At 60.9% G+C, this 230,686-nt stretch carries 193 protein-coding genes, 2 tRNA genes and 1 pseudogene (2 of these 196 cut by a window edge); 95 read left to right on the forward strand and 101 right to left on the reverse strand.

Features of this window, described 5'->3' with window-relative positions; genetic code table 11:
- The 3 genes from IPJ76_01790 to IPJ76_01800 form a co-directional block, all read left to right on the forward strand.
- A protein-coding gene (locus IPJ76_01790; GenBank protein QQR86985.1) for an NAD(P)/FAD-dependent oxidoreductase crosses the window boundary here: on the forward strand, window positions 1-443 show its final stretch. It extends 1,258 nt beyond the left edge of the window; 443 of the gene's 1,701 nt are visible here — the last part of the coding sequence; its start codon lies off the left edge, out of view; its stop codon occupies window positions 441-443.
- Window positions 444-473: 30 nt separating this feature from the next.
- On the forward strand, window positions 474-1,469 hold the full coding sequence (locus IPJ76_01795; protein QQR86986.1) for a hypothetical protein: 996 nt from the start codon (window positions 474-476) through the stop codon (window positions 1,467-1,469).
- A 95-nt stretch (window positions 1,470-1,564) separates the two neighbouring features.
- Entirely contained in the window at window positions 1,565-2,311 is a 747-nt protein-coding gene (locus IPJ76_01800) for a ferritin-like domain-containing protein (GenBank protein QQR86987.1), read from the forward strand.
- A gap of 3 nt (window positions 2,312-2,314) precedes the next feature.
- Here IPJ76_01800 and IPJ76_01805 read toward each other — a convergent pair whose 3' ends face one another.
- Genes IPJ76_01805 through surE form a run of 4 tightly spaced genes read right to left on the reverse strand, consistent with a single transcriptional unit; the run spans window position 2,315 to window position 5,772 of the window.
- Entirely contained in the window at window positions 2,315-3,538 is a 1,224-nt protein-coding gene (locus IPJ76_01805) for a SpoIID/LytB domain-containing protein (protein ID QQR86988.1), read from the reverse strand.
- Window positions 3,539-3,573: 35 nt separating this feature from the next.
- Window positions 3,574-4,680 (reverse strand): lipid-A-disaccharide synthase, encoded by a 1,107-nt coding sequence (gene lpxB / locus IPJ76_01810; GenBank protein QQR86989.1) that lies wholly within the window; start codon window positions 4,678-4,680, stop codon window positions 3,574-3,576.
- Window positions 4,677-5,009: a hypothetical protein gene (locus tag IPJ76_01815; protein QQR86990.1), complete on the reverse strand. Its 333-nt coding sequence runs from the start codon at window positions 5,007-5,009 to the stop codon at window positions 4,677-4,679. The genes lpxB and IPJ76_01815 overlap by 4 nt, the downstream gene beginning before the upstream one ends.
- The gene (surE, locus tag IPJ76_01820) at window positions 4,996-5,772 is read right to left on the reverse strand and encodes a 5'/3'-nucleotidase SurE (protein ID QQR86991.1); all 777 of its coding nucleotides are present in this window, start codon (window positions 5,770-5,772) and stop codon (window positions 4,996-4,998) included. The genes IPJ76_01815 and surE overlap by 14 nt, the downstream gene beginning before the upstream one ends.
- A gap of 282 nt (window positions 5,773-6,054) precedes the next feature.
- On the opposite strand from surE, the gene IPJ76_01825 reads away from it, so the two are divergent.
- The 3 genes from IPJ76_01825 to IPJ76_01835 all read left to right on the forward strand — a co-directional run bounded on the left by IPJ76_01825 (window position 6,055) and on the right by IPJ76_01835 (window position 8,572).
- Window positions 6,055-6,591 (forward strand): hypothetical protein, encoded by a 537-nt coding sequence (locus tag IPJ76_01825; GenBank protein QQR86992.1) that lies wholly within the window; start codon window positions 6,055-6,057, stop codon window positions 6,589-6,591.
- A complete protein-coding gene (locus IPJ76_01830) occupies window positions 6,588-8,009 on the forward strand; it encodes a hypothetical protein (GenBank protein QQR86993.1) in 1,422 nt (473 codons plus the stop codon). Before IPJ76_01825 ends, IPJ76_01830 begins: the two co-directional genes overlap by 4 nt.
- Before the next feature lie 182 nt (window positions 8,010-8,191).
- Window positions 8,192-8,572 carry a RidA family protein gene (locus IPJ76_01835; GenBank protein ID QQR86994.1) on the forward strand — a complete coding sequence of 127 codons (381 nt, stop codon included), beginning with the start codon at window positions 8,192-8,194 and terminating at the stop codon, window positions 8,570-8,572.
- A gap of 1 nt (window position 8,573) precedes the next feature.
- Here the strand turns inward: IPJ76_01835 and IPJ76_01840 are convergent, their stop codons facing one another.
- Both IPJ76_01840 and IPJ76_01845 read right to left on the reverse strand, forming a co-directional pair.
- Entirely contained in the window at window positions 8,574-8,945 is a 372-nt protein-coding gene (locus IPJ76_01840; protein QQR86995.1) for a rhodanese-like domain-containing protein, read from the reverse strand.
- Window positions 8,946-9,004: 59 nt separating this feature from the next.
- Window positions 9,005-9,499 (reverse strand): hypothetical protein, encoded by a 495-nt coding sequence (locus IPJ76_01845; GenBank protein QQR86996.1) that lies wholly within the window; start codon window positions 9,497-9,499, stop codon window positions 9,005-9,007.
- A gap of 88 nt (window positions 9,500-9,587) precedes the next feature.
- On the opposite strand from IPJ76_01845, the gene lpdA reads away from it, so the two are divergent.
- The 12 genes and pseudogenes from lpdA (at window position 9,588) to IPJ76_01905 (ending at window position 26,501) form a co-directional block, all read left to right on the forward strand.
- On the forward strand, window positions 9,588-10,976 hold the full coding sequence (gene lpdA, locus IPJ76_01850; GenBank protein ID QQR86997.1) for a dihydrolipoyl dehydrogenase: 1,389 nt from the start codon (window positions 9,588-9,590) through the stop codon (window positions 10,974-10,976).
- A 74-nt stretch (window positions 10,977-11,050) separates the two neighbouring features.
- A complete protein-coding gene (gene asnB, locus IPJ76_01855; protein QQR86998.1) occupies window positions 11,051-12,943 on the forward strand; it encodes an asparagine synthase (glutamine-hydrolyzing) in 1,893 nt (630 codons plus the stop codon).
- Between the two features lie 85 nt (window positions 12,944-13,028).
- Window positions 13,029-14,255, forward strand: coding sequence for a glycosyltransferase (locus tag IPJ76_01860; GenBank protein QQR86999.1), 1,227 nt, complete (start codon window positions 13,029-13,031; stop codon window positions 14,253-14,255).
- An 82-nt stretch (window positions 14,256-14,337) separates the two neighbouring features.
- Window positions 14,338-15,084, forward strand: a complete 747-nt coding sequence (locus IPJ76_01865) for a polysaccharide biosynthesis/export family protein (GenBank protein ID QQR87000.1) — start codon at window positions 14,338-14,340, stop codon at window positions 15,082-15,084.
- Window positions 15,081-17,546 (forward strand): polysaccharide biosynthesis tyrosine autokinase, encoded by a 2,466-nt coding sequence (locus IPJ76_01870; GenBank protein ID QQR87001.1) that lies wholly within the window; start codon window positions 15,081-15,083, stop codon window positions 17,544-17,546. Before IPJ76_01865 ends, IPJ76_01870 begins: the two co-directional genes overlap by 4 nt.
- Window positions 17,543-18,094 carry a dTDP-4-dehydrorhamnose 3,5-epimerase gene (gene rfbC / locus IPJ76_01875; GenBank protein QQR87002.1) on the forward strand — a complete coding sequence of 184 codons (552 nt, stop codon included), beginning with the start codon at window positions 17,543-17,545 and terminating at the stop codon, window positions 18,092-18,094. The genes IPJ76_01870 and rfbC overlap by 4 nt, the downstream gene beginning before the upstream one ends.
- A 3-nt stretch (window positions 18,095-18,097) precedes the next feature.
- On the forward strand, window positions 18,098-19,177 hold the full coding sequence (locus IPJ76_01880; GenBank protein QQR87003.1) for an undecaprenyl/decaprenyl-phosphate alpha-N-acetylglucosaminyl 1-phosphate transferase: 1,080 nt from the start codon (window positions 18,098-18,100) through the stop codon (window positions 19,175-19,177).
- Window positions 19,178-19,185: 8 nt separating this feature from the next.
- A complete protein-coding gene (locus IPJ76_01885) occupies window positions 19,186-20,133 on the forward strand; it encodes a lytic transglycosylase domain-containing protein (protein ID QQR87004.1) in 948 nt (315 codons plus the stop codon).
- A gap of 68 nt (window positions 20,134-20,201) precedes the next feature.
- Window positions 20,202-23,012, forward strand: a complete 2,811-nt coding sequence (gene uvrA / locus IPJ76_01890) for an excinuclease ABC subunit UvrA (protein ID QQR88373.1) — start codon at window positions 20,202-20,204, stop codon at window positions 23,010-23,012.
- A gap of 96 nt (window positions 23,013-23,108) precedes the next feature.
- Window positions 23,109-23,855 carry a TIGR00730 family Rossman fold protein gene (locus IPJ76_01895; GenBank protein QQR87005.1) on the forward strand — a complete coding sequence of 249 codons (747 nt, stop codon included), beginning with the start codon at window positions 23,109-23,111 and terminating at the stop codon, window positions 23,853-23,855.
- 147 nt (window positions 23,856-24,002) lie between these two features.
- A complete protein-coding gene (locus IPJ76_01900; protein ID QQR87006.1) occupies window positions 24,003-25,454 on the forward strand; it encodes a hypothetical protein in 1,452 nt (483 codons plus the stop codon).
- Between the two features lie 921 nt (window positions 25,455-26,375).
- Window positions 26,376-26,501, forward strand: a pseudogene (locus tag IPJ76_01905) (thrombospondin type 3 repeat-containing protein).
- A gap of 1,095 nt (window positions 26,502-27,596) precedes the next feature.
- Here IPJ76_01905 and IPJ76_01910 read toward each other — a convergent pair.
- On the reverse strand, window positions 27,597-29,273 hold the full coding sequence (locus tag IPJ76_01910) for a T9SS type A sorting domain-containing protein (protein QQR87007.1): 1,677 nt from the start codon (window positions 29,271-29,273) through the stop codon (window positions 27,597-27,599).
- A gap of 65 nt (window positions 29,274-29,338) precedes the next feature.
- On the opposite strand from IPJ76_01910, the gene IPJ76_01915 reads away from it, so the two are divergent.
- Window positions 29,339-33,193, forward strand: a complete 3,855-nt coding sequence (locus IPJ76_01915) for a 1-acyl-sn-glycerol-3-phosphate acyltransferase (GenBank protein QQR87008.1) — start codon at window positions 29,339-29,341, stop codon at window positions 33,191-33,193.
- Window positions 33,190-34,710: an NAD(P)/FAD-dependent oxidoreductase gene (locus IPJ76_01920; GenBank protein QQR87009.1), complete on the forward strand. Its 1,521-nt coding sequence runs from the start codon at window positions 33,190-33,192 to the stop codon at window positions 34,708-34,710. Before IPJ76_01915 ends, IPJ76_01920 begins: the two co-directional genes overlap by 4 nt.
- 3 nt (window positions 34,711-34,713) lie before the next feature.
- On the opposite strand, the gene IPJ76_01925 is transcribed toward IPJ76_01920, so the two are convergent.
- The gene (locus IPJ76_01925) at window positions 34,714-35,631 is read right to left on the reverse strand and encodes a hypothetical protein (GenBank protein ID QQR87010.1); all 918 of its coding nucleotides are present in this window, start codon (window positions 35,629-35,631) and stop codon (window positions 34,714-34,716) included.
- Between the two features lie 110 nt (window positions 35,632-35,741).
- On the opposite strand from IPJ76_01925, the gene IPJ76_01930 reads away from it, so the two are divergent.
- From IPJ76_01930 to IPJ76_01970, 9 genes are all read left to right on the forward strand, one after another.
- Window positions 35,742-36,173, forward strand: a complete 432-nt coding sequence (locus tag IPJ76_01930) for a MarR family transcriptional regulator (protein QQR87011.1) — start codon at window positions 35,742-35,744, stop codon at window positions 36,171-36,173.
- Window positions 36,174-36,285: 112 nt separating this feature from the next.
- A complete protein-coding gene (locus IPJ76_01935; GenBank protein QQR87012.1) occupies window positions 36,286-38,664 on the forward strand; it encodes an enoyl-CoA hydratase/isomerase family protein in 2,379 nt (792 codons plus the stop codon).
- Window positions 38,665-38,684: 20 nt separating this feature from the next.
- A complete protein-coding gene (locus IPJ76_01940; GenBank protein QQR87013.1) occupies window positions 38,685-39,179 on the forward strand; it encodes a hypothetical protein in 495 nt (164 codons plus the stop codon).
- A gap of 425 nt (window positions 39,180-39,604) precedes the next feature.
- Window positions 39,605-40,570 carry a hypothetical protein gene (locus IPJ76_01945; GenBank protein QQR88374.1) on the forward strand — a complete coding sequence of 322 codons (966 nt, stop codon included), beginning with the start codon at window positions 39,605-39,607 and terminating at the stop codon, window positions 40,568-40,570.
- A gap of 151 nt (window positions 40,571-40,721) precedes the next feature.
- On the forward strand, window positions 40,722-41,564 hold the full coding sequence (locus IPJ76_01950) for a KilA-N domain-containing protein (protein ID QQR87014.1): 843 nt from the start codon (window positions 40,722-40,724) through the stop codon (window positions 41,562-41,564).
- A 6-nt stretch (window positions 41,565-41,570) separates the two neighbouring features.
- Window positions 41,571-41,738, forward strand: a complete 168-nt coding sequence (locus IPJ76_01955; protein QQR88517.1) for a hypothetical protein — start codon at window positions 41,571-41,573, stop codon at window positions 41,736-41,738.
- Window positions 41,739-41,861: 123 nt separating this feature from the next.
- The gene (locus IPJ76_01960) at window positions 41,862-42,494 is read left to right on the forward strand and encodes a hypothetical protein (protein QQR87015.1); all 633 of its coding nucleotides are present in this window, start codon (window positions 41,862-41,864) and stop codon (window positions 42,492-42,494) included.
- The gene (locus IPJ76_01965) at window positions 42,491-43,564 is read left to right on the forward strand and encodes a nucleotidyl transferase AbiEii/AbiGii toxin family protein (GenBank protein ID QQR87016.1); all 1,074 of its coding nucleotides are present in this window, start codon (window positions 42,491-42,493) and stop codon (window positions 43,562-43,564) included. Before IPJ76_01960 ends, IPJ76_01965 begins: the two co-directional genes overlap by 4 nt.
- Complete coding sequence (locus IPJ76_01970; protein ID QQR87017.1) at window positions 43,561-44,736, forward strand: acetyl-CoA C-acyltransferase; 1,176 nt, start codon at window positions 43,561-43,563, stop codon at window positions 44,734-44,736. The genes IPJ76_01965 and IPJ76_01970 overlap by 4 nt, the downstream gene beginning before the upstream one ends.
- A 150-nt stretch (window positions 44,737-44,886) precedes the next feature.
- On the opposite strand, the gene IPJ76_01975 is transcribed toward IPJ76_01970, so the two are convergent.
- The gene (locus tag IPJ76_01975) at window positions 44,887-45,693 is read right to left on the reverse strand and encodes a hypothetical protein (protein QQR87018.1); all 807 of its coding nucleotides are present in this window, start codon (window positions 45,691-45,693) and stop codon (window positions 44,887-44,889) included.
- Window positions 45,694-45,861: 168 nt separating this feature from the next.
- Between IPJ76_01975 and IPJ76_01980 the strand changes: the two genes are divergently transcribed.
- The 3 genes from IPJ76_01980 to IPJ76_01990 all read left to right on the forward strand — a co-directional run bounded on the left by IPJ76_01980 (window position 45,862) and on the right by IPJ76_01990 (window position 48,858).
- Window positions 45,862-46,770: a hypothetical protein gene (locus tag IPJ76_01980; GenBank protein QQR87019.1), complete on the forward strand. Its 909-nt coding sequence runs from the start codon at window positions 45,862-45,864 to the stop codon at window positions 46,768-46,770.
- A gap of 106 nt (window positions 46,771-46,876) precedes the next feature.
- Window positions 46,877-47,731, forward strand: coding sequence for a hypothetical protein (locus IPJ76_01985; GenBank protein QQR87020.1), 855 nt, complete (start codon window positions 46,877-46,879; stop codon window positions 47,729-47,731).
- The gene (locus tag IPJ76_01990; protein QQR87021.1) at window positions 47,728-48,858 is read left to right on the forward strand and encodes a hypothetical protein; all 1,131 of its coding nucleotides are present in this window, start codon (window positions 47,728-47,730) and stop codon (window positions 48,856-48,858) included. Before IPJ76_01985 ends, IPJ76_01990 begins: the two co-directional genes overlap by 4 nt.
- On the opposite strand, the gene IPJ76_01995 is transcribed toward IPJ76_01990, so the two are convergent.
- A complete protein-coding gene (locus IPJ76_01995; GenBank protein QQR87022.1) occupies window positions 48,855-49,481 on the reverse strand; it encodes a 2'-5' RNA ligase family protein in 627 nt (208 codons plus the stop codon). The genes IPJ76_01990 and IPJ76_01995 overlap by 4 nt on opposite strands.
- A gap of 198 nt (window positions 49,482-49,679) precedes the next feature.
- Here IPJ76_01995 and IPJ76_02000 point away from each other — a divergent pair, with 198 nt between their 5' ends.
- Window positions 49,680-50,891, forward strand: a complete 1,212-nt coding sequence (locus IPJ76_02000) for a cation:proton antiporter (GenBank protein ID QQR87023.1) — start codon at window positions 49,680-49,682, stop codon at window positions 50,889-50,891.
- An 18-nt stretch (window positions 50,892-50,909) separates the two neighbouring features.
- On the opposite strand, the gene IPJ76_02005 is transcribed toward IPJ76_02000, so the two are convergent.
- The gene (locus IPJ76_02005; GenBank protein QQR87024.1) at window positions 50,910-51,455 is read right to left on the reverse strand and encodes a 2'-5' RNA ligase family protein; all 546 of its coding nucleotides are present in this window, start codon (window positions 51,453-51,455) and stop codon (window positions 50,910-50,912) included.
- 132 nt (window positions 51,456-51,587) lie between these two features.
- Between IPJ76_02005 and IPJ76_02010 the strand changes: the two genes are divergently transcribed.
- Window positions 51,588-53,378: an acyl-CoA dehydrogenase family protein gene (locus IPJ76_02010; protein QQR87025.1), complete on the forward strand. Its 1,791-nt coding sequence runs from the start codon at window positions 51,588-51,590 to the stop codon at window positions 53,376-53,378.
- Window positions 53,379-53,463: 85 nt separating this feature from the next.
- On the forward strand, window positions 53,464-53,850 hold the full coding sequence (locus tag IPJ76_02015; protein ID QQR87026.1) for a hypothetical protein: 387 nt from the start codon (window positions 53,464-53,466) through the stop codon (window positions 53,848-53,850).
- Here IPJ76_02015 and IPJ76_02020 read toward each other — a convergent pair.
- Window positions 53,822-55,864: an OmpA family protein gene (locus IPJ76_02020; GenBank protein ID QQR87027.1), complete on the reverse strand. Its 2,043-nt coding sequence runs from the start codon at window positions 55,862-55,864 to the stop codon at window positions 53,822-53,824. The two genes, IPJ76_02015 and IPJ76_02020, sit on opposite strands and share 29 nt — an antisense overlap.
- 151 nt (window positions 55,865-56,015) lie before the next feature.
- Between IPJ76_02020 and IPJ76_02025 the strand changes: the two genes are divergently transcribed.
- Window positions 56,016-57,218: an S-adenosylmethionine:tRNA ribosyltransferase-isomerase gene (locus IPJ76_02025; protein QQR87028.1), complete on the forward strand. Its 1,203-nt coding sequence runs from the start codon at window positions 56,016-56,018 to the stop codon at window positions 57,216-57,218.
- Here IPJ76_02025 and IPJ76_02030 read toward each other — a convergent pair whose 3' ends face one another.
- Window positions 57,219-58,100: a hypothetical protein gene (locus IPJ76_02030; protein ID QQR87029.1), complete on the reverse strand. Its 882-nt coding sequence runs from the start codon at window positions 58,098-58,100 to the stop codon at window positions 57,219-57,221.
- 151 nt (window positions 58,101-58,251) lie between these two features.
- On the opposite strand from IPJ76_02030, the gene IPJ76_02035 reads away from it, so the two are divergent.
- Together IPJ76_02035 and IPJ76_02040 are read left to right on the forward strand one after the other, a co-directional pair.
- Entirely contained in the window at window positions 58,252-65,055 is a 6,804-nt protein-coding gene (locus tag IPJ76_02035; GenBank protein ID QQR87030.1) for a PKD domain-containing protein, read from the forward strand.
- Between the two features lie 78 nt (window positions 65,056-65,133).
- Window positions 65,134-66,342 (forward strand): bifunctional 3,4-dihydroxy-2-butanone-4-phosphate synthase/GTP cyclohydrolase II, encoded by a 1,209-nt coding sequence (locus tag IPJ76_02040; GenBank protein ID QQR88375.1) that lies wholly within the window; start codon window positions 65,134-65,136, stop codon window positions 66,340-66,342.
- 7 nt (window positions 66,343-66,349) lie between these two features.
- On the opposite strand, the gene IPJ76_02045 is transcribed toward IPJ76_02040, so the two are convergent.
- Window positions 66,350-70,741 carry a translocation/assembly module TamB gene (locus IPJ76_02045; GenBank protein QQR87031.1) on the reverse strand — a complete coding sequence of 1,464 codons (4,392 nt, stop codon included), beginning with the start codon at window positions 70,739-70,741 and terminating at the stop codon, window positions 66,350-66,352.
- Window positions 70,742-70,875: 134 nt separating this feature from the next.
- Between IPJ76_02045 and tsaD the strand changes: the two genes are divergently transcribed.
- Both tsaD and IPJ76_02055 read left to right on the forward strand, forming a co-directional pair.
- The gene (tsaD, locus tag IPJ76_02050) at window positions 70,876-71,883 is read left to right on the forward strand and encodes a tRNA (adenosine(37)-N6)-threonylcarbamoyltransferase complex transferase subunit TsaD (protein QQR88376.1); all 1,008 of its coding nucleotides are present in this window, start codon (window positions 70,876-70,878) and stop codon (window positions 71,881-71,883) included.
- Between the two features lie 73 nt (window positions 71,884-71,956).
- Window positions 71,957-72,898: a tetratricopeptide repeat protein gene (locus IPJ76_02055; GenBank protein ID QQR87032.1), complete on the forward strand. Its 942-nt coding sequence runs from the start codon at window positions 71,957-71,959 to the stop codon at window positions 72,896-72,898.
- A 4-nt stretch (window positions 72,899-72,902) separates the two neighbouring features.
- Here IPJ76_02055 and IPJ76_02060 read toward each other — a convergent pair whose 3' ends face one another.
- The 4 genes from IPJ76_02060 to IPJ76_02075 all read right to left on the reverse strand — a co-directional run bounded on the left by IPJ76_02060 (window position 72,903) and on the right by IPJ76_02075 (window position 78,357).
- A complete protein-coding gene (locus tag IPJ76_02060) occupies window positions 72,903-74,096 on the reverse strand; it encodes a class I SAM-dependent rRNA methyltransferase (protein QQR87033.1) in 1,194 nt (397 codons plus the stop codon).
- A 294-nt stretch (window positions 74,097-74,390) separates the two neighbouring features.
- Window positions 74,391-75,845 (reverse strand): glyceraldehyde-3-phosphate dehydrogenase, encoded by a 1,455-nt coding sequence (locus IPJ76_02065; protein ID QQR87034.1) that lies wholly within the window; start codon window positions 75,843-75,845, stop codon window positions 74,391-74,393.
- A gap of 40 nt (window positions 75,846-75,885) precedes the next feature.
- Window positions 75,886-76,749: an RNA polymerase sigma factor RpoD/SigA gene (locus tag IPJ76_02070; protein ID QQR87035.1), complete on the reverse strand. Its 864-nt coding sequence runs from the start codon at window positions 76,747-76,749 to the stop codon at window positions 75,886-75,888.
- 150 nt (window positions 76,750-76,899) lie between these two features.
- Window positions 76,900-78,357: a Do family serine endopeptidase gene (locus IPJ76_02075; protein ID QQR87036.1), complete on the reverse strand. Its 1,458-nt coding sequence runs from the start codon at window positions 78,355-78,357 to the stop codon at window positions 76,900-76,902.
- Window positions 78,358-78,474: 117 nt separating this feature from the next.
- On the opposite strand from IPJ76_02075, the gene dapF reads away from it, so the two are divergent.
- Complete coding sequence (gene dapF / locus IPJ76_02080) at window positions 78,475-79,320, forward strand: diaminopimelate epimerase (protein ID QQR87037.1); 846 nt, start codon at window positions 78,475-78,477, stop codon at window positions 79,318-79,320.
- Complete coding sequence (gene mltG / locus IPJ76_02085; GenBank protein QQR87038.1) at window positions 79,317-80,351, forward strand: endolytic transglycosylase MltG; 1,035 nt, start codon at window positions 79,317-79,319, stop codon at window positions 80,349-80,351. The genes dapF and mltG overlap by 4 nt, the downstream gene beginning before the upstream one ends.
- Window position 80,352: 1 nt before the next feature.
- Here mltG and IPJ76_02090 read toward each other — a convergent pair whose 3' ends face one another.
- Window positions 80,353-81,249, reverse strand: coding sequence for a T9SS type A sorting domain-containing protein (locus tag IPJ76_02090; protein ID QQR87039.1), 897 nt, complete (start codon window positions 81,247-81,249; stop codon window positions 80,353-80,355).
- Between the two features lie 157 nt (window positions 81,250-81,406).
- Here IPJ76_02090 and IPJ76_02095 point away from each other — a divergent pair, with 157 nt between their 5' ends.
- A complete protein-coding gene (locus IPJ76_02095) occupies window positions 81,407-82,813 on the forward strand; it encodes a phosphoglucomutase/phosphomannomutase family protein (GenBank protein QQR87040.1) in 1,407 nt (468 codons plus the stop codon).
- A 4-nt stretch (window positions 82,814-82,817) separates the two neighbouring features.
- Here the strand turns inward: IPJ76_02095 and IPJ76_02100 are convergent, their stop codons facing one another.
- On the reverse strand, window positions 82,818-87,017 hold the full coding sequence (locus tag IPJ76_02100; GenBank protein QQR87041.1) for an FG-GAP repeat protein: 4,200 nt from the start codon (window positions 87,015-87,017) through the stop codon (window positions 82,818-82,820).
- A 157-nt stretch (window positions 87,018-87,174) separates the two neighbouring features.
- On the opposite strand from IPJ76_02100, the gene IPJ76_02105 reads away from it, so the two are divergent.
- Entirely contained in the window at window positions 87,175-88,047 is an 873-nt protein-coding gene (locus IPJ76_02105; protein QQR87042.1) for a DUF2279 domain-containing protein, read from the forward strand.
- Here the strand turns inward: IPJ76_02105 and IPJ76_02110 are convergent.
- Window positions 88,044-88,604 carry an NUDIX hydrolase gene (locus tag IPJ76_02110; protein QQR87043.1) on the reverse strand — a complete coding sequence of 187 codons (561 nt, stop codon included), beginning with the start codon at window positions 88,602-88,604 and terminating at the stop codon, window positions 88,044-88,046. The genes IPJ76_02105 and IPJ76_02110 overlap by 4 nt on opposite strands.
- Before the next feature lie 36 nt (window positions 88,605-88,640).
- Window positions 88,641-89,390, reverse strand: coding sequence for a TonB family protein (locus tag IPJ76_02115; GenBank protein ID QQR87044.1), 750 nt, complete (start codon window positions 89,388-89,390; stop codon window positions 88,641-88,643).
- A gap of 17 nt (window positions 89,391-89,407) precedes the next feature.
- Here IPJ76_02115 and IPJ76_02120 point away from each other — a divergent pair, with 17 nt between their 5' ends.
- Window positions 89,408-89,998: a Smr/MutS family protein gene (locus IPJ76_02120; protein QQR87045.1), complete on the forward strand. Its 591-nt coding sequence runs from the start codon at window positions 89,408-89,410 to the stop codon at window positions 89,996-89,998.
- 180 nt (window positions 89,999-90,178) lie between these two features.
- Here the strand turns inward: IPJ76_02120 and IPJ76_02125 are convergent, their stop codons facing one another.
- Window positions 90,179-90,589 carry a hypothetical protein gene (locus IPJ76_02125; protein ID QQR87046.1) on the reverse strand — a complete coding sequence of 137 codons (411 nt, stop codon included), beginning with the start codon at window positions 90,587-90,589 and terminating at the stop codon, window positions 90,179-90,181.
- Window positions 90,590-90,658: 69 nt separating this feature from the next.
- On the opposite strand from IPJ76_02125, the gene IPJ76_02130 reads away from it, so the two are divergent.
- From IPJ76_02130 to IPJ76_02145, 4 genes are all read left to right on the forward strand, one after another.
- Entirely contained in the window at window positions 90,659-91,672 is a 1,014-nt protein-coding gene (locus tag IPJ76_02130) for a hypothetical protein (GenBank protein ID QQR87047.1), read from the forward strand.
- Between the two features lie 20 nt (window positions 91,673-91,692).
- Window positions 91,693-92,556, forward strand: coding sequence for an SDR family oxidoreductase (locus tag IPJ76_02135; GenBank protein QQR88377.1), 864 nt, complete (start codon window positions 91,693-91,695; stop codon window positions 92,554-92,556).
- Window positions 92,557-92,594: 38 nt separating this feature from the next.
- On the forward strand, window positions 92,595-92,990 hold the full coding sequence (locus tag IPJ76_02140) for an STAS/SEC14 domain-containing protein (protein QQR87048.1): 396 nt from the start codon (window positions 92,595-92,597) through the stop codon (window positions 92,988-92,990).
- Window positions 92,991-93,059: 69 nt separating this feature from the next.
- Window positions 93,060-93,524, forward strand: a complete 465-nt coding sequence (locus IPJ76_02145; protein QQR87049.1) for a hypothetical protein — start codon at window positions 93,060-93,062, stop codon at window positions 93,522-93,524.
- Between the two features lie 69 nt (window positions 93,525-93,593).
- Here the strand turns inward: IPJ76_02145 and IPJ76_02150 are convergent, their stop codons facing one another.
- The gene (locus IPJ76_02150) at window positions 93,594-94,439 is read right to left on the reverse strand and encodes a hypothetical protein (protein ID QQR87050.1); all 846 of its coding nucleotides are present in this window, start codon (window positions 94,437-94,439) and stop codon (window positions 93,594-93,596) included.
- A 284-nt stretch (window positions 94,440-94,723) separates the two neighbouring features.
- Here IPJ76_02150 and IPJ76_02155 point away from each other — a divergent pair, with 284 nt between their 5' ends.
- Window positions 94,724-95,377 carry a hypothetical protein gene (locus tag IPJ76_02155; GenBank protein ID QQR87051.1) on the forward strand — a complete coding sequence of 218 codons (654 nt, stop codon included), beginning with the start codon at window positions 94,724-94,726 and terminating at the stop codon, window positions 95,375-95,377.
- 1 nt (window position 95,378) lies between these two features.
- Here the strand turns inward: IPJ76_02155 and IPJ76_02160 are convergent, their stop codons facing one another.
- The gene (locus IPJ76_02160; GenBank protein ID QQR87052.1) at window positions 95,379-95,756 is read right to left on the reverse strand and encodes a DUF1987 domain-containing protein; all 378 of its coding nucleotides are present in this window, start codon (window positions 95,754-95,756) and stop codon (window positions 95,379-95,381) included.
- Window positions 95,757-95,888: 132 nt separating this feature from the next.
- Here IPJ76_02160 and IPJ76_02165 point away from each other — a divergent pair, with 132 nt between their 5' ends.
- On the forward strand, window positions 95,889-96,689 hold the full coding sequence (locus IPJ76_02165) for a universal stress protein (GenBank protein ID QQR87053.1): 801 nt from the start codon (window positions 95,889-95,891) through the stop codon (window positions 96,687-96,689).
- Window positions 96,690-96,729: 40 nt separating this feature from the next.
- Here IPJ76_02165 and IPJ76_02170 read toward each other — a convergent pair whose 3' ends face one another.
- The 6 genes from IPJ76_02170 to IPJ76_02195 form a co-directional block, all read right to left on the reverse strand.
- A complete protein-coding gene (locus IPJ76_02170) occupies window positions 96,730-98,019 on the reverse strand; it encodes a citrate synthase (protein QQR87054.1) in 1,290 nt (429 codons plus the stop codon).
- A gap of 211 nt (window positions 98,020-98,230) precedes the next feature.
- Entirely contained in the window at window positions 98,231-98,830 is a 600-nt protein-coding gene (locus IPJ76_02175) for a thioredoxin fold domain-containing protein (protein QQR87055.1), read from the reverse strand.
- Window positions 98,831-98,880: 50 nt separating this feature from the next.
- The gene (locus tag IPJ76_02180) at window positions 98,881-100,365 is read right to left on the reverse strand and encodes a peptide MFS transporter (GenBank protein QQR87056.1); all 1,485 of its coding nucleotides are present in this window, start codon (window positions 100,363-100,365) and stop codon (window positions 98,881-98,883) included.
- A 22-nt stretch (window positions 100,366-100,387) separates the two neighbouring features.
- Window positions 100,388-102,019 (reverse strand): peptide MFS transporter, encoded by a 1,632-nt coding sequence (locus IPJ76_02185; GenBank protein ID QQR87057.1) that lies wholly within the window; start codon window positions 102,017-102,019, stop codon window positions 100,388-100,390.
- 36 nt (window positions 102,020-102,055) lie between these two features.
- On the reverse strand, window positions 102,056-103,627 hold the full coding sequence (locus tag IPJ76_02190; GenBank protein ID QQR87058.1) for an MFS transporter: 1,572 nt from the start codon (window positions 103,625-103,627) through the stop codon (window positions 102,056-102,058).
- A gap of 112 nt (window positions 103,628-103,739) precedes the next feature.
- A complete protein-coding gene (locus IPJ76_02195; protein ID QQR87059.1) occupies window positions 103,740-105,968 on the reverse strand; it encodes a S9 family peptidase in 2,229 nt (742 codons plus the stop codon).
- 239 nt (window positions 105,969-106,207) lie between these two features.
- On the opposite strand from IPJ76_02195, the gene IPJ76_02200 reads away from it, so the two are divergent.
- Together IPJ76_02200 and IPJ76_02205 are read left to right on the forward strand one after the other, a co-directional pair.
- Window positions 106,208-106,963, forward strand: coding sequence for a hypothetical protein (locus tag IPJ76_02200; GenBank protein QQR87060.1), 756 nt, complete (start codon window positions 106,208-106,210; stop codon window positions 106,961-106,963).
- 16 nt (window positions 106,964-106,979) lie between these two features.
- Window positions 106,980-108,257, forward strand: a complete 1,278-nt coding sequence (locus tag IPJ76_02205) for an aspartate aminotransferase family protein (GenBank protein QQR87061.1) — start codon at window positions 106,980-106,982, stop codon at window positions 108,255-108,257.
- Here IPJ76_02205 and lysA read toward each other — a convergent pair.
- The 5 genes from lysA to IPJ76_02230 all read right to left on the reverse strand — a co-directional run bounded on the left by lysA (window position 108,254) and on the right by IPJ76_02230 (window position 113,153).
- A complete protein-coding gene (gene lysA, locus IPJ76_02210; GenBank protein ID QQR87062.1) occupies window positions 108,254-109,483 on the reverse strand; it encodes a diaminopimelate decarboxylase in 1,230 nt (409 codons plus the stop codon). The genes IPJ76_02205 and lysA overlap by 4 nt on opposite strands.
- A 71-nt stretch (window positions 109,484-109,554) precedes the next feature.
- The gene (locus IPJ76_02215; GenBank protein ID QQR87063.1) at window positions 109,555-110,187 is read right to left on the reverse strand and encodes a response regulator transcription factor; all 633 of its coding nucleotides are present in this window, start codon (window positions 110,185-110,187) and stop codon (window positions 109,555-109,557) included.
- 37 nt (window positions 110,188-110,224) lie between these two features.
- Window positions 110,225-110,983, reverse strand: a complete 759-nt coding sequence (locus IPJ76_02220) for a hypothetical protein (protein QQR87064.1) — start codon at window positions 110,981-110,983, stop codon at window positions 110,225-110,227.
- A gap of 27 nt (window positions 110,984-111,010) precedes the next feature.
- A complete protein-coding gene (locus tag IPJ76_02225) occupies window positions 111,011-111,382 on the reverse strand; it encodes a CoA-binding protein (GenBank protein ID QQR87065.1) in 372 nt (123 codons plus the stop codon).
- 1 nt (window position 111,383) lies between these two features.
- Entirely contained in the window at window positions 111,384-113,153 is a 1,770-nt protein-coding gene (locus IPJ76_02230) for a lysophospholipid acyltransferase family protein (protein ID QQR87066.1), read from the reverse strand.
- A gap of 48 nt (window positions 113,154-113,201) precedes the next feature.
- Between IPJ76_02230 and IPJ76_02235 the strand changes: the two genes are divergently transcribed.
- Complete coding sequence (locus IPJ76_02235; GenBank protein QQR87067.1) at window positions 113,202-116,240, forward strand: hypothetical protein; 3,039 nt, start codon at window positions 113,202-113,204, stop codon at window positions 116,238-116,240.
- A 4-nt stretch (window positions 116,241-116,244) separates the two neighbouring features.
- Here the strand turns inward: IPJ76_02235 and IPJ76_02240 are convergent, their stop codons facing one another.
- A complete protein-coding gene (locus IPJ76_02240) occupies window positions 116,245-117,183 on the reverse strand; it encodes a transglutaminase family protein (GenBank protein ID QQR87068.1) in 939 nt (312 codons plus the stop codon).
- 244 nt (window positions 117,184-117,427) lie between these two features.
- On the opposite strand from IPJ76_02240, the gene IPJ76_02245 reads away from it, so the two are divergent.
- Window positions 117,428-118,273, forward strand: coding sequence for a peptidoglycan DD-metalloendopeptidase family protein (locus tag IPJ76_02245; GenBank protein ID QQR87069.1), 846 nt, complete (start codon window positions 117,428-117,430; stop codon window positions 118,271-118,273).
- Between the two features lie 10 nt (window positions 118,274-118,283).
- Here IPJ76_02245 and IPJ76_02250 read toward each other — a convergent pair whose 3' ends face one another.
- Both IPJ76_02250 and IPJ76_02255 read right to left on the reverse strand, forming a co-directional pair.
- Entirely contained in the window at window positions 118,284-118,817 is a 534-nt protein-coding gene (locus tag IPJ76_02250; protein QQR87070.1) for a hypothetical protein, read from the reverse strand.
- A gap of 215 nt (window positions 118,818-119,032) precedes the next feature.
- Window positions 119,033-119,116, reverse strand: a tRNA-Leu gene (locus tag IPJ76_02255).
- Between the two features lie 109 nt (window positions 119,117-119,225).
- On the opposite strand from IPJ76_02255, the gene IPJ76_02260 reads away from it, so the two are divergent.
- Window positions 119,226-119,687, forward strand: coding sequence for a hypothetical protein (locus IPJ76_02260; protein ID QQR87071.1), 462 nt, complete (start codon window positions 119,226-119,228; stop codon window positions 119,685-119,687).
- Window positions 119,688-119,696: 9 nt separating this feature from the next.
- On the opposite strand, the gene IPJ76_02265 is transcribed toward IPJ76_02260, so the two are convergent.
- The 14 genes from IPJ76_02265 to IPJ76_02330 form a co-directional block, all read right to left on the reverse strand.
- Window positions 119,697-121,721, reverse strand: a complete 2,025-nt coding sequence (locus IPJ76_02265; GenBank protein QQR87072.1) for a dihydrofolate reductase — start codon at window positions 121,719-121,721, stop codon at window positions 119,697-119,699.
- An 87-nt stretch (window positions 121,722-121,808) separates the two neighbouring features.
- Complete coding sequence (locus IPJ76_02270) at window positions 121,809-122,330, reverse strand: hypothetical protein (GenBank protein QQR87073.1); 522 nt, start codon at window positions 122,328-122,330, stop codon at window positions 121,809-121,811.
- A gap of 171 nt (window positions 122,331-122,501) precedes the next feature.
- On the reverse strand, window positions 122,502-126,800 hold the full coding sequence (locus tag IPJ76_02275) for a PKD domain-containing protein (protein ID QQR87074.1): 4,299 nt from the start codon (window positions 126,798-126,800) through the stop codon (window positions 122,502-122,504).
- Between the two features lie 162 nt (window positions 126,801-126,962).
- Window positions 126,963-127,036 (reverse strand) — tRNA-Arg (locus tag IPJ76_02280).
- A gap of 83 nt (window positions 127,037-127,119) precedes the next feature.
- Window positions 127,120-128,349 carry a PKD domain-containing protein gene (locus IPJ76_02285; protein ID QQR87075.1) on the reverse strand — a complete coding sequence of 410 codons (1,230 nt, stop codon included), beginning with the start codon at window positions 128,347-128,349 and terminating at the stop codon, window positions 127,120-127,122.
- Window positions 128,350-128,444: 95 nt separating this feature from the next.
- Window positions 128,445-129,236 carry a M48 family metallopeptidase gene (locus IPJ76_02290; GenBank protein QQR87076.1) on the reverse strand — a complete coding sequence of 264 codons (792 nt, stop codon included), beginning with the start codon at window positions 129,234-129,236 and terminating at the stop codon, window positions 128,445-128,447.
- A 7-nt stretch (window positions 129,237-129,243) separates the two neighbouring features.
- Complete coding sequence (locus IPJ76_02295) at window positions 129,244-129,519, reverse strand: ATP-dependent Clp protease adaptor ClpS (GenBank protein ID QQR87077.1); 276 nt, start codon at window positions 129,517-129,519, stop codon at window positions 129,244-129,246.
- A gap of 49 nt (window positions 129,520-129,568) precedes the next feature.
- Complete coding sequence (locus IPJ76_02300) at window positions 129,569-131,287, reverse strand: hypothetical protein (GenBank protein ID QQR87078.1); 1,719 nt, start codon at window positions 131,285-131,287, stop codon at window positions 129,569-129,571.
- Window positions 131,241-135,800: a PD40 domain-containing protein gene (locus IPJ76_02305; protein ID QQR87079.1), complete on the reverse strand. Its 4,560-nt coding sequence runs from the start codon at window positions 135,798-135,800 to the stop codon at window positions 131,241-131,243. The genes IPJ76_02300 and IPJ76_02305 overlap by 47 nt, the downstream gene beginning before the upstream one ends.
- On the reverse strand, window positions 135,797-136,444 hold the full coding sequence (plsY, locus tag IPJ76_02310) for a glycerol-3-phosphate 1-O-acyltransferase PlsY (GenBank protein ID QQR87080.1): 648 nt from the start codon (window positions 136,442-136,444) through the stop codon (window positions 135,797-135,799). The genes IPJ76_02305 and plsY overlap by 4 nt, the downstream gene beginning before the upstream one ends.
- 3 nt (window positions 136,445-136,447) lie before the next feature.
- The gene (locus IPJ76_02315) at window positions 136,448-140,860 is read right to left on the reverse strand and encodes a hypothetical protein (protein ID QQR87081.1); all 4,413 of its coding nucleotides are present in this window, start codon (window positions 140,858-140,860) and stop codon (window positions 136,448-136,450) included.
- Window positions 140,861-141,012: 152 nt separating this feature from the next.
- On the reverse strand, window positions 141,013-141,873 hold the full coding sequence (prmA, locus tag IPJ76_02320) for a 50S ribosomal protein L11 methyltransferase (GenBank protein ID QQR87082.1): 861 nt from the start codon (window positions 141,871-141,873) through the stop codon (window positions 141,013-141,015).
- Window positions 141,874-141,978: 105 nt separating this feature from the next.
- Complete coding sequence (locus tag IPJ76_02325) at window positions 141,979-142,743, reverse strand: triose-phosphate isomerase (protein ID QQR87083.1); 765 nt, start codon at window positions 142,741-142,743, stop codon at window positions 141,979-141,981.
- Between the two features lie 240 nt (window positions 142,744-142,983).
- On the reverse strand, window positions 142,984-143,424 hold the full coding sequence (locus IPJ76_02330; GenBank protein QQR87084.1) for an Hsp20/alpha crystallin family protein: 441 nt from the start codon (window positions 143,422-143,424) through the stop codon (window positions 142,984-142,986).
- Window positions 143,425-143,829: 405 nt separating this feature from the next.
- Here IPJ76_02330 and IPJ76_02335 point away from each other — a divergent pair, with 405 nt between their 5' ends.
- The 7 genes from IPJ76_02335 to IPJ76_02365 all read left to right on the forward strand — a co-directional run bounded on the left by IPJ76_02335 (window position 143,830) and on the right by IPJ76_02365 (window position 152,316).
- Window positions 143,830-146,724, forward strand: a complete 2,895-nt coding sequence (locus IPJ76_02335; protein ID QQR87085.1) for a histidine kinase — start codon at window positions 143,830-143,832, stop codon at window positions 146,722-146,724.
- Window positions 146,705-147,439: a response regulator gene (locus IPJ76_02340; protein ID QQR87086.1), complete on the forward strand. Its 735-nt coding sequence runs from the start codon at window positions 146,705-146,707 to the stop codon at window positions 147,437-147,439. The genes IPJ76_02335 and IPJ76_02340 overlap by 20 nt, the downstream gene beginning before the upstream one ends.
- 96 nt (window positions 147,440-147,535) lie before the next feature.
- Window positions 147,536-148,786, forward strand: a complete 1,251-nt coding sequence (locus IPJ76_02345) for a T9SS type A sorting domain-containing protein (protein ID QQR87087.1) — start codon at window positions 147,536-147,538, stop codon at window positions 148,784-148,786.
- A gap of 199 nt (window positions 148,787-148,985) precedes the next feature.
- Window positions 148,986-149,543, forward strand: coding sequence for a hypothetical protein (locus tag IPJ76_02350; GenBank protein QQR87088.1), 558 nt, complete (start codon window positions 148,986-148,988; stop codon window positions 149,541-149,543).
- A gap of 142 nt (window positions 149,544-149,685) precedes the next feature.
- Window positions 149,686-150,585 carry a hypothetical protein gene (locus IPJ76_02355; GenBank protein QQR87089.1) on the forward strand — a complete coding sequence of 300 codons (900 nt, stop codon included), beginning with the start codon at window positions 149,686-149,688 and terminating at the stop codon, window positions 150,583-150,585.
- Between the two features lie 194 nt (window positions 150,586-150,779).
- Window positions 150,780-151,295, forward strand: coding sequence for a hypothetical protein (locus IPJ76_02360; protein QQR87090.1), 516 nt, complete (start codon window positions 150,780-150,782; stop codon window positions 151,293-151,295).
- Window position 151,296: 1 nt separating this feature from the next.
- Window positions 151,297-152,316, forward strand: a complete 1,020-nt coding sequence (locus IPJ76_02365; GenBank protein QQR87091.1) for a trypsin-like peptidase domain-containing protein — start codon at window positions 151,297-151,299, stop codon at window positions 152,314-152,316.
- Between the two features lie 662 nt (window positions 152,317-152,978).
- Here IPJ76_02365 and IPJ76_02370 read toward each other — a convergent pair.
- From IPJ76_02370 to IPJ76_02445, 16 genes are all read right to left on the reverse strand, one after another.
- Complete coding sequence (locus IPJ76_02370; protein ID QQR87092.1) at window positions 152,979-153,335, reverse strand: hypothetical protein; 357 nt, start codon at window positions 153,333-153,335, stop codon at window positions 152,979-152,981.
- Window positions 153,336-153,672: 337 nt separating this feature from the next.
- Window positions 153,673-155,328 carry a thiol-activated cytolysin family protein gene (locus IPJ76_02375; GenBank protein QQR87093.1) on the reverse strand — a complete coding sequence of 552 codons (1,656 nt, stop codon included), beginning with the start codon at window positions 155,326-155,328 and terminating at the stop codon, window positions 153,673-153,675.
- The gene (locus tag IPJ76_02380; protein QQR87094.1) at window positions 155,328-156,035 is read right to left on the reverse strand and encodes a hypothetical protein; all 708 of its coding nucleotides are present in this window, start codon (window positions 156,033-156,035) and stop codon (window positions 155,328-155,330) included. The genes IPJ76_02375 and IPJ76_02380 overlap by 1 nt, the downstream gene beginning before the upstream one ends.
- Before the next feature lie 140 nt (window positions 156,036-156,175).
- Complete coding sequence (locus IPJ76_02385; GenBank protein ID QQR87095.1) at window positions 156,176-157,027, reverse strand: response regulator transcription factor; 852 nt, start codon at window positions 157,025-157,027, stop codon at window positions 156,176-156,178.
- 6 nt (window positions 157,028-157,033) lie between these two features.
- Window positions 157,034-158,470, reverse strand: coding sequence for a histidine kinase (locus tag IPJ76_02390; protein QQR87096.1), 1,437 nt, complete (start codon window positions 158,468-158,470; stop codon window positions 157,034-157,036).
- 123 nt (window positions 158,471-158,593) lie between these two features.
- Window positions 158,594-159,415, reverse strand: coding sequence for a DUF559 domain-containing protein (locus IPJ76_02395; protein ID QQR87097.1), 822 nt, complete (start codon window positions 159,413-159,415; stop codon window positions 158,594-158,596).
- A 48-nt stretch (window positions 159,416-159,463) separates the two neighbouring features.
- Window positions 159,464-160,459 carry a hypothetical protein gene (locus IPJ76_02400; protein ID QQR87098.1) on the reverse strand — a complete coding sequence of 332 codons (996 nt, stop codon included), beginning with the start codon at window positions 160,457-160,459 and terminating at the stop codon, window positions 159,464-159,466.
- On the reverse strand, window positions 160,456-160,920 hold the full coding sequence (locus tag IPJ76_02405) for a hypothetical protein (protein QQR87099.1): 465 nt from the start codon (window positions 160,918-160,920) through the stop codon (window positions 160,456-160,458). The genes IPJ76_02400 and IPJ76_02405 overlap by 4 nt, the downstream gene beginning before the upstream one ends.
- Window positions 160,921-161,102: 182 nt before the next feature.
- The gene (locus tag IPJ76_02410) at window positions 161,103-164,333 is read right to left on the reverse strand and encodes a type I restriction endonuclease subunit R (protein ID QQR87100.1); all 3,231 of its coding nucleotides are present in this window, start codon (window positions 164,331-164,333) and stop codon (window positions 161,103-161,105) included.
- Complete coding sequence (locus IPJ76_02415) at window positions 164,330-165,169, reverse strand: topoisomerase DNA-binding C4 zinc finger domain-containing protein (GenBank protein QQR87101.1); 840 nt, start codon at window positions 165,167-165,169, stop codon at window positions 164,330-164,332. The genes IPJ76_02410 and IPJ76_02415 overlap by 4 nt, the downstream gene beginning before the upstream one ends.
- On the reverse strand, window positions 165,166-165,954 hold the full coding sequence (locus tag IPJ76_02420) for a Fic family protein (protein ID QQR87102.1): 789 nt from the start codon (window positions 165,952-165,954) through the stop codon (window positions 165,166-165,168). The genes IPJ76_02415 and IPJ76_02420 overlap by 4 nt, the downstream gene beginning before the upstream one ends.
- An 86-nt stretch (window positions 165,955-166,040) precedes the next feature.
- Window positions 166,041-167,882: a DUF262 domain-containing protein gene (locus IPJ76_02425; GenBank protein ID QQR88378.1), complete on the reverse strand. Its 1,842-nt coding sequence runs from the start codon at window positions 167,880-167,882 to the stop codon at window positions 166,041-166,043.
- The gene (locus tag IPJ76_02430; GenBank protein ID QQR87103.1) at window positions 167,882-169,066 is read right to left on the reverse strand and encodes a restriction endonuclease subunit S; all 1,185 of its coding nucleotides are present in this window, start codon (window positions 169,064-169,066) and stop codon (window positions 167,882-167,884) included. Before IPJ76_02430 ends, IPJ76_02425 begins: the two co-directional genes overlap by 1 nt.
- The gene (locus IPJ76_02435) at window positions 169,059-170,624 is read right to left on the reverse strand and encodes an SAM-dependent DNA methyltransferase (protein QQR87104.1); all 1,566 of its coding nucleotides are present in this window, start codon (window positions 170,622-170,624) and stop codon (window positions 169,059-169,061) included. The genes IPJ76_02430 and IPJ76_02435 overlap by 8 nt, the downstream gene beginning before the upstream one ends.
- Window positions 170,625-170,643: 19 nt before the next feature.
- Window positions 170,644-171,129 carry a hypothetical protein gene (locus tag IPJ76_02440; GenBank protein ID QQR87105.1) on the reverse strand — a complete coding sequence of 162 codons (486 nt, stop codon included), beginning with the start codon at window positions 171,127-171,129 and terminating at the stop codon, window positions 170,644-170,646.
- 103 nt (window positions 171,130-171,232) lie between these two features.
- Complete coding sequence (locus IPJ76_02445) at window positions 171,233-171,976, reverse strand: DUF998 domain-containing protein (GenBank protein ID QQR87106.1); 744 nt, start codon at window positions 171,974-171,976, stop codon at window positions 171,233-171,235.
- A gap of 245 nt (window positions 171,977-172,221) precedes the next feature.
- On the opposite strand from IPJ76_02445, the gene IPJ76_02450 reads away from it, so the two are divergent.
- Window positions 172,222-172,929 carry a response regulator transcription factor gene (locus IPJ76_02450; protein QQR87107.1) on the forward strand — a complete coding sequence of 236 codons (708 nt, stop codon included), beginning with the start codon at window positions 172,222-172,224 and terminating at the stop codon, window positions 172,927-172,929.
- 757 nt (window positions 172,930-173,686) lie between these two features.
- Window positions 173,687-174,319 carry a fibronectin type III domain-containing protein gene (locus tag IPJ76_02455; protein ID QQR87108.1) on the forward strand — a complete coding sequence of 211 codons (633 nt, stop codon included), beginning with the start codon at window positions 173,687-173,689 and terminating at the stop codon, window positions 174,317-174,319.
- A gap of 296 nt (window positions 174,320-174,615) precedes the next feature.
- On the opposite strand, the gene IPJ76_02460 is transcribed toward IPJ76_02455, so the two are convergent.
- The 9 genes from IPJ76_02460 to IPJ76_02500 form a co-directional block, all read right to left on the reverse strand.
- Window positions 174,616-175,719 carry a lipid A deacylase LpxR family protein gene (locus tag IPJ76_02460; protein ID QQR87109.1) on the reverse strand — a complete coding sequence of 368 codons (1,104 nt, stop codon included), beginning with the start codon at window positions 175,717-175,719 and terminating at the stop codon, window positions 174,616-174,618.
- A gap of 42 nt (window positions 175,720-175,761) precedes the next feature.
- A complete protein-coding gene (locus IPJ76_02465) occupies window positions 175,762-177,411 on the reverse strand; it encodes a hypothetical protein (protein ID QQR87110.1) in 1,650 nt (549 codons plus the stop codon).
- 204 nt (window positions 177,412-177,615) lie between these two features.
- Window positions 177,616-179,088 carry a hypothetical protein gene (locus tag IPJ76_02470; GenBank protein ID QQR87111.1) on the reverse strand — a complete coding sequence of 491 codons (1,473 nt, stop codon included), beginning with the start codon at window positions 179,086-179,088 and terminating at the stop codon, window positions 177,616-177,618.
- Between the two features lie 81 nt (window positions 179,089-179,169).
- On the reverse strand, window positions 179,170-179,532 hold the full coding sequence (locus IPJ76_02475) for a hypothetical protein (protein QQR87112.1): 363 nt from the start codon (window positions 179,530-179,532) through the stop codon (window positions 179,170-179,172).
- 365 nt (window positions 179,533-179,897) lie between these two features.
- The gene (locus tag IPJ76_02480; GenBank protein ID QQR87113.1) at window positions 179,898-182,468 is read right to left on the reverse strand and encodes a hypothetical protein; all 2,571 of its coding nucleotides are present in this window, start codon (window positions 182,466-182,468) and stop codon (window positions 179,898-179,900) included.
- Window positions 182,469-182,526: 58 nt separating this feature from the next.
- Window positions 182,527-183,897 (reverse strand): DoxX family protein, encoded by a 1,371-nt coding sequence (locus IPJ76_02485; GenBank protein ID QQR87114.1) that lies wholly within the window; start codon window positions 183,895-183,897, stop codon window positions 182,527-182,529.
- 130 nt (window positions 183,898-184,027) lie between these two features.
- The gene (locus IPJ76_02490) at window positions 184,028-184,447 is read right to left on the reverse strand and encodes an endonuclease domain-containing protein (GenBank protein QQR87115.1); all 420 of its coding nucleotides are present in this window, start codon (window positions 184,445-184,447) and stop codon (window positions 184,028-184,030) included.
- A gap of 192 nt (window positions 184,448-184,639) precedes the next feature.
- Window positions 184,640-185,179 (reverse strand): DUF1599 domain-containing protein, encoded by a 540-nt coding sequence (locus IPJ76_02495; GenBank protein QQR87116.1) that lies wholly within the window; start codon window positions 185,177-185,179, stop codon window positions 184,640-184,642.
- A gap of 11 nt (window positions 185,180-185,190) precedes the next feature.
- Window positions 185,191-186,471 (reverse strand): tetratricopeptide repeat protein, encoded by a 1,281-nt coding sequence (locus IPJ76_02500; protein QQR87117.1) that lies wholly within the window; start codon window positions 186,469-186,471, stop codon window positions 185,191-185,193.
- Between the two features lie 35 nt (window positions 186,472-186,506).
- Between IPJ76_02500 and folP the strand changes: the two genes are divergently transcribed.
- Window positions 186,507-187,352, forward strand: a complete 846-nt coding sequence (folP, locus tag IPJ76_02505; protein ID QQR87118.1) for a dihydropteroate synthase — start codon at window positions 186,507-186,509, stop codon at window positions 187,350-187,352.
- On the opposite strand, the gene IPJ76_02510 is transcribed toward folP, so the two are convergent.
- The 4 genes from IPJ76_02510 to IPJ76_02525 are packed head-to-tail and all read right to left on the reverse strand — an operon-like array spanning window position 187,327 to window position 189,653.
- Window positions 187,327-187,920, reverse strand: coding sequence for a hypothetical protein (locus IPJ76_02510; GenBank protein QQR87119.1), 594 nt, complete (start codon window positions 187,918-187,920; stop codon window positions 187,327-187,329). The genes folP and IPJ76_02510 overlap by 26 nt on opposite strands.
- Window positions 187,921-187,940: 20 nt before the next feature.
- Complete coding sequence (locus tag IPJ76_02515; protein QQR87120.1) at window positions 187,941-188,486, reverse strand: hypothetical protein; 546 nt, start codon at window positions 188,484-188,486, stop codon at window positions 187,941-187,943.
- A gap of 28 nt (window positions 188,487-188,514) precedes the next feature.
- Entirely contained in the window at window positions 188,515-189,060 is a 546-nt protein-coding gene (locus tag IPJ76_02520) for a carboxypeptidase regulatory-like domain-containing protein (protein ID QQR87121.1), read from the reverse strand.
- A gap of 35 nt (window positions 189,061-189,095) precedes the next feature.
- Window positions 189,096-189,653: a hypothetical protein gene (locus tag IPJ76_02525; GenBank protein QQR87122.1), complete on the reverse strand. Its 558-nt coding sequence runs from the start codon at window positions 189,651-189,653 to the stop codon at window positions 189,096-189,098.
- A 64-nt stretch (window positions 189,654-189,717) separates the two neighbouring features.
- On the opposite strand from IPJ76_02525, the gene IPJ76_02530 reads away from it, so the two are divergent.
- Window positions 189,718-190,068 carry a hypothetical protein gene (locus tag IPJ76_02530; protein ID QQR88379.1) on the forward strand — a complete coding sequence of 117 codons (351 nt, stop codon included), beginning with the start codon at window positions 189,718-189,720 and terminating at the stop codon, window positions 190,066-190,068.
- On the opposite strand, the gene IPJ76_02535 is transcribed toward IPJ76_02530, so the two are convergent.
- Window positions 190,062-191,159: a hypothetical protein gene (locus IPJ76_02535; protein ID QQR87123.1), complete on the reverse strand. Its 1,098-nt coding sequence runs from the start codon at window positions 191,157-191,159 to the stop codon at window positions 190,062-190,064. The genes IPJ76_02530 and IPJ76_02535 overlap by 7 nt on opposite strands.
- 147 nt (window positions 191,160-191,306) lie before the next feature.
- Here IPJ76_02535 and IPJ76_02540 point away from each other — a divergent pair, with 147 nt between their 5' ends.
- From IPJ76_02540 to IPJ76_02590, 11 genes are all read left to right on the forward strand, one after another.
- On the forward strand, window positions 191,307-191,489 hold the full coding sequence (locus tag IPJ76_02540) for a hypothetical protein (GenBank protein ID QQR87124.1): 183 nt from the start codon (window positions 191,307-191,309) through the stop codon (window positions 191,487-191,489).
- Window positions 191,477-191,773 carry a type II toxin-antitoxin system RelE/ParE family toxin gene (locus IPJ76_02545; protein ID QQR87125.1) on the forward strand — a complete coding sequence of 99 codons (297 nt, stop codon included), beginning with the start codon at window positions 191,477-191,479 and terminating at the stop codon, window positions 191,771-191,773. The genes IPJ76_02540 and IPJ76_02545 overlap by 13 nt, the downstream gene beginning before the upstream one ends.
- A gap of 12 nt (window positions 191,774-191,785) precedes the next feature.
- The gene (locus IPJ76_02550; protein QQR87126.1) at window positions 191,786-192,535 is read left to right on the forward strand and encodes an SDR family oxidoreductase; all 750 of its coding nucleotides are present in this window, start codon (window positions 191,786-191,788) and stop codon (window positions 192,533-192,535) included.
- 63 nt (window positions 192,536-192,598) lie between these two features.
- Window positions 192,599-193,240 carry a T9SS type A sorting domain-containing protein gene (locus IPJ76_02555; GenBank protein QQR87127.1) on the forward strand — a complete coding sequence of 214 codons (642 nt, stop codon included), beginning with the start codon at window positions 192,599-192,601 and terminating at the stop codon, window positions 193,238-193,240.
- A 96-nt stretch (window positions 193,241-193,336) separates the two neighbouring features.
- A complete protein-coding gene (locus tag IPJ76_02560; GenBank protein ID QQR87128.1) occupies window positions 193,337-193,810 on the forward strand; it encodes a hypothetical protein in 474 nt (157 codons plus the stop codon).
- A complete protein-coding gene (locus IPJ76_02565; GenBank protein QQR87129.1) occupies window positions 193,810-194,169 on the forward strand; it encodes a hypothetical protein in 360 nt (119 codons plus the stop codon). The genes IPJ76_02560 and IPJ76_02565 overlap by 1 nt, the downstream gene beginning before the upstream one ends.
- A gap of 81 nt (window positions 194,170-194,250) precedes the next feature.
- Entirely contained in the window at window positions 194,251-195,273 is a 1,023-nt protein-coding gene (gene lpxD, locus IPJ76_02570; GenBank protein QQR87130.1) for a UDP-3-O-(3-hydroxymyristoyl)glucosamine N-acyltransferase, read from the forward strand.
- Window positions 195,274-195,345: 72 nt separating this feature from the next.
- Window positions 195,346-196,827, forward strand: coding sequence for a bifunctional UDP-3-O-[3-hydroxymyristoyl] N-acetylglucosamine deacetylase/3-hydroxyacyl-ACP dehydratase (locus IPJ76_02575; GenBank protein ID QQR87131.1), 1,482 nt, complete (start codon window positions 195,346-195,348; stop codon window positions 196,825-196,827).
- Window positions 196,824-197,606: an acyl-ACP--UDP-N-acetylglucosamine O-acyltransferase gene (lpxA, locus tag IPJ76_02580; GenBank protein ID QQR87132.1), complete on the forward strand. Its 783-nt coding sequence runs from the start codon at window positions 196,824-196,826 to the stop codon at window positions 197,604-197,606. Before IPJ76_02575 ends, lpxA begins: the two co-directional genes overlap by 4 nt.
- Window positions 197,607-197,704: 98 nt before the next feature.
- Complete coding sequence (locus IPJ76_02585) at window positions 197,705-198,160, forward strand: four helix bundle protein (GenBank protein QQR87133.1); 456 nt, start codon at window positions 197,705-197,707, stop codon at window positions 198,158-198,160.
- 295 nt (window positions 198,161-198,455) lie between these two features.
- Window positions 198,456-199,079 (forward strand): ABC transporter ATP-binding protein, encoded by a 624-nt coding sequence (locus IPJ76_02590; protein ID QQR87134.1) that lies wholly within the window; start codon window positions 198,456-198,458, stop codon window positions 199,077-199,079.
- An 8-nt stretch (window positions 199,080-199,087) separates the two neighbouring features.
- Here IPJ76_02590 and IPJ76_02595 read toward each other — a convergent pair whose 3' ends face one another.
- The 6 genes from IPJ76_02595 to IPJ76_02620 form a co-directional block, all read right to left on the reverse strand.
- The gene (locus tag IPJ76_02595) at window positions 199,088-199,717 is read right to left on the reverse strand and encodes a 2'-5' RNA ligase family protein (GenBank protein ID QQR87135.1); all 630 of its coding nucleotides are present in this window, start codon (window positions 199,715-199,717) and stop codon (window positions 199,088-199,090) included.
- 141 nt (window positions 199,718-199,858) lie between these two features.
- On the reverse strand, window positions 199,859-200,623 hold the full coding sequence (locus tag IPJ76_02600; protein QQR87136.1) for a hypothetical protein: 765 nt from the start codon (window positions 200,621-200,623) through the stop codon (window positions 199,859-199,861).
- A gap of 3 nt (window positions 200,624-200,626) precedes the next feature.
- Entirely contained in the window at window positions 200,627-201,577 is a 951-nt protein-coding gene (locus IPJ76_02605) for a hypothetical protein (GenBank protein QQR87137.1), read from the reverse strand.
- A 51-nt stretch (window positions 201,578-201,628) separates the two neighbouring features.
- Window positions 201,629-202,000: a hypothetical protein gene (locus tag IPJ76_02610; protein QQR87138.1), complete on the reverse strand. Its 372-nt coding sequence runs from the start codon at window positions 201,998-202,000 to the stop codon at window positions 201,629-201,631.
- A 205-nt stretch (window positions 202,001-202,205) separates the two neighbouring features.
- Complete coding sequence (locus IPJ76_02615) at window positions 202,206-203,279, reverse strand: nucleotide-binding protein (protein QQR87139.1); 1,074 nt, start codon at window positions 203,277-203,279, stop codon at window positions 202,206-202,208.
- A 39-nt stretch (window positions 203,280-203,318) separates the two neighbouring features.
- Window positions 203,319-204,089, reverse strand: a complete 771-nt coding sequence (locus IPJ76_02620; GenBank protein QQR87140.1) for a hypothetical protein — start codon at window positions 204,087-204,089, stop codon at window positions 203,319-203,321.
- Between the two features lie 99 nt (window positions 204,090-204,188).
- On the opposite strand from IPJ76_02620, the gene IPJ76_02625 reads away from it, so the two are divergent.
- On the forward strand, window positions 204,189-204,875 hold the full coding sequence (locus IPJ76_02625; protein QQR87141.1) for a class I SAM-dependent methyltransferase: 687 nt from the start codon (window positions 204,189-204,191) through the stop codon (window positions 204,873-204,875).
- 57 nt (window positions 204,876-204,932) lie between these two features.
- Here the strand turns inward: IPJ76_02625 and IPJ76_02630 are convergent, their stop codons facing one another.
- Window positions 204,933-205,298 carry a hypothetical protein gene (locus IPJ76_02630; GenBank protein QQR87142.1) on the reverse strand — a complete coding sequence of 122 codons (366 nt, stop codon included), beginning with the start codon at window positions 205,296-205,298 and terminating at the stop codon, window positions 204,933-204,935.
- A 133-nt stretch (window positions 205,299-205,431) separates the two neighbouring features.
- Window positions 205,432-205,803 (reverse strand): hypothetical protein, encoded by a 372-nt coding sequence (locus IPJ76_02635; GenBank protein QQR87143.1) that lies wholly within the window; start codon window positions 205,801-205,803, stop codon window positions 205,432-205,434.
- Between the two features lie 198 nt (window positions 205,804-206,001).
- Here IPJ76_02635 and efp point away from each other — a divergent pair, with 198 nt between their 5' ends.
- From efp to IPJ76_02655, 4 genes are all read left to right on the forward strand, one after another.
- A complete protein-coding gene (gene efp, locus IPJ76_02640) occupies window positions 206,002-206,574 on the forward strand; it encodes an elongation factor P (GenBank protein QQR87144.1) in 573 nt (190 codons plus the stop codon).
- A gap of 335 nt (window positions 206,575-206,909) precedes the next feature.
- On the forward strand, window positions 206,910-207,314 hold the full coding sequence (locus IPJ76_02645) for a hypothetical protein (GenBank protein QQR87145.1): 405 nt from the start codon (window positions 206,910-206,912) through the stop codon (window positions 207,312-207,314).
- Window positions 207,315-207,620: 306 nt separating this feature from the next.
- Complete coding sequence (locus tag IPJ76_02650; protein QQR87146.1) at window positions 207,621-208,541, forward strand: UDP-3-O-(3-hydroxymyristoyl)glucosamine N-acyltransferase; 921 nt, start codon at window positions 207,621-207,623, stop codon at window positions 208,539-208,541.
- 1 nt (window position 208,542) lies between these two features.
- Window positions 208,543-209,763, forward strand: a complete 1,221-nt coding sequence (locus IPJ76_02655; protein ID QQR87147.1) for a SpoIIE family protein phosphatase — start codon at window positions 208,543-208,545, stop codon at window positions 209,761-209,763.
- Between the two features lie 171 nt (window positions 209,764-209,934).
- Here IPJ76_02655 and IPJ76_02660 read toward each other — a convergent pair whose 3' ends face one another.
- From IPJ76_02660 to IPJ76_02675, 4 genes are read right to left on the reverse strand one after another with little or no spacing between them, the layout of a single operon-like run.
- Complete coding sequence (locus IPJ76_02660) at window positions 209,935-211,362, reverse strand: O-antigen ligase family protein (protein QQR87148.1); 1,428 nt, start codon at window positions 211,360-211,362, stop codon at window positions 209,935-209,937.
- Window positions 211,362-212,297, reverse strand: coding sequence for a hypothetical protein (locus IPJ76_02665; protein QQR87149.1), 936 nt, complete (start codon window positions 212,295-212,297; stop codon window positions 211,362-211,364). Before IPJ76_02665 ends, IPJ76_02660 begins: the two co-directional genes overlap by 1 nt.
- A complete protein-coding gene (locus IPJ76_02670) occupies window positions 212,287-213,309 on the reverse strand; it encodes a hypothetical protein (protein ID QQR87150.1) in 1,023 nt (340 codons plus the stop codon). Before IPJ76_02670 ends, IPJ76_02665 begins: the two co-directional genes overlap by 11 nt.
- 48 nt (window positions 213,310-213,357) lie before the next feature.
- On the reverse strand, window positions 213,358-214,809 hold the full coding sequence (locus IPJ76_02675; GenBank protein QQR87151.1) for an oligosaccharide flippase family protein: 1,452 nt from the start codon (window positions 214,807-214,809) through the stop codon (window positions 213,358-213,360).
- A gap of 84 nt (window positions 214,810-214,893) precedes the next feature.
- Here IPJ76_02675 and IPJ76_02680 point away from each other — a divergent pair, with 84 nt between their 5' ends.
- Window positions 214,894-215,469 (forward strand): hypothetical protein, encoded by a 576-nt coding sequence (locus tag IPJ76_02680; GenBank protein ID QQR87152.1) that lies wholly within the window; start codon window positions 214,894-214,896, stop codon window positions 215,467-215,469.
- Between the two features lie 201 nt (window positions 215,470-215,670).
- Here IPJ76_02680 and IPJ76_02685 read toward each other — a convergent pair whose 3' ends face one another.
- The 3 genes from IPJ76_02685 to IPJ76_02695 are packed head-to-tail and all read right to left on the reverse strand — an operon-like array spanning window position 215,671 to window position 218,170.
- Window positions 215,671-216,114, reverse strand: a complete 444-nt coding sequence (locus tag IPJ76_02685) for an NUDIX domain-containing protein (protein ID QQR87153.1) — start codon at window positions 216,112-216,114, stop codon at window positions 215,671-215,673.
- Window positions 216,115-216,116: 2 nt separating this feature from the next.
- Window positions 216,117-216,785, reverse strand: a complete 669-nt coding sequence (gene mnmD, locus IPJ76_02690; protein ID QQR87154.1) for a tRNA (5-methylaminomethyl-2-thiouridine)(34)-methyltransferase MnmD — start codon at window positions 216,783-216,785, stop codon at window positions 216,117-216,119.
- 23 nt (window positions 216,786-216,808) lie between these two features.
- Window positions 216,809-218,170, reverse strand: a complete 1,362-nt coding sequence (locus IPJ76_02695; protein ID QQR87155.1) for a PD40 domain-containing protein — start codon at window positions 218,168-218,170, stop codon at window positions 216,809-216,811.
- Window positions 218,171-218,339: 169 nt separating this feature from the next.
- Between IPJ76_02695 and IPJ76_02700 the strand changes: the two genes are divergently transcribed.
- From IPJ76_02700 to IPJ76_02745, 10 genes are all read left to right on the forward strand, one after another.
- Complete coding sequence (locus tag IPJ76_02700; GenBank protein ID QQR87156.1) at window positions 218,340-219,464, forward strand: M20/M25/M40 family metallo-hydrolase; 1,125 nt, start codon at window positions 218,340-218,342, stop codon at window positions 219,462-219,464.
- A 165-nt stretch (window positions 219,465-219,629) separates the two neighbouring features.
- Window positions 219,630-220,208 (forward strand): YceI family protein, encoded by a 579-nt coding sequence (locus IPJ76_02705; GenBank protein QQR87157.1) that lies wholly within the window; start codon window positions 219,630-219,632, stop codon window positions 220,206-220,208.
- Window positions 220,208-223,063, forward strand: coding sequence for a histidine kinase (locus IPJ76_02710; protein QQR87158.1), 2,856 nt, complete (start codon window positions 220,208-220,210; stop codon window positions 223,061-223,063). Before IPJ76_02705 ends, IPJ76_02710 begins: the two co-directional genes overlap by 1 nt.
- Window positions 223,060-223,812, forward strand: a complete 753-nt coding sequence (locus IPJ76_02715) for a response regulator transcription factor (GenBank protein QQR87159.1) — start codon at window positions 223,060-223,062, stop codon at window positions 223,810-223,812. The genes IPJ76_02710 and IPJ76_02715 overlap by 4 nt, the downstream gene beginning before the upstream one ends.
- A 274-nt stretch (window positions 223,813-224,086) precedes the next feature.
- Window positions 224,087-224,287 carry a hypothetical protein gene (locus tag IPJ76_02720; protein QQR87160.1) on the forward strand — a complete coding sequence of 67 codons (201 nt, stop codon included), beginning with the start codon at window positions 224,087-224,089 and terminating at the stop codon, window positions 224,285-224,287.
- A gap of 93 nt (window positions 224,288-224,380) precedes the next feature.
- Window positions 224,381-225,115, forward strand: coding sequence for a hypothetical protein (locus IPJ76_02725; GenBank protein ID QQR87161.1), 735 nt, complete (start codon window positions 224,381-224,383; stop codon window positions 225,113-225,115).
- A gap of 5 nt (window positions 225,116-225,120) precedes the next feature.
- Window positions 225,121-225,468 carry a hypothetical protein gene (locus IPJ76_02730; GenBank protein QQR87162.1) on the forward strand — a complete coding sequence of 116 codons (348 nt, stop codon included), beginning with the start codon at window positions 225,121-225,123 and terminating at the stop codon, window positions 225,466-225,468.
- 2 nt (window positions 225,469-225,470) lie between these two features.
- Window positions 225,471-225,875 carry a hypothetical protein gene (locus IPJ76_02735; protein QQR87163.1) on the forward strand — a complete coding sequence of 135 codons (405 nt, stop codon included), beginning with the start codon at window positions 225,471-225,473 and terminating at the stop codon, window positions 225,873-225,875.
- A 32-nt stretch (window positions 225,876-225,907) separates the two neighbouring features.
- Complete coding sequence (locus IPJ76_02740; protein QQR87164.1) at window positions 225,908-226,462, forward strand: YceI family protein; 555 nt, start codon at window positions 225,908-225,910, stop codon at window positions 226,460-226,462.
- A gap of 60 nt (window positions 226,463-226,522) precedes the next feature.
- A complete protein-coding gene (locus tag IPJ76_02745; protein QQR87165.1) occupies window positions 226,523-227,455 on the forward strand; it encodes a hypothetical protein in 933 nt (310 codons plus the stop codon).
- Between the two features lie 5 nt (window positions 227,456-227,460).
- On the opposite strand, the gene IPJ76_02750 is transcribed toward IPJ76_02745, so the two are convergent.
- Window positions 227,461-227,688, reverse strand: a complete 228-nt coding sequence (locus IPJ76_02750) for a hypothetical protein (protein QQR87166.1) — start codon at window positions 227,686-227,688, stop codon at window positions 227,461-227,463.
- Between the two features lie 73 nt (window positions 227,689-227,761).
- On the opposite strand from IPJ76_02750, the gene IPJ76_02755 reads away from it, so the two are divergent.
- Window positions 227,762-228,442, forward strand: coding sequence for a hypothetical protein (locus IPJ76_02755; protein QQR87167.1), 681 nt, complete (start codon window positions 227,762-227,764; stop codon window positions 228,440-228,442).
- Here the strand turns inward: IPJ76_02755 and IPJ76_02760 are convergent.
- Window positions 228,439-229,842, reverse strand: a complete 1,404-nt coding sequence (locus IPJ76_02760) for an FAD-binding protein (protein ID QQR87168.1) — start codon at window positions 229,840-229,842, stop codon at window positions 228,439-228,441. The genes IPJ76_02755 and IPJ76_02760 overlap by 4 nt on opposite strands.
- 246 nt (window positions 229,843-230,088) lie before the next feature.
- Window positions 230,089-230,686, reverse strand: the 3' portion of a protein-coding gene (locus tag IPJ76_02765; protein ID QQR87169.1) for a fibronectin type III domain-containing protein. Its footprint extends 29 nt past the window's final position; only the last 598 of its 627 coding nucleotides appear in the window; its start codon lies beyond the right edge, outside the window; it ends in the stop codon at window positions 230,089-230,091.

Below are 230,686 nucleotides of genomic sequence, written 5' to 3' on the forward strand. Positions count from 1 at the left end.
CGGACCGATTGATCGCTCGTGTGGAGGAAAGCATCGCCCCGGGCCTGTCGAAACATGTTGTCTGGTGCGATGTGGCCACGCCCATCACGCACTGGCGCTACACGGGCAACCGCAACGGCAGCATCATGGGTGCGCGCCCGGGCAAGAAGAATTTCCAGCTGGGCATCGCGCATTACCGCACACCCGTGAAACACCTCTACCTCGGGGGCCACTGGGCCGAGCTTGGCGGTGGCGTACCCATCGCCACGCGTGCCGGGGCGAACGCGGCGCTCCTGGTGCTCTGCGATCTGAAGCACCCGGCGGCCAAACCCTTGGCCAGGTACATGGACGGCCGGATCGCACCAATGGACCTGGACAGGTCAGGGCATTTCAAACCTTACCCCGGCGACTGGGTGCGCGAAGCGACCCCGGCGGAGAAGAAGGCGGCCAGAGCGGGCACGTGACCGTCCGCTTCCTTCCTGCATCTTCGCTGCATGAAGAAGTCCGTTGTCCTTTCAGTGCTGCTGCTGGCCAGCACTTGGTCCGTTGCGCAGGATCGCATCATCATAGTGCCCAATTGGAACGTGGGCGATCAACGCCGCCTGCACTACACGGAGAAGACGTACGAGATGGAGAACGACACGGTGCGCATCGACACCCAAGAGGAATGGGACGCGAGCCTGAAAGTGACCAAGAGCACTGCCGCAGCCTTCATTGTGGAATTGGTGCATAAGGACGCCACAATGCGCCAGCTCGAGGATTTCCACAACAAGATCGGATCGGCACCGAAGTACAAGGATCTCGTACTTCGTTACAAAGTGGACAAGAAGACCGGCAAGACCGAACTGGAGAACTGGAAGGAGGCGCAGCAGTTCGTGCAGGGCGAGTTCGAGTTGATAGCGAAGGCGGTCGGCGAGGAAGACGCGGAAGCCGGGGCAGCGATGGAGGCCATTCTCTCACCGCTCACTTCACTCCTGGACGATGAGGCCAAGGTGAAATCCTACTTCAATGACGAGCTCGGGTTCCTTACGAGTGCATACGGTCATGATCTGATGCAGCGGGACACCTTGCGCATCGTGGAAAAGGGCGAGAACCCGTTGCAACCCGGCGACAGTCTCTCCACAACCACTTTGATGACGATCAGCAGCCATGACCTGGCGAAGCAGCGGATGGTGGTGCGGACCGAAGTCATCTTCGACATGAGCAAATTCGTGGAGATGATGAAGAGCATGATGGTGCAAATGATCGAAGCCTTCGCCAAAGCCGATGCCAATAGCAAAGGCAAGGAGAAGGAGATCGCAGAAGCCAAGAAAAAGATGCAAGAGGCGATGGACAGCATGGAGATGTCGGTAAAGAACCAAACCCTCACCACCATCAACACGCTCACGTCGTGGCCGGTGAAAGTCGTTACCACGGCGCGCGTTACCGCGAAGGAACCTAGGAAGACAAGCCTGCGCACAGTGACGCGCACGGTTGACGTGCGAGAGTGACGGGATCGAAAAGACGTTAAGTGCGGGCGGGGCGGCAATAAGTGCCGCCCCGCTGCTGTTGTGCACCAGTCCTTCACCGGCAAACCACTAATACCATGCTGCACACCTCCGCCTTCTGGAAGTACCACTTCCAGCACAACCTCACCGTTCAACGCGTCGACTGGTCCACCGCTCCGCAGCTTACGGATGCCGAGCGCGCCAACATCATCTACTCGCTGAAGGCGTGGCAACTGGGCGAGACCAGCGACGGCCGCCACCTGCTGGCCGCCACACGCAAGTACGCCGCGCGCATCGGCGATCCTGACTACGTGCAGGCGGTGGAACTCTTCATCAAGGAAGAGCAGAAGCACGGCGGCAACCTTGGCCGGTACATCGATGCCATCGGCGAGCAACGCACGCGCTCCGACTGGGGCGATACGCTGTTCCGTAAGGTGCGCTACTTCAACACCAGCATGGAGCTCTGGACCATCGCGGTGATCATCGTGGAAAGCGCGGCGCAAGTCTTCTACCAAGCCCTGCACGATGCCACGCACTGTCCGTTGCTCAGGAGCATCTGCACCGACATCCTCGTCGATGAAGCGCACCACATCAAGTTCCAGAACGAGCGCCTGCACATCATCTTCCAGCGCAAGGGGTTCTACAACAAGGCGCTCTCCCTCCTGCTTTACTCCTTCCTGTTCTTCGGCACCATCCACGCCGTGTGGTGGGGCCACCGGCGAGCGCTCAAGGCTGGCGGCGTGGACCGCAAGACCTTCATGCGGCGCATGTACTACAAGTTCTTCAGCAGCATGAAGTTCCTGCACGCGGCACCCGCGGCGGAAGAACGCGTGGCATTCGCCTGATCGTCAGTTGCCGCCCTCCTCGAACCGCGCAGGTGCGGTGTTCACCGGGATCGCCTGCGGCACCATTGTCTCGTCGCGGAAGAAGTCGATGGCGTGGAGGTCGATGAGGTGCACGTCGGTGAAGTAGTGGTGCAGGATATCGGTGTACGTGCGCCCGCGCCGGGCCATGTGCATGGCGCCCTCCTGGCACAAGCCAACGCCGTGGCCGAAGCCCCGGCCTTCCATGACCACGCTATCCCCTTCCGGTCGGACGGAGAAGAGACCGCTGTTCAGTTTCCAATCGCTGCGCACCTGCACCACGGGAACGGCCGGGATGATGCCCGGTAGTTGAAGATTGCTTCTGTCCGCGGGAATGTTCACCGCGGCAGCGACCAGCGCACTGTCGTTGATGTTCACCTTCCACTTGCGGTGCAGGTAGCCGAGCCAATCGCTGCGGCTGATCGTTCGGGTCCAGGTGGCATGCGGTTCTGCCATGCAAAAGGTGTCGACTACCGAGCGCAGGTACGGTTCGCTCTTGCTCCACACGTTCTCGGCGTTCACCGTGGCCCCACCACAGTTGCTGTGGAAGGTCGCGTGGATGAGCTTGATACCGGCATCCACCAGCACCATGTCTTCAGTAGCCGCCACGGCAGCAAGGATGTCCGCATTCTGCGTTCGACCTTGGTACACCTGGCAATGCACGGCGTCGCACACTTCGAAGCCATCGGGCAGGTGCTTGCGGATGTTGGTGGTGGCGTACGTGCGGCAGGTGACCGCCTGCAGTTTGTAGTACTCGGCGGTGTGGTCCTTGCCTGCTTCGCTTTGTATGACACCCGCCGTGTAGTCTTCCATGCCCACATGGTTCGTGAGCGCCAAGCGCCCCCCCTTGGCATCAACGCGCAGGTGGCCCGGGTAGGTGCGCTCAGACAACTTGCTATCGAGCACTTTCAACCGGAACGCGCTCTGCGGCACCTTCTGCACCAATTCGATCCATCCGGCAGTGAACGATGCCGCCAGCGACTTCGCCTGCAACTTGCCGTTCACCACTTCAACACGCAAACCATCGTTGGCCAAAAGTTCGCCCACGCGCCTCCCATCGGCCATGATGTTGTAGCCGCCGCCCGCGCTGAGCACCACGATGCGCTCAACGTTCTTATCGCGCAGGATGCCGACACGCACCGCCCGCTCCTGGCCTGCCGAACACAGGAAGAGCAGCACGAAAAGACTACTGAACAAGGCTTTGCCCATGGCGGGCCCGAAACTACCGGGGACGCCTGCGGGCCTCAGGCGGTGCTGTTCAGACTTTTCCACACGGCGCTGGCAACACGCGCTGATGCACCCGCACCTCCCAGCACATGCAGCAGGTCGGCCATGTCGCGGTGCATGTTGTGGCGGTAGTCCGCATCGTGCAATAGCTGGTCGAGCTCGGCCCGCAGCACGCGCTCCGTCATGTGCTCCTGTATCAGCTCCTGCACCACGGGTTTGTCCATGATGAGGTTCACCAGGCTGATGTACTTCACCTTTACCAGCCGCTTGGCCAGCCATACGTTCACCGCGCTGCCTTTGTAGCATACAGCTTCAGGAACGCCGAACAGGGCTGTCTCCAGGGTGGCGGTGCCGCTTGTCACCAGTGCAGCCTTCGACTTCCGCAGCACGCCGTACGTGTCGCCGACCACCAGCTCTGCGTTTGAGCCGCGCATCAATTGCTCATAAAAGCCTCGTGGCACACTGGGCGCCGCAGCCACCAGGAAATCGTAGCGCGGGAAGTGCTTGGCCGCCGCCAGCATCACCGGAAGCATGGTGCCGATCTCCTGCTTTCTGCTCCCGGGAAGCAAGGCTACGTACCGGGAATCTTCCTGGGGTATCTCACGCGGTGGGGCACCAGCGATCTCGTCCAGCAAGGGATGCCCGACGAAATCCACCTCCATGCCATAGCGCGCGTAGAAGTCCTTCTCGAAAGGCAGGATCGTGAACATGCGGTCCACAACCCTTTTGATGGTGTGCACGCGGCCTTTCTTCCATGCCCAGATCTGTGGGCTGATGTAGTAGAACACTTTGATGCCCTGCTCGTGGGCCCACTCCGCAATGCGCAGGTTGAAGCCGGGGTAGTCGATGAGAAAGATCGCATCCGGCTTCCACTGGGCGATGTCCTCCTTGCAGAGGGACATGTTGCGCAGGATGGTGCGCAGGTTCATCACCACTTCGGCAAAGCCCATGAAAGCGAGCTCGCGGTAGTGCTTCACGATGTGCGCCCCTTCGGCCTGCATGCGGTCACCGCCCCACGCGCGCACATCCACCGAAGGTGCAATGGCGCGCAATGCCTTCAGGAAGTTGGCTCCGTGCAGGTCGCCGCTGGCCTCGCCGGCTATAACGTACAAACGTTTGGTCATAACCAACCGTGCTTAACCAACTGTTCGAAGATGATGGCCGGCACCACGTAGAGCGCATAGACGAGCATGGCGATGATCACTCCCCGCATGGCGTTCATCTGCCGCATACGGTCGAAGAAGAAGAACAAGAAAGCATCTGCTATCAGGCTCAGCGAAACGATCTGCGTCCGATAGACCGGCGTCCCGAGAAAGAGATCATTGACGAACCAGCCGATGTCGTGCTGTGGCCTGATGGCGGTGACGTAGATGCCGCCATAGGCGAAGAACCCGAGCACCGGGAAGATCAGGCCGAGCGTGAAGCCCACACCGGTCCGATCAGTGGAGGGCATGCTTCCATGTGTTCAGCTCGGCAATGGCATGGTGCGCCGTCATGTCGAACTGCACCGGCACCACGCTAGCAAACCCGTTGTTGACAGCCCACACATCAGTGTCCTCGCCTAGGTCTGCGTCCTTGAAGCGGCCCTTCAACCAGTAGTAGGCTTTGCCAGTGGGATCGCGGCGCATCTCGAAATCGTCTTCCCAGTTGCCCCAAGCTTGGCGGCACACGCGCAGTCCCTTGAGCGGTTGGCCCTCGTCCTTCGGTATGTTCACGTTGAGGCAGCTGCCCTTGGGCATGCCTTGCTGCATCACATTGCCGGTAACGCTGCGGACGACCGGGCGCACGCGGGTGAAATCCGCGTCGATGCTGTGGTCCATGAGCGAGAAGCCGATGCTCGGGATGCCCTCCAATGCCCCTTCCACCGCAGCGCTCATGGTGCCGCTGTACAGCACGTTGATACTGATGTTGCTTCCGTGGTTGATACCGCTCACCAACAGGGCTGGCTTCCCTTTGATGACCTCGTAGATGGCCAGCTTCACGCAATCGACCGGTGTTCCGCTGCACGCGTATGCTTCGACCCCCTCCGACATTTCCACCTTTTGGAGCCGCAGGTAACTGTGGATGGTAATTGCATGGCCCATGGCGCTCTGGGGCTTGTCGGGAGCCACCACCAGGACACGACCGAAAGCCTTCATCTCCTCGGCCAGCGTGCGGATGCCCGTGGCGGTGATGCCATCGTCGTTGGTGACGAGAATGAGCGGTTGTTCTGCCATCGGGGCGCGAAGCTAGGTCCATGGGACCATGTGCTCATGTGTCCATGCTGCCATGTGGCCAATTGCCTCTTCACCAGGACTGGTCAGAACCACCATTGGCATCGCTTACCGAGCATTGCGAAGACGACTACCTTCACATTCAAACTCAAACATCATGTTAAAGATGTCAGTTCAGTCCAGCGCGTTCAGTCCAGCGCGTTCAGTCCAGCGCGTTCAGTCCAGCGCGTTCAAGAAGCAAGTAGAAACCGTGACCGCCGACGAAGGCATTGGTGGCGGTCGATCATGGCAGGGCTTGCTTTGCTCTGCCTCGCACCGGCAGCGCAGGCGGTAACGTACTCCTTCAACAACCAAACACTGGCGACGTTCACGGCGCGCATCCAGTATTACACCTTCACCAACGTGCTGGTGAACTTTGGGCTGCTCACCGTACCACCGGGGCAGAACACCTTCACGTTACCGGCCAACTGCGATAGGATCTTCGGTGTTCGGGTGTACGCCCCTGCAGGTTGCGGAGGGCAAAGCACATTTTTCAAGTGCGCGCAAACGCATCCACCGCCTATGTTTCCCCAGGTGCTAGCTGCCTGTGACACGTGCATCAGCATCCCGGACACCTTGGGCAACGTGCAGTACGTGGCGCACGATGGTCCCTACTGGATCAATACCATGGCCTGTCCGGCACTGAACCCTGGCGGCCCAGGCCCTTTCAAGATCTGCACAGACCACAGCACAGTCAATCAGGTTCTTGACTACGGTCCCTGTTGCAACAACAAAGGCTGCCGGATTTCCGGCGCCGTGCCACCTAGCTGCGATTGCCCATGAAAGCCTGGATCACATATCTGAACGCGATTGCGCTGCTATTGAGCGTTGTTGCACGCGCTCAAGCTCCCACCCTTTTCTACGCCCAGGAACAAACTCGCGACAGCGTACGCCTCGATTTCAGTCCAGGGCCGGTTGTGGTCGATTCCACAAACTTCACCGCTGGCATTCACGCCGGGTCCCATCTCTTGTGCGATCCTGCCACGGGCGATATACTGTTCGCCTCAACCATTTCCGGCATCCTGGACGCCAATGGGACGACACTGCTCAATGGCAACACCGTCAACGGCGGCTTCGTCATACCACGACCATCGTCCATCTCGACCTACTACGTATTAACCTGGACGTACGACAACCAGACCAATACGTTCGGCCTGGTGTATTCGGAGGTGGACTTGGCTGCGGAAGGTGGTACGGGAGCGGTGGTTTTGCCGTCAGCAAGGCCCTTGGCCGAGGGCCTCGGCATCCTCTTTTTCGGACTTTCCAGCCCCGATGGTTCGGCGCATTGGATTTTTGTAAGCAAGGTGAACACGACTGAGTTGCTTCGCTTCAAGGTCAGCGCCCTCGACGGCTTCCAGGAAGAGCCGGACACAGTGCAGATCAGTGGCGTGGTGAACTTGGGAGGGGCCAATGCTTCGGTATCCCATACGAACTCGAGGGTATCCATCATCAAGGCTGTGTCGAACGATGGAGTATTGGTGCTCGACGCGGACCCCTTCAACGGCACCTTGTCGAACCCTCGTTCAATCCTCGGCAGCGCAACCAGCTTGGACGGAGCCTCGGCGTTGAGCAGCAACGGCGAGGTGCTGTACGTGTCCAGTTCCGCTTACGGGTTGCCAAGGTTGTGGCAATACGACCTAACGCAATCTGATGAACAAAGCGTTATGGCCACTGAACTTGGGATTTCAGGATTAGACTCCGCCTTTGTCCTCCACACATACCCATTCCTCGGTTCTGATGGTCGTGTCTATATGACACATGACGATTGCGCGCAGGACGCCGCGAGTTTCATGTCCTACTTGGAATCCCCCAATACTCTGGGACAAGGCTGTGGTGCGAACTGGCGGGCGATCGGTCTTGGACCGTCGTATGATACGCCATGCTCGTATCACCCCACCGTGTTCTGGCCGTACATGGGTGCGGTTGGTATTGCGGAATGGAGTTCCGGAAGCGTCGCAACCTTGCAGGTGTTCCCATCCCCCGCTTCCAACGTCATCACCGTATCGCGCGGCTCGGCGCTGCGCGGCCCGGCACATCTGCACGTTTTGGATGAGCAAGGCCGGTTGGTGCACGACCAATCTTGGCCGAACGCCGTGCAAGCTGTTCCGCTCGATGTGTCCACATGGGCAGTGGGGGTTTATCATCTGCGTGCCCTATCGGATGAAGGGCAAATGGCCACAGGGCGCTTTGCGGTGCAGTAAAGCACCGATCGCAGAACGACCATGGAGGGGCCGTCCGGAGGGATCGGGCGGCCCTTCTGTTGTTTCGGACGGGTGTGGTCATGTGCTCCCTATGTACAATTGCCCGTTGAACACCACATTCGCATCCCCATGGGCACGACATGTCCCGCCGAAGCGGGATGAGCGCATGGACACATGAGCACATGAAGAAGCCCATCCACCCGCCCGGTGCTGCCAAGCCGCTGGCACCCTACACTCCTGCGATCGAAACGAACGGCTTCGTGTTCCTGAGCGGACAGATCGCATTGAAGGGCGATAGCGGTGACCTGGCCATGGGCAGTATCGAAGAGGAGACCACGCAGGTGATGGAGAACATCGGCCTGTTGCTCCGCGCAGCCGGGCTCGGTTACGACCACCTGGTGAAGGTGACCATCTTCCTCAGCGACATGGCGCACTACCAAGCCGTGAACACCGTTTACGGATCGTATTTCAAGGCGGCGCCCCCCGCCCGTGAAGCCGTTGCGGTGAAAGGGCTACCACGCGGGGTGAACGTGGAGATCAGTGGGGTCGCAAGCCGGGACTGAATCAGCGTTGCCGGTTCGTCTTGCGCCATCGGGCGTGCCCCCCTTTCATGTCGACAACACGCCGGAATCCCTTCCTTTTCATACGTCGAGCGGCCAAGGGGCTGCGGTGACCGGTCTCGCAATACAGAAAGACCAGCTCATTGCGGTCCAAGTGCTCGACCATACGCCCGAACTTCAATGAGAAGTAGCTGTAGTTGACCGCCCCGTGCAGGTGCGACTTCCGATGCTCTGCCGGTGTCCGCACATCAATGATGATGTGGTCGGCGTTGCCCTTCAGCATGGCTGCATATTCAGCAGGGCCAAGCTTCTCGTAGCTGAAATCGGGGGTGCTCCGCACCGAGAAGCAGCCCGGAAGAACCAAGAGTGCAGACATGGCTCCAGCATGCAAGGGGTATCCCCGGCCAACCCAACCAAAGACCTTGTCCAGGCGGCTCAATTCAATCGTTTCAACTGGCTTCCGAATGCGGCTGTCATACCTACTGCCATGAGTGGACCGATAACGCCCAACTGGCTCCATGGCAACACCACCATGGGCAGGAAAATGCCGATGATCTGGGCTGCAGCGTACGTATAGAAGCCGCTCCGTTTCGCCCGCCAGATACCGATGGTGCCCACCAGCCTGACAAGTGTGCGCATGAAGAGCAATCCCAGCAGCAGCGCGCCGCTCGCATGCAACAGCGGCAGCATGATATCCATCTGGGCCAGGTCTTCCTCCGGCATGCCGCTGCGCATGGGCCCCAAGGCTTCCTCCGCCTTCGCGGCGAACTCATCGTAGGGCATGCGCCCCACCGCGCTCATGGCCAGCCATCCGATGCCATAGACCAGCAGGAAAGCGCCCGTGTTGATAAAGCTCAGGATACCCAGAACGGAAATGACACCGGGGCGTTCGGAGCTCCCTGCTCCATCGGGCTGGTATTGTGCTGGCATGGGTCCGGTGTTGTGCGCAAAGTAACCCGGCAAAGCCACTTCATTGAACGGCTACATTCGCCCCGCTCTTCGGGGCATCCAACAAAACATGAGCTACGACGTCATTGTTCTCGGCAGCGGCCCAGGCGGCTATGTGGCGGCCATCCGTGCCAGCCAACTCGGTTTGAAAACAGCGGTGGTGGAGCGCGAGGCGCTCGGCGGCATCTGCCTCAACTGGGGCTGCATCCCCACCAAGGCCCTGCTGAAGAGCGCGCAGGTGTTCGAGTACATCAATCACGCGAAGGACTACGGCATCACCGTTAGCGGCGGCAGCGCCGACATGAAGGCCGTGGTGCAGCGCAGCCGCGATGTGGCCAAGGGCATGAGCAACGGCGTGCAGTTCTTGATGAAGAAGAACAAGATCGACGTGATCATGGGCACCGGCATGCTGCAGCCCGGCAAGAAGATCGAAGTGACCGGCGCCGACGGCAAGAAGCAAGTGGTGGAAGGCAAGCACATCATTATAGCTACCGGCGCCCGCAGCCGTGCTCTGCCCAACCTGCCGCAGGACGGCAAGAAGATCATCGGGTACCGCGAGGCCATGGTGCTGGCCGGGCAGCCCAAGAGCATGGTGGTGGTGGGCAGCGGTGCCATCGGCAGCGAGTTCGCCTACTTCTACAATGCCATGGGCACCAAGGTGACCTTGGTGGAGTTCATGCCGAACATCGTTCCGGTGGAAGATGAGGAAGTGAGCAAGCAGTTGGAGAAGAGCTTCAAAAAGGCCGGCATCGAGGTGATGGTGAGCAGCGAGGTGACCAGCGTGGACACCAAGGGCAAAGGCTGCGTGGTAACCGTGAAGAACGCCGCTGGCGAGAAGAAGATCGAATGCGATGTGGTCCTGAGCGCCGTGGGCATCGCTGCCAACATCGAAGGGATCGGGCTGGAGGCCGTGGGCATCGTCACGGACAAAGGCAAGATCAAAGTGAACGAGTTCTATGCCACCAACATGCCGGGCTACTATGCCATCGGCGATGTGACACCAGGTCAGGCACTGGCACACGTGGCGAGCGCAGAAGGCATCATTTGCGTGGAGAAGATCGCGGGACAGAACCCGCACGCGCTGGACTACAACAACATCCCCGGCTGCACGTACTGCTCACCCGAAGTGGCGAGCGTGGGCATGACGGAGAAGCAGGCCAAGGAGAAAGGCCTTGCCATCAAGGTGGGCAAGTTCCCCTTCACCGCCAGCGGCAAGGCCAGTGCGGGCGGCAACAAGGACGGCTTCGTGAAGCTCATCTTCGATGCCAAGTACGGCGAACTGCTGGGCGCGCACATGATCGGCGCGAACGTGACGGAAATGATCGCCGAGTGCGTGAGCATCCGCAAGCTGGAGACCACGGGCCACGAGATCATCAAGACCGTGCACCCGCACCCGACGATGAGCGAGGCCATCATGGAAGCGGCGGCCGCAGCGTACGGGGAGGTCATTCACTTGTGAAGTGGAAAGCTGGAAGTTGGAATAGCGAGCGCACCGACTTTCAGCTTTCCACTTTCTCTTTTCAGCTTTCGTTCATGTGCGGCATCGCCGGAGACTTCACCTACGCAGGAAGCGATCCAAATTCGGCTGAACGCGTCCGCGCTGCGCTGACCTGTCTCGCGCACCGCGGGCCTGATGATGAAGGTGTTTACCAGGAGGGCAGCTGCGTGCTCGGCCAACGGCGCCTCAGCATCATCGACACGAGCAGTGCCGGGCATCAACCGTTCACCGACAATGGCGGCCCCGCCTCGGCGGGCAAGCGCTACACCATCACCTTCAACGGCGAGGTCTTCAACTACAAAGAGCTCCGTGCAGGCCTGGAAGCACAAGGCCACAGCTTCCGCAGCCACAGCGACACGGAAGTAGCGCTGCGCCTCTACACGCAGAAAGGACCTGCCTTCCTGCACGACCTCAACGGATTCTTCGCGCTGGCGATCCACGACAAGGAAACCGACGAGCTCTTCATTGCCCGCGACCGCTACGGTGTGAAGCCGTTGCTGTACACTGAGCACGAAGGCCACTTCCTTTTCGCAAGTGAACTGCGCGCATTGATGGCCATGGGTATACCAAGGAACGTCGATGGAACATCCGTCCACCAGTACTTCGACCTGCAGTTCATTCCCGCGCCGGACAGCGCGTTGCTCGGTGTGCACAAGCTCATGCCCGGGGAGCGCGCGACCGTGAACGCGCATGGCCTCCGCAAGGAACGTTGGTACGATCTGCAGAAGGCGGCACGCGCGCCCGGTCCAAGGAAAGACATCAAGAGCGATCTTTTCTCCCTGCTCGATGAGGCCGTGAAGCTCAGGCTCATTGCCGATGTTCCGGTGGGCACCTTCCTGAGCGGCGGTTTGGACAGCAGCATCGTAAGCGCCTTGGCAAAGCGGCACCACCGCGATCTGCGCACGTTCAGCATCGGATTCCCCGAAGAGCACTACTTCGATGAAACCGAACATGCCGAGCGCACCGCCGCGCACATCGGTAGCGAGCATACCACCTTCAAGCTCACACGGGACGATCTGGCCGAGGCCTATCCGCGCTTGCTCGCCAACATCGACGAACCGTTCGCTGACAGTTCGGCCCTCCCCTCCTTCATCCTGTGCGAGCGCACCAAGCAGAATGTCACGGTTGCATTGAGCGGCGACGGGGCTGATGAGGTTTTCGGCGGATACCGGAAGCACCAAGCAGAGTTGCGCATGCGCGCGCCGGGCATGGTAGAGCGGGTCGTGCACATGCTTGGGCCGTTGTGGTCCGCAGTGCCACGGTCCCGCAACAACCTTGTGTCCGATACCGCGCGCAAACTGCACCGCTTCGCGGAACTCGCCGGGCACACGGCGGCCGAGCGCTGGTGGCGCCTGGCCGCGCAAGGGGCCGAAGCCCGAGAGCAACACTTGCTTGCCTTGCCCATGGATGAAAGGGCCTTCGCCGCAAGGAAACAAGCCTTGACAGGTGCGTTGACCGGCGCCGGCGACATGAACGATTTCCTTCTTGCCGATCTGCAAAGCGTGCTACCGGACAACATGCTGCACAAAGTGGACCTCACGAGCATGGCCCATGCACTTGAGGTGAGGACACCTTTCCTCGACCGTCGCGTTGTTGAACTCGCCTTCTCCCGTCCGGCTTCGATGAAATTCAGCCGGGGAAGAGGCAAACAACTGCTCCGCGACACGTTCGGGCATCTTCTTCCGTTGTCAACGAACACGCGCCGTAAGCAAGGCTTCGATGTGCCCTTGCGCGATCTGTTCCTGGGCCCTCTGACCGGTCTGGTGGCGGAACTGACCGCTCCCGACCTCCTGCGCTCAGCAGGCATGGACCCTTCAAAGGCCCATGCGCTCAAGGGCCGACTTGCTTCGACAGACCCGGGCGAGTCGCAGGCAACCGTGCACGCGCTGCTCGTCTACGTATCGTGGTGGAAAAGATGGATGGTCTGAGACCGTTCGATGAGAGGCCAACCCGGTAAGTTCGCGTCCCTTAACAAACAAGGCCGTGGCCTTGGCGAAGGCTGTTCAGCGCAAAATGCCCCGCGTACTCCGCATCATCAACCGGTTCAACTTGGGAGGGCCCACGCACAATGTGGCCTACCTGAGCAAGTACCTCGCACCGGAGTTTGAAACACTGCTCGTTGGCGGCAAGTGGGGGGAGAACGAGGAAGGCAGCCAGCACATCCTCGACAACCTGGACCTGAAGCCGGTCTTCCTGCCTGAAATGCAGCGGGAGGTGGCGCCTTGGCGGGATCGGGCGGCCTATCGGCGCATCAAGAAGATCATCCAGGATTTCAAGCCGGACATCGTGCACACGCACGCCGCGAAAGCCGGGGCCGTTGGCCGCATGGCAGCCGCCGACCTCGGGGTGCCCGTGATCGTGCACACCTTCCATGGGCACGTGTTCCACAGCTATTTCGGTGCTGTGCGGACAGCGCTCTACAAGAACATTGAACGGTTCCTCGCCAAACGCAGCACACGCATCGTGGCCATCAGCGAGCGGCAGAAACAGGAACTGGTGGAAGAGCACCGGATCTGCCCTGCGGAAAAGGTCACTGTCATCCCGCTCGGTTTCGATCTCTCACGTTTCCAGGACGAGCAATCGGCCAAACGCAAGTTGTTCCGCAAGGTTTACGGTGTGGATGATGACGAAGTAGCCATCGGCATCGTAGGCCGTTTGGTGCCGGTGAAGAACCACGACCTCTTCCTGGGAGCATTGCGCAATGTGCAGGAGCGCACCGGAAAGCGGGTCCGCGCTTTCATCGTCGGCGACGGCGAGGAGCGCGAGCGGCTGGAACAGAAGGTGGGTGAAATGGGATTGAGCATGGCCAAGGGCCCGTACTTCAACGGACACGGTTTCGGTCATGGCGTCAACGGCAAACCAGTGGTTCCAAAGGCCACGGTAACCTTCACCAGTTGGATCAAGGAGATCGACATCGTGAACGCCGGTGTGGACGTGGTGGCCCTCACCTCATTGAACGAAGGGACCCCTGTCAGCCTGATCGAAGCCCAAGCGAGCAACCGACCGATCGTAAGCACCCGGGTGGGCGGTATTGAGAACGTAGTGCTGCCCGGCAAAACAGCGCTCTTGAGCGCCAGCCAGGACGAACACGGCCTGAGCGAGAATCTGCTACGGGTGGTGGAGGACGAGCATTTGCGCAGCACAATGAGCAGCGCCGGCTGGCAGCACGTAAAAGCCCGTTACCACTACAGCCGACTGGTGGAAGACACGGCCGCCATGTACAGGCATTTGCTCGCCTGATCCGGGCGGCGGGGATGGTTACTTTTGGCCGCCTTGCAAAGAGGCTATCCGCATGAAAGGAAGTTGGAGGGTTGGTACGGCCATGGCAGCACTGGTGCTTCTGGCAACCGGATGCACCGTGAACCGGGACATCATGTTCAAAACACCGGTCGATTACGCCTTTGATCAGCTGCCCGATTCCGCGCCGCCGACGTTCGAGATACAACCGAACGACAACCTGCAGTTCCGCCTGTTCGCCAATGGTGGTTTCCGCATGATCGACTTCGTTTCTGACGAAGGGGCCAATGCCATGACGGTTCAGCGTATGACCTTCACCTACGTTGTGGAGCACGATGGCATGGTGAAGCTTCCCATCATCGGACGGGTCCCGATCGCCGGTCTCACCCTGCGCCAAGCTGAGATGATGCTGGAGGACAAGTACAGCGCCTCCTACAAGGATCCTTTCGTGCAATTGCAGGTTTCGAACCGGCGGGTCGTTGTGTTCAATGGTGGCGGTGGGTCGGCCAAAGTGATAGCCATCGAGAACAACAACCCGACGCTCTTGGAGGTATTGGGAATGGCGGGTGGATTGGACGCTAGGGGCAATGCCCACAAGGTGAAGGTCTTCCGGCGCAAGGACGGGCAATCGGGGCGCCATATCTACCAGTTCGACCTCTCCGACATCAACGGGCTTCCTTACGGCGACATGATCATGCAAGGCGATGATGTTATTTATGTGCAACCCAATCCGGACATTGCACGAGAGGTGCTGCAGGACCTCACGCCCGTCATATCACTGCTCACCAGTGTGGTGCTGGTCATCGGCATTGTCAACGGCCTGAGCAGATGATCAACGAGGACATCAGCCAGCGGAACCTCAATTTCGAGAGCTACCGCGAGCGGATCACGAACTTCAGCAATGAGTTCGAGCTTGGCTTGTTCCTGTACATTTTCAAGCGTTCCTCGATCTGGATCGGCATGTGCCTTTTGCTGGCCGGCACGGCCGCGTTCCTGTACATGCGCTACACCCCCAAGAGCTACGAGAGCAAGGCGTTGATGCAATTCCAGCAGAGCAACACCGCCCAGCAAGTGCTGAACGTGGACCAGTTCCTGGAAGCGCAGAACCTTACGGCCGATGTGGAACTGCTCCACTCGAGGTTCTTTCTACTGCGCGCCCTGAAACGCATCCCCATGGAGGTGAGCTATTTCTCGAAGGGCAGCATCCTGACGAACGAGCTCTATGTGGGCAGCCCGCTGGTCCTCGAAGACCTTCAAGTACTGGACGAGCGGATCCGTGAGACCCCCATCGGCATTACATCGGCAGGTACCGGAACCGCGGAACTATCCTATACCCTTGACAAGGAAGTGGATCGGACGGTGATGAACGGAACGCGGATAACAACCCCGCACTTCACCGCCACTGTGCGTTTGGACGGCCCCGGCCTTGACGCCAAGTTGGCCGCCGGTGATCAGCTCTACCTGAAAGTGAACAACGCGCAGTCCTTGGCCGGGAAGCTTGCCGGCCAGGTCGGCGTGCGGATCGTGGATCCGCATGCCAAAACCGTGGCGGTAACGTGCGTGGACAACAACGAGTACATAGCCCGCGACGTGGTGAAAGCCATTATCGAGGAATTCGCCGAGTACGATGTTGAACGTCGCCGCGAAAGTTCCGAGAGCATCCTTCGGTTCATCGCGTCACAAAAAGACACGGTGTTCAATGAACTGCGCAAGAACGAGTTCGACCTGAAGTACCTGCAGACCACCAACAGGGTGAGCGACAAATCCGGCCTCACAGCGATCTATTTGAGCAGGCAGGAGGACTACGAGAACAAGATGGCCGAGGTGCGCATAGAGGAGAACCTGTTGAGCGAGATCGAGCGAGCCACGCTGGCCCAGGACGCATCTGTTGATGTACACCACCTTATACCCCTGCTGGTGGGCACCCCGTACGCACAAACGTTCGATGAACTGATCCGCCACCTCAGGGCCATGTTGGCCGAACGCGACCTTATGGCCACGGAGGCCACTCCGAGCCACACCGGGTTGAAAGCCTTGGACGACCGGATCCAGGTGCAACGGACCATGATCATCGAGAGCGTGGCGCACATGCGCGAGCGTTTCGCCCGCCGTAAAGCCCAATACGAACAGCAGCTCAGCGAATTCGAGCGCCAATTCCTCGCACTTCCTGAAAAAGAGCTCGAGTTCGCCCGGCTCTCGCGGCTCTACAACATCAACGAGAAATACTACACGCAGTTGCTCGAGAAGGACATCGAATACCGTATCAGCCGGGCCGGTTTCGTTTCGGGCAACAGGACTTTGGAAGAACCCGAACTGGCCAAGGCGGCAGTGGCCCCCGATGGCCGCTTGGTGTACGTCTCCTACCTGAGCGTCGGGGCGGTGATCGCGCTGTTGATCATCCTGGTCCGGTACATTCTCCACGACAACATCACGTCCCTGTTCGACATCGCCAAGCAGTCCCAAGCGTCCATCGGGATCCTGGGTATGATCCCGAAGTACAAGAAGGAGATCCCCATCAGCCAATTGCTGGTGGACAAGAACCCGAAGAGCCTGATCGCGGAGAGCTTCAGGACCATTAGGACCAATCTGCAGTTCGTCGACAATACCACGGGATCGAAGATCATCGCCATCACCAGCACGATCAGTGGCGAGGGCAAGACCTTCGTGGCCATCAACCTTGCCGGCATCATCAGCTTCAGCGGCAAGCGTGTTATCGTGCTCGACCTTGACATGCGCAAACCGAAGATCCACCTCGGCTTCGGCGTGGAGAACATCCGGGGCATGAGCACCCTGCTTATCGGGAAGGATGCCTTGGAGAATTGCATCAACCACAGCACGATCCCCGGCCTCGACTTCATTACCGCCGGCCCCATACCGCCGAACCCCTCGGAGCTCATCATCAGTGATATCATGGGCCAGCTCCTCGATCGCCTCAAAGGCATGTACGACATCATCCTCATCGACAACCCACCCGTGGGCCTTGTTACCGACGGCCTGGCCATGATCCAGAAGGCGGACTACCCGATCTACATCTTCAGGAGCGACTACAGCAAGAAACAGTTCGTGCAGAACGTGGACCGGATGATCAACGAGAACAAGATCACCAAGATGAGCGCCATCCTGAACGGCGTGGACATCGACCGCAACAAGTACGGCTACAATTATGGTTACGGTTACGGCTATGGCTACGGTTACGGCTATGGGTACGGTGGGTATTACGAGGACCGAGGCAAGGACCAAGACTCGGTGAAGCTCCCGTTCGGCCTGGGGAACCGCAAGAAGAAGGGTGCATGACCGTTGAGACCACCCCCCTGCACGGGCTGCTCGTTCTCGTCCCGAGGATCTTCAGTGACGACCGCGGATGGTTCTTTGAATCGTTCAACGCCCGTGGCTTCATGGAGCGCACCGGCGTTGAGCCCCATTTCGTCCAGGACAACGAAAGCCGATCGGCCGCGAACGTGCTCCGAGGCCTCCACATCCAAGCCGAACCGCACAGTCAAGGAAAATTGGTGCGCGTGGTCTGTGGTGCGGTGCTCGACGTGTGCGTTGATGTCCGACCTGGTAGCCCAACGTTCGGGCGGCACTTCGCCATGCGCCTGGACGGCCGGGAAAAGAAAATGCTTTGGATACCCGAAGGTTTCGCACACGGTTTCCTCTCCTTGGAGGAAGGAACGGTGTTCAACTACAAATGCACCCGGTTCTTCAACCCTGCGAGCGAACGGACCATACTCTGGAACGACCCGGCCCTTGGTATCGCGTGGGGCGTGGATGCTCCCATGGTCAGCGATAAGGACCGCAAAGGAATCCCGTTGCAGGAATACGCAGCAACAGTGCACGCCTGAGCCATGTACAGCGGCAGCCAGCTCTTCCTCATCCTAGCCGGGCTCTTTTTCGCTGCACTGGCGTTCAGTCTTCTGGTGAATTCGGTTTTCATGCGTTTTGCGAAGACGCTTGGCCTGCGTGAAACGAAAGTGCAGCACACGCGCTGGAGCAGTGCGAGCAAGCCGGCCTTCGGCGGGATCGGCTTCTTCATCGTTTTCCTCGGGGCTTTTTCGTTCTACAGTGCGCTGTTCCCAGGGCACGGCGGACCGCTGCAGCCTGAACTGCTCGGGTTGTTGGCGGCTACTGCACTGGGCTTTCTCATGGGCCTTGCAGATGATGCCTACAATACGCGCCCCCTGCTCAAGTTCAGCGTTCAGGTCGCCTGCGGGATCATCCTCATCACCTCAGGCTCGTGCATCCATATGTTCGACGCGGCCTGGGCCAACTGGCTGCTTACCATTCTTTGGACCGTGGGCATGATGAACAGCATCAATATGCTGGACAACATGGACGCCATCACCACCACCGTCAGCCTGTTCATCGTGGCAGCGGCCATCACCGTGCTGCACTTCCAGGAACGCGATGAAAGCGTGCACATGGTGATATGCGTGGGCGTGCTGGCCAGCTTGTGCGGTTTCCTTTTCTACAACTGGCACCCAAGCCGCATGTTCATGGGCGATACCGGCAGCCAGTTCCTGGGCGTCTTCCTTGCATGGACCGGGGTTCAGTGCTTCTGGAACCCAGGGCCTGACCAAGGGCACCCTGACGCTTTGCGGCAGGCATTTTCGGCGTTGATCGTCTTCCTTTTGCCCATTGTGGATACGACGGTCGTCACCATCAACCGCATCGGCCGTGGGTCCTCCCCGTTCATTGGCGGCAAGGACCACACGACCCATCATTTGGGCTACGCCGGATTGAGCGACCCACAGGTAGCCATGGTCTTTGCTGGACTTTCGGCGGTGAACTTATTGTTGGCGTTCGTTGTTGTTCGGTTCATTCCGGTTTGGATGCCGCTGCACAGCGCGATCTTCGCCACATACGCCGTGGTGGTTTTCCTCACGCTCTTCTTCTTCACCCGTCGCACCAAGCCTCCATTGGAATGAACGTGTTGATGCGCATCTCGGTCAAATCGCTCACTTGGCTCATGCTCATGGCTGCCGGGGCATTGACCATCCATGTGCTGGCGTTCTCCTGCACTCCGGTCGGCACGGACGAGGACCACCGTCGGCTTTTCAATGACAACTACAAGATCTTCTCGCTCACCCTGCCGGACAACATCGACTTCTGCGGCGAGAAAGTGCCCATGGAATTACTCGACGTACGCGAGCGTCTCGACCGCGAGCTGCTCGTGAACACCTACTGGCAGAGCAACAGCCTATTGGCCCACAAACGTGCAGCACGTTGGTTCCCGGTCATTGAAGCCGTGCTGGCCAGGGAGGGCGTGCCCGACGACGTAAAGTACCTCTCCTTGATCGAGAGCGGGCTTACCAACGCCGTGTCGCCCATGGGCGCCACGGGTTTCTGGCAGTTCATGAGAGAGACCGCGCCTAAATACGGCCTTGAGGTCAGCGCCGAGGTGGACGAGCGTTATCACGTGGTCAAGAGCACCGAAGCCGCGTGCAAGTACCTGAAGGAGAACCACGCCAAATACGGTTCCTGGAGCATGGCCGCGGCCGCCTACAATCTGGGTCCCGGGGGACTCGACAAACAAGTGGGAAGGCAGAAGAACAGCGATTACTTCGCGCTGCTGCTGCCGGACGAAACTTCTCGGTACGTGTTCCGCATCCTGGCCGCCAAGGAGATCATCCGCGACCCGGCGCGCTACGGGTTCCACCTGCGGCAAAAAGACCTATATCGGCCCTACCGGACACGCACTGTAACCGTAACAGGTGCCGTGGAGGACCTGGCCGACTTCGCTATCCGGCAAGGGACCGATTACAAGACATTGAAACTGTTGAACCCCTGGTTGCGCGACGCGAAGTTGACCAACGCCAAGGGCAAGACCTACGAGGTGCTGTTGCCCGCGGAGGATTTCGACACAGCGAACGACGACGAGTGAGCAAGAAGGCAGCGGCCGCGCGGAAACCAAGCGCCAAAGGCCAGGAGAACGGGCTGGAACATGCACCCGTGGAGCAGGAGTACGTTGAAGTGCTCGGTGCCCGCGTGCACAATCTCAAGAACATAGATGTTCGCATCCCGCGCGAAAAGCTCACCGTGATCACAGGTCTCAGTGGAAGCGGCAAGAGCAGCTTGGCCTTCGACACACTGCACGCCGAGGGACAACGCCGTTACATCGAGACGTTCAACGCCTACGCGCGCCAGTTCCTCGGTGGCATCGAACGGCCGGACGTGGACCTGATCACAGGGCTCAGCCCGGTCATCGCCATCGAGCAGAAGACCATCAGTCGCAACCCCCGGAGCACGGTGGGTACGATCACGGAGATCTACGACCTGCTGCGCCTGCTGTACGCGCGCGTCGGCGAGGCCTACAGTTACGTCAGCGGTGAACGCATGGTGCGCTACACCGATGCACAGATCACCGACCTCATCCTGCACGACTTCAACGGCCACGACATCCAGGTGCTGGCCCCGCTCGTGCGCGGGCGCAAGGGCCACTACCGGGAGCTGTTCGAACAGTTGCTGCGGCAAGGTTTCCTGAAGGCACGGGTGGACGGGTCGTTGATGGACCTGAGCACCCGACCGCGGCTCGATCGCTACAAAGTCCACGACATTGAACTTGTCGTTGATCGCTTCCGCGTAAAAGAGGACGCGCGAAAACGCGTTGCAGACAGCTGCAACACCGCGTTGAAGTACGGGAAGGGCAACCTTATTGTACTCGATACCGTGGGCAACAATGTGCGCTACCTCAGTCGGCACCTCATGTGCCCGACCACCGGCATCGCCTATGAGGAGCCCGAACCGAACCTGTTCAGCTTCAACAGCCCCTATGGTGCTTGTCCACGTTGCAGCGGGTTGGGACAGGTCACGGCTGTCGCATTGGACAAGATCGTTCCCGACCGCCGCAAGAGCATCAAGAAAGGTGCGATCGTCCCATTGGGAGCCTTCAAGTCCAGCTGGGTGTTCAAGCAGGTGGAGGCCGTGCTGAGCAATTTCGGCCACGACCTCGATACGCCTGTCGAGGAAATGGACGATGCCGTACTGGCCGCATTGCTCAACGGTATGGACGAGCCACTGCGCGTAAGCAGCAATATTGGCCTGAGCGATCGCACGGTACAGTTCGAAGGGATCATACCCTACATCCTGGAGCAGGCCGAGGAAGGCCCGAAAACCGCACAGAAGTGGGCGGAAGGCTTCACGCACATGATCGCCTGTCCGGAGTGCAACGGGGCCCGCCTGAAGAAGACCGCACTGCATTTCAGGATCGGCGGGAAGAACGTGAGCGAAGTGGCGCAATTGAGCATTGCGGACCTGCATGCCCACTTCAAGCAATTGGGCGGAAGTTTGGAAGGGAACGCGGCGGTTATCGCCCACGACATCCTGAAGGAAGTGACCGCACGCAGCGGGTTCCTGCTCGATGTGGGACTGGATTACCTGACCTTGGACCGCAGCGCGCGCACGCTGAGCGGCGGCGAGGCGCAACGCATCCGGTTGGCCACGCAGATCGGTGCGCAGCTCACCGGTGTGCTCTACATCCTCGATGAACCCAGCATCGGGTTGCATCAGCGCGACAACCAACGGCTCATCAATAGTCTGCGGCAGTTGCGGGATGGCGGCAACACGGTGATCGTCGTGGAGCACGACAAGGAGATGATGCTCAGCAGCGACCACATCATCGACATCGGGCCGGGAGCAGGCGAGCACGGTGGCCGCATCGTGGCCGAGGGCTCGCCAAAGACCCTGTTGGCCGACGACAGTGAAACGGCGCAGTACCTGCGAGGTGATAAGACCGTACCCGTGCCGAAGCAACGGCGCCAGGGTTCAGGCAAGAGATTGGTCCTGCGCGGTGCGAGCGGCAACAATCTAAAGGACGTGGACATCGAACTGCCGCTGGGCAAGTTCATCTGCATCACGGGGGTGAGCGGCAGCGGCAAGAGCTCGCTCATCGGCGACACGCTCTACCCGATCCTGAGCAAGCATTTCTACCGCAGCGACATGAAGCCGCTGCCGTACAAAAAGGTTGAAGGGCTCGAGCACATCGACAAGGTCATCGAAGTGGACCAAAGCCCGATCGGCCGCAGCCCGCGCAGCAACCCGGCCACCTACATCGGGCTCTTCGACCACATCCGCACGCTGTACGCCAACCTGCCCAGTGCCAAGATCCGCGGATACAAGAACGGCCGCTTCAGCTTCAACACCTCCGGAGGCCGTTGCGAAACCTGCAAAGGGGCCGGGGTGCGCACCATCGGCATGAACTTCCTGCCCGATGTGCACGTGCCTTGCGAAACGTGCCGCGGCAAGCGCTACGACCGCGAGACCCTTGAAGTCCGTTTCAAGGGCAAGAGCATCAGCGATGTGCTGGACATGAGCGTGGAGGACGCGCATGCGATCTTCAGCGATGTGCCGCAGATCGCACTGAAGTTGCGCACGCTGCTCGATGTAGGGCTCTCTTACTTGCGCTTGGGGCAAAGCAGCACCACCCTCAGCGGCGGCGAGGCCCAACGCATCAAACTGGCCACCGAGCTCAGCAAGCGCGATACGGGCAACACGTTCTACATCCTCGACGAGCCGACCACCGGACTGCACTTCGAAGACGTTCGACAGCTCATCGGCGTGCTGAACCGGCTGGTGGACCACGGCAACACGGTCCTGGTCATCGAGCACAACCTCGACATCATCAAGACAGCTGACCACGTGGTGGACATGGGGCCCGAAGGCGGGTCAGGTGGTGGACGCATCACTGCGCGCGGCACACCGGAGGAAGTCGCGTTGATGGGAAAGGGCCATACGGCAGGTTTCCTGGAACAGGAACTGGCCTGACGGGTTGTAAGCAGCTCCCTGTGGGTTAATGCGCGATCGCGCGCCAATGTGCTGCCCCTGCTGGTATTCCTTCGCGTTACATCCGAGCATTGGACCATGGCGAAGCAGAAGACCCCCGCGAAGCAACAACACGTCGATGAAGGTGAGCGCCGTATCCAGCGCGCCTTCAAGCGCAAGGGCTGGAGCGAAGTGAAGGCCAACGACAGCTGGGCGATCTTCAAGATCATGAGCGAATTCGTGGAGGGCTTCGCTGCCATGCAACGCATCCGCCCTTGCGTGAGCGTGTTCGGCAGTGCGCGCACCGCGGAGGACAAGGCCGAATACAAGATGGCGGAAGAGGTCGGGTTCCTGCTCACCAAACGCGGTTACGGTGTCATCACCGGCGGGGGTCCAGGCATCATGGAAGCGGCCAACAAGGGTGCCAAACGCGGCGGTGGCACCAGCGTTGGGCTCAACATCGAACTGCCCTTCGAGCAGCAGCCCAATCCGTACATCGACAAAGAGAAGAGCATCAACTTCGACTACTTCTTCGTGCGCAAGGTGATGTTCATCAAGTACAGCCAGGGCTTCATCGTGATGCCCGGGGGCTTCGGCACGCTCGACGAACTGTTCGAGGCGCTCACGCTCATCCAAACACAGAAGATCGGTCGGTTCCCCATCATCCTCGTTGGCACGAAATATTGGCAGGGCCTGCTGGAATGGATCAAGACCGTGATGGGCGAAAAGCACAAGAACATCAACCCCGCGGACATGGAACTGTTCAGCGTGGTGGATACCGCCGAACAAGCCGTGGACGCCATCGACAAGTTCTACAGCAAATACATGCTACGGCCCAATTTCTGAGCCTGCGACAGGCGTCTTCGCCATCAACACGAGCCTGTTCGCTTTACCGTTTTCCCCTTGCCTGACGCGCCGGGGGGGGCGGGTAGCTTCGTCGCCATCAATGTACGCGCAGGTGCGCGTGCGCAGCGTCAACGAAACCAGCGGCCCATGAGCAATCTCCTCGTCATCGTCAATTTGATCGGCCTGTTCTTCATCGACCTTTTCATGCAGAGCGGCATCAACATCACCCACGACCTGCCCTCGACCATGCAGCCGGGCAGCCAGGTGAAGGTGACGATGAACGTGGAGAAAGGAGCCTTGGGCGGCTTCGCGAAACTGCAGATCGACCTGCCCGAAGGCATGACCGCGACGCTCGTCGACGGAAAAGGGGCTTCGTTCACCTTCGATGACCAGAAAGCCAAGTTCATCTGGATGAGCCTGCCCATGGCAGCTTCCTTCAGGGTCAGTTTCACGCTGACCGCTTCGGCCACAGTGAGCGGCAAAATGCCCATCAGCGGTCGCTTCAGCTACATCGAAGACAATGAGCGCAAGACACAGGAGCTGCCTCCCACGGTGGTCGACTTGGGCGGTGGATCCGCCGTAGCACAAGAAGCCCTTCCGCCGGTTGCCGCACCAGCCACGGAAGTGGTCGAACCAGTTGAGGAAACCGCATCGGCGGAGCCCGTGGACACGACGCCCATCGACGCCCCGGCCATAACCATCACCGATGCCCCGATGATCCCGGCCAGCCAGGGTGCCGGCAACGTGAGCGCCACGCGCACCATTACAATGGTGAGCGAAACCGAACTGCTGGTGGAAGTGTTGGTCAACAAGGGAAGCATCCGTGGTTTCGGCAAACTGCAGGAGTCGCTTCCCGCAGGCTTCACTGCCATGGAGAAGAACAACGCAGAAGCCATTTTCACCGCCCAGGACCGGATCGTGAAGTTCGTTTGGCTCAACCTGCCCGCGAGCAACGAAGTGAAGGTGACCTACAAGCTGCGCAGCAATGCGACCGTGCCCGGCGACCACCAAGTGAACGGGGAGTTCGGCTATCTGTTGAACGACGAAACCCAAAAAGCCACCCTGGGCAGCACGCGCTTTGCCATTGGTGCCGATGCATGGGCTGCTCATCAAGCCCAGTTGAAGGCGAAGGAACTGGAGGCCTTGGTCATCAACGCGAACTCGCAGGATGCCAGCGACACCGAGATGGACCGCACCGCGCAAGAAAGTGCTTCGCAGCCCGGTGAACCCAACAACAGCGCAGCGGCCACCAGGATGGAAGACCCCGTGGCACAACGTCCGGCCAGGCAGAACATCCCCGCTCCCGAGACGGGTATTACCTACAAAGTCCAGATCACTGCCGCGCACCGGGAGGTAGGCAGCGCGTATTTCGCCGGGCGCCACCGCTACAACGGGGACTTCGGCATTGAGCGCCACGAGGGCTGGATCAAGTACACGACAGGACGCCATGCCGAGTACCGTCAGGCCCGCGACCAGCGCCAAGCCTTCGTTTCCGCAGGGCACAACTTCCCCGGACCTTTCGTTACGGCCTACAACAACGGCGAGCGCATCACCGTGCAGGAAGCACTGATGATCACCCGCCAGAACTGGGTGCAGTAACGGCTTCGGCCCGGCGGCTATATTTCGACCATGCCGCCACGCCTACCCTTCCGCTCTCTTCTGTTGGCCGCGTGCGTTGCGATGGGCGCAACCACGGTGCACGCGCAGGAGGACACCACCGCTTCCTTCAAGTTCAGGCCCACGTTCAGTGTGGGGGCCGGGATGTTCTCCTTCTTCGGGGACATCGGGGGCAACCACGATGGCTACAGCCCATTGGTAACCCGTCTTGCGTATGAACTGCGAGCCAGCACGGCACTGACCCCTTGGCTTGAGGGCGGGTTGTTCGCTGTGCACGGCCGCCTCGGCGCCAACGAGCGCAGCCTTTCCCGGAACCTGAACTTCGAGAGCCGTGTGACCATGGGCGGCCTCATGCTCACGTACAACTTCAAACACCTGGTGAAGCCGACAGCCAAGGTGACGCCCTATCTGAGCGTAGGCTTCGAGAGCTTGGAATTCCTGAGCAAGACCGATAGGATGGACCGCGAGGGCCGGGTGTACCACTACTGGAGCGATGGCACTATCCGCGACATCGACGAACAAGCCTCCAACGCTTCGGATGCCGTTGTGATCCAGCGCGACTACGACCATGAGAGCGATATCCGCGAACTTGACATGGACGGGTTCGGGCAGTACACCGAACGCACGTGGGCCGTTCCTGTTGGTTTCGGAGCGCGCATGGACCTTGGCTCGGGACTCGACCTCCGCTTGGGTGCACAGATCCATTGGACCTTCACCGACCTTATTGACGGTGTTACGGACGAGAGCGTGGAGGGCCGCACGGGCGACTCGCGCAACGACCGTATCCTCTACAGCAACTTCACCATCGGCTATGCCATACCGCTGGAGCGCAAGAAGCGCACGAGCAGCAAGGGCGGCATCGACATCTCGCCGGAGGACATGCAAGCGTTCGTTGCCGATGCGGACCAGGACGGCGATGGCGTGAACGATTTCAAGGACCTCTGCCCGGGCACGCCCGCTGGCACCAAGGTGGACCAGAACGGCTGCCCGCTCGATTCCGACCTGGACGGCGTGCCCGACCACCTCGATCTGGAAGCCGGCACCACCGCCGGTGCCCCGGTGGACGCGAACGGGGTGGCCATTACCGATGACGCCTTCCTGAAAAGCTGGCTGAACTTCAAAGACAGCGGCAACGTGAACATCGTGACAAGCCGGGTGGAGAGCGTCGGCCCTCGCCGCAGCACCCCGCAGCCCAAGCAGCGCGTGTATGTGGTGCAGGTGGGCAGTGAAGTTGAAGGCATCACTGAAGCCCAAATGCAGCAACTGCTCAGCATCCCCGATCTGCGCACGGTGGAGCACGGCGATACCATCAGTTTCGTGGTGGGCGGCTACGATGCGCTGCCCGAGGCCATCCGCCGCCAGATGCAACTGAAGAACGCCGGAGTGAACGGCAAGGTGGTGGCGCAGGACGGCGATGCGCTGGTGAACATCGACGACCAGGTAGCAGCGGCCACGGCAGGTGTTGGATCGCCTGAGGCCACCACGTCCGGTCCTGCGATCGTACGCGTGCAGTTGGGCGCGTTCAAACAAAAGCTGAGCAAGGACATTTTCGCTGGCATCGAAGACCTGGTGGTGCTGAAAGGCGATGATGGATTGACGCGCTACTACACCGGAACATTCTCCGATGTGAACCCCGCCGCGGCGCTCAAAGTGGACATGCTGACGCGCGGGTTCGAGGGTGCTTTCCTCGTGGCGTTCAAGGACGGCAAGCGGGTCTCGTTGAAAGAGGCGGGGGCCAAGCTCACGGAACCGGAAGACCTGTCGGCCATGCCCAAAGGAGCCATCAACAAGGAAATGCTGCGGTACCGTGTGCAGCTCGGCACATTCGCAGGCAACGTGCCCAGTGATGTGATGAGCAAGTACATCGAGATGGGCAACGTGGAACCCGTGACAAGTCCGGACGCAGTGCGTTACTACTACGGCTCGTTCAAGTCGCGTGCGGAGGCCGATGATGCGCTGAAAGCCATCAAGGAGAAAGGGCTTGCGGATGCGTTCCTGGTAGGCGCTGTTGGCAACCGACTGGTGAGCGCGGAGGACGTGGACCGGTTGTTCGCTGAGCCCTGAGGCGACCGCCTCAACGAAGAAGGGCGGCCCATGGAGCCGCCCTTCTTCGTTCCGCGCATGCTAACGCTGGACCACTACAGGCTGGACGGCCTGAACGACCCCATCGCTCCGCAGTTCAACAAGGTAGGCTCCGTCGGCCAGGTCGCTCACATCAACGCTCACCGGCCCACGGGAAGACACGGCACGAAGCTTCAGCAGGCGGCCCGACATGTCGATCAGACGGACCTCATCAAGCTCTACGACGCCTTGCACCGTGATGTTGATGAGATCGTGTGCCGGGTTGGGGTAGAGCAGAAAAAGCCCAGCTCCGGCATTCTCCTCCACACTGTAGATGCCGCACGGGTTGTAGGTCCCGTCCAAGGTGGTGGCGCCGCTGTTCGTGGGATCGAGCCAAACGTGCAGTTCTTCGTTGGCCGGGTTGGGGTTCTGAGCACCCCAGTGATAGCTCATCTTGCCGAAATAGTCCTGCACCGTTGGGCCTGTGCCATTGCCACAACCGTTCACCGTGCAACAAGACCCGCCACCGGTGAGCGTGCCGACGATGCGGTGGTTCTGGTTGAAAATGGGTGATCCGCTGCTACCGCCCTCGGTTACGCCCCAACCGTTCGTTGTCGCCACCCAGGTCACCCGCCAATGTGCCCCGCTCGCGTTCCACCACGTACCACTGAGCAGATTGCTGGAATAGGTGCTGATCTTCTTCTCGTCACCGGCGGGATGGTGTACGCACACCCCGGCGGTGCTCGTGCCTCCGGACGCGTCCCACCCGTTGAAGTACGGAAAGAAGTTGGCGGGTACCTGGTTATTGGCTTCCACGAGAAGGAAATCACTGCCGTTCGTGGCCCCCCCACAGTTGCTGTCGGCGCGCCGGGCACAACCTGTCATCACCTTGTTGGCCAGCGCAACCCCGGTTCCGCAGCCACTGCGTTGGTAGCGGAAGTAGAACTTGTAGTTGTTGAAGTTCGCATCTGTGCTGTTCAAGCCGCAGTGCAGCGCCGTTAGGAAAAATGGTTTGCAATCCAGAGCAGTGTTGTTGACCAGTGATCCGCTGCACCAGCCGAGACCACCGGGTTCCACAACGCTGATCCGCACAACACCGTCCCGCTCCTGTTCCCATGCATTGCCCTCGGGGCACTCCACATCCACTTCGCAAGCATCGGCCTTGGCCGCGCCAACGAACCTGTAGGCATGCCCAACGCCGGTGATCACGAAATGCCCCTGACCGGTCACAACAGCAGGCTCGTAGTACTCGACGATGGAGCGCGGCCCCATGATCTGCGCGGTGGTGAACTGCCCGCTCGAATGGTTGTTGTACGAGGTGAACCCGCCCAACAGCTCTTCCGTCGTGGGTGAGTAAACGTGCAAAACCGCTCCCGCGGGAAGCGCAAAATCCTCGAAGAAGAGTTCCGTGGCCAAGGCACCGGGGCTCTCAATGGCAGTTCGCCAAACGCGATCACCGTTGGGCAATGGGGTCCATTGGCCATCGGTCAGCGGGGCGATGGAAACCGGCAAGATCCGCCCGTAGAGCGGCAGACTTCCTTCCGCAGCGCGCTGGTCGTCTTCAATGGCTACTTGAGCGGCATCCAGCCCCACGGTGCCAAGAAGAGGCACATTGTTGAAGGACCAACCATGGCGCTTCGAAAATGGCGTTCCACCAACGCTCTCTTGGCCAATGGCCGCAGTAACCAAAACGACAAGGAGTACTGTAACAAGGCATCGCATAGTGACCGGGGTTTGCATCGGCGCTAATGTAGAAGGGCTCAACATGGTTGTCAGGCGACCTGCGCGCCCTTTCTTCGCAGCCCATGCCCACCACGTCCTCCCGGCTCCACGCCGTGTTGCGCCGCTACCGTTGGTGGGTGTTCGTCCTTGCCATGGGTTGGACAGGGACGGCGGGGTGGATAGCCAGCAGCCTGAAGCTGGAGGAAGACCTCTTCCAAGCGCTGCCGCGGGACAAAACCATGGAGCGCTACCGGGCGCTGCTGGAGTCCTCGGGCAATGCCGATCGCATCGCCATCGGGTTCACCGCCGATTCGTTGCAGTTGGACAGCGCCTTCGCTGCAGCCGACCGATTTGAGGCATCTGTTTCGGATGCAGAACTGCCTGTGGTGGTCTCGTCCGGCCCGGACCTCGGCCAGGTGGATGCGCTCATCGACGGCCTACTGGCGCGCCTGCCCGCCATGGCGGATAGTGCAGCTGTGGAGCGGTTCGCAGCCAGTGACAGCGCCGCCTTGAACGCCATCCTGGCGAAGGCATTGGAGCATCTCTCCTCCCCTTCCGGCATGCTTTCGGAACCGCTGGTCTTGGGCGACCCGGCCGGTCTGCTCGGAGAAAAGCTGAGCGTTCTCAAGAGCCTTGGTGGCATGGGCGGCCTCACCGTGGTCGACGGCCGCTTCGTTGCGCGGGACAACCGCACGGTGTTCGTGCTGGTAGCACCGGACAGTGCTGTGCGGGGCACGCCTGCCGAACGCGCGCTCGTAAACACACTCGATTCGTTGAGCGCCGCGGAAAAGGGAGCCACGCAGCCGAGCATGTTCGGAGCACTTCCGGTGAGCATGCGCAACGCAGAGCGCATTGCCGCCGATAGCCGCAGCACCACGCTCATCTCGCTGGTGCTGGCCCTGGTGCTCGTCGTCTGGTACTTCCGCAGGGCAACTGCGCCGTTGCTCATCCTGCTTCCACCTGCGTTCGGAGCGGTGAACGCGCTCGCAGGCATGGCGTTGATCCAGGGATCGGTGAGCGCCATCTCCTTGGGTGCCGGTGCGGCGCTGCTCGGAATCGCAATGGCCTACGGCTTCCACTTCCTGACGCACCTGCGGCACAACGGCAGCGTGGTTAAGGCACTGGAAGAAACGGCAGGTCCGCTCCTCCTCGGCTGCTTCACCACCGTGCTGGCGTTCCTTGGCCTGCGCCTGCTCGACAGCCAGTTGCTGAAGGACCTCGGCCTGCTGAGCGCTCTGATGCTGGGGAGCACGGCGCTGTTCGTTCTGATCGTGCTGCCGTTGATGGTGAAGGACCGCCCGCCGATCCGGCCTAACGATCAACATGCAGCAACGAACAGTGCGTTCGCCAAGGTGCGCAAATGGGCCATCGTTCCCGTGCTCGTCATCACGGCCATCCTGCTGCCGTGGGCCGATGAAGCCACCTTCGATGATGAGCCTGAGCACCTGGGTTGGATGCCGCCGGACATGCGCCGAGCGAACGACCTGCTCTTCGGGAGTGAGCGCGATACACGTACCGTGTTCATCGTTGCTGAAGGCGCCAACGAGGAAGAAGCACGGGCCGCGTTGGAGCGCGCCGGCAACGCACTGCGCAAGGGTTCACCGGCCATTGCCCAGAACCTCTTCCTCCCCACGGACCTGCAACCGTCCAACGCAACCGTGAAGAAGAAGCTGGACCACTGGATGTCCCGTTTCGGCAACGCACGCGGCTTGCCGTTGTCCAAACGATTGGAAGAGGCTGCGGAACGACAGGGCTTCACACCAGCGGCGTTCCATGGCTTTACGCACTGGCTGAACGGGATGCCCAACACCGCCGCCTTGTGGGAACCCATGCCGATCCCTGATGGCCTGCCCGGTGCGACCCCCGTCGTTGAGAAAGACGGTACCGCGCTGGTGAGCGGATTGCTGCGGTGCGGACCGAGAGAACTGGCCGAGGTGAACGCAACACTGGCTGCGCTCAACCGCACGGGAACCGCCAAGGTTGAAGCACTGGACCGCAGCATCATGGGCGAGCGCATGAAGGCCATTGCCCAACGCGACCTTGGAAAAACACTGCTGTTCACCTCGGTGCTGGTGTTCATCACCTTGCTGATCTCATACGGGCGCATCGAACTCGCGCTCATCACCTTCCTGCCCATGGCCCTGGGCTGGGTATGGATCCTGGGCATCTGCGGGCTCTTCGGCATCCCGTTCAACATGGTGAACATCCTGATCTGCACGTTCATCTTCGGGCTGGGCGACGACTACTGCATCTTCACCAGCGACGGTGTGCTGGAGCGCTACAAGACGGGCAAGGACCATACGCGCGCCAATCGCGATGCCGTCATCCTCACCGGCATCACCACCTTGCTCGGCACCGGCGCGTTGCTTTTCGCGGAGCACCCGGCCCTGCGTTCCATCGCCACGCTTTCCGTGGTTGGCATGCTCTGTATCCTGGTGATCGCGCTCACCGTGCAGCCGTGGCTATACCGCACGTTCATCACCGGTCGCGCCGCGAAGGGCCGATACCCGTTCACTGCGAAGAGCCTGTTCGTTTCGGTGTTCGCCTTCCTCTACTTTCTGTTCGGCTGCATCCTGCTGGTGGGCCTGTTCCCGGTGCTGCGCATCATGCCGTTCAAATTGATGGCGAAGCGCAAGTTCTACGGTCGCATCATCATGCTCTTCACCCGCAGCCTCGTTTACATCATGATGAACGTGAGGAAGGACATCCGTTCGTTCCGCGCGCAGGTGGAGGAACGGCCGAGCATCGTTGTTGCCAACCACGCGGGCTTCATCGACATCCTGGTGATGCTGATGGTGCACCCGCGCATGCTGATGATGACCAACCGCTGGGTGTGGAACTCGCCCTTCTTCGGTGCTGTGGTACGCTTCATGGGCTTCCTGCGCAGCGAAGACACCACCGACGAGAACGTGAAGAACGCGGCCCAGGCCCTGAAGGACGGATTCTCCATCACCGTCTTCCCGGAGGGCACACGCAGCGTAACGGGCAAGCTCAACCGCTTCCACAAGGGTTCGTTCTGGCTGGCCGAGGAACTGCAGGCGCCGATGGTGCCCGTGGTTCTGCACGGGGTGGGCCACGCGATGCAGAAAGGCGACTGGCTGCTGAAGGACGCCAGCATGGCCATGCGCGCACAGCCGACAATCGAGTGGAACGACGCGCGCTACGGCAAGGGCCACCGCGAGCGCACCAAGGCCATCAGCGCGGAGTTCAAGGCGGCGTACAACGAATTGCGGATCGAACGCGAAACGCCATGCTATTGGCGCGAGAAGCTCATCCGCACCTTCCTCTTCAAAGGCCCGGTGCTGGAATGGTACGTGCGCATCAAGAGCCGCATCGACACCGACCTGCACGAGCGGATCCACGCGCTGGTGCCGTGCGAGGCCAGCGTGGTGGACCTGGGCTGCGGATACGGCATGCTCGGCTACCTGCTGCACTGGAGCAGCGAAGACCGAAGGATCCTGGGCGTGGACCACGATGCTGCGAAAGTCGATGTGGCGCAGAACGGCTTCTCGCGTGGCGAAGCCCTGCAGTTCGTTCAAGCCGACCTGAGCTCGTTCATCCCACCGGCCGCTGATGCGTTCATCCTGAAGGACGTGCTCCACTACATGCCCAAGGAAGAACAGGCGGTTCTCCTGAAGCGGTGCAGCGGTGCACTGAACGCCGGCGGCATGATCCTCGTCCGCGACGGGTTCGCCGATGACGACAGCGCCCACGCCCGGACACGCACCACGGAACTCTTCTCCACACGACTGTTCGGCTTCAACAAAACGAAGGGGGCGCTGCATTTCCTTCGGCGCGCCGAACTGGAGACCATGGCCGCAGCGAACGGGCTTGTGTGCGAATGGACCGGTGACAGTGACGTGACATCCAACGAACTTGTGATCTTGCGACCCCATCCCCAACCCTTCCCCGGTGGAGAAGGGAGCTTGCGAACATGAACGATCGGAAATTCGATGTGGTAGTGATAGGCGCAGGCCTTGGCGGACTGGAGGTGGCCTACACCCTGGCCAACGAGGGCATGAGCGTGTGCGTGCTGGAGAAGAACCAGCAGTTAGGCGGCAGCCTTCAGGTCTTCAGCCGCGAGAAGACCATCTTCGATACGGGCGTGCATTACATCGGTGGCCTGCTGCCCGGCCAGAACCTGCACCGCTACCTCAGCTTCTTCGGCATCATGGACAAGCTGAAGCTGCAGCGGATGGACATGGACGGGTACGACCTGTGCAGCATGGAGGGCGACCCCAACGAGTACCCGCACGCGCAGGGCTACGACAACTTCATCCGCCGCTTGGTGGAGTACTTCCCGGCCGAGAAAGCCGGTATCACGCGCTACACCGAGGAGATCAAACGGATGTGCGGCAAGTTCCCGCTGTACAACCTGGAGGACACCGACACGCAGGAATGGAAGGATGATGATCTGGGGCTGAACGCGAAGGACTTCATCGCCACCATGGTGAAGGACCCCACGTTGCGCAACGTGCTGGGCGGCAGCAGCGCGCTCTATGCCGGCGACGGCCGCTACTCACCGTTCTACGTGCATGCCCTGGTGACGAACACGTATATCGAAAGCTCGTGGCGTTGCATTGACGGGGGCTCGCAGATCGCCAAGCACCTCACGCACAATGCGCGGGAGAAAGGTGCCACGGTGATCGCGCGCAAAGAGGTTTGCGGCTTCGACTTCCACGGCAACGACATCAGTGCGGTGCGTACCACCGATGGCGATGTGTTCGAGTGCAAGCAGGTCATCGCGAACATCCATCCGGCCACCCTACTGGGCATGATCGGCCCGGGCCACATCCGGCCGGCCTACCGCAACCGCCTCACATCATTGCGCAACACACCGGGCAGCTTCACGGTTCACGCCGTGATGAAGCCCGGCACCTTCCCCTACCTCAACCACAACTACTACCACATGATCGGCACCGACGTGTGGGATGCGGTGCGTTACGATCGGGTGAACTACCCCAACAGCTACATGCTGAGCACGCCCAAGAGCACGCGCGGCGGCGACCATGCCGATGCCATCACCATCATGTGCTACATGGACTACGATGAGGTGGCGCAGTGGGCTGACAGCCACAACACCATCGTGCGGCCCGGCAAGCGCGGCGATGACTACGAGGCGTTCAAGCGGAAGAAGGAGGAACAGGTGCTGAACGTGGTGGAGCGCAAATTCCCCGGCATCAAGAGCTGCATCCAGAGCGTGCACAGCAACACGCCCCTCTCCTTCCGCGATTTCATCGGCAGCCCCGACGGCAACATGTACGGCATCATGAAGGACCACAGCGACCCGCTGCGCACCTTCATCCCGCCGCGCACCAAGATCCCGAACCTCCTGCTCACCGGCCAGAACATAAACCTGCACGGCATCCTGGGCGTTACCGTGAGCAGCATCGTCACCGCCAGCGAACTGGTGGGCAAAAGCCACCTGCTGAAGAAAGTACGCGCGGCGAGCTGAGCGTTACTCCACGATGGGGATCAGGCCCCGCACACCCATATCGGTGACCACATCGAAGGCGGGCGCACCGGGCTCGTACAGGCCATCGCCGTTGTCCTGCCACTCGAAGCTGTTGTTGGTGGAGAGGGAAACCGTGATGACCACGTCCTGCGTCTCAGCTCCGGTGATGACGAGCGGTTGCGCGAATTCCCCGGTGACCACGCACGAGCCCGCCGGGATCGGTGACGTGGAGGCCAAAGGATTCGGGACGGTGGTGGCACCTGCTGGTGCTTGACCGGTCACGGGGGCGGTGGGCACGATCGGATCGATGACCTCGAACGCCCAGAATCCCTGCAGCCTGTCGTCGTTCACCGTTACGGACTGCTGGTGCACCACGAATGAACTGATGTAGGTGTTGTAACCGATGAACGAAGCCACGGTGCCTTCCAGGTCGTAAGTGCCCGTGCCGAACTGGGTGTCGGTGTAACGGAAGTCGATGTCGTAGTTCTGGTAGGCCAAGGACACGCGCAGCCATTCGTAGGTGCCAGCATCCAGATCGCTCAACGGCACGCTCAGGAACACCTCTCCGTCGCCCGCCTTCACGCTCTGGTTGAAGTCAATGGCGGTGGCGCCGCCAGCGCTGGTCTCGGCTGCGTGGTAAACAACAGCACCACTGCCCAAGGCCGTCCAAGCGGTCGGAGCGAACTCGACATAGTGCGCGCTCATCTTGTTGAAGCGGGGGTTTTGTGCAGCATGGCCCGCCGGAATGGTGCTGGTTTGCCCGAGGTTGTCCAAGCGCACCTGGGTGCTATCGAACTTGAACTTCAGCACGAGGTTGGGGCCGCTTGGGCCTGGCGACGGCGCAGGTGCGGGGTCCTCCTCCTTCTTGCAGGAGGTAAGCACGGCCGCTACAGCGAGGGCGGCGAGAAGGGCAGTACGCATGGTAGGTGGAAGTCTGGTCCGCAAAGAACGCATGAGCCCTTGAAGAAATTTCCCACCATAGTATGCATGCATAACAAATGCGGATACCTTGGGGGCCAAGTCAACCGGGGATGAAGCCTGAAGAGACGATCGACTTTCCGATCCGCCGTGTGTGGAGCCGGATTTCACGCATCTACAACACCGAGGCGGCCAAGTACGGTGGCAGCATGGCCGTGGGCCAGATCCTGCTGAACATCGAGCCGGAGGGCACGCCCAGCACCAAGCTTGGTCCCAAGATGGGCATGGAGGCACGCAGCCTTGTGCGCACGTTGCAGGCCATGGAGGACGAAGGATTGATCAAGCGCATCGCCGACAAGAGCGACAAGCGCGTGGTGCGCATCCACCTCACTGCGAAGGGCAAGCAGATGCGCGACGTGAGCCGCAACACCGTGATCAGATTCAACGAGGCGGTGCAGAGCCGTTTCACGACGGCGCAACTGAACAACTTCCGGCAGGTGATGTCGGAACTGGACCATATTCTCGAACACGAACAACTTTTCTGATACTCACCACAGAGGCACAGAGGACACCGAGAAGAACAAGATGAACACCGTTGCTCATCAATCGCATTCCTCCGTGCCCTCTGTGCCTCTGTGGTGAAGCATTCACACACACATGAGCAAACGAAACATCCGCAAAGTCGCCGTGCTCGGCAGCGGCGTCATGGGCAGCCGCATTGCCTGCCACTTCGCGAACACCGGCACCGAAGTGCTGCTGCTCGACATTCCAGCCAAGGAAGGTCCGCGCAACAAGATCGTGGACGACGCACTCGCCGCCGCGATCAAGAGCAGTCCGGCGCCCCTGTACGATGCACGCTTCGCCAAGCGCATCAGCACCGGCAACTTCGACGACGACCTGCCCAAGATCAAGGACTGCGACTGGATCATCGAGGTCGTGATCGAGCGGCTCGACATCAAGCAGCAACTGCTGGAGAAGGTGGAGAAGCACCGTACACCGGGCACGCTCATCACCACCAACACCAGCGGCATCCCGATCCACGCCATCAGCGCGGGCCGAAGCGACGACTTCCGCAGGCACTTCTGCGGCACGCACTTCTTCAACCCGCCGCGCTACCTGCCGCTGCTGGAGCTGATCCCCGGTCCGGACACCGACCCCGCGGTGCTCGCCTTCCTGGAGGACTACGGCCAGCGCATCCTTGGCAAGGTCACGGTGATGGCCAAGGACACGCCCGCCTTCGTGGCCAACCGCATCGGCGTGTTCGGCATCATGGACGTGTTCCACCTCGTCACCGACATGGGCCTTACGGTGGAGGAAGTGGACCGCCTCACCGGCCCCGTGATCGGCCACCCGAAGAGCGCCACCTTCCGCACCGCCGACGTGGTGGGCCTCGACACGCTGGTGAAAGTCGCGCAGGGCGTGAAGGACAACTGCCCGCACGACGAGCGCAACAGCCTCTTCAGCATTCCGGAGTACCTGCAGCAGATGGTGGAGAAGAACATGCTCGGCAGCAAGACCGGCAAGGGCTTCTTCTTCAAGGACCGCAACTCACCCAAGGGCGAGATCCTCTCCCTCGACCTGAAGACGCTGGAGTACAAGCCACAGGTGAAGCCCAAGTTCGCCACGCTGGACGCGGCGAAAAAGGTGGATGACCTGCGCGAGCGCCTCAAACTGGTGTACAACGGCACCGACAAGGCCGGCGAATTCTACCGCCGTTCGTTCCAGGCGATGTTCGCATACGTGAGCCACCGCATCCCCGAGATCAGCGACGAGCTGTACAAGATCGACGACGGCATGCGCGCCGGCTTCGGCTGGGAGGCGGGTCCGTTCGAGACCTGGGACGCCATCGGAGTGCAACAAGTGAAAGATGAAATAGGAAAGCTGAAAGCTGAAAGTGGAAATGCGCTGACCATCGCGCCATGGGTGGATGAGATGCTTGCGGCTGGTCATACTTCGTTCTACAAAGTGGAGCAGGGCCAACGCCTTTACTACGATGTCGCGAGCAAGAGCTACAAGCCGGTGCCACGCGCGGAAGGCTTGATCGTTCTCAACGAATTGCCAGAAAGCAGCATCGTGTGGAAGAACAGCGCCGCCACCGTGCGTCACCTCAGCGATGGCATCCTGAGCGTGAGCTGGACGAGCAAGATGAACACCATCGGCGCGGAGGTGATCCAGGGCCTCAACAAAGCCATCGACCTCGCCGAGCAGGGCTACAAAGGCCTGGTGGTCTACAACGACGGCGCCAACTTCAGCGCGGGCGCCAACGTGGGCATGATCTTCATGATGGCCGTGGAGCAGGAGTACGACGACCTGGAGATGGCCGTGCGCACCTTCCAGAACACCATGATGCGCATGCGCTACAGCAGCATCCCCGTGGTGGCGGCCCCGCACCAACTGTGCCTGGGCGGCGGCACCGAGCTCTGCCTGCACGCGGACAAGGTGGTGGCGCACGCCGAGACCTACATGGGCCTGGTGGAATTCGGCGTGGGCGTGATCCCCGGCGGCGGCGGCACCAAGGAATTCGCCCTGCGCCTCGCCGACGAGCTGAAGGAGGGCGACATCCGCATCAACGCCATGCGCGAGCGCTTCCTCACCATCGGCCAGGCCAAGGTGGCCACCAGCGGGCACGAGGCTTTCACGTTAGGCTACTTGCGTCGCGGCCAGGACGAGGTCATTGTCAGCCGCGCCCACCAGCTGGCCTACGCCAAGGCCTGCGCGCTGGAGCTGTGGAACAAGGGCTACACCAAGCCCGCACCGCGTAAGGACATCAAGGTGCTCGGCCAGGAAGGCCTCGGCATCGTGTACGTGGGCGCCAACAGCATGCTCAGCGGCAACTACATCAGCCAGCACGATGCGCTGATCAGCGAGAAGCTGGGCTATGTGCTATGCGGGGGTGACCTGAGCGAGGCTACGGAGGTCTCCGAGCAATACCTGCTGGACCTGGAGCGGAAAGCCTTCGTGGAGCTGTGTATGCAGCGGAAGACGCTCGAGAGACTTCAGTCGATCATTACTACGGGGAAAGTGTTGCGGAATTGAACCGACAAAACGACGATCCCGTGTCACACGCGTTCAGCTATAAGCTCGCCAAGATGAAAGGTGGTCTTGGTCACTATGGTGAGATCACAGTGGTGGTTGAAGCTAGACTTGCGGATGAGCCGACTATTGTAGAGGCATACAGCGGAACAGGATGGGAAAGGCAAGGATATGCGCACACTATACCGGACAAGGGTTTCGATGATTGGAAATCGGCGATCCGAATGGGCATCGAATATGCTCTTCGTCGCTTGGAGGAACAGAGCATCCGCGTTACAGTGAAAGAAGCCACTGGCTTGATCACTGACACGAACGCGACAATACTTGCCTATGCAGCGTCAAGAGCCCTCTTGGAGAATCTTCCCAACCTGGAATCTCAGACGGAAAAGGACCGATTCGAGCAGCTTGTTTTCAGCAGTTTCAACTATGAAGACAGCGCCCAATTGGACCTGGAGCAGTTCCAGTTAATAGGCCAACTCAGGCCGAAGTCACCATATAGGGTTCAGGCAAATGGCTAAGCATAGCCAGCAATATCATCTCATCGGTTGGGGCGTGCCGGCTCGCCCTTCGGCTCCGCAGAGCCGCGCTCAGGGTCTCGCCGTCGCGCTTGGAGTTCAGCCCGGGCTCGGACCCGGGCCTACAAGTCCTCGCGCGGATTACCGCGCTGTGGGCTTTCCGCTGCAATCGCTCACGCATGAGTGCAAGCACGTGAACCTATGATTGACTTCGACCTAAATCGAACATGGGTCTCATTCACATGTCCATCGTGTGCCTATATGGATGAAGTTCAGGTCGTGGATGTACGCTCAGAGAAGACCATATTCTGCCACAACTGTAAGTCCTCGATCCGACTCGTCGACGGTGATGCTTCCGTGCACACCGGAGTTCGCGACATCAACGACTCCATGACTGACCTATTGAATACGTTCAAAAAGCTCGGACGCTGATGTACTACAATCACAATCTCAGAACCAACCTACAGGAGTGGAAGAATCGCGTTCAGCGCGCTTCAACAAGCAACTTCGGATACCAGATAGACCTGTTGCTGAAGCACATTCAAGAGGAGCCTGCACTCAATGCGCTCATGGTTGAAGCCGCTCAGCAATTCCCGCATGAGGACGAGCACTTGCAGGAACGAATAAATCTCTATGACTCCAGTCAGCACATTCCATTCTCTGGACAAGCGGATCGCGCAGCTTTTTCCCAAGCTCTCTTGCATTGGATCATTAGGGAACATGGTGTCGAGTCCGTACCGCATATGACCTTATTCATAGGAAGAAAGGATGTCCTCGGAGGAATAGTAGAAGACTGCGTGTCTCCAATTCTGGACTACTTACATGACCGCTTAGACAAGTCTAGTTCCACGTTGTACCTGCTTGAGAAATACAAGCGTCGGACGGAGTGGTTCATGAAGGACTCTCTCAGAACACGATATCTGTTGGCTGAGAAAGAATACGAGAAAATCTTCGAGGATGACCTGCGACTATTCCTGTTTGACCAAGGAATCGACTATCCCTTCTCAACCCCTAGTAGTCCTTCTGGCAGAGCTGACGTTGTCGGCGCTATTGACACCTCGGATCCGCTTGTTGTCGAAATCAAGATTTTCGACCGAAGCAAGAGCTATGGGAAGGATCGTGTACGAAGTGGTCTTGCTCAGGTCATGAAGTACGTAAATGACTACAACAAGGACTTTGGCTACCTAGTCATCTTCAATGCCGACAACGCTGAATTGCACTTTCAACTCGAAGACATCAGCAAGGCCTTCCCACCGATGCTTGTCTATAACAACAAGCGATACTTCTTCATAGTGGTCAACATCGGTGAGCATGTTGCAGCTAGCAAAGTCGGCAAGCAAGAGGTGATTGAACTGTCAACAGATTTCCTGGTATCCAAAGCAGAACTCGCGTGAGGGAGAGCAGCGGAAAGCTCGGAGGCCTGTCATCAGGCCGAGGACCTGCCTGTCCGGCAGGCAGGCTTGCAGCGGATAGCCCGACGGCGCTGCTCTTGTGCGCCGGCACGCCCAACACTTCGACAAGTTCGGTGTGACGACCACCAAGCCAATGAAAAAGCGCGCGATCACCGTCAAAGGCATCCCCGTCACCGTTGTGGAGCGGAACGAGCAGGACTACATCTCGCTCACCGACATGGTGCAGGGCTTCGAGGGCGGCAGCGCGCTGATCGAGCAATGGTTGCGCAACAAGGACACGGTGCTCTTCCTGGGTGTGTGGGAGCAGCTGAACAACCCGGCGTTCAATTCCCTCGAATTCGAGGGAATTGGGAACGCGGCCGGCCGCAACAGTTTCTACCTGTCGGTGAAGAAGTGGATCGACGCCACCGGTGCGATCGGGCTGCACGCGCGCGCTGGCGGACATGGCGGCACGTATGCGCACAAGGACATCGCCTTCGAGTTCGGTTCGTGGTTGAGCCCAGAGTTCAAGCTGTACCTGATCAAGGAGTTCCAACGGCTGAAGGAAGCGGAGGCCAGCAACCAGTCGCTGGAATGGAACCTGCAGCGCACTCTGGCCAAGGTCAACTACCGGATCCACACGGATGCCATCAAGGAGCATTTGATCCCACCGGTGCTCAGCAAGGCGCGCATCAGCGGGGTGTACGCTACCGAAGCCGACCTGCTGAACGTAGCCCTGTTCGGCCTCACCGCTTCCGAGTGGAAACGGGCCAACCCATCACTTGCCGGCAACATGCGCGACCGCGCCACACTGGAACAACTGGTCGTGCTTTCCAACCTGGAGAGCATCAACGCCGTGATGATCCAGCAGGGCCTCGGATCAGCGGAGCGCCTGCAACAACTGAACACGACCGCCATCGGACAGATGAGATCGCTCACCGCAGGTCGCGCAGCGGACAAGCTGCTGGCGGCCGGCAAGAAGAAACCAAAGAACTAAGACCCCATGAACGCATACATCATCGCCGGTTTCCGCAGCGCAGTGGGCAAAGCGCCCTGCCATCGGCAGGCAGGCGCACGCAAATTCCGTTTCACGCGTCCGGATGACCTGGCCGCGCACGTGGTGAACCACCTGGTGGGTTCGGCGCCCCATAAACCACACCCAACCACCTGACTTTCAGCACGAAACTACATTTGTAACACTTTCGTATACATTTGTGTTACAAAACAGGCCCCGATACGCCTTCGCGCTGCCCTCGCACAGCAACCCACCTAAACACACGCTTCGGCGCACAACGTGAAACGCCCCTCGGTAGAAAAGCTGGTACTGGCGCGCATGGAAGAGCGTGGCCGTGGCAGCGTGCTCACCCCCAAGGATTTCTGCGACCTGGGTGGGCGCAGCGCGGTGGCCGTGGCCTTGCACCGGCTGGTGAAGAAGGAGGTGGTGCGCAACATCGGCAACGGCTTGTACTTCTTCCCGGAGCTGGGCGGGATGTTCGGGGAGTCGATAGCGGGTACCTACGAGATCGTCGCCGCCATTGCCAAGCGCGATGGGATCACGATACGCGAGACACATGCTTACGCGTCCAACATCACGGGCATAAGCACCCAGGTGCCTACGCGTGTTGCCTTTCAAACCGATGGTCGTTCCCGAAAGATCCGTTTGAAGCCCATGATACCGGGCGGACGTGCGAATGAGATCATTCTCCGACGCACCAGTTCGCGCTACATGCGGGCGCGCACCGAGGTGGGCTACTTGGTGATCCAGGGCCTGCGTGACTACGGTCGAAAGAACATCGGTAAGGAGGAATATGCCGAGCTGCTCAGACGGCTGCCCCCTCACGGAAAAGAGGATCTGAAAAAGGACCTGGACATCGCCCCGGTCTGGATCGCGGACATCATGCGTCGATTGATCGCTGAAGCACCATGAGCGCGCATCCATTCCTCCATTTACCGGAAGCACGGCAACGTTCATTGCTTATTCGTGCCAACAATCTACTCCCCCTCGCGATATCCAGTATCGAGAAGGATGTCTACGTCTGCCTCTTTCTGGAGAAAGTGATGGCACTTCCTGGCATCGGCGAGCATCTCACGTTCAAAGGCGGCACGTCACTCTCCAAGGCGCACAAGATCACGGACCGTTTCTCCGAGGATGTGGATCTGGTAGTTGATCGCCATGTGCTTGGTCTCGCGGAAGATGGCATCCCCGGCGGACATCATTCTCCGAGGCAACAGAAGGAGCGCGCAAAGAAGATCGCGAAAGCCTGTCGAACATGGGCTGCAAATACACTCATTCCCGCCTTACGCACTTCCCTCGCAACTGAACTGCGCAATGGCTCATGGAGCCTCGACCTGAACGCCGACAGCGATAACCATGAGACAGTGCTCTCATTCGGCTATCCCAAGCTTTTCGTACCGGACGGCGAGTACATCCTGGACCATGTGAAGGTGGACCTCGTGGCGAAGGCCGATGCTTGGCCAAGCACAACGATACCTGTGTGCGCTTACGTACATGAGCTCTTCACGGAAGAGTTCGGCGATGGTTCATTCCCAGTCCGCACACTGGAAGCTGAACGCACGTTGATCGAAAAAGCACTGTTGCTTCACGAAGTTCTGGTCCAGCGTCCGGATGGTCCACGTCGTCGATTGGCGCGGCACTACTTCGACCTGTACTTCCTCCATCGCGCCGGTGCAACAACAAAAGCCATCGCCCGAGCTGACCTGTATCCTGCTGTCGTTCAACAGCGCAGCATCTACTACCGCTATCCCGGAGTGGACTACGATGCGCTATTGACAGAAGGCTTCAGCATCATTCCGCAAGGCGCGGCACGTGCTGCTTGGCATAGCGACTACGACGGCATGCAGAGCGATATGTTCTATGGAAACGTGCCAGCCTTCGACGACATCATGACCGCCATGGAACAGTTCCAAGCAACGTTCCGCGAGCATCTTCAACAAACGACATCAGCGCCGAGCAGTCGGCAACACGAACACCCATGAACGCATACATAATCTCCGGTTTCCGTTCCGCCGTAGGCAAAGCGCCCCGCGGCAAATTCCGTTTCACGCGTCCGGATGACCTGGCCGCGCACGTGGTGAACCACCTGGTGGGCTCGGTGCCCGGGCTGGAGCGCGACCGCATCGACGATGTGATCGTGGGCAACGCCACGCCCGAGGCCGAGCAGGGCCTGAACATCGGCCGCATGATCAGCCTGATGGGCCTGAACACCGACAAGGTGCCGGGCATGACGGTGAACCGCTACTGCAGCAGCGGCAGCGAGACCATCGCCATTGCCGCGGCCAAGATCCACAGCGGGCAGGCCGACGTGATCGTGGCGGGCGGCGTGGAGTGCATGAGCCCGATCCCCTTCGGCGGCTGGCGCATCGTGCCGAACGCCAAGGTGGGCAAGGCGCAGCCCACGTACTACTGGGGCATGGGCCTCACCGCCGAGGCCGTGGCGCGCGACTTCAAGGTGAGCCGGGAGGACCAGGACGCCTTCAGCCTGCGCAGCCACGAGAAGGCGCTGGCCGCGATCAGCTCCGGCAAGTTCAAAGACGAGATCGTGCCCTACACCGTGGAGCGCGTGTACCTGGACGCGAAGGAGAAGCGCCAAGTGGAGCAATACGTGGTGGACACCGATGAAGGTCCGCGCGCGAGCACCCTGGAGGCGCTGGCTAAGCTGAAGCCCGTGTTCGACGCGAAGGGCAGCGTGACGGCAGGCAACGCCAGCCAGACGAGCGATGGCGCGGCCTTCGTGCTGGTAGTGAGCGAGCGCATGCTGAAGCAGCTCAATGTGAAGCCGATCGCGCGCCTGCTCTCCTACCATGTGGCCGGGGTGGAGCCGCGCATCATGGGCATCGGTCCGGTGGCGGCAGTGCCGAAGGCGCTGGAGAAGGCCGGGCTGAAGCTGAGCGACATCGGGCTGTTCGAGCTGAACGAGGCCTTCGCGAGCCAATCGCTGGCGGTGGTGCGCGAGCTGGGCATCGACCCGGAGATCGTGAACGTGAACGGCGGCGCGATCGCGCTGGGGCATCCGTTGGGGTGCACGGGCGCGAAGCTGAGCGTGCAGTTGTTCAATGAGATGCGGCGGCGGAAGCAGAAGTATGGGGTGGTGACGATGTGCGTGGGGACGGGGCAGGGGGCGGCGAGTGTGTTTGAGTTGTTGAATTGATGGAGCAGAAGCGGGATAGTGTTTGGGGCGTGCCCCCGCCTCAAATGCAGGCGGGGTCCGGCTTTCCGCTGTACTCCTCGCACGGATTACCGTGCTGCGGGGTGCCGCTCCAATCCGTCACGCGAATACCTATCCGGAACAACCCGGAGTTTACTGCAAATTAGCAGCAGCGTTCATCAATTTCGCCTGAAGCTTCGAGAAACGGCCAAGTTGTTCAGCGGTAAGATTGCTACCAGCGTTCTGCAACTTCGACTGAAGTTCTGTCGCGTTCTCCATCATCGCTGGATATTCAGCGATTGCTGAAGCATCACCGTTCTTGGCGGCTTTCGCAAGTTTGATGTAGTCATCAACGTACTGCTCATAGCTCGTCAGAATGTCGTCCCAATCTTCATCGCCCGTAAGAGCAATGTCACCACTCGACTCAGAATCGCCGGAAGATGTAATTGGACTTGTGTCCTGCTCTTCCATTGACGATGACAACTTCACCTTCTTGGCCTTACCCGGATTCTTTTCCAGTTCGGTATTTCCACTAAGTGAAAATTCCAACCATGCGGTCTCATTTGCTCCGAGTGAAAGAGCCTTCTCGAATGGCTCATAGCCATACTTCTCCAAGTTCGTAGCCAATGGCAAATCTCCTTCTCCCAACATATCAGCAGCGATGCACCACTGGTACTTCTTCCCAGCCCCAACGCCACATACCTGTGCATCATTGGCATCGAATGGCAGAGGCTCGTCCGTTCGCTTTATTTCCACTAGGAGCTTGGTGCCGAAGATCTCTTCACTAACCTTAAGCACTGCCTTTGTCACGATATAGCTCTCCGACAACGTTCCAGACATTGTTTGCTCGACTTCGAGCGGAAAGTCCCCGGCTTGCTTTTTATCGGGATCGGAACTTCCTCCACAGGAAACAGCAAGGGCGGAAACAAGAAGGGCGGCGGACGGCAGCAAGAACTTCATGGATGGATTGTTAACTGGTTCGCACGAAAATATGGGAAGTCGTTCACACAATCACTACAAGGGCACAGACGTAGCTTTGAGAAGCTTGCAAACCACCAGTGAATCACGGCAATCCATCCGTACGTCGTCCAAAGCGCGTTGACGAAGAAGCCATCACTCGTTGAGACCATGACCACCCTTTCACGTACCTGTCGCGCTCTGGCCTGCGCATCAATGATCGCTTGTCAAACGCCCTCGCCGAGTAGCAGCACATCACCCCACGAGATCCACACCGCCGACTACGACCTGATCATCCCCGCCGAGCAGAAAGCCCTGCTGATCCTCTTTCCCTGCTTCAGTTGCGCCGCGACGGATACACGAGCGGAGTCGCGCATCGCGGACACGGCCGCGGCGAACGGCATCGCGGTGCTGATGCTGAACTTCAACCGGCACATCCTGATGAGCGAGGCCGAGCAGCAGGAGGTGATCGGCACGATCGCGGGCGCGGTAGCGGCGCACGGCGTGGATGCGTCGAACACGGTCATCGGCGGCTTCTCCTCCGGCGGCAACGTGAGCGTGCTGCTGGCGAAGGCGCTGCTGCGATCGACCGATCCGCCGGTGCAGCTGAAAGGCGTGTTCGCCGTGGACAGTCCGCTGGACCTGGTGCACCTGTACGAATGCTCGCAGCGCGACCTGGCGAAGACCAGCTTCCCCGAATACAAGGACGAGGCGCGCTACCTGATCGCGTTCCTGGACAGCGCCCTCGGCTCGCCCACGGACAATCTGTCCAACTACGAACGCGCCGCTCCCCTGCTCAACTCGTCCGCGAGCGTGGCGCCGCTGAAGGACCAGCCCATCCGCTTCTACACCGAGCCGGATACGGCCTGGTGGCGCACCCACCGCGACGATGTCTACGAAGAGCTGAACGCCTTTGGGTTGAAGCGCATCCACGATACACTGGTAGCGGTGGGGAATACGCGGGCGGAGTACATCACCACCGAGGGGCGGGGCGTGCAGCATGGGAACAGGCATCCGCACGCGTGGTCGATCGTGGATGAGCAGGAGTTGGTGCGGTGGATCGAGGGGTTGGTGGAGTGAGGCGCTCCACCTTTCGCCTTCCTGTTGTATGTTGTGGAATGCCAAGCGACGAGGAACTCGTCAACGGCCAAGACCAATCCTTCGCTAAAGCTTCGGCTTGCAAATCATGAGCGCCCTGCTTCCTTCCTCCACCCTCTTTGAACAGCACCAGATCCGCAGACTCTACGATGAAGCCACAGAGAAGTGGTGGTTCTCGGTGATCGACATCGTCGGAGCCCTGATCGATCAGCCCGACTACCAAGCTGCGCGCAACTACTGGAAGGTGCTGAAGCACAGGCTGGCCCAAGAGGGAAGTCAACTGGTTACAGATTGTAACCGGTTGAAGTTGCCCGCTGATGATGGCAAGATGCGGGATACGGATGTGGCCAAAGCCGAAACGCTACTACGACTGGTCCAGTCGGTGCCCAGCCCGAAGGCCGAACCCATCAAACTCTGGCTGGCGAAGGTGGGGTACGAGCGCATGCAAGAAATGGCCGACCCGAGCTTGGGCCTTGACCGCGCCCGCGAGCTATGGCGCAAGCACGGCCGCAGCGAGAAGTGGATCCAGCAGCGGATGATGGGCCAGGAGACGCGCAACAAGCTGACGGACTATTGGAAAGAGCACGACATCAAGGAAGGTGAAGAGTTCGCGATCCTCACCAACATCATTCACCAGGAATGGAGTGGTGTGACGGTGAAGGACCACAAGGCGATCAAGGGCCTGAAGACCCAGAACCTCCGCGACCACATGACCGAAGCCGAACTGATCTTCACGGCGCTGGCGGAGATGAGCACCCGGCAGATCGCGGAGACCGAGCAGGCCAAGGGCATGCCGAAGAACAAGGTGGCGGCACGCAAAGGCGGCGGGATCGCGAAGAAGGCGCGGCTGGAGTTGGAGGAGAAGACCGGAAGGCCGGTGGTGTCGGGGAGCAATTTCTTGCCGCCGAAGAAGAAACAGGTCACAAAAGGCAAAAGGAAATGAAAGGAACCCGCACGGTCATTTGTCAAACCCTCGGAACGCTGCTCCTCCTCTCCTGCAACGGCCAACCCGCGAGCAAGGCACCGGTGCTGATCATGAACGATACGGTTAAGATCCCGACCGAATGGTTCCTGAAACTCGACTACCCAGAGCAACTGTGCCACTGGGTGCGCAACATGCACCAGGACAAGAGCGGCACGCTGTGGTTCGGCACCAACCACTACGGGCTGATCCGATACGCGAACGATACGCTGGAGTACCTCGCTGATAGTGCCGGCATCACCTCTGGTCGCATCAACGGGATCGTGGAAGGCGCGGACGGCATCCTGTGGGTCGCTACGGTTGGTGAAGGGCTGTTCAATTACGATCCCTCAGCTCGCCATTCCGCACGTCACGGCTTCAGTCAGTTGACCACGAAGGATGGCCTGTTGCACAACGACATCTGGAGCATGACCATGGGCCGCGATGGCGTGTTGTTGATCGGGACGATGAATGGCATATGCACGTTTGACGGTCGCACCTTCACAACGATCGATCTGCCAGCATCCACAGCGGTGGACTCCTTGGTCCAATTATCGCCCACCCGCATCACATGCATCCTGGAGGACAGCCATGGCAAGATCTGGTTCGGGCGAGATGGTGATGGGCTCTTCGTAATCGACCCGAAGGAGACCGGATCGCCCGGAACGTTCAAGCACTACACCGTTGAGGATGGCCTACCCGACAACAGCGTCTCCGGCCTGATGGAGGACAGCAAGGGTCGGTTGTGGATCGGTACCAACTTCAGTGGCGTGAGCCTCTTCGATCCTTCCGCCGTAACGGAGAAAGGGAACAACGCGTTCACCAACTTCACGAAGGACGGCGTGATCCAAGGGATCGAAGCGGGTGCGTTCCACGAAGACCGGTCTGGGCACATCTGGTTCGCCGCGGAGCACCAGGGTGTTTTCCGCTACGATGGGACGAGCTTCACTAACTACGGCCCCAAGGACGGCTTGAGCTCAGGCGGGATCCTATCCATCATGGAAGACCGGGAAGGTCGTTTCTGGTTCGGTGGTTTCGGTGGGCTCTTCCGGTTCGACCGGAAGACCGAGCGGTTCACGCCGGTTGGGAAGCAGGGACCGTGGAACTAGGACGAGGGATCATGAACAACGCACGAACACCCAGCTCCTTGAAGTCGGCGACCAAAGTTCGATCCGCCAATGCGAATTCGCGCAAGCGGGAAGGAGCGCACATGCACATACCGTTCGCCCTCGCACAAGGCTCTTCGCAGCAGGACCACTTCAGTTACCTGCACTTCACTTCGGGTACCGAACAGCGGGAGACTTTCCCAAGCACGCTCGAATTGCGCGGGCTTCAAACCAGCCGCGATGGTGAGGTACGGGTGCTCGGTCTCGCGGATGGCATCACGCAAGGCCTCGTTGGCCATCAGCGCCGCAACGATAGGTGTACGCACCTTGGCGATGGCGTCCTTCTGTACCGGGTCGATGTAGATGGTGCGCTTGTCGGGGAAGCGGGTGATGCCGTCGTAGTGCAAGGTAAAGCTGCGCTTACCCTTCGAGCCGAGGGCGATGGCTTGGATGATGGCAGATCCGTGCTCGGCTGGCAGATCGAGGAAGCACAGCGTGATGTGCGGCGGCGTGTTGCGCCCGCTGAAGGAACCGACGCGCTCGTGCAACACGGTGCGCCGGCGGTCCACTTTGGCTGCAAGCGCCAGGGATGGAAGGATGGTGAGGAGATAGCGGTGTTTCATCATTCCAAAGTTCCATAACGAGTGTGGTCCCGGCCCGCATTGCCGACCTGAAAGCGCTACGGCACAGCTCAGGCTTCCACCATCCTTGTGCGGGATCCATGGGCGTGCAATGCTTCCTTTGATCCGGCGGCGATCAGGTCCCTCGCGCTACTTTGTCCGACCGATCCCAAGCCCACGGACCGGCGGATAACCCAGCGCTCTATGGATGCCTATGACGTACTGACCTTCCTCAGCGGGCTGATCATCTTCAGCTACCTCTTCGATCTCTTCGCGAAGCGGACGCGCGTACCCTCGGTACTGCTGTTGTTGGCAACAGGCATGGGACTACGGGCGGTGGCGGATTACTGGGGCTTTCAAGCGTTCGATGTGAACCGCATTCTGCCGGCACTGGGCAACGTGGGCCTGATCCTCATCGTGTTCGAAGGTGCGTTGGACCTGACCTATACACCGTCCAAACGGCCCCTGATCCGCAAGGCGTTCCTGTCCTCGTTGTTCCTTCTGCTCTTGACGACGGCCGGGATCGCGTACCTCCTGTTCTTGCTCACAGCGGCCCCATTGACAGCCTGCGTGGCCAATGCAGTACCCCTGAGCGTGGTGAGTTCCGCGGTGGCCATTCCATCAGCGCGTGGCTTGCCCGAGCACGAACGCGAGTTCGTGGTGTACGAGTCCTCCTTCTCGGACATCCTGGGCATCATCCTGTTCAACTTTTTGGTCTCCAACGAAACGTTCGGTGCCGTGGCCTTCGGTCATTTGGGCCTCGAAATAGTCGGTGTGCTTGCGTTGAGCGCTGTATTCTCCATCGCCCTGCTCTGGTTGCTCGGCCGCATCACGCACCACGTCAAGTTCTTCCTGATCCTCGCCATCCTCATCCTGGTGTACGCGGTCGGCAAACAATTCCATCTGTCGTCGTTGGTAGTGATCCTCGCCTTCGGCATGTTCCTCTCCAACGCGGACCAAATGCCGTTCGACTGGTTCCGGCAACGCTTCCTTTACCCTGGCTTCCACAAGGACCTGGAACAATTCCATTCCCTCTCCAACGAGAGCGCCTTCCTGATCCGCACCTTCTTCTTCGTGTTGTTCGGCTTCAGCGTGGTGGCCGGTGCGTTGATCGACACCCAGGCAGCTATGCTTTGCGGGGTGTTGTTATTGGCGATCTATCTCATCCGTCCGCTCTTCATCCGGCTAGCGGTGGGCATGCGCTCCGCAGCGGTGATGTTCATCACCCCGCGCGGGCTCATCAGCATCCTGTTGTTCTTCTCGCTACCGGCCTCATTGCGCATACCCGAGGTGGATACCCCGCTGCTTTTCATGGTGGTGCTGGCCACATGCTTGATCATGGCCATCGGGTTGATCGCCAGCGGAACGAGCCTCCCGCTCGTGGAGAACGGGAACGGGAACGATCAAGCGAAGTAAGAGGCCGACGCGCTGTTCTCACCGCAACTGGAAGCTCCGCACCAGCCCGTACCGCTCGCCGGGCAGCAGCACCCGCTTGAGCAGCACGACCTCGGTCACGTGCTCCGCGCTGGTGTACGTGTGCGGCGCGAGCAGGTCCCAGGCCGCATCGAACTGGTGGGGTTTCTGTCCGGCTGCGAGGGTCAGGTGCGGGTGATCGGTCTCGCGAACGGCCGCGTGCAAGCGGGGATCGGCGGTGAGGGCCGCAACGATGGGCGTGCGCACCACGGCGATGGCCTCCTTCTCCACCGGGTCGATGTAGGTGGTGCGCTTGTCGGGGAAATGGGTAATGCCGTGGTAGTGTAGGGTGAAGCCCGGTTGACCGGTCACACCTCTGGAGATGGCATCAATGATGGCGGGCTCATGCGCGGCGGGCAGGTCCAGGAAGCAGAGGGTGATGTGCGGTGGGTTGTGGCGGCCGTTGAAGGAGCCGATGCGGGCGTGGAGCGCGGTGCGCAGGCGCTCCACCTCGGCGGCCAGGGCCGGGGCGGGCAGGATGGCGAGGAGGAAGCGGTGGAGCGCCATGAGCGGTCAAACTTCACCATGACCGCTTGGAAATTTATTATGCGTGCATAACTTTAACCCGAAGCAACCGTAGAACATCAGGGGCATTTCGATCATCTGATCGTCCGATCCCTGATCAACTGATCGACACCCATGAGCACCGATACGAAAAAAGCCCTGCAGGGCGGCGAGTTCCTGATCCGCGATAGCGAGCCCAAGGACATCTTCATCCCGGAGGAGTTCAACGAAGAACAGGGCATGATCGCCCAGACGGCCACGGATTTCCTGGCCGCCGAGGTGTGGCCGCACCTGGATCGCATCGACAGCATGGAGGAAGGGCTGATGCCCAAGATCCTGGAGAAGGCCGGCGAGCTGGGCCTGCTGGGCATCTCGATCCCCGAGGACTACGGCGGCTTCGGCAAGGACTTCGTGACCGGCATGCTGGTGACGGAGAAGACCGGCGCGGGGCACAGCTACAGCGTGGCGATGGCGGCGCACACGGGCATCGGCACACTGCCCCTGCTCTACTACGGCAACGCCGAGCAGAAGGCGAAGTACGTGCCCAAGCTGGCCACCGGCGAGTGGAAAGCGTGCTATTGCCTGACCGAGCCCGGCAGCGGCAGCGACGCGAACAGCGGCAAGACCAAGGCCGTGCTGAGCCCCGACGGCAAGCACTACTTGATCAACGGCCAGAAGATGTGGATCACGAACGGCGGCTTCGCCGATGTGTTCACGGTCTTCGCGAAGATCGATGACGATGAGAACCTCAGCGCATTCATCGTGGAGAAGGACTTCGGCGGCATCACGCTGAACCCCGAGGAGAAGAAGATGGGCATCAAGGGCAGCAGCACGCGCCAGGTGTTCTTCAACGACTGCAAGGTGCCGGTGGAGAACATGCTGAGCGAGCGGCAGAACGGCTTCAAGATCGCGGTGAACATCCTGAACATCGGCCGCATCAAATTGGCCGGTGCGGCACTGGGCGGTGCGAAGGCCGTGGTGGACCAGAGCGTGAAGTACGCCAACGAGCGCATCCAGTTCGGCAAACCGATCAGCGCGTTCGGTGCGATCCGCCAAAAGCTCGCCGATCAAGCGACCTATTGCTACGTGGTGGAGAGCGCCACCTACCGCTGCAGTCAGGACATGGAGAACGCCATCGAGGCCCTGGAGGCCGGCGGCGCGGACCACGCCAAGGCGCTGCTGAAGGGCGTGGAGCAATACGCGGCCGAAGCCGCCATTCTGAAGGTGGCCGGCAGCGAATGCCTCGACTATGTGTGCGACGAGGGCGTGCAGATCTATGGTGGCATGGGCTACAGCGCCGAGAGCCCCGTGGAGCGCGCCTACCGCGACAGCCGCATCAACCGGATCTTCGAGGGCACCAATGAGATCAACCGCATGCTCACGGTGGACATGCTGCTGAAGCGTGCGATGAAAGGCCAGCTCGACCTGATGGGTCCCGCGCAGAACGTGGCCGCAGAGCTGATGGGCATCCCCGACATGCCGGAGCCGGAGGAGTCACTGCTCGCCGATGAGAAACGCATGGTGGCCAACTTCAAGAAGGCCGTGCTATTGGCCGCCGGTGGCGCCGCGCAGAAGCTGGGCATGGACCTCGCGAAGCACCAGGAGACCTTGATGCACATCGCCGACATGGTGATCGATACCTACCTGGCCGAGAGCGTGCTACTAAGGACGATGAAGCTCGCCGACCTGAAGGGTGCGGCGAACGTGCAAGAGCAGATCGCGATGTGCCAGCTCTACATCCATGACGCCGCCGACCGCATCCACAAGTGGGCCAAAGAGGCGGTATGCAACTTCGCTGAAGGTGATGAGCAACGTGCCATGCTGATGGGAGCGAAGCGCTTCGCGAAGAACACACCGATCAATACGGCGGAACTACGCAAGGCGATCGCGAAGAAGTTGATCGCCGAGGGGAAGTACTGCTACTGAAAGCCGGCGCACAGGCCCACGTCACTGACCGGTCGAATGACCAGCGTCAGCTTTTCCGTGCCATCTTCACGGCAGCTTCACGCCCATGGACGCAACGTTGTTCTACAAGGAGCTTGGCCGCTTGCTGTACGCCATCGCCGCCGCCGACGGGAAGGTGACCCGCAAGGAAGTGGACACCGTGAAGTGGGTGGTGAAGGACATGCTGGTGCCCGTGGAAGCCGGCACTGACCACCACGGCACGGACCAGGCTTTCATCACGGAGTTCGAGTTCGATACGCTCCTGGAACGGACGGCCAGTTCCGAAGAGGCGTATGCCTCCTTTACGGCCTACATGGACCTGCACCGGCACCACCTGCCGAAGGAGCGCCGCGAGCTGATCTACAACTGTGCGGAGTCAGTGGCCCACGCGATGCATGGCGTCAATTCGAAGGAATTGCCGCTGCTCATCGACCTGCACCTGCTGCTGGGCTGAGCTGTCCGGTCATCGCGACCAGGTCATCCATGCTGGTGTCCTCGTCAAGGGAAAGGCACGGCACCGCCACAACGCCATCGGTCTTGCGCAGGTGCTTGCCTTCCACCATCGCCACGTTGCCGGCATCGTCGGACAGGATCAACCAATCCATGCGGCCCGGCGCTACGCCGAGGCTCTGTTCCTCGCCACCGTTGCCCCAGATGGTCACCACCGCATTGCGCCCGCTGCTGATGGCATAGGCCGATGTCCATTTGAACGGCTGGCCCTTCTCGTCCTCGAACCGCGCGATCATCTGTTGCACACGGTCGTAGCTGATGAGCCGGTCGATGTTGCACAAGCCGAAGCCGCTTGCCCAAAGCGATTGCTGTAGGCCCTGGTTGCCCCGCTTCATCATACCGGCCATCATGCGCGCGTGTTCCCGCACGGCGTGGGCATGGAAGTCCGGGCGTTCGATGTCGGCTTCGGTGGCGGTCATAATGGGTTTCGCGCTGCTGTACGCGTACTGGCGGTGCTGCTGGTCTTCAGTGCGGATCTGTTTCGCGCGTATGGCCATGCGGTCATCAAACTGCCGTTCGCGGAGAGCGAGGGCTTTGTCGTATTCCCCCAGACAAGCGCTAAGACCACCGGCATCCTTCAGGCTGGCTTCGGCCAGTTCGGCATCCACGGGCAGATCGATCCACTGCCCGCGGTCCTTCAGGCGGATGGTGAGCTGGCCGGTCTTGTCGTCGTGCACCAAACGCACGTCCTGGTAGTAGTGCCTGCGCGAGAACTGCTTGCTCAATTCCTTGCGGGTGAGCGGTCCATCGTAGGCCCAGTGCATCTTCTTGGGAAAGGCGCGCCATTCCTTATGCTCGATCGCGGAGCTGTGCCAGCGCAGGCGGAAGCCTTGCTTCATGTGGTACGTCTGCCGCCCAGGAAGAAGCTCGATGGAGATGGCCACCCGGCTCCAACCCGGAGGAACGATATTGCCCTTGCGGCGGGCGTACGGCTTGGTGCCCGGCGTGCATGCAGTCGTCCCGCAGTAGTTCTCCTGTTCGGTGCGCTCAGCGAAACGCGACGTGTCCCGATCCCGATCGCGCCAGCGGTAGTTGTATCGGTCCATGTAGCGCGCCACGGCCGCTGATGTCCCGGCAGTGGTCGTGCTGTCCACGGCGAACGGCCCATTGTCCACCCAACCACCGGTGCTTTCATCGATGGTCCAGGTCTTGAAGTCCGGTGCGACTTCCACCGCGGGCGGGAGGTCGTATTCGATGCGCTCGCCCTGTGCCAACTGCAAGGTGCGGCCGCCCTGCGTGGCCAGCAGCTCCACCATGTAGGCGCTTTCCATGTGCTCCACCCCGCTCGCGGTGCGCACGTGCATGGGGATACCGCTGGCCACGGTCTGCCAGGGATCGGTGAAGGCGCGGAACGCAAGGTCCACCTGGCCTTGCACGGGCTTGCCGTCCGCATCGACGATGGCACCCGCATTGATGCGCGCGGTCACACCCTCGGCCGTGGTCCAGCAGACCGGCTGCGAGGCATCCACCGCCGTGCGCTGGAACCGCACGGCAGCACCCGGGATCAGTGGTTGGTACAACGAGGTGCTCTTTTCCAGGGCATCACCACCAAAACCCACCCACTCCACTTCCACGCGGCGGTTCACCAGAACGTCGTCGCTTTCGGATGCCTGCAGCAGCGGCGCCTGCTCGCCCTGCCAGGCAAGCTCGAAGACAACACCCGGCGCGCATGCCTGCAACGCTGCACGCACGGCCTCGGTGCGTCGCTGGCTCAAGTCGATGTTGTATTCCTTGCTGCCCCGCGCATCGGTGTGGCCCATCAAGACCACGCGTTCGGGCGCATCGGTGGCAATGCGGGCGCAGAGATCATTGATCAGCGCTCCTGCCTCGGCATCGATGTGCCAAGAGGCCGTCGCGAAGTTGATGGTAGCACGGCCGGAGCTGCCGGTAGCTGAGCCTTGCGCGGCGGCGGCAACGGCCAGCGCACAGACTGCGGAGAATGTGATGGTGCGGAACATGGCTTGGGGCTGTTGGTGGCGTTGGGGCTATAGAACTCCACGGCCCTAGCGATCCGTATGCCGGGCATTCAGGTCGGTGGCCGAACAGTTCCATGCCTTGAATGCCGACCCCTGGAAAAGGTGACCCGCACCAACGCGCATCTTCGCGCCGATGCACCCGCGCGAGATCCGCATTGCCGAATACACCTACCAGCTACCGGAGGAACGGATCGCACAAGCACCCCTTCCCGACCGCGATGCCAGCAAACTGCTCGTGCTGCGCGAAGGCCGCATCACTGATCGGCTCTTCCGGGACCTGTCCGACGAACTGCCCCCAGGCGCTCTGTTGGTGCTGAACGAAACCAAGGTGGTGCATGCGCGACTGGTCTTCCACAGGCCCACCGGTGCGCGCATCGAAGTGCTCTGCTTGTCGCCCCGCGACGGCATTCCTGTGGAAAGCGCGCTCGCCCAGAAAAGCATCAGCGAATGGCAATGCTTCATCGGCAACGCGAAACGGTGGAAGGAAGGCGAAGTGCTGCGACTCCAAGCGAACGGGATCGAACTCAGTGCGGAACGCGTGGATCAGGAAGTGGTCCGGTTCCATTGGAGCGGCACCATCACGTTCGCTGAAGTGTTGCTGAAGGTGGGGCACGTACCCCTTCCACCCTACATGAAACGCGCCGATGAGCCCGACGATCGCGAGCGGTACAACACCGTTTTCGCCCGGAACGAAGGATCCGTGGCAGCGCCGACCGCAAGCCTGCACTTCACACCGGAAGTTCTTGGTTCGTTGCAGAGGAAGTACATCGGCTTAGCCCGCTTGACCCTTCACGTAGGCGCCGGGACCTTCCTGCCGGTGAAGAGCGAACGCATGGACGGCCATGCTATGCACGCCGAAGAGGTACGGATCCCGCTTGGGGCCTTGGAGCAAGTGCGTGCGCAGATGGGCAAAGCTCCCATCGTGGTGGTGGGCACCACAGCGTTGCGCACATTGGAGAGCGTGTACTGGCACGGTGTGGAACTGATGAACGGTAAGCGAACGGATGCGATGGACGTGCCGCAGTGGGCACCCTACACAGATGAAGCGTACCTACCAACGGCGTCGGAAGCGCTCGATGCCGTCATAGCGCAGCTGAAGGCGAACGGTGGCTCAACGCTCACCGGCCGTACGCAGATCCTCATCGCACCGGGTTACCACTTCCGCTTCGCCGATGCGCTCGTCACCAACTTCCACCAACCGCAGAGCACATTGATCCTTTTGGTCGCGGCCTTCGTGGGAGAGCAGTGGCGCACGGTGTACACGCACGCCATGGCCCATGGCTACAGGTTCCTGAGCTACGGCGATGGATCACTCCTGTGGAGGAACCGCGGTTGATCACGACAACGTCTCCTCCGCGTTGCGTGCGATCACCTTGCTGAGCCGGTCCATGGGCAGGTCGTTCGTGTCCTCGCCGAACGGATCCTCGATCTCCTCCGCGATGAGTTCAAGGCTGCCGAGCACGTAGAAGATGAACATCACCACCGGTACGGCGATCCATCCGAGCGAGAAGACATAGCCCAATGGCAGTGTGAGCACGTAGAGCACGATGAACTTCTTGATGAAACTGGTGTAGCTCCAAGGGATAGGTGTGTTCTTGATGCGCTCGCAGGCACCGCAGATATCGAGGAACGCGTTCATGTCCGTGAGCAAGGCCAATTGCTGCATGTCGCTGATCTTTTTCTCGGCCACCAACCGTTGTACCCGGCGCTGCATAAGGCTCACCACTTGCGTGGGCACGTGCTTGCTGCGATCGAAGTCGGGGATCTCGGGATGCGGCGCCGAATCGAGCTCGAGCCTGGTTTTCTCCTGCAACAGGTGCGTGCGCAGTTCACCGGCGAACATGCCAATGCACTTGGCGAAGAAAGAACGTGTGCCATGGTCCACAGGGTCAACGAGCGCATCGAGCTTCACGGCCAGGTTCCGGCTCACGTTCACCAAACTGCCCCACAGCTTGCGCCCCTCCCACCAACGATCGTAGGCCGTATTCGTGCGGAACACCAGCAGTAGACCGATGACCACGCCCAACAAGCTGTGCATGGTGGGCAGGTTCTTCACCCGGCTGTCGTCGCCGAGCTTCAGCCACACCAGGTCGACATAGGCCACCGCCGCGCTGAACAGGCCGACACCGACCACGAACGGCAGCATCTTCCTGAACGTGTCGGCTTTGTGGAACTGGATGACGGGCTTGAGCCAGTTGCGGGTATCGTAAGCGCGCATGGTGCACAGGCAGGTTGGGGCCGCGCAAAGATGCCGCTCCGGAAGTCGCGGAAAACAGCCCCGGCTCTCCACAGGACGACGTTGGCTACACGGGGAACACCGTTGGGCAGGCCGCTCCGGCCCCGGGTAGTTTAGCGCATTCACTATGCGCATGCAGAAGATGCTACGAGCACTGTTGGGGGGGGCCGCACTATTGGTACTTGGATCGGCACATGGGCAATGCACGGCCAATGCCGGTCCGCCCAACGTGAACATCTGCGCCGGGGGGCCGCAGCAACTGAACGGCTCGGCCAACGGTGGCCAGCCGCCGTACACCTACCAATGGGCTCCTGCGGCCGGACTGAGCAACCCGAACATTGCCAACCCCATCTGCACCGCCACCACCACGACCACCTATACGCTCACCGTAACCGATGACAACGGTGTGCAATGCACCGATGACATCACGGTGACCGTACTTCCCACGGCTGACGCGACGCTCACCAGCAGCAATGCGCTCTTCACGGTGTTCAACGGCGTGCCCACGTTCTACAAGTGCTCCGCGAACCCCAGCTCTTTGTACTTCTTCGACTTCGGTGGATCGGCCACCGCAGGTGCATCGCATACCATCAACTGGGGTGACGGCTCGCCCAACTACACGGCGACAGGGAACACTTGGCCCACACAATCGCACACCTACAACCAAGGGATCTACACGATCACGTACACGATCACGCAGGGCAACGGCTGCAACGACACGCAGACGTACAGCGTGTTCCTGGGAACGAACCCGGCCGGTGCCTTGGTGAACCCCGGCAGTACGAACGGCTGCGGTCCTCTCACGCTCACCTTCCCCATCGTTGGATGGACCACCAACACGCCCGGCACCATCTACACGGTGACGTTCAACGACGGCACGCCACCGATCGTGTACAGCCATCCGCCCCCGGCGTCCATCACACACACCTTCGCCATCGGTAGTTGCGGCACCACCAGCACCGACGGCATCAACACCTACACGAACAGCTTCTCGGCCAACATCCTCATCGAGAACCCGTGCGGAACAAGCGGCAGTACCGTGCTGCCCATCACGGTGAGCCTTGCCGGTCAGAGCGGCTTCACCATCAGCCCGAACGACACGGCCTGCGTGGCGACCACCGTGACGTTCACGAGCACGAGCACGGGCAACGAGATACAAGGGGCCGTGTGCGACCTCACCCCTGCCCTGCTCTGGAGCATCGCACCCGCCGCAGGCTGGACGATCAGCAGCGGATCGCTCGGCAATAACAATGGCTTCATTGGTCCCACCTACGATCCCAGCAGCTGGCTCACCGGCAGCCAATCGCTCGGTATCAACTTCAACACGCCGGGCACGTACGCCGTAACGCTCGTCACGGGCAACTCATGCGGCGGTGACACACTTGTGCAGTCCGTCTGCATCGAAAGCCCGCCGGTGCCAGCGTTCACGATGAACCCGGTGCTGGGCTGCGCACCCTTGCTGAGCCTTACGGACAACACCAGCACCAGCCCGAACAGTTGCTTGACCCGCTATCAGTGGAACGCTGTCTTCAATGGTGCACCGTGCGGTGGCGCTGGTACATGGAACTACGCGGGCGGCACCTCGGCCACCAGCTTCGAACCGCAGTTCAATTTCACCAGTCCGGGAAACTACACGGTGACGCTGCAAGCGATCAACTCGTGCGGCACCTTCCCTGTGAACCAGTCCGTCACCGTTGGTTCGCCGCCGCAAGTGGTGCTGAACCCGTTGCCGCAGATCTGCGAAGGCCAGAGCGTGACACCGTCCGCGACGTTCACGCCGTGCGGCAACCCCATCACCAGCTACAACTGGACGATGACAGGCGGCAATCCGGCCACCGCAAACACGCAGAACCCCGGTAGCATCACCTACAACACGGCTGGCAGCTTCACGGTGACCGCGAGCGCAACCAACTCGTGCGGCACCGCCAGTGACAGCGAACCGATCACCGTCATCGATACGCCACCCGCGCCCACGGTGCTGCCAGCAGCGATCACCTTGTGCGCAGGCCAGACCTTGAACCTGAATGCCACCACCGTGCCCGGCGCCACATTGAGTTGGACAGGTCCCGGAGGATGGAGCGCGAGCGGTGGCACGCCGAGCATCGCGAACATCACCGTCGGCCAGGGAGGCATTTACACTGTCACCTCAACATTGAACGGGTGCACCGGACCGAGCAGCACGGTATCCGTGACCGTGAACACCGCGCCTGCGATCAACATCGCCGTGAGCGACCCCGTGATCTGCGTGGGCGATGCGGTGACGTTGACGGCCAGCGGCAGCAGCAACTACACCTGGACGGCCAATGGTGCACCCGCCGGGAGCGGCACCACCATCAACGTTTCCCCAACGGTGAACACGACCTATGTGCTCACGGCGACGCCGGGGGGCGGCTGCCCCGGCACGGCGAGCACCTTGGTGCAAGTGAACCCCTTGCCCGCAGTGAACGCCGGACCCGACGTAACCCTTTGCGATCAACCCATCGGTGTTCAGCTGGTTGGTTTCTCGCCTGCCGGTGGTACTTGGAGCGGTAGTCCGAACGTGACTTCCGGCGGCCTCTTCACCCCGAACGGTGCGGGCACGTTCAACCTTACCTACACCTACACCGATGCCAACGGCTGCGTGAACAGCGATCAGATCACCGTGACGGTGAACCCGCTGGGCGCTCCCGCGAACGCGGGTCCGGATGAAACGCTCTGCGTTGGTGATCCTGCGTTGCAACTGCCGCTCACACCGGGCGGTGGCACTTGGAGCGGCAGTCCGAACGTGACGGCCGGCGGTCTCTTCACGCCGATCACAGCAGGCAGCTTCGTGCTTACCTACACCGTTGGTGCTGGCACCTGCCAAACGACCGATGCCATGACGGTAACCGTGAACGCGCTGCCCGTGGTGAACGCAGGCCTCGATCAGACCGCATGCACGAACGGAGCGACGATCACCTTGAACGGAACGCCAGTTGGTGGCACCTGGACCGGACCGGGCCTAACAGGCAGCACATGGGATCCCGCAACCGCTCCGCTCGGCGCGAACAACCTCACCTACACATACTCCAACGCGAACGGTTGCACGGCGAGCGATGCGATCATGATCACTCTGTTCGCCGCGCCGGTAGTTGATGCAGCAGGGCCTTGGACCTTGTGCGATCAGCCGGGCAGCACGCAACTCACGGGTGCGTTGCCGGTGGGCGGCACCTGGAGCGGTCCCTTCATCACACTTGCTGGCAGTTTCGGCGGTAGTGGCGTGGGCTCGTTCACCGTGTACTACAACTACACGGATGCGAACGGGTGCAGTGGCATCGACAGCACGGTGATCGATGTGGTGCCCGTGCAGAACCCCGCGAACGCCGGTCCTGACGAACACGTTTGCGAGGGCGATCCTCCTTTCGGCTTGGCCAGCATGCCTCCCGGGGGCACATGGAGCGGCAGCATCTACGTGGCCGCAAATGGAACGTTCACGCCGAGCGTTGCGGGAACGTACGTCCTCACCTACTCCGTCGGCAACGGGAGTTGTTTGACAAGCGACCAGATGGTGGTGACGGTGGACCCTCCACCGACAGTGACCGCGGGCAATCCTGCGAGCTTCTGCGTTGATGATGCGGCCACGCAGTTGAACGGTACACCGGCAGGCGGCACTTGGAGCGGCACCGGGGTCGCGCCCGGCGGAAGTTTCGACCCCGCCCTTGCGGGAGTTGGTCAACACACGCTCACCTACAGCTACACCTCGCCGATCGGCTGTTTCAACAGCGCCACCGTGGTATTGACCGTTAACCCGCTGCCCGTAGTGGATGCGGGTCCTCCGATCGTCTTCTGCGACCAGCCCTTCCCGCAGCAGATCACCTCCGGCACACCGGTGGGCGGCACGTGGTCAGGACCGAACGTCACCGCAGGCGGTTCGTTCACCCCGAACGGCGTCGGTACGTTCTCGCTCACCTACACCTACACCGACGCGAACGGTTGCACCAACAGCGACAACCTGCAGGTGGATGTTGTGCCGATCGTGAACCCGGCGACCGCTGGTGCGGACATCGGCATTTGCGTGGGTCAACCTGCGTTCCAATTGGCCGGTTCGCCGATCGGCGGTACATGGTCCGGCACGCCGCTGGTGACACCTACAGGCACGTTCACGCCCAGTGTTGCGGGTGTGTACACGCTTACCTACACCGTGGGCACCCTGACCTGTCTCACCAGCGACCAGATGACGGTGACCGTATTCCAGCTGCCCACACCGGCCATCACCAGCGTACCGAACGTTTGCGTGGACGGCGGCGTGCAAGTGATGGTTGCGAACCCGGTTGGTGGCACCTGGAGCGGTGCCGGTGTCATCGATCCGAACGCAGGTACGTTCGACCCGGCACAACTGGCCCCTGGCGCGTACAACATCACCTACACCTACACCGATGCGAACGGCTGCACGAACAGCACTGCGGCCATCGCTGACGTGAACGCCTTGCCTATTGCGGCGTTCACCAATGACCCCATCGCCTGTCTCAACGCGCCGTTCCAATTCACGGACCTGAGCACAGGAGCGAGCAGTTGGCAATGGACCTTCGGTGACGGCGGTAGTAGCAACCTGCAGAGCCCGCAGTACACCTACACCGCGCTCGGGCAATACACGGTTACCCTCGTTGCAGGCACCGGCGCAGGTTGCGACGACACCACCAGTGTGAACATCGACGTTTGGGAGCCGCCCTACCCCGCGTTCACGGTTGCTCCTGACAGTGGTTGCGGGCCGCTCACGGTTGCGTTCGACAACCTGAGCACCGGCAACATCACCGGCTTCAACTGGGACTTCGGCAATGGTATCACCAGCAATGCGCAGTTCCCCGCGCCGATCACCTACCAACCGAGCATCATCGCCGACACTACTTATGTAATCACCCTTACCGCGAGCAACGTGTGCGGCGATGTGGATGCCGTGGACAGCGTGCAGGTTATGCCCGCACCGACGGCCATCTTCGGAACGGACTACAGCCAAGGCTGCTCGCCGTTCACCCCGAACATCGCCAACATCAGCATTGGCCTGCCCGATACGTACTCCTGGGATTTCAGCGATGGCACCACCAGTACCACGGACGATGCGCTCTTCACGCACACGTTCTTCACCGACACGGTGCCTACCACGTACACCATCACGCTCATCGTGGCGAACGAGTGTGGCAGTGATACCACCACTCAACAAGTCACGGCGTTGCCGAACACCGTCACCGCGTTCTTCAACACGGACCCTGCGGCAGGCTGCTCACCGCTCACCGTTGACTTCACGCAGTTCACCAGCGGGGCAACCTTCACCAGTTGGGACTTCGGCGATGGCAACGTGAGCGCGTTGCAGAACCCGAGCCACACCTTCTTCGCCGGTGCGAACGACACCACGTTCACCGTGACGCTCTTCGCCAACAACGGCTGCAGCTTCGATACGGCCTACGCCACCGTGACGGTGTTCGCACAACCCATCGTCGGCTTCACCTATGCCCCCGACAGCGTTTGCGTGAACGTGCCGTTCCAATTCACCAACACGAGCCAGAACGCCGCCAATTACATCTGGGACTTCGGCGATGGCAACGGCAGCAACCTCACCGACCCGCAGCACAGCTACACCACCAGCGGCGTGTGGCCGGTGATGCTCACCGCGACAAGTCTGCTGAACGGCTGTGTGGACAGCGTGACCGTGCCGGTGACCGTGATCACGAGCCCCGTGGTGTCCATCGGTGTGGTGCCGCAGTTCGGCTGCATGGCGCTCGATGTGCAGTTCACGAACGCCACCACGAACGCCGTGTTCTACAGTTGGGACTTCGACGATGGCAACACCAGCGGTTTGCAAACACCCTCACACACATTCGCGAACGACGGCACCTACCTCGTGCAGCTCATTGCCGAGAACCTCAGTGGCTGCAGCGATACCGGCTACACGCAGGTGAACGTGTATCCCCTGCCGGATGCGGCGTTCACGTTTTCGCCGGGCCTCAGTTGCACCTCGCCGGTGGACGTGCAGTTCGACAACAACAGCAGTGGCGCCATCGGTTTCCAATGGGGTCTGGGCAACGGCCAAACGACTGCTCTCAACGACCCTGTGGGCACATACAATTCGCCGGGCACCTATACCATCGAACTAGTTGCCTTGAACCAATACGGCTGCACCGATACTGCCACGGCCGACTTCACCGTGTACCCGACCCCGGTTGCCGACTACACCGTGGAACCGAACCCTGCGTGCGCCACCTATCCTGTGCAGTTCACCGACCACAGCCTGAACAACAGCATCTGGGAATGGAGCTTCGGAGATGGTGGCGGCAGCACCGCTGAGGATCCCGTGCACACATACATGCAGGCGGGGATCTATGATATCACCCTCATCGTGGGGGGCGCAGGTGGATGCACGGACACGTTGTTGGTGGAGGACGGCATGGTGGTGAACCCGACACCCATTGCCGAATTCGGATGGGACACCCTGCTGACGCTCGACAATGCCCTGCAGTTCGACAACCTCAGCCTGGGCAGCGTGCAGTGGTGGTGGGACTTCGGAGACGACGAGACCTCCACCGAGTTCGAACCCGTGCACCTGTTCCCTGCGGACGGTGGACCGTTCGTGGTGTGCCTGGTGGCCGAGAACGCTTTGCAATGCCCTGACACTGTTTGCAAAGTGATCAACGTGCCGGGTGATCTAGGCGCATACGTGCCGAACGCGTTCACCCCTGACGGCGATGGCTTGAACGACGGTTTCCGTCCCAGCATGGTCGGTTTCGACACCGATCGCTGGAACTACCGCTTCATGATCTTCGACCGCTGGGGCCAGCTCTTCTTCGACACCAACGACCGCAGCGCCGAATGGGACGGCACCTTCGGTGGCCAGCAAAGCCCTGTGGACGTCTACGTCTGGAAGGTGTTCATGAGCACTGTGGGCGACGAGCGCAACTGGACCGGGCACGTGACGTTGGTGCGGTAGTTCCGGAACCGTAAGTCAGGTCTGCGCCGCCCGGTCAGCCTACTTTCGCGCCGCCGTTGCCGCATGGGACGGACAAGCATGAGCGGACTGGACAGGATCGAGGATGCCGTGGCCGATATCAAGGCAGGCAAAGTGGTCATCGTCGTGGACGATGAGGACAGGGAGAACGAAGGAGACTTCATAACCGCAGCGCGCAACGCCACACCGGAGGTCATCAACTTCATGGCAATGCACGGGCGCGGGCTGATCTGCGCGAGCCTCACCGAGCAGCGCTGCAAGGAACTGGAGCTGGACCTGATGGTCCGCGACAATACAGCGCAGTACGAAACGCCGTTCACCGTGAGCGTTGACCTCAAAGGCCACGGCACCACAACCGGCATCAGCGCTAGCGACCGGAGCAAGACGGTGCTTGCGCTCATCGACCCGAAGACTAAGCCCAACGAACTGGGCCGCCCTGGCCACATCTTCCCGCTGAAAGCCCGCGATGGAGGCGTGCTGCGCCGCACCGGCCACACGGAAGCAACCGTTGATCTGGCGCGCCTCGCAGGGTTCGAGCCGGCCGGTGTACTTGTGGAGATCCTCAATGAGGACGGCACCATGGCCCGGCTGCCGCAGCTGCGCGAGATCGCCAAGCGCTTCAACTTGAAGCTTGTTTCCATTGCAGACCTGGTCGCCTACCGCCTGCGCACCGAACGCTTGGTCGACCGCTTGGTGGAAGTGCAACTGCCCACCGAGCACGGCGATTTCAAGCTCATCGCGTTCAAGCAGACCACCACCGGCGAGGAACACCTGGCATTGGTGAAAGGCGAGTGGAAGGAAGAGGAACCGGTGCTGGTGCGGGTGCACAGCAGCTGCATCACCGGCGACGTGTTCGGCAGTTGCCGCTGTGATTGCGGTCCGCAGCTGCACGCCGCCATGCGCGCCATCGAGCGCGAGGGCCGGGGCGTGGTGGTGTACATGCACCAGGAAGGGCGCGGCATCGGGCTCATCAACAAATTGAAGGCCTACAAGCTGCAGGAAGAAGGCCACGACACCGTTGAAGCGAACAAGCTTCTGGGCTTTGACAGCGACGCACGCGACTACGGCGTGGGCGCGCAGATCCTAAGGGACCTGGGCGTGCAGAAGATCCGCTTGCTCACCAACAACCCCAAGAAACGCTCCGGCCTCATTGGTTATGGTCTGGAGATCGTGGACAACGTGGCCATCGAGGTGCAAGCCAACGACCACAACCGTGGCTACCTGCTCACCAAGAAGCTGAAGATGGGGCACGATCTGAGGATCGAGTGATCACGTTCTAGTCGAACACCACGTCCTTCGCACTGCGCCGGAACACGTTGCGCACTTTCTGCCAGAACTCCGGCAAACTGTTGAACTCCTCCCGGTAGGCCACGCCAGCGCCTTGGGTGGTGGGCGCCTGGTCCACCTGGTTCAGGTTGCGGTCGTTGCTCACGCTGAAGGCCTTCAAGCGGAGCTTCCCATCGGCGGTGAGCAGGTATTCCACTTGGAAATCGCCGATGAGCGCGTTCGTCTGGGCGGCATTGGTGTTGCCGTACAGCACGCCCACATTGGTACTGAGCAGCAAGCGTTCGTTGAGCAGCGCCGTGCTCAATGCCAGCGCCACTTCATCCTGCGACACATTGGAGCCCGGTCGGTAGTTCACACCGAGGTCAACATCGCTGCTCAGCTTGCTGAGCCAGTTGCTCACCTGATTGCTGAGCAGTTCGCTGGCCGTGGTACCGGCCACATTGCTGCTGCTGCCGCCCACCTGGCCGTAACTCTCGGGTGTGTTGAACTTGTTGAGCACGATAAGGAAGAACACCTGCCGGCTCAGCTCGTCCGGATCGGAAAGTGCGCTGCGGACCTGGGCCTTCTCGTTCTCATCGGCGCGCGGCAGCTCAATGCCGTAGTTGATCTGCGGGTTCATGAGCTTGTCCTCCAAGTGCATCACCACATCCACCGGCACCCGGTTGCGGTATGCCTCGCGGTTCTCGCGCATGATGTCGTACAACGGTGCGCTCAGACGGTACACCGCACGCAGGTCGAGCTGCGCGTCGAACGGATCGCCGAACCATGTGATACGGCCGCCCGGCACCAATGAGAACTGCTTGTTGACCAGGTTCCTCAGGGTGAACAGGTAGTCCCCTTCCGTTACCTCCAATCCGCCGTTCATCCTGAATTCGCCGCTGGGGCTGACCGTCATCTCCATATCGCCACGCGTGCGCGCACTCAGCACGTCACCCACGGTTGGATCGAAGATGAGCTCGAATCGTGCGTCCGGCGTCACTTTCACTTTCATCTCCAAGCCGATGCCAGTGAGGTCTATGGCTTCCTGGGCCGCGATCGCAGCGCTGTCGGCACTGACGAAGCGGATGAAGTCCACACCGCTCACCTCGGTGCTGCCGCCCAACGGGAATTTGATATCGGTGCCGCGCTCGGTGGTGGCGTCAACGTAGATCCACAAACGGTCCAGGTACCCGCTGATGCCCACGTCGCCACTGGCATAGGCGCGACCGAAGTAGAGCGGGTTCATCGCAGCGGTGGTGTTCATGCACAGCATGCGCTGCATCTCCACGCTCACGTCGAAGTTCCAATCCTTGAACCCGTTGTGCAGGATCGTGCCGTTCGCGAAACCCTGGTTGCCTTCTTCGTCGATCACTTCCACCCGGTCGATGGCGAACATGGTCGGCGTCACGTTCACAGCGTGCGTGAAGTGGTAGCTCGTGTTGAGGTAGTCGATGCGCATGCCGGCGTCATCCAGTTGCAAACGGCCATTGGCTTGCGGTGCAGCGATCGTTCCCGTGATGTCCACCTGGCCGGTGACCTTGCCTTGGATATCGCTCAAGCCCTCTTCGATGAACGGGTTAACGAAGGACAGGTCGAGGTGGTCGAAGCGGGCCTTGATGTCCAGTTCCTCGGCTTTGCCGGGGGCCACGGTTCCGGTGAAGGCCATTGCGTCCACCAAGCCGGTACGCAACGAACCGTTCACGTCCACCTCGCGGTCGGTGTTGTCCCATGAAGCCGCGAACCGCACATCGCCGAGCGGCTTGTCGCCAATGGCCATGCTGTCTATGCACAGGTAACTGAGCAGGAACGGCGAGCGGTAGAGATCGAACACACGGCCGTCTCCTTCGATTTTACCATGCAGTTCCGGGCCTTCGAAGAAGGGCATCACGTTCTCCAAGCGGACATTGTCGAGAGCGAAGGCCATGGGCAGGCTAGCGTCATAACTGAGGTACCCGTCCAGCATCACATCCTGCCCTTCGTTGCTCAGCACGAGCGAGTCCACGCGCACAGTTGAAGTGTCGATGCGGATATGCGCGCTCGCGTCGTTCGTCCAGATGCCTCGTCCGAAGAACAGGCGGCTGGGAAAAAGGTCGAGGTCAACGGACTTCGGGCTCTCGACCATGCCCACCACGTTCAGTTCGCCGTTGGTGCCCGTGCTGCTGGCATCCCAATCAGCGGTCAGCTCCACTTCGTCCTGATAGGCCTTGCCGCTCACGCCGATGCCGCCGATCCACGTGCTGTCGCCAAGCGACTGGCGTGCACTGCGCAAGCTGAAGGCCAGGACATCCAGCGTCTTGTCGGCAATGACCACCACGCTATCGCCACTGAATGTTCTGTAACGCAACCGGGGCAAACTGGCGGAGAGCCCAAGATCGAAGGTGCTGGTATTCAAGTACCCGTTGATCACACTGCCGTTCGCCACTTCCAGGTCCGGAGCCACCAGACCGAGGATCGTTCCGGCGTCCTTCACCTGCACCACGAACGAGAAGTCCTGTTTCTTCTGCTTGAAGCGCACTTCCTCCTCCAAGCTGGGGAAGACACTGTACACCACGCTCTTCAGGGCATCGGGCAATTGCGTGGGCAGGAACTCGCCTTCCACTTCGGCATCAGCGAAATCGCTGCGTAGCTGCAGTAGTGGTCGTCCGTTGCGCCGGTCGCTGCGCAGTTCGATATCGCCAAGGTCGTGGTCGCCATCGGCCGTGCAATAGCTCAAACCGTCCACCATGATGTAACCCTTCAGGCTATCGGGTGCAAACGTTCCGGCGGCCCGCACCTCGGCGGAAGCGACATTGTATTTGTCGGTGGGCAGCAATCCCAAGGCTCTCAGGTCAGCGTGCGCAACAGTGCTGTGGAAGTCCACCTTCGGCCATCGCCCGCGCAGATCGGCCAGCCCTACGAAGTCGAGCTGCAGCTTGGGGTCGTTGATGCGGGCAGCCCCGTTGAACAGGTTGCGTTGCAAGGTGCCGTTCACATCGATCCCTGTGATCTCAACACCGTTGAAAACGAACGATGGCACGCGCCCGATCAGCTCGCTCTTCATGGTGCGCACGTCCTTGCCGCTTGCGTGCACTTCCAGATCGCTGGTGATGGGCCCCACGAGGTTGTCGTTCACCAACCGCCCCAGGTCGAAGGCTTCGGTGGCCAAGCGGCCGTTCGCACCGAACACATTGGTGAGCGTGTCGCGTTCGAAGCTGAGCGCCATGCCCAGGTTGCCGATGTCCGTCCGTGAGCGGCCGCGTGCCGTGAAGCTGTTGAGGAAACCCGTGAAGTTGCCGCGGAAACCGATGTTGCCCATGCGGGCCACCTCAACTGGCACGTCGATGGTGCGCTGCTCGATGAACGGCGGTTGCGGGAGTGTGGCGATATCGGCGGAATTGGTGTTCAGGTCCTCGACGTCGATGACCATGAAGGTGCCACGGATATTTGGCAGCCCGCTCAGTTCGCCGCGGCCTTTGAAATGGCTCTGTTGCCCGAACCACAGGTCGATGTCACGGCCCTTCAGTTCGCTCACCGTGCCTCTGAACCTTCCCTTGAGCGTTACAGGCAGGTCCACCCCACGAAGCTCCGAGGTGAACCACGCGATGTCCGCGAACTGCAACCGCGAGCTGTCCAGGTCGAGCCGCATGTGCACGCTGTCCACGAACTGGTTGTACGCCTTCCAGTTCGGCGAGGTGAACTTCAATTGGCCTTTGACATCGCTGCGAGGTGTGCGCAAATGCATGTCATGCACCTTGATGCCCCGGCCGCTCACGGTGGCCAGGCCGCTCAGGCCATCAACCCGCAACCCGCTCTTCTCGCTCAGGTTCACGGTGCTCAACAGCGCCACGATGCTGTCGCCGGCCACACGCAGGTCGGTGCCGATCACATTGGCATCGGGGATGTCGATGTGGCTGAAATCGACGATGAGCGGCTCAGGCTCGTGGTTGCCGCTATTGAAGGTGAAGTTGAAGCCCGTTACGTTGAACCGGTCCACGGCTATGGTCCATTCCGGCGCTGCCGTGGTGTCCTCCGGACTGCTCCCCAACTTGTCGATGAGCTGCTCCAGATTGCTCCGGTGGTCGCCTTTCTTGGTATCGAGCCTTAACCGGATGTCGTCCACGTCCACTTGGCGAGCGGTCACCCGATGCGTCCGCGGGTGCAAGCGCCAGCGGTTGAGCCGCAATACGCGCGCATGGATGAGCGTGTCGCCGTGCAGGTCCTCAACGTACAGCCCATGCAGCCTGATGGTGCTGAACGGACGGATCTCCACCCGGTCCACCCGGACAGTGGCCCCCAAAAGCCCGGACGCCTCACCGCTGGCCCACTGCGCGAGCAATGTTTGCACGCCGGGCATGAAAAGCAGCCCGATGCCAATGACAAGCAACAGCAACAGGATGAGCACGGTGCGAACGGCGAAGCGCAAGAAGCGCTTTAGGATGCGGGCCGTTTTTTCCACTCCGTTGCCTTTCGCAGGGAAGGGACAAGAACCGGACCTTCGCGGCCGGTTGCAGCCCTCCGGCCAAAAGTAGCCGCCCCGCCTTGCCCGCCCCCGCCCCGGTGATCATCCTCGGTATCGAGAGCAGTTGCGACGAAACCGCGGCCGCAGTGCTTGTGGACGGTTCGGTGCGCAGCAACATAGTGGCCGGGCAAGCCGTGCATGCCCAATGGGGTGGCGTGGTGCCGGAACTGGCCAGCCGCGCGCACCAGGAGAGCATCGTACCTGTTGTGCACCAAGCGTTGCAGGAGGCCGGGGTAACGCCGCGCGACCTGTCCGCCGTGGCCTTTACGCAGGGGCCCGGGCTCATCGGCGCCCTGCTCGTGGGCTCGTGTTTCGCCCGCAGCATGGCCCATGCCCTGGGCAAGCCGCTCATCGCAGTGGACCACTTGAAGGCACACGCCCTTGCCCACTTCATCGAGGACGGCGACCACCGCGCCAAACCCACCTTCCCCTTTCTCAACCTTACCGTGAGCGGTGGCCACACCCAATTCGTGGTGGTACGCTCGGCTATCGATATGGAGTTGATCGGCACCACCCTGGATGATGCCGCCGGCGAGGCCTTCGACAAAGGGGCTAAGTTGCTGGGCCTGCCCTATCCCGGTGGTCCGCTCGTTGACAAACTGGCGATGCAAGGCGATGCCTCGCGGCATGCGCTGTCGCTGCCCAATTTGCCGGGTCTTGAGATGAGCTTCAGCGGATTGAAGACCGCCTTCCTCAACCTCGTGCAACGCGGGGTGCAGAGCGACCCGGGGTTCAAGACCAAAGAACAAGCCCACCTGTGCGCCGCGCTGCAACACGCCATCATCCGCGTACTGGTGAAGAAGACCCGCATGGCGGTTGACCATACCGGCATAAAGCGGGTGGCCATCAGTGGAGGCGTGAGCGCGAACAGCGGATTGCGCGCCGCCCTTTCCGCGGAGGCCACGGAGCGCGGTTGGGAATTGTTCGTTCCACCCCTTGCCTACTGCACCGACAACGGCGCCATGATCGCCATGGCCGGACACTTCCTGCTCGCTGCCGGCCAAGTCACCGCGTTGGACGTGGTGCCGAAGGCCCGGTTCATTTGAGGTGTATCCCGATCCTTCAAAACTCGTAGGACGGCACCATTTCTGCCCCATGCCCGGCCTCTACTTTCGTCCCATGTTCCGACGGTTCTTCAGCTCCGCTTTCGTGCTTACCAGTGCCCTTGCGCTCACCGCGCAGGATGCCCAGCGCCTGATCGCGCAGGGCGACAGCGTACTGGCGTTGGGCAAGCCGCAGAAGGCCGTGGAATATTTCGACAAGGCGGTGAAGGCGCAAGCCGACGCACGCAGCCTGGCCGCACGCGCCAGTGCTTGGTATGCGTTGGACCAGCCCAGTAAGATGCTCGATGACCTGGACCGTGCATTGAAGCTCGACAGCATTTCCCCCGAAGCGAACTATCAGCGGGCGCTTTATGCTATGCGCGGCCAGAGTTGGACCACTGCCGACATCCATGCGGACAAGGCCGTACGCCATGCAGCCCGGGAGCCCCTGCGCTCACAGGCACTCATTGTGCGGGGCGAGGCGCGGGCTGAAATGAAACGTCACAGTGCTGCATTGGGCGACTTGGAGGAAGGCTTGCGCTTGGTGCCCAATGACGCGGCCGCACTGCGTGTGCTAGCCCGCCTTTACGACCAAACGAAGCAATTCGAGAAGGCGCTGAACACGCTTGATCACTTGATCCGGCTTGAGCCCAAGGACATGGGCCACCTCGTGAACAAAGGCTTCGAACTGGCGCAATTGGGCCGGCACCCCGAAGCGCTCACCGTCTATGACGAGGCAGCCAAGTTCGATGCCGAAGAGCCCGTCCTGCTGAGCAACCGCGCCTACAGCCTGATGGAACTGGGCCGCAACGATGAAGCCTTCAAGGAGGTGAAGAGGAGCTTGGCGCGCGATCCGGGCAACCCCTTCGCGCTTCGGACACGTGCCGTGCTATGGTTGCGCAAAGGCGAGCGCGGAAAAGCGTGTGAAGATCTCCAGCTGAGCAAGGCCATCGGTCCCGGTCCGGAGGTTGATGCGCTCATTCTTGAGCACTGCGGCGGTGCAACGCCACGTCGCTGAACGCTCAGATCACTTGCAGGATATGGCACTTGAGGTAGTGTGTCTCGGGTGCGCCCCAAAGAACAGGATGGTCCGGCGGCTGGCCAGCTGAGTAAACTTCTCGCAGTTGTTTGCCGGCATCGCGCGCGGCGTCCTGGATGGTCTTGCGGAAAAGATCCGGCCCCATGTGGAAGGAGCACGAACACGTGACGAGGAAGCCGCCCGGCGCAAGGCACTTCAGCGCACGCAGGTTGATCTCCTTGTAGCCGCGCACGGCGTTCTCGAGCGCGCTCCTGCTCTTGGCGAACGCAGGCGGGTCGAGCACGATCACATCCCAGCGAGCGCTGTCACGACTCGCCGCGGTGAGGAAATCGAACACGTTGGCCACGCGGAAGTCGCAGCGCTCATCAAGGTTGTTGAGCCCGGCGTTCCGACGGGCCAGCACAACAGCTTCCTCGCTGATGTCGAGGGCGGTCACCTCGCGCGCGCCATAGTGCGCGGCATGCAGCGCAAAGCCGCCGGTGTGCGTACAGCAATCGAGCACGCGTGCACCTTGCACGATGGGAGCGATCGCCGCGTGGTTGCGCACTTGGTCCAGGAAGTGGCCGGTCTTCTGGCCCGTGGCCACGTCCACTTCCATGCGTATGCCGTTCTCCTGTATCGTGATGCGCGTCCTGAAAGCCCGGCCGATCGGGCCGGCCAACGGTTGCAGTCCCTCTTTTTCCCGCACGGGCACATCATTGCGCTCAAAAATGCCCCGCGGACTGAAAAGTGAGCGCAGTTCATCGGCCACCACGTCCTTCCAGCGCTCCATGCCAAGCGCCAACGTCTGCATGGAAATGATGCAGTCGCCCGGGTTGTCGGCGTTCACGAAACGGTCCACGATGAGGGAAGGCAAACCATCGCTCTCGCCGAACACCACGCGGCAACTACCGGTGTAGCCCAAGCGCTGCCGGTGCAGCCACGCCGCCCTCACACGGTGCCGTATGAAGTCCCCGTTCACGGCGGCCCGCACATCACGAGTGAGCAATCGAAGGCGGATGACGCTCTTGGGGTTGATGAAAGCCAGGCCCAATGTCCCCTTCTTCACGTCCACGACTTCCACCACATCGCCGGGCTCGAAGTCGCCCTCGCTGCGCACCACTTGGCTATCGAAGATCCACGGATGGCCCGCAGCGGATCGGCGGTGCGGATCGGTGATGAAGACGCGGGCAGGCATGGGACCAAAGGTGAGGGAATGACCGGGGGCACCGCTCCTGCACACCGTAAAAAATACACGGAACCGGGTATTGTGGCGGCCGTTCTCCTTATGGCGGTACTGATCGCCGTTTGCCTACCACAACCCCAGCTTGAAGGAGGCCCTCCTGGCCTGTTCGGAGGTAAGCTCTCCGCGCAAGCCCCACCCTCCCGGACAACTCGGAGCTGCCACAGTATTGGGAACGTTACCGACGGGCTCACCCGTGAAAGCGAAGGGCCGCCTTCTGGGCAGCCCTCGCACGAAAACGTTCAGTTCTCAGTAGTAGATCAATCGCTGCACCTTGGCCACGTGCTTGGCCAACCGGATCACCTGCTTGGTGTAACCGAATTCGTTGTCGTACCAAGCGTAAAGAACCACGTTCTTTCCGTCGGGGCTCACGATGGTGGCGTTGCTGTCGAAAACGCTGCAGCACGTATCGCCGATGATGTCGCTGCTGACCAGCTCCGGGTCGATCTGGTAGTGGATCTGGTTCACCAGATCGCCATCAAGTGCTGCGTTTCGCAGGAACTCGTTCACCTCGTCCAACGTCACTTTGCGGTTCAACGTCAGGTTCATGATGGCCAGGGAGCCGTTGGGCGTTGGAACACGCACGGCGTTGGCGGTCAACTTGTCCTTGAGGCTCGGGATGGCCTTGGTGACAGCACTACCTGCCCCGGTGCTCGTGATCACCATGTTGATGGCGGCACTGCGGCCCCGGCGGGGCTTCTTGTGGTAGTTGTCCAGCAGGTTCTGGTCGTTGGTGTATGCGTGCACCGTTTCGATGTGCCCCTTTTCGATGCCTACTTTGTCCTCCATCACCTTCAGGATGGGGCAAATGGCGTTGGTGGTGCAGCTCGCAGCGCTGAAGAGCGTTTCGCTCTCAATGTCCAGGTCCTTGTGATTGATGCCGTATACGATGTTCGGCATTTCCTTCCCCGGGGCGGTCAGGATCACCTTGGCCACACCTTTGGCTTGCAGGTGGCGCCCCAGGTCGGCGCGCTTGGTGAAAACGCCGGTGTTGTCCAGCACGAGAGCGTTGTTGATGCCGTATGCTGTGTAGTCAACCGATTCTGGAGCTGCGCTGGCGATCATCTGCACCCGTTGGCCGTTGATGATGAGGCATTTGTTCGCCAGATCCTCAATGACGGTGCCCTTGAAACTGCCGTGCACGCTGTCGTTGCGCAAGAGAGCGGCGCGCTTCACGATCTCCTCATCGCTGTTCGTGCGGGTCACAATGGCGCGAAGGCGCAACTGTTGGCCCTTACCGGCTTGCCTCACCAGTTCGCGGGCAGCAATGCGACCGATACGGCCGAACCCATAGAGCACAACGTCACGCGGTTCCAATTGGCGCTTGTCCTGCCCGATGAATCCCTTTAGGTGATCGCCCAGCCAAGCTTTCGCATCCTTCTCGCCGGAGGTCTTGAACTCGAAAGTGAGCTTACCGATGTCGATCTTGCTCGGTGCGAGGTCCAGGTTGAGAAGCTCACGGGCCACCAACGCAGTGGTAGCCGCATCAACGGGCTTCTTCACCACCTTCTCGGAGTAATCCAACAAGGACAACACCTGGCTGATGCTCACATCGAAGAGGTGATTGCGGAAGAACACCAACTCCACCCCGCGCTCGTACATGAGCTTGCCAACGGAGTTCAACAGATCAACGGACGCCTTTTCGCGGTCCACGTATTCTTTCAGGCCGGCTTCGTAGCCAGTTCTTGCTTCGAGGGTCTCCATATATGGTGTGTAAGAATGGGACGTTCCTACGAGGAAGCGCCTAACCGAGATACGCCTTCAGCAGTTTACTGCGGCTGGTGTGGCGCAGGCGGCGGATGGCCTTCTCCTTGATCTGGCGCACGCGCTCGCGGGTCAGGTCGAACTTGGCTCCGATCTCTTCCAAGGTGAGGCCGTGATTGATGCCGATGCCGAAGAACAGCTTCACCACATCGCGCTCGCGCTCGGTAAGCGTGCTCAGCGCTCGCTCGATCTCCTTGGCAAGGCTCTCATTGATGAGCATCCGGTCGGCTGGCTGACTGTCCAAGTTGGGCAGCACGTCCAGCAGGCTGTTGCTCTCACCCTCAACGAAGGGTGCGTCCATGCTGATGTGGCGACCGCTCACCTTCATGGTATCCGCCACCTTTTCAGGGGGAAGGTCCAAGAGCGTGGCGAGCTCATCAGCGCTGGGGGGGCGCTCGTACTCTTGCTCCAGCTTCGCGAAGGCCTTGTTGATCTTGTTGAGGCTGCCCACTTGGTTCAGGGGCAGACGAACGATACGGCTCTGCTCGGCCAGTGCCTGAAGGATGCTCTGGCGGATCCACCAAACAGCGTAGCTGATGAATTTGAAGCCACGGGTTTCGTCGAAGCGCTGGGCCGCCTTGATCAGACCGAGGTTTCCCTCGTTGATGAGATCAGGCAGGCTAAGGCCCTGGTTCTGGTATTGTTTGGCCACCGACACCACGAAACGGAGATTGGCCTTCACCAACTTCTCCAACGCGGTACCATCCCCCTGCTTGATGCGCCGGGCCAGTTCAACCTCCATTTCGGCGTTGATGAGGCCCTCCTTGCCGATCTCCTGCAAGTACTTGTCCAGCGATTGGCTCTCGCGGTTGGTGATCGACTTGGTGATCTTGAGCTGGCGCATCCTTGTTGTCACGGGCGGCTGGGGTCTTTAAGGGTTTGTTAGGGGTGCGTCAATGCGCCAAGCTGGGCGAATTGGGGGCCGAAGGTAAGACCCCCTTCCGATAGGGGGCAACCCGATCGGTAAGGGGGTCGTTGCGTTTCGTCGAAAGCCTCAAACACCAAGCCCGTAATAGGCCTTGGTGCCATTGGGGTAGATCCCCTCAATAAGAACACCACCGCGCTTGTTGTCCAATACCCGGGCGATGTCCTCGGGCGTGGTGACCGGTTGCTGGTCGATGCGGGTGATGATGAAGCCTTCCTTGATACCACTGCTACGGAGACGGCCACCATTGATCGCGGTCACTTTCACACCGTTCCGGATGTTCAGGGCCTTGAGTTCCTCTGCAGTGGCCCCCCTGACTTCCGCACCCAGGACCGAACTGGCGGTGGTCGAAGCCTTCGCAAGGGTAATGTTCGTGGAACCGTCCTTGCCCCGGAGCTTCACATCCACAGTGCGCTCTCCGCCGTCGCGCCATACCGTTACCGCAACGTTGTTCCCCGGCCTGAACTTGCCCACCTGCTCCTGGAGCGCTGGGACGTTGTTCACGTCCACATTGCCCACCTTCAGGATGACATCACCCTCCTTGATGCCGCTAGCAGCCGCGGCACCATCGTCGGTGAGGCCCCGCACATAGACGCCCTTGATGCGGTCCATGCCCACCTCCTTGGCCAGGCTTTGGTCCATGTCCATGATGCTCACACCGATGTATGCGCGCTGCACACTGCCGAATTCAAGCAGGTCGCCGGTCACCTTCTTGGCGATGTTCACCGGAACAGCGAAGCTGTACCCGGCATAGCTCCCTGTCTGGCTGGCAATGGCCGTGTTGATGCCGATGAGTTCGCCAGCAGCGTTCACCAAAGCACCACCACTATTGCCCGGGTTAACGGCGGCATCGGTCTGGATGAAGCTCTCAATGGGGAAGATGTCGCGGTTGGCATCTTGCTGAAGGATGTTGATGCTGCGTGCCTTGGCGCTCACAATACCCGCTGTAACCGTGCTTGTGAGGTTGAACGGGTTGCCCACCGCCAACACCCATTCGCCCACTTTCACGTCGTCGCTGTTGCCGAAGGGCATGCTGGGCAGGCCACTTGCATCCACTTTCAGCAAGGCGATGTCCGTGCTGGGGTCACGGCCGATGATCCTCGCTTCCATCATGCGCTTGTCGTTCAAGTGCACTTGGATCTTGTCAGCGCCTTCGATCACGTGGTTGTTGGTGACGATATAGCCATCATCGCTGATGATGACCCCGCTGCCGGCACCCTGAACGGGGCGCTGCTGCACCGGTGCGCGATAGCCCCAGAAGAAGTCCGCAAAGGGATCGCGCTGGGTTACCATGGTTTCGGTGGTCACGTGCACTACTGCGTTCACCGTACGTTCAGCGGCACCTGTGAAGTCAGGTGCGGCCATGGTGGTGCCGGCCGGACCTGGAAGGTTCACATACCGGACCGCGGGAGAAGTGCCCCCATTGGCGGCATTGATCGTCGCATCGGGTTGGAAGTAGCTGTGAATGCCCAAGGCCAGCAGGCCGCCAGCGAGGGCCATGGAGAGGGAACCGAGGATACGTTTCATGGTTGTTCGCTTCTGTTGCCGGTGCGATCAACTGGTGTGCCGCAGCCGAACAAAACAACGCGAGTGCCCGGCCTGGGGCATGCTTGGCGCTGTTAATTGGTGTGATCCGTTCCGGGCATGGAAGGCCGCGCCAGCAAAGGCTTCAACGCGATATTTGCCGCGATGGACAAGCAGCCCCAAGCGTTCAGCAAGTGGGAAGGAACCGGCAACGACTTCATCCTGGTGGACGACCACAAGGGCTTGTTCCCCGCGCATGACATTCCGTACGTGCGACAGCTGTGCGATCGTCATTACGGCATTGGAAGTGACGGTTTGATCCTGCTCCAGAAGGCCAAGTCGGATAGGCTGGACTTCCACATGGAATTCTTCAACCCTGACGGGAGCAGGAGCTTCTGCGGCAACGGCAGCCGCTGCACGTTCGCCTTCTGGAGCAAGTTGACAGGCGGAAGTTCGGCCCGGTTCACGGCGGTGGATGGGGAGCACTCGGCGGAGTGGCACGAGGGCGAAGTTGCTGTATCACTGGCCTATGTGCCGTACGTAGGTCATGACCCTGCCGAGCCCATGGTCGATTTCATCCACAATGGCTCGCCGCACGAACTCGTGTGGGTGGAAGACCCTGCCACGGTTGATGTGCGAACGGAAGGAGCGAAGCGTCGTTGGGCACCGCGGCGTGGCGAAGGTGGAACGAACGTGAACTTCGTGCGGTGGCGCGATGGCCGCATGGAGATCAGGACCTTCGAACGTGGTGTTGAGGATGAAACGATGAGCTGTGGAACAGGTGTCGTGGCAGCGGCCATCAGCGGGCTTCACCGTATCCACATGCCATCACCGGTGCATGTGCGTGCACGCGGCGGCGACCTTCGAGTAGAAGCAGAACTGGTGGACAGGGAGGGCTATGGCAACATCAAGCTCATTGGCCCGGCGCGCGAAGTTTTCGGCGGACAATTGCCCCCACGCAGATGAAGCGGGCCAAGTGGTTCGCTCTGGTGTCGGTCGCGTTGCTGGTGGTTGCCGGCATTGTTGGTTGGCAGATCTGGCGCAAGGCGTTCGGACCGGGACCGGACTTCGGAGAGCCTTATCGCGTGCTGCTGATCCGCACAGGAGCAGGCTTCGATGAGGTGGTTGATAGCCTCAACCATCACGGCATCATCGCGGATGAGCAGGCTTTCAGGTTACTGGCGAAACGGAAGAAGTACGCCCAACGGGTGAAGCCGGGCCGCTACGTTCTGCAGAGCGGCATAAGCCCGAACGACCTGGTGAACAAGCTGAGGAGCGGGGAACAGGACCCTGTGCGCGTTACGTTCAACACCATCCGGCGCATGCCCGAGCTGGCCGGCAAAGCCGCATCATATCTCGAAAGCGATTCAACGGCCATGCTACGCGTGCTGCTCGACCCGGCCGTGGCGCGGCAATACGGCTTTGCCCAAGAGGAGTTCATTGGCATGTTCATCCCGGACACCTACGAAATGTGGTGGACGGACACGCCAAGCGATTTCGTTGCGCGCATGGCCCGCGAGTACAAGGCGTTCTGGACGGCGGAACGCAAGCAGAAAGCAACGAGCTTGAAGCTGGACCAAGGCGAAGTGAGCGCGCTCGCCAGCATCGTTCAAGCAGAGACCGGAGCGCGAAAGGATGCAGGCAATATCGCGGGTGTTTACCTCAATCGCTTGCGCATCGGCATGCCGTTGCAGGCCGATCCAACGTTGAAGTTCGCCCTTGGGCTCGACACGGTCAGCCGCATCCTGAACATAGACAAGCAAGTGGAATCGCCGTACAACACCTACAAGTACACCGGCTTGCCACCCGGCCCCATCAACTTGCCGGAGAAGCCGTTCCTCGATGCGGTATTGAACGCGCCCAAGCACGAGTACCTCTACTTCTGCGCCAGTGAAGCGCTGGACGGCACCAGCAATTTCGCCAAGACCTACGAGCAGCATCTGGTGAACGCGCGCCGTTACCACCAAGCACTGAACAAGCGCGGGATCTATAGATGACCTAGTGTTCGATGCTCACCTTCAGACGGGCATTGGCGCTTGCCATTACGTAGATCCCTGGAGCAAGGCTGGCCAGATCGATCCATGCGGACATCGCATAGGTGGTGTGCACCAGTACTTCGCCGCCCTGGGCGTTGAAAAAGCGCAAGGTGCCGAGCGGGCGTTCGCCCACTACCATGATCCCGTTTGCGGTCGGGTTCGGGAACACCTGTAGCGGCTCGAATTGTTCCAGAGAAGTTGGAAGTCCCATCACCAAATGGCAATCCGGGCCTTGGACCGGGTAATATCCCGTAGTGCCCAAGCCGTAGCACTCCAGTTCATATCCGCAGTCAAAGAAATTGCTGATCGGCTCCAACAAGCCGTGGCTGCTACCGATCCCTTCCACCAAGTACGGAGCCCAACTGTTGACCAACGCGAACCGCTTCCGCCATTCCGTGCCCACTTGGATGCTGTCGATGGCCCCAACGGTGATGTCATTGTTCCAATTGGTCGTGGACAAAGGCAGCGTATCGCCCGCGCTCAGATCGAAGTCGTACACCAGCACGTCCATGTCTTCCTGCCACTCGAAGATGGCCTGGCCATCTTGTCTGAGCAGAGCAACGAGTTCGGGACCGAACTGCGTTGTTCCCGTGCACATGGGCGGTGGAGGCGGGTTGCCACCCTGCCAATACACGGTCTCCGTACCCTGCCTCATCACCTTCTTGTAGGTATAGCCATTGGCCAACGAGTCCCCGGAGAGGAAATAGTTGTAGGCCTTGTCGGACATGCACGAACCGCCGATCCCGCCGCCGTTGTTGCACAAGCTGCCCACCCGCCACACGGGATCGTTGGCGAAGTAGTCGTTCTGTGCCGTGGCGGCCAGCGGCACAACAAAAGCAAGGAGGAATGAAGTTCTCATGAGCCTGGGATTGCCCAAATGACGCTGAAGCTGCGGAAAGTGCTGCCTTTGACCGGTCGCTCCGAACATCGGCCGGCTCATAGCCGAACCTCCGTGGTCTCACCCCCGTTAAGGCCGCTTCTATTTTCGCCCGCTCTCTCGGGCACACAACAACAGCATGACCAAGATCAAATTCGGCACGGATGGATGGCGCGCCATCATCGCAGAGGAATTCACCGTGGACAATGTGGCGCGCGTGAGCGTGGCCGTTGCCCAATGGGTCAGGAAGAACTTCCCCGACAACCCCAGCATTGTGGTGGGCCACGACTGCCGTTTCGCCGGTGATCTTTTCGCCGAGACCTGCACCAAGGTGTTCGTGAGCAATGGCATCAAGGTGCACTTGGCCAAAGGCTTTGTTAGTACACCGATGGTCTCGCTCGGTGCCGCGCAATTGAAGGCGAGCATGGGCGTGATCCTCACCGCCAGCCACAACCCGCCCAGCTACAACGGCTACAAACTGAAGGGCCACTACGGCGGCCCGCTCATTCCCGAGCACGTGCAGGAGATCGAGGACATCATCCCCGCTGCGCACGGCCTGAAGCTCGCCGACATCGACCTGAAGAAGGCAGAGGCCGACGGCATGATCAGCATCGTGGACCTGGAGGGCATGTACGTTAAGCATGTGGAGAAGAACTTCGACCTGGACGCGATCCGGAAAAGCGGCCTGGAACTGGGCTACGACGCGATGTACGGAGCAGGCCAGAACGTGATCCCGCGCATACTGCCCGAAGCCACGCTGTTGCACTGCGTCAACGACCCCTCCTTCAAGGGACAGGCGCCGGAGCCGATCCACAAGAACCTCATCGAGTTCAGCGAACTCATCAAGAACTCGGACATCCAGTGCGGTCTCGCCACTGACGGCGATGCCGATCGTATCGGGCTCTACAACAGCAAGGGTGAGTTCGTCGACAGCCACCACATCATCCTGCTGCTCATCCACTACCTGGTGAAGTACAAGAAGTTCACCGGAAAGGTGGTGGTGGCCGTGAGCACCACGCCCAAGGTGGAGAAAATGTGCAAGCACTACGGCCTGGAGTACCAAGTGGTCAAGATCGGCTTCAAGTGGATCTGCGGCATCATGATCACTGAGGACGTGTTGCTGGGCGGCGAGGAGAGCGGTGGCATTGCCATCAAGGGCCATATCCCGGAGCGCGATGGGATCTGGATGGGGCTCACCATTTGGGAGTTCATGGCGAAGAGCGGCAAGACGTTGGAGGAACTCATCCAGGAGGTGTACGCCATCGTGGGGCCATTCAGCTACGACCGCAATGACCTGCACATCAGCGAAAGCCTGAAGCAGGAAGTACTGAAGAACTGCACGGACGACAAGTACAAGAAGTTCGGTGATCTGGAAGTGCGACGCCTGGAGACCATTGATGGTTGGAAGTACCACTTCGACAACGACCAGTGGCTGATGATCCGCGCAAGCGGTACGGAACCTGTGCTGCGCACCTATGCCGAAAGCAACAGCTTGGAGAATGCGCGGAGGATCCTCGCGGCGTGCAAGCAGGCCATCGGCGCTTGAGCGGTCAGTTCTTCACGAAGGACGATCGGGCAAGCACAGCGCCTGAAGCGCACAAGCAGTCCACGGCATAGAAGCCAGGGGGAAGATCGGCAACGTGCAATGGAACCGGAGCACCGGCTCCATTGCTGATGTCGATGGTCAGAACGCGGCGGCCAGTGGCATCCGAACACTGAAGAGTTGCTATACCGGGAAGGGACGGAACGACATTAACAAACGTCTCGGCCGGGTTGGGATACAGAAGCACGTCGTTCGCCCCCCTTTGCAACACCACGATGCTGCTCTCTTCCGCAGCACCATCAAGGTCGACGATCCGCAACCTGTAGTACGCCACACCTGAAAGAGGCTCACCATCGACGAAGGCATACCGGATCACTTGCTGGCTGTTGCCCGCGGCCTGCACAGAACCCAAGTCAAGGAAAGTACCCCCATCAATGCTCCGTTGCACAATGAACGCTGAGCTGTTCTCCTCGCTCGCCGTGGTCCATTCCAGCTCATTCACATCGCCAGCAGGTCTACCGGTGAAGGAGAGCAGTTCCACGGGAAGCACGCCGATATCACCCCAGCCGTTCGCGTATCCATAGAACCAGCGGCCAAAACGCTGGCCGTCGTGCAGTTTGGCCAGTTGGTATTCCACTCGCACCCGCCACTTGTAGCGGATGTAGCCTGCGGCTTTATAGATCAGCTCCTTGATCTCAGGGGCTACCACGCCCAGATCGGTCCACACGGCACCAGTGCCCGTGCTGCCCAAACTGTTGGTGATCGGGTTCCCGCTGAACGGCTGCCCCTCGAACACGACTTCCCAACGCAGTCTGGCATCGGTCCGTTGGATCGGGCTGCGGGCACGGTGCCCGATGCCGAAGTACTGCGGGTTGGTGTAGTCCTCGCTGTTCACGGAGAGCGGGCTCACGAGGTCGCTCAGATACTGGCGCGACTGGCGCATTAGGCTGCGCGCCAGATTGCCACGGTACCAATACACGGCTCCCTCCTGGGCGAAGACCGGGTTGGCGAACGGGGCGCCAGCGATCACATCGCTGTAACCATCACCGTCCACATCGCCCCCCCCCGCCACGGAATAGCCCAGTTGGTAACCCGCAGCGTTCAATTCCAATTGATCGTATGATGCAGTTACAAGACCTGTTGGGGATCCACGAAGGACGAAGACCAGACCCTCGTCGGTCTGTGGTCCGTTCTCAAGGACGGGTGCCCCAACAACAATGTCCGCGTATCCATCGCCATTGATGTCACCACCCTCGCTCACTGCTTTGCCCACACGTGCGTTCACCACATTGCGCTGGAAGATGGTCGGCGTTGCGGTGTTGATACCGGTCGGTGAACCGTAGTAGACGAATGCGGCCCCTTCATCGGTTTGGCCGCTTTCCCATGCATCAGCGCCTACCACGATGTCGAAATAGCCATCACCGTTCACGTCGCCTGCCGCGCTGAGGCCCACTCCGAAGTTCGCGGATGCTTGATTGGGTTCGATCTGTGTTGCGGCAGGCAACTGAAGCCCCGTGACCGATCCATGATAGATGAACACGGCACCTTCGTTCGTTTGTACGTTGGTGAAGGCACGAGCAGAGATGGCCACGTCAGAATAGCCGTCCCCGTTCACATCGCCTGCGGTGGTGACCCAATGCCCGAACAGCCCGCCAACGACACCTTGCGTGAGCGTAACATCCGCGACCAATGATGGACCAGCCGCCGAGCCGTGGTAGAGGTAGGCCTGGATTATGTCCGGTGCTCCGATCAGTATTTCGCTAAAGCCGTCCGCGTTGATGTCACCTGCGGTACCGACGCTATAGCCCAAGCGTGATGCCGCAGCTCCCGTGTAGGTGCGCGTGGGAACTGTGTTCAAACCGGCGGGACTGCCAAGGAACACATAGGCCCGACCGATGTTGTTGCTCAGCGGCGCACCGATCACGACATCAGCATAGCCGTCGCCGTTCACGTCGCCCGCAGTGCTCACGCTGAATCCGAACTGTGCGTTGGCCACGTTGGCCTCAAGTACAAGCGCAGGCACCATGGACAAACCAGTGGAAGAACCCATGTGCACGTACACAAGCCCCTCACCTACTTCACCGTTCTCGGCTTGTGGTGCACCAACGAGCACATCGCTGTAGCCGTCACCGTTCACATCACCTGCCTGCGCCACGCTCCAGCCCAGTTCGGCATTGGTGGCACCACCAGCACGCACACCCGAATTGGTGAGGTTCATCGCATACGGGCCTCCATGAAAGATGGCGGCGGCCCCGCTCGTGCCATAGATGCGTGCACCGATGATCATGTCGGTATAACCATCACCGTTCACGTCACCAGCTGTGGACACGCTTTCGCCAAGGTTCGCTCCGGCATTGTTCAATTGGAAGTTCATGGAAGCCGTGCTTGGAAGACCCGTCGCACTTCCGAAGTACAAGTACACAAGACCTTCGTCCGCCTCCCCTGCCTCACTGAGCGGCGCGCCAACGAGCAGATCCCCGTAACCATCACCGTTCATGTCACCAGCTGTGCTCACCGCGCGGCCCAACCAGCCCGTGGTAATGTTGTTCTGAAGGACCACGGCCGCGGTAGTGCTCAATCCGGCTGCGCTGCCGTGGAAGACCCAAACGGTACCTTCTTGGGCCTGGCCTCCCTGGTTGTCATAGTAGGCACCGACCGCCACGTCGCTGTACCCGTCGGCGTTCACGTCGCCGGCACAGGTCACGCTCCAGCCGAACGAACCGTCGAGCAACGTACTGCCGACCAATGTCTGGTCCGGGGCCACGTTCAGCGTGGCGCCGAGCGCGTTGAACCCGCCGAAATAGACAAAGGCCTGTCCCGCATCGGAGTTCACGTTCGGTGAATCCGGCGCGCCGATGATCACATCACTGTACCCATCCCCGTTCACGTCACCTGCGCACGCGATGCTGCGACCGAAGTGCCAGAACGATTGATTGCGTTCCAGACGGTGCACCGGTACCGGGTTAATGCCGGCCGCGCCACCGAGGTAAACGAACACCACCCCCTCTTGGGTGGAACCGTATGCAGCCAGGTAGGCACCGACAAGAACATCGCTGTAGCCATCGTCGTTGATGTCGCCACCGCAGGCCACATTACTGCCGAAGTTGTCGCTCGTTTGGTTGGTCTGCAGGATCACATTGGGTGTGGAGGGGATGCCTATGGCTGATCCGTAGTAGACGAAAGCGCCTCCTTCGTTGTTTTCGCCAACCGCGCTTTCCCACGTCCGAGCGCCCACAATGAGGTCGCTGTACCCGTCGCCGTTCACGTCGCCTGCAGTGCTGACCGAACAGCCGAATTGTGCACCGGCTTGGTTGCTTTCGAGGATCAAACTGGCCGCGGCGCCAATGCCGTTCACCGTTCCATAATAAACGTACGCTGCGCCTTCGGTGGCTTGCCCGAATGAGGAGAGGTGGGCACCCACGACAACATCGCTATAGCCATCTCCATTGAGGTCACCAGCGGTGGCCACGCTGATACCGAACTCCTGGTTTGCCTGAGGCCCTACAAGTAAGCGGTTCGGCGTGGTGCTGATCGGGTCGATCGTCACGGGATAGCGCGCACCACCATCGTCCACGACGATCGAGAGCAGATCATCCTCCAGTTCGAACCATGCGTGGAGTTCCTTGCCGTTTGCATCCCAAACATGGAGGTCGTTGTACGATGCTGCGACGGTGCCTGCAGCGGTCACGAACCTCAGGTCGCCTTCGCTAACGAGCACCGCGCCCGCATCGCGGGACGAAATGCGCTGGTCCACACGCAACATCCCGTCGCCCACTGGTGCTTGGTGCACGATGAAATTCTGCCGGAGGCCAACTTGGTCGTGCACATACTCAGCAGTTGCCTCCGCAGCATGATAACGAGCCACGGCACCTGCAACTTCGGAGCGCAAAGGCACCCATTTCCTGATCGGGTATCCCCCACGTCCTACACCTTGGATATCGAACGCGAAACTGCCCTGTATGTCTTGGGTCGGAACCAGGGAGAACCCTGTTCCTGAGATCCAGCATTTGTATCCACGATGGCAGTTGGCGGCAACAAGGATCTTCTCTGCCTCGGAAGGTTTGAAGTCGAGTTCCTCGAGGTCCGGTTTCTGCTTGGAAGCAGCCGTGTCGCGCACCACGGCGCTCCCCTTTTTCCCTTGGGAGAGCCCTGGTGTTGCAAGACCCAACAACGCTGCGAGGAAGATCGTCGTGTACTGGTGCTTCATGCGTTGCTGCGACCCGCCTTTCCGAAAGGCCGGTGAAGGTAACCGGTATGCCTAGGGCATTTCAAGATGCACGGCGGAAGACGGGCCTACATTCGGCCGGTTGCCGTAACCGATCGTCCGGCTGACCGGCAGGCTTCAGATGGTGCGACTTCCGGCCATGTTCCCCGCGTTGCTCTTGACGCTCAATGGTATTGGTCAGCAGTTGGCTGTTGACTCCGTGCCCCGTTGGCGACCGTGGCTGGTCGGCTCGGGTTCCACGGTGATCACCGCCGGATCTTGGATCGCACTTGACAACGCGTGGTATGCGGACTATGAGCGGACTTCCTTGCATGCGTTCAACGATGGCCGCGAGTGGCTGGGCATGGACAAGGCGGGCCATTTCTGGAGTGCGTACAACGGTGGTGCATGGGGCCACGCCATGCTGCGTTGGAGCGGTGTTGATCATCGGCGAGCAACCCTTTATGGAGGCTGCATGGGTTTGATCTTCCTCACCGGTGTTGAAGTGCTTGATGGGACCAGCAGCGGTTGGGGGTTCAGTTGGTGGGACATGGCGGCAAACGCTGGGGGTGCAGCCACGTTCATCGGCCAGCAGCTGCTTTGGAACGAACAGCGCGTGCGTGTGAAATTGTCGGCTCATCTGACGCAGTTTGCCGCAATGCGACCGTCCCTGTTGGGTGAAGGCACGGCCGAGCGCTTGCTCAAGGACTACAATGGGCAGACCATCTGGCTGAGCGGCAACATCCACGCGTTCATGCCCGAACGATCCGCATTCCCGAAGTGGCTGAGCGTGTCCGTTGGCTACGGCGCAGAGAACATGGTGACGGCCGAGGACGACGGGCTGAATGCAGCGCGAGGGATCGGGCCCCGCAACCCTCAGATCTTCCTCTCCCTGGATGCCGACCTCACCTGCATCAAAAGCCGATCAGCTTTCGTGCGGACCGCTTTGTTCTTATTGAACAGTATCAAGGTGCCGGCGCCGGCATTGGAATGGCACAATGGGCGTTTCCTGGCACACGGGCTCCACTTCTAGCCTGGCAATGTGCCTTCGAGCATCATCAACTTCACACGTAGCACGGCGGCCACCGTCAAGCTGTCGAGCACTTCGCCGCGCGCCACCATCCCGTACAGTTCCTCGAACGGCAATTTGCGCAGCACCAGTTCCTCGTCGTGGTCCGGTTGCGGAGGTTGGAACGTGAGGCCGCGCGCCACAAAGAGCACTGCATGTTCATCGCTTGCGGAGTTGCTCAGATCCATCCGTAGGACCTCGGTCCAACGCTCCGCGGTGATGCCGGCCTCTTCAAGCAGTTCCCGTTTCGCGCCTTCCAACGGAGGAACATCGCGCGGACTGCCACCTTCGGGGATCTCCCAGCTATACGTCTCAATAGGATAGCGGTATTGGCCGACGATCCATGAGTTCATCTCGTCGTCGAGGGCCACAACGCCAACGGCAAGTGAGCGGAAATGGACTACGCTGTACGTGCCAGGTGCACCGCTCGGATCCATGATATCGTGCTTGTTCACCACGATCCAGGGCGAGGAATAGACCACCTCCTCGCTCAAGGTTGTCCAGGGGCCGCGCTTCTTCATGTGCGGCAAAGAAAACCCTCCTTACCGGAGCCCGCCTCAGCGCTGGGTAGTGCCCAATTTGAAAACGATGCCCACTTCCTGGATGCTTCGGACCCGCTTGCCGTTCTTCCTTCCGGGTTTCCAACGGATCGTTCGCACCAGGCGAAGGGCCTCGTCAGTGCAGCCACCGCCCACTTGTTCAAGGGCTCGCACGTTCGCCACGCGGCCGCTCGTTTCCACGGTGAACTCGACGTGCACGGTGCCTTCGATACTGCGTGCGAAAGCATCCTTGGGGTAGCGCATGTTCCGGCCTAAGTGGAGGGGCAGTCCTCGTACCCCACCATCAATAAGCGGTTCTGGCAGGCTGTCGAGCTGTGTTGCGGTGTAGAGTGCACCGCTGGCGTCCATATCGTCCTTGGACTCCTGCGGAGGCCGCTTTTTCTGCAGGCGCTCGAAGCGTTTCGGATCAAAATCGATCTGGACCATCTGCTCGGACGCAATGGCCTGGCCATCCCTCTGTGCGGGTAACCACCGCACCAATCCAGCTAGTCGCAGGGCCTCAGCATCGCAGGCGGGTGTCACGGACCGGAGCACCCTGAAGTCTTCCGTTCGGCCATCGGCATGAACTGTGAACACGACCGTAACGCTGCCCGCACGCTGAGCGCCGAGCTCCTCTGCCGGATAGCGCATTTCCTCCTCAATGAAGCGTTGCATTTCGGCCTTTCCATCGAAGGGCAGCGGAACGCCGCTTTGGGCCTGAAGCAGCGTTGTGGTGAGCAGCACCGGTAGAGCAAGCGCGGATCGCATGGGGCTAAATTTGGCGCATGTCCAGCAAGTTCCGTCCCGGCGACCGCTTCATCTTCCTCGACGAGGAGGGTGGAGGCACGGTACTGGAACTGTTGAGCCACAACCGCGTTCGGGTGCGGACAAGTGCTGGTTTCACGTTGGAATACCCGCTCAGTGCGTTGGTCCCGGTGGTACAGATGCCCGACCAGAAGTACTATGCAGTGAGCGACCATCAGGCCCAGTTGATCGCGGCCAATGACAAGCTCGAAGAAGAAAAAAAGCGATCGCAGCGAAAGGGCGCAGCATTACGCACCGGCAAAACGGCCCCCAAGCCTGAGGACAAGAGCGTGGCCGAGGTGGACCTTCACCTGCACGAGCTGGTAGAGGACGAAACCGTGCTGAGCCACGACGAGAAGCTCCGCTACCAACTGGCGTACTTCGAGCGCGCCCTTGAGGCCGCCATCCGCGACGGCAAGCGAAAGCTCATTGTCATCCACGGCGTGGGTGAAGGTATTCTTCGTGAAGAGGTGCGTCGGACGTTGCAGTATTACGAGAGCGTGCGGTTCGTGGACGCGGATCCGAGGCGCTACGGATCTGGCGCAACGGAAGTAACCATCCTGCGGCACTAAGAGCCTGTTTGGGATCTCTTCAAACCCGCTCTCCGGTCTCTTTTCCGCCCATGCTTCGCCGGAAAATGATCCCGTAGGCACCGCTACGCGATGCTTTTCCGGATGCGCGTGAACGAAAAATAGCCTGGGAGCCCTTCGTTCAAGAGATCCCAAACAGGCTCAAAGGGCCGAGGCGCAGGTTCATTCCCTGTCGATACCGTAGGAATGCGCATCATCGATACTGTCCTTGACCTCCTTGATGCGATAGGCGATGACGGCCAACTCCTTGTGCCCGTGCGCTTTGAGCCACTCCAGTGAATCCATGTCCCCATCGCCCGCACGCGCCATGCGCAGGAGGACAGGCATATGGTGGTGTTCAAGCCATTTCATCGCTCCCTCATCACCCTCCACCGCACTGATGAGCGCCATCAGGTGCGGGTGGCCGTTCTTCAGCAACCATTCACGCGCTTCCTTCTTCAGGTGCAGGGCGAAAATGAAGATGCCCAGTTCCGGGTAGCCGTTCTTCATCAACCAGTCACGCAGGCCCGGGTTCCCGCGGATGGCTTCACCCCAAGCGAGAAGCACTTTGGCCGGGTATTCCAGTCGCATCATTGAGGCAGGTGCTCAAAAGTAGCCCCGCATGCACGGTCGCACGCCGCATGTGCCGATACCTTCGGGCCGATGGTGAGATCGATCGTTCTATGTGCAGTGCTCGCCGCTGTGCCTGCCTTCGGCCAAACGTCAAAAGCGGCCGCCAAGGCACGCGAGGCGCTGGATGCGAACAAGCCCTACCGCGCCCTGAAGCTCTGCACCAAGGAACTCGGCAAGAAGATCCCCGATGCGGCTTGCTACGCGCTGCGGGCCGAGGCGCGCAACCGGATAAGCGAGCCACGTGAGGCGATCCTTGACGCGCGACAGGGAATGAGGGTCAAAGGAGAGTCTTCCATTAACGCACAGTTGCAGCTGGGCATCGCGTACCACGCGATCGGCATGCGCGACAGCGCGGACCAGATGTTCCGTGGTATACTTGATGTCAGCGACGAAGCGAAATACAGGCTCGCTCTCGTTCTCAGGGAAACCGATCGTGAGCAGGCTGCTTTGGACTTGATGAATGAAGTCTTGGCAGGATCGAAGTCCGCGCGCTACTTCAGGGAACGCGGTGTTATCCACGCCTTGCTCAACGATAGCGCCGCCGCACGCGCCGACCTGGACAAAGCCGTGGAACTGGAGCCGGAGAACCCCGTGCAATGGAACACACGGGGCTATTATGCGTTCGGCATTTTCGGGGCCCACCAGCGCGCCATTGCCGACTATGACAAGGCGATCAAGTTGGACAAGAACCACGGATACGCCTTCAATAACCGTGGCTGGAGCCGCTACAAGCTCGGCAACGTGGAAGCAGGGTTACGGGACATCCGCCTGGCGGGCCGGAAGAACCCCGGCAATGCGATGGTGGACCGGAACCTTGGCGTCATTGCACACGAGCAAGGAAAGACACAATTGGCCTGCACACTTTGGCGCCAAGCCATCGACAAGGACTTCACCATGCGCTTCGGCACCGAGGTGGAGGAGCTCGTTCGCCAACACTGCGGCAAGACCACCAGCCCAGCACCGCAGGATATGCAGGACCGCAACGCCCCGGCCGCACCCAACACCCCGAACGCACCCAACAAGAAACGCGGCAACGCACCATGAGCAACGCACTTCCACCCAGCATGATGCGGGCCGATGCACTGGCCGGAAAGACCATTGTTGTCACTGGCGGCGGAACCGGATTGGGGCGTAGCATGAGCGAACGCTTCCTCAGCCTGGGCGCCAACGTCGTCATTACCAGTCGCAAGCTCGATGTTCTGCAAAAGACCGCCACGGAAATGGAGGCAGCCACAGGTGGCCAGGTGCTGGCCGTGGCCTGCGACGTCCGAAAGTACCTTGAAGTGGAGCAGCTTGTGACCGCCGCTACGGACCGCTTCGGAACCGTGGATGCCTTGGTCAACAACGCCGCCGGGAACTTCATAAGCCCCACGGAACGGCTCAGTAGCAAAGCCTTTGAGGTCGTCATCGACATCGTCCTCATAGGCTCGGTGAACTGCACGCTGGCCTTCGGCAAGCATTGGATCGAGAAGAACGAGCGCGAAAAGGCGGTGCTGAACATCACCACCACCTATGCTTGGACGGGCAGCGGCTACGTAGTGCCCAGCGCATGTGCCAAAGCCGGTGTCCTGGCCCTCACCCGTTCGCTCGGGGTGGAGTGGGCCAAGTACGGCATCCGCAGCAACGCCATCGCGCCGGGACCATTCCCGACCAAGGGCGCATGGAGCAGATTGATGCCCGGTGAGATGATGGAGCGCTTTGATCTCAGCAAACGCGTGCCGTTGAAACGCATGGGCGAGCACCATGAACTTGCCGACCTGGCCGCATACTTGGTTTCCCCCTTCAGTGGTTACGTGAACGGAGAGGTGGTGACCATTGATGGTGGTGAATGGCTTTATGGCGCCGGGCAGTTCAGCGGCCTTGAAGCCGTGGAACCGGGCATGTGGGACGCCATTGAGCAGATGGTGCGGGGCGTGCGTGGCAGTTAACACGCGCACTACAACCTGTGCTGTACTACTTTGGCAGCATGACCACAGCGTTGGAGACTGAGTTCGTCACAGTGACCGTGGACGATTCGGCGAGGCTGGTCCACTTGAAGTGGAAGGGCTTTGCCCCAACACCGGAATTCAGGCGCACCCTCGACGAAGCGTTGCACACGGTCGTTGAACACAAAGTGCTGTATTGGTTAGCAGACCTTAGGGGGATGAGCGCCATCCTTCGAAGGGACGAGCAATGGTCAGCCACGGATTGGTTCCCCAGAGCGGCATCTTCCGGATTGAAGAAAATGGCCATCGTCACCAGCACCGACCTGTTCAACCAAATGAGCGTGGAACGCATCATGGACGACGCGGCGGGGGTCATCACCTTCCAAACCGCCTACTTCGACGATGTTGACGTGGCGCGCACCTGGTTGCTGGGCTGACCGGCACGATTGCTGCTGAACGATCAACCCCGTACTTTGCGCACCTAACGAAGCAACACCATGAAGAGCTTGAAACTCACCTTCTGTGCCGTGGCACTTTTCGGCGCTACCGCGCTGTTTGCGCAAACCTCCGATGCCACCGCGCGGGCCAAAGCGCGGACCTCGCAATTGACGGCCGAACTCGGTCTGAATGCCGAACAGGCTGCTAAGCTGCAAGACCTTCTTGTGGGGGTGGAGACCGAAGTGGCACCGGAAAGGGCCAAGTGCGCCGAACTGCAGGCTAGCATCAACATGAAGACGCAAGAAGCCTTTGGCAACCTCAAGGGCGTCTTGACCCCGGAGCAGATGTCGAAGTTGAAATCGATGCCCGCCGCTTCCTGCGAAGGCCATGGCTGCTCGCACGGCGAGAAAGCCGCGGCAGGCTGTGCCAAGGACGGCGCCAAGGCCGGGTGCTGCGCTGGCAAAGCCGGAGCCACTGGCAGTGCCTCACCTGCCACCGGCAACGAACCCATCAAGACCACGATCTCGCGATGAACTTCCTGCACTGAATGAAAAAGCCCCGGCATGACCGGGGCTTTTTCGTTGGTGCTATCAGCGCCGTCATCACTCGACAACTACCACCAAGTACTTGCTCATGCTCCAGAAGGCTTCGGGGTCATGGATCCTCAGGTCCGTGGTCCCTTCGAACGCATAGCTGCCGACCGGGTGGCTGGTGACGAGCTTGGGTTTCTTGCCGCTCACGGGAATGGCCGTGGTGGTGCTCGCATCCACCTGCCTGAACCAGTCCTTGTTCAGCGCTGCCGAGTTCAACTTATCGCTTCGACCTATGCCGATGAACCCACCCTCTTTGGTGAGGACCCCGTTCTCCCGTAGTTCCTTGCTGGTACCTACGCAGTACCAAGCTGAATTGAGCTTCACTTCCTGGTCAGTGGCCAGTTGATCCTTGTCGCGGTACATCTCGATGAGCGTGGCCAACGAGCTGTTGGCGCTGCTCAGTTCGTCCTTCAGCGTGGTGATCTCCCCGTCTTTGGCGGCCATGGATTTCTCCAGTTCATCCACCGTGCGTTGTAGTTCGCCCAGCTCCTTTTTGTTGCCCTTCGTCTCGCGCCGCATGCGGGCGATGAGCGCACGGTTCTCGTTCAACAGGGAATCAATGGCGCGGATCTCGGCCAGCATCCACTCTTCTGTGTTCCCCGAAAAACCACCGTCGGAACCAGGCGGCGCCGCTAGCAGGCCTTCCTTTTCGCGGATCATGCGCAGGTTATCGCCGATGCGGTTGAACGATCCGAACAGGTCATTGATGGTGGAGTCCTTCCCGGCCGAAGATTCCACCGTGGCCTGGTGCTCCGTTTCGAGTTGCTTGTAGGGTTCGCTCTGGCGCGGGTCGGGGTCTTCACAAGCCGCGAAAGCCCCGGCGACCAGGACGGGGAATGCAAAACGGATCTTCATGCTGCAAGTATTGCGAGGTTCAACGCAGTACCGGCACTGATCAGCGTTGGCTGCCCGAAGGAATACGACGGAGAGCCTCCGGAAGTCCATGACCATCGCCGGCGCATCGCCGACCAGCGTAGCCTTCAACCCGTCCTTTGCGTAAACACTCCGTTAGTTGTTGACCTCCGCGAGTGTCCAAGAACCATCGATCCCCCGTTCCAGGCTTTCCAAGCACGATAGATTCGCGCTTGATGGTGGCTCGTGTTCTTCTCTGCGGCTTCGTGCTATGCGGCTGCCTGCCAATGGCTGCTCAACGCGACGAAAGCCTCACCAAGGAATTCGCGGACCTGAGCGCCAAGGAGCGCAGCAAACTGGCCAAACAGGAAGAAGCGGCGGCGACCAACGATGCTGTTTACCAGGACTTGATGGCACGGGCGGAGAAGGATTTTGCGGCCGGGCGATACGACAATGCCCGAACGCTCTTCCGGGAGGCTCGCGAACGACGCCCATTGAACGTCTATCCCAAAGTGAAGCTGGAGGATCTGGAAGCTCTGGTGACCAAGCGGGCAGCTGAAGAAGCCGCCAAAGCAGAACCCAACGTTGACCATATGCCCGAGCCGATCATTCCGGATACGGCAAAGGCACCTATCGTGTTCCAGGCCGCCGCGCACAGCCCCGACCCACTACCACCCACCCGGCCCAAAGCAGAGCCGAAACCCGCAGCCCTGCGTACCGAGCAACGCGCAGCACCTCCTGAAGATCCGAGTGCGCCAGTGCAGGAGGGTGAACGCGAATACGTGGAGGGCAACGCCAAAGTCCTTGAGATCGTGGTGAGAGAAGGCAAGCGCACCGTGGTGTACAAGAAAGTGAAACACCCATGGGGGCAGCTCTATTTTTTCAGGGACGGCGAGAGCATCGGCGACCGGGTTTGGCGCGAGCGTTTCGGGAACCGTTGACCTAGCGCTCCACCACCCTCACGGGCATATCCAATAGGCCTTTGTAATCGTTGCCGGCCTCTTGCATGTCGAGGTCGCCTTCCTCGAAGTACCATTCAAGCATGACTTTGCTGCCCCCGGCGGCATGCAGGTCGTCCAGCCGCTTGAAAATGTCCAAGAGGTACTTGGCGCTGCTGCTGTTGAAGTACTCCAGTTTCACCTTTACAGAGGTCTTTGCAGCCGGAGCTGAGCAGTACGCGTCGACGCGTTCCCACAAAGGACCGTAGAAGCCGTCCGCGTTCTCATGGATGCTGCACCCGGCCACTTCGAGTTCGCCCTTCGTCGGCTCGAACCGCACGGCCGGTGTCTTGGCGGTGGCTTCAATGCGCAGTGCCTCCATCACGGGCCAATGTACCGGCGCCTGCCGCATGCGAAGCCCGGACCCACTTCCGTTACCAACCATCAGTTGTTCGGCCCAAGTCCCGTCTTAACTTCACCGGGCCCCAACCCGTCGAACCCAAAACCGATCGCCATGGCCATCCGTTCCCTGTTGGTTCCCTACGATTTCAGCGATTGCGCCACCGATGCCCTGCGCGTGGCCGCCAAGATCGCACGGCTCACCGGTGCCACCATCGATGTTGTGCACGTCTACGAACAGATGACCGATTTCCACACCGGGAACCAGAAAAAGCGCGACGAGATCGAGGAAAAGCTCGAGAAGGTGCCGCACCTGCCGTTCCTCAAGGGCATTGAACTGAAGAAGTTCATGCTGAGACAATTGACCGTCACGGACATCTTCAAGAACAACAACCTATCACATGTGGACCTGGTTGTTATGGGAAGCCATGGTGCCAAGGGAGCAAAAGCGCTGGTAGGCAGCAACACGCAGAAGATCGTGCGCATAGCTCCCATGCCTGTGCTCGTCATCAAGCACCACGTGGAGGATTTCCAGGTGAAGGACCTTGTGTACGCGAGCAACTTCACCGAGGTTGACGTGGTCAAGTTCGATGCCTTCCAACCGGTGCTGGACCTCTTCGATCCCAAGGTCCATTTGCTGAAAGTGAACACGCCAAAGAGCTTTGAAAGGAGCGAAGACACGGGCAAAGCCATTGACCGCTTCCTTCAACGTCACCCATTGAAGAAGTACTCTGCCACCATCTACAACGACCTGAGCATCGAAGAGGGCATTCTCAACTTCGCCCGCAGCATCGATGCGGACATGATCGCAATGGCCACGCATGGGCGCACGGGTTTCTTCCATGTCGTGAACGGCAGCCTCACGGAGGACATCGTCAACCGGACGACCTTCCCGGTGCTGAGCGTGAAGCTCTAGTTGCTAGTGGCCAGTAGCCACTAGCAACTGACCACTTAGGCTACTTCCTCTCCTTGATCGCCACGTAATCGCGCTTCGTCTTGCCGGTGTAGATCTGGCGGGGGCGGCCGATGGGTTCCTTGTTCTCCACCATCTCCTTCCATTGCGCGATCCAGCCGGGCAGGCGGCCCAGTGCGAACATCACGGTGAACATGCGCGTAGGGATACCGATGGCGCGGTAGATGATACCGCTGTAGAAGTCCACGTTCGGGTACAACTTGCGCTCAATGAAGTAATCGTCCTTCAGCGCGATCTCCTCCAGCTGCTTGGCGATATCGAGGACGGGGTCGTTCACACCCATCTTCTTCAGCACGTCATCGCAGGCCTTCTTGATGATCTGTGCACGCGGATCGAAGTTCTTGTACACACGGTGGCCGAAGCCAAAGAGGCGGAACGGATCGTTCTTGTCCTTTGCCTTGTTCACCCACTTCTCCAGATCGCTGCCATCGTTGCGGATGGCTTCGAGCATCTCGATCACCTCTTGGTTGGCGCCACCGTGCAAAGGGCCCCAAAGCGCGGCGATACCGGCGCTGACCGCGCTGTAAAGGTTGGCCTGACTGCTGCCCACCATGCGCACCGTGCTGGCGCTGCAGTTCTGTTCGTGGTCGGCATGCAGGATCAGCAAAGTGTTCAGCGCGCTGGCCACATCCTTGTCCACCACGTACTCCTCTGTCGGCATGCCGAACATCATGTAGAGGAAGTTCTCTACGTAGCCCAACTTGTTGTTGGGGTACATGTACGGGTGCCCTAGATTGTTCTTGTAACTGATGGCTGCCAGTGTCGGCATCTTGGCAATGAGGCGGAAGATCGTGCGCTCCACGTCTTTGCTCGGCCGGTGCGGGTCCTGGCTCTTGGGGTAGAACGTGCTGAGCGAGTTCACCATGGCGCTGAGGATGCCCATGGGGTGCGCGTTGTTCGGGAAGAACTCGAAGAAGCGCTTCATGTCCTCATGCACCAGCGAGTGATAGCGGATGTTGCCTTCGAACTCCTCCAGTTGCTTAGGAGTGGGCAATTCGCCGTTCAGCAGCAAGTAGCTCACCTCGATGAAGCTGCTCTTCTCGGCAAGTTGTTCTATGGGATAACCGCGGTAGCGAAGGATGCCCTCTTCACCGTCAAGGAACGTGATGGCGCTGGTGGTGGCACCGGTGTTCTTGTAGCCGAAATCCAGGGTGACGTGCCCGCTGAGGTCGCGCAACTTGGCGATGTCGATGGCCTTCTCCCCCTCCGAGCCCACGTAAACGGGCAGTTCGTAGGTCTTTCCGTCCAAGATGATCGTGGCCTTCTCGCTCATGGTGCTGCGCTGCTGTCGAAGTTCGGGGCTGCTGTTCTGCGCGCGGCTTCCCGCGCGGCGGCGCGAATTTAGCCGGGCATGCAGCGCGATCGGGAGCTGTGGACAAAAAACAGGACACGCCTTGCCCGACGTTCCGGAAGTCTTGATGGACGCGGCGTTGAACGACGAAGCCCCAGCTCGGGGCTCCGTTCTGGATCGTTGATGACAGGGCTCACTTGCCCGTGCGGCGGCTCCTGAACTCTTGCTGGAACGCGGCCCAGTCCTTGGTTTTGTAGTGGCCTTCGCCGAAGTAGATGAGGATCGGCTCGATCTGTTCGGGCGTCACGTAGCCGGGTACCGGTGTTATCACGTTCAGGTCGCTGTCCAAATACATGATGGTGGGATAGGCGCTTACGCCCATGGCCCGCGCCAATTGGTGGGTTCCGTTGCGGCCGCCTTGCCCGGCCCGGTAGTCGGGGTTGCTGAAGTCCTGGCCTTTGAACTTCACAGGTTCAGGACCCTCCGCGTTGAACTTCACGCAGTGGAAGTATTTGTTCATCAACGCCACGGTCTGCGGATCGGTGAAGGTCTTCGCTGAGAGCATTTTGCATGGGCCGCACCACTCGGTGTAAACGTCCATGAGAATGGGCTTGGGGTCCTTCTTGGCCGCTTCTTGGGCTTCAGTGATGGTCACCCACTTGACTTTCGGGGTCTCGACGGGTGTTTGCTCCGCCTCGGCCGGGGCGGGCAGCACTTCGGTGACCGGCTCGGTGCGGCCTTGGGCCAGCGACCACAAGGGCAAAATGAGGAGGGAAAAAGCGATGGGTCGCATGGTGAGCATTCGGTTGGGCGCGGTCACCAATGACCGTGCCGGGTTGGGGATCAGTGGATGCCGTGCATCCACTTCTTCAAGATGGGACTTAGCAGTAGGATAAGGATGCCTGCCCCGAGTGAGATGTACGCAATGTCCTGGAATACTCCGCTGTAGATGGCCAAGGACTCCACGGGTGGTAAAGTGCTCTCACCGTCCACAGTGGGCATGGCCATCATGGCACCGACTTTCCCAGCGACGAATTGGCCAAATGCAGAAGCCAGGAACCAAGCCCCCATCATCATCCCGACCAGTTTTGCGGGCGAGAGCTTCGTTATCATGCTCAACCCGATCGGTGAGAGGCACAACTCTCCGCTGGAGAGGAACATGTATCCAAGCACGAAGTAGATCAGCGGCACCATCCCATTATCGGAGAACTTGCCACCGAGGATGAACATGTAGAAGCCGAGCGCCAATTGCAAGAAAGCCAAGCCGAATTTCATCGGTGTATTCGGCTCGATTCGCCGACTGCTCAGCCATACCCAGAGCACGGCAAAGACAGGGCTCAGCAGGATGACCAGCAAGGGGTTGACCCCGTTGTTCACGGCTGCTGCGCTCTCCTGTCCGCCGAACAGTGAAAGATCCACGTTCCGCAACGCATAAAGGTTCAATGAACCACCAGCCTGCTCATAAAAGCCCCAGAAGAGCACGCTAAAGAAGATCATCGCAATTGCCGCGAACATCATCTGCTTGGCCGCGCGCTCCTTTTGGCTGAACGCCAAGTACAGGAGATATACGAGGGCGGCAATGCCCAGAGGATTGAAAACGTAGTCCATCACTTTGTAGTACCAAAGCGTTGCGGCAAAGACGGGGATGCAGCAAACCGCCAACAGGTAAACAGAACGGTCGGCACGAAGCCCGATGAACGAAGGTCGCGACAGTGCACTCTCGTCTGCAGCTTCGCCCTTGCCCTCCAACAGGTGTTTGCCTTTGTTGAAAACGAACAAGCCGACGATCATGAAGATGCCCGCCAAGCCGAAGCCCAAATGCCAGTTGATCTGTTGTCCGACATACCCACAAGCAAGGCCCCCGAACAATGCTCCGACGTTGATGCCCATATAGAAGAGTGAGAAACCGGAATCGCGGCGCGGGTCATTCTCGGCGTAGAGCTTTCCAACGATGCTGCTGATGTTCGGCTTGAAGAAGCCATTGCCCACTACGATGAAACCCATCCCCACATAGAAAGCGACCTCGCTCGGTATCGCCATCACGAAACTGCCCAAGGCCATCACGATCCCCCCAAAGACAATGCTCCTGCGGAACCCGAGCAGGCGGTCGGCGAGCATTCCACCGAACAAGGGCATGGCGTACACCAATGCTTGGTAGCTCCCGTAAATGTGGTTGGCCTTCGCGTCCGGGTAGAACAACTGGCTCGTCATGAACAGTATGAGCAGTGCGCGCATACCATAAAAGGTGAAGCGCTCCCACATCTCCGTGAAGAAGAGCATGTAGAGCGCTTTGGGGTGCCCTGTTATTCCATCAAGCAGTTTGGCCATGATATCTCTTCAAAAGGGTGTCCTACTTCTTCTCCGGTATGATCCTGTTCAACCACCGCAGCATGACGAACATGATGACGGTGGCGCCCATCAGTAGGCCGAAGTTGACCAGGAAGAAGTCCGACTTGTCCGGGTAGTTGTCCCACAAACTGGCGAGGATGCCGCTCAGCTTGTTGCCGATGCTGGTGCTCAGGAACCAGCCGCCCATCATCAGCGCGGTGAGGCGCTGCGGGCTCACCTTGCTCACGAGCGAAAGGCCCATTGGACTGAGGCACAGTTCGCCCACGGTGATGACACCGTAGCTGGCAATGATCCACCACGACGAAGCTTTGACAGCGCCATTGCTGCACACCTGCACCGCCCAAACCATAACGAGCGTCGACAGCGCTGATATGAACAGGCCCCAACCGATCTTACTCGCGGTGGTGGGCTCCTTGCCGCGCTTGCGCAGAAAGGCGAAGAAGGCCACCACAACGGGTGTCAAGAGCACGACCCAGAGCGGGTTGATGGACTGGTAGATCTCCGTGTTGAGGATGTAGGCAGGCTCACCCTCGGGCGGCAACAGCTCTGCCTGAATGTTCTTGTAGTACACGGGCTTGGCCTGCTCCATCACCTCCTTCCCATCCTCCTTCACCACCTTGAACTTGTCGTCGTAAGCGACCACGGTATCAACGGCGTTCACTGGTTTCTCCACCAAGTAGAGTGCATCGGCAGCGGGCACTACGGCTGCCGGAAGTTCACGATCGGTGTAGAACTGCGCCCATGTGGTGAGCGCTGTGCCGTTCTGTTTGAAGACGGCCCAGAAAGCGATGCTCACCGCGAAGATGCTGAGCAAGGCCACCAGCGGCTTCTTGTCTTCCGCACTGGCCTTCAGGTAGAGTGTGACGAAGAAGAGGATGACCGGGATGGTGGCGAAAATGAACGCATCGGTACTGTCGCTGCCGAACACATTGTCCGGGATGAACCACGCGCCAATGCCCACGGCAACGGCCGGCAACAGGACGGTTGAGAAGATCCTCAGCAGCGACATGTCTTCCTTCTGCGCAGGCTTCAGCACGTTCGCGTGGCGGTAATGCTTCAGCCCGTAGTAGAAGACCGCAAGCCCGATGAACATGCCCACGCCCGCCGTCGCGAACGCATAGCCCCAGCCGAACCGGTTGCGCATGTAGGCCGCGAACAGATTGCAGATGCAGGCACCCACGTTGATACCCATGTAGAAGATGTTGTAGCCGCTGTCCTTCTGCGCGCGGTATTGGTCTTCGTTGTAGAGGTTGCCGAGCAGCGTACTGATGTTCGGTTTGAAGAATCCGTTGCCCACAATGATGAGGGCCAGCGAGATGTAGAAAGCCGTCATGCCCGGCAGCGCCAAGCCCAGATAACCCAGCCCCATCAGCGTTCCCCCGATGTAGATGGACCGTGTGTAGCCGAGCAACCGGTCAGCCAGCAGACCACCCAGGAACGGCGTGAGGAAGACGAAGGCGATGAAGGTCCCGTAGATGTCGGCGGCTTCAGCGCGCGTCATCCCTTTGCCGCCGGTGAGTTCCGGATCGGTGAGGTACAACTGGAAGATGCCGATCATCAAATAGTACCCGAACCGTTCCCACATCTCGGTGAGGAACAGGAAGGGCAGCGCGGCGGGGTGCTTGCGCTCCATCGGTCAATGCATCAGATCAAAAGGACGCCCACGCGATCAATTGATGCCGTGCATCCACTTCTTCATCGTAGGCGTGAGCACCAGCAGCACGGCTGCGCAGCCCAGCACGATGTAAATGCCCCATTGGAGGTACACGTCCATGAAGCCGGTCAACTCCGCCACGGGATCCTGGCCCTCCGTTCCGGTACTGGCGATCATCTGGCCCAGCTTGCCAGCGACCTTGTGCGCGAAAGCGATGCTCAGGAACCAGCTGCCCATGACGAAGCCCACGACTTTCTGCGGGCTGAGTTTCGTGACAACGGAAAGACCGACAGGCGAGATGAAAAGTTCACCTGTCGTGTGCAAAAGGTACATGCCGATGAGGAAGCCCATGGGGATGGCCGTGGCTCCGGCGCCGGCAGTGATGCCCACTTTCACGCCCCAGACAATGATCGCGTAACCCGCGGCCATCTGCACCAATCCATAGAAGAACTTCATCGGCGTGCGGGGCTCGATCTTGCTGGCAGCGAACTTCCCCCACATCCAGTTGAACACCGGTGCGAGCAGCATGATGAACAGCGCATTGACCGATTGGAACATGGAGGCCTCGATACCAGCCCTGTTCACGTAACGGTCCGTCAGGATGTTGATGGATCCACCGGCCTGCTCGAAAAGCACCCAGAAAATCATGTGGAAAAAGAACAGGATGAGGAACGCGAAGAGACGCTGACCCTCCGCGCGATCCTGTGCGGTGAAGCCCGTGTAAAGCAGATATCCAAGGCAAAGCGCGCCCGCGCCGAACAGCAGGTAATCCGTGATCCCTTCGCTATTGATCAGGAAGCTGAAGAACGGGATGATCGCCAGGCAGCCCAGCAGAGTGAGGGGGAAGGCTCCGAGCCCAAGGAAACGCCAGTTCGCGCCAGCCTCGGGCGCATGTCCCTTACCCTCGAGATGCTTGAAATTCAGGAAGAACACCACCATGCCCAGCAGCATGCCCAGACCAGCCGTGAAGAAGCCATATTCCCAGCCCACTCGTTGGCCTAGATAGCCGCAAGTGAGCGGTGCCAGGAACGCCCCGATGTTAATGCCCATGTAGAACAATGTGTAGGCGCCGTCCTTACGGGTGTCGTTGCGATCGTAGAAGGTCCCGAGGAAGCTGCTGATGTTGGGCTTGAAAAGACCGTTGCCCACGGTCAAGGCGGCAAGGCCGACGAAGAAGATCGACTCGCCATGCAACTGTCCGGTGGAGGCCGCTGAAAGTGCGAGGATGAACTGGCCCAATGCCATGAAGCCACCACCGGTGAGGATCGCCTTGCGGAATCCGATGGCTTTGTCAGCCAGCATTCCACCTATAACAGGTGCGGCATAGAGCAGCGCATTATAGGCGCCATAGATACCGTAGGCTCGCGCGTCCGCTTCACCCGCAGCCATCTTATCGAACAACTCCTTGGTCAGGTAAAGGACCAGTAGAGCCCGCATTCCATAGAAACTGAACCGCTCCCAGAGTTCGGCGAAGAACAACACGAAGAGCGCCTTCGGATGGATCTTGCGCTGGCTGTAAAGCGTTGCAGGTACCCAGACGAGCACGAATGCCCAGCCAATGACGAGGCTCCAAAGTGCGAAATCCATGCAGGGGTGGTTTGGATTGGTTGAAGGTCCGCCAATATAGATGTTCACCACTAGCGGGTATGGCAACGCAGTGCCCGAGCGGTCAAGAACTATCGACCTAGCGACCGGAGCGCTAGAGGTTCGCCGCCAGGAACCGGTTCATCATTTCGTACAAGTGAAGGCGGGTGGCGGCTCCACCAATGCCGTGGTTTTTGTCCGGGTAGATGAACTGCTCGAAGGGCTTGCCGGCCTTCACCAGCGCGGTGACCATGTCGGCCGTGTTCTGGTAGTGCACGTTGTCGTCGGCAAGACCGTGGACGAGGAGGTATTTGCCCTTCAGCTTGCTCACATGGTTGATGGGGCTGTTGTCGTCGTATCCCTTGCCGTTGTCCTTGGGCAGGCCCATGTAGCGCTCTGTATAGATAGTGTCGTAGTAGCGCCAGTTGGTGACGGGCGCGACCGCGATGGCGCATTTGAACACGTCGGCACCCTTGGTGATGCAGAGGCTGCTCATGTACCCGCCGTAGCTCCAACCGAAGATGCCGATCCGCGAAGCATCCACATAGCTCTGCTTGCCGAGCCACTTGGCCGCTGCGATCTGGTCCTCCGTCTCGTACTTGCCCAGTTGGCCGTAGGTGATGTGGCGGAAGTCGCGGCCACGCCGACCTGTGCCGCGCGGGTCGATGCACACCACGATGTTGCCCTGCTGCACGAGCTGCTGGGCCCACACGTAGTTGCGGCCGTCCCACTTGTCCAGCACTTCGTTGCTGTTGGGGCCACTGTACTGCGTCATGAACACCGGGTGCTTGGTGCCTTCGCGCAGGTATTGCGGTTTGATCATCCAGCCATTGAGCACCACACCGCTGTCAGTGGTGAAGGTGAAGAACTCCACAGGCGTCATCTGGTATTCGCCCAGTGCCTTGCGCAGGTCCTTGTTGTCTTCCAGGACCTTCAGTTGCTTTCCCGAGCCGTCATGCAAGGTCACCGCATCGGGGCTGTTGGCCGTACTGCGCGTATTGATGAAGTACTTGAACGTGCTGCTGAACTCGGCATCGTTGAACCCGCCCTTGGGGCTCAGTTCCACAAGCCCTTTGCCCGTAAGGCCCACCGCGTACACTTCCTGGTGCATGGCGTCCACTTTGCTCGCGGTGAACACCACGCGGTTGTTCGCCTCGTCGAGACCTTTCACACCGAGAACGTCCCAGTTGCCGGTGGTGAGATAACGGCCAGCGGGAATGCGGCCATCGCCGATCTTGGTATTGATGGGCTGGTACCAGATGTGGTTCCAGCCGCTCTGCTCGGTGGTGAGCACGAAGCCGTTGCCCTCCTCGGTGAAGAACAGGTCATCCGTGACTTCCACATAGGTCTTGCTGTTCTCTTTGTACACGTCGCGCGGCTTCAATCCGGACTGCACGGCACGCAGCAGCGGCACGGCCACGGTGCTGATCACCTTCTCGTTCTGCAAGCGGTTCATGCGCATGTACCAGAGCACATCGTCGTTGGCCGTCCAGCCGAAGCGCGGGATGTAGGGCTCAGGTGCATCGCCCAGCGGGATGAGCGTGGAGCTTCCACCCCGTGTGTCATAGCAATGCAGTTCCACGGTGCTGTTGCGCTCTCCTGCCTTAGGGTACTTGAAGCGGTGCTCCTTGGGGTAGAGCTGCGCGGCGTAGGTGTCCACATTGAACTCACGCACATCGGTCTCGTCGCTCTTGAGGTAAAGGATCTTCGTGCCGGCGGGGCTCCACTGGTAGCCCTGTACCAACGCGAATTCTTCCTCATACACCCAGTCCGTGGCGCCGTTGATGATGCTGTTCCATACGCCATCGATGGTCGCTTGTGTCTCCTTCATCGTCGCGAGGTCCACGAAAAAGAGGTTGTTGTCGCGCACGAATGCGGCCTTGCTGCCATCGGGGCTGAAGGTGGCCAGGCGTTGCTTCGGCTTCTTGGGGTCGCTTAGCGGAACGGTGGTCCTCGATGCGCGGTCGTAGATGTAGTGGTAGGCTGCGTAGCTGTGGCGGTAGATGGGCTCCACGTCCGTTTCCACCATCACACGCTTCTCGTCGCCGCTGAAACTGTAGCCCTCAACCTCCAACGCACCCTTGCCGCTGCTGGGAATGAGTTCGTTGCTCTTGAAGATGACGCCCACCGTATCACCTGTGGCGTAGGAGCACTGGAAAAGCTGCGTGGCGCCGTCCTTGCGGCCCATGGTGGTGTAGTGCACACCGTCGTTCATGCTGGCCAGACCATAGACGCCTTTGGTGCTGAACTTCGGTGTGGTCCAGATGTCGGCGCTGGTGATCTGTTGGGCGGCAGCGGCGGCAGTGAGGACACAGGCCGCAATGAGCGAAGTGCTTCGGAACATGATGTCGGAACGTGTTGGCGCCGGAGCGCGTGGAACAAGGGTCGGCCAATATAGCCGGGGGCTAATGCCAAGTTCCGTGCCCGGCGGGGATGAACGGTTGTGATGAGGGAGAACCGCAGATGAACGCATGCACAGATGGGGATGATGAAGATGATGAACACAAGAGAGACAAGCGGGCGCAGCAGTTCCGATTACGCTGCAACTTTGAACGCATTGTAGGTTGCATGATACGACTTCCCATGCTCCTTGTGCTACTGGCCGCATCCACGTTTGCCCGGTCGGCCCGCACGGTGCATGTTTTCGTGGCGGTGTGCGACAATGCCAACCAGGGGATCGTGCCGGTGCCTGCGGCGCTGGGCAACGGGCAGGACCCGCAACGCAACCTCTATTGGGGCGCCATGTTCGGGGTGAAGACCTTTCTGGGGAAGAGCAGCGAGTGGGAGCAAAAGACCATAACCACTGCTAAGCGCGCGGATGTCCTCGATCATGTGCTGTTCAAGCACAAGGCTTCAGGCACGCTGCTTCTCGCCGAGGCGTTCGATGGTGCTGCCATGCGACAATGCATCCAAGGATTCTTCAATGCGCTGGCGGGACACGACACTCTGCCCCTGGTTGCGAACGGCGCCAGCATTTCCTTCGGGGGTGCCGCTGACCTTGTATGCTTCGTGGGCCACGATGGGTTGATGGACATCGACCTTGGCGTTGGCGACGTGAAAACTCCCGTGACCGGTCGGCATGCGGATGCCATGGTGCTGTGCTGCTACAGCGCCTCCTACTTCGGGCCGCACGTGGCCAGGTCGAATGGTGATCTGCTTGTTTCCACCTACGGGCTCATGGCGCCTGAGGCCTATGTGCTTGATGCTGCGGTGCGGTCCTGGGTAACGGGAAAACAGGCCAATGCTGCGCGAGAGGCAGCTGCACAGGCCTACCACGCTTATCAGAAGTGCGGGGTTGGCGCAGCGCGGAAACTCTTCGGTGCCAAGGCATCACCTTGAGGGCTTACTTCGCCCAATGCCGCTGCGCCAAGCCTTCCTCGACCACCTGGCCCAGACCAGTCCGCACCCACTGGCGTTGGACATTGTGCACGCCGAGGGTTGCTACCTCACCGACCGCTCAGGTAAGCGTTACCTGGACCTCGTGAGCGGACTTGCTGTAAACAATGTTGGCCATCGGCACCCGAAGGTGGTTGACGCCATCAAGGAGCAGAGCGACAAGTACCTGCATGTGATCCCGTACGGCGAATTCGTCCAGGAACCTCAGGTGCGCTTCGCGGAGAAGCTCACCTCCCTCCTACCGCCGTCGCTCAATTGCATCTACTTCGTGAACAGTGGAACGGAGGCCATTGAAGCCGCCGTGAAACTGGCGAAGCGTTCAACCGGGCGCACGCGCATCATCGGTTGCAGGAAGAGCTACCACGGCAGCACGCACGGCTCGCTGAGCCTGACGGACAATTCGAAGAAGCGCTACCGCAACCTGCCGCTGTTGCCTGACAGCGACCACATCACGTTCGGCTCCGTTGGCCAGGTGGAGCAGGCCATGGCCGACCTGTCGCACATTGATGAGCGTACAGCTTGCGTAGTGGTGGAACCGGTGCAGGGCGATGCCGGCGTAAGGCTGCCCGACGCGAAATGGTTGAAAACGCTGCGCAAGCGTTGCACCGAGGTGGGAGCGCTGCTCGTGTTCGACGAGGTGCAGACCGGTTTCGGACGCACGGGCAAGTTGTTCGCGTTCGAGCACTGGGCTGGTGTTGACCCCATCCCCGGCCATTCCGAGCCTGCCCTGAGCGGAGCCGAAGGGAGGGGGAAGGGAGATGAAATGTGGGTGGTGCCCGACATTCTTGTTCTCGGCAAAGCCCTGGGTGGTGGACTTCCCATGGGCGCGTTCATCAGTTCGCGCGTGCGCATGCAACTGCTCACGCACGATCCCGTGCTCGGCCACATCACCACCTTCGGCGGGCATCCACTACCGTGCGTGGCGGGGCTCGCGGCACTGAATGCCCTGCTGGATGAAGGCATGCTTGTCAATGCCCAGCGTACAGGTGAGCTCTTCAAGGAACTGCTGTTGCATCCGCGCATCAAGGAAGTGCGCGGCATGGGTCTCATGCTGGCTGTGGACCTTGACGATGCCGACCTGGTGCAACGCGTGGTGATGGGCGCGTTGGGCAAAGGGGTGCTCGGCTTCTGGTTCCTGAGCTGCCCCACGGCGTTCAGGATCGCCCCGCCGTTGATCACGGATGAAGGGATGGTGCGGGAGGCTTGCGGCGTGATCCTGGAGGAATTGGGCAACTAGCCAATTCCCCCCACCTCCGCCATCGTGCCCAACTGATCATCGATGGTTTCCCTTCTACGCACCAAGTGCACGTTGCCTTGGTGCAACAGCACCTCGGCGGGGCGCGGGCGGCTGTTGTAGTTGCTCGCCATTGTCATGCCGTAGGCGCCAGCGTTGAGGAACGCGAGCACGTCGCCTTCGCGCACTTCGGGCAGCTGGCGGTCCCAGGCGAAGGTGTCCGTTTCACAGATGTTGCCCACCACGGTGTAGATGCGCGGCTTGCCGCCAGGGCGGCTCAGATTGAGAATGCGGTGGTAGCTACCGTAGAGCATGGGGCGAATGAGGTGGTTCAGGCCGCTGTCGACACCCACGAACACGGTGGCCGTGGTCTGCTTCACCTGGCTCACGGTAACCAAAAACACGCCGCTCTCGCTCACCAGGAATTTCCCGGGCTCGAACCAGAGCTCCACCGGCCGTGAGCGCTGCATGTTGAACGCGCTCAACCGCACGCAGAGCCTTGCGCCAAGATCTTCAATGTCGGTGGAAACATCGTCCTGCTTATAGGGCACTTTGAACCCGCTGCCCAGATCGAGGAATTCCAGGTCGGGGAAGTGCTCTGCCGTGTCCAGGAGGATCTCGGCGGCCTGCAGGAAGACCTCTGTGTCGAGGATATCGCTGCCTGTGTGCATGTGCAGGCCGTTGACGCGCATGCCGTGCGAGGCCACTACGCGTTGCACGTGGCGCAGCTGGTGAATGCTGATGCCGAACTTGCTGTCGATGTGACCAGTGCTGATGCGTTCGTTGCCCCCCGCCATGATGTGCGGGTTGATGCGCACGCACACGGGCACGGTGCTGCCGAAGTCGTGACCGAAATGCTCCAGCACGCTGATGCTGTCGATGTTGATGTGGATGCCCAGTTCAACGGCGCGCTTGTACTCGGCATAGGCCACCATATTGGGCGTGAAGAGGATCTCGTGCGGCTGGAAACCAGCGCGCAGGCCCAGTTCCACTTCGTGGATACTGACGGTATCCAACCCGCAGCCGCACTGGCGTAACCACCGCATCACGTTGATGTTGGCGTTGGCCTTGCAGGCGTACATAAAACGCGTCTTGGAACCGGTGAACGCACGTTTCAAGCGGTCCACCTGATGTGCCATCACGGCACTGTCGTACACGTACACCGGCGTGCCGGTGAGTTCCAATGTGCGCGACAAGTCCGCACTGCCTCTGATAATACCATGCTCCATGCTTGGGCGAAACTACCATGTGCGCCACGGACGCACTTCCCGGGACGAGCGCGGTGCGAACGCGCTTAGACTTACCCGCGCTGTCCGCGCGTGATGGCTTCCACCCGCCCCTGGACTTGGAGTTTCTCGTAGATATTACGCACGTGGGTACGCACAGTATTCACCGAAACGCCCAGCTTGTCGGCGATCTCCTTGTCGCGCAATCCGGTCACCATCCAATCGAGCACGTCCTGCTCGCGGGCCGTCAGGGCATCGTTCGGGTCGGGCGCCTTCAGTTGGAAGCTGCCCACCACGCGGCGCGCGATGGCGGGGCTCATGGGCGATCCGCCTTGCAGTACCTGTTCGATGGCCTCGCGGATCTCCTCCACGGTGCTGCGCTTCAACAGATATCCCACCGCACCGCTGCGCAGCGCCTTGAAGATCTTCTCATCGTCCTCGTGCACGGTGCACATGATGACGTACGTGCGCGGCCAGCGCTTCTTGATGTACCGCGTGCACTCAATGCCGTCGGCACCCGGCAGCCGGATGTCCATCAAGACGACATTGGGCTCCATCATATCGGGCAGGTCCATGGCCTCCTCCGTGGATGCCACGGCCCTGCACGCGATCCCGTCCAGCTCATCCAGCTTGGTGCCCACGTTTTCCCGGTAGTCAGCGTGGTCGTCGATCATCAGCACACGCACAAGGCTCCCGTCCACCTTCATGCCGCCAAGTTCGGGAACCGCTGTGGGTCCCGCTTCATCATTTATGGTGACCCGCCAAGGGCAGGTCTATGCGCACAGTGGTGCCTCCTTGCCGGGCAGGTTCGTGGGAAATGATGCCCTCCAGTTTCGCAGCACGTTCCATCAAGCCCTTAAGGCCGTGACGGCCCGAAGGACCAGCGCCTTCGCTCAAAGGCATGCCTGTGCCATCGTCCGTAATGGTCACGTACAAATGCCCGTAGGCCACGGCACTGGTCAGCTTCACGTTCCTGGCCCCGGCATGCTGGGCCACATTGCGCGCCACCTCCTTCACCATGAGCAGCAAGCCACGGCGTTGGTCCGCCGCCAGGTACACGCGCTTTTTGGGATTGGTGATCTCGCTTCGAAGTAAAAGGCCGTGACTATCGCAGAAACCGGTGAGCCAGCGCTCCACATAATCCATGGTGGCTACCAAGTGGTCGCGCTTGGGGTCCAGGGTCCAGATGATCTCATCGATCTTATCGATCACACCGCCCAGACCTGTTGCGATGGCGCTCATCCTCGAGCGTTCTTCCTCCGTTGCCGCATGCGCGCCAGCACTGCGCGCCATGCCCAGAACGAGGCTGATTTCAGCACCCAGGTCGTCGTGCACATCGCTGGCGATGCGGCGGCGTTCGCGGTCGAGCGCGGTCTGCCTGCGCAGCAGAAGGAGCACCTTGTTGTCCCTGCGCCAAAAGAACCTGGCCACCAGTGCGAACACCACGGCCAGCACCACGGCAAAGCCCAGCACAAGTGTCCATGTTGCGGTAGCCCCGTCCATGCGCACAAGATGGCAAAGCCGACCGGTTCAGAACTGGCCCGTTGCCAGGAGCACCAACGTGCATGCCTCCAATGGTTCGATGCCATGGGCCAACGCCCGCCTGAACAACCGTTCGTTCTCGGCCCCCGGGTTGAAAATGATGCGTCTGGGTTTCAGCGCGATGATCCGGTCTTCCCAGACGGCTTGGTTCGAGGCGTTCAAATACAGGGTTACCGTGTGCACTTCGGTATTCCCCGGTATGGTCACGTGGATCGGGAGATCATCGATGGAGGCTGCCCGCGCACCAACCGCCAAGACAGGGTGACCATGATCGCGCAGGCTGCGGACCGCCATGTTGCTGTACCGATCGGCCCTGGGACTGGCGCCGAGCACGAGTGTGGTTTTCGGTCCGTCCGGCATATCAGGTACGTGCTGTGGAGGGGACGGCATCCATTCCCTTCTTGAGGTCGTCCACGATCTTACCGGGCAGTTTTGTCAGGTCCAGCAGCATCAGCCCGTCCAAGGCGTCATTGAAACGGGGGTCGCAGTTGAAGCCGATGATCCTGGCGTTCAGGCCAAGGTACTTCTTCAACAGCACGGGCACCGTGGTCTCGTTGGGGTCGGTGTCCGCTATCAGCTTGTCCAACTGCTTGATGTCCGCCGCTGCGTGCTTGAGCAGTGCCTCACTGTCGGCGCTTTCCTGTGGGACCTTGAAGCGGTTGCGAGGTTCCACATGCGCGGCCAGCGCGCGATCGTAGTGGTGCTGCTGGACGAAGGCCATGATGAGCGCACGGCTGAAACGGCTGTAATTGCTGCTGATGCTCACCGGGCCGATGAGGAAGCGATGGTCCGGGTGCGACAGGATATGGATGAGCAGACCGCGCCAGAGCATGAACAAGGGTAGGCGGTGCTTCTGGTATTCTTCGGCAATGAAACTGCGGCCTAGCTCAAAGCACTTGGCGAGCACCTTTTCCATGGGCTTGCCCATGCGGAACAATGTGTTGGTATAGAAGCCGCGCTTACCGTACCGCTGTATGATCCGTGTTCCGTCACCTACACGATAAGCGCCCGCCAGTTTGTTCTGGGCCCGGTCCCACAGGAAAAGATGGTCGTAGTACAGGTCGAATTCATCGAGGTCGATACGCTTGTTGGTGCCTTCGCCCACGTTGCGGAACGTGATCTCGCGCTGTCGGCCTATTTCGCGCAGGATGTGCGGAATGCGGTCCGCAGCTGCCAAGTAAAGATCGAACTCCCCTTGGCTGCTCAGCTTCAAGTCTGCGATCCCGGCAAGTTCCTCCACCAACCGATCGATGGGATCCGGCGCCGTGATCTCCTTGGGCCTACGCGGGAAGAACAACGGTCGGAACTGCTCCCGTTTCACCTGGACACCACTGCCCAGAGCATAGGTCTTCGCGCGCAGATAGCGCCCCAACGATTCGATGTTGGGCAGTTCGTCCAGCTCTTTCGGCAAGATCGGTTTGCCGATGCGCATGCGCACATGCCTACCACGCATTCGAAGCATCTCACCCGGCAGCACCAGTGTTCGCAAGTTGGGGTGGATCATGCCCAACGCATGGAACAGCCTGCTGTTGCTCCCATCGAACCATACCGGCACCACCGGCACCTTGGCGTTGTGGATCAACTTCACGACCGGTGATTTCCAACGTGTATCGGCGACCGCCTTGATGTCCGTCTGCCAACTGCTCACTTCACCAGCCGGGAAAATGCCAAGCGCCCCACCACTGCCCACGTGCTCCATGGCCTGGCGCATGCCCTGAAAACTGCTGCGGCTCTTGAGCTCCTCGAACGGGTTAACACCGATGAAGCGGTCCTGCAAAGGCTCCAACTGCTTCAACATGAAATTGGCCATCACCCTCAGGTCGGGGCGCAATGGATCCAGGGTTTGGATCATCGCCAACCCATCAATGGCACCATAAGGATGATTGGCCACGAACACGGCCCCGCCTTCACGGGGCACCAAGGCCAGGTCCTCCGACGAGACCACAATTTGAAGGTCGAGGCGCTTGAACAACTCGTCGATGAACTCGATGCCCATCACATCGGGCATCTCGACGTACATGCGCTGCAGCTTGCCCAAACCGCTCACCTCGCTCAGTACTGGAATGCGCGGGTCTCCGGGTTTCATATGACTGGCCTTCGCCAGTTCCGCAGGGTCTACCAGTCGCTTCATGCGTCAGGCCAAATGTACCCGGTGGCGTCTGCCTGGGCTCGTTGGGCCATGGACCAGCGGTTGTATGAGCGTGTGCATTACCTTCACGCTCCTTTCCAGACCCATGTCACCATGTGCAACGCTTTCCGCAAACTGTCCATCCTCGTTTTCTGCGCGCTCCAGCTTCCGACCATGGGGCAAACAACCATGTACGGCCTTACCTCGGTCGGTGGTGAATACGGGGTGGGCACCATCTATTCCATGACGGAATCCGGTACGTTCAGCAAACGCCTGGACCTGTTCCGCTTCGAAGGTTCCAACCCGAAAGGCGATATCCTGCGCGGCAACAATGGACGATACTATGGCACGACCGAATTCGGCGGTGCCAATGGCGTGGGGACATTGTGGGAGTACAATCCCACAACGGGGGTTTATGTTGTGCTGCACGACTTCACCAGCGCAACGGGATCGCGTCCCGTACGCGGTGTCATCCTCACCAGCAACGGTCGCTTGACCGGCACCTGCAGTGAAGGCGGTGCGAACAATGTGGGTTGTATCTGGGATTACAACACCGCCACATCCACGTTCACCAAACGGGCCGATTTCTCCGGTGCTGCGAACGGGAGTTTCCCTCGGTGCCGGCTCGTCCAGGTCAGTTCCACCCGCGTGTTCGGTGTCACCCAATCAGGTGGCACGAACGGACGTGGCACCCTGTACGAATTCAACCCCACCAACGGAGCGATCACCGTGCGGCACCACTTCGCGCTCGCAACAGGTTCGCACCCTTATGGTGGTGTGCTTCTGGCAAGCAATAACAGGCTCTATGGCACCACGCTTTCCGGCGGGGTGAACAATGCCGGAACGTTGTACGATTTCAACACCACCACCAACACGCACGCAAAATTGATCGACCTTGCGGTGGCAACGGGTTCGAGCCCGTTGGGCGAACTCGTGCAAGCTGCATCAGGCACCATCTATGGCACAACTTCAGCAGGCGGTGCCAACTCCGTTGGCGTGCTTTTCAGCTTCACCATCACCGGAAGTGTTTATGCCGTGGAACACGACTTCAACAATGCCGGGGGCTATTCACCGTTCGGAAAACTGCTCGCTCGTACGGATGGTTTCCTGTATGGACTTACCAACCAAGGTGGCCCTGCCGGTGATGGTACATTGTTCAGCTTCGACCCGGTGACCAACAACTACGCAGTTCTCGCCGACCTCGGCGCGAGCGGTATCGGGGAACCGTGGGGCGGTCTGATGGAAGACGGGACCGGTGTGCTCAACGGGCTGTGCCGCACTGGCGGCAGCGGTCAGAACGGGGCACTGTTCCGCTTCACCTTGGCAACAAGCAATTTGAGCATTGCCGTGCCCTTCAATTTCAGCAGTGGATCGGGCCCCAACGGGCGCATGTTGAAACACACCAATGGCCTGTTCTATGGGCTTACCAATGTAGGCGGCGCCAATAATGCCGGTGTGATCTTTTCGTTCGACCCGGTCAGCAACCAATACGTGGTACGCAAGGATCTCGGCGGCGTTGATGGCGCCACCCCATTGGGAACGCTCTGTGAGTCCGGAGGCAAACTCTACGGCACATGCCGTAACGGCGGTGCAGGCGGTATTGGGACCATCTTCGAGTTCAACCCCGCGACGAACACGTTCACGAAAAAGGTCGACCTGTCCGCTTCATTGGGCCAGGAACCGAGGGTCGGCTTCGCAAAGGGCAGCAATGGCAGGCTCTATTTGGCCACGGGGGCAGGAGGCACCTTCGGTTTTGGTACGATCATCGAATACGTGCCAGCAACGAACACGCCCACCAAAGTGCACGATTTCGCACTATTGGACGGAACGGATGCCGAGGCCGAACTCCATCTCGCCAACGATGGGCATCTCTACGGTGTGCAATCCGAGAACGGGCAGTTTGCCGCAGGCACGCTCTACCGCTTCAGCAGCGGCAATACATTCACGAAGTTGTTCGATTTCGATGGGATACAGGGCGGCACTCCCATGGGTTCGGTTGTACAAGCTCCCAACGGTAAGCTCTATGGGATCTGTTCGGAGAACGGTTTGTTCGACCCAGGCGTCATCTTCAGTTGGGATATCGGTACGAACACGTACACGGAAGAGTATCCTCTGTTGACGACCGAAGGGCAAGCTTCGCAATCGGCTCTATTGGTCGGTACGGACGGCAACCTTTACGGCACATGCGTGGAAGGCGGGACCAACAACCTGGGCACGGTCTTCAGGTTCAACCCTGGCACGCTGACCTTCAATGTTCTGAAGAACTTCACCGGAACGGACGGCCGTACACCCCTTGACGGCCTGGCCAACGAAACCGTGCCAGCATCGAACATTACCGTGGATATCGAGGTCATGCTCGAGGGGCCTTACAATTCGGGATCGGGCTTGATGAACGATGTGCTGCGTACGCTTGTCAACCCGAACGGCTTCCCGCTCACCGAGCCTTACACTGCGCTGGGCTTCACCAGTACAGGCGGCGGTGGTGGAGAGACCATCAATGCTACCGTCCTGACAACGACGGGGAACGATGCCATCGTTGATTGGGTGTTCGTCCAACTGCGCAGTTCAACGGACAACACGAGCGTGCAATACACACGTTGCGCCCTTGTTCAACGCGATGGGGACGTGGTGGATGTTGACGGTTCTTCACCCCTCAGTTTCAATGCCCCGGCCGGCAACTACTTCATCGCGGTGCGCCACCGCAACCATTTGGGCACCATGACCGCGAGCCCTGTTGCGTTGGCATCGGCGCCTGTGACGGTGGACTTTTCGGATGGATCAACGCCGACCTTCGGCACTGATGCACAGAAGATCTCGGGGGCCCTTCGATTGTTATGGGCCGGTAATGTCACCATTGATTCCCCAGGGCCTGTACAACTGAAATACACTGGCACTAACAACGACCGGGACCCCATCCTGGTTGCCGTGGGCGGCACGATACCGACCAATACCGTTGGTGGTTATCGCTCTCAGGACGTGACGATGGACGGCATTACGAAGTACACCGGTACATCGAACGACCGCGATCCGATCCTGGTGAACGTCGGAGGGACGGTCCCCACGAACACGCGACAGGAACAATTGCCTTGAACGGTCACACGATGATGATCCCCATGATGTCCTCTTCCAAGAGTTCTCCACCGGGGTAACTGCGCGTGTAGTCCATATTGATCCAGCGGGTCCCGTCGGCATCCGTGTGGTGGTACAGCGGCGCATCGCCCACTTCGCGCGGGAACAAGACCCGTCGTATCAAAAAAGCTGCCCGTTCCATCTGCTTGCCGTCGCCGACCTTCAACTCCGGATAGATGTGCCCGCGTGTGCGCACCAAACGCACCTCACCACCAATGGCCTTGATGCACGCGGCCATCAACACAGCATGGTCATCACAATCACCGGCCATCAACCCCACGCTTTCACTGGCCTTCGCGAAGTATTCCCCCCCTTTCACGTCACTCACATACCGCCATCGGGCGTTGATGGTCTTGAACACCGAAAGGCACTGTACGAACGTGGCCTCGTTACTGCCGGCCTCCACCTCGCCGAAGTAGGCCGTAGCCGCCATTACAGCGAAATTCCGCACCGCGGGTTCATGATCATCCACCACGGCCCGGATCCGGTCCGCCTCCGCGAAGGGCACCTCGCCTTGGGACGCGGAGGGCATTTGCACCGTGTGCTTGCGCAATGAATGGAGCAGCACGGCGTAGTCGTCGAAAAGGTCACCGAAGCCGTAACCACCTCCCAAGCTTGTGACCGTAAGTGCGCAGAGGCCTACCACGAGCACGGCATACACCATCAGTTGGAAACGTTTCACCAGAACAAGAAACGCGGCCAGCACCACGATGAAAGTCAGGGCGTGGTCGATCCGTAGCCCGCCGCCGACCGGTAGGGTCATCGATGGAACGAACGGATACAGAACGATGAAGATGGGCAGCGCCAAGAGCAAAGCCACGGTGTAGAGGACAAGCCAATGCCCCGGGCCAAAGGCGCGTTCCCGTCGTGTTTCCAGGTCATCATCCAGGCCCCGAGCGCTCATGCGGTAAAGTTGGTCCAGGCTCAACGCTTGTGCGCTGGGCGACCATCGTTAACAAAGATCAACCCAACGATGGTGAAGGACCCGACGCGCCAAAAGGCCCGTTCATGGCGGTTCTTCCCGAACAAAGGTCAGCCAGCAACGGGGTGTGTAATACATGCTACCCAGCCCCTCAGCGTCCAATGAACCCGCGGATATATTCGCGCACCCCACAGATCACCGAATGCACCGCTCCGCCTTAGCTGCCATGTTGCTCTTGCATGGCTTGGCCTCAGGCCAGACCGCGCAAGACAGCATTGACCTGGGCGGCGGCGAGGATGCAGCTTTCGAATCGCCGGACTGCGCACCGGTGCCACATGGTCTTTGGTGCAATGCGGACTCGGTGAAGTACATACCTGCGCACGAACTTTACGGTAGCTGGGAAACGGACGACATTTTCCGCAAGGACCTTGATCCGTCCACCTTGAACGACACTGTCGTATTGGACCTCACGCACCTTCCGTGCGATCATGCGATGCCAGTATGCGGTGCGCTCAACTCACCCTTCGGACCACGCCGTGGCCGAATGCACTACGGAGTTGATCTTGATCTGGAAACCGGCACGCCCGTGGTGGCCGCGTTCGAGGGAATGGTGCGGATCGCACGATACCACCGAAGTTTCGGGAATGTGATCGTGCTACGGCACGCTAACGGATTGGAGACCTTGTACGCACACCTGAGCCGGATCGATGTACAAGCCGGCAGCATGGTGGATGCCGGTTACCCGATAGGCTTGGGCGGAAGTACGGGCCGTAGTACCGGCAGTCACTTGCATTTTGAGGTACGGTACTTGGGCCAACCCATGGACCCGGCCACCGTGTTCGATCTTCAGGAAGGCGAACTCGTCGGTGATCGCCTGGCCCTGCACAAAAAGTCGTTCTCGGCGCTGGGCAAGACCGTCAAGCAAACTGGCCGCTATCATGTCATACGCAAGGGTGATACGTTGTACGCCATTGCAAGGAAGCACGGCACCAGCGTTCAAAAGCTCTGTAAGCTCAATGGGCTCCGCTCTGGTAGCACACTGCGGATCGGTCAGCGGATAAGGCTCTCCTGAACTCCGTGCTTCAGCCGGCGTTCCGTATGTGCAGGACGCGCCCTACGGAATCGACCAGATCGTGGTTGTATTGAGGCGAGAGCAGCAATGCTCCTCCATCACGCAAACGCACCAGGACGAGGTCGCGCTTGGCGTCCTGCATACCATCGATCATTCTCCGTCCGAATCCGAAAGAATAGCTTGTAAGGCCGATGTCAACGGTGCAGTACCGAACGAAATCCCGCCGGACTTGTTTGCTCTGTATCGGCTCCATATCACGAGTGCGCTGCAGGACATAATCCCTTGCGGCAGACCTATCGATCAAGCTGACGTCTGCGATCGAGGCTATATCGAGGTTATCACCATCTCGTGCCGTCCGAAGTGCCAGCGCCTTTCCATCGAACATGTATACAGCATCCACCGAACGGTCGCGACGCCATGCCACCACCAATCCGGAAAGCGCAATTGCCAACGGGACCGCGAACAACAACGGTTGGTCCCGATCCAAGGCCAGCATACCCAGGATGAACACGACTACCGCCGCGAAAGGCAAATAGAGCTTCACGTTGTGCCACTCCTTCCTGGTCCTGAACCTCTTTTCGCGCATGAAGCCCAAAGATATCCTCGCGAAACCAAGGCTTGAGCCTCAGGTCCGATAACATGTTGCTATCGAGCGGCTAACAGAAGGCTCGCTCATTCGGTCAACACTGAAGCGGACCATGCGCTCGCCAAGATCGACGAGGCCGAAAAAAGCAGAAGCGGCTTTCGCCGCTTCTGCTGTACCGGAGAAGGGACTCGAACCCTTACAACCTTACGGTCACACGCCCCTGAAACGTGCGCGTCTACCAATTCCGCCACTCCGGTGGCTGGCACCTGATAGGTACCTTCCAAGGGGCCGCAAATATAGCCGCGCAACCCTAGCATCAGCACGCCAGGGATCATCAAGTGGACCAACTACATTGAGCGCGGAACCATGGTGATGGATGGATTCAGACGAATGGCCGACGATAGTCCTGTTGCGCTGTTGGAGCACGTAAGGAGCATTGTTGCCGCGTGGCCCGATGTTGAGGTACTGGTCGGCAGTGACAGCCACAACCGAAGCTCACATACCGTGTACACCACCACTGTTGTCCTTCGCTTTGACCGGAACGGAGCACACGTCATTTACCGCCGGGAGAAAGCCGGTAAAGTGACCGATCTCTGGACGCGCCTATGGGGCGAGGTGGAGCGCAGCCTTGCCGTTGCGCATGCCTTGAGCACCGAGGCCGGTGTGCGGGTTAGCCGGATCGACATGGATCTGAACAGCGATCCCCAGTTCGGCAGCAATCGTCTGCACGCTACTGCGGTGGGCTACATCCGCTCGCACGGCTACGAGGCCCGCACCAAACCCGACCTGTTGATCGCGAGCTGGGCAGCCAACGTGCTCTGCCAGTGAATCCCCGCCTCAGTTCACGTCAGGAAGGAAACTGAAGGTCTTACCGTAGTAAAGCATCTGGGCGATGAAGTCGGTCGGGTACTCCACCTTCACGTCCGTGATGTTCCCTGATGCATCCACCACAGGAACCAACTGTGGTTGTATGAAGCCGGCGTACGGTGCGGTGGTGATCTTCTTGGAACGTTCCAGCACCTCTGCGTGCAAGGCTTGGTCCACTTTGACACCGTAGGTCTCCACCAATGCCTTGCATGCCTCGTAGTCGCCCTGGCTCTTGATGCGCTGCACCTCGCGAAGCAGTTCTCCGAACAAGGCACGCATCTTGTCATAATCCAAGATGTCGAAATAGGTGGCGCCGTTGCGGATGTTCCTGGCGATGGCGCCGTTCTTCACCCCGCGCTCCACCACCCACGCGCTCACCCACATCCGGTTGCGCATGTGCGCCTCTTCGACATCGTTGCCGAGCTTCAGCCGGCGCAACTGGGCCAACAGACCGTTCCGGATGTAGCCATCGTATTCAGCCTTGCCCGTTTCCAAACTCGGCATCACGCCCATCTCGACCAGTTTCACGTCCATCATGTAGTAGAGGGCCATTAGATCGGCGCGCCCTTCCTCCAGGGTACTGGCATAGTTCTTCAACGTGGCGTCCGTCTCTCCCACTCCCTTCTCCAATTGGCCACTGGCATGCCCGATCACTTCATGCAGTGCGGTGTGCAGTTTACCGGCAAGGGTGCCGTGCGCAATGCTGCGATCGATCTCCTCCTGGTCGTTGCAGAACACCTCCAGGGAGCTGGCACCTCCGCTCTTGTCGTAGGCTTCACTGATATTGCCCAAACTGACGCTCTTGCTACCAATGGAGTCACGTATCCAGTTCGCATTGGGCAGGTTCACGCCGATGGGAGTGGCCGGCGCAGCGTCGCCCGCCTCGCCTGCTGTGTTCACGAATTTGTAGGTGATGCCGACCACATTCGCCTTTTTGTGCTCGGGCATCAAAGGGCTGTTGTCCTCGAACCACTGGGCATTGTCCTGTATGATGCGCATGTTCTTCGTAGCCTCAGGGTCGATCACTTCAACACAGCTCTCATAACTGCCCCGCTTGCCCATAGGGTCGTTGTACACCTCGACAAACCCGAGGATGAAGTCCACGTTGCTCAGGGTATCCTGCACCCAAGCAATGTTGAAGGCGTCCCACGTGCGCAGATCACCCGTGCGGAAATAATCCATCAGCAAGCCTATGGCTTTCCTCTGCTGCTCGTTGCAGGCCACTTCCAAGGCCTTGGCCAGCCACATGTTCACCTCCTTCAGTGCGGCTCCGTACATGCCGTCCACCCTCCAAACCCGCTCAACCAATTCCCCATCGACACGGGCCAGCTGGCTGTTGATACCGAAACTCAACGGGGCGTTCGGGTCCGGTGACCTCATCTTCGCATAGAAGGCCTCCACCTCTTTCTCGCTGACATCGGGTCCGTAGAAGTTCACCGCGCTTGCCAGCTGCAGGTCCTTGCCGGCATCGAGGCTCACTTTCTTGGCATCAATGGCAGGGTCGAACATGGCATCCAATACCTCAGCGGAGAGCAACGCGCCGCTCTCCTTCAGCACGCCTTCGAACCACGGCCTGCTGAAACCCGGAACGAACTTCTCCATGCCGTAGTGGTGATGGATCCCATTGCTGAAGAACATCTCCTTGGCGTACAACATCATTGCGTCCCACTCCACGCCGGACTTGCCCCCTGATGCAAGGACCTTTTCGAACGCGCGCCGAATGGCCAGGTTGTGGCGGTAGTTCTGATCCCACATGATGTCGCGGCCTGAAAGACCTGCCATCGTGAGATAGTAAGCGAGTTTCTTTTCCTGGAGCGGCAATTCCTCCCAACCGCTCACTCGGTAACGCAGAATGCGCTTGTCGCTGAATTGATCGACTTCCCACAAGAAGGAATCGGCCTTGGCCTCCGTGTTGGCCAGGTTCTCAGCTTTGGGTGATTGGCCGCAGGAATAGAGCAGGGCCGTTGCAAGCGATGAGAGAAGGATGGTGCGCATGATGGTCAGTAAAAGGTCGGTGAAGATATCCCGGGCCCGCTGGGGCCTTCATCGCACCTTGACAGGATGTGCTTGCGCCCCGGAAGGTCAAGCCCCTTCTCGGGCGCGCTTGGAGATCGTCATGTTGGCGCGGGCTTCCTCCACCACACGCTTCAGTCGGTGGTAGGCCGCCAGTTGTTTGTTGTAGCGCCTCAGATCCGCCGGATCAAGCTGCTCCACAAGCTTCAGGTCCATTTTGTCGGCCAGGTCGTGGAGCTTCACCCGGGCCGCCAAACCATCCTGCAACACCCGATCGATGTACGCCTCATAGGTCTCCCCTTCTTTCCTGCTGATATGCTCAAGGGCCTTCACTACCCGCTCGGGGAATCCTCGAGCAAGGATATCGGTCGGCTTGAGCTCACTGCGCTCCAGAACATCGTGAAGTGCGCCCAGCACCTGCTCTTCGGCGTCGTGCCCGCGCATCATCACGCGCATCACATGCATCACATAAGGTTTCCCGAACCGGTCCACCTGGCCTTTATGGACCTTGGCCGCAAGGCGGATGGCACGTTCCAACAGATGATCCACAGGCTGTGTTCTGACCGCGCCAAAATAGTGGCGCACGCTCATCCCGGTGTTAAGCACGGAACCCCCACTGGCATTGCTGCCAGTGAGGGCCCGTGACTCTTCAAAGTAGTTGACCTGAACTACTTGGACGGCCGGTTGAACGCGACGGCCACTGAAAGGTTGCAAAAACGGAACGCCCTCCGTGGGAGGGCGTTCCGAAAAGGGCCTTCAAGATCAGCGTATCAACGGCAGCTTGAAGACGCGCTGTTCCGACGAACTGGTGACGCGCAGGAAGTACACACCATCCGTTTGGGCGGACATGTCCAAGACCGCACGACCTGATGCAAGGGACGAAGCACGGGTGGCCACCACACGCCCCTCAGCATCCATCACATCGAACACCATCTCATCCGCAGTGGTCAAGTCCCAGCGCACCACAAAGCCGTTGTCCACCACCATGGCTTGCACCGCTTCATCGGCCAGCTGGACCAAGCCCGTGCTGCCTGAGACGACGACCTGCGCACTCGCTACCGCCGAACAGTCGCCATCCGTTACCGAGAGCACCACGGTATAGCTGCCGGGCATGGAATAGGCATGCTCACCATCGCCATCGACGGATGAGGAGCCGTCACCAAAGTCCCAGGCGTATTGGACGCCGTAAGTGCCCGTATTGTAGAAGTAGGCAGTTTCCCCAATGGCCAGTAATGTGGCGCTAGGGATGAACGCCGCCACCGGACCTTGACCGGAAGTGACGACCGAACCGTTCATCTGGATGTTGCAGCCGTTCGCGTCGGTAACCTCCACATCGTAAACACCGGCTTGCACACCGACCAGGTCCTCATCCATTGCACCGTTGCTCCACAGATAGCTGTATGGGGCAGTGCCGCCGAACACGATCAGGTCCACAGCCCCGTCCGAAGCAACAACGCAGGTTGCGGCACTGGGCACCGAAGAGATGGCCAATGCGGAAGGAGCATCGATGGTGAACGCTTCGACCATGGAGCCGCAACCAGCGCCCGTAACCTCAACGGCATAATCGCCAGCAGCCAACCCGGTGAAGATGCCAACCCCCAGCACTTGGTTCTGCACAAGCAGGACGTTGCCCATTTCATCCATCCAGGTCAGGTCGATCGGTGTACTTCCGGTATTGACGACGGTCGCCTGTCCATCGTTCACACCACTGCACGTGGTCGCTTCATAATAGTGCGGCAAGCTGGCGGTAGCGTGCAACACGAAACGCGCGGGCTCCGCAGCGTCGTTCACATCGGCAGCGAAGGTGTACTCCGCGCCCTCGGTCAGCGGGGTGCTGGTGCCCGTCCAGAGATCCTCGAGCACCAGGCAACTGCGGCCCATGATGCCTTGCGCTTCATAGGCTTTCAACGTGTAGGTACCCGTCACGCCTACTTTCACGCTCACCGGGATCACGGCATCAGCCGCCAATCCGCCCCATGCGTTCAGGATGAGGTCTTCGCCGCTGGAGCTGTTGCTCCAAATGGCCGGAGCCTCCGGGTGACCAAAGACCATCTTCTCGATATCGTGCTCATCACCGTAGGTCGGAGCACCGGTGGCGAAGTGCACCACTGTTTCGTCCAAGAAGGCATTGATGCCGCTGTTGATCTGCAAGCGCACCATAGGGTGAGGAGCAGACTGCTCACCGCCGAACAATCCACCACCGTTGAGGTCCAACACCTTGGCATTCTCATCAACGGTGGTTGTCACCGCTGCACCGTTGGCCTTCAACCAAAAGCCTTGACTGCTCTGTATGTTGCCGTTCAACTGTCCGCCGGGAATGCTCAAGCCCAAGCCTTCATCCCATGTAGCGTTGTTGCCGGTGACCGGGTTGAACACATAATAGAAGTTGTCGACGTCAGCACCGAGCGCCACGTCCGTGAAATCGATCGGGGATGGCACCGGGTTGCCAACAAGATTCCATCCGTCCACCGTCGGATCGCCGGTGTTCGTCCACGTCATCGGCAAAGTGAAGGGCGTACCAGCGATGTTGGGCACCCCGGTAACGTCAATGACGAAAGCGGTTGTGGTGTTCAACGTGGAACCGCTCCAGGCGGTGAAGCCCTTGCCGAGTGTCAGCGTCATACCGGTGCCGGTTACGCCGATCAGTCCATCGCCCAACAGTGCACCCACGTTCGTTTCATCGTAATGGCGGATGCTGGGCCATGGGTTGCCACCTACCTGGAAGCCGGGGAAGTGCGAGCCCGGGAAACCCGCGGTGTAGTAGTCGTCCTTCCAGCTCGCCACGTTCTTGCCCACGATCGGGTTCGCCAATGAGCGCCAATTCGTTGTGCCCGCAGGAACGTAACGCTCCATGGTGAGAGAGCCCGTGTAGGTGTCCGGTGCGATCACCGGTGCAAGGCGTGCCGTACCATTCGCATCACTGCGCAGGTTCAGTCGCGTCGCGCTCGCGTCGAAGTCGTCGTTCTCCACGCGCAGTTCAGTCCAGATGTTCACGGTATCGAGCCCAACGACCGTGAGGCCTTCGCCGTTGGCGATGAGCGTCTCGAAATTCACCGCTACAGCATCGCCACTGAGCGTTGCCGGGCCTTCGTTAAGGAACTCGACCTCATCGAACATGTTCGTGGTCACGGCCCCATCAACGTCCATTGCGTTCCCGCATAGATCAATGTCCGGTGCAGCGGTCAGGTTCAGCGTGCTGCCGATTTCCACGTGGAGTTCGAAGAGATCGAAGGGGCCTGCGCCCATATCAACCACATCAGGCGATTGCAACACCATGGTGGCGTTACAGTCGAACGTAGCCGTTGAAGCCGCAGGACTACCGGTGCGCGATGTGCTCCAGATGGAACCCGTAGTGGCACCGCTCGCACGGCTGTAATAAATGGGGCGGCAACGCACACCCTCCACGGTTACGTTATCAATGTTCCACAGCTCTGCTGCATTGTTGTTGATCGCTTGGACACGGAGGGCAAGCGTGCTACTACCGTCCGGGATCGACACTGTGAGGTACGAGTAACCATCGGTTGTGCGGTTGCCACCACCGGCCGGGGTGAAGGATGCCGGCGTGCCTGCGATCGCGCTTGCAACGCCAGTCCCGGTGCTGTAGCCCCAACGCGCGTTCGCGTTGCCGTTCACGGTGATATCGGCCGTAACCGGGAATCCGGCACCGTCCACGTCGGCGAACACGTTCACGAGATCACCGGCATCAGCACCGTTGGCTGCCACCGTTGCCGTGCTGGACAAGCGCATGCGCACTGTCACAGCGGTGTAGTCCAGAACCGAAACCGTCCCGAGATCGAGCGTTGCACTGGCATTGCTCACTTGCCATGAACTGCCGGAGGAAAGGATCCGTTCGTTCGCAGGGAAATCACCGGCACCCGCGGTGGAACTCACGTTGGCGCCACCGGCGAGAATGTTCCAGTTGTCGTTGATGCCACCGTCGAACGCCTGCTGGGCAATGGTGACCACGTTGGTCTCATCATCATCAAGGGTGAACGTGTGTTGGCTAGGAGCACCGACGTTGGCCGATGTGCCCCCTGTCGCGTTCTGAAGGCCGAAGACAAGGGTCTCATTGCCATCACAAGCACCGTTATCAGTGAGCGTTACAGTGAGCGTTTGGTTGGCCGTGTTGTTCGCGGGCCAATTGAGGGTTTGTGTTGCAAATCCGTTGATCCGGGCAGCTGAGCCGCTGAGCAAGGCGACATCGACCGACGTGGGGTTCACCACACTCGCATTGACAATACCAACGGAAATGTTGTGGGTGATCCCGTCTTCATTGTCGGTGCTGGTAGTGCTCACGAACCGCAGGGCTGTGTAAGCCCGTCCAGTGACGGCGATGTCGTCCAGTGCGAACTCGTCACGATTGCCCGAACCGCCCACATCATCCCCGCTCCAACGGACATAGAAAAACGCCCCTGGGGCCAGAACGAAACCGGTCATTGTGGCGCTCTTGGCGTTGGCTTGGAATCCGAGTGCATCCAAGGGTGCGGTGGAGGTATGCGCCAAGGCAGGCACATTCGTGTAATTGACATTATCGGTCGACCAAGCGCAGTTCAACGAGTTTGAGCGATTCTGATCGTTGCGGATGTGCAGGTTGTAGGCAAGGTCGAACGCAGTGAGGTTCAACCCACTGTTGTTCACGATGCGCAACGTGAGCGTACCTGGGGTCCAATCCGAGACGATGGGCTGAATGCCTAGTGCGCGTCCCGTTATGGACCCACCACCGAAGGAGTAGAAACCACCCGTGGTGATCGCGGCATTGCCAGGCGCAGTAGTACCCCGTGCATGGTCGCCTGACAGACCCGCAGCGCCGAAAGCCAAGTTACCGTCGCTCATGCCCGTGTGAGACCAAGCATCGCTGTCGAGGCGGCCTGCACCGGGAACGGACTGGAAACCAGTGCCAGCGAACGCCCCGTTGTTCACTCCGGCCAAGGTGGCATCGAAAGTGATCGTGTAGGTGGTATTGGCGGCCGTCACGTTCAACTGTGCTTCGGCGCGAAGGGTGATAAGGCAGGCTGTGGCGAACGCTGCACGGAACGCCACTTGAGCGTACTTCTTCATCATGGTTCAGGGCTCTTTCGATAGGCTGCCAAACTTATACAGCAGCTCCGAGGAGAAGGCCGCCATTACAGGAACTTACCACCACCGGCCGGTGCGGTCCGACCTGTCCCGCACAACGGGCGTCCAAAAGCGAAAAGGCACCTTCCAGTGCCTTTTCAATCTCAGCGGACCCGTAGGGATTCGAACCCCAAACCTCTTGATCCGTAGTCAAGTGCTCTATCCAATTGAGCTACGGGTCCTTGTGTTTGCCATGCGTTCCGGATGGGAGCGCCCGGCGAAAGCGGCGGCGAATATAGATAGTTGCCGCGAGGACCCGTCGATCTCAACGAGCAACCGGCACCATGTAGCTGCGCATGCCTTCAGTGTCCCATACACGGAGCACATAGCCGCCCGCTGCCAAACCCGTAGTGGGTATGTACATGGGCGTACGGCCGTCCATTGCGCGCTGTTGTTCGCTGGCAGCGCGACCATTGGCACTGAACAGAGCAGCGTTCATGGACTTCGATGCGTAAGGGCAGATCACAGTGATATGATCTCCCTGAACGAATACTCTAGCCTCCAATGGGTCGTTGCCCTCGATCCCGTTCGCTTGGCCCACGAACACCGTCGTCGCGGCCATCGCTGTGCAGGGACCATTGGACACGGTGAGGTCCACTTGGTACTCGCCGGGAGTGGTGTACGCATGCGTTGGGGAAGAAACGGAGCTTGCTCCCCCGTCGCCGAACTCCCAGGAAGATGCAGTATGCCCTATCGAGCCATTGCTGAAGGCCACGGGATCGTTCACTGCAACGTTCGCCGATGCGATGGAAAAATCAGCCAAGGGTGCCGGGACCGCGCCCACCGTGGCTTGAAGGGTCCTTGCACAACCATCGTTGTTGGAGATCGTTACGTCATACTGGCCCTGCGCCAGCGCCGCAAGCGAGATCGGTGAGGATGACGAGTTGACCTGCTGCACCAGACCGCCTTGATCATCCGTACATGATACCATCCACGGTCCAGCTCCGGTAAGCGGTATACTGACGGAACCGTTGCTCATGTTCGAGCAAGAAGCGTCTGTCACCGAGGGCTCCAACGGCGCGGACAGATGGAACACGAACCGGGGCGGGTCGGTGGGTGTATTGACATCAAGGTTGAACTGGTAGGCCGTGCCGGCCAGAATCGGCGTTGAGACCTCTTCCAGGACATCTTCGAGCACGATGCACGATGACCCGAACAGATCGTGGATGCTGTAGATGGTGATGGCGTATGCCCCGCTAACAGGACCGCTTACCTTGAACGGAATGGTGATATCCGTACCGAACGGCCCGTATGCGTTGAGTTCCATATCGGCACCGTCCGCTGATACACACGCGATCTTGGGTCCTGGCCCCAGGCCGAATCCCACCTTCGGCACGTCAGCCGGGTCGATGGTGGGTGCGCCGGTGTAGAACTGGACCTTGGCTTCATCATTGAAAACGCTCAAACCGGTGGTGATCTTCACCCGGAAGGACTGGGCGGAAAGCATGGTGGCACTGCATAGGCAGAAGAGGACTGGGAGGGTACGAAGGTTCATTTTCCGCTACCCCAGGGCGTAAGGATGCCCCCGAGCGCGACGGTTTCAACGAGACGGAACGGAAAGGGTTCCGGCGACCAACAACCGGACGGTCCTTACGGCTTGTAATACTCCAACGCCTTGGGCATGTACGCCTCAAGGTCCCGAACACGGGTGGCGTCGCTAGGGTGGGTGCTGAGCAGTTCCGGCACCGCGGCCCCCCCCCCGGCGCTCATGCGCTCCCAGAACTTGGGTGCGGTGCGGGGGTCGTAGCCGCTCATGGCCATGAAAATGAGGCCCATTTTATCGGCCTCGCTCTCGTGATTGCGACTGTAGGCCAGCATGCCCAACTGACTGCCGATGCCGTAGCTCTGGAGGAAAAGGTTCTGCGTTTGTGCGGGCTTCTCGCTCAGAGCGACCGTTAGCGCCACCCCACCCAATTGGGTTAGCACACCCTGGCTCATCCGCTCGTTGCCGTGCCGCGCAATGGCGTGCGCGATCTCGTGGCCCATTACCACCGCCAAGCCGGCTTCATCCTGCGTTACGGGAAGGATGCCCGTGTACACCACCACCTTGCCGCCGGGCATGCACCATGCATTCACCGTCGGGTCATCCACGACGTTGAACTCCCAATTGAAGCCCGCCACACGGCTGGCAGCGCCGTTGTCATTGCAGTACTTGGTCGCGGCAGCAGCCAACTTATCGCCGATCCCATTCACCATCTGCACGCGCTGATCCGTTCCCGGTAGCGGTGGGTTCTCTTTCAGGAAGTCCTGGTAAGAGGTGAGGCTCATGCCCATGAGCTCGCTCTCCGGGAGCAAGTTCATCTGGTTGCGTCCGGTGATGGGCACCTTGGCGCAGGCCACAGCAAGAACGAGAAGACCGATGGCAACGAAGCGCTTGTTCATGAAAGGTTCAGTTGATGTCCGCCGACAAACCCCGCTCCTGCAAAGCCGAGCACATGGGTTCCAATTCAGGATAAGCCCCGCGCTTCACACTGCACTTGCCGTTGTGGTGCACGATCCACGCGCACTGTTCAGCTTGCAAGACCTCATGGCCGCAGACCTCCACCAACGAGATGATCACATGGCTGAAGGTGTTCACGTCATCGTTGTGGAGGACGATCTCCCGCTGGCCCTCAACGAGCTCCACTACTTCTGTCTCCTCTTGCTCGAAGTACTTCGTCGGCATGGCTTGGTTCTGATGACGAGCAAATGTATTGCCGTCACCCGACCCGGCACTACGGTGTGGCCAGTGCTGGATCGGCAAGCACCGCATTGCCGAAGCGGGCCAACAAGGCACGAGCGTCGGTCATCGGGATGCGTTTGCCGTTCAGGTATGCGGTGACGAAGGCGTCCTTCACACCATTGCCCACCGCTGCGTCCTTGCGCACGCGCGCACGCTCGCTGTCCAGGTAGATACCGGTGGTGTAGCGCACCTTGGCCGTTTCCGTAAGCTCGCTGTTGAGCGGGGTAATGTTGAAGAGTTTGTCCAGTGGCACTGGTTTGCTGTACACGCCCACCTGCACCGTGAAGAACAGCCCTTTGATGGTCTCGACCTGCTTGGCCGGAGCGGCGCCGGGCACATTGTAGTAGGCAGCGGCTTCCGGCGCGGGCTTGAAGGCGTCGAGCACGGCATCGGCGGAGGGCGCGTACTTGGCCAGCACATCGGCCGTTGGTGCGGGCTGGGCAACCGTACCCGTGCTCACCGGGGCTTGGATGATCGCGGGCTGTTGCGCTTGTGCCACCGGTTGCTGACCTGTGCGATCTCCAGCGGGGACCTGCGCCGCAGCGGGTTGACCCTGCTGGCCAGCAACCGTTCGAGCCTCCGACAAACCGATGCGCTTCCCATCCATATAGGCCACTACGAACGCATCGCGATAGCCACGGTCGCGCACTTGTTGCTTTGCGGCATCGGCGTTGGCGTACTGGGTGAACATACCGGCCATGTACCTCACCATCCCATTGCCCAAGGTCTCGCCGCTGATCGGCGTCATGTCGCTGAAAAGCTCATCGGTGATGGGGTACTTGAACGCACCGATCTGCACTTTGTAGACCAGGCCTGCAGGCAATGGTCCATCCATAACGATGTTGCGAGGCTGGCCGGTGGCTGGCAGCAGCGTGAACACATCGGCCTCGAGCGGTGGCAGCAACCCGGGTGCTCCGGACGAAGGCGGCAGGGCGGTATTGGCAGCGGCGGTATTCGATATGGGCGACGTACCGACCGTGCTCGCGGTCGAAGGGACTTCCGCAGGGGCCGGTTGCTGCTGCACTGGGCTATTGATGGCAACAACAGCCGGATCGCCCGTCCGCTCCACGGGTGCGGCGCTGCGGGCTTCGGCCAGCATCGGCTCGGTGCGGCGCGCGCGTTGTTCCAAGGCCATGATATCCGTGCTCTTCTCAGGGGTCAACGCTTGCAACTGCGTTGCGGCCTGGCTCTCGTTCAACTCTGCCGCGCCGTCCTGCCGTGCCGCAACAACGGACAGCGAGTCAGCCCGGTTGGTGAGCTGCACAGCGCGCTCATTGAGCGATGAAGCTTGGGCCATCTGCTGCTGATCGGCGCCCTGCGCACCCGTGGCGTTGTTCATGATGGCTTGCGCCTGATCAATGAGCGAGCGCGCCAGCTCGCGGGAACTTGCAGCGTTCGTGCGAGCTTCAGATGCTTGTTCGCGCTGGGCAATGGCCTGCGAACGCGCCTCGAAGTAGCGGCTGTGATCGCCGTTCTGCATGACCATGGCCTGCTCCTCCGGGCTCAAGTAGTAGAACTGTTTCAGGCGGGCGTCGAACTCAGCTTGGCGTGCGGCAGCGTCGCGTTCCGCGATGAGCGAATCGTAACGCGCGCTGGAGGTCACGGACTTCCGGTGCAGTTCATCCGAACGCTGCTGAGCGAGCACAGCCAACTTTTCAATGCCATCACGGTCCCGCTTCTTTGCGGTTGCGGCACTGTCGCGCAGTGCCATGGCACGATCGGCCTCGGCCAGTGAGCTCTTCTCGAACAATTGCGCATCCTCGCAGTGCTTCCGTTGCGAGCACGTCGTATTTGTGTTCCACGAAAACGCCCGCGCGCTCCGCTTGTGCTCCGCTCTGTGGCGTGCCCGGGGCATTCCCCGGTCGAGCTTCCCTGCTGGCCGTGGTCGTGGCGCCGCCGCTTGATGCGGTCGTGTTGCCGGTCGTAGTGGATACAGGAGGAACTACATAGGATCCAGGTTGCGTCTGTTCCGATCCCGTGATTGAGTTGCTGGTCGGGACGTCGGGCTCCACCGTACCGGTGGCCGGGACGTTAAGGCTGTCGGTCGCGTCGTCAGCAGTTCGGGTTGTCCCGCTTGCAGGTGTTGCGCTATCGGCCAGCACAGGCTCATCCGGACCGAACATGCGGCGCTCCACTTCTGCGTACGTGAGCGTCTGGCCGCGTTCGTGCTCACCACCAAGGAGGTAGTTGTTGACGGTGATGCTCTGATCGAGGCCGCGCAACGCTTCGAGCTCCTTTCCGAAGGCCGTGCGGAACAAACTGTCGCGGAGCACAATGTCCTCGGTGCGATCGGCTCTCTTGCGCAGCAATTGGGCCTGCGTGAAGTTGGTGCGCGCATCCTCCTCGAACTGCTTCGCCAACTGCACCAACGGCTCATCCGGCGCCAGGCCGAGCTTGGCCACGTCAGTGCGCACGCTCTTCAAGCTGTCGTTCGCATGTTTGTACTCCTCGTCGCTAAGGAAGCCCGACCGCTCTCCCATCTCGGTGCGCTCGATCATGTGGTCGTCGATGAGCTTGTCCGTCTTCTTGCGCAGCTTGTCATAGTCCTTGCCCTGCGGCATGGTACCCAACATGTTCTCCAGCGAATCGATCTCTTCCTCCAACCGCACCATGCGCTCAATATCCTGTTCGCGCATGGCTACGGCATCCTTCACCTTGCTGCTACGGAACTCTACAGGGCTCTCGAGCATGAACTGCCTGTCCTCGGTGGGATCCACGTAGCTGTCCACGTGCTCCGTTCCGCTGAAGGTGGCACGCGTGGCGGTCGTCGCTGTGTTGTCGATGGCGTAGTCTTCCTCCGGGTTGGCGGCCAGTGCCGCGTGGCGCTGGGCAAGTTCCGCCTCGCGGGCATAGCGCTCGGCTTCAGCATTGTGTGCGCTGCGCATGAGGCGCAACCGTTCTATGCGTGGAAGTAGCTCATCGGCGCGTTGCGGCGCCAGTTCTAGCAGGGTGGTCTGGCGATCGGTCTCGGCCTGCAGGCTGTCCACCAGCATCAGTTCCAAGCCGTTGGCGGCGTTGGCGCGTTCCACCGGATCTGTCAGCTTCAGCGAGCGGTCGCGGTCAGCGGTGTAGCTGGTGAAGAGCTTGCCGATGAGATCCTCATCGCGCATGGTGCGATCGAACTCAACGGCGGCGCGCGCCACTTCCGGGGTGTCGCTTTGCATGGTGATGGTCTCCGCCACCTCGGTGCGTTCAGCTTCGGCGCTCAGCGTGGCCAGACGTTCCTTCGCTTCGGCTATGCGGGCCTCCAGCTTTGCGCGTTCGTCCTTGTTGCGTTCGCTGGCCCGCAGTTGCTCCAGTTCCGCGATCTCGTTCTCCACCACGAACCGCTGCTGCGCAGGATCGGGGGAAGTCACGAGCGCTGCCCCGGGATCAGGCGTTGAAGGCATCAAGCTGTCAGGTGGAACTTGGACCGGGGCTTGGGCCGCAGTGGAAAGGTCCGTGACCGCTGTGCCCGTTGTCTGCACCTGGCTTCCGTTCGTGCTCGCAGTGTTGGTACTTCCCGTGTTGCCCGTTTGCGCAACGTCACTTCCTATCGCTGCGTTGTCCACTGTGCGTGAACCATCGTCCTCTCCGTTGGCCGTATTCGCGCCGTCGGCGGTGGTCGTGGTCGCGGAGCCTGCGTTCTCCTGCGACCCGGCCGGTTGCGTCACTGTGCCCACCGCGCGATCGCCGGTGGTCTGTTTGTCAAGGTCCGCGCGTTGTGCTTCCGTGCGCTGGGTGGCCAACCGATCGATGCCGTCCACGTTGCGCACCGCGGTGGGTGCGGCACTTCCGTTGTCAGCAACACTGGCCCCACCGGTCGACCAGTCGTTGGCCACTGCGCGCTGGCGTTCCACTTCTTCGGCGATGGCCGCTTCGAACCGTTCGTCGATGGGCAACGCGGCCGTGCTCATCTCAATGGTGGCCACGCGCTGTCCCAGTTCACCGCGTTGCGCTGCGGTCATTTCAGTGCCGGTCATCGGAGCGGCACCATCGTCCAAGGACTTCATCAGCGCGGACTGGCTGCGCATCACCGCCGTTTCGTTCTGCGCGCCCTTGGCTTTGGCGAACGCGCGTTCGGTTTCGGTCCGCATGGCGGCGAGCTGGTCGTTCAACTGCGTGATCTGCTGGGTGATCTCGTCTTTCTTTCCCTTGCTCTTGGTCTGGTCGCGCTCGCGTTCCAAGCGGTTGATGCTCGCCACGACATCCGTCTCCTCATCGCGCTTGGTTGCGGCGGCCTGCAATGCCCGGCTGGCCTCTGCTTCCTTCTCCACCATGGCGCGGCGGGTGCGCTCGTGCGCGGCCACCTCGGCGTTGGGCCCGGTCTTCACGTCCACGCGTTCCTTCAACTTGGTGAGGTGCTGCACGGTGGTCGCATCGTTCTTGGCGTTCACGGCGGCCGCCAAGTCGGTGCTGAGGCGTTCGGCGTTCACGGCTTGTTGCTGGCGTGCGAGTGCTTCGGCTTCCAGGTCCTCACCGGCGCGCATGGCGGCCTTTGCACGCAGACCTGCCGTGCGTGCACGTTCACGTTCGCGCGCGGCCTCGGTCATCTCGGTGTTCTTCACCGCGTCGTCCGTGGCAGCATCGGCGTTGCGGATGTGCTGCGCGGCAGCGGTGTTGGCCCGCTCGGCTTCGGCGGCGGATCGCAACGCAGCGGTGTATGCCGCCTCGCTCTGGTCCTTCAGGTCTTGTGCCGATGCGGTGAGTTCACGTGCATCCTCCGCTGCCAATTGCACTGCTTGCGTGGTGGTGATGTTCCCCGCGAAGCCGGCCCGTGTCATCACATCGCCAACGGGCTCATCCTCGACGGGCGCTTGCGCAACTGGCGCCGTGGCGGTCATATCCAGCTTCGCCCTGCGCTTGATCTCATCGAGCGCCAGTGCAATGAGGTCATCGGGCAGCGGTTCGTCGAAGTAGTTCTTGATCAGCAGTTTCTCCTGGCCTCCGGGGTTCTGCAGGATCAGCTCTTGGCGATAGGCGCGCGCACCGTCCACGCGCGGTGCCTCCACCATGCCCACATGCGTGCGTCCGCCCGGGCCCGCTTCCACCATGAACTTGTACTTGCCGCTGCGGGGCAACGACAGGACGTAGGTACCATCGAGCCCGGTGCGCACATCGGCCACTTGCTGCCGTGTCACCGCATCCTCCACGACGATGTGCGCCTTGCGATCGCCCGCATCGATCTCGCTCAAGTATTGACCCTTGAGGATCACCAGCGCGAGCGGTTGCTGGGCCGTGCTCACGCGGTACACGTGCACCTGGCCCTGCTTGCTCTCGCGCGAGCTCGCGAAGCACGCTTCCTTCCCTTCGGGATCGACGATGTAGAGCATGTCATCATCGGGGGTGTTCACCGCGAAGTCGAGGTTCTCCGGTGAACCGAAGACATCAAGGCCCCGGTCGTACGTGCTGCGGAACACGTCGTAGCCGCCCATGCTCGTGTGGCCCTTGCTGCAGAAGTAGAACGACTTGCCGTCGGGGTGCAGGTAGGGGAAGTCCTCGTCCTGATCGGTGTTGATGTAGCCCGCGAGCTTGCGCGGCACGGCGAACGTTCCGTTGGGCAGCAGTTCGGTACTGTAGATGTCGCGACCGGTCTTGCCGTCCTTGCCGTAGCTGCTGAAGTAGATGGTGCCGCCTTTGTCCGGTTTGAAGAGGAAAGAACGTTCGCCGCTCTTCTTGTCCAGCGCGCTCATCAGTTCTTCCGGTACAGCGATGATGCGGCCGCCCATGTCGGTGAGGTCGTAGAAGCGATCGAACTGGGTGCGGTCCACTTCCACCTTGTTGTGCACTTCGATCTCCTTGAGATTGCTGAGCAGCTGGGTGCCGTTGCGGCATTGCTTCTCCACCGCCTCCGTCGGCCGTTCGGCGAGCATGCGCTTATCGGCGGTGGCCTTGTACTTGGCGTACTCTGCGAGCGCATCGTTGAAGCGGTAGGTGACCTGCAGGGCCTGACCGTATTCGTAGTGCGCGCGCGGGGTAATGCCCGCACCCTGGACAGCGAAACGCAGGAATCCTACCGCCTTGTCCTTGTCGCCGCCGCCGTGCACCATGCAGGTACCAAGCCGGTAGTTGAGATCGTGGTCGCTGGGTGTGAGCGACACCAACTGCGAGTAGAGCGGCAGTGCCTCACTGTACTTGCCTCCATCGAAGAGCGCGGCAGCCTTGGCCTTCTGGGCGGCATCACCCTGTGCCATAGCGCAGAAAGCCATGACGAACAAAAGGAGGAACGCCGCCGCACGTTTCATGCGTTGCCGGTTTTGGAGCTGAGCTGCATACGGTTCTCCTCTCCCTTCAACAAGCGGCCTATGTTCTGCCGGTGCGTCCAGAACACGAGCGCGCACAACACGATGGAGAAACCCACCTTCACGTCGCTGGTCTCGTGCCAGCCGAAGGCCACGCTGATCGGATAGCTGAGCGCTGCGAGCAAGGAGCCGAGCGACACGTACTTGGTGGCCATGAACACGATGGCGAAAACGCCGATGCACACGAGCGCTGCGCCCGGGTGCACCGCCAGCACACCACCGAGGGAAGTCGCGACGCCTTTTCCACCCTTGAAGTTGGCAAAGACCGGGTAGAGGTGGCCGATGACCGTGGCCAGCACCAGTGCTACGCGGAACCACATCCACGCATCGCTGTCCACTTCGTAGCTGGTGAAATTGGGCAGGATGCGTACGGGCAGGAAGCCCTTCAGCACGTCGATGAGCAGCACGGGAAGCCCGGCCTTCCAGCCGAGCACACGGAACGTGTTGGTGGCGCCCGCATTGCGGCTGCCGTGTTCGCGCACGTCCACGCCATGGAAGCGTTTGCCCCACCACACCGACGTGGGTATGCTGCCCACGATGTAAGCGAGGATGATCGATGCGGCGCTGTACAACCAGTGGCTGTCCATGGTTCAAAGACCGTATCGGTTCTTGAAGTCGTCCACTTTCTTCTTGTTGGTGAGGATGAACTGGTAGGCTGCTTCGTCCTTCTTGGCTTCCAGCACGCGCTTGTCGTCCTTCAATTCGCCGAGCATGGTGTTGAACTGCTGATCGCTGCTGTACGCATAGAGGTAGTTGCGCGAGTATTGGAAGAAGTAGTAGGTCTGGTCGTCGAGCATGAGCAGGATGGTCATGCTGTCGCCGCTGCGTTTGCGCGCCAGTTCCACCTTGCCCTTCAGCGTGCGGAACACGGTCTTCTTCAGCACGCTGGCCACACCGATGGGGCCGTCGCTCACCCACGCCTCTTCGTTCTGGTTCCACTTCAATTGCACATCGCTGAGGATGAGGCTGCGGATCAGTTCATCCGGCAGTTTTTTCAGTTCACCCTTCAGGCTGAGTTCGCTGATGAGCTTGTCGCTCTTCTCCAGACCGAGCAGCTCGCGCATCATCTTCTCGAAGTTGGTCTTCTGCAGGTCGAGCTGCTTCTGGTCGGGGTAGGCCATGATCTCCTCCACCATGCGTTCGAGCGCATTGTCGTGGAAGTGGAAATTGGCGGTGAGCGTCACCTGCGCCGTGGTTTCCTTGGTGCCGGGGACGTGCTTCAAGGTGCCCACATCGATGAGCTGCACACGGCCCAGATCGAGCCCTGCACCGATGCGGCCATCGGCGGTGATCTCGCAACTCGTGGTGTTGAGGGCCACGAGATCGCCGGGCAGGTTGCGCTGGCGGATCTTGTCCTTGGGGCCGATCACGTACTCCTGCTTGGCCTTGTCGAAGAAGAGCAGGCCTTTGCTGGCGATGGCCGGGCGGTCCTTACCGTCCTTCTTGCGGCTGAGGAAGGTGCCGTAGAGGGAGAAGGGGTCGTCGTTGCTCACGAAAACGCCCGCGCCGATGTCGGCACCGATGTCGTCCTTGAGCGAATCACCCACGGGTATGAAGACCTCCATGGGATCGATCGGGCCTCGGAACCGCATCCAGTTCTTCTCGAGGCCTTCGCACACATGGATGATGCGCGTGCTGCCGTCGAACGTGAGCGGCTTCTCGCTGGCCCGCAGGCGCACATCGCCGAAGTAGTCGAAATGCGGGCTCAGCTGGAAATTGTCCTTCTCGCCGAGCTTGCCTTCGGCGTAGGTCGCGTACGCCGTGTCCACCGCGACCTTGTCCAGGTGGATCGGCCACTTCTTCTGGTTCTCGTCCACGTAATCGATGTCGCCCACCGCGTTGTAATCGCGCTTGGCCTTGATGTTGGCCGTGGCGTTGTAGATCGTGTGGTACTTGTTGACGAAGTTGGCCACGATCACCGCGTTGGTGATGGGGTCCATCTGGGCGTTGCGGCGGATGCGCACGCGGTTGCTGTCGGGGGTGATCTGCGCGTCGGCCACTTGGATGTAGGGCACATCGTTGGCGGTGATGAGGTGGTTCTTCAGGTCGTAACGTGCTTTGGGCGCCATGAAACTGAGGCTGTCCTGATCGGGCCGGGTGCTGATGAAGTTGCTGCCGCTCAACTGCAGGTCCTCGCTGCCTGCGGCCGCGGTCTGGTCGGCTTCGAGCTCGATGTCGCCCTGGTCCATGAACCACTTGAAGCGGTCCATGAAACACATGTACTGGTTGACGGGGAACTCCACCTTGGTGTTCTTGCCATTGCTCACGAATTCGCCGATGCGTTCGTCGAGCTTCACGGTGGCGTTCACGTTGTCGGTGCGGAAGGCGATGCTGGCCGTGTCGCCCTCGGTGAGGCGGAAGTCGCTGGTGTCCGCATGGATCTGCATGGTGGTGAAGTCGAAGAGATCGCTGGCGAGCGTGGCGTTGGTGAAATCGACGAGGCCGGCGCCGGTCATGCCTTTGGGCGTGAGCTCGGTGAGACCGTAAAGGAATCCTTGTCCGCCGTACATGGTCATTGGCTTTGCGCGGCGGTCGGCGAGCAGTTTGTCGTTCTTCGGTTCCAAACGCGTGAACACGTTGGCGGCCTGCACCTCGGGCACTTTCATCGCCGCTGCGGATTTCTGGTTCCAAAGCGTATCGGCCATGCCGTAGGTGCTGTCAGGGCAGAAGGCCAGCGCCTTGCTCTGGTAGGTGGTGGTGAGGTATTCGAGCGTGCCTTCACCTTGCAGACCGCCGTGGTTGAGGCTGATGGTGCTGGTGAATGTTGCCTTCTTGCCGTAGAGCGGCAAACCCGCATCGCCCGTTGGCTTCACGAAGCCCAGCGCGTAATCCGGTTGCAGGCCCAGTGGCTCGCGGATGTCCGGGAAGATGCCCGCGCTGACCAACGTGCCCGGGAAGTTGAGGCCCTTGTTGGTGAAGTCGTCCAGGCTGTCGATCTGGAACGGATCGCTCTTGTAGTAGAACTTGTCGCGGTCGTACACGCCCTTCTGGATGTCCTTCTTGTCGTAGAAGACATAGCTCTCCTTGGCACTGTTGAACTTTGGGAACTCGGGGTACTTCGCCTTCATCTTACCATCCTCGCCCTTCACCTGTTGGATGCCGCTCTTGTTGCTCGGCTCATCGATCTCCAGGGTACCGCTCACCTGCTCCAGCACATTGCGCACCTTCACCTGGTAGTGGTAGCCGTTGTCGTCAGGCTCGAAGCTGTCGGCCATGAAGCTCACGCTGTCCACGTTCAGCAGGTCCACCACGAACGGGTCATAGTGGAAGTAGTACTCTTTGCCGTGGTAGGTGAGCTTGCCCGCCTGCACCACGCCGCCGAAACTGAAGTCGCGGTCCTTCTTCACCACCACTTCTTTGTTGGCCGGGTAGATCTTCACGTCCTGGCTGTCGCTGACGATGATGCGCGAAACACCGCGCACGGTGAGGTCCCAGTTGAGCAGGTTGAGCAGGGCGTTCTTGCCGTCGTCGATGTTGCTGTTGATCTGCAGCACGTCGTAGTCGCGGCGTTTGGCGCTGGCCAGGATGTGCTCGCGCAGGCGGGGCTTCACCGTCACCAGCTCGTTCTCCGGATCGTAGAGCAGGTAGCCCTTGTTGGCCATGTCGATGAGCATGGGCACCACGGTCGTCTTCTGCAGCTTGGTGAACACCGCGAAGTCCTGCGCGGTGAAGACCTCACCGGCCTGCTTGGTGTAGTCGTTCAAGCGGACCAGCGGGTGCACGGCGTCGATGCCGAGCATGCCCATGTAGCGCTTCTCCTTGAAGTAGTCGAAGCTCTCGAAGCTGGCCTTGGTCTGCGAGCTGCCCTGCAGGTTGCCGAAGTGGATCACGGGATCGCCCTGTTTCCAGTCGAGCGTCTCGAAGTACATGTCGAGCTCGTGGTAGGTGTCGTAGTAGGGGCCTTTGCTCAGGCCTTCGTCCTTCTTGATGAGGGTGAGCTGTTTCTTGTCCTTGATGAACTTGAGGCTCACGCTCGGGTGGAAGATGCTGTCCTTGTCGAGGGTGATCTTCACGCCTACGTCATCGCTGCTGATCTTCTCCTGCTCGATGGTGTAGATGAGGCCGCTGGTGACGATGAACGGTCGCTTGTCGCGGTAGAAAGTGAGGTAGGCGGGTTCATCGCGTGTGCCATAGCCCTGCAGCTTGGCGCCCTTCATGGTGAAGCCGCCCTCGAAGTCGATGCCCTCCACGATATCCTTCACGCGTTGTCGGCGGTCGTAGCTCTCGAAGCGCGGGTAGCTGGCGTTGTCCTCGTCGGCGCCTGCCAACACCTTGTCCACCACACGGCCGCGCAACGTGCGATCGAAGTAGGGGTCGTTGAACTGCACGCTGTCCACCTCGAACGTGGCGCTCTTCAAGGGCACCTGATAGGCACCGCCCCATTCGGCGAACGTGGATCCCGGCTTCAACCCTGCGCGCTCCCAGGTGACCTTGCCACCGCGGCCGTACCACATGGCGAGCGTGGGCAGGTAGGTGCCGGTGGTGCCAAGGATCACCGCGCTATCGCGCTTGGCGTAACACTTCAGGTCCATGCGCTCGAACAGGATCTTCGGCACGGTGTCGTAGGCGAAGGTGAACTTGTTGTTGCTGCTCTTCCACACCGTGCTGGCGCTGGCGTAGAGCACGTTCTCCTTGAAGAGGCCGGCGCACACGGCGATGAAATCGCTGAACTGCTTCTTGCGGCCACCGTCGATGATCTTCTGGTTGCTGGCCATCCACGCATCGAACTCTGCCGCGCTCTTGCCGCTGGAGGCGAAGGCCGCCACGGCGCCGAGGTAGTCGCGGAACGAGGGGAAGGCCTCGAAGCGCTTCTTCTGCATGTAGTTGGCGACTTCCACCACCTTGATGCGCATGGCGCCTGTGAGGAAGGTGCCGTTCCATGCGGGAGCGAACGTCTGTTCGATGAAGGGACGCGCCTCTTTCTTGTCGGCGGCTTCCAGGAAGTCGGTGATCTCCTGGAGGAAGATGGCCTGGTCGGAGCTGAAGGGCTTGGTCTGTGCCACTGCCCATGTGGATGCGACCAGGAACGCCAGTGCGAGGAACGAACGAAGTGGTAGTCGCCACAGGCCACAAGCCTCAGGCCTCGGGCTGCGCGGTGGCATACCCGTGACGCACTGCGCAGCCCGAGGCCTGAGGCCCGAAGCCCGAGGCCGCATTAGGGTTTTCTCCCTCCTACCAATGCCCATTCCCCTTCGGTGAGTTCTTCCACGGGCTGCAAGCCTTGTTCCACCAGGGCCTCGCGCATGCGGGGCACATCGGCAACAACAAAGCCACTGAGCAGGAGGATGCCTCCCGGCCCAAGGGCTTCGCGCAAAGCGGGCAGGTCGCGCAGAAGCGTATTGCGTTCAATGTTGGCCAAAATAGCCGCGTACCTCAGGCCCTTCAGGGCGGCGGCAGTGCCGTTGTCCACACGCACGCGCTCACAACCGTTACGGGCCACAACCTCTCTGGCATTGTCCACCGCGCCGGGGTCGATGTCGAAGGCATCCACGCGGGCTGCGCCGAGGCGTTCGGCGAGGATGGCGAGCACGGCGGTGCCGCAGCCCAGGTCGCAAACGGTCTTTGCGTGGAAGTCGAGCCCGAGCATGGCCCGCACCATCATGCGCGTGGTGGCGTGGTGGCCGGTGCCGAAGGCCATGCGCGGGGTAACGACCAGTTCGTGCGTGAAGCCCGGCACGCTGGGATGGAACTCGGCACGGATCCGCACCCCGGTTCGTTGACCGGTGCTGGCATCGTGCCGGATCTCGATGGGACTGAAGCTGCTCTCCCACTCCGCATTCCAGTTGCGGGGCTCAATGCCGTGGTGCTTCCATGTGATGATCACATCGGGCTGCGACAACGGGAAAAGCGCATCGACGGCCGCTGCATCGAAACGTTCCGTGGGGATGTAGGCAACCAGCCCGTCCGCGTTGTCCTCGAAGGTGTCGTAGCCGATCTCGCCGAGCAGCGCGGTCATGATGCCGCGCCAAGGTTCGAGCGGGGCGATGCGGAAAGAGGCGGCGGTGTAATGGGACATGCTTGCAAGGGACAAAGCACAAGTGTCAAGTGACAAGGCCCAAAGACAACTGAACGAGGTCCGTGTTCATCTTTTTGGATCTTGACACTTGCTACTTGGATCTTGTCACTTACCAACACGGCTTCCGGCTATCCTCACCAATTCCGCGAAGCTCTCCGCGTCGAGGGCGGCACCGCCGATGAGGCCTCCGTTCACGTCGGGGCAGGCGAAGAGCTCCGCCGCGTTATCGGGTTTGCAGCTGCCGCCGTAGAGGATGGGCACGGTGGCGGCCACGTCGGCGCCGTGACCAGTCAGCAGCGATCGGATGTGCGCGTGCATGTCCTGCGCTTGTTGTGCGGTGGCGGTGAGCCCGGTGCCGATGGCCCACACGGGTTCGTAGGCAAGGACGATGCGGCGGAGGTTGTCGTTGGTCATGCCGCCGAGCGCTTCCTTCATCTGCGCACCCACCACGTCGAAATGCCGTTCGGCCAGACGCTCTTCTTTGCGTTCTCCGCAGCAATAGATGGGCGTGATACCGGCCGCGAGCAGCGCCACCATCTTCTTCCCCACTTCCGCATCCGTTTCACCGAAGTACTGCCGACGCTCGCTGTGACCGACGATACAATACTGCACGCCGACGCTCTTCAGCATGCCCACGCTCACCTCGCCGGTGAACGCACCTTGTGCCGCAGCATGCACGTTCTGCGCGGCCACATGCAAGCGCGTGCCCTGTGTGCGTTGCACCGCATCGTTCAGGAACGGGAATGCCGGCGACACGATGGCCGTGACGTCCGGTGCCAGGTCGTGCGCGAGGATGCCGTCGATGAGCCCAGTGGCCTCCACGCGGTCCTTGTGCATCTTCCAGTTGCCGGCAACGATGGGTCTGATCATGGGGCAAAGATGCCGCCGTGCGCGAAGGATCGCTTCTGCGAGCAGCGGGGATATCAACTTCCCCCGGCCGATCAACCGAACTGAACCTCACACGGAGGCACAGAGGCACGGAGAAATACCAACCTGCCAGGTCGCCAAGCTCACCTCCGTGCATCTGTGTCTCCGTGTGCCATGTGCACCCTACGAAGAAGGTCCCACCAGCTCGTCGCCAGGGGACCTTCTCTCAGCAATGATCAGCGCTCAGCGGATCTCGATGGTGCGCGTCTGCGGCTTGGCTTCCTCCGCTTTCGGGATGCTCACTGTGAGGACACCCGCTTCGTAGGTGGCGCTCATGGCGTCGGACTTCACCGTCTTGGGCAGGGTGAAACTGCGCTTGAAGCTGGCGGCGCTGAACTCGCGTCGCGTGAAGCGCTCGCCCTCGGCCATTTCGGTGGCTTTGTGTTCGCCGGTGATGGTGAGCACATCGCCTTCCACGTTCAGCTTCAGGTCTTCCTTGTTGAAGCCCGGTGCGAGCACCTGCACTTGGAAGTCTTCCTTGCGCTCCACGATGTTGACGCGGGCACTGCGGGTGAAATGGTCGTCGCTTCCGAAGAAGTGGCTGATGTCGCGGCCGAAGAGTTCGCTGGCCAGGCGGTCCACCGGTGAGGCATGGCGCACCGGCGCACAATTGGTCTTGTACATGTTCATGGTTGTTTCCCTTCGCCTTCGCTCAGGGTGTGTTCGTTGTTGTTTGTTCTTTGGCGTCCGATCGCCGTGGCGCCACGTGGCCGGACGACGCCCCCTTGTCAAAGCCGGGACCATCAGCGGAAAGCCGACAGAACGTGCAGTGGCGCGCGCTCCGGCCTGAAAATAATTCCGGAACACCTGAAAATAATTCAGGGATATGCACTGGTTGGTGGGTCAACCATCCTTCGCACCTTGCCGCAGATGCCGAAAATCCCGACCGATGAACACCATGCGTTCGTGAAAAGGCGGCGTGCCCCTGCAATGTGCGCAGCGGATCGAAGGCGGTGCGGCCGTGCCACCGTATGGTTGCTGTTGCTGTCTTGCCTGGTGGTGCAACCAGCGCATGCCCAGGAACTCCTTGTGAAACACATTGATGTGGAACAAGGCCTGCCATCGAGCACTGTTTACCGCATGCTGTTCGATCAGAAGGGATTCCTGTGGTTGGCCACTGCCACCGGCGTGCACCGCTACGACGGGAGCCGGTTCGAGCATATCGGTGCTGGCAGCGACCTGGACCACTTGGTTGTGCACCACATGTTCGCCACGGGCACGGACACCCTGTGGTTCTCGACCGTCAGTGGTCGCCTGTTCAGGTGGGACGGCCATCGGATAGATGAAGTGGAAGCCTTGCGCCAACGGATCCGATCAACCAGCATCGATCTCCGGATCGGAAGCCTCGTTGCGGACGGACGCGGTGGTATCCGCTTCGGTTACCCATCCATGCTGGGCGGTGGCCGTTCCGACAAGCACTTGCAGGTGCGGGATGACACGGTGGGGGTAAGCGGCATCCATGTGGAACGCACGCCCACCGGGCCATTGTTCTACCATAGTATCTCGGGCGAGGTCCACAGCGGACAGCTTTACCCGATCCACTACAGAGGGCCAGACACGGCTTACACGGTCCCCGCCGGAACCCTCACGCTCGGCGGGATGAGCCCGCGCAACTTCGCGGTCGAGCGCGCCGACGGATCGATCTTCCTGATCTGCGGAAGCAATCTCCTTGCTTTCGAGAAGACAGGTTGCCGAGTCTTCCACCGATCGGAACGCACCATCCTGCGCGCGCTCTTCACCCCCGATGGGAGCTGCGTGGTGGTGCACGAGGACGGCAGTGCAGTGGTGCTCGACGACGTGGGACGACCGGCATCCCTTTCTTTGAAAGGCTTGCAACGATGGCGCATCAGCGATGTGGCCAATGACCTTCAGGGCGGGTTGTGGATAAGCACCTTGGGAGGTGGGCTCTTTTATGCCCCTTCGCTCGATTGCACGCGACCGCTGGCCTTGGCGGAACTCTTCAACGACGGTATCACAGCAATGTGCGTGCACACCGATGGCACCACGTGGCTGGGCACCAACCTCGGTGAATGCCTTGTGGTGGACGCCCGGGATCGGACCTTGCACAAATGGCAATTGCCTTTCGAAGGTTGGTTGCGCGAGATCCGTGCGTTCCATATCGACCCGTTCTCCTCGGCAATGGTGACCACTTCCACCGGTGGGTTGATCATCTACGAAAAGGAACTGCAGCGTGTGGTAAGACCCAGCGATCCCAACAGTTGGTACGGTCATGCGTTGCTCGTGCAAAGGCCCGGAGAAGCGTACGTGCTCTCCTCCCGTGGCGTGGTGCGTGTGGAACTTGAGAACGGTGGGGCCAGCCGATGGCTGCGTACCGGCGAGCGCTTCTCGGGTGGCATGCGCGGCGATGGCGATACCCTTTGGCTCTGGTCGCAGGACGGTTTACGGTGGTTGCTCGATGGCGAAGTGCACGATGCGTATCCCGAAGAGCCGCTGCTGCGGACCCCTGTTCTCGACCGCGCCGTGAGCAACGGCAACGTGTGGTTGGCCACTGCGCGCCATGGTCTGCTGCGACTGGCGGGCGGTGCAGAGCCCGAGCAAATGGACCTCGGTGTGCCGGATGTGCGTGCCACCTGCCTGCAACCCATCGGCGACAGCCTGCTTATCGTGGGCAGCGCCCAAGGCCTCTTACGTGTCGACCTGCGCGACGGCGGCGCACCCGTGGCCCGTATCGATCGCAACTGGGGTTTGCCGAGCGAGATCATCCGCACCATCGGGTTCGATGGCGCGCGGCTGCGCGTGCTCACCGAGCAAGGCCTGATCTCCGTTGACCTGCGTGCCTTCGACCGCACACCACCGGCCCAACCCGTGCACATCCTGTCGGCCACGCTGGGCGATGGCACCGCACTGAAGGAGGGCATGCGGCTGCACCACGACCTGGACCGCGTGACTTTGCGTTTCTGCCACCTCAACTACCGCGACCACGGGCATCAGCTCTTCCGCTACACCGTGCATGGCCTCAGTGAAGTACCTACGGAAACCCGCGAGCCTGAGGTGAACCTCTTGGGCCTACCACCGGGCCACTACCGCTTCGCAGTGAGCGGGCGCGAACCCGACGGCACCTGGTCCGAACCCGTCGGCATGTCCTGGTCCATTGCGCCCGCGCTCTGGCAAACATGGTGGTTCGCGGTGCTCGCCAGCACATTGGGCGCGTTGGCCTTCGGGTTGCTGGCGGGGTGGTTCTTCCGGCAGCGAGCACGCCGGGCCGAGCTCGAGGAACAAGTGATCACGCATCACCAGGAAGCCCTTCTGGCGCAGATGGACCCGCACTTCATCTTCAACTCGCTCAACAGCGTGCAATCGTTCATCGCACGCAACGACACCGACCGGTCCATGCGTTACATGGGGCGGTTCAGCCGCCTCATGCGCGGCCTGTTGCAGGCCGGGCGCGAGCGCACCATCACGCTGCAACAGGAGATCGATCTGCTGGAACAATACTGTTCGTTGGAAGCGCTGCGCTTCGACCCACCCTTCACATACAGCATCGCAGCTCACGAGCTGCCCACCACCACGCTGATGGTGCCCGCCTACCTCATCCAACCGCACGTGGAGAACGCCATCCGCCATGGCCTGTGGCCCCTGAACGGCCGGCCCGGGCAGCTCAGCGTTGAATTCAGCCGCAGCAACGACGGCTTGATCTGCACCGTTGCCGACAACGGCATCGGGCGCTCGGCCGCCCTTGCCCGGTCGGCAGGGACCGAGCCGCGCTCGGAGGGTTTGCGGATCCAGCAGGAACGCATCGAAGCCCTGAACCGGCTCTCGCGCAAGGGCGGTATCCGGCTGCAGGTGGACGACCTGTTCGACATCGCGGGCGCACCGTGCGGCACGCGTGTGCGGATATCACTGCCTTGGGTGCAACGCACCGAACACAAAACGATCGAACAGCATGAAGGTGAACAGCGATGACCACGGCAGCGTGTTGCTGAACGTGGTGGTGGTGGACGACGAATCGGAAGCACGCCAACTGGTGCGGGCGCTCATCGAGCGGTACACGCCTTTCGCACGGTTGGTCGGCGAGGCCGGCACCGCGCTCGAAGGCATCGCGTGCATCAACGCCAACAACCCGCACGTGGTGCTGCTCGACATTGAGATGCCCAACGGCAATGCGTTCGATCTGCTGGCCGCCTTTCCGCAACGCGCCTTCGATGTGGTGTACACCACCGCGCACGAACATTACGCTGTGCAGGCCATCCGTACCCACCCTGCCGATTACCTGCTGAAGCCTCTGGACCCCGAGCACTTCGTGCCCGCCTTGCGCGCCCTGCACGCGCAACGGACCACCGCACCGCGCGCGGGCATCCTGCAGCTGCACACCACACAAGGCCACTTCTTCCTGCCGCACGCCGACATCACGCACGTGGACGCCGACGGCAGCTACAGCCACGTGCACCTGTTGAGCGGCGAGCGCCACACCATGAGCCGACCCATCGGCAAGCTGGAGACCGACCTGCCCGCACCACCCTTTTTCCGCTGCCACCACAGCCACCTGCTCAATCTGCGGCACGTGAAGGCCCTGCTGAACACCGATGGTGGGCTGGCCGAGCTCGTGAACGGCGCCCGCGTGCCCGTGGCGACACGGAAGCAGGGTGAGTTGCTGGTATTGCTACATAGCAAGTGTTGATCGGTCGGTAACGACTGTGGATCATTAGCAGGCGTGGGTGGGATCGTATTTCCGAGGCGATCGGACCATGTGACCTTGGCAACAAATCCCAAGATCATGAAACCCAATCTCACTTCAGTCGCTGTGGCGCTCCTCATACCTGCAAGCCGACTGCTCGCGCAAGTCTCGGAACCCGGCTTCGAGAACAGTAACCAGCATGGTACTTACATCCAATGCGTTGACATCGGATGCAGTGGTTGCACCGGTGATCCTTGGCAGGGCTATTCCGACATGGCCTCACCGGCCAACAGCTATTTCAGAACACCCCAGCCCGGATTGACCGGGGGAGGCGGATACCAGCCCACAAGCCAATACCACCCTGCGCCGGAGGACGACATCCCAGGCAATACGCGATACATGGTATTGCGCCTGCACGACAACGCTGCGGTGAACAATGGTGGCTCACTCACCATGGGCGTTGTCAATCCGTTAGTGATCAGCACTGATCCCGGCTGTGAGTATCAACTGACCATGCGGTGGGCTGCGAAAGCCGGCTACGGAGCCTCTCAGCCCGTTGCCGATGTGACCATTAGCGCAATACTCGGCACTGACCTACATCTGAACTGTGCCAACTTGGACCACGCGACCGGAACGACGATCGCCACCACTTCGACCACGATCATACATGACGGCTCGTCGGACATAGGAACGTGGCTGACCCTCACGGGCAGCGTGGAAGTGGACCAACTGTACAATTCGATCGCGATCGAGGTGACCGTCTCCAATTTCGACGACGGCAGTGGCTACGACGTGTACTTGGACGATGTGCAACTTGCTAAAGTGGACGAGAACTGCGCACCAACGTGCTGCAATGCCGAATGCCCCGCAGATTTCTCCTGCGACGGATCGGTCAACAACACTGATCTGTTGACCTTCATTGGAATATACGGCACTTACACCAACACGATCGAGGACCCGTGTCTGCAATTGGGCGACTTCGACAATGACGGTGTGGTCGGCGTCGATGATCTTCTGGCGTTCATGGGCTTGTATTATGGTGTCCCGTGCCCAGGTGGCATGGTGCAAGAACAGGGTAGCAACATCGCCCCGGAGACCAAAGTCACCGTTATGGAGGCACACGTTCAGCAGAATCCGACCAATGGTCGATTCCTCATTGAGCATGGTTTGTCCGGAAGCGGTGCCATCGACATCATGCTCATCGATCATACAGGTCGAATGCTCCGCCGCTCCACCGATGCTGACCAGCAGGTCATTGCCCTCGACGTCACTGGGGAACCTGCCGGCACGTACACCGCTGTCTTCCATCGCAGCGGAACGCTCAGCACCGTCCAGCTCGTCAAGGAATAAAGGAGCAACGACGAAGGGTTGCTGCGGCCCGCACCAATGGTGCGGGCCGCAGTGCTTATGACCCAGTCCCGTTCCGGCCAACACGTTACCGGATCGAATTCCGCTGTGCACAATACGTCGCTTTCACCACGGACCGAAGCGCCTGGCTTGCGATCACCTGATCACCGACCCATGAAACAGTCCTTGACGCTCATCGCCGGTGTTCTCGTACTGCACACCACCGCACAGAAAGCACGCACCGCAGGCGCAACCACCGGCCCTGCCGAAGTACTCCACCGATGCCTTCATCGACCAGCCGCTGAACATGCCCGATCCGAACAGTTGGAACGTGCGCGCCTTCCAGTACAACGACAACGTGCCGGGCGATACGCTCTTCAGCGCCTGGCCGCGCGTGGAGTACGATCCGCTTGAGGACAAGGCCGTGAACGCGTGGACCGACGGCAACGTGAAGGGCCGCGCGCGCTTCGATGCCGAGAACCTGATCACGGCCGTGCCGGTGGCGGCAACATCACCGCTCGAGCTGCTCGTGCAGCCCACCGTGGCCGATGCACACGTGACCGTGGTGCACGAGCACGCGGCGGCCGGCGCACAGCTCGAACTGATCGATGCGCGTGGTGCAGAGGTGCTACGCGCACCGGCCGATGCCACCGGCCGCACGCAGCTGGCGGTGCACGACCTGCCGAGCGGGCGCTATGTGGTGCGTCTTGGTGTGCGCGGTGGAGCAATGGCCACAGCGCCGTTGGTGGTGGCGCACTGAAGAACGGTCGGACCGTCGTGCCAGCGCATGATCGGGCGGTCGCGTGCTGTTCATGCTGCCGGTGATCGTCCCTGTGCGATCACGGTGTTCACCGTAGCCCCATGTGCCGCGATCTGCCCACTATTGCATCAATAACACGCACATGAAAACACACCTACCCGCCGCTCTCCTCCTCGCCCTCTGCACCGGCACCGCCGCTGCGCAAACCCTCACCGACGCCAACAGCATTCCCCCCGTGGGCTACAGCGAAACGCGCACCTTCTACAACTCCAGCAACGCCAGCGGGTGGTCGCTCACCGGCACCGGCAACTCGTGGGACGCCACCGATGTGGTGACCTTCGGCCTCAGCGCCACCGTGGTGTACCGCGTGCCGGGCGACAGTCCCTTCGCCGGGCTCTACCCCGCCACCACGCTCTGCGCAGAACGCTACCAGAACATGAACACCGAGTGGCGCCACTACCTGGTGGACGCCGCGCACGCCGAGATGATCGGCATCAGCGCCGAGAACTTCACCGGCGGGCGCACCTATTGCACCTACCCCTTCAGCATCGGCAGCACGTTCACCGACGACTGGTTCCTCAACGGCAACACCTACACCGACACGTACACCTACGTGGCTTCCGGCGAGGTGGTGGCGCCCTGGGGCACCATCACCGATGTGGTGATGTTCGAGACGGGTGGCGGCTTCAGCTACTACCTCTACCTGGCCAACAACCTGCTCGATCCCATCGGCGATTACACGCCCGGCTTCGGCATCAACCTCTGGAAGATCGATGTAGGCATGGGCATCAGTGAAGGACCCGCTTTGCAGGTCGGCCTGTGGCCCAACCCCGCCACCGATGAAGTGGTGCTGAGCATGCCGATGACCAACGGCTTCACTTACACCGTGGTGGACGTGAACGGCAGTGCTGTCCTCAACGGACAAAGCACCGCTGACCGTGCCGTGCTCGATGTGCGCCACCTGGCCGTCGGCGTGTACCGCGTGGCGACCGTGGATACACGCGGGCAACGGGCTGCGGGCACGGTGGTGGTGGCGCGGTGACGCTATCGAGCGAAGCGGTGCCTAAGGCGAAGGGTGCGGGTGGGAACGAGCAACAGGGAGCGCATGCGTCATAGACCCGGCTTGACGGGTTGGTGAAAATGCCGGAAGGAAGAGCGAGGGTGCGTTAAGGAAAGCCAAAACAATGACCAAGAGCCCGATGCTCCCGAACGCGCGCCCGGCTAGATTTGAGAACGATGAAGGCCAGATCGTGGTGCACCGTTCTGTTGCTCGGCGTGTTGGCCCATGCGGTGGGCCAAGGAGCACGCGACCAGGTGTTCAAGATCGGCGGGGTCTATTTCGCCGATTGCAAGCAGCTGGTGGGCAGCGAGGGCGCCGTGCTGCTCAACGTGGGCGACTGGCGCGGTGCGGCCACCGATGTTGATATGGACGTGCGCGGCGAACGCGGCCAACGAATGGCCGTGGTGCGCAATGGACAGGTGGTGTTCGGCGATACGGCCCGCTACAGAGTGCAGCGCGACGATATCACCTTCGTGCTGTGGGATGCGCAGACCGGACGCGTCATCTGCCTGTTGCGGCACTGGAAACCGGACTCGCCCCGCTTCAAACGGCAGGTGAACGTGAGCCTCGATGTGTTCACCTCGGACGGACGCGTGTTCCACTGCGATCCCGAGCACTCCGACCTGCCCGCCATGGAAATGAACCGTACCAACACCTTCATCGGCAAGGAAGTGGGCCTCGAACTGGAATGACATGCGCGTTGCGTTGAACATCGCCCTTGTTGCCGCGCTGCTGAGCTGCGCACCGCTGCGGGCCCAGGACGATATCGGCGGTGTGGCCATCTACGAGCGCGTGAGCCCCGCCGTGGTGCAGGTGTTCGCCTACGGGCACGACCTGGTGCAACGCGGCCGTGCCAGCGGTGTGATCCTGCGCGACAAGGGATGGCTCATCACCAATTACCACGCAACGGGCAAGGGCACCGACATCAGTGCGCGCCGTGGCGACGACAACCTCAACATGCTGCACGTGGTACGCGCCGATAGCACGTTGGACATCGTGGTGCTGGCCATCGATACCATCAACGCACCGGATTGGTACAGCACGGTGCCGCTCCTTCCCCGCGCAAGGCCCAACGACGTGCACGAAGGCGGACCGGTGTACGCCATCGGCAATCCCTACGGCTTCACCAACACCATCAGCCGGGGCATCGTAAGCGGATTGCGGCAGGACAGCGTGTACAATTTCATCCAGACCGACGCGGCCATCTCGCCCGGCAACAGCGGCGGCGCACTGGTGAACGGGCGCGGTGAGCTCATCGGCATGCCCACCTGGCAATACGGCTCGGCGCGCGCCCAGAACCTCAACTTCGCCATCCCCATCGCCGAGGTGCTGGAGTGGCCCGCGGAGAACGCCCGCAAGGACTTCGAACTGGTGGACCCCGACGACCCGCTGATAGCAGGCGGCCGCGCGCTGCGCAACGGCAACCACCGCGCGGCCATCGACCACTTCACGCGGATGGGAAAGAAGGAAGTGCGGGACTGGCACCTGGGCCTCTATTACACGGGCGTGGCCTACGAGTTCCTTCACCAGCCCGATAGCGCGAACGCCTGCTACCTCAGTGCCGCCAGGCTGGATCCGCGTTTCGCCCGGGCGCATTGGCGCAGCAGCCTCATCTTCCTCGACAAGGGCCACTGGGAACTGGCCGTCGAAGCCCAAGGCAAGGCCTACGCCATCGAACCGCACTTGCGGTCGGCACACCGGAAGCAGTACTGAGGGAGGTTGGAGCGCTGTGCGGCTGGTACCTGCGCGCTCAAGCGTGTGCGCGGTTCTCTTGGCCCGCGTGAAGCGGTGAAAGTGGCGGATGCCTCCGGGCGTTGCAATGCGTTGAGCACAAGGCCGTTCAACCTTGCGCATTCTTCATTGCTCATTGCTCATTGCACATTCCCCATTGCCCATTGCGCGTTCCTCATTCGGCATGCAGAGGGCATGGGCAGCGGCTGATCGTCCAGGGGTTGCGTATGAGGGAGTGAGCGTCGAAGGATTTTCTCCTCCACCTTTTTCTTGATAAAAAGGTGGAGCCAATTGCTTCCCCTCGCCGAGCCTCGGGGCAGGCTAACAAAGCAGCAATGTGTCGCCTTAGCGCACAAGCCGTGCGCTCGGTGCGGCGGCCAGGGAGTTTCCTTCCTCCACCTTTTCCTTGATGAAAAGGTGGAGCCAAAAATCAACCGCGATCAAAGTCTGGACGGCTCGGCTACCACACACGCTCTGCGCACGGGCACGCCGACCGTCCAGCCCGCGCTGATCGCGGGGACCCACCGCACGTGAAAGCCGCAATGCTGTGCAAGAAAGACCTAGGTGGGACTCTGGTGCAGTAGCAAGACTTCACTTGTCCCGCGTGAAGCGGTAAGCGTGCCGCAGGGCGAAGGGGTTGGACCTCACGGCTCCTCATCGTGCGCCAACGGCAGTTCGGGCACCAGGTCCCAGACCATGCTGCCTACATGGTAGCTGAACCATTCGGTGAAGCGTTGCCAACTGCGGTCCTGGGGCCATTGGTCGGGATCGGTGCATACACCGAAGAGTTCCATCTCGAAGATGAACGGGGCATGGCGCTTGACAACCGTGCTCAGGTCCTTCACCGCGAAGTCGTCGTGGATGGCGAAGGCCATGGCTTCCATGTCGGCCGCTGTCAGCGGCGTGCTGTCCTTGAAGATGCTATTTGCCCAATCGTAGAACGGTTGCTTGGGCAAGATGCTGATGTACGCGCGGTTGATGGTGCTGATCTCCTTTTCCATTTGCAAGGTCTTCGCGGCGTGCAAGGAAAGGGCAAATCCATCACCCGAACAGCCGCGGCTGCCCGTCATCGGGGCCGTGGGAATACCGGTAGCCGCCATCGGCGTTGGGGTCTTGCAAGCCGCCGTAGTGGTTGATGACGTCGTGCAGCATGCCGTGGGTGGCGGGCATTTCGCCGTAGAGTTTGGAACGGGTGAAGTGCAGGATGCGCCAGCAGATGGTGGCCAGGAGGTTCGCAACCGGCCCGGATGCATCCTACTCGCACCTAGCTCCACAGCGAACCCAACGACGAACGCCCCCGATGTCGGGGGCGTTCGTGCGGATCGAGTTCACCACTGGCTACTGATCGACCAAGGTCACAGGGAACGCTTTGAATTTGACCTTCATGTAGGCCCGTTCTTCCGACATGTCGCAAGGCAGATCATCCCCGTCCGTATCGCCGTTGATGATGATCTGGTCGATGAACCCGCTGTTGATGTTCAGTGTCTCGGCGGAGTGCGAGGGGTTGCCACCCTCCATGTAGTTCAGGCTGAACAGTTGGTTGACATCGATGGTTGAGATGCGCTTGCCATTGGGCGCGGTGTAGAGCGTATGCACCTGGTTGCACTCGGCTTGGGTGTCGTTGCCGGGGTTCATGGTGATCGTCTCATCGAAGAGGATGTCCGCGACTACTTCCACTCTGGTGCCATCCTGGCTTATCTGCAATTGGAACGTTCCGGTGACTTCAGGTCCGTTCCCGCCGAATTCTTCATCGCCAGCGGTATGGATCGGCGGAAAGTCGCGCCATGACCCGTTCTGGATGTTGGCGGTAACAATGTCGCCGGCGAGCTGGCACTCCTGCACGCTGTATTCGGAGATGGTGACGAAATCAACGATGGAGTTGTCGCTGAGGCGGCGCGCGGTGAAAGCGATGGGCACGCCAGGCGATGTAGGCGAGAACTCGCCACCCGACGTGATGATGTTGTTGATGTCACCAGCCGCCAAGCCCAATGATGCACCACCAGCGGAACCACCGACAACGAAGGCATTGATGCTCTTCTCCTCGAGCGACTGGAAGGATGAGTTGGTGAAGTCAACGGATGCACTTGCGCCGAAACCGCTCCACGAAGCGCTGAGCGCAGCCTCCACTTCCTGGGAGCTGGAGCTCGTCTCGATGGTGATGTAGATCATGCGGCCGTACGTGACGCTGGCCACGTACACCGGGCAGCGCGGCGCCAGCTGGTTGAAGTCCGGGAGATCGCCGAACCACTCGTCCGGGTTCGCCTTGGGGGCAATGTCCATGGTGTAGTAGAGCTGTGCCACCTTGAGCAGGTACTTCGTGCGCTGCTGCACATTGTTCCAGGCGTAGCTACCGTCGATCTGGCCGCCCCAACCGCCCACGTGCGCGCCGATGCGTCCTACCACTTCCTCACGCGCCTTCACCTCATGCGACTCGTACAGGATGTACGCGGGCGCGGTGCCTGGGAGCGCGGTGTTGACGAACGTGTTGTGGATGGCGTTGTAGGCGGCCAGGCTCGGATCCTCCATGATGTACGAGGATGGTGAGCCGCCCGTGTTCAGCGTGGTGGTGATGGTGACCGGCATGCGGTTGTTGAACACCAGTGGGGTCCATGCCCCGCTTTGCGTGCTGCCGCCATCGATGAAACTGCCGGGCCATGTGACGGCGTTGGGATTGAAGATGGCCACTTCACTAAAGCTCGCTCCCATCTGATAGCTCTGCGTGGTGCAGTCCCACGCCTGGCTACCTACCACTTGCGTGCTCTCCGCAACGGCTCCGATCTGCACGGGCGGATCAATAGGTGCTGGTGCCGTGATGCAACCGCCAGTGGCGATCATCGCATTGTTGAAGTCGCCGCGCAGCGAATCATCGATGACGCCGAACACCACTTCGCTGCTGGGTGCGATCGTTGGTACTTCAAGGGGTTCTTTCTTGCACGCACTGGTCATGAGCGTGGCCGCGACGGTGATCGCGAACAGGACTTTTATCGTTTTCATTAGTTCAGTTGTGTTTTGGTTCGGATGAGCGGAACGTTGATGCCGATGCGTACGATCGGCGTGAGTTCAAAACGGTACTTGAAGGGAAGTGTGGAGGTATAGAGGGCATCGCCGTACGGGTTCATGGCCCCCTCGTACTTGGGAAAGCCCATGAAGGCCTGGCCGCCCACTTCGGCCGCCAACCAGTAGAGCCGCAGGGCGAGCACGGCCTGCACCACAGGGCCATTGTTCTTCACGAAAAAGGTCCGCTGCTTGAAAACAGGGTCCGCATGCTCCATGGGCACCATGGTGTGGGTAAACCGCTCAGACCGGTAACCGGCGCCGAACACGGCCGCCATGGCGAAGCACGGCCGTGCGCGCGCTGGCTTGGCACGTTGCGAACGGCTCCAGTCGTAGCAAACCACACTGCCCCGTCCGCTTTTGCGCGACGTGCGCACGGGGAACTTCACGCGGCCGGTGTATGCCTGGCCCCACCGGGTATAATCCACCAGATACATATCATCGGCGTAGCGGGTGTACTGCACATCCAACTCGGCCTGCACCGCCCAACGGCGCGTGCCGATGCCTGCTTGTGCGTTCCATGTGCTTTGGCGGTACCAATTCAGCGGGTCGCTGGTCAGTTGCAGTGTTAGGAGGCCTTTGTCACCTTGGGCGCACAGGTGCGACGTCAAATGCAAGGAGAGCAGTATCAGGATGGTGGTTCGCATTGCTCTTCTGTTTTCGTGGGGGGATTTCGTGTCCCACGGAGCAATGCTCGGAACCGCCCTTGGGGGTCCCTTTCAAGTTGGCGCGGTCGGCGGCCAGCTTGGCGCAGGTGGCATGAAAAGGCAGGAATGCGGCGGTGCCCTCAGAGCAGGTCGAAGGCGTCCAGCAGGGCACGCTTCCTGCGGCGGCTCACGGGCAGGCGTTTGCCGCCCTTCATTTCCACTACGCCGCCATCACCGGACTCGGAGGCACCGTCGTTCTCGGAATACTGCTGAACGTATTGCACGTTCAGCAGGGCCTTCTCGTGCACGCGCACTACGGTGGCAGTACGGTCCAGCAGTGCTTCCAGGTCATCGAGCGCACCACGAACTAGGATGGGCCGGGTCCACCCCACAGCCCACACGTCCATGTAGTGGTCGTCGTCGGTGTTCTTGGTGCAATACATGATGTCCGTACGGTCCAGGAAGACGAAGCCGCGCACGTTGCGACCGTGCTCGCGCTGGGTTACGGGCAGGGCGATCTGCCGGTTGTGCTTGCTGTTGGTGCGCAGCGCTTGCAGTTCAACTTCAGCCTGCTGCGTCTCCTTGCCCATGCGCTTCAACGCTGCGGCAAGTCGGGGCGCATCCACCGGCTTTTCAATGAACCCCAGGTTGCTGAACCCGAGCGCGCGCAACGCATAGGCGTACGACCCGTGGCCCGTGGTGAAGATGATCTGCGGGAGCACATCGGACACTTGTTCCAAGAGCCGCCAGCACGTTTCGTCCTCATCCGTGCCCAGCCCGTCCTGCGAGCGTGATAATTCGATGTCCATGAACACCACGTCCGGCAGGAAGGCCCGCAGCGCATGAACGCCTTGCTGCACATTGGTGGCAATGCCCACCACTTCCACTTCAGGGTGCTTCGCCCGCAAGAGACCGCTGAGCAGCTCGATGGCGTGCGGCTCGTCGTCAACGATGACGGCGCGCAGCGCGGTGGTCGCTGGTTTCTTCGACATAGGGTGTCAGTCGTCCTTGGTGCGCCACGGTTGGCGCAGCGTGGCCGTGTATCCGTTCTCGGTGCGCACGCCCTCCAACGCACCGCCATCGCCCAGGTAATCCTTCAGCAGCTCCATGCGGCGCCCGATGTTGGCCGTGCTGATGCGGTTGTTCGCGCCGGTGCCAGCAACAGGCTCATCGGTGGCCGGTAGCTCGTTCTCCACCACGAAGACCAGGTCGTTGTTCTGTCGCCGGGCTTTGAGCTTCACAGTGCCGCGCGCGCCGTGCTTGATGGCGTTCTCGATGAGCGGTTGCAAGGTTCCGGGGCTCACCATCACCGACGCCGGGACGATGTCGTCCGCCAATTCCACCTTGTACTTCAGCCTACCGGGCACCGTGCGGCGCTTCATCTTCACATAGGTGTCAACGGCCAGCAACTCGTCCTTCAGGCTCACCTCTTCCTTGCGGATGTTGCGCAGCTCGATGCGCAACAACTGCTCGAGCAATTCCAGCATTCGCGCGGCGCCCTCGGTGTCGCCCTCGTTCAACTTCACATGCACGGAAGTGAGCGCGTTGCTGACCAGGTGCGGGTAGTGCTGCACGCGCAGTGCGCGTTCTTCCTGCAAAGCGCGCTCGCGCTGCAAACGCTCGCGCTGTTTCACGTGCTCCAGCTCCCGCTGCATGGCTTCGGCGCGCAGCCGCTCACGGTCCAGCATCGCTTCTTGGCGTTGCCGTGCGCGCTGCCGGTTGCCGCGGTACCGTACGACCACCAGCACCAGAGCCGTGGCGATGAGCAGGCTCAACAACCCCAGCAGGGTGATGGTGCGCCCCTGTTCTTCCTCCAACTTCAGCAACCGTTCCTGTTCGGCGCGCAGGGTCTCAATGGTCACCTTGGTCGTGCGCGTCACCTGGTCCGCCTTGCGCCGTTGTTCGGCCAGGACATCGTTGGTTACGCGTTCCTCGTGCGCCAGCTGGTCATCCACGGAAATGCGCTCCTCCAGTGCTTTCAATGCCAGCGCATGGTGCTCGTGGAAGTCGTGGCAGCGGTAGATGGCGTCCAGCACTTCGGAGCGCAACTCCAGCTCGCCGGCCCGCAAGTGGGCCAAGGCCAACCGGCCTAAACCAACGGCGCGCCGGTCGTAGTCGGGTTCGAGCAAAGCCAAGCACAGCAAGGCGAAACTCTTGCCGATCGCAGCACTGTCCCTCCTCTCTTCACCCTCGTGCAATACGTTCAGCGCCACACTGCATGCGCCGTCGCGGTCGCCGCGCTGCAAGGCCCTGCGCGCGGCCACGAGGGCCGGGCCGGGGTGGTAGGGTGCGCCATGTGCGGCTTCCGCTTGCCGCATGAGGCGTGCGTGCTGGGGACTGTTCCAGACGCGGAGGAGGCTGTCGGGGGCCCAAGCGGAGGCCTGCACGCCTGTGCACAACAAGACCAAAAAGAAAAACGCGGAACGAAGGCTCATCGGTGGGGATGACAATGTAGGGAACCAAGTATACCCAGTGGCCACCTGCTTGCAGTTGCCGCGTTCATTGCCCACCACCTATTCAGTAGAGAGCGACAAGTCCGGGGGAAAAGCCCCGGAACCTCACCCGAACAACCGCGGCTGCCCGTCATCGGGGCCGTGGGCATAACGGAAGCCGCCATCGGCGTTGGGGTCTTGCAAGCCGCCGTAATGATTGATGACATCGCGCACCATGCCGAGGGTGGCGGGCATTTCGCCGTAGAGCTTGGAACGCGTGAAGTGTAGGATGCGCCAGCCGATGGTGGCCAGCAGGTTGGCGCGTTGCTTGTCGTGCTCCACCGCATCGGGGTGCATGTGGTGCTCAGCACCATCGCACTCCAGACCGATGTTGCCCGTCTTGCAGAACACCGCGAAGTCCAAGCGGAACCACTTGGTGCCGACGCGTACGTCCAGTTGCCGCTCCACGGGTATTGTGGCCTTGTGCAACTCGTATGATAAGAGGTTCTCCAGCGGACTGTCGTTGAAGAGGTGGTTGATGTCAGTGGCGGTGACGAGCTTGCGATAGGTGGTGGGAATGAAGATGACGCGTCGCGGACGACGGCACCGGATGGGCACGGGCAACTCCTGCATCTCGGCGCAACCGATGATGTAATACTGCCGCTGCGCGTTGGGATGATGCGGCTCTTTGGGCAGCACCTCAATGCGCCGCCTCAGCACCAGACTTGTCACGGGCGAATACCAGCGGACCAGCGAGCGCTCCTCACCGAAGGACTGCGGTTGGTAGAAGGCGATGTGCGAGAGCTTGCCGCTGGTGAGCACATGCGGCGCATGCTCGGCGGGCAGCCGGTACCAACCCCGCGTGTGCGCGAACGCCATGTCCTTGGGCGTGGGCATAAAGGCCACCAGAACGGTGTTCTCTTCGGTGTCGAGGGTGGGTTCGTACACGGGAGTTGGCCAAGGAAACGTGGATGTCACGATAGTCCCCGGAGGCCTTCAATAACGCTCCACCGGGCGATCACGCTTTACACCAGCCCAATCAAGATCGAGGTCCTCCTCGCCCAATACATCGACTTCTTTGCAGAAACGCACCCTTTGGACAAACCAAATGGCCAATGCACCTCTTGAAGCAGCACTGTATAACACGACTTGGATGATCACTAATCCCACCGCTTGGAAAGCCGCGTAGATCCATTTCAAAGCCGGAAGAGCATCCGCACCTGGCATGACCAAACCAATTGAGGGTATGAACATGCTCAGCGCAAACAAGTACAGCACAGGTGCCATCCACCATTTCGGGGTCAAGTAGGGCACATTCAGACTTGCAACAACCAACATGGCAAGCACGCTATCCAAAACGTTCGTAGCGAGATAGGCCCATAGAACTGCCTGCGGAGGCCAAACACCCACCGCAACTCCTATCCGCACCAGCCCCAGGGTTAGGATGATCGTTGCAATAGACCACAATGGCGTGCCCATGGCATGCACAGGCCGGTTCGGGAACCTGAACAACAAGTACAACCAGTAGATGGAAAGTGAAGAAAGCATGTTGAACAGATCGCCCACGACCATTAGTACAACATGGAACGATCGATCATAGTCAACAGCACCCCAGCGCTGTGCCAAGAGCCCGACGCAATAGGCGCAAGCAATGCACAGCACAGTAACACGCCACAGCGACAAAGCATCCAAAGCCGAATGCACTGCGAGCCGTGCATTAGACCCTCCCGTATTCCACCGTCCCTGTAGTTGACCCGCACTGGGCCAAACTGATGGTATCATGGCATACAGCAGGACCGCGACGAAGGCCGGCAAATAGTTCGAGAGGTCAAACTGTCTTCCTTGGTAGGGACGATAGACCGCCATTAGGAAGTCGCCCAGCAACACAAGTGCGAGCAGCCATGCAAACCACTTGAATGATCCCGATGGCCGTACGATCCCGCGAGCGAATGCCTTGCTCTCGCTCAAAGGAACGGCTTGAATGTTCGTCATGGCAGGGTGCAGTTCAACTTGAGAGGTTCAGCATGCTCACAAACGACCTCCACCTCGCACTTGGCCAAGGAAAGGTCGGTCCACCAGAAAATATCCAACGTATCACGCGGCTCGATCACACCCAGGTCATAGCGGTCTTTGAACCTATCCATCGCTCGTCCATGTCGGTTGTGATCGATGATCAAACATCCCTCACCTCCAGGAACAAAGAGCCGGGTGCTGCTCGAAGAAGCCACACTCCCGGTGTTGGTCAACGAGATATGCACCATGCTCAGCATATGACTGAGGGCATCCATCGCCGAATCGCACCGCATGGAATCCAAGCTCACCGCCACATTCCCATTCGGCCAAACTACCGCCACAGGATTTGGATGAACGGCGACCTGCCCTACTAATTGCACACCGGGAGGTGTTGGCTCCCAAACAAACACTCCAAGGACAAAGGAGGCTACCGTGGCCAAGGCTCCAAGGACCCCCGCGGAACTTTGAAGCCCCCTGTAGAGACCTTGGAAGAATCCGATGAGTATTGTTGTCGCCCAGTGCACTCCTGCTCGATCGTATTAGTTCGTTAGTGAGGCCCTTGCGAATATGCCGATTTGGCGGTCACAAACGACATCCCGATGACACGACGGGCCCAGTTCCATCAGAACTGCCCCTTACTGAACTCCCCCGCCAACATCTCTGCCTGCCTTAATACAAGCTCCGTCGCCAACTTCTGCATATCCGGCGGATAACCATAGTGCCGTAGCGTCCGCTTAACGATCACCTTCAGCTTGGCACGCACATTCTCCTTGATCGTCCAATCGATGCTGGCGTTCTGGCGGACGCGCTCGGTGAGGACGACGGCCAACTCGCGGAGCTTCTCCTGTTGCATCAACTCCTTGGCGCTGTCGTTGTTGGCCACGGCGGTGTAGAAGGCGTACTCGTATTCGGTGAGGCCCATGTCGGCGGCCTGCTTGTCGCCGGCGGTGATCTCCTTGCTCACCTTGATCAGCTCCTCGATCACTTCGGCGGCGCTGAGGATCTTGTTGTGGTAGCGCTTGATGCTGTCCTCCAGCATGTCCATCAGGCTGCGGCTTTGCACGATGTTGGTGCGGGCGCGGGCCTTGATCTCGTCGTTCAGGAGTTTCTTGAGCACTTCGATGGCGACGTTCTTGTGCGCCATGCCTTTCAGCTCCAAGAGGAACTCTTCGCTAAGCACGGAGATATCCGGCTTCTTTATGCCCGCTGCGTCATAGACGTCGATGACTTTCTCGCTCACCAGCGCCTGGTCGATCACCTGCCGGATGGTGGTCTCCAACTCTTCATCGGTGCGGCCGCTGCTTGCCTCGAACTTCACGAGGCGGGCCTTCACGGCTTGGAAGAAGCCGACCTCGTCCTTCACATCCATCGCTTGGTCGTGCGGGATGGCGATGGCGAAGGTCTTGCTGAGCGCGGTGACCTCGTTGATGTAGCGCCGCTTGCCGTCCTCCAGACCGAGGATGTGTTCCTCGGCACCAAGGATCAGGGAGAGCTTCTTCGCCGTGTCCGCTTGGAAGTACTCCTCGTAGGGGAATCCGCTGTACATGTTCGCGACCACCTCCAATTTCTCCAGCATCAGGGTCACGGCCTGTTCTTGGGCAATGGTGGGATTGCCCTTGCCACCCGCATCGGAATAGAAGGAAAGCGCCTTCTTCAGGTCGGCGGCGATGCCGAGGTAGTCCACTACATGGCCGCCGGGCTTGTCGCGGAAAACCCGGTTGACGCGAGCAATGGCCTGCATCAGACTATGGCCCTTCATCGGCTTGTCGATGTACAGCGTGTGCATGCTGGGCGCATCAAAACCGGTAAGCCACATATCACGGACGATCACCAGTTCCAGTGGATCATCAGGATCCTTCATGCGCTCGGCAAGAATGCGCCGCTGTTCCTTGGTCGTGTGGTGCTTGCTCAGCAGTGGACCCTCGGATGAGGACGCTGTCATCACCACCTTGATCTTGCCTTCCTTCAAGTCGGTGCTGTGCCAATCTGGACGCAGGGCAACGATCGCATTGTATAGCTCTGCTGCGATACGTCTGCTCATAGCCACGATCATTCCCTTTCCGGGGAAGACCTCCTGCCGTTGGCCGAAGTGCGTCACGATATCCCGTGCCACCGTCGCTATTCGCTTCTCACTGCCAATGAGCCCCTCCAACTGCGTCCACTTGGCCTTGGCCTTCTGCGTGTCGGTGAGTTCCTCCTTGCCCAGCTCATCGTCGAGGTCCTTGATCAGCTGCTTGCCTTCCTCGCTCAGGTTCACCTTGGCCAGGCGGCTCTCGTAGTAGATGCGCACCGTGGCGCCGTCCTCCACGGCCTGCGCGATGTCGTACACGTCCACGTAGTTGCCGAAGACGGCAGGGGTGTTCACATCGGTGCTCTCGATGGGCGTACCGGTGAAGCCCAGGTAGGTGGCGTTGGGCAGCGCATCGCGCAGGTACTTGGCGAAGCCGTACACGATCTTGGTGCCCACCACTTCGCCCGCCACGTCCTTCACCTCCACGTTGCGGGCCTTGAAGCCGTATTGCGTGCGGTGCGCTTCGTCGGCGATCACCACGATGTTCTCGCGGGCGCTCAGCTGGTCGTACACGTTGCCCTCTTCCGGCTGGAACTTCTGGATGGTGGTGAACACCACGCCGCCGCTGGCCACTTTCAGCAATTCCTTCAGGTGGTCGCGGTCCTCGGCCTGCACGGGTTCCTGTCGCAGCAGTTGCACACTGGCCGCGAAGGTGTCGAAGAGCTGGTCGTCCAGGTCGTTGCGGTCGGTGATCACCACAATGGTGGGATTGTCCAGGGCCAGCACCACCTTGCCGGTGTAGAACACCATGCTCAGGCTCTTGCCGCTGCCTTGCGTGTGCCACACCACACCGCCCTTGCGGTCGCCGGTGGCTTGCTTCGCCACACCTGGCAGGCCATAGCTCTCGGGTGATTCCGCCACCATCGAAGCGCTGCCGCTTGCCGCCGCAGGCGGCGCCTTGTATCCAGTCGCGCGCAGCGTGCTCGCCACCGCCCTGTTCACCGCGTAGTACTGGTGGTAGGCGGCGATCTTCTTTACCGTGGTGATGGTGTTCACGCCCGTCTTCGGGTCTTCCTTCTTGCTGCGCTCGAACACGATGAAGTGGCGCACCAGATCGAGCAGGGTCTCCTTGTTGAGCATGCCCACGATAAGCGTTTCCAGCTGACCGATCAGCGGTGAAGCCTCCACCTTGCCATCGCTGGTCTTCCAGCTCATGTACCGGCTGAAGCCGCTGCTCACCGTGCCGGCCTTGGCCTCCAGGCCATCGCTGATCACCACCACGCAGTTGTAGGTGAACAGGCCGGGGATGGTCTCCTTGTAGGTCTCCACCTGCTTGTAGGCGCTGCGGATGCTCGCCTTCTCATCGGCGGCGTTCTTCAGCTCCATCAGCACCAGCGGCAGGCCGTTCACGAACAGCAGCACATCGGGCCGCTTGTTCTTGCCGTTCTCCACCACGGTGTACTGGTTCACCACCAGCAGGTCGTTGTTGGCGGGGTTGGCAAAGTCCACCAGCCACACCAGGTCGCCGCGCGTGTTGCCGTCCTGCTGGTGTTCCACCTTCACGCCTTCGGTGAGCATGCGGTGGAAGACCTCGTTGTTCACCAGCAGCTCCGGGCTGGCGATGCGCGCCACCTGCTTCACGGCCTCCTCCTGCGCTGCTGCCGGTATGCGCGGGTTGATGCGCCGCACGGCCGCACGCAGGCGCTCCAGCAGCAGCACCTGCTCGTAGCTCTCCCGCTCCGGCTGCTCGCCATCGTGCGCAATGCCGGGGCCGTGCTGGTAGGCATAGCCCAGCTCGCGCAAGCGCCCAATGGCGAACTGTTCGATCTGGTCTTCGGTCATCGCGCTGGCTGGTCAGGTGTATCGGACAAATCAGCGTCATCGGCCGGATCAGTCCTATCCGGCCGCTTCGCCTGATTCGTCCGATCGTCCAATCCCGGCTCATACTTCCTTGTCCCCTTGCACTCCGGGTAGCCACTGCACCCCCAGAACTGGCTACCCGCATTGCTGCCCTGCCGGGCAGTGCGCAAGCGCATGGCCTTGCCGCACTTGGGGCAGTTCGGGGTTTCGGCGGCGGGCACCACCGGGCGGCCTTGTTGCCGGTCCCGCTCCGCAAGCCTCGCGGCGGTTAGTTGCTCCCGGTGACCGCCGTGCTTGATGATGTCCTGTTCCAAGCGCGTGATCAGGCGGTCCAGCAGGAAGTTGGCCTGGTGGATCAAGCAGATCAGGCAGTTGGCGCGCACGGCGGGGTCAGTGTGGTCCAGCCAGGGGGCGTAGTCGGCGTAGGTTAGCTCGCGGTGGTCCGGCACTTTGGCCACGTTGCGCACGGCCAGGGCCTCGGGGTCGTCCTTGTGCCACTGGCGGTGTTTCTTCTGGCGCAGGTAGTCCTCGTAGTCCAGCAACAGTTCGTCCTGGCTGGCGCGGGCCACGTTCACCAGCTTCAGTTCGCTCTCGGCGCTGGTGGCGTTGGCGCGGCTGCCCTCACCGATGTTCTGGCGGCCGCTGCGCGCGGCACCGATCAGTTGGTCTTCCAGCTTGTGGCTGCGGATGAACTTCTCACAGAACGCCACCGTGCCATCATAGATCACCGTGGTGGTCTGGAAGGCGCGCAGCTTGCGGAACCCGCCGCTGGGGCGCAGGCGGCCGGGGCCTTCGGGGTCTGGTGGCGTGGTGCTCATTTCTGCCGCAATCCTTTGGGCAACAAGAGCAGGAACGGGATGCACTGGTCCATGTCCAGCGTGGCCCAATCGGGGCCCAGGCGGCGCAGGGCATCGTAGTACTGCTGCAAGTGGTTGCGGTAGTAGAGTTCGCTGTTGACCAACCAGGCCGCAGGACCAACGTGCTTAGCGAGGAACCACTTCTCCAACAGGCGGCCGGTGCGCCCGTTGCCATCGTTGAAGGGGTGGATCTTCACGAACTCCAGGTGCAGCAGCGCGGCATAGTAGAAGGCCTCGGTGGGTGTGAGGGTGGCCTTGTCCAAGGCTTTCACGGCGCGCATCAGCCGGACCATCAGCTTGGGTACATCGGCGGCGGGCGGACCTTCGTAGATCTTGTAGCGCCCCAGGATGCTGCTGCCCACCACGTACACGGCGCCGGTGCGCCACTCGCCGGGCGTCCAACCCTTCTTGCTGTAGATAGTGGCGGCCAGCGTGGCGTGGGCTTTCAGCAAATTGGCTTCGGTGAGCGGTGTGCGCTGGGCATCACCGTAAGCCCGCACCAGGTCCTCCACCTCCTGCACATCGCGTGTGCGGCGTTTGCCATTGCTGGTGGCTTCCACGTACTCATCCAAGCTCACGCGGCTGCCTTCGATCTGGCTGCTGGCCACGGCCCCGGCAATGGTGGCCCAGCGCGTGGCATCGCCAGTGCGCGCACTCTTGCGGGCCAAACGCGCCACGTGCTTCTCCAGCGTTAGGCGCTGGCGCTTCGCGTAGGCGGGCAGGTATTTCGGGCTCAGCAGTTCCACAGGGTGAAGTTCGGGCTTAGTGTTCGTTCGGCGTTGGAACGGACCTATCGGGTGGTGGCTGGCTCACTGTTGCAGGATCGTGTAAGTCAGTTCCAAATGATCTTGGCCATGTCAAAGAGCAGCCTATGCCGCTCCTCCACCTCAGTAGGGCCGAACGTGGGCATGGGCCGGAACTTCAGATCGTGCCGCTCCATCATGCTCTTGAAATCCTTCTTCTTCACATAGGTGTTCTCCAGCAGCGTTTCGTTCCAGTAGAGCGTACCGGCGTAGGTCTTCAGCTTCTTCGCGTACTTCTCATTGTTGCTGCTCTGGTTGTCCTTGCCTTTCAGCAAGAGCAGACCGCCAAGTCTGTTGCGTTCGCGTTCGAACAACTCTTCGTCGTTGTTGAACACGGCCCTGTTGTCGTCGTTCTCTGCCAAGATGTGCTCCACGTGGAATCCGTTCTTGCTGCCGGTGTTCAAGACAAGGTCGTATATGTTCTGCCGCATGTTCTGGCTGGTGTTCTCGGCGATGAACATTTCGATGCGGGCGAAGAAGTAGCGCTTGAACCGTTTCTCCAATTCGATCCCGGTTTCCTTGAAGAGGCCATAGTTGAGCGGATCCTGAGCATTTGCACCCTTGGCCTCAGTCAGCAGCTCAAGTAGATGGGTATCGAAGACCTTCCGTATGACGGCGGCCGGATTTTCCCTGATTGCATTGCTGATGCTGTACACCACCCGGTTGAAGCTGTTGCTGTTATAGCTGCGCTGCAACTGGAGCAGACAGAATAAGCGGTCCACTTCCCGGGCGATGGTGGCGATCTTCTCGGATTCCTCCGCATCGTCCACCGTGCAACTGGAAAGCACAAGCATGAACTGCGTGTTCATGTCTGTGAGGTTGTTGAAGTACACGTGCCGGTATTGCGCCGCTTCACTCTGGTAGTAGCTGTACATGCGCTTGTACAGGTTCGTGAAGTACTTGAACTCCTTCTGCAGGAAGGCCTTGACCTGCTTCGGGCTATGGTCCAGACGCAGGTACTTGTCCAGTTCGGGGGTGAACATCACCCGGTGATAGTCCTTGTCGAACTTCTCTGCTTCGCCCCGGGTGTTCGCATACTTAGCCTTCAGGTAATACGTGAAGAAGTTGTCGATCTCGTCGGACTTCAACGCATTGATGGCACCGACCTGTTCTTCCCAGAGTTCATTCAAGCCTAACTCATTCAGTTCCCGCTTATCAACCTGGCCGAGCAGTTTCCCCTTGAGAATCTCGTACGGGCGTAGCTTCACCCCACGATCGTTGATCACCTCGAAAACCATGGGCACATCCGTCTGCTTCACGTCGAGATTGATCAGCACAAGACGGCGCAGGCAGTAGAATGTGAAGCTCTCGAAACGGTGCTTGTCCTTCAGCTTGGCATCCAGCGTTTGACCTATCAGGCGGTAGTTCGCGATCAGGTTCTGAGAAGTCACACTGTCATAGGTGCTTTCATCCAACGGCTCATCGGACTTCAGCAAATGGTCCATCACCTCCTTCTGGCCCTCGTGGCTCATCCTGTAGGTGCTCTTGAAGCCTGATTGCCCAGCCAGCTTTCCACGCAACCAAATGCCCAATTCGGAGCCGTACCCATCGGCCATGCGAACGAGCTTCAGGATGATGAGCGACAGCGTGGTAAGGCGCTGCTGGCCGTCCACGATGAACACCTTGCCGTCTACTTGATTGGTCACGTAGGTGTTCAGGTAGTACCACGCATAGTCATCGATCAAGCGCTCCAGCGGGATGTCCGAGTCCTTGTGCTTTGCGAACTCCTGATCGAATTTGTAGAACACGTCGTCCAGTAGGCGCTGCACGGGTTCGTTGCTCCACTTGTACTGGCGCTGGTAGAAATCGATGTGGTAGATCAGCGTACCGAACACCGTGTCCAGGTTCTCACGCGCGGGGTTTACGTCGATCATGATTTCATCGTGTTCATCTCCACCCTCACCTCTCCGCTCATCAGTTTCGGTAGCAGCGTATCGCGGAGCTTCGTCAGGTTGGCGACTTGGTCCTTGTTCGTATCAATCTTCTCTAGCAGCGGGTCGACGACCTTGGAGAAGTCAACGAGTTGTTGCTTCGACTTGGCCTGGAAGGTGAGCGCCTTGATGTCGTCCGGGCTCACACGCTGATGGCTTCCGCTAGTTCCAGATGCCGCCGACGCGAGTTCATCCTGAACGGGCTTCGAGATCAAGAAGCAGTACAGAAAGCCAAAAATCTCGTCCTTCTTCGGGACGAACACTTGGAACTCCGTGCTGCTAATGGGGTGCTCATGCTTCTTGTCGCGGACCGGCCACACCCTGGGAAAGCGCGGGTTCAGCTTGGAGACGAGTACGGCATTCTCGGGAACTACATATTTCGAGCTCTTGATCGTGTCGCCCAATTCAGGCGAGGGCTCCCTACCTTCATCGTACGCGGGTAGACTGTAGTGATGGAAGATGCGCGTTGGGTGCTGACCAGGGTTTACACTGTTCTTTAAATGGGATGCAATGTCTGTAAGTACATATTCCTCCCAGCCCTCCTCCGCCTCCTCCACGAACCACTGCCTGAACAGCGTTTCGGCCATGGCCTCCAAGGTCTTGTTCTGCCGGTGCAGCAGATCGATCTTGTTGTCCAAGCTCAAAAGGACTGAGGCGATGGCAACCTGTTCATCCTTGTCCGGTATGATGACCGGCAGCTTCTTCAGCACGGAGGACTTGATCCCGAGCACAGTTGTACCCGATGCCCTTGACTCCAATTCATACTGGCCGGATGGACTTTGCAGGTAGTACTTGATGAAGGGATTGTATGCCTTCTTGGGATATGCACGTAACGTGATGATGCGTTGTGCCAAAGCCACATCCTTAGACTTCAACAAAGCCACCTCGCCCAATGGAGCCTCGGTGGTAATCACTACATCGTCCACTTCCGGATAGCCCCGGCGCATCCAGTTATGGTAGTCCTCCTTCGAGATGAATTCGTTCGGTTCCTCTATGGTGCCGTTCTTGACCACCTTAGCAGTGATCAACGGAACACCTGATGTTGTCTTGGTCGGCGTTTTGCCACGGTAATCGATGAACTTCTCGATCACCTCATCAAGCAGATATTCCTTCCACTCACCCATCGACCTTCACGCTTTTCAGGTTCTTCAGGATGGCGCTGTTCAGCTCGGCCTCTTCCTGTAGCTGCGTGGCGAACTCGGCTTGCAGCGCCGCGAAACGCTCGGCGAACACGAAGTCGTCCTCTTCTTCGGCCAGGCCCACATAGCGGCCGGGGGTGAGCACGTAGTCCAACTCCTTCACGCGGCTCAGCGGCGCCGCGCAGCAGAAGCCGGGCACATCGGCGTAGGTGCCGGTGGGGTTCCGCCAGTTGTGGTAGGTGTCCGCAATGGTGTTGATGTCGGCCTCGCTGAACTCGCGCGTGCGGCGGTTCACCAAGTGGCCCAGGTGCCGCGCATCGATGAAGAGGATCTCGGTCGTTCTGTTCCGGAATTTGCCGTTGGCGCGGTTGCGGCTCATGAACCAGAGGCTGGCGGGGATCTGGGTGTTGAGGAAGAGCTTGGCGGGCAGGTTCACGATGCAATCGATGAGGCCCGCCTCCACCATGGCCTTGCGGATCTCACCCTCGCCGCTGCTCTTGCTGGTGAGGGCGCCCTTGCTGAGCACCACGCCCGCCTGCCCGCTGGGGCTTAAGTGGTAGATGAAGTGCTGCATCCACGCGAAGTTGGCGTTGCCCTCGGGCGGCGTGCCGTATTGCCAGCGGCCGTCGGTGCGCAGCAGGTCGCCGCTCCAATCGCTCACGTTGAAGGGCGGGTTAGCGATGATGTAATCGGCCTTCAGGTCCTTGTGGGCATCGTTGAGGAAGGAGCCCTCGCTGTTCCACTTCACCTGCGAGCTGTCCAGCCCGCGAATGGCGAGGTTCATCTTGGCCAGCCGCCAGGTGGTCTGGTTGCTCTCCTGCCCGTAGATGCTGATGTCGTTGACCTTGCCCTGGTGTTCGGTGACGAATTTTTCGGATTGTACGAACATGCCGCCGCTGCCGCAGCAGGGGTCGAACACGCGGCCCTTGTACGGCTCCAGCATCTTCACCAGCAGTTCCACCACGCTGCGCGGGGTATAGAACTGGCCGCCCTTCTTGCCCTCGGCCAGCGCGAACTCGCCTAGGAAGTACTCGAACACATGGCCCAGCACATCGGCGCTACGGCTCTTGGCATCGCCCAGGGCGATGTTGCCGATGAGGTCGATGAGGCCGCCGAGGCTGGTGGGGTCCAGGTTCTGCCGGGCGTACACCTTGGGCAGCACGCCCTTCAGCGAGTCGTTCTCCCGCTCTATGGCGTCCATGGCCTCATCCACCGTTTTGCCGATGGTGGGCTGCTTGGCGTGGCTTTGCAGAAAGCTCCACCGCGCGCCGGGCGGCACGAAGAATACGTTCTCGGCCTTGTACTCGTCCTTGTCCTCGGGGTCGGCACCGGCGCTCTCTTCGGCCTTCAGCTTGTCGTACAGCTCCACGAAGGCATCGCTGATGTACTTGAGGAAGACGAGGCCGAGCACGATGTGCTTGTACTCGGCGGCGTCGATGTTCTTGCGGAGCTTGTCGGCCGTTTTCCAGAGCTGCTTTTCGATGGGCTCGCTGGCTTCGGCGGCTTTGGGTTTGCGGGCTTTGGTGGTGGGGAGTGCGGTCATCGGCGGGAAGGTATTCGGCTCATGTTGCCGCACAACCGCACAGCACATCCAACAGTTGGTCCTTTACCAGATGCACCAAGAAGGCCGCGATCGCCAAGGGTGCGTTGAAGGAGGCGAAGAAGGCTTGCACCACGGGCAATGCGTTCAGGACGAGCATGGTGCCCTTGCCGTACTTCTTCATCTTGGCGCAGTAGTCCCATTGCACGCAAACGCGCTGGTGCAAAGCGTTGCGGGCCGCGTTCACGGCCGCCGTGATGATCTTCAGCGCATCCTGTTCGGCCGGCACGGTGGCCGCTGCAAGCGGTACTGGTGGCACGGGCGGAACAAGCGGGTTGGGGAGCTGCTTGCGCGGCGGTGATCTTTTCCCTGCACTGCCGGGTCGTGCAGGCACGCTCACCGTGAAGCCCGGCATCCGCTTAATATCGAACACGGATGGTCCCTCCGGATGCTCCATCAGGTACCGCGCGGCCGGTAGTGCTGCCTGCAACAGGTCCGCGCGGTTCATGGCCCAGGCCTGTTCGATCAGGTGCCGGCTATGCCGGTCTTCGCTTTGGTCTGCCTGTTGTTCGTAGCTGTATTCCATTGTGGTCAATGAGATCCAAGCGGGATCAAGCGGGCTTCAATTTCCGCACCGCCGCCTTGATGGTGAAGTCGGCGCGGCCTTTCACCAACCACGAGATGCCGAAGGCCCAAATGGCCACGGCCTCGGGCCAGAAAATGTCGGCTGGTGCCGGTTCTCCTTCACCCTTGGGAATGAACTGCCAGACGATGAACAGCAGCGCTCCGATGATGGAAAGACCGCAGGCCAGGTAGATGGCGTTGCGCGTGCGCTTGGCCTTGGTGGGCGTGCCCGACTTCTTGCGGAACAAGAAGAGGGCGATGCAAGCAAACGTGGTGAAGAGCAGAGCAGCGGAACCGAAGTGCAAGTGACTGACGCCCTCCGTCATCCATTGCGGGTTGGGGCATGCGCCCGGGTCGGGTTGCATCGGGAACAAGGCCACCGATACGGCGCACAACCCCGCCACGCGCGCTGCAATACGGTCCCATCGGTTGTCGGAGTTGGCGTACCCCTGGTAGGCGAAGAGATATACTCCCAAGGTGACCAGCACCCCCACGAAGGCCGCGACTGCTCCGGAGTGGAAATAGGCGCTGATGGAATCGAGGCGGGACCATGAAGCATCTCGGTCAATTGGACGCAACCCGGCCAGAAGCCAGATGACGAACGGCAGCGCAATGCCCAGCCAACCGATGACCTGTCGATGGGCATGTCCGGCAATGTCGTCACCTTCCTGCGGGGCGATGAAAGCCGAAGGGGCTTGGCGCTGCTGGTTTTGGTTTGGGGAAATGCTCACGGGATCGGGTGGGGATGGTGGGTGCCTGCTCTACCCCCCAAACCTCCCCCATCCCCTCTCCCCTCCACCATGTCTTTTTCACGGGTGCGGGGGTGTGACTTTGTGCGGGTGCGGGGATGAGGAACGGTGGGGCTTGTCAAAAGTCCACGCTGGAGCAACACGGCGCATCCCGGTTTTCCGGGATGCGGCCAACTTTTTTTCCAAGCGCCAGGTCTTGCGCCCAGCGCGGATCTCCATAATTTCCCATGACCAAACCCGCCACCAGCATGGCAACCCGAAAGACGACCCCCGCAAAGGCCCGGCCTGCGCACGTGAGCGTGGCCGTGGTGCACCCCGCCCATGCCACCCGCATCGGGCTGGCCAGCATGGTGAACGACGTGGCCGGCCACCGGGCCACCGTGGTGGTGGCCGATGGCAACGCGCTGCTGAAGGCCCTGCGCAGCGGCACGCCCGTGCACCTGGCCCTGGTGGCGCAGGCGCCCCCTGCCACCGACGCCCCCAACCTGCTGGCCCTGCTGCACCACCGCTACCCCGAGCTCAGCACCGTGGCGCTGTGCCACACCATCGACGACCTGCTGACCGGCCAGGCCCTGAGCGACCATGCACTGAGCGTGCTGCCGGATGATGTGGCGCCCACCGAGCTGGGCACCATGCTGGCCAACGTGAGGGCGCACCACTTCCATCCCAGCGAGCCGGTGAAGCGCCTGCTGCACGGCGAGCACCTGCGGCCCAGCGCCCCGCGCAACGTTGCACGCCTAACGCCGCGCGAGCGCGTGGCCCTGGCGTGGTGGTGCAACCCCTTGTGGCCCACCAAGCCCCAGGTGGCCCGGCGCATGGGCGTATCGGTGAATTGCGTGAAGACGCACCTGCGGCATGCCTACCGGAAGCTGGGCGTGAAGCACCGCGCAGCGGCCGCGCGCTGGTGGCACAAACACCGCAACGACTGGAACTGAGGCGGTTGTCTGCACCCCGGGTGGCGCTGCGGCATCGACCGGCGCGAGCAGTCGAGACGATGACGGCGTGAGGGCATCGGCCCACGACACCGGTCGGACCGATGACGGCGTGAGGGCATCGCCCCGCACCACCGGTCGGGCCGATGACAGCGCATGGCCATCGACGCGCGGGACCAGTCGGGCCGATGTCGGCGCGAGGGCATCGCCCCGCGCCACCGGTCGGGCCGATAACGGCGTGAGGCCTTCGACCTGCAGCGCAAGGCGGGCCGATGCTGGCGCGAGGCCTTCGACCCGCGCCAGCAGTCGCACCGATGTCGGCGCAAGGCCTTCGCCCTCGCAGCGCAAGGCGGGCCGATGACGGCGCTTGGCCTTGGACCCGAGCAACACTCGGGGCCGATGACCCCACGAGGCGATGGCCCCGGAACGGCTCACGCCCCAAGCCACCATCACCGGTGGAGCAGTCCTTCCTCCGATCGCGTGCACCGCCGCGTTTGTACGGCCGGGGTGCCTGATCGTGCGGACCGCATCAGGTCCGCGCGGCCCGACGGGCACGCAGCTCGCCGCGCGCCGCAGGGCAACGATCGGTCATCGCACGCCATCAGCGCCGGGCTCCACCGTGCAGCCGCAACGCGTTGCCCCAAAGGGCAACGTGGGCCTGGTGCGCGGGGTGACGGTGGCCTTGCAACCGGCCCGCGCAGCGCCGTTGGTTGGCGGCACAAACCAGGGCCGAACCCATCGGCCCACAAAACAACACATCATGGGACAGTTCACTTTCGTTCCGCGTGTCGGCATCGACCGCATCACCCCCACGGCCTTGGTGGAAAAAGGCCGCAACCACGTGGCGATGCTCACGGGCAACGCGGCCTTCCCCACGCCTACGCCCACCACGGCGGCGCTGGGAACGGCCTGCACCGCCCTCGACGACGCCAACCAGATCTACGACTTCAACCGGGGCAAGGCCGAGAAGGAAGCGCGCGACGCGGCCTTCAAGGTCCTGAAGGAAATGGTGCGGGAGCTGGCCGGCTACGTGCAGGCGCACTGCAACAACGACAAGTCGCTCATCGTGAGCACCGGCTTCGATGTGCGCCGCTTGAGCGAGCCGCTGGGCCCCCTGCCCGCCGTGGCCAACCTGCGCGCACTGGTGACCCCCTACCCCGGCCGCCTGGAGCTGCGCTGGAACGGTGTGCGCGGCCGCAGCCTCTACGCCGTGGAGATGACGGACACCGATCCGCTGAACCACGCCGGTTGGGCACCGCTGGTGAACACGGGCAAGAACCGCTACACCGTTGAAGGGCTCACCAGCAACACGGTGTACAGCTTCCGCGTCACCACGCTGGGCGCGGCCGGTGCAAGTCCGGTGAGCGATATCGCCAGTGCGAAAGCGGCGTAATGGGAAAGAGGGACGAGAGGCAAGAGACAAGGCTCAAGTGTCAAGTGTCAAGTCACAAGTCCCAAGACCCAAGGCTCAAGTCATAAGTCACACGTCCAAAGGCTCAAGTTGAGATGCGGAGAAGCAGGAACCACAGGAACAGAAGCCGGAGTGCGAGCTCTGGCTTTTGTTTTTGGTGGAAGAAGAGGTGAATGAAAAATGTAGAATGTGAAATGTAGAATGTAAAATGTAGAAGGAGGAATGAGGAATGAGGAATGAGCATGGTGCAAGGCGCAATGAGCAAGGATGGCACGGCGTCACCGCCGCCCCTTCGCAATGCGCGCCACGATGCTGATGCCGCCCCAATGCGACCACTTGGCGTTGGTGAATTCGGGAGAGCGGAAGCTCTGCGTGAAGGTGATGCCGAAGCCGCTGCAGATGAGCGTTAGGCCGTACTCGGTGTTCACATAGAACCGCTTCAGCTCGTCGGCCGGCACGGTGTGCGGACTGTCGCGGAAGCCGAACATGCCGCCCTGCAACAGCGAGTTGTCGAGCACGGCGCGGAACAGCGGGCGGATCTGGAAGTAGAGCTGGAACTTGCGGTCGATGTCGTCCATGTGGAGGTCGGCGGGCATGGTGGGCAGCACTTCCTTCTGGTAGCGGTCCAGGTCGGTGCTGTCCTTCAGCAGCCCGAATTCCTGCACGAAGTAGTCGTTGAAGCGGCCGATGCGGATGAGGCCGCCGAGCCCGATGTGGTTGGTGACGGTGCCCGCGTTGGCTTCCACGGTGCCCACCACCTGGATCTGGCGCACGGGATGGATCAGCTCCTTCTCGTACGTGACGTTGAGGTTGTACGCGAAGTCGTTGGCGATCTGGTTGTCCCAGCCCATGGGTTCCTGCGAGCCGATGAGGGCGTGATACCAGATCTGCACCTCCTTCTGGCCGGCCGCCGGGCCGATGACGCCCAGGCTGTGCTCGGTGGTGAGGCGCTGCTTGGTGGTGAAGTCGTTGCTGATGCACTTGATGGCCGCGTAGGTCCACCCGGCATACGGGCGGTCGGTGCTGTCGGGCTTCACCAGCGCGATGTCGGTGGGTGTGTACATGTTCATGCCCACGCCGATGCCGAACTCGTTGCTGCGGAAGGGGTAGTTGCGGCGGGGCAGCACGAAGAAGAGCTTCTCCAGGCCGGCTTCGTACTTGCTGCTGAAGAACACGTCGAGGCGTTCGCCGTTGGTGAAGTAGCGGTCGGTGTTGCCGCGCAGCTTGAAGAAGTCGTTCTCGGAGGCGAGCCGCACGTACACGGCTTCGTCCTTCATCACGGGCGGGGCCTGGGCGAAGAGGCCGAGGGCCAAGAGGGAGAGCAGCACGAGGAGGAGCGCGATGCGGAAGATGCGCTCCACATGGACCGGGGTGGTTCTCATGACGGTTGTTGCTGCTGGTGGTTGCATGCGTTCCATAGCGCGCTACTTCACGTAGTACTCCCGCCGCAAGCAGCGATCATCGCCCGGTGTGTAGTAGTCCTTTTGCCAATCGGCGGACTTCTCTTTCAGGTAGGCTGGCGACCAGTTGGCGGGCTGCTGGAAGGTGAGCGACTCGCGGAAGGCATGGTGCGAGTAGATGCGCAGGAACTCGGTGAAGTAGATGTCGGCCACGCGCGTGTCGCCCCGCACCACCAGCATGTTCTCGTCATTGGCATTGATGCTGGCTTCGCTGAAGTTGGCCGACCCGGTGAAGACCACGGGATCGGGGCCTAGCGGATCGATGAGCAGGAATTTGGTGTGCACCCAGAGGATGCCTGCTTCGGCGTTCACCTTGGCGCGCTCCTTCAGCCACGTATCGAACTTGTTGGCGCTGATGTGCCGGCCCAAGGCGATGAGCACGTTCTTCTGCTTGCGGATGCGGGCGATGTCCACCTTGCCTTTGGCCATTCCGCTGCCGTTGCCCTCCTTCTCCAGCATGCCCATCCGCAACACGCCGTCGGGCAGTTCGTAGGTGGCCTGCAACGACTTGTGCATGCCGAAGGCCAGGGTGATCATGAGCGGCGCCGCGCTGGCCCCCGCCTGCTGCGCGTACCAATTGAGGATGCCGATGCCGCTGTGCGGGCTGAACACGACCATGAGGTCCTTCGTCCAGTTGGCCGGTGGGAACGGATTGCTGGCCTCGCACCACGTCTTCAGTTCGGCGGTGGAAGGGTCGCCCTTCAATTCCTTCCAGTAGTCCAGGTACTGCGCCGCGATGGTTTTGTCCTCCACGATGTGCGCGCAGTTGAGATGGCCGAAGATGCCGTTCTCGGTGATGTTGGTGGAGCCGGTGAGCACGGCCACGGGTTCATCGTTCTTGAGCAGCACGATGAACTTGTTGTGCATGATCTTGCCCTGTGTGCGCGGCGTGCACAGGCTGCGGATGCGGGCCTTGTCGATGGCCGCGTCGTTCTCGTGCACGGCGCCGCCCGATGGGATGGCATCGTACACGATCTTCACGTCGGCCCCGTTACCGTGCGCTTGTTTGAAGGCGAGCAGCACGCTCTCCCATTCGAACTCGTAGATGGCGGCCCGCAACGACCACGCACCGTCCTTCGCCCGACCGATGAACCCGAGGATGCCCTCTTCCAGTCCACGGCTCAGCCACTCGTAGGCAGCAGGGCCCACATCGGACGGCTTCTTGTTCTGGAAACGACGGGCGTATTCCTGCGAGGCCACGGCACCCCGGTTGAAGAAGATGCGGTGCTTCCCTTGGTCGGGCCGCTCGGTGGTGATGTCAACGGTAACGGCGGTTCCTTCGGTGAGCGAACCCGGCGTGCCGTACATGGGGATGACGGTGTACGTGTAGTCGTAGCCCGGCTTGGCGGAATAGTCGGCCCACTGCATGCCTTGGATCGGATGCTCGCGCGTGCTGAACTTCTCGCCGGGGGCGGTGTGCTCGCGCACGCTCTTGAAGGTCTTCATGCCTTGCAGCCAGTACGTTTCACCTTCGGTATGGTCGGTGCGCTTGATGGCGAAGCCCGCGCAGTCCTTTCGCGCGGCATCGGTGAGGTCGAAAGCGAGGAACACGACATGGGTGCCGGAGATGGCGCGCACCGTGCATCCGTTCTTGGTCTTGCGTTGGGGTCTCATGGTGGTGGGTATATGGTGGGCTCGACTTCCCCCGCCGCTAACCTCCCTTCTTCCGTGCACGCCATTGCACGTTCTTTTCACGTGCGGTGCGCGTTCTTTCCACGGGTGCCGGGAGTGGTCTTGGCGGGCACACCAAAACTCAGCACACCGATCCATCCAAAAAATACCCAGTTCAGGGTATTTTTCTGGGAGCAGGGGCGCCGCTCACAGCGCCCGCAACACGTGGGGCAGCTTCTTCACGATGAAGCGCCACGCATGCTCCACGTCGGCGTCCACGAACACAGGCTCGCCATGGCTCCAAAGGCGCCACGACCCGCCACCAACGATGGCATTGCCCTCGGGCCCCGAGAACATGATGTTCTCCACACCGTCGTGGCCGGCGTGCGCCAGGCCGAAATAGTGGCCGAGCTCGTGGCCCATGACGTATCGCCCGAACCATGGCGGATAGGCATCGCGCCAGAGCACGCCGCTGCCGCCGGGTCCTGCGTTGCCGTCGGTGTCGTCGTCGCTGCGGTCCACCAAGGTGATGCACGCATCTGCCGTGCTGTCGTGCCTGCAGCCGTTGCGCTCATCGACGAAGCGGCGGATGCTGCGCCCGGCCACGATGCCCCGGAACCCGCCGCTGATGTTGAAGCAGGTGATGCTGAGCGGCCGCGCGTCCTGGCCTTCAGAGCTATCGCGCGTTGTATTGGCCGCGAACCACGCGGTGGCCCCGGCGATGGTGAAATCGCCGGGTGTGTTGCACGGCTGCGTCGGGTAGGTCTGCCAAGTGGGGAAGTTGAACGACCGGTCGAAGTCGAGGTCGATGCAGAGCTTCTTGAACTTGTTGTGGGCGGTGCGCATGGCACGGCCCTGGGCGTAGGGCTCCACCGCATAACAACGGAAGCGCGCGCTGGTGCCACCGCTGCTGATGAAGGCCTTGATGTCCGGACGGGTCACGGGCCGCCACCACATGTCAGCACCCGAAGCGTCCACCATCACCATGCGCGTGCGCGCGTTGAAAAGCGGGAAGCTGTTGAAGCTGAGCAGCCCGGCCAGCGCGAACAGGTCGAGCGTGCCGGCGGTGTGCAGGGCCACGAAGGGGAAGGTGCTGCTGTCGGCCACCATCACGCGCACATTGCAGCGGATGGGCAGGCGGAAGTGCGCGGTGCCGAAGCCGAGCTTGGCCAGGATGTCCTCCGCTTCCTGCTTGCCGAACTCCGCGCGGACCATGCCCGCGATCATGTTGATGTGCCGGTCGCGCATGTAGTAGTCGCTCACCGGGCCGGCGAAGTAGCCGCCGGTGACGATGCGCACGGCCCATACCACGATCTCGCCCACGTTCACCACGATGGCGAGCAGCGCATCGATCATGCGCGCCAGGTTGAGGTGCAACAGCGCGTTGACGAATTCGCCCACGTGGCGCACCACGTCGAGCACGATGCGCACGATGTCCTTCACCACGTTCACCACGCCCTTCACCAGGCCCAGCACCAGGTTGGCCACGGCGCCGAGCGCGGGACTGAACGCGGCGATGGCGTCGCGGGCGCGGTCGAGCCCGGCATTGGCCCAGTCGGTGGCGGTGTCCACCACCTCTTCCACGGTATCCACCACGGCATCCACCACGGTTTCCACGGCATCGCCCACGGCGCCCACCACGGCACCCACTGCATCCAGGGCATCATCCCACCAGGCCATGTGCTGTTGTTGTCATGTCCAAAGCACGGCAGCAAGAGCCGCGTGTGCAATGGAACATTGGTTGACGCGCCGCGCGCAACCTCACGCGCACTGCACTCCGTCCTCCCCGAAGTTGATGCCCAGTTGCGCGGGATCGGAGGGGCCTTCCTCGCGCAGCAGGTGAACGAAGACGCTCTCCACCGTGCCGTCCGCTTCCACCATGCCGCTGGCGTACACCCACAGCAGCTCGCCGCGCGTGGTATTGGCCAAGGCGTGCAGTGTGAGCTGCGCGAAGTCCATGCGCACGGGGCGCTCGTCGGTGTAGATGTACTCGGTGTTGCCTTCGCGCTCGGCGCGCCAGCGTTCGATGCGCTGCTCGTCGCGCGCCTTGGCCACCAACGTGTGGCGGTTGCCTTCGTAGAGTTCGTGCAGGAAGCTGAGGACGTTGTTGCTGGGGGTGTGCATGGCTTGCGGGATCGACGGAATAGCCGTCAGGACCGCCGCCAATAACGTAGGGAGTTTGTGGGAAAAGACAACCACGGATGAACACCGATGGACACGGATGAGATCCGACTGCCTCGACCGGCTCTCTCCTATCCCCGTCCATCCGTCTGCATCCGTAGAGCGCATCTCAAAATAACCCTTCGGGCTGCGCGGCGGCCTTCCGGGGCCATCCGGCGTTGCTCGCCCCTCACAGAGCTACCGGCTATGCTCGGGTCTCGCGCCTGGGCTGGCCCCGGAATACCTGCCGCTCGCTTCCAAAAGTCATTTTGAGATGCGCTCTAGTAAAAGTGGCCCGCGTAGCAGGGCGTTACCAGACCCCGGAGCCACTACCGTACGAACATGCGCTGCACCACGCCCTGCTCAGTGGTGCACCGCACCGCGTATGCACCCGCCGACAGGTCGCGCACATCGAGCACGGCGCGCAGGCCATTGGCTTGTGCATCGCGCACCACACGACCGGTGCGGTCGAGCAGTTGCACGCGCTGCATCGGCGCATCGCTCTGTAACCACAGCACGTCGGTGGTGGGCACGGGCCAAAGCGCGAGACCGCTACCGCTCAACGCCTCAACGCCCAACGCCGTGTTCACGAAGGTGCTCGCCGTGTTGGTGATGATGGGTTCGTTGAAGTCGAAGTAGATGTTGGCGATGTTCTCCACCACATCGCCGGTGACCAATCCATTGGTGGCGATGAAGCTGAACTTCACGAAGCCGTGGCTGCCGGGTTCATCGCTGGTGCTGTCCGGCAGATTGATGTTCTCGAAGAGCACGTGCAGCACACCGTTGTGCAGGTACCAGCTGTGCGCATGGCTGGCGGCTTCCACATTGATGGTGGTCCAGTGCAGATCGCTGCTCAGCGTGTCGGTGATGAGCACGCGCTCGGCCATGAAGGTGCCCGTGTTCTGGAAGCGCACCGTGTAGTGCAGGCGAGTGCCTGCGGCCACATCGGCCAGCGAGAGGTAGGCTGGCTCCACCTGTTTGTCATTGGGGTCGTAGCTGCCCACCACCACGTCATTGATCACGTCGGTGTTGTCGGCTGCTGTTTGGTCGGGTTGGCTCTGGGTGGCGGTGGCTTGGTGCACCACGGGATCGCCCAGCACCAAGGTGGGTGGGCCGTAGAGCACCACGTCAACCGTCCACACGTCACCGGGCACCAGCACGGCTGTGGACCAATCCAGCACATTGCCGTTAAGGTTGCCCGCAGCGCTGCTGCTCACGAACGTGAGCGCGGGATCGAAGGTGAGCTGCACATCGGCGGTGGTGGGCTCGGTGCCCACGTTGCGCACCGTCACCCATACCTGCGTATTGAAGCCAGGCCGCACGTTGGTGCCTGTGACCTCCGTGGTCAGGTCGTACATGCCACCGATCTCCACAGCGCCCAAGTGGTTCAAGCTGTCAACCTGGCCCAATGCAGTGAGGATCACTATGGGCGAGCTGGTCGGCGGCCAGTAAAGCGTAGGCACCGCCGATATTGCGTAGCTGCCGATACCGGCCGGCAGCACATAATTCCCGTTGGCATCACTGCCGGCCATGAGGTCGCCGGGCTGCGCCTCCACCATCCAGTTGGGCCGCACGGCTTCGCCCGGGTCGAACACACCGTCGGCATCGGCATCATCGAACGTGGTGCCGGTGATGAGCGGATCGACGATGGGGCATGGGCTGTTGCCGGGGTTGCAAACGATGGGCGCAATGCCCAGTACATTAGGGTTGACGTTGAGGCCGATGGGGATGTTCGGCAGGCAGGTGACACCGCTGCCGGTCAGGCGCACCTGGTCCGTTCCTTGCGGCAGCGCGGGCAGGCAGGTGAGCGCTGTGCAGCCCGTGGCATACAGGTAGTTGAGACCCATGGGCAACTCAGGCAGTTGAGCGATGGGCGTGTTGCTCACATCGAGCCATTGCACACCAGCCGGGAGCGCGGGAAGGGCACTGATGGGCGTGTTCTGAACGTAGAGTTCGTAGAGCGTGGGCGGCAGCATAGGCTGAAGCGCCGTGAGCTGGGTGTTGTCCAACCGCAGGGATCCCAAGGTGATGGGGACGATGGGCATCGACACCAACGGGTTGTTCGACAGGTTGAGCGACGTGAGATCCGCCCCAGCGAACGAGGACACGTTCGCGATCTGATTGAAAGACATGTCCAGGCTCAGGAGCGTGGGCGGCATGGCCACCACATCAGTATGACCGTTCCCGGCAAGTGACAAGTACTGCAAGTTGGTCATGGGCGCCAGGTTGGGCAACGCGGCCAGTCCTGTGAAACTTGCTTGCAGTTCCACAAGTGAGTTGGGGAGGTTGGTCCAGCTCGCAAGCAGGTTGTAGTCCACGTTCAGGTACTGGAGATTGCCGCCGGTGTTCGGGATCTGCGTCAGGGAACAGGTCGTTAACCCGAGTTGGGTTACGCTTGGCGGCACGTTGAGCACCTGGCCGCCCAGGTCAACATTGATGATGAACATCGTGGTGCCGTTGAAGGCGGGGAGCTGCGCGATACCGCATGCATCGCAGTAGAAATAATCGAGGGCTCCGGGCAACGGCAACGGTGAAGAGGAGAAGTTGTTGATGTCGACGTTGATCAACATGAACGTGAAAACACCCATCGGATAACCGGGCCATACCACGTTCATCGTCGAGCTCCATGCAGCACCGATCCTCAATTCGCTGGTCTTGATGTGCTGGATGCCTTCCAGGTCCACCGTGCTGTTGTTCGGCAACTGGTTCAGGTTGCAGTAGAGCAGGCTCGGCGGCTGTGCGTTCCACGCGGCGGTGTCGCAGAAGCCGTTCGCATCAACGCTGTTGGGTTTGGCGTTGTTCATCCACCCGCGCAGGTTCACATCGGGGATGAAAACGGTTTGGGCGGAGGCGCCAAGACCGATCACCAAGAGCAACATCAGGACGTAGCGGTGCACCATTACGCGGGGTTTTGCGCAAGGTAGACGGCAGGTGTGCGGCAAGGTGGCCGCGGGTCGATCACTTCGCCAACGCCGCCTCCGCTTCTTCCAGCGTCGGGGTGTCGTTGTGGTGCCACTGGCCCTTCACGGTGCCTTCCTTCAGCAGCATGAGGCCGGGGTTGGCGCGGTTCACGGTCTTCAACGTCACCTCGTCGCACTGTGTGAAGTCGAAGGCGGCTTGGTGCGCATGGCGGAACTCCTCGATGTCGTCCCAGCTGCTCGCGCTCACGCCGTACACGTACCAGCCCTTGTCCGTGGCAGCCTTCGCCAGGTCAACGATGGCTTTCATGTTCTGCGTCTCGGCGTCCTTGCAGCTCTTCACCAGCACCAACAGCACGGGTTGCGTTTCGCCGAGGATACCGTCGGTGAGGTCCGTGCCGTTCTGGTCGGTGAGCGAGAAGTCCTTCACCTGGCTATCGATGCCCGGCTCCAGTTCGTTCACGCGCTGCTCCACGAACTCCCACGTGGCCACCCACACGCTGTCGTTCCACGGGTAATTGTTGCTGGGATACTCCTTCACCTCGCCGCTCTGCTTGTTCTTGTACACGAGGAAGATCTCGTTCACGGGCGCCTTGCCTTCCTTCCGCTGTTCTGCGATGCTCTTACCCACCGCATACGGACGGTAGTCGCGCACGGGATTGTGCGCCACGCACCACCAGATGAAGAACAGTGAAACGAAGGTTGCCCACAACGCCGTGACCCACTCGGCCTTCGGCGCCTGCATGATGCGCTTGATGCCGAGGTAGCCGACAAAACCGATGAGGGTGAACCACACCGGCCCCCACCAGGTGAACACCCACGAGAAGAACGCCACCAGCACCAGGCCCATCGGCAGGATCAGCTTGTCATCGGCGCTCGTGTTCCAACCAATGCCGGGCTTGCGGAACGTGGCGATGGCGATGGGGATGATAAGGACGAAGAGGATCGCGTCCTTCATGAAGCTCTCCCACGGTGTTAGACTGCGGCCAATGGAGCCCTTCATGGCATCGCCGAAGCAGCCGCAATCGGTGACGCAGTGCACTTCCTTGGTGACTTCCACACCTCCTGAGCCTGCCGAAGGATCGACCACCGTGTACGTGCCGTGCGGATCGCAAGTGGCCGTGTAAGCGGTGAGCCAACCGAAGAAGATGGTGAGCCACAAGAGCGCGGCAACGGCCAGCTTCATCCGCCCCCCGAACAGCACCGCGAACCCCAGCACGATCTCGGCCACGCAGGCCAGGATGCCCAGGAACATGCTCGCCGGCTCCAGGAAGGTGAGGTTGAGCGCGGCTTCGGCGAAGTATTCCTCCAGTTTGATGCTGAAACCGATGGGGTCGTTGGCTTTGATGAGGCCACTGACGATGAACAACGACCCGACGATGAGACGGCAGACCAGCACGAGGTACTTCATGGCAAGAGGAGTTGCGGCGAATGTAGGATCCGGGTCCGCGACAACGAGATGGCGTTAACGAAGTGTTGGGGCATTGGTCGTGCGGCGGGCCTCGCGCGTGTTGTCCCCCTTTGAAGGGGGCAGGGGATGACTACTCCTGCTCCCGTTGTTTCGACTTACGCATTGGCCTTGGCACAGGCGACCTGGCGGCGTGCTCGGCGATCCAGCGGACCAAACGTGCGTGCACCTCGTCCGTGTGAAGCATCACTTCTTCGTCGGAGAACCTGAGCGTGGTGTATCCCAACGCAGCCAAGCGCTCATCGCGGGACTTGTCACGGTCCTTGGCACCCGGTCCATCATGCGATGCCCCGTCCACTTCGACCACCAGTTTCAACTCCTTGCAGAAGAAGTCCGCGATGTAACCCCCAATGGGACGCTGGCGCAGGAACGGGTACCCCATGAGTTGCCTATCACGCAGCAACTCGCACCACATGCGAACTTCGGCTTTCGTGCTCGCGTTGCGGTGCTCGCGTGCATAGTCCTTCAGACGGTTGGTGTAGTGATCGTTCACGTCGATGAAAATACACGGGCTTGGGTGATCATCCCCCTGCCCCCTTCAAAGGGGGACAAAGCCGTTTGTGCCGCAGCTCCCCGGAAAAACGCAAAGCACTGGGGCGCAGGACGGTGAAGACGGAAGGAGCGGCGAGCCCGCGCGTGCTGTCCCTTGAGGCTTGGGACTTGAACCTTGGGACTTGAAGCTTGCTCACTCCTCCTCCAGCCGTACCATCGCGAACACCGCATAGTTCACGATGTCGATCCAATTGGCATCGATGCCTTCGCTAACGAGGGTCTTGCCGGCGTTGTCTTCGATGCTCTTAATGCGCAGCAGCTTCATCAGGATGAGGTCCACGAGGGAGCTCACGCGCATGCTGCGCCAAGCCTCGCCGTAGTCGTGGTTCTTGCGTTGCATCAGGTCGCGCGCGCCGTTCAGTTCCTTCATCAGGGCACCGCGTGCCTGCTCGGGCGACAGGTCGGGCTGGTCCACCACACCCAAGCGCAATTGCACCAGGGCCATGCCTGCGTAGTTGATGATGCCGATGAGCTCCGGCCGTATCCCCTCGCCCACCTTGCTCTCGCCCACCTGCTGCAAGGTGCGGATGCGCTGTGCCTTGATGAAGACCTGGTCGGTGAGCGAGCTCACGCGCAGGATGCGCCACGCCGTGCCATAGTCGATGGCCTTCTTGGCGAACAGCGCCACGCACTCGTTCACCACCGCATCGTACTGCTGCAAGGTCCTGTCCATGGCGCGCGAAACTAGGATCGTTTTTCCCGCCGCCTTCGCCGCGCCGCCATCGCAGCGGCGACAACAGCGGCCAACCCACCACCAATAAGCCATGGCTTCCTGCCCGACGTTCCATCGCCTCCGGCAAGCTGCTCGCGCAATGCCGCTTCCACGTTGCGCAGACTGTCGCTCATCAACTGTCGTTTGAACTCCATCTGGTCCAGCTGCTGTTCCAGGTCGTCGGCGCGCAAGCTGTCGGTGAGGGCGGTGAGGCGTTCGTGGTACCGCAGGGCATCATCGTTGCGGCCCAGTGCCTTGCTGCTTCTGTAGAGGCAATCGCAGGCTGAGCGTTCCTGCGAGCGCAGCCCGAGGTCCTTGGCGATGGCATCGGCCTTGGCGCATTGTTCCGCGGCTTCCTTGGCTCGCCCCGCATCAATGAGCACGAAGCCCGTTGTGGTGAAGGTGGTGACAAGACCCTGCTCATCGCGCAGGGCTTCACGCAGTTCGCGGCTTTGCCGAAGGCTCACCAAGGCACTGTCCAATTGCCCGGTGCGCCGGTGCAGTTCACCGATGTCGGCCAGCACTTTGGCCTCGCCAGCCCGGTCACCGATGCTGCGCTTCATGGCCAACGCGCTCCGGAGTTCGGCCGCTGCGCGGGCGTGCAAGCCCTGCTCCATGTACACTAGGCCCAGATTGCCCTTGGCCGTGGAGAATGCGCGGTCATCGCCCTGCTTACGGTAGATGTCCATGCACTTGCGCGTGTAGCCCAACGCAGCTGCGGTGTCGCCCAAAGCGTGATAGATCCCCGCGATGTTGTTGTAAACGGAAGTCAGCGAGCGCTCATCGTTCAAGGCCTCGAACACGGACAGGCTCTGCCGATAGTGCTCCAGGGCTTTCCCAGTGTTGCCCTGCTCTTGATGGATAGCCCCGAGGTTGATGTGCGCCCCGGCCACGGTTTTCTTGTCGCCCGCTTCGGTGCCCATCTCCAGCATCTGCTCGTAGGCCACGTGGGCCGCGTAGTAGTTGCCGATGATGGAATAGGCCACTCCTTGGTGGTTGAGCGCCAGGATGCGGTTGGACCGGTCTTCGCGCGCGCTGGCCTCGTCGTAGAGCAACAGCGCCAGTGAGAGCGCGCTGTCGGGATCGCTCGGCATCAGCGCCCATGCAGTACGGCCCAATGCCTGCAACCGCACGGAGTCGGGCTTGGCCGCATCCTTCCAAATGCTCCACAAGCTGTCGGTCTTGCCGGCCGCGCTCCACAAGGGCAACGCTGCCATTGCAATGAACATCGCCCACCGGTTGCGTTTCTCCATGCTGCAAGTTGCACCTTGCAGCGCGAACGGCGATCATGTATGCCCCACCACTGACCTGGCGCTTGAAAGACCGGCTCATCGAGCCCCGTTTCCCGATGGTCATGGGCATCATCAATGCCACGACCGATTCCTTCCATGGCGCCAGTCGTGCCACCACTGTGGATGATGCACTGCACCTGGCCGACCGTTTGCTCACCGAAGGAGCAAGCATCCTCGACATCGGCGGGGCGAGTTCACGACCGGGCAGCAGCGAGGTGCCCGAAAGCGAAGAGCTCGGGCGGGTGGTGCCCATCATTGAAGCCATTGCCCGGCGCTTCCCTGATGCACTGCTCAGCATCGATACGTGGCGTGCCCGCGTGGCGCACGATGCCGCGAACGCCGGCGCCGGGATGGTGAACGACATCGGTGCCGGTCTGCTGGACGAGGCCATGTTCAACACGGTAGCAAAACTGGGCGTGCCTTACGTGGCCATGCACATGCAAGGCACACCGGCCACGATGCAGCAGAGCCCGGTGTACGGGGACGTCGCTGCGGAGGTAACGCTTTACCTCAGCCAACGCCTGAGCGCCGCGCACAATGCGGGCATCGCCGATGTGATCCTGGACCCGGGCTTCGGCTTCGGCAAATCGACCGCGCACAACTACACGCTGCTGAAGGAACTACCGCGCGTCAAGAACCTCGGCGCACCATTGCTCTTGGGACTTTCGCGCAAACGGATGATCAACGAGGTGCTGGGCACCAAGCCCGAGGAAGCGCTCAACGGCACCACGTCGCTCAACACCATCGCACTGCTCCACGGCGCGGACATCCTGCGCGTGCACGACGTGAAGGAGGCCGTGGAATGCGTGCGACTGGTCAACGCTTGGGCAAGCGCGACCTGACGCGGGCCTGCTCCTCCATCAGCGTCTTGAGCAACGCACGGCGTTGGGCAACATGCGCACTGTCCCACTGCATGGCACTGTCCTCGGGCATGTAGCGCGCTTGGCCAAGCGGCTCGTCCAGCATGCTGTAGTCCACGTCCGGCAATCGCTCCACCAGACCGACATCCATGTGCATACCGAAACCTCCATCGTCGTCCATCGCGGGTATACCGCGCGCATCCACTACCATGCTCTTCGTTGTGTAGCCATCGGCCGTGTAATACAAGCGGTAGGACCGGCCGTAGTCGATCTCCAGTTCATACGAAGCCGAATCATCGACCACAGTGGCGGAGTCCACCAGTGCACCGCTCACACCATCGGCCACCCGGATGTGGAACCGTTCCATGCCTTCACCGGTCTCGGCGTCCTTGATACGGCCGTACACGAGGATGGTGGATGTTGAAGCGGTGTCAGGACCTGGCGAGAAGACCGTTGTGTCGCGGCCTTGTTCCGGCACCGCCGGTGTGTCGTCCACCGGTGCGGAGCATGCCAGGACGAACAGCGGAAGGAAGAGCGGGGCGAGCCTCATGCCGCCCAAGATGCACAAGATCAGTGCTCGCCGTTGGTGACAGGGCCATTGGCCTTCTTGTCGTGCCCGGCCATGTAGCGTTTGATGCGCGCGCGCATCTCGTCGCCGTACTCCTTGTCCCAAACGATATTGCGCACGCTGTGCTTGTATCCGGCCTTGCCCATCGGCTCGGTGAAGAGGCGGGTATCGAGGCCTTCGATCGGCGGAAAGAGCGTGATGTCCACCACCATGGTGATGGTGGGCACATCCAGCAATGCCGGTGCACCGCGCGTATCGATGACGACCCGCTTGGCCACCTGGCCCGGTGCCGAGTAGATGATCTCGTAGTTCGACCCTCGGGCCAGTTCAACGGTGTACTTGCCGTTGCGGGCCACCTTGTGCATCTCTTCGCTGTGCGTGCCGCGCCGCACGATGACGATGGCGCCTTTCACGGGCTCGCCGTCGAACTCACCGAGGACACGGCCCGTGACCTGGATGGTGTAGCGCATTTCGGCCTTGCCCTGGCCCAATAGCGGCAGCGACAACGTCATTGCGGACCCGAAGACCAGTGTTGCGATCGTGCGCATGACGTATGGTTGCGCGCCGGTCAGGCCATCAGCGTCCGGCCAACGTTCCTTGCTTCTCCAACTGGGCGTCGTACTTCGTCATGAACACGCGGATGCTCTCGCGCATCGCCTTGCCGTATTCCTCGTCCCAACGCATGTTGCGCACTTTGGAGCTGTACGCTGCCCTGCCCATGGGCTTTTCGAACAATGCGGTTGCAAGGCCGCTCACCGGTGGAAAGAGGTTGATGTCCACGTTCATGGACAGGCGTGGCACATCGAGGTTCGCTGGGGCCCCGTGGGTGTTCACCTCCACGCGCTTGGCCACCATGCCGGCGGCGGAATAGGTGATCTCGTAGCGGCCACCACGTTCCAGTTCGAACGCGTACTGGCCATCGCCCTTCACCACCACCATGTTCTCCGAATGGCCGTCCTTGCGCACGATCACCACGGCCCCTTTGATCGGGTCGCCCGTGGTTTCGTCCAGCACCCGGCCCTCCACCACGATATCGTAGTCGGCACCCGGGCGCTGTGCGTTCGCCGCGCCATGCACAAAGGCGCACAGCAAAATGCCCAGTAGGGGTTGACGGATGTTCATGGTCCCCTTTCTACGGGAAACATCACCATAGGTTCCTATTGGGGCTGCCGATCGGGCCTGCCGACCGTGCCGATCCGTTCGACCTCCCTGAAGTACTCGGCCATGAACTTGCGCACCGGCAGGCTTATCTCCTGCTCGTACACGTCGTCCCACACGATGTTGCGGCTGCTGTGCTTGTAGTAGGCCTTGCCCAGCGGCTCCCGGAATATGGCCGCATCGAGGGTGGCCACCGGCGTGAAGAGCGTGATATCGATGATCATCGTCAGCGAAGGCACATCGAGGAGCGGTGGCGCCCCGTGGGTGTCGATGAGCACGTGCTTGTCCACCAGGTCGTCGCGGGTGAACTCCACACGGTAGTGGCAATTGCGCTCCAGTTCCAGTTCGAACCGGCCATTGCCCCGTGTGATGATCAAGTTGCTCAGCTCACCGTCACGCAGCACCCGCACTTTCACGCCTTTGAGGGGTTCACCGCTCAGTTCGCCGCTCACCACGCCGTACACCGTCATAACGTACGGCAGCACGCTCTGCCCCTGCCCGAAGCCCAGAGCGCCGACGAACAGAGCGGTAAGCGTGAACAGTTGGCGGACGTTCATGCGGAAAGAAGACGTGGCGAAGATCGGACTGTTGCCACCTTTCGCCACCACATCAACGACGATCATGCCCACCTTCAGCAACCTCCGCAGATCGGAGAACTTCCACATCGTGCTCTGGCTCTTCAAGGACATCTGCTGGGTGCAGGACTGGCGGCTGCTGGGCAGCATCATCCTGGGACCCACAGTGGTGATCGCGGCCTGGATCGCGTGGCGCAGCCGCCACGACTTGTCCGAACTGCTCCACAGCCTGGCGGTGGTGTTCTGGATCTGCGCCAACGGCATCTGGATGCTGGGCGAGTTCCACTGCGAGGATTGCACGCGCCCGGTGGCGCTGGTGTTCTTCGTGCTGGGCATCTCCTGCGTCGCGCGATGGTACATCTGGCCGCGCCCCTTCAGGGCACCGGCCGGTCAGTAGTGCTCGTGCACCTTGCCGTTCCACCACACCTTCACGGCGCCCATGTTGCTGCGCCACACTACCGCATCGCGGTACAGTTCGAAGCTGGCGATGGAGGCCTCCTTGCTCAACTGCACGCGGCCACGTGGGCTCCAACTGCGCAGCGTGCGGTTCAGGTCCAAGTACACCAACCAGCCGCCGAACACCTGCCACTTCTCCGGCACGTAGCGCTCCACCACTTCCAGCTTCCCACCGGCGAACACCTTCAGCAGACCTTGCTCCACGAAGAGCAGCAGGCTGTCCTGCACCCAGTATTGTTCCGGCGCGAAGTCACTGACATCGTACACCATGCCGCCTGAGTACGCGCGCAAGGCACCGTTCACATCGGTGAAGGCCACCACGCCATCACCGGCCTTGAAGTTGCGCGGCGGAAAATCGGCCACGGTGTTGTCTTGGCCTTTGTCGTACACGTGGAAGGTGCGGTCATCGCCGTTCACGTAGGCCACGATGTCGGTACCCGCGCTCACGCTGGCAAAGTCGCTGGTGCGGCACAGCTCGGTGGTTTCGCCGCGGTAGGTGAGGTAGATGGTGCGGCGTTCGTGATCGTAGAACAACAACGTGTTGGGCCCGACGAGCCATTGGGGCCGGTCGCTGTCGGCCATCACGTCGGCCACCGTCACCACTTGGTTCTTCCAGTAGATGCCCAGGACGTGCTGCGCGTTGTCGTGGAAGGCGATGAGGCTGTCCTGCACGCTGAAGTCGGCGACGTTGTACGCGATGGACTTCGCACCGTTCGTGCCGATGACCTTCAACGTATTGGCCACTTTGAAGCCCGCCATGCCATCGCCGGCGATCACCTGCGGTCGGGTGCCGCGCTCCAATGTCTGCGTGCGGCCGCCAGCTTCGTACAGCGCCAGATCACCGGCCTCGGTGAGGAACACCACCCTGTCACCCACCACGCGCACCATACCCGGCTTGCGGTTGTTCAACTCGTGGAAACTGCCGTTGTCGAACACCCAGAACCGGTCGAGCTGGCTGTTGAAGGGCGCGAGACCTTGGGCCATGGATGCCACGGAAGCTGCGAGCAAGACAACGAAGAGGCTGAGGCGCATGGGGGCGAAGGTGGGAAGGATACGGCTGGCTGAAGGAACAACGGTTTGCGATCGCTGGACACGGAACGGGCCGCGATCAACAGGTCATGTTCGGAACACGGGCACTACTGTTGAAGAGGTCATGCGAACAGGTTCTACATTTCGACCATGAGGAAGCGCGTTGCACAAGCTACCCTGAAGGAGATGCCCGACCAGTTCAACCTGGAGGACCTCTTTGAGCGGCTCATCTTCATGGACAAGGTGGAAAAAGGATTGGCAGAACTGAAGGCCGGTAAGGGCATACCACACGAAAAGGTCATGGCCTCATTCAAGCGCAAATGGCGCAAGTGATCTGGTCGCCGTCGGCCAAGCACGACTTGCACGCGATATACGACCTCATAGCTGCCGACTCCCCGAAATACGCTCAAGCGTTCGTTGAGCGGCTCGGGGAAAGGTTCGCTCGGTTGGCGGAACATCCGATGACGGGCCACGTTGTCCGTGAGTTCTCGGACCGAACGCTCCGGGAGATCACCGAGGGCAACTACCGCATCATTCATAAGGTCGCCAAGGATCATGTGCAGATCGTCCGCATCTACCATTCGAGGCGGATGCTGAAGGCACGCGACTTGCCGTAACCGCGCGATAGCATGCCAACCATCCTCATCACCGGCGCCACCAGCGGCTTCGGCGCAGCCACGGCCCGGCGCTTTGCCGCTGAAGGCTGGCGCATCATCATCACGGGCCGTCGTGCCGATCGCTTGCAAGCACTGCGCGATGAACTGCGCTCCAGCGATGTGCACACCCTCTGCTTCGATGTGCGCGACCGCGCCGCCACTGATGCCGCCATCGCTGGACTTCCGCCGGAATGGAGCACCATCGATGTGCTCGTGAACAACGCCGGGCTCGCCGCAGGTCTCGACCCCTTGCAGCACGGCAACACCGACGATTGGGACCGCATGCTGGACACCAACGTGAAGGGTCTTCTCAATGTGAGCCGCGCGATCATCCCCGGCTTCATCGCTCGGACGAAGGGACACATCATCAACATCGGCAGCACGGCCGGGAAAGAGGTGTATGCCAAGGGAAATGTGTACTGCGCCAGCAAGCACGCCGTGGACGCCCTGACCAAAGCCATGCGCATCGACCTGCTCGAGCACGGCATCAAGGTCACGCAGATCGCCCCGGGAATGGCTGAAACGGAATTCAGTGTGGTGCGCTTTGCAGGTGACGAGGCCCGCGCCAAGCAGGTCTACCAAGGTCTGGAGCCTTTGCTTCCGGAAGACATCGCCGACATCGTTCACTACGTGGCCACCCTGCCGCCGCACGTCTGCATCAACGATGTGGTCGTGACACCCACCGCCCAAGCGAACAGTACCACGGTGGTGCGCAGGCAGTGATGTGATGGGCCGTTGGGCCGTGTTCGGCTTCCTTCTACCTTGGCAAGCACAAAACCCGAACGCATGAGAACATTACCTACCCTGTTCGCCATCCCGTTGGCCCTTGCCGCCTCCGCACAGTGCAACGTGTCCATTCCCAGCACCGCCACGGTCATCACGGCGAACGGCCTGGTGAGCGCCAACAGTGAATCCTTCTGGGTGTGCAACGGCGTTGCGGTCACCTTCAGTGGCAACGGCAACACCATCTATTCGGAATCCGGTGCTATCGTGGCCCTCACGGGCATGAACAACACGCTCATCGCAAAAGGATTCGGCAGCGCCGGTGGTTCAAGCAACACGGTCTGGGCCGAGAACTCCGCCACCATCGTGGACCAAGGCACCAACAATACCATCAATGATTGCAACCCCGTGGTGTTCAATTACACCAACGCGCCCAGCAATGGTTGCGCTGTTGGCATCGAGGAGAACACGCTGAGCGGCGTGAGCATTTACCCTACCACCAGCACCGACGGCCGGATAACGGTGGAGACCAAGGGCGCATGGTTGGACCAAGTGCTGGTGATGAACGCGCTGGGCCAGCAGGTGATGGCCGTTCCAGGCAAAGGGCTCACTGTTATTGACATGAGCGCGCTGGGCAACGGCGTGTACTTTCTGCGCCTCACGGCCGACGGCCAGGAGCGCGTACAGCGCATCACCCTGCGCTAGTCGAGGAACTGTGCTTTGAACGGGCCGTCCAGTGGGCGGCCCGTTCCGCGTTCGGCCGGTCGCAACAGAGTAAGTTCGCCGCAACAAATTGAACACATGAACTCCCCCTGGGTCCGTCTGCTCCTTGTTGCGCTGGTATGCGGCGCCATCGGTTTCTTCCTCGGTCGGCATTGCGGCTGTTGTGGCGACGGTGGATGCGCAAAAGGCCGTGCATCGTGCCATGCTGAAGCATCGTGCGGGCATGGTGGCGAGCATGGAGCCTTGTCCGGTGGTTGCTGCAAGGACAAAGCGGCGTGTGCGCGTGGAGGCGGTCACCACGAAGGTGGATGCAGCAAAGGCAAAGCAGCGTGCGGGCATGCGGGCCATGGTGACCATGGTATGCACGACGGCCATCACGAAGACAAAGCCCACATCATCATCCAGGACCTGAAGGCGAAGAACTTTCAAGGCGATACCACCATTACCATCGAAGGCGGCACCGTGCACGTGAAGCGCACAGGGGAGCAGATGGAGGTGAAGGTGGAGATGACCGACAGCGTGAAGAAGACGGTGGAGGTCCACGCGCATTGATGCGAGCTGTGCGTCGCGGAGTGCTAACCGCAACGGCGACGTGCTGTGTGCTCGCGGTCGGCGGCTGCCACTACGATGTGGAGCTCCACCGCCTCACCCAGGACCGCAAGCTCTACGATGATCTCTGTGGCCGCGGCGGCAACGTTTGGCGCATGTTCTACGAGGGCACCGACAGCGCTTGGCACTATTTCCATGTGAACGACATGGACCGCTGGGCGCACGTGAAGATCCCTTCGTCGCAGATCGCCATGCAGGAACGGCGCCCCTTCCCCAGCATACCGGGCGACAGCCTCAAAGGGTACTGGATCAACCCCTGCGATGACTTCCGCAAGAGCGCAGCGTGGGTGCATGGCAAATGAGGCAAGGCTGCCCGGCTATCTTCGCGGCCGCCCAATGAGCACATGGTCCCATGACCGCATGGGCACATGACTTAAGTCCGCATGCAATTCTCCGCCAGCCAGATCGCAGAGCTCCTCGAAGGTGAGGTGGACGGCGATGCGCAGGTGCTGGTGAGCGACCTCGCCAAGATCGAGGAGGGCAAGCCCGGCACCCTCACCTTCCTGGCCAACCCCAAGTACACCGAGTTCCTCTACACCACTGGCGCCAGCATCGCCGTTGTTGAGCAAGGCTTCCAAGCCACGCAGCCGCTGCCCAAGCGCCTCACGCTCATCCGCGTGGCCGATCCCCGTGCATGCTTCGGCCGGTTGCTGAAGATGAACGAGGAGCTGCAGTACAACAAGCGCGGCATTGAGCAGCCCAGCTTCGTGAGCCCAAAGGCCAAGGTGGCCAGCGGCGCATACATCGGCGCGTTCAGCTACATCGGCGATGGCGCCGTGATCGAGGACGACGTGAAGATCTTCCCGCACTGCACCATCGGCGACGGCGTGCGCATCGGCAAGGGCACGCGCATCCACAGCGGCGCGCAGGTCTATCACCGCTGCGTCATCGGCTCCAACTGCATCATCCACAGCGGCGTGGTGGTGGGGGCCGACGGCTTCGGTTTCACCACCGATGCCAACGGCGTTTATGAGAAGATGCCGCAGGTGGGCAACGTCATCATCGAGGACGATGTGGAGATCGGCGCCAACAGCACCATCGACCGCGCCACCATGGGCAGCACCGTTATCCGGAAAGGGGTGAAGCTGGACAACCTCATCCAGGTGGCGCACAACGTGGAGATCGGCGCGCACACGGTCATCGCCTCGCAGACCGGCATAGCGGGCAGCACGCGCATCGGGTCCTATTGCATGATCGGCGGGCAGGTGGGCATCGTTGGCCACATCACAATTGCCGACAAGGTGAAGATCGCGGCGCAGAGCGGCATCGGGCATAGCATCACGGAGGTGGGTGCCACCGTGCAGGGCAGCCCGGCCTTCGCCATCGGCGACTACAAGCGCAGCTACGTGCTCTTCCGCTCGCTGCCCGACCTGAAGAAGAAGCTGGACGACTTGTCCGGCAAATAGATCGGGCTGTTCGGGCGTTCGCGACCTTCGCAGCGCAGTACATGGCGGCATGCTCGCCATCTTGCACCCGACATGAACCCCGACAAGCAACATACCCTCGCTGGCAGTGCCACCCTGAAGGGCGTGGGCCTGCACACCGGCGAGCCCGTGACCCTAACGCTGCGCCCTGCGCCCATCGGCCACGGATACAAGTTCCAGCGCACCGATATCGAAGGAGAACCCATCATCGACGCCGATGCCGACCTGGTGGTGAGCACCGAACGCGGCACCACACTAGGCAAGGGCGACCTGCGCGTGAACACCACCGAGCATGTGCTGGCCGCCCTCTACGCCCTCGGTGTGGACAACTGCCTGCTGCAACTGAGCGGAGCTGAAGTGCCTATAATGGACGGTAGCGCACTGCCGTTCGTCAACGCCATCGAAAGCGTTGGGCTCCAGGAACAGGATGCGCCGCGCGACTGGTACGTGCTGAAGGAGCCCATCTGGTTCGAGACGAAAGAGAAAGGCACCGAAATGCTGGCCGTGCCGACGCCTGCTGGCGAGCTGCGCCTCACGGTGATGGTGGACTACAACAGCCCCGTGCTCGGCACGCAGCACGCGAGCATGTACCGCGCGGAAGAGTTCAAGCAGGAGATCGCCCCGTGCCGCACGTTCGTCTTCCTGCGTGAACTGGAGATCCTCGCGAAGGCCGGCCTCATCAAGGGCGGCGATCTCAACAACGCCATTGTGCTGGAGGATCGCGAAGGGACCACGCAGGAGCAACTGAAGGAGCTGGCCAAGACGCTAGGTCGGCCGTACGAGGAAGTGCAGATCCGCCGCAACGGCGTGCTCAACACCACCGACCTGAAGTTCTTCAACGAGCCCGCACGACACAAGCTGCTCGACATCGTAGGCGACCTCGCGTTGGTGGGCCGCCCCATCAAAGGCCACATCCTCGCCGCACGCCCGGGCCACTTCGGCAACACCAGCTTCGCAAAGCGCATCAAGGAGCGCATGCGCGATGAGAAGAAGAGCGCAGGCTTCAACTACGACCTCAACAAACCACCGCTCTACGACATCCAGGCCATCGAGAAAATGCTGCCGCACCGCTATCCCTTCCTCCTGGTGGACAAGGTGATGGAGATCACAGAAGAGGGTATCGTGGGCGTGAAGAACGTGAGCATGAACGAACCGCAGTTCACCGGCCACTTCCCCGGCAACCCTGTGATGCCCGGCGTGCTGCAGATAGAAGCCATGGCCCAGGTGGGCGGCATCTTCGCACTGAGCAAGGTGCCCGACCCGGAGAACTACACTACCTACTTCCTGAAGATCGACGGGGTGCGCTTCAAGAAGAAAGTGGTGCCCGGTGATACCCTCGTCTTCAAGCTCGAACTGATGACGCCCATCCGCCGCGGCATCGTGCACATGAAGGGCGTGGCCTACACCGCTGGGCAGCCTGCCATGGAGGCTGAGATGATGGCGCAGATAGCGCGCGACAAGGCACCCAAAGAGGAGAAGACCAAAGCCACTGCCACCGATACACCTTCGCCGAAGGCTTCGGCGGTCAAAGCATGAGCATCAGCAAGCACGCCTATGTGCACCCCGATGCGCAGATCGGCAACGATGTCACCATCGAGCCGTTCGCGACCATTTACGGAGATGTGACCGTGGGCGACGGAACCTGGATCGGCCCCAACGCCGTGCTGATGGACGGCGCCCGCGTGGGCAATAGGTGCCGCATCTTCCCGGGTGCCGTCATCGGCGCCATTCCGCAGGACCTGAAGTTCTCGGGGGAAGTCACCACGGCCGAAGTAGGCGACGGCACCACCATCCGCGAGTGTGTCACCATCAACCGCGGCACCGCCGATCGGCTGAAGACCGCCGTGGGCAGCAACAGCCTGCTGATGGCGTACGTGCACCTGGCGCACGACTGCATCGTGGGCAACAACGTGGTCATCGCGAACAGCGTGAACCTCGCAGGCCACGTCACCATCGACGATTGGGCCATCCTGGAAGGCAATGTGGCCGTGCAGCAGTTCATCCACATCGGCGCGCACAGCTTCATCGCGGGCGCATCGCTGGTGCGCAAGAACGTGCCGCCCTTCGTGAAGGCCGCCCGCGAACCGCTCAGCTACATCGGCGTGAACGTGGTGGGCCTGCGCCGCCGGGGCTACAACGATGAGCAAGTGGCCCGTATCGAGGACATCTATCGGGAGATCTTCGTGCGCAACAGCAACGTGGAGCGCGCCGTGCAGAACGTGATGCAGCAGTTCCCCCGCAGCCACGAGCGCGGCGTCATCATCGACTTCATCAACAACAGCCCGAAAGGGATCATGAAGGGGTTGACGGAGTGAGAACATGTGGCCATGAGACCATGGGACCATGTGCTCATGTGTTCATGTGGCCATGTGGTGGAAGGGGTTAGGTCCGTGGTAAGCACAACACGAGCGCAATGGACAATGTCGAACACTTTGATGTGGAGGAATGGATGGGGTCGTTCGCGGCTGATGGGGTGAACGAACCTCCGAGCGGCTACGGAAAGCCACAACAGAAAAGGAACGCCGTTGTGGAAGAGACCTTTGCCTTGTCGCTCTCCATCATGGACTATTGCGAGCGCTTGGCACCGATCAACAGGGTCTTTTCCGACCAGATCCTCCGAAGCGGCACCTCCCCTGGCAGTCAAGTCCGCGAAGCACAGAACGCCGAAAGCGCAGCGGATTTCCTGCACAAGATGAAGATAGGCTTCAAGGAACTGGAAGAGACCGACTACCGCGTTGACCTGTGCCACTGCAAAGCCCATTATCCCCACGACGAGCAGCTGGTGCTGAAGATCAAACGCCTGTTCCCGTTGTTCAACAGCATCATCCATAGCACCAAGCTGCTCATCAACGAGCGGAAAGCCAGGTGACCATTGGTGCATGTGTCTATGTGCTCATGCGGCCATGTGACCATGGAAGAGTCTCTTCGACGACCGTCAGTAGAGACCTCGATATTGCCGCACTCCCATCACCCTGGCCACGTCAGTTCATGAGCACATGGACACATGAGCACATGAAACCCCACCTCCCCAGCCACGTCAGTTCATGAACACATGAGCACATGGTCACATGAGCACATGCTTCCACGGACACATGAGCACATGAAACCACACATCTTTGGCCACGACAGCCAATGGCCACATGAGCACATGGCCACATGAGCACATGAAGGTCTCTCTCTCTTCAGCCTCCAAGTCGTTCGGCCGCGAAACCGTTTTCCGCGACGTGTCGCATGTCTTCGAGCAAGGCAGCCGCACCGCGATCATCGGACCCAACGGCAGCGGAAAGAGCACGTTGTTGCAATGTGTGGGCGGTGCGCTCATGCTGACCAAGGGCACCGTGAAGCATGAGATCAGCGGGGCCGTGATGGCACAGGAAGAAGTGTACCGCCACGTGAGCATAGCCGCGCCGTACATGAGCCTTTACGAAGACCTGAGCCTGCGCGAAGCCATTGAGATCCACAAGCGCTTCAAACCCTTGCTCGGCGATCGCAGCGTGGAAGCCGTTGCAGAAGCTGCATTGCTAAGCGGCCAGTTGGAGAAGCCGGTGCGCAACTTCAGCAGCGGCATGAAACAGCGCTTGAAGTTGGCCCTCGCCATCCTGAGCGACACTTGCCTCCTACTGCTCGACGAACCCACCAGCAACCTGGATGCGAACGGTGCGCAGTGGTTCGTCGGATTCCTGAACGAGCATGTCGGACGGCGCACCTTGGTGGTGGCCAGCAACCGGGTCGATGTCGAAACGGCCCTGTGCACAGGCACCATCGACGTGCAGCAGTACAAAGGGTAGCACCCGTTTCAACGTGCGAACGGGCTGCGCAGCATCTGCGGCGAACGCAACGGGAAGGTGCGCACGTGCTCATCGGTGCTGGTGTGGTCCAGCTCGCGCTTCATCAGCACCACATCGCTCACGCGCTGCTGCGTACTGAACCGCTGGGCCGAGAGCATGGCCCACGCGGAGTTGAACTGCTCCAGCTTCAGGCCGCTGGCGATGAAGAGCGTGGGATGCTCCACCACTTCCACACCCAGCTTCTTGATGCGACGGTTGCTGCGTACGTGGTCCACCACGCGCTGCCGCAGCGCCGCTACGATGCCCTTCTCCTGCAGCTCCACGTAAATGCTCTTGCGGTCCTCGGTGTGCTTCAGGCCGATGAGGTTCATGGTGAAGGGCTCGAAGCCTTCGGCGCCGCGCTCCACGGCATCGGCCAACGGACCTTCGTATTCGGGCGGCAGTTCGCTGCCGAAGAGGGTGATGCCCGGCATCTGGTACGCCTCGTTGAATTTGCCGATGCGTTCGCGCAGTTGCTGGCGCCACTCCATCGCGCGCGCCATGGCGTTGCCTGCGGGGTCGATCACCAGCCGGTACTGGCAGGTGTACACCAACGTGTCGAACAACGACAACGCATCGTCTTTCCGCTTGCTGCGCATGGGTCGGCCATCACAAAGGAACCCGCCGTCACAATGGCAACCAAGGGTCCTCCTGCCCGTTCACCACAATGCGTTGCGCATAACCCCGGAACGAAGAAAGGCCCCTTGCGGGGCCCTCCTTGCTTGGCGACTTGTCCCGTTCTACATGGTGCTGATGGCCGAGGCCAGGTTCTGCATCAGCGCCTGGTTCACCGCTTCGGCACCCATGCCCACCGGCGTGGCCACCACGTCGATGCCGGTCATGAGCACGTCCACTTGCACCTCCACGTGCTTGCTCAGTGTGGCGCCCGCCGTGATGTCCATGTGGAAGTCCAGGACATCCTCGGTCAACAGCACATCCATAGCACAGTGGTAAGTGAAGGTGGGGTCGCTCGCGTCAACCACTCCATCGCCATCGTCGTCCACGCGGCCTTCCAACAGCAGGAACTTGTAGCCCGCCGCCGGGTTCCAAGCCCAATGCATGCTGGGGTCGTTCAGTGGGGCTTCAGCCAGGGTGGGATCGGCGTGGTTGGTGGCACTGTCCAGGCCCAGGCTCACATGCGCCTCGTGGATGTGCGCGCCCGTCACCTGGCCCAGCGTGTGCGTCACCTCGGGCGTGGCCGCATCGAGCAGCAGATACGTGTCATGGAATTCCGCAACGGCGGCCCCGCCATCATCCACCAGGTGGATATCGCTCATGTAGAACTTGATGGCGGTGAACTGCACAGCGTGGCCGTTGCCGTCTGTGTATGTGTTGGCCAGATCGAAGTCGGCGGCTCCGTAGTGGAAACCGAAATCGAGTTCAACCGTGGCCGTGGCAGCGGTGCCACCGTGATCGTGGTCGGCGGGCGGATCTTCATCCTTTTTGCAGCCGGTGAATGCAATGGCCGTTGCGGCCAGGGAGAGCAGGAACTTGTTCGTTTTCATGGTTCAGTTGTTTTGGTTGTTGTTCTTGTTCAGGAGGTACGAGATGCCGAACACTGCGCGATCGCGGTTGGGCATCATGAAGGGGCCCGCATCGTTGATGAGAGCATGCTGCCAGGCGCCGGTGAGCATCCAACTGCGCCACCACGCACGCAGACCGGCCTGACTGAAGAGGACATTGTTGGTGGTGCCTTCGATGGGCTTGGCGTCCTGGTGCTCGGCCATGGTCAGCTCCATGTAGCCACCGAGCGATGGCGCCACTTGCAGCGGGCCGGCCTTCATCGTGCGCATCAGCTCCAGCGAGCTGTTCACGCCGTGCCCGAAGCGGAAGCCCGTACCATCGGGGGTGTTGAACCGCAGGACGTTGCTCGATGCCAGTATGGTCTTCCGTTTGCGCACGGTGTATTCGACGGAGGCCAGAAAGTCAACGGTGCCCGTTCCGGGTTGCAGGTCGGCGTCCACGGCTTCGTCGTTGTACGTCATGTCGTCGCGGCCCAGCGGCAGCTTCACGCCACCGCCGATGAGCAAACGGTGCACGAAGCGGTCCTCGTCGGGCCCGCACTGGGTGTTGGCGAGTTGGAACCGCGCGAGCACCAACGGGTCGCCCATGCCATAGAGGTCAGCTGTGCGCTGGTCGTTCACGCTCTGGTAATGGTTCACCAGGGGCACGCTCAGCAGCAGCGACCAGCGTTGGCGCAGTTGAAGGTCGGCGCGCAGCTCCACCGTCTGGTAGAGCTCTTCGATGCGGTTCACGGTGCCCACCGGCACTGCGGCATCGCCGTGCTTGGCCAGGCCGCGCGAGGTGAACTCGCCGCGCAGCACGCGCAATTTGTAGAGGAGACTGAACTGGGTGGTGCGGTCCTGCGGCTGCACGTTCAAGTAGATGCCGCAGATGTCGCACGCCCAGGTGTGCAGGGCCAGCACCATGGCCAACCCTGCCAAGAGGATACGTTGCATGAAAAGATGTTGAGGTGGAACGCAGAGCGGTCGCGTGGACCGCAGTTCACCTCAGCACCAGGGCACGTGCTCCAATGGCTCGAACGGCCGCTGGTGCACGGCGGCGTGCACAGCGGCGAACTGCTTGTCGTGCACCGGTGGCACGGGCACCAGCACTGGCGTATGCGAGCACCACTCGGGCTGCGTACGGCCGGGCAGTTGCGGCAGCGAATGATCGGCCGCGGCATCCTCGGCGGCCTTCAACTGCTTCATCAGGTGGCACTCGCCGTGGCAGGTGCGCATGCCCTCGGCGCGGGCGCGTTGCACGCACAGCTCGCGCTCAATGCGGCTGCGCTCGGCGAAGAAGGCGGTGACAATGAAGGCGGGCGCGAGGAACTGGCCTGCATAGAGCAGCAGGGCCAACCAAAGCACGGGCTTCTTCATCGGCGCGAAAGTAGGACCGAGGGCGCATGCCGTGCGTGACGGAAGTCAAGGGTATATCTACAGGTGATGGTGGGCAGTGGGGGTTGATGGGGATGACCACAAGAGGCCGATGCTTGGTGGGCTTTGCCAAAGTGGCCCTAATGCATTGGGCTGTAGCCGAAAAACCCAGCGCCAGCAAGCGTACAGCGGGTCTTGTGCGGTGGCCCTAGCCACCAATGCGCGAGAATCGCAACACACGCACATCCGGACCTAGTCGAACCCGTTTGCGAAGCTCTTCTTCGCTTGCCGCGAATGGCAAGGAAAAGGAACGTCCTATCTGCAGAGGAGTTCTATGGGATTCACCAAAGGCCCAGTTTCCAACTTGAATCTCACTAGAGTAATTCACAGGCCAGTTGGAGAACGTCTTCTCTCCTGCAAGTCCCCCATCAACATAGAATCTGATGAAGTCTCGCTCGCGCGACCATGAAAGCGAGAACAGATGCCATCCATCGGGCAGTGCCTTCATATGTCTTATCTCAGTCTGTGCATGACTTTCTCCATTGCACCAGAACCTCCAATGGTGGCCAAACCCAACTGAATCTCGAACACTGCAGATGCCCCAGCCATTCGGATATCGACCGTAATCCTTGCGGGGAACACTATCCGTTGCATGGGCCAGCAGATACTGCCAGTTGCTTCCCTTTGAACGGGCAATGGCATTATGGTCCACTCTTACCCATATCGCTATTGCTCCCCCGGGACGTTGGAGCACAGCACTTGGCAGTGGTTCTCCAACCTGGAACGTCTTCCACCGCGACACATGCAAATCGGACCGCACTGGTCGCGGCGTCTCGTGCACACCTGTCAGCCAACGACGAAATTCATCCTTAGAACGCGCACTAGGCACTTTAACTCTGGATGCATTGAACACATCGCTACCATGGAGCAGCACCCATCCTCCCAAATCGGTAGGAATGTGGACCGCTCCGTACTTCACCACTGCGATGTTGGCCTTAGTGAACTTGCTCAAGAAAAAGCCCCATTCGAAAAGCACATTCAAGCTAGGCACCCATTCACGTTTACGGCGAATGGTAGCCCTCACATCAGGGGTGAGAACAACAAGAGCACCATCATACTCATTCTTGATACGCTCCAGTTCGTCGATCACAATACGACTACCCCGAAACTCATTCCACCAAGGGCGATACTCAATATGCTTGTCAGTACAATGTCGAATGTAGCACGCCGCTTGCTTTTTCCCTTCCACCGAAGAAACCACGAAGATCTTCCTCAGAGACATCGCACAATAGTAGGTGTACTAATCGGCGTAGTTCACTCCTCAAATGATCCCGCACACACTCGGCTCTTTGCCGAGCGTGCTCCCGTAACCCACTGGGCTTATTAGAACCCACTCCCACACCGCCCACACCGTCAGCCAGGTGGTAGCCAACAGGCACGGCACCAGCACCACCAGCGTTAGCAGCAACGCCTTGCCGTAGCGCGCGGGAGCATCAAGGTCAGCGCGCAAGACCTGGTACACCCCGCGCCCACCGAGCAGCACTGCTGGCAACCATAAGATGGCCGCAGCCAGCCAGATGGTTGATGTTCCGAGACCTCGGAACATTCCGCTATGGTGCGGCGACCATGGCAGAAAGGCCACCTCGGCACATAAGCCGAGCATGGCGCTGGTAATGCCGCGCGGATCGTCCAGTGTCTTGTAGTAGATGACCATGGCCGGCACCAGCACGAACAGGATGCAGATGAGCATGATGAGCAAGCCCCGGAAAGAAGCCTTGAACGCCGTGCCGTACCCCGTGCTGTTTCCGCGCAGAAGCAACCACACGACGAGCGCAGCGGGCAGCGCCGCCACCAACGAGCCCAGCGACAATGGCGCCAAGATGAGCAGTGCGCCGATGCTGCCCAAGCCATCACCGCCGCCGGGCAAGGTGCTGGGCCGCCCGACATTCCTAGGGGCTACCGGCCCGCCTTGCGCAGCGCGGTTCCATGCGTCCCGGTCCCGTTGTCCTTGACTGAAATCCTGAAGACTTCCGCCGGGGGGGAGCACCCCGCCGCCCCGGCCCGCTTGGTATGCGTCGTCGTCCCTATTCATGTTGCACGACGAAACTAAACGAACAACGCGAAGGCACCGGTAGTGCCCATCGGTCCAACCCCCGTCCTTCCCATCCCCCATCCTCCCCACCTTCGTCCCATGTCCCTCCTCACCTTCCTGCGCACCCTCATCAGCGGCCCCAGCCCCGAAACCATGGCGGGGCAGCTGCGGCGCCCCAGCGGCTGGTTGGCGCGGCGCGTGGGTCAGCGCATGAACGCTGCCAACCGCGTGCTGTACGATGCCACCTGGCGCACCATCAACCTGCAACCGGGCCACAGCGTGCTGGAGATCGGCTTCGGCAATGGCCTCTTCTTCCCCGACCTGTTCCAGCAAGCCACTGACCTGCGCGTGTCCGGCCTCGACTTCAGCGAAGCCATGCACAAAGAAGCCACGGCCTACAATCGCGCGCTCATCGGCGGCGGCCGCTTGCAACTGCACCACGGCGATAGCGCCGCCATGCCGTTCGCGGACAACTCGTTCGACCGCATCTATTGCATCAACGTGGTGTACTTCTGGGACAACCACGCCGCGCACCTGCGCGAGGTGAAACGCGTGCTGCGCAGCGGCGGCACCTTCACCGCCACCATCCGCACCAAGAGCACCATGCAGGTGATGCCCTTCACACGCTACGGCTTCGCCATGTACGAGCAGTCCGACTGGGAAGCGGTGCTCGCCAGCAACGGCTTCAAGCTCCTGACGGCCGAACGCCTCGATGAGCCGCCCATCGACTTCGAGGGCCGCACCTACCGCCCCGGAAGTCTGGTGCTGGTGGCCACGCCGGCCTAGAACGAAGAAGCCCCGTCCGGCGGACAGGGCTTCCGATCGTTGCGCGCTAGAGGCCCACTACTTGCAGCTCTTGTCGCACTTGTGGCCTTTCTCGCCGTGGACATAGGCGTGCTCGCCATTGGCGCAGGCTTCGGTGCAGGCGTGCTCGCCCTTCTTCTTCCCTTCGGCCTTGCCCTCGTGCTTCTTGCAGCTTTCGCCTTCCTTCTTGCCCGCGCAGCAGGCAGGGGTCTTGGCGGCATCGGCCGTTTTGCAGGCTTCGGCGCAGGTGTGTCCTTTCTCGCCGTGGGCATAGGCATGCACCTCGGCGGTGCAGGCGGCGCTGCATACGTGCTCCTTGGCCTCGGCTGCGGATGTCTCGGTGGTTTGTGCGGTGGCCGCGGTGCCCAACAAGGCGAAGGCGGCAAGGATCAACAGGGTTCTCATGGGTTGCAAAGGGTTGTGGAACAAAGGTGCGCGTTCCACCGGCAATTGCAATGCCGTTCATCAGGTGGACGGCGGCACGATGGAAAAACAAAGCCCCGCTAGTGGGCGGGGTTCTGCACAAGCGATGTTCCGTTCAATGCTTCCTCATGCAGGCCGTGTTGCAGGGATGGCCCCGCTCGCCGTGCACCACCACGTGCTTGCCCTCCTTGCAGTCGGTGGAGCAGGCATGCACCTTCAGGGTGCTGGGGTCGGCGTTCATGTGGCTCTTGGTGCAGGCGCCTCCCTCCTGTTTGCCCACGCAGCAGGCCCCGGCCTTTACGGTGGCAGCGGTGCAAGCGGCCGTGCACGTGTGGCCCTGCTCGCCATGCACGTACGCGTGCGCATAGGCGGTGCACGTGGCCGTGCAAACATGCTCTTTCAGGCCCGTGGTGCCGTAGGCAGTGGTTTGTGCGCTGGCCGTGGCCATGAAAGCTGCAAAAGCAGCTAGGGTGAGGAGGATCCGCATGGAGAGGTCTCGTGTTGGATGGGCCGAAGCAAACGGAAGACTGAATATGCGGGGTGGGCGTTGCCTGAGCGGTCCGCACGCCGCAAGACCACGCTAGCACCGGAAGTCTTGCTCGGCCGTCGCCAAGCGGACCGGTCGCGGGTTGCCGGGCGGCCCTCCCCGGCTACATTCGCGGCCTCAATCGAAAGACCCTCTCTCATGGCCACGACCAACGACGTAAGCGTAGGAACCTACATCCGCTTCAACAACGACATCTGCCAGATGATGGAATGGCAGCACCGCACGCCCGGCAACCTGCGCGCCTTCTTCCAAGGCAAGATGCGCGTGCTGCGCAACGGCAAGCAGATCGAGAACCGCTTCCGCAGTGGCGAGGTGATCGAAGTGCTGCGCGTGGAAGTGCACGAGCTGCAGTACCTCTATCGCGAGGGCGACAACCTGGTGCTGATGAACCCCACCACGTTCGAGCAGCTCTACGTGCCCGCCAGCCTGCTGGGCGACGCCATGGGTTTCATGAAGGAGGAGATGATCATGCAGATCGGCTTCGAGAGCGACACGCCCATTTTCGCCCGCCCCCCCAAGCAGGTGGAACTGACAGTGACCAGCACCGAGCACGCCGTGAAAGGCGACACCGCCAACAAGGTGATGAAGGCCGCCAAGCTGGAGACCGGTCAGAACATCATGGTTCCTCTCTTCGTGGAGGCCGGTACCGTGGTGCGCATCGACACCGAAACCGGCGAGTACCTGGACCGCGTGAAGGAAGCGAAGCGGTAGGAACGACGTTCACGTCGTTAGCACAAGCGACAAGAAGAAGCCCCGGCCAATGCCGGGGCTTCATTATTTCCCTTGTTCGCGTTCCACCTTTTGCTTCGCCAAAAGGTGGAGCCAAAAGGCGCCCACGATCAAAGCCGCAGCCCGGCTCGCACGGGCCTGCAGCACAAGCCCCCCGAGCCGGGCGCGGCCGCGCTGATCGTGGACGTCCCCGCGCGACTGCCTGCCGATACAAGCAGGCGTGGGCAGCCTGCCGACAGTTGACGCTGTACCTTGTTTTCGTCTGGCGATAACTTTAACCGAAAGTTCAGCTGGGCAGCCAAAGCCCAGCTACGCCCATGAACGTGATTGCCGTTGCCACCACCCCTGATTGGTCGTCTCCCATTGAGTCACTTTGGGTGTCGCTCGAAACAGACCAAGGGCGTTATCGGCTTGAAGGCAATGGACTCATCTCCGAGGCAAAGTCGGATGAAGGCGGATATCGTTGGACGCGCTTCGCTGCATTTGAGGACCACCTCCACGACAGTGAGCAGGCCCACTTGGGTCTTCACGAGTTGAGATGCTCAGATGATGGCGACACCTTCTTGCTCTTTGAGGATGGCTCCTGCATGGGTGTAGTGCGTGTCGCAGTGGATCACTCTGATCTGGCCGAACTATCCTATGTGCTTAGGTTCTATTCACCGGGGCGCATGGATGCTGACTTGGCCTCTTCCATCAGCGAGATGAAATGTGTGCGCATTTGACCGGCCGGGGCGTCATTGTGATATGCATTCTGCACCGCGTGAGTCATCGCGTGCTAGCATAGGCAGGCAGTCGCGCGGGGACGTCCACGATCAGCGCGGGCCAGGCGCTCGGCGTGCCCGTGCGTAGAGCACGTGTGGTAGCCGAGCGTCTGGACTTTGATCGTGGTTGATTGTTGGCTCCACCTTTTCATCAAGGAAAAGGTGGAAGAAGAACTCTTCAACTTGATCCAGCTCCCTGCCGGTGCGTAGCAGGTGGAGCAGACCGCAACCGCATTTCAGGCCGCGGATACCTTTACCCCGAAGCACATGGACCTGCAACAACAACTCACCGCCGCCAAGGTGGCAGACATGGTCGGCGGGCGCATCATCGGCAATGCACAGCGCGCGGTCACCGGCATCAACGAGATCAACCGGGTGCGCGAGGGCGACCTGATCTTCGTTGACCACGAGAAGTACTACCGCAAAGCGCTGGAGAGCGCCGCCACCACCATCCTCATCAACAAGGAAGTGGAGGCCCCGGAGGGCAAGGCCCTTATCGTGTGCCCCGACCCGTGCGGCAGCTACAACCAGCTGGTGCGCCACTTCATGCCACGCCGCGCTTGGGGCAGCGATACGCCCGTCATCGGCGACGGCACCGAGATCCACCCCAGCGTGGTCATCGGCGCCAACGTGCGCATCGGGTCGGCCTGCCTCATCATGCCCGGCGTCGTGATCTACGAAAACACCACCATCGGCGACCGCGTCATCATCCACGCCAACACCGTGGTGGGCAGCGACGGCTTCTACTACAAGAAGCGCCCCAGCGGCCACGAGAAGATGCCACCTTGCGGCAGCGTGTCCATCGAGGACGATGTGGAGATCGGCGCCAACTGCGCCATCGACCGCGGCATCAGCAGCGTTACGCGCATCGGTGCGGGCACCAAGCTGGACAACCTGGTGCACATCGCGCACGACGTGGAGATCGGCCGTGGATGCATCATCGCCGCGCAAGTGGCCGTGGCCGGTGCCACCACCGTGGGCGATGGTTGCACCCTATGGGGCCAGGCCGCATTGCCACCGAAGATCACCTTGGGCAACGGCACCGTTATCCTGGGCCAGAGCGCGCCCATGGGTTCGGTGGACGGTGGCAGCTGGCTCGGCTCGCCGGCCATGGAGGCCCGCCAGAAGTTCCGCGAGATGGCCCTCATCAAACGCCTGCCCGAAGTGTTCGCCAAGCTGGGCCTGTGACATGACGCGCCTCGACCGCATATCCGAACGGCTCAACCTGAAGGAATTCCAGCTGAAGGCGCTGCTGGACGTCACCAAGGCCATCAACAACAGCGTAAGCACTTCAGAACTGCTGCAGCTGTATGAGAGCATCATGCGCGAGCAATTGGGCATCACCCGGCTCATGCTCTACAAGCGCGCGCAGGGCTGGCAGAACATCCTCTCCTTCGGCACCACCACGAAGGAAGACGCCATCGACGCCGAGCACCACTTCGGCCAGTTCACCGATATCTCGCTCATCGATGCGCACGGCCTGAGCGGCTTCGACCTGGCCGTGCCCGTGTACCACCGCGACCAGCCGCTGGCCTTCCTGCTCGTGGGCGACATCGACGAAGGGGAGCAGCGCATGAGCCCCACGGTGAAGCACCTCAACTTCATCCAGACCCTCACGAACCTGATCGTGGTGGCCATGGAGAACAAGCGCATGGGCAAACTGGCCCTGCAGCAGGAGCGCGACCGCCGCGAGCTGGAGCTGGCCGCCGAGATGCAGGGGATGCTGATCCCCACCGAGCTGCCCAACGATGAAAAGCTGGAGTGCGCCGCATGGTACCAGCCCCACCGGCAAGTGGGCGGCGATTATTACGATGTGATCAGTGTTGACGAACACCGCGTGGTGCTGTGCGTGGCCGACGTGAGCGGCAAGGGCATCGCGGCATCGCTGCTGATGAGCAATTTCCAGGCGACACTGCGCGCGCTGGTACAGTACGCCGAGGGCGAAACGCTCGATAGCATGGTGCGCGACCTCAACCACAAGGTCTTCAGCAACGCCCGCGGCGAGCGTTTCGTCACGCTCTTCATCGCCCAATGCGACCTGCGCCAACGCACCGTCCAGTTCGTGAACGCGGGCCACAACCCGCCCATGCTCTGGGACGGCAACACGATCCGCGAACTGACGGACGGCGGCATCGGCCTCGGCATGATGCCCACCCTGCCGTTCCTGCGCACCGGGTCAGCGACCATACCTGCAGGCAGCACCTTGCTCTGCTACACCGACGGCTTGGTGGAACAGGAGGACGCGCACGAAGAACCCTTCGGCACCGACCACTTGCAACGTGCATTGCGCGAGTTCAGCGGCAGCGGCGCATTGGCCGTCAACACGGCTGTCACCGGCCACTTCGAAGCGCATCGTGGCGGTCGTCCGTTCCTGGACGATATCGCGTTGCTCACCTGCAAGTTCAAGTAGCGGCTCTCACATTGAGGCTGGCTAACGGCGCTTTCTCGCGGAGTACTATCACACGGAGGCACAGAGGCACGGAGGAAATTCACGCACGGCCAGGTATTCTCCGTGTCTCCGCGCCTCCGTGTGAGACCATATTCCATGAACTCCTGAAGACGGCCAGTACTCACTGCATCTTCACCTGATAGGACTCGCCTTCGGGTGCTTGATGTCCAGCACCACGATCAGCGCCGTGCTGCCCCAGAAGAGCACGCTGGCCTTATCGGTGTCCAGGTAGTTGTTCAGCACGCCGTGCACGTAGTACGTGACCAGTCCGAAGAAGGCCGCGCCCACCAACCGGCGGTCAACGCCCGGTGGTAGTCGCAACCACAGGCGAATGGCGGTATTGGACACCACCGCTACGATGATCACCATGAGCACCATGCCCAGCACGCCCTGCTCCGCCAACGGGCCCAGGTATTCGCTGTGCGCGTTGCCGCCACTGCCGAAGTTGGTGCTGATGATGGTGCGTTCGTCCGAGGCCTGGTAGGGCGCGTACTCGAACATGTACGTGCCGGGCCCGAAACCGAACAGCGGCTTCTCGGCGAACATGCGCAGCGCGCTGTTCCATCGGTTCAGGCGTTCCAGGTTGCTGGCGTCGCTGCTGATGTTGCTGATGGAGCTCACGTGCTCGGCCAGGTCGTCGCTGCTCTCGTCGCGGTTGCGCTCCAAGGTCATCGTCAGCTGGTCCTGGTAGATCAAGTAGCCGACGAGCAACGCGACCGACCCCAGGCCCACCAACCACGCAGGCACCTTGATGCGCATGATCAAGTACACACCGATGGCGGCCACCAGGCTCACCCATGCGGCGCGCGTGTACGAGAACACAAGGCCCGTGGCGATGATGATGAGCAGCACAACGGCCACCCCCTTCTTCGTGCGCGACCAGCCCGGCATGGTGGTGGCGGTGAACGCGAACGGCAGGATGAACGCGAGGATGGCGCCGTAGCTCGTGTGGTCCTTGAAGAAGGGGCTCATCACCCAGTGCGCGGGATCCTGCGCGAAGCCGTGCTCGGCATGGTTCACCAGCGTGTAGCTGACCACCACACTGAGCGATACCAAGTAGAGCCAGAAGAAACGCTGCATGTTGGCCGAGTCCTCGAAGAGGCGCGTCACAACGAAATACATCACCACCACGAACCAGAGCCGGGCCGTGAGGAACTTGATGGACACCAGCGGGTCGGTGCTGGGGATGCAGCACACAGCGATCCAGATGAGGTGCGCGCAGATGGCCCAAGTAACTGGATGCTTCCACACACGTGCATCGAACACGTTGCGCTCCATGGCCAGCTTCAGGAAGAACAGCAGCATGATGGCCACCATGAGCGGCTCGGTGGGCAGGTAGATGCCGATGCCGCCGAGGTCTTCCATGTTGATGGACAACGGTGTGCAGAACACCACGAAGAGCATGAGCTTGTCCACATGCGCGATGAGCGCCCATATGCACAACAAGGCCGGTGGTAGCAAGCTGAACCAGTACAGCTCGTTCGCCACGGCAATGCCGTTCACCAGCACGAACAGCAGGCAGGCCCACAGCACGAAGTCGGCTTTAAGGGCGCGCAGCATCAGCGGGCGGGTTGCCGGATCAACAGCAGCACGAAGGCCAGGAACAACGCGCTGGCCGTGACGATGAGCACGATGAGCCAGCGGATCGGATAGATCTTTTTGTCGGGCACCTCCGGGTGCACCACCACGTTCACGTAGGTGAGCTCCTTGGTCACATCGTTCACGGCGCGCTCGTATTCGCTCAGCAAGCGGTCGTAGTTGGCCCGGAACAGGTCGCTCAGTTCAGTGAGTTCGCGGAACTCACCACCGGTCTCCTGCAGCTTGCCCATCATGTCCTCCACCTTGGCCCGGTCGCCGCCGCCGCGGGTGAGCATGCGCATGTAGCCCTTGGTGAGTTCGGCGGTCTGGCTCTCGTAGGCCAGCAGTCCGGTCCGCTGGCGCAGCTCCTTCAGTTTGGCTTCCACACTGTCCAGCTTCGTGCGCTCATGGTCCAGGGAGCGCTGCGCAATGGCGAGCACCTCCTCGGACTTCTCGCGTTGCAGGCGGCGCGCCAGCAGGTTCACCTGATCGAGCATGCCCAGCACGATGGCTTGCGCCGTATCCGGGCTTTCGTCCACCACTTCGATCTCCACGCTCTCATACCGCGTTTTGCCGATTGTGACACGGTCGTTGAACTCGTTGTAGAGCAGGAAGCGGCTGCCGGGCGTTCCGGCAGGGATCTCGTAGTGCTCGTTCAGGTCGAAATGCACGATGAGGCTGTCTCGTATGCTATTGCTCTCCAGCAGCTGCAGCAGCTGGTCGGTGCGGGTCTCGACGGAATAGCTCGTCAGGTTCACCGGGTACACCACGGCGCGCGACACGAACCGCGGCCGGATGAACGTGGGGCCGCTGAAGAGCATGCCGGCGGCAACGGCCACCACGGCAACGACCACCATGGTCTTCCAACGCTCGCGCACGAGCTGGAAGTAGCGCTCGAAGGGACGGTCAACGGACATGGGCGGTGCGGATCTTCTTGATGTTCTCCTGCACCACGATGAGCACGAGCGCCAGCAGGAAAGCGCTTACCGTGCACATGACGACGATCAACCACCGCACGGGGTAGCTCTTCTTGTCGGCTTCCTGCGCGCGGTTCACCACGAACTTGTGCGGCAGGTCGCTCTCCAGGTCGGCTTGTGCCTGTTCCATCTTCATGCGCAGCAGGCTCAAGCGCTTCACTTCGTTGAATTGGCGGTCTTGCAGCGTCACGTAGGCACCGCCGTATTCCGCCAGCACCTTGAAGCGCTCCTCGAACTCCTTGATGGCGCGCTGGTCGCCCTTCACGATGGCGGCGCCCATGTACTCGTTGTAGCGCTCGGTCTGCGTGTGGTAGTCGTGCACGCCCAAGCCGCGCAGCACCTTCATACTGTCGTCGATGGCCTTGATGCCGTCCTCCAACTGCTTCACCTTGTCGGTCACCAAGCGCAGGCCCTTTTCCGCACGTTCGCGGGCCATGGCCGTCCACACGGTATCCACTAGCGCTGCTATGTCGTTGGCGATGTGCATGGCTCGCTTGGGATCTTCGTCCAAGACCTCGACGCGCACGCTGCCGAACTTGGTGTATTCGGCCTTGATGTGGTCGTCGTATTCCTCGGCCAGCAGGGTCCGCCGGTGCGGGTCGTCCTGTTCGATGCGGTAAACGCTGTCCAGGTTGTAGGTCTCCGTGATCCGATCCCGGATACGATCGCTTTGGATCATCTGCAGCAACTGCTCTGCGTCCTCTTCATCGCCCAGCGCCAGAATGTCATCGCGCCCGGTGCTTTGCTCCGTGAGCAGCGCCTTGGATACGCTGTTGGACAATGCGGGGAAAAGGATCACCTCGCTCTTGTAGAGGTTGGGGATCAGCAGCGACGCCGCGATGCCGATGACGGCGCCCAGGAGCGTGATACCAATGATGAGTTTGCGGCGCGCCCAGAGGAAAAGCACGAGGTCGAAGGATCCGCCGGCGTTGTCGCTCGGTGCTGTGGTCATAAGCAGGGGTTCGGTAAGAGGGCGGCAAAGTAGGAAGCAGGCTGTGGGCTACGGACGGCCGACAGGTCGCAGGAAAGCACGCACCTGTGGCAGCCGCACGAAGCCGGTGCCGAACGCCAGCACCACGCAGCATATTGCGAAGGCCCCGAGCACTGGAACGATGCCCCAGCCGGAGCGGGCTAGTCCCCAAGCCGCCAGCAGCGCACCCAATACATAACCCACTGCACGAGCTACCTCACCCCATGGGATCCGCATGCGCAACGCACGGACGGAGAGGAAAACTTGCACAGCTGCTGTGGCACCCTGTGTTGCCAGGCAAGCAATGCCCGCGCCCACCGCACCAAGTCGGGGAATGAGCAGCGCGTTGATGGCGAGGCTCAGCACCACACCGCCGAAGGCCATGCGGTTCAGCGCTTTCAGATCACCGCGCGCGGTGAGCAGCGTGCCGAAGATGTACGTAGTGCCCACCGCCGAGAAGGCGCACATGAGCAGCGAGAACGCCATGGCCGCATTGTCGGTCACATGGTCGTAACGCAGTTCGAGCACTTCGCGGCCCCACCACGCACCAGCAACGGCAACCGGCACACAGCCCGCCACCATCAGCCGCCACCCGAGCGCAGCCAGGCCGGTCGCATCGCCGCCTTCTTTGAGCAGCTTGCTGAACATGGGCAGCAAAAGCCCGGCGAAGAGGAAGCCGAGCATGTTCAGCGCCTCGAAGAAGCGGAAGCCTTGCGCATAGATGCCGGCCTGTGCGGCGCCATCGGGCAGCAGTCGTTCCAGCAGGACCGTATCGATGCGGTAGTAGACGGTCATCAGCAGCACCAGCACAGCGTATGGAATGCTCTCGCGCAGAACGGGCACGATCCGTTGCGGACTCCACGATGGCACTACGCGCGCACCCAAGCCCCGCACCATGAACAGGGCCACCAGCACCGCCGCTCCGTACGCAGCAGTCTGCGCCCAGATGAACCACTCGATCTCGAAGGCATTGCAAGTGATCCATCCCGACCATAGCAGCCACGCGCAGATGCCGATGAGCAGCACACGGTCCAGTACGCTCAGCAAACTGTCCTGCACGTAGCGCTGCGCCCCGGCAATGTTGCTGCGCAGGTAGAGCAAGGTCATGGCCAGCACCTGGTTGAGCAGCAGCACGCCAAGCACGCCGAACTGCGCCCGGTCGTAACCGATCGCGACACCCACAACACACGACACCACCACATAAACAACCGCGAGCAACGCCCGGATGCCCAGCACCGCTCCCAGCCGTTCGCGCAGCGCGTTGGCATCCTGCGCCACCAGCCGCGTATTGTGGTTGGTGATGCCAAGGTCCAGCAGGATATTGAGCAGGAAACTGAAGCTGAGCAGCGCTGCATAACCGCCGTACTCCTCCGCTCCCGCCCGCTCCTGCACCTCAGCATCGATACCAAGGATGTAGAACGGCTTCACCAACAGGTTGAGCACCAGCACAAGGGCCAAGTTGGTGAGAAAGGTGCGGCGCATGGATGCGGCGTGAAGATGCGCCTTGATAACGACAGGCCGAGCAGATCGGCGTTCAAGGTTCTTTACTTGCGCCCCCGTTGCCGCATGCACACCCTCGAGCCTTACTGGAACTGGCGGCACCTCTACATGGCCGAGGAGGACGAGCGTTCACCGTTCCACGGCCGCGAGTACAGCGAGTTCGAGTTTACGCACGCCGTGTACGACCATGTGCTGCACCCGCAATGGGACGAGATCGGCAGCGAAACGCTCTACATCAAGATCCTCTTCGCCGATCATGACGAAGGCTACTGCATCGTGGAGATGATCGGCGAGTGGAACGACCTTCTGCACAACGACATCATGCTGCTGAAGCGCGACATCGTGGAGCAACTGATGGCGCACGGGCTGAAGCGTTTCATCCTCATCGGCGAGAACGTGCTCAACTTCCATGCAAGCGACGACAGCTACTATGAGGAATGGTGGGAAGAGTGCGAGGACCAGGACGGCTGGATCGCGCTGCTCAACTTCAGGCCGCACGTGCTGGAGGACATGCGCTTCGCCGACATCGACCGCTTCTTCATCAGCGGCGGCAAGCTGGACGCCATGGATTGGCGCACCCTGGCCCCTGACCAGCTTTACGAGCGCGTGAAGGGCCAGGTGCAGCTGCGCCTGGGCGCCTGATCGACCGTTAACGTTCCGTTGGATCACCCTCGCCGTGACCGGTCGATGGGGCCTGCATCCAAACGCCGTGGAAAGCGTTGAAGCCCCCGTGATGTATCCCTATCTGAAAACCCGCCGCCAGCACAGCATGAGCACGTTCCTGTGGTGGACTGGGATCATCGTTGGAGCAGCCATGCTGGCTATGCTCATCGTGTGCTGAGGTCAGCGTTGACCAAGTAACATCTCCAGGACCACCTTGTCGATGGGCAGGTGCACAGCCTCGGTGGTCGACGTGGCAAGGTCCAACCAACGGAACGCCTCGGCCCCTTCCTTTTCTTCGGCAAAGGCGAACGGCCGGTCGATAACGGGCAGAGCGTCCGGCACGTGCACCCTGAAGGTGTAGTACAGGCTCAACACCTGAATCTCTTCCGCGTGGAACGTGCTCCGCTGGAAAAAATCGGTGGTGTAGAAGTGCCGCACATCAAAGGCTTCAACCCCGATCTCTTCCCGGACCTCCCGGATGAGGCAATCCTTGGTGCCTTCACCGTACTCCAGTCCGCCACCGGGGAACTTGGTGATGCGCTGGCCCTTGATGATCTCGTCGGCCACGAGCACGCGGTCGTTGTGCAGCAGCAGGCCGTAAACGCGGATAGTGAATCGGGGCATGGTCACAAAGGTCGCTGGGCACGCAGCATCTCGCGTTTGCCCCTAGGGCCCTTGAGGCGCTGAAGACCGAAGCCGCAACGTTTCAATGCGCGTTTCACATCCCCTTTCACGCAATACGTCACGAGCACACCTCCCGGCCTCATCAACATGAACAGCCGCGCAAAGACCTCCTCCGACCACAACGCGGGTTCCACCCCCGGTGCGAACGCATCGAAATAGACTACATCGAACGGACCATCCGCCACGGCGCCGAGATCATGGGCTATGATGCAAGTCAGCGGCACGCGGTCCGTGATCCATGCGGAGGTCGCAGCCATGCACTCATCATAGGCCGCGCGCAACTGTTCCAGGCCCAACGCACCACAGTGATCGATGGCGTTCAACACCTCGGCGGACAATCGGTGCGGCTCCACCGCGACGTAGTCCACGGAACGCCCGGAGCGTTGCGCCTCCTCAAGCGTGAGCAACAGGTTCAATCCCGTGCCGAGGCCTACCTCCAGCACACGCGCGTGCTTGCCCTCAACCGCCTTCAAGCCGGCTTCAATGAACACATGGCGCGACTCCGTGGCGGCGCCATGCAAACTGTGATAGGGTTCGTTGGTTGCCGGGTTGAAGAGCGTGCGCGAGCCATCACGCGTCACGCGGATCTCCAAGGTCTCCTTCGCTTCCACGCGACGAAGGTCGCCCGGCCGGGCTATTTGCCCTTCTCTCCGGTGTCCTGCGCCGCAGGAGACAGGTCAACGCGGTAGATATCGTCCTGGCCTTCGCCACCGGGGCGCACGCTGCTGAAGTAGCCCGTGGTGCCGTTGGCAGCCAGCACGAAGTAGAGGTCGTCGTCGGGTGAGTTCACCGGCACGCCCATGTTCTTGGCCTTGGTCCAGAAGCCGTTCTCGAAGCGGCTCACGAACACATCGTAACCGCCGATGGTGTTGTGGCCTTTGCTGCTGAAGTAGATGGTGTTGCCGTCCGGCGCAACGTAGATGCCGTCCTCGTCGAAGGCGCTGTTCACATCGGGCCCGAGGTTCTCGGCAATGCCCCAATCATTGGTCGTTTCATCCCATCGGGCACGATAGATGTCCTGGCCGCCGAGGTTCTCATCGGGGCGATCGCTCACGAAGTAGATCCACTGCTTGTCGGCGGTGATCCACGCGCTGCCTTCGTGGAACTTGGTGTTCACGTTAGCGCCCAATTTGGTAGGCGTGCTCCATGTGCCGTTGGTCTTGTCGCTGCGATAAATGTCGCCGGGGCCGGCCACATCGCGGTAGATGAGCATGGTGTTCCCATCGGTGCTCAGGCACACGGAGGCATCGTTGCCCAGGCTGTTCACCGGCACTGCCAGCGGTACCGGAACGGAATAGCCCGTGCCGGTTTGCGTGCTGGCGTAGATGTCTTCGAAGTACTCGTTGGTGGCCTTGTTGATCTTGCCGCCCGTGGTGCTGGAGCGCCGGCTCGTGAAGAGGATGCCGTTACCGGTGTTGTCGATGAGCACACCATAGTCCGTCTGTTCGCAGTTCACGGCAGGACCCAACGCCGTAACCGTAGCGCCGGTGTTCGTGGCTGACAGCGCCTTGCCGGAGCGGCATTCCACCATCAGTTTCTCCAAGTTGGCCATGCGCGGGTCGGGCTCGCCCACCATACTGGCCTGCAACTTCTTGTGCTGCTCGAACGCTGCCAGGGCCTTGTCCCAGTTCGCGTTCAAGTGGTGCGCGAAGCCCACGAAGAAGTGCACACCTTCAATATTGGGGTCAAGGTCGGCGGCAGTTTGAAAGTAAGGCAGGCAGAGGTGACGTTGTGCACCGTTCAAGTGGGCCAGGCCCATCTTCATGTTCAGTGCGGCGTTGTCGGGGTTGATGGCATAGGCCTCCTCGTAGCTGACCAGCGCAAGGCCCAGCGCATGGGCGCCGCCGCTCGCGAGCTTATCGCCCTGTTTGATAGCGTCCTGCGCGCGCTTGAGCTTGGCCGGGTCGCTGACATGCTCCTTGTCAAAGGGCACGTTCTGGGCCGTGGAGCCCAAGGCAACGAAAGCGAGGATCGCAGGTAGGAAGAGGTTCTTCATGTTCACTGCCCGTGCGAGGTGGTCGTTCGAGCGGCCGTTTCTACGGAGTTCCGGTACGGAGGGTTCCGGCAGCAACATCCGGTCGTTGACATCCGCGGCCCATCAGACCGAAGCTCCCCTGCCCGCCCGGGTAGTTTCGCCAGCAGCCCACCAGGGCTTACGCAGCAGCATGGCCAAGAAGAGCACCAAGTCCACCGGCAAGAAGAAGGAAGAGAAGAGCATCCTCACCCCCGCCTCCAAAGCGTTCATGGAGCGCTACCTGAACAACCCAAGCCCCACAGGATTCGAGAGCAGCGGACAGAAGATCTGGCTGGACTACATCAAGCCCTACATCCACACGCACATCGTTGACAATTACGGCACGGTGGTGGGCGTGGTGAACCCGGACGCGAAATACAAGGTGGTCATTGAAGCGCATGCCGACGAGATCAGCTGGTTCGTGCACTACATCACCAAGGACGGCTTCGTGTACCTGCGCCGGAACGGCGGCAGCGACCATACCATCGCACCGAGCAAGCGTGTGAACATCCACACGAGCAAGGGCATCGTGAAGGCGGTGTTCGGCTGGCCCGCCATCCATGTACGCACCGGCAAGAACGACCCCGTGCCCAGTTTGGAGAACATCTTCCTGGACCTGGGCTGCAACAGCAAGGACGAGGTGGAGGCGCTGGGCGTGCACGTGGGCTGCGTCATCACGTACGAGGATGAACTGATGCTCCTCAACGACCGCTACTACACCGGTCGGGCACTGGACAACCGCATGGGCGGTTTCATGATCGCCGAAGTGGCCAGGCTGCTGCACGAGCAGAAGGTGAAACTGCCGTTCGGCCTGTACATCGTGAACAGTGTGCAGGAAGAAGTCGGCTTGCGCGGTGCGGAGATGATCGTGGAGCGAATACGCCCGGACGTGGCCATCTGCACCGACGTTACCCACGACACCCAGACACCCATGATGAACAAGATCAGCAGCGGCGACGTGTCATGCGGCAACGGGCCGGTGCTTAGCTACGGTCCTGCCGTGCACAACAACGTATTGAAGCTCATCATCGACGCCGCCGAGGCCGGGAAGATCAAGTTCCAGCGGGCAGCCGTGAGCCGCGCAACGGGCACCGACACCGATGCGTTCGCCTACGGCGCTGCCGGTGTGCCCAGCGCGCTGATCAGCCTACCACTGCGCTACATGCACACCACCGTGGAAAGCGTGCACAAGAAGGACGTGGAGAAAGTGATCCTGCTGATGGCCGCTGCGTTGAAGCGGATCAAGAACGGCCAGGATTGGCGGTACCTGAAGTGAGACATGCGGGCACCGGGGTTGCAAAAGCTGATCTACCTTGGTGCCACACGCATGGGGCTTGTTGAACGAGTTGGTGGACCGATATGCCCGTTCCGGAACGCCTGCATCCGGTCCCGTCGTGATAGTGCAGAAGAACACGGTGCCTTCGATGCTCCTTTGGCCAACATGGTGAGCCTTGCACGGAAAACAGCTTGGGCATGCGCACTGCTGTTGTGCAGCGGGGGCACCATGGCCCAGAACGGTCAGCTCCTGCGCTCCGGGCAGGCCGCGGTATCCTTCGTCAGCGACGCTCCCATGGAACGCATCGAAGCGCGGACCGGTCAAGCCACCGCTATTCTGGACATCACGGCGCGCAGCTTCGCCGTGCAGATCCCGGTTGGGACGTTTGAAGGGTTCAACAGCCCGTTGCAGCGCGAGCACTTCATGGAGAACTACATGCAACAACCGTTGCATCCGAACGCGATCTTCAAGGGTCGCATCATTGAAGCCGTGGACTTGACCAAGCCGGGCACCTATCGCGTGCGGGCGAAAGGCGACCTACTTGTGCACGGGGTGCAGCGCGAGCGCATCATCGAGTGTGTTCTGGTGGTGAAGGAAGACGGTGTCACTGTCGATTCGTCGTTCGAGATCGAACTGGCCGAGCACGAGATCCGCATACCACGGGTGGTACAACAGAAAGTAAGCCCGCGAGTGCAAGTGACCGTGGCCATTGCCTTCACGCCAACGGCCAAACGCCGCCGGTGATGCGCGTAGTGCGACCAACCTTGCCTTGGGTCCTGCTGTGGTCATCCGCGGCTTGGGCGCAATACCCCGACACGCGGACCTACGACATCCGCGTGGGACAACAACGACCGCACATCCAATGCCTGGCGCAGGATGCTCATGGTCTGATCTGGGCGGGCAGCAACATGGGTGTAATGCGCACGGACGGGGAACGCACCGACATGATGCTCAGGACCGACGGTGCCTCCGTGACCTGCCTGTCCGCGGAAGGTGCCGCTGTGCTGGCCTCCCTGAGCGATGGCCGGGTTCTGCGTTTCCGCGACGGCCGGTCGGAACTACTGTTCATGGATAGCTCGATGGCCCGTGCTCCCGTCCGTTCCATTGTTCCGTTGAGCGATGGCCAGTTGTGCATCGGTATGTACGGCGGCGGCGTCATGATCCTGGACGGGACCGGGAAAGCGGTCGTTGCACATGTCAAAGACCTCCCGGATGAACATGTGCACGCCGTACAGCCGTTCGGGGAACACTTGCTCGTGGCAACGGACCTCGGCCTTGTGATCGTTTCGCGCGACGGTAAAGTGTTGCGCACCATCGGGGAAGCCGATGGCCTGCCCGACAATCTTGTGACCGCGCTGTGCAGTGCCGATGATGGATCAGCCATCGTTGGTACTGATCGCCACGGTGTGGTGGAAGTGGATCGGACAGGTCATGCACGTCCGCTCACGCCCAATTGGTCGCATGGTCCCGTGCGCTCACTGGCTTATTCGGACAGCACGGTCTTCGTTTCCACGGGCAAGGGCGTGGTAGTGCTGGCCCTGCGCAACGGCATCGCCACTTATCTCCCTCCCAACGAGCAGCAGGCTGGCCGCCCTCCATTGCAACTGCTGCGCACGAAGGACAAAAGCGTCTGGTGGTGCGAGGACGGTGAACGCCTCTTCCGCGCCGACCCGCGTGTGCTCTTCACTCCTGTGCATGAAGGTTTGGACCTGACCCGCATCACCGCGCTGTGCGCCGATGGAACAGGCCGCATTTGGATCGCAACACCGGACGGCGTCTTCGGGCATTTCGCAGGGTTCCCTGACCGGGAACAATTGATGCGCCTGCCGTTGGAGGTTCCCAAGCATACCCCTGTCGTATCGCTCGGTGCGGACCGGAGCGGCAAAGTTTGGGCGGGCACGTTCGGCAGCGGTGTTTTCCGCTGCGATCCGGCAACGGGTATTGTCGACCACTTCACCAGCGCGAACGGACTGGTCAACGATAATGTGCTGGCCATTGCACCAGGGGAAGAGGCTTGGCTGGAAACATGGTTCGCCACACTGGCCGGCTTGTCCGTGCACAGCGCACGCTCGGCAGCGCCGGAAGGGAGCTTCATCACGCCCCGCACCCTGGGCAGCGGCTTCCTCTACGATGTGGCCGTGCTGCCGGGCAAGGGCGCCTTCGCAGCCACCGATGGCAGTGGGCTGCTGGGCATCGCACCGGACGGCCAGCCAAGCCTGTACTTCGAAGAGCAGGTGAACACGCTCTATTCCATCTGCAGCGACCAGGAGGGGCGCCTCTGGGGCACGGGCCCCACCACCGGGCTCTGTTTGTTGTTTGATGGTGCGCCCAAACTCCGGTGCTTCGGCAAGGACCTGCCACCGTTCGACGGTGAGATGTACACCATCGAGCATTTCGCGGATCGCATCGTCGCTTGGGGCCAGGGCGGCCTGGCCGCATTCGACCCGGCAACCGGAAAGATCCTCGACCTGACGCACGAGTTCGGTCTTGCAGGCGCGCGCGCTGAGCTGAACGTTGCCTGCACCGATGTATCCGGGGCCCTGTGGCTGGGCACTGATCGCGGGCTGGTGCGCCTCCGCCCTTCACCTGATGTGCTCGATCCATCGGTCCCCACCGTCATTACCTCCATGCTCTGGGGCGCCGAGCCGATCCCGCTCAACGAGCACATTTCGCTCGACCATCACCAAAACCTCATCACCGTGCAGTTCGCCGGGTTGCGTTTTGCCGCACCGGAACACATCCGCTTCGAGTACCGGTTGATGGGGTCGGATACGACCGTGCGTTCGACCCGGGACCGGGAAGTGACCTATAGCGGATTGTCCCCGGGCCATTACCGTTTTGAACTGCGCGCTGCTGCTGGCAACAACACGATGCCGCATGAATGGACCACGCTGGCGTTCATCATCAACGAACCCTGGTGGCGGGAATGGTGGGCGATCGCCATCGCGGCATGTTCGATCGCGTTGATGGCCTACCTGCTCCTGAGGGCACGCGACAACCGCATCCGCTACCGCGATCGCATGGCCAAGGAGTCGGCGCGCTTCCAGCTGGAGGCCTTGCGCAGCCAAGTGAACCCCCATTTCCTGTTCAACAGTTTCAACACACTGATGGGGCTGATCGAGGAGGACAAGGACAAGGCCGTTGAACACACCCAGCAGCTCAGCGACTTCTTCCGCAACATCCTGCAGGTGCGCGAAAAGGACCTGATCACACTGCGGGAAGAATTGCCCCTGTTGCACACGTACTTCAGTTTGGAGCACCGGCGCTTCGGCGACCGGATCGGCCTGGAAGCACACGTTCCGGAGGAACAGCTCGATCTCCTGTTGCCACCTCTAACGCTGCAACTGCTGGTGGAGAACGCCATCAAGCACAACGTAGCCACCTCCGAACAACCGTTGGTGGTGCAAGTCGGTGCACAGGATGGGGTCCTCCACGTATCGAACCCGTACCGGCCGCGCGCGACCGCTTCGCCGGGGACCGGCTATGGCTTGGAGAGCATCCGGCAGCGCTATCAGATGCTTACCGACCGGCCCATCCAGTTGGAGGTGACGGACAGTCGCTTTGAAGTTCGCATACCCTTATTGCCCAGCAGACCATGAACGTATTGATCGTGGAAGACGAGCAGGCCGCCGTGAATCGGCTGCAGAAGCTCCTTGGCGAGATCGACGGGTCGATCAAGACCGTCGGCATCACTGCGTCAATCGCTGAAACCATGGCCTGGTTGCGCGATCATGCCGCGCCGGACCTCGCGTTCTTCGATGTGCAGTTGGCCGATGGCGACAGTTTCCAGGTCTTCCGGCACACCGAGGTGGATTGTCCCGTGGTCTTCACCACGGCATTCGATGAGCACGCCCTCAAGGCCTTCAAAGTGAATGCCCTGGACTACCTCTTGAAGCCGCTGAAGAAGGAAGAGCTTGAGAGCGCCTTGGAACGTTTCAAACAACTGCGCACTGTGCGCGATCTGCGGGAATTGGGCACCGTCGGTCCCACCGCAACGGCCACCGCAACACCCATCAAACGTTTCCTCATCCGTTACGGCGACCACTTCAAAGTGGTGGAGCCCGACCAGATCGCGTACATCCATTCCTTGGCCAAGAACACGTTCCTCCGCACCCGAGAGGGCCGCGACCTGCCATTGGACGAAAGCCTGGACCGTCTTGAGCCGCAGCTTGATCCGAACAAGTTCTTCCGCATCAACCGCCAAGTGATCGTCCAGTTCCCGGCCATCAAGGAGCTGCTGGCCTACAGCAAGAGCCGGGTGAAGGTGATCATGGAACCGCCCTACGGAGAGGATGCCGTGGTGAGCAGCGAGCGCTCCGCCGAGTTCAAGCGCTGGTTGGCCGGTTAGCCGCTCCATCGCCCATCCTGCCCGCTCCATCGCAACCGACGGTGATGCCGCTTGCCCGGCAGGGTTGTTTCGCACCGTCGGGTTCGTCCGGCACGCTCAACATGTTGGCCCGGGCCGCCGAGCGGAACGCATGAACAATGACGTGTTCGGCGCCGATCAGGAGTGGCCCATGGACGGTGGGGAAATCGGGACATGGCCGCAGAAAGTGAGGCGCCGTGAGGCGAAGTGGCCCGGGCAACTGTTGTTCGGAGCGTGTAACGAATACCTAGGAACCGTGGGAACGAAAAAGGAACTGATCCACATAGACCCGCTCGATCTGCGGGAACTGCTGGCAACACAGCCCGACAAACTGCTCGGGCGCATCGTTGAGCTCAATCGGCGCGGGCGCTACCACAACAGCTTGGATGCCATCGGTCTTGTGGCCGCCCTGCTCGAACTCCGCGAAAGGCCGCAGAAAGAGACGAACGCGAAGTGACCGGTTCGTCGGCGCTCCTTCCTGCCTCGTCATACTTCCAAAGGTTATCGCCCTGACCTGTCCAACACTTGCACCACTGATCGGCAACGCACCATGTTCACTTCGAGAAAAACGAACCAGATCACCTATTGGGCTTCGGCCATGGGAACGGTGGCGATGCTCGCGTCCTGCGTGCACGAACCGCCCATCGGCCCGGAACTGGTGGACAACGGCAATGGCGGTGGTGGTGGCACCTACACCGGGATCCCTTGCGACAGCGGGGTGGTCTACTTCAACCAGCAGGTGCTGCCCATACTGATCAGCAACTGCGCTGTGCCGGGGTGCCACAACGTTGCCACCGACGACAACGACTGGTTGCAGATCACCAGTTACAACTCGCTCATGTCCAGCGGCAAAGTGCAGGACGGTGATTTCTGGGAGGCCTTGACCGAAACCGACCCCGACGACGTGATGCCACCTCCGGAACAAACCGGACTATCGCCCGCACAATTGGCGCTCATACAACAATGGCTGCAACAGGGCGCCCAGGACCTCAACTGCGACTCGTACTCCGGTGGTTGCGACACCACCAATGTCACCTACAGCATGCGCATCCAACCCCTCGTTGCCGCAAAGTGCCAGGGCTGCCACAGCGGTGCCAACCCGCAAGGCGGTCTTAACTTCACCGCATGGAGCGTATTGAACACGGTGGCGCTGGACGGCCGGTTGATGGGCGCAGTGCAGCACCAGAACAATTATGTGGCCATGCCACCGAGCGGTGCTATGTTGCCCCAATGCGAAATAGACATGCTGGCCGATTGGGTGCAACAAGGCGCGCCACAGAACTGACCGGGATGCGCAAGCCGATACTTTTCGCGGCCCTGCTACTGTTGGCCGGTTGCTACTACGACAAAGAGGAGCTGCTTTACCCGGGCACCGTGTGCGACACGGCAAACGTCTCGTGGAGCGGCTCAGTGAAGGCCATCATAGACGGGAACTGCGCCACCTCCGGCTGCCATGTGAGCGGAGGAACGGGCCCGGGCGATTTCACCCAGTACGCCAACGTGAAGGCGCAAGTGGACAACGGGAACTTCACCTCCATCGTGCTGGTGAGCAAGACCATGCCTCCGAGCTTTTCGCTGAGCTCCTGCCAGCTTGAACAACTCACCATTTGGGTGAACAACGGGGCTACGGCCGACTGAACATGACACCGAAACGGGCTATTCTCATCCTGGGCATCGTGGCCGCCTCCGTGGGCGGCTGGTATGCCTACCGCGAATACAACCGGGGCGTGGAGAGCACCGCGGAAGAAAGCGCTGCCGCAACGCTCAATGCCGAACAATTGGTGGCTGACTTCGTGGCCGATGAGAACGCCGCGAACACCAAGTATGTGGGCAAGGTGGTAGAGGTGGTGGGCACGGTAAAGAGCATTGAAGGCAATATCGTTTACCTGGGCGTAGGCGCCGCGGACGATGTAGTGGTATGCACCTTCACAAGTACCCCAATGACCCGCGTGGCAACCCCGGTGCGGATACGAGGTGAAGTATCCGGGGCAAAAGAGCTGCTCGGGATCGAAGTCGAACTTTCGCGTTGTGCGATCGTGGAATGAAGTTGGCATTGCAATAGAGAAGCAGAACGAACATGAAGACCCGGAACATCATCCTCAGCGCAGCCTTCGTGCTGCCCTTCACCCTCAGCGCCCAAGAGCGCTGGACCACCCGCAGCGGAAACGTTGCCTTCTTCAGTGATACCCCGATGGAGAAGATCGAAGCGCACAACAACAAGTTGAGCAGCGTTCTCGATGCCACCACAGGTGAGATCGTATTCGTCGTCCTGGTGAAATCCTTCGAGTTCGAGAAGGCCCTGATGCAGGAGCACTTCAACGAGAACTACATGGAGAGCACCCAGTTCCCCAAGGCCACCTTCAAAGGGAAGCTGGAAGGCGTGAAGCCCGGCGACCTGAAGAAGGCCGGCACCTACGAAGTGACCGTGACCGGCGAGATGACCATGCACGGTGTCACCAAACCCGTGACCACCAAGGGCACCATCGTGGTGTCACCGACCGGACAGGTGGAAGCCTCGTGCGACTTCAGCGTGAAGCCCGAGGACTACAACATCAAGATCCCGGGCATGGTGAAGGACAACATCGCCAAGGACATCAAGATCGAAGTACGGCTGGACTACCTGCCCGCCTAACCCAAGCCAACCAACCATTGGACAAGCCCCGCCCGGGGCTTGTTCATTCACCCACCGTCCATGAAACACTTCGCTTTCCTTACGCTCTCGCTCTTCTCCGCTCCTGTCATGGCGCAGGACGACCTGCTGGCCATGCTCAACGACAGCACGGCGGAAAAGGAATACAGCACGGCGGCCTGGAAGAGCACGCGGGTGATCAACGGCCATAGCACCGAGAACACCGGACACGGCGTCTTGGATTTCCGCATCGGCCACCGGTTCGGGTTCATCAACGGCGGCATCGGCGAGTTCTTCGGCCTTGATGGTGCCACCGTGCGCCTCGGTTTCGATTACGGCATCACGGACCGATTGCAGATCGGCATCGGCCGCAGCGGCTACCAGAAGACCATCGACGGCCATGTCAAGTTCAAGGTCCTGCGCCAGTGCGAGAGCGGCTGCGGCATGCCCATCACCCTGTCCGTGGTAGCAGCAAGCTCCATGACCACCCTCGATGCCGACAAGGTGCCCTGGTACGGCGAAGGACGAACGGACTACTTCACCCACCGGCTCGCCTACTCCTGGCAGGTGCTCATCGGCCGCAAGTTCAGCGAGGGTTTCACCCTTCAATTGATGCCCGGCGTGGTGCACCGCAACCTGGTGAAGTACGATGAAGAGGAGAACGACGTGATGAACATGGGCGTGGCCGGGCGTGTGAAGCTGAGCAAACGCGTGGCCGTTACGGGAGAGTACTACTACGTGCTACCTGACCAATTGGCGCAACCCACCGCGGCCGAGCTGGCCGCTGATGAGAACGCAGGATACAAGAACTCGTTGGCCGTGGGCTTCGACATCGAAACCGGGGGGCACGTTTTCCAACTGCACTTCACCAACAGCACGGGCCTGTTCGAGCGCGCCTTCATCACCGAGACCGTGGGGGCCTGGGAAGCCGGTGACATCCACTTCGGCTTCAACATCAGCCGCGTGTTCACCCTGCACCGCCCCAAGCGGGGTTGAACGGCTCAGTGGCCGTGGCCGTCCTCCGTGAGCTTGCTGCTGCCAGCATCGTAGAACAGGTAGCCCGCGAACATGCACCCCACGAACCCGACGAAGCTCCAGAGGGTCTTCGTGTTGTTGTACGAACCGTCGTCATGGAAACCCACGTGTTCCGTTTCCAGGAGACCGGCGCTCATGGGCCACAGGATGCCCACCAACCAGAACGCCCAACCGATGAGTTTCTTCGAATTCATGCCTTGTGAAGTTGGCCGCAAATAAACGGCGCGGGGCTTATGACCCGGCAGGGGCATCAGCGAACTTTGCACAGTGCGCCCCTCCCTGCTTCCGCTCCTCCTTGCGACCTGTCAGGCCGTAAGCTGCACGGATGAGCCCGTTGCCCGGGTGGCAAAGGCCCCGGCAGGGGCCGCGCAAACCGTGGTGCGCTGGGCCGGTGATGTGCGGCAGGGACTTGCGCGCATCGCACTGCCCGATGGCTCCGTGAAAGAGGGGCCTTACGCGCGCGGGCTTAAGGAAGGCACCTGGGTGTGGCGGAGCGCAACCGGAGACACGCTGGGCACGACAGCCTACGCCGCCGGAAAGCTGCACGGCTGGTCGGTGGAGAGGATCAAGGAAGTGGCGGTGCGGGAAGCGCTTTACGCTGAAGGGGTGGCCAACGGGCCACGCATCACCCGCTATGCCGATGGCCACCCGGCTTCGCTGGTCTGGTTCATCGATGGAAAGGAGCATGGTACCGCCTGGCGTTGGAACCAACGCGACACATTGAACATCGGCAAGCGGACGGTGGGACAGTACGTGCACGGCGTGGCCCAAGGCACATGGCGGCGGTATTACGCCAACGGTGTGCTGAACGTGGAGAACGACTACGTGAACGGTGTTCGGCACGGCACAAGCAAGCTTTGGGGACCAGACGGCACCCTGCTGCGCCATTTGGAATACCGGAACGATGCGGTGGTGCGCACCTTCGTGGACCGCTTGGGCACCAACTAGGGCAACACCTTCCCAGGGTTCATGATACCGTTGGGGTCGAAGAGCTGCTTGATGCCCCGCATCAGTTGCAGCTGCGCATGGTCGAAGGCGATGTCCATGTACGGGCGCTGAACGAGGCCGATACCGTGCTCCCCGCTGATCGTGCCGCCCAATGAAACGGTGAGCCTGAAGATCTCGCGGATGGCCTTCGGCAGCTCCTTCTCCCACGCCTCATCGCTCAACTGCCCTTTGATGATGTTCACGTGCAGGTTGCCATCGCCGGCGTGGCCGTAGCACACGCTGCGGAAGCCGTACTGTGCACCGATGCGCTTCACGCCTTCCAGCAGGTCGGGCAGGGCGTAGCGCGGCACCACGGTATCCTCCTCCTTGTACACGCTGTTGGCCTTCACGGCAACGGCCACGCTGCGGCGCAGCTTCCACAGCGCGTCCTTGTCAGCACTGCTTTCTGCGAAGAGCACTTCGCCGCAATCGTGCGCTTCCATCACGGCGATGATGGCTTCGCAGTCCTTCATCAGCGCCTCCTCGTGGTTGCCGTCCACCTCGATGAGGAGATGCGCCTTCACGCCTGGCAGCACCTTCACCGGTATGCCTTCCACATGCTGCAACGTCCAATCGATGGCGTCGCGCTCCATGAACTCCAACGCACTGGGCGTAATGCCCGCGCGGAACACGGCGCTCACCGCCTCGCAGGCTTTGCGCGCATGGTTGAAGGGCACCAGCATGAGCTTGGTGTGCTTGGGCAGTGGCACCAGGCGCAGGACGGCCTTGGTGATGATGCCGAGCGTGCCCTCGCTGCCCACGACAAGGCGCGTGAGGTCGTAGCCGGTCGCGTTCTTCAGGGTGTTGGCACCGGTCCAGATGAGCTCGCCGGTAGGCAGCGCCACCTGCAGATTGAGGACGAAGTCCCGGGTGACACCGTACTTGACGGCGCGCGGGCCACCGGCGTTCTCGGCCAGGTTGCCACCGATGGTGCAACTGCCTTTGCTGCTTGGGTCGGGAGCGTAGTAGAGGCCCAGCGGCGTAACAGCGTCCTGCAGCACTTGGTTGATGAGGCCGGGCTCCACGGTCACTTGCAAGTTCCGCTCGTCGATGGAGAGGATACTGTCCATGCGATCCAGCGCAAGGCCCACACCGCCGTGCACGCTGAGGGCGCCACCGCTGAGGCCCGTGCGCCCGCCGATGGGCGTTACGGGCACGTGGTGCTCGTTGCACACGCGCAACACCTCCGCGACTTCTTCTGCGGTGCGCGGCCGCACCACGGCCTCGGGCGGGAAGCTGAGGTCCTCGGTTTCGTCATGACCGTAGTGCGCGCGTTTCTCCTCACTGGTGTGCACGTGCTCGTTGCCGACGATGCGCACAAGGGAGGTGAGGACGGAACGGGAGACTTTGTTGAAATGCATGGGGTGGCAGTGGGCGAATGTACCCGCAGCGCGGCGCGCGCAGTAAGCGCACGGCTATTGCCGGGTTCCTCTTGGGCCAGGGCCTTCTCGCCCATCGAGCTCTACTGACCGTGCAGCTGCGCCTCCCCAAAAAACGAGCAACGCCCCGAACGGTGGGGCGTTGCCTTGGTAGCATGTCGAGCGCAGTGGTTGGCTGCCTCCGCCGCAGTGGGTGCGGCGCACGTGTGCAAGTCAGGGGGTGCAGCTTCAGGCCGCGCGACAACCGGTGAACTCGCTGGTGGGGCCTTCGCCCGGGCTGCCCAGGGCAGCAATGCGGAACGCGTAGTTCCGGCCGGGTTCCAGGTCCTGGATGGTGCACTTGCTGGCGCTTACCACGTCAACAATGCTCCAACCCGTTTCCAGGTTGGGATCGCCAGCGGTCATGTACACATTGTACACACGCCCGCCGCGCACCTTCTTCCAGCGCAGGTCAACCGACCCCACGTACGCGCCCGCTTCAGCGTTCACGTTCACCGGGGCCTCCAGCTTGTCAACGGGGTCCTTGGGCTTCACCAGCTCGAACCCGCTGCTCACCGCCACGTCCACGTCGCCATTGCTGGCGCCGTTCACATAGCGGCTCAAGTGGGTGAGCAACGAACGCAGCGTGCGATCGGCCTCGTTCTTCACTGCTATGGCTTCGTGCGCGCCGCTCACTGCTGCCTCCAAGGCAGCGCTGAGGGCGGTACGGGCCGCAGTGATGGATGCTATGGTGGGCACCGCGTTCACGAAGTTGACGTTGCCCGTCATTTTCGCTTCCACGTAGGCGCTTTTGTCCACCAGCTCCGAGGTCTTCACTCCGCGTAGT

The organism is Flavobacteriales bacterium, assembly GCA_016699575.1.
GTDB lineage: Bacteria > Bacteroidota > Bacteroidia > Flavobacteriales_F > PHOS-HE28 > PHOS-HE28.

What these genes read in the sequence shown, in the direction of transcription:
- IPJ76_02625 (QQR87141.1), top strand. Translation starts at nt 204,189, where the DNA reads ATGTCCCTCCTCACCTTCCTGCGCACCCTCATCAGCGGCCCCAGCCCC.
- IPJ76_02135 (QQR88377.1), top strand. Translation starts at nt 91,693, where the DNA reads ATGATGCGGGCCGATGCACTGGCCGGAAAGACCATTGTTGTCACTGGC.
- IPJ76_02035 (QQR87030.1), top strand. Translation starts at nt 58,252, where the DNA reads ATGCAGAAGATGCTACGAGCACTGTTGGGGGGGGCCGCACTATTGGTA.
- IPJ76_02550 (QQR87126.1), top strand. Translation starts at nt 191,786, where the DNA reads ATGCCAACCATCCTCATCACCGGCGCCACCAGCGGCTTCGGCGCAGCC.
- IPJ76_02100 (QQR87041.1), bottom strand. Translation starts at nt 87,017, where the DNA reads ATGAAGCACCAGTACACGACGATCTTCCTCGCAGCGTTGTTGGGTCTT.
- IPJ76_02735 (QQR87163.1), top strand. Translation starts at nt 225,471, where the DNA reads ATGACACCGAAACGGGCTATTCTCATCCTGGGCATCGTGGCCGCCTCC.
- IPJ76_02060 (QQR87033.1), bottom strand. Translation starts at nt 74,096, where the DNA reads ATGCCTGCCCGCGTCTTCATCACCGATCCGCACCGCCGATCCGCTGCG.
- IPJ76_02190 (QQR87058.1), bottom strand. Translation starts at nt 103,627, where the DNA reads ATGGATTTCGCACTTTGGAGCCTCGTCATTGGCTGGGCATTCGTGCTC.
- IPJ76_02540 (QQR87124.1), top strand. Translation starts at nt 191,307, where the DNA reads ATGAGGAAGCGCGTTGCACAAGCTACCCTGAAGGAGATGCCCGACCAG.
- IPJ76_02750 (QQR87166.1), bottom strand. Translation starts at nt 227,688, where the DNA reads ATGAATTCGAAGAAACTCATCGGTTGGGCGTTCTGGTTGGTGGGCATC.
- IPJ76_02365 (QQR87091.1), top strand. Translation starts at nt 151,297, where the DNA reads ATGCGCGTTGCGTTGAACATCGCCCTTGTTGCCGCGCTGCTGAGCTGC.
- IPJ76_02525 (QQR87122.1), bottom strand. Translation starts at nt 189,653, where the DNA reads ATGAACGTCCGCCAACTGTTCACGCTTACCGCTCTGTTCGTCGGCGCT.
- IPJ76_02545 (QQR87125.1), top strand. Translation starts at nt 191,477, where the DNA reads ATGGCGCAAGTGATCTGGTCGCCGTCGGCCAAGCACGACTTGCACGCG.
- IPJ76_02675 (QQR87151.1), bottom strand. Translation starts at nt 214,809, where the DNA reads ATGCGCCGCACCTTTCTCACCAACTTGGCCCTTGTGCTGGTGCTCAAC.
- IPJ76_02205 (QQR87061.1), top strand. Translation starts at nt 106,980, where the DNA reads ATGCCGCTGCGCCAAGCCTTCCTCGACCACCTGGCCCAGACCAGTCCG.
- IPJ76_02230 (QQR87066.1), bottom strand. Translation starts at nt 113,153, where the DNA reads ATGAAGCGACTGGTAGACCCTGCGGAACTGGCGAAGGCCAGTCATATG.
- IPJ76_02685 (QQR87153.1), bottom strand. Translation starts at nt 216,114, where the DNA reads ATGCCCCGATTCACTATCCGCGTTTACGGCCTGCTGCTGCACAACGAC.
- IPJ76_02180 (QQR87056.1), bottom strand. Translation starts at nt 100,365, where the DNA reads ATGGCCAAACTGCTTGATGGAATAACAGGGCACCCCAAAGCGCTCTAC.
- IPJ76_02200 (QQR87060.1), top strand. Translation starts at nt 106,208, where the DNA reads ATGCTCCTTGTGCTACTGGCCGCATCCACGTTTGCCCGGTCGGCCCGC.
- IPJ76_02345 (QQR87087.1), top strand. Translation starts at nt 147,536, where the DNA reads ATGAAACCCAATCTCACTTCAGTCGCTGTGGCGCTCCTCATACCTGCA.
- folP (QQR87118.1), top strand. Translation starts at nt 186,507, where the DNA reads ATGTATGCCCCACCACTGACCTGGCGCTTGAAAGACCGGCTCATCGAG.
- IPJ76_02020 (QQR87027.1), bottom strand. Translation starts at nt 55,864, where the DNA reads ATGTTCCGCACCATCACATTCTCCGCAGTCTGTGCGCTGGCCGTTGCC.
- IPJ76_02555 (QQR87127.1), top strand. Translation starts at nt 192,599, where the DNA reads ATGAGAACATTACCTACCCTGTTCGCCATCCCGTTGGCCCTTGCCGCC.
- IPJ76_02370 (QQR87092.1), bottom strand. Translation starts at nt 153,335, where the DNA reads ATGGAAAAGGAGATCAGCACCATCAACCGCGCGTACATCAGCATCTTG.
- IPJ76_02075 (QQR87036.1), bottom strand. Translation starts at nt 78,357, where the DNA reads ATGAAACGTATCCTCGGTTCCCTCTCCATGGCCCTCGCTGGCGGCCTG.
- IPJ76_01865 (QQR87000.1), top strand. Translation starts at nt 14,338, where the DNA reads ATGGCAGCACTGGTGCTTCTGGCAACCGGATGCACCGTGAACCGGGAC.
- prmA (QQR87082.1), bottom strand. Translation starts at nt 141,873, where the DNA reads ATGTCCCATTACACCGCCGCCTCTTTCCGCATCGCCCCGCTCGAACCT.
- IPJ76_02410 (QQR87100.1), bottom strand. Translation starts at nt 164,333, where the DNA reads ATGACCGAAGACCAGATCGAACAGTTCGCCATTGGGCGCTTGCGCGAG.
- IPJ76_01935 (QQR87012.1), top strand. Translation starts at nt 36,286, where the DNA reads ATGAGCAAACGAAACATCCGCAAAGTCGCCGTGCTCGGCAGCGGCGTC.
- IPJ76_02355 (QQR87089.1), top strand. Translation starts at nt 149,686, where the DNA reads ATGAAAACACACCTACCCGCCGCTCTCCTCCTCGCCCTCTGCACCGGC.
- IPJ76_02615 (QQR87139.1), bottom strand. Translation starts at nt 203,279, where the DNA reads ATGTCTCTGAGGAAGATCTTCGTGGTTTCTTCGGTGGAAGGGAAAAAG.
- IPJ76_01980 (QQR87019.1), top strand. Translation starts at nt 45,862, where the DNA reads ATGACCACCCTTTCACGTACCTGTCGCGCTCTGGCCTGCGCATCAATG.
- IPJ76_02660 (QQR87148.1), bottom strand. Translation starts at nt 211,362, where the DNA reads ATGCTGCGCGCCCTTAAAGCCGACTTCGTGCTGTGGGCCTGCCTGCTG.
- IPJ76_02245 (QQR87069.1), top strand. Translation starts at nt 117,428, where the DNA reads ATGTTGCTCTTGCATGGCTTGGCCTCAGGCCAGACCGCGCAAGACAGC.
- IPJ76_01895 (QQR87005.1), top strand. Translation starts at nt 23,109, where the DNA reads ATGGCGAAGCAGAAGACCCCCGCGAAGCAACAACACGTCGATGAAGGT.
- IPJ76_02375 (QQR87093.1), bottom strand. Translation starts at nt 155,328, where the DNA reads ATGAAAACGATAAAAGTCCTGTTCGCGATCACCGTCGCGGCCACGCTC.
- IPJ76_02040 (QQR88375.1), top strand. Translation starts at nt 65,134, where the DNA reads ATGAGCGGACTGGACAGGATCGAGGATGCCGTGGCCGATATCAAGGCA.
- IPJ76_02645 (QQR87145.1), top strand. Translation starts at nt 206,910, where the DNA reads ATGAACGTGATTGCCGTTGCCACCACCCCTGATTGGTCGTCTCCCATT.
- IPJ76_01970 (QQR87017.1), top strand. Translation starts at nt 43,561, where the DNA reads ATGAACGCATACATAATCTCCGGTTTCCGTTCCGCCGTAGGCAAAGCG.
- IPJ76_02220 (QQR87064.1), bottom strand. Translation starts at nt 110,983, where the DNA reads ATGGACGGGGCTACCGCAACATGGACACTTGTGCTGGGCTTTGCCGTG.
- IPJ76_02590 (QQR87134.1), top strand. Translation starts at nt 198,456, where the DNA reads ATGAAGGTCTCTCTCTCTTCAGCCTCCAAGTCGTTCGGCCGCGAAACC.
- IPJ76_01815 (QQR86990.1), bottom strand. Translation starts at nt 5,009, where the DNA reads ATGCCCTCCACTGATCGGACCGGTGTGGGCTTCACGCTCGGCCTGATC.
- IPJ76_01885 (QQR87004.1), top strand. Translation starts at nt 19,186, where the DNA reads ATGCGCATCTCGGTCAAATCGCTCACTTGGCTCATGCTCATGGCTGCC.
- surE (QQR86991.1), bottom strand. Translation starts at nt 5,772, where the DNA reads ATGGCAGAACAACCGCTCATTCTCGTCACCAACGACGATGGCATCACC.
- IPJ76_02030 (QQR87029.1), bottom strand. Translation starts at nt 58,100, where the DNA reads ATGCGCGCTTACGATACCCGCAACTGGCTCAAGCCCGTCATCCAGTTC.
- IPJ76_02155 (QQR87051.1), top strand. Translation starts at nt 94,724, where the DNA reads ATGGCTGCTCAACGCGACGAAAGCCTCACCAAGGAATTCGCGGACCTG.
- IPJ76_02745 (QQR87165.1), top strand. Translation starts at nt 226,523, where the DNA reads ATGAAACACTTCGCTTTCCTTACGCTCTCGCTCTTCTCCGCTCCTGTC.
- IPJ76_02305 (QQR87079.1), bottom strand. Translation starts at nt 135,800, where the DNA reads ATGAAACGTGCGGCGGCGTTCCTCCTTTTGTTCGTCATGGCTTTCTGC.
- IPJ76_01870 (QQR87001.1), top strand. Translation starts at nt 15,081, where the DNA reads ATGATCAACGAGGACATCAGCCAGCGGAACCTCAATTTCGAGAGCTAC.
- IPJ76_02185 (QQR87057.1), bottom strand. Translation starts at nt 102,019, where the DNA reads ATGGAGCGCAAGCACCCCGCCGCGCTGCCCTTCCTGTTCCTCACCGAG.
- IPJ76_02150 (QQR87050.1), bottom strand. Translation starts at nt 94,439, where the DNA reads ATGAAGATCCGTTTTGCATTCCCCGTCCTGGTCGCCGGGGCTTTCGCG.
- IPJ76_02265 (QQR87072.1), bottom strand. Translation starts at nt 121,721, where the DNA reads ATGCGCACCATCCTTCTCTCATCGCTTGCAACGGCCCTGCTCTATTCC.
- IPJ76_02070 (QQR87035.1), bottom strand. Translation starts at nt 76,749, where the DNA reads ATGCGCCAGCTCAAGATCACCAAGTCGATCACCAACCGCGAGAGCCAA.
- IPJ76_02330 (QQR87084.1), bottom strand. Translation starts at nt 143,424, where the DNA reads ATGTACAAGACCAATTGTGCGCCGGTGCGCCATGCCTCACCGGTGGAC.
- IPJ76_02475 (QQR87112.1), bottom strand. Translation starts at nt 179,532, where the DNA reads ATGCACACCCCCAGCAACAACGTCCTCAGCTTCCTGCACGAACTCTAC.
- IPJ76_02440 (QQR87105.1), bottom strand. Translation starts at nt 171,129, where the DNA reads ATGAACCGCGCGGACCTGTTGCAGGCAGCACTACCGGCCGCGCGGTAC.
- lysA (QQR87062.1), bottom strand. Translation starts at nt 109,483, where the DNA reads ATGGAGCATGGTATTATCAGAGGCAGTGCGGACTTGTCGCGCACATTG.
- IPJ76_02055 (QQR87032.1), top strand. Translation starts at nt 71,957, where the DNA reads ATGTTCCGACGGTTCTTCAGCTCCGCTTTCGTGCTTACCAGTGCCCTT.
- IPJ76_01930 (QQR87011.1), top strand. Translation starts at nt 35,742, where the DNA reads ATGAAGCCTGAAGAGACGATCGACTTTCCGATCCGCCGTGTGTGGAGC.
- IPJ76_02125 (QQR87046.1), bottom strand. Translation starts at nt 90,589, where the DNA reads ATGATGCGACTGGAATACCCGGCCAAAGTGCTTCTCGCTTGGGGTGAA.
- IPJ76_02560 (QQR87128.1), top strand. Translation starts at nt 193,337, where the DNA reads ATGAACTCCCCCTGGGTCCGTCTGCTCCTTGTTGCGCTGGTATGCGGC.
- IPJ76_02175 (QQR87055.1), bottom strand. Translation starts at nt 98,830, where the DNA reads ATGCGACCCATCGCTTTTTCCCTCCTCATTTTGCCCTTGTGGTCGCTG.
- IPJ76_02240 (QQR87068.1), bottom strand. Translation starts at nt 117,183, where the DNA reads ATGAGCGCTCGGGGCCTGGATGATGACCTGGAAACACGACGGGAACGC.
- IPJ76_02620 (QQR87140.1), bottom strand. Translation starts at nt 204,089, where the DNA reads ATGAATAGGGACGACGACGCATACCAAGCGGGCCGGGGCGGCGGGGTG.
- IPJ76_02225 (QQR87065.1), bottom strand. Translation starts at nt 111,382, where the DNA reads ATGCCGGACGGACCGAAAACCACACTCGTGCTCGGCGCCAGTCCCAGG.
- IPJ76_01825 (QQR86992.1), top strand. Translation starts at nt 6,055, where the DNA reads ATGGCAGGGCTTGCTTTGCTCTGCCTCGCACCGGCAGCGCAGGCGGTA.
- dapF (QQR87037.1), top strand. Translation starts at nt 78,475, where the DNA reads ATGGAAGGCCGCGCCAGCAAAGGCTTCAACGCGATATTTGCCGCGATG.
- IPJ76_02565 (QQR87129.1), top strand. Translation starts at nt 193,810, where the DNA reads ATGCGAGCTGTGCGTCGCGGAGTGCTAACCGCAACGGCGACGTGCTGT.
- IPJ76_02435 (QQR87104.1), bottom strand. Translation starts at nt 170,624, where the DNA reads ATGACCGCACTCCCCACCACCAAAGCCCGCAAACCCAAAGCCGCCGAA.
- asnB (QQR86998.1), top strand. Translation starts at nt 11,051, where the DNA reads ATGTGCGGCATCGCCGGAGACTTCACCTACGCAGGAAGCGATCCAAAT.
- IPJ76_02500 (QQR87117.1), bottom strand. Translation starts at nt 186,471, where the DNA reads ATGGAGAAACGCAACCGGTGGGCGATGTTCATTGCAATGGCAGCGTTG.
- IPJ76_02160 (QQR87052.1), bottom strand. Translation starts at nt 95,756, where the DNA reads ATGGAGGCACTGCGCATTGAAGCCACCGCCAAGACACCGGCCGTGCGG.
- IPJ76_02120 (QQR87045.1), top strand. Translation starts at nt 89,408, where the DNA reads ATGTCCAGCAAGTTCCGTCCCGGCGACCGCTTCATCTTCCTCGACGAG.
- IPJ76_02110 (QQR87043.1), bottom strand. Translation starts at nt 88,604, where the DNA reads ATGAAGAAGCGCGGCCCCTGGACAACCTTGAGCGAGGAGGTGGTCTAT.
- IPJ76_02300 (QQR87078.1), bottom strand. Translation starts at nt 131,287, where the DNA reads ATGGCACTGCGCGACAGTGCCGCAACCGCAAAGAAGCGGGACCGTGAT.
- lpdA (QQR86997.1), top strand. Translation starts at nt 9,588, where the DNA reads ATGAGCTACGACGTCATTGTTCTCGGCAGCGGCCCAGGCGGCTATGTG.
- IPJ76_02670 (QQR87150.1), bottom strand. Translation starts at nt 213,309, where the DNA reads ATGACCACAGCACCGAGCGACAACGCCGGCGGATCCTTCGACCTCGTG.
- IPJ76_02680 (QQR87152.1), top strand. Translation starts at nt 214,894, where the DNA reads ATGCACACCCTCGAGCCTTACTGGAACTGGCGGCACCTCTACATGGCC.
- IPJ76_02430 (QQR87103.1), bottom strand. Translation starts at nt 169,066, where the DNA reads ATGGGTGAGTGGAAGGAATATCTGCTTGATGAGGTGATCGAGAAGTTC.
- lpxA (QQR87132.1), top strand. Translation starts at nt 196,824, where the DNA reads ATGAGCATCAGCAAGCACGCCTATGTGCACCCCGATGCGCAGATCGGC.
- IPJ76_02610 (QQR87138.1), bottom strand. Translation starts at nt 202,000, where the DNA reads ATGAAGAAGCCCGTGCTTTGGTTGGCCCTGCTGCTCTATGCAGGCCAG.
- IPJ76_02385 (QQR87095.1), bottom strand. Translation starts at nt 157,027, where the DNA reads ATGTCGAAGAAACCAGCGACCACCGCGCTGCGCGCCGTCATCGTTGAC.
- IPJ76_02025 (QQR87028.1), top strand. Translation starts at nt 56,016, where the DNA reads ATGCACCCGCGCGAGATCCGCATTGCCGAATACACCTACCAGCTACCG.
- IPJ76_02600 (QQR87136.1), bottom strand. Translation starts at nt 200,623, where the DNA reads ATGAAAACGAACAAGTTCCTGCTCTCCCTGGCCGCAACGGCCATTGCA.
- IPJ76_02115 (QQR87044.1), bottom strand. Translation starts at nt 89,390, where the DNA reads ATGCGATCCGCGCTTGCTCTACCGGTGCTGCTCACCACAACGCTGCTT.
- IPJ76_02095 (QQR87040.1), top strand. Translation starts at nt 81,407, where the DNA reads ATGACCAAGATCAAATTCGGCACGGATGGATGGCGCGCCATCATCGCA.
- IPJ76_02705 (QQR87157.1), top strand. Translation starts at nt 219,630, where the DNA reads ATGGTGAGCCTTGCACGGAAAACAGCTTGGGCATGCGCACTGCTGTTG.
- IPJ76_02535 (QQR87123.1), bottom strand. Translation starts at nt 191,159, where the DNA reads ATGCGCCTCAGCCTCTTCGTTGTCTTGCTCGCAGCTTCCGTGGCATCC.
- mltG (QQR87038.1), top strand. Translation starts at nt 79,317, where the DNA reads ATGAAGCGGGCCAAGTGGTTCGCTCTGGTGTCGGTCGCGTTGCTGGTG.
- IPJ76_02360 (QQR87090.1), top strand. Translation starts at nt 150,780, where the DNA reads ATGAAGGCCAGATCGTGGTGCACCGTTCTGTTGCTCGGCGTGTTGGCC.
- IPJ76_02005 (QQR87024.1), bottom strand. Translation starts at nt 51,455, where the DNA reads ATGGCGCTCCACCGCTTCCTCCTCGCCATCCTGCCCGCCCCGGCCCTG.
- IPJ76_02380 (QQR87094.1), bottom strand. Translation starts at nt 156,035, where the DNA reads ATGCGAACCACCATCCTGATACTGCTCTCCTTGCATTTGACGTCGCAC.
- IPJ76_01900 (QQR87006.1), top strand. Translation starts at nt 24,003, where the DNA reads ATGAGCAATCTCCTCGTCATCGTCAATTTGATCGGCCTGTTCTTCATC.
- rfbC (QQR87002.1), top strand. Translation starts at nt 17,543, where the DNA reads ATGACCGTTGAGACCACCCCCCTGCACGGGCTGCTCGTTCTCGTCCCG.
- IPJ76_02760 (QQR87168.1), bottom strand. Translation starts at nt 229,842, where the DNA reads ATGCATTTCAACAAAGTCTCCCGTTCCGTCCTCACCTCCCTTGTGCGC.
- IPJ76_02655 (QQR87147.1), top strand. Translation starts at nt 208,543, where the DNA reads ATGACGCGCCTCGACCGCATATCCGAACGGCTCAACCTGAAGGAATTC.
- IPJ76_01845 (QQR86996.1), bottom strand. Translation starts at nt 9,499, where the DNA reads ATGCCAGCACAATACCAGCCCGATGGAGCAGGGAGCTCCGAACGCCCC.
- IPJ76_02635 (QQR87143.1), bottom strand. Translation starts at nt 205,803, where the DNA reads ATGCGGATCCTCCTCACCCTAGCTGCTTTTGCAGCTTTCATGGCCACG.
- IPJ76_02065 (QQR87034.1), bottom strand. Translation starts at nt 75,845, where the DNA reads ATGGAGACCCTCGAAGCAAGAACTGGCTACGAAGCCGGCCTGAAAGAA.
- IPJ76_02195 (QQR87059.1), bottom strand. Translation starts at nt 105,968, where the DNA reads ATGTTCCGAAGCACTTCGCTCATTGCGGCCTGTGTCCTCACTGCCGCC.
- IPJ76_01955 (QQR88517.1), top strand. Translation starts at nt 41,571, where the DNA reads ATGAACGCATACATCATCGCCGGTTTCCGCAGCGCAGTGGGCAAAGCG.
- IPJ76_02465 (QQR87110.1), bottom strand. Translation starts at nt 177,411, where the DNA reads ATGAGACCCCAACGCAAGACCAAGAACGGATGCACGGTGCGCGCCATC.
- IPJ76_02270 (QQR87073.1), bottom strand. Translation starts at nt 122,330, where the DNA reads ATGAGCGTGCGCCACTATTTTGGCGCGGTCAGAACACAGCCTGTGGAT.
- IPJ76_02695 (QQR87155.1), bottom strand. Translation starts at nt 218,170, where the DNA reads ATGAAGAACCTCTTCCTACCTGCGATCCTCGCTTTCGTTGCCTTGGGC.
- IPJ76_02165 (QQR87053.1), top strand. Translation starts at nt 95,889, where the DNA reads ATGGCCATCCGTTCCCTGTTGGTTCCCTACGATTTCAGCGATTGCGCC.
- IPJ76_01920 (QQR87009.1), top strand. Translation starts at nt 33,190, where the DNA reads ATGAACGATCGGAAATTCGATGTGGTAGTGATAGGCGCAGGCCTTGGC.
- IPJ76_01840 (QQR86995.1), bottom strand. Translation starts at nt 8,945, where the DNA reads ATGTCTGCACTCTTGGTTCTTCCGGGCTGCTTCTCGGTGCGGAGCACC.
- IPJ76_02715 (QQR87159.1), top strand. Translation starts at nt 223,060, where the DNA reads ATGAACGTATTGATCGTGGAAGACGAGCAGGCCGCCGTGAATCGGCTG.
- IPJ76_02530 (QQR88379.1), top strand. Translation starts at nt 189,718, where the DNA reads ATGCCCACCTTCAGCAACCTCCGCAGATCGGAGAACTTCCACATCGTG.
- IPJ76_02015 (QQR87026.1), top strand. Translation starts at nt 53,464, where the DNA reads ATGGACGCAACGTTGTTCTACAAGGAGCTTGGCCGCTTGCTGTACGCC.
- IPJ76_02390 (QQR87096.1), bottom strand. Translation starts at nt 158,470, where the DNA reads ATGAGCCTTCGTTCCGCGTTTTTCTTTTTGGTCTTGTTGTGCACAGGC.
- IPJ76_01975 (QQR87018.1), bottom strand. Translation starts at nt 45,693, where the DNA reads ATGAAGTTCTTGCTGCCGTCCGCCGCCCTTCTTGTTTCCGCCCTTGCT.
- IPJ76_02480 (QQR87113.1), bottom strand. Translation starts at nt 182,468, where the DNA reads ATGGTGCACCGCTACGTCCTGATGTTGCTCTTGGTGATCGGTCTTGGC.
- IPJ76_02460 (QQR87109.1), bottom strand. Translation starts at nt 175,719, where the DNA reads ATGAGAACCACCCCGGTCCATGTGGAGCGCATCTTCCGCATCGCGCTC.
- IPJ76_01880 (QQR87003.1), top strand. Translation starts at nt 18,098, where the DNA reads ATGTACAGCGGCAGCCAGCTCTTCCTCATCCTAGCCGGGCTCTTTTTC.
- IPJ76_02510 (QQR87119.1), bottom strand. Translation starts at nt 187,920, where the DNA reads ATGAGGCTCGCCCCGCTCTTCCTTCCGCTGTTCGTCCTGGCATGCTCC.
- IPJ76_01915 (QQR87008.1), top strand. Translation starts at nt 29,339, where the DNA reads ATGCCCACCACGTCCTCCCGGCTCCACGCCGTGTTGCGCCGCTACCGT.
- IPJ76_02450 (QQR87107.1), top strand. Translation starts at nt 172,222, where the DNA reads ATGACCAAACCCGCCACCAGCATGGCAACCCGAAAGACGACCCCCGCA.
- IPJ76_01990 (QQR87021.1), top strand. Translation starts at nt 47,728, where the DNA reads ATGAAAGGAACCCGCACGGTCATTTGTCAAACCCTCGGAACGCTGCTC.
- IPJ76_02260 (QQR87071.1), top strand. Translation starts at nt 119,226, where the DNA reads ATGGTGATGGATGGATTCAGACGAATGGCCGACGATAGTCCTGTTGCG.
- IPJ76_02235 (QQR87067.1), top strand. Translation starts at nt 113,202, where the DNA reads ATGGACCAGCGGTTGTATGAGCGTGTGCATTACCTTCACGCTCCTTTC.
- IPJ76_02575 (QQR87131.1), top strand. Translation starts at nt 195,346, where the DNA reads ATGAACCCCGACAAGCAACATACCCTCGCTGGCAGTGCCACCCTGAAG.
- IPJ76_01835 (QQR86994.1), top strand. Translation starts at nt 8,192, where the DNA reads ATGAAGAAGCCCATCCACCCGCCCGGTGCTGCCAAGCCGCTGGCACCC.
- IPJ76_02290 (QQR87076.1), bottom strand. Translation starts at nt 129,236, where the DNA reads ATGAACAAGCGCTTCGTTGCCATCGGTCTTCTCGTTCTTGCTGTGGCC.
- IPJ76_01965 (QQR87016.1), top strand. Translation starts at nt 42,491, where the DNA reads ATGAGCGCGCATCCATTCCTCCATTTACCGGAAGCACGGCAACGTTCA.
- IPJ76_02520 (QQR87121.1), bottom strand. Translation starts at nt 189,060, where the DNA reads ATGAACATCCGTCAACCCCTACTGGGCATTTTGCTGTGCGCCTTTGTG.
- IPJ76_02295 (QQR87077.1), bottom strand. Translation starts at nt 129,519, where the DNA reads ATGCCGACGAAGTACTTCGAGCAAGAGGAGACAGAAGTAGTGGAGCTC.
- IPJ76_02710 (QQR87158.1), top strand. Translation starts at nt 220,208, where the DNA reads ATGCGCGTAGTGCGACCAACCTTGCCTTGGGTCCTGCTGTGGTCATCC.
- efp (QQR87144.1), top strand. Translation starts at nt 206,002, where the DNA reads ATGGCCACGACCAACGACGTAAGCGTAGGAACCTACATCCGCTTCAAC.
- IPJ76_02415 (QQR87101.1), bottom strand. Translation starts at nt 165,169, where the DNA reads ATGAGCACCACGCCACCAGACCCCGAAGGCCCCGGCCGCCTGCGCCCC.
- IPJ76_02485 (QQR87114.1), bottom strand. Translation starts at nt 183,897, where the DNA reads ATGAAGTACCTCGTGCTGGTCTGCCGTCTCATCGTCGGGTCGTTGTTC.
- IPJ76_02325 (QQR87083.1), bottom strand. Translation starts at nt 142,743, where the DNA reads ATGATCAGACCCATCGTTGCCGGCAACTGGAAGATGCACAAGGACCGC.
- IPJ76_01800 (QQR86987.1), top strand. Translation starts at nt 1,565, where the DNA reads ATGCTGCACACCTCCGCCTTCTGGAAGTACCACTTCCAGCACAACCTC.
- IPJ76_02130 (QQR87047.1), top strand. Translation starts at nt 90,659, where the DNA reads ATGGTGAGATCGATCGTTCTATGTGCAGTGCTCGCCGCTGTGCCTGCC.
- IPJ76_02730 (QQR87162.1), top strand. Translation starts at nt 225,121, where the DNA reads ATGCGCAAGCCGATACTTTTCGCGGCCCTGCTACTGTTGGCCGGTTGC.
- plsY (QQR87080.1), bottom strand. Translation starts at nt 136,444, where the DNA reads ATGGACAGCCACTGGTTGTACAGCGCCGCATCGATCATCCTCGCTTAC.
- IPJ76_02400 (QQR87098.1), bottom strand. Translation starts at nt 160,459, where the DNA reads ATGACGAACATTCAAGCCGTTCCTTTGAGCGAGAGCAAGGCATTCGCT.
- IPJ76_01830 (QQR86993.1), top strand. Translation starts at nt 6,588, where the DNA reads ATGAAAGCCTGGATCACATATCTGAACGCGATTGCGCTGCTATTGAGC.
- IPJ76_01910 (QQR87007.1), bottom strand. Translation starts at nt 29,273, where the DNA reads ATGCAAACCCCGGTCACTATGCGATGCCTTGTTACAGTACTCCTTGTC.
- IPJ76_01950 (QQR87014.1), top strand. Translation starts at nt 40,722, where the DNA reads ATGAAAAAGCGCGCGATCACCGTCAAAGGCATCCCCGTCACCGTTGTG.
- IPJ76_02585 (QQR87133.1), top strand. Translation starts at nt 197,705, where the DNA reads ATGGACAATGTCGAACACTTTGATGTGGAGGAATGGATGGGGTCGTTC.
- IPJ76_01795 (QQR86986.1), top strand. Translation starts at nt 474, where the DNA reads ATGAAGAAGTCCGTTGTCCTTTCAGTGCTGCTGCTGGCCAGCACTTGG.
- IPJ76_02700 (QQR87156.1), top strand. Translation starts at nt 218,340, where the DNA reads ATGGCCAAGAAGAGCACCAAGTCCACCGGCAAGAAGAAGGAAGAGAAG.
- IPJ76_01925 (QQR87010.1), bottom strand. Translation starts at nt 35,631, where the DNA reads ATGCGTACTGCCCTTCTCGCCGCCCTCGCTGTAGCGGCCGTGCTTACC.
- IPJ76_02605 (QQR87137.1), bottom strand. Translation starts at nt 201,577, where the DNA reads ATGCAACGTATCCTCTTGGCAGGGTTGGCCATGGTGCTGGCCCTGCAC.
- IPJ76_02595 (QQR87135.1), bottom strand. Translation starts at nt 199,717, where the DNA reads ATGCGCAGCAAGCGGAAAGACGATGCGTTGTCGTTGTTCGACACGTTG.
- IPJ76_01985 (QQR87020.1), top strand. Translation starts at nt 46,877, where the DNA reads ATGAGCGCCCTGCTTCCTTCCTCCACCCTCTTTGAACAGCACCAGATC.
- IPJ76_02285 (QQR87075.1), bottom strand. Translation starts at nt 128,349, where the DNA reads ATGAACCTTCGTACCCTCCCAGTCCTCTTCTGCCTATGCAGTGCCACC.
- IPJ76_02105 (QQR87042.1), top strand. Translation starts at nt 87,175, where the DNA reads ATGTTCCCCGCGTTGCTCTTGACGCTCAATGGTATTGGTCAGCAGTTG.
- IPJ76_01805 (QQR86988.1), bottom strand. Translation starts at nt 3,538, where the DNA reads ATGGGCAAAGCCTTGTTCAGTAGTCTTTTCGTGCTGCTCTTCCTGTGT.
- IPJ76_02725 (QQR87161.1), top strand. Translation starts at nt 224,381, where the DNA reads ATGTTCACTTCGAGAAAAACGAACCAGATCACCTATTGGGCTTCGGCC.
- IPJ76_02650 (QQR87146.1), top strand. Translation starts at nt 207,621, where the DNA reads ATGGACCTGCAACAACAACTCACCGCCGCCAAGGTGGCAGACATGGTC.
- IPJ76_02665 (QQR87149.1), bottom strand. Translation starts at nt 212,297, where the DNA reads ATGTCCGTTGACCGTCCCTTCGAGCGCTACTTCCAGCTCGTGCGCGAG.
- IPJ76_02630 (QQR87142.1), bottom strand. Translation starts at nt 205,298, where the DNA reads ATGAGAACCCTGTTGATCCTTGCCGCCTTCGCCTTGTTGGGCACCGCG.
- IPJ76_02000 (QQR87023.1), top strand. Translation starts at nt 49,680, where the DNA reads ATGGATGCCTATGACGTACTGACCTTCCTCAGCGGGCTGATCATCTTC.
- IPJ76_02215 (QQR87063.1), bottom strand. Translation starts at nt 110,187, where the DNA reads ATGAAGGTGGACGGGAGCCTTGTGCGTGTGCTGATGATCGACGACCAC.
- IPJ76_01860 (QQR86999.1), top strand. Translation starts at nt 13,029, where the DNA reads ATGCCCCGCGTACTCCGCATCATCAACCGGTTCAACTTGGGAGGGCCC.
- IPJ76_02515 (QQR87120.1), bottom strand. Translation starts at nt 188,486, where the DNA reads ATGCGCACGATCGCAACACTGGTCTTCGGGTCCGCAATGACGTTGTCG.
- IPJ76_02455 (QQR87108.1), top strand. Translation starts at nt 173,687, where the DNA reads ATGGGACAGTTCACTTTCGTTCCGCGTGTCGGCATCGACCGCATCACC.
- IPJ76_02495 (QQR87116.1), bottom strand. Translation starts at nt 185,179, where the DNA reads ATGGACAGGACCTTGCAGCAGTACGATGCGGTGGTGAACGAGTGCGTG.
- IPJ76_02010 (QQR87025.1), top strand. Translation starts at nt 51,588, where the DNA reads ATGAGCACCGATACGAAAAAAGCCCTGCAGGGCGGCGAGTTCCTGATC.
- IPJ76_02470 (QQR87111.1), bottom strand. Translation starts at nt 179,088, where the DNA reads ATGGCCTGGTGGGATGATGCCCTGGATGCAGTGGGTGCCGTGGTGGGC.
- IPJ76_02740 (QQR87164.1), top strand. Translation starts at nt 225,908, where the DNA reads ATGAAGACCCGGAACATCATCCTCAGCGCAGCCTTCGTGCTGCCCTTC.
- lpxD (QQR87130.1), top strand. Translation starts at nt 194,251, where the DNA reads ATGCAATTCTCCGCCAGCCAGATCGCAGAGCTCCTCGAAGGTGAGGTG.
- IPJ76_01995 (QQR87022.1), bottom strand. Translation starts at nt 49,481, where the DNA reads ATGATGAAACACCGCTATCTCCTCACCATCCTTCCATCCCTGGCGCTT.
- IPJ76_02170 (QQR87054.1), bottom strand. Translation starts at nt 98,019, where the DNA reads ATGAGCGAGAAGGCCACGATCATCTTGGACGGAAAGACCTACGAACTG.
- IPJ76_02275 (QQR87074.1), bottom strand. Translation starts at nt 126,800, where the DNA reads ATGATGAAGAAGTACGCTCAAGTGGCGTTCCGTGCAGCGTTCGCCACA.
- IPJ76_02140 (QQR87048.1), top strand. Translation starts at nt 92,595, where the DNA reads ATGACCACAGCGTTGGAGACTGAGTTCGTCACAGTGACCGTGGACGAT.
- lpxB (QQR86989.1), bottom strand. Translation starts at nt 4,680, where the DNA reads ATGACCAAACGTTTGTACGTTATAGCCGGCGAGGCCAGCGGCGACCTG.
- IPJ76_02090 (QQR87039.1), bottom strand. Translation starts at nt 81,249, where the DNA reads ATGAGAACTTCATTCCTCCTTGCTTTTGTTGTGCCGCTGGCCGCCACG.
- IPJ76_02340 (QQR87086.1), top strand. Translation starts at nt 146,705, where the DNA reads ATGAAGGTGAACAGCGATGACCACGGCAGCGTGTTGCTGAACGTGGTG.